Source organism: Peptococcus niger (assembly GCF_900101835.1).
In the GTDB taxonomy this organism is placed as follows: domain Bacteria; phylum Bacillota; class Peptococcia; order Peptococcales; family Peptococcaceae; genus Peptococcus; species Peptococcus niger.
This window is the reverse complement of sequence record NZ_FNAF01000004.1, coordinates 35685-223601: the sequence shown is the minus strand read 5'-3', so window position 1 is coordinate 223601 and position 187917 is coordinate 35685. Positions and strand designations below refer to the sequence as shown.

At 46.8% G+C, this 187917-nt stretch carries 181 protein-coding genes, 5 tRNA genes, 3 pseudogenes and 1 other annotated feature; of the genes and pseudogenes, 30 read left to right on the top strand and 159 right to left on the bottom strand.

Annotated elements, in window-relative coordinates:
- Positions 1-173: 173 nt before the first annotated feature.
- The 7 genes and pseudogenes from BLQ16_RS05145 to BLQ16_RS05115 form a co-directional block, all read right to left on the bottom strand.
- Entirely contained in the window at positions 174-545 is a 372-nt protein-coding gene (locus BLQ16_RS05145; protein ID WP_200781881.1) for an ASCH domain-containing protein, read from the bottom strand.
- Positions 520-1617: a hypothetical protein gene (locus BLQ16_RS05140; protein ID WP_091791675.1), complete on the bottom strand. Its 1098-nt coding sequence runs from the start codon at positions 1615-1617 to the stop codon at positions 520-522. Before BLQ16_RS05140 ends, BLQ16_RS05145 begins: the two co-directional genes overlap by 26 nt.
- Before the next feature lie 13 nt (positions 1618-1630).
- A pseudogene (locus BLQ16_RS05135) lies at positions 1631-1933 on the bottom strand (AAA family ATPase); the annotation flags it as partial.
- Positions 1934-2309: 376 nt separating this feature from the next.
- Entirely contained in the window at positions 2310-3410 is a 1101-nt protein-coding gene (gene tnpB / locus BLQ16_RS05130; RefSeq protein ID WP_091791673.1) for an IS200/IS605 family element RNA-guided endonuclease TnpB, read from the bottom strand.
- A pseudogene (locus BLQ16_RS05125) lies at positions 3410-3577 on the bottom strand (IS200/IS605 family transposase); the annotation flags it as partial. The pseudogene BLQ16_RS05125 and the gene tnpB, both read right to left, overlap by 1 nt.
- Before the next feature lie 324 nt (positions 3578-3901).
- Positions 3902-4624: a hypothetical protein gene (locus BLQ16_RS05120; protein ID WP_091791672.1), complete on the bottom strand. Its 723-nt coding sequence runs from the start codon at positions 4622-4624 to the stop codon at positions 3902-3904.
- A 13-nt stretch (positions 4625-4637) separates the two neighbouring features.
- Positions 4638-5294, bottom strand: coding sequence for a hypothetical protein (locus tag BLQ16_RS05115; RefSeq protein ID WP_091791671.1), 657 nt, complete (start codon positions 5292-5294; stop codon positions 4638-4640).
- 153 nt (positions 5295-5447) lie between these two features.
- Between BLQ16_RS05115 and BLQ16_RS05110 the strand changes: the two genes are divergently transcribed.
- Positions 5448-6182, top strand: coding sequence for a hypothetical protein (locus BLQ16_RS05110; RefSeq protein WP_091791670.1), 735 nt, complete (start codon positions 5448-5450; stop codon positions 6180-6182).
- Between the two features lie 392 nt (positions 6183-6574).
- On the opposite strand, the gene BLQ16_RS05105 is transcribed toward BLQ16_RS05110, so the two are convergent.
- The 19 genes from BLQ16_RS05105 to BLQ16_RS05015 form a co-directional block, all read right to left on the bottom strand.
- A complete protein-coding gene (locus BLQ16_RS05105) occupies positions 6575-6889 on the bottom strand; it encodes a hypothetical protein (protein ID WP_091791669.1) in 315 nt (104 codons plus the stop codon).
- 11 nt (positions 6890-6900) lie between these two features.
- Positions 6901-7941 (bottom strand): hypothetical protein, encoded by a 1041-nt coding sequence (locus BLQ16_RS05100; protein ID WP_091791668.1) that lies wholly within the window; start codon positions 7939-7941, stop codon positions 6901-6903.
- Complete coding sequence (locus tag BLQ16_RS05095; RefSeq protein ID WP_091791667.1) at positions 7938-8462, bottom strand: helix-turn-helix domain-containing protein; 525 nt, start codon at positions 8460-8462, stop codon at positions 7938-7940. Before BLQ16_RS05095 ends, BLQ16_RS05100 begins: the two co-directional genes overlap by 4 nt.
- The gene (locus BLQ16_RS05090) at positions 8455-8703 is read right to left on the bottom strand and encodes a hypothetical protein (protein WP_091791666.1); all 249 of its coding nucleotides are present in this window, start codon (positions 8701-8703) and stop codon (positions 8455-8457) included. Before BLQ16_RS05090 ends, BLQ16_RS05095 begins: the two co-directional genes overlap by 8 nt.
- Positions 8700-9200, bottom strand: a complete 501-nt coding sequence (locus BLQ16_RS05085; RefSeq protein ID WP_159427990.1) for a metal-dependent hydrolase — start codon at positions 9198-9200, stop codon at positions 8700-8702. The genes BLQ16_RS05090 and BLQ16_RS05085 overlap by 4 nt, the downstream gene beginning before the upstream one ends.
- Positions 9201-9256: 56 nt before the next feature.
- On the bottom strand, positions 9257-10867 hold the full coding sequence (locus tag BLQ16_RS05080) for an Ig-like domain-containing protein (protein ID WP_091791664.1): 1611 nt from the start codon (positions 10865-10867) through the stop codon (positions 9257-9259).
- 293 nt (positions 10868-11160) lie between these two features.
- Positions 11161-11463: a hypothetical protein gene (locus BLQ16_RS05070; protein WP_091791662.1), complete on the bottom strand. Its 303-nt coding sequence runs from the start codon at positions 11461-11463 to the stop codon at positions 11161-11163.
- A gap of 14 nt (positions 11464-11477) precedes the next feature.
- Positions 11478-12611 carry a hypothetical protein gene (locus BLQ16_RS05065; RefSeq protein WP_091791661.1) on the bottom strand — a complete coding sequence of 378 codons (1134 nt, stop codon included), beginning with the start codon at positions 12609-12611 and terminating at the stop codon, positions 11478-11480.
- Between the two features lie 258 nt (positions 12612-12869).
- On the bottom strand, positions 12870-13571 hold the full coding sequence (locus BLQ16_RS05060; RefSeq protein ID WP_144019664.1) for a hypothetical protein: 702 nt from the start codon (positions 13569-13571) through the stop codon (positions 12870-12872).
- A gap of 4 nt (positions 13572-13575) precedes the next feature.
- Positions 13576-14121 carry a DUF5697 family protein gene (locus BLQ16_RS05055; protein ID WP_091791659.1) on the bottom strand — a complete coding sequence of 182 codons (546 nt, stop codon included), beginning with the start codon at positions 14119-14121 and terminating at the stop codon, positions 13576-13578.
- The gene (locus tag BLQ16_RS05050; RefSeq protein ID WP_091791658.1) at positions 14111-16684 is read right to left on the bottom strand and encodes a VirB4 family type IV secretion system protein; all 2574 of its coding nucleotides are present in this window, start codon (positions 16682-16684) and stop codon (positions 14111-14113) included. Before BLQ16_RS05050 ends, BLQ16_RS05055 begins: the two co-directional genes overlap by 11 nt.
- 2 nt (positions 16685-16686) lie before the next feature.
- Positions 16687-17283: a hypothetical protein gene (locus BLQ16_RS05045; protein ID WP_091791657.1), complete on the bottom strand. Its 597-nt coding sequence runs from the start codon at positions 17281-17283 to the stop codon at positions 16687-16689.
- Between the two features lie 16 nt (positions 17284-17299).
- Positions 17300-18349 carry a hypothetical protein gene (locus BLQ16_RS05040; protein ID WP_091791656.1) on the bottom strand — a complete coding sequence of 350 codons (1050 nt, stop codon included), beginning with the start codon at positions 18347-18349 and terminating at the stop codon, positions 17300-17302.
- 138 nt (positions 18350-18487) lie between these two features.
- Entirely contained in the window at positions 18488-20812 is a 2325-nt protein-coding gene (locus tag BLQ16_RS05035; protein ID WP_159427989.1) for a VirD4-like conjugal transfer protein, CD1115 family, read from the bottom strand.
- Between the two features lie 4 nt (positions 20813-20816).
- A complete protein-coding gene (locus BLQ16_RS09635) occupies positions 20817-22226 on the bottom strand; it encodes a phage tail tip lysozyme (RefSeq protein ID WP_159427988.1) in 1410 nt (469 codons plus the stop codon).
- 9 nt (positions 22227-22235) lie between these two features.
- Positions 22236-23966 carry a CHAP domain-containing protein gene (locus tag BLQ16_RS05030; RefSeq protein ID WP_091791654.1) on the bottom strand — a complete coding sequence of 577 codons (1731 nt, stop codon included), beginning with the start codon at positions 23964-23966 and terminating at the stop codon, positions 22236-22238.
- 63 nt (positions 23967-24029) lie between these two features.
- The gene (locus BLQ16_RS05025) at positions 24030-26198 is read right to left on the bottom strand and encodes a TrbL/VirB6 family protein (RefSeq protein WP_091791653.1); all 2169 of its coding nucleotides are present in this window, start codon (positions 26196-26198) and stop codon (positions 24030-24032) included.
- 6 nt (positions 26199-26204) lie between these two features.
- Positions 26205-26768: a hypothetical protein gene (locus tag BLQ16_RS09540; RefSeq protein ID WP_144019663.1), complete on the bottom strand. Its 564-nt coding sequence runs from the start codon at positions 26766-26768 to the stop codon at positions 26205-26207.
- On the bottom strand, positions 26741-27169 hold the full coding sequence (locus tag BLQ16_RS05015) for a hypothetical protein (RefSeq protein WP_091791651.1): 429 nt from the start codon (positions 27167-27169) through the stop codon (positions 26741-26743). Before BLQ16_RS05015 ends, BLQ16_RS09540 begins: the two co-directional genes overlap by 28 nt.
- Positions 27170-28238: 1069 nt before the next feature.
- On the opposite strand from BLQ16_RS05015, the gene BLQ16_RS05005 reads away from it, so the two are divergent.
- From BLQ16_RS05005 to BLQ16_RS04995, 3 genes are read left to right on the top strand one after another with little or no spacing between them, the layout of a single operon-like run.
- Positions 28239-28841: a hypothetical protein gene (locus tag BLQ16_RS05005; RefSeq protein WP_091791649.1), complete on the top strand. Its 603-nt coding sequence runs from the start codon at positions 28239-28241 to the stop codon at positions 28839-28841.
- Positions 28834-29199, top strand: a complete 366-nt coding sequence (locus BLQ16_RS05000) for a hypothetical protein (RefSeq protein WP_091791648.1) — start codon at positions 28834-28836, stop codon at positions 29197-29199. Before BLQ16_RS05005 ends, BLQ16_RS05000 begins: the two co-directional genes overlap by 8 nt.
- Positions 29199-29621 carry a protein-export chaperone SecB gene (locus BLQ16_RS04995; RefSeq protein WP_091791647.1) on the top strand — a complete coding sequence of 141 codons (423 nt, stop codon included), beginning with the start codon at positions 29199-29201 and terminating at the stop codon, positions 29619-29621. The genes BLQ16_RS05000 and BLQ16_RS04995 overlap by 1 nt, the downstream gene beginning before the upstream one ends.
- A gap of 36 nt (positions 29622-29657) precedes the next feature.
- On the opposite strand, the gene BLQ16_RS04990 is transcribed toward BLQ16_RS04995, so the two are convergent.
- The 4 genes from BLQ16_RS04990 to BLQ16_RS04975 all read right to left on the bottom strand — a co-directional run bounded on the left by BLQ16_RS04990 (position 29658) and on the right by BLQ16_RS04975 (position 33371).
- Positions 29658-30281: a hypothetical protein gene (locus BLQ16_RS04990; RefSeq protein WP_144019662.1), complete on the bottom strand. Its 624-nt coding sequence runs from the start codon at positions 30279-30281 to the stop codon at positions 29658-29660.
- Between the two features lie 670 nt (positions 30282-30951).
- A complete protein-coding gene (locus BLQ16_RS04985; RefSeq protein ID WP_091791645.1) occupies positions 30952-31299 on the bottom strand; it encodes a type II toxin-antitoxin system RnlB family antitoxin in 348 nt (115 codons plus the stop codon).
- Between the two features lie 46 nt (positions 31300-31345).
- Positions 31346-32845: a ribonuclease H1 domain-containing protein gene (locus BLQ16_RS04980; RefSeq protein ID WP_091791644.1), complete on the bottom strand. Its 1500-nt coding sequence runs from the start codon at positions 32843-32845 to the stop codon at positions 31346-31348.
- A 112-nt stretch (positions 32846-32957) separates the two neighbouring features.
- Positions 32958-33371, bottom strand: coding sequence for a hypothetical protein (locus BLQ16_RS04975; protein ID WP_242868953.1), 414 nt, complete (start codon positions 33369-33371; stop codon positions 32958-32960).
- 351 nt (positions 33372-33722) lie between these two features.
- Between BLQ16_RS04975 and BLQ16_RS04970 the strand changes: the two genes are divergently transcribed.
- Positions 33723-36698, top strand: a complete 2976-nt coding sequence (locus tag BLQ16_RS04970) for a DEAD/DEAH box helicase (RefSeq protein ID WP_091791643.1) — start codon at positions 33723-33725, stop codon at positions 36696-36698.
- A gap of 187 nt (positions 36699-36885) precedes the next feature.
- On the opposite strand, the gene BLQ16_RS04965 is transcribed toward BLQ16_RS04970, so the two are convergent.
- Both BLQ16_RS04965 and BLQ16_RS04960 read right to left on the bottom strand, forming a co-directional pair.
- A complete protein-coding gene (locus BLQ16_RS04965) occupies positions 36886-38160 on the bottom strand; it encodes a stalk domain-containing protein (protein ID WP_091791642.1) in 1275 nt (424 codons plus the stop codon).
- A gap of 119 nt (positions 38161-38279) precedes the next feature.
- Entirely contained in the window at positions 38280-43133 is a 4854-nt protein-coding gene (locus tag BLQ16_RS04960) for an isopeptide-forming domain-containing fimbrial protein (RefSeq protein ID WP_091791641.1), read from the bottom strand.
- Between the two features lie 682 nt (positions 43134-43815).
- On the opposite strand from BLQ16_RS04960, the gene BLQ16_RS04955 reads away from it, so the two are divergent.
- Complete coding sequence (locus BLQ16_RS04955; RefSeq protein ID WP_091791640.1) at positions 43816-44850, top strand: DNA cytosine methyltransferase; 1035 nt, start codon at positions 43816-43818, stop codon at positions 44848-44850.
- Positions 44843-46807 (top strand): BbrUII/HgiDII family restriction enzyme, encoded by a 1965-nt coding sequence (locus BLQ16_RS04950; protein WP_091791639.1) that lies wholly within the window; start codon positions 44843-44845, stop codon positions 46805-46807. The genes BLQ16_RS04955 and BLQ16_RS04950 overlap by 8 nt, the downstream gene beginning before the upstream one ends.
- 307 nt (positions 46808-47114) lie before the next feature.
- On the opposite strand, the gene BLQ16_RS04945 is transcribed toward BLQ16_RS04950, so the two are convergent.
- From BLQ16_RS04945 to BLQ16_RS04830, 25 genes are all read right to left on the bottom strand, one after another.
- Positions 47115-47378: a Txe/YoeB family addiction module toxin gene (locus tag BLQ16_RS04945; RefSeq protein WP_091791638.1), complete on the bottom strand. Its 264-nt coding sequence runs from the start codon at positions 47376-47378 to the stop codon at positions 47115-47117.
- A complete protein-coding gene (locus tag BLQ16_RS04940) occupies positions 47359-47628 on the bottom strand; it encodes a type II toxin-antitoxin system RelB/DinJ family antitoxin (protein WP_091791637.1) in 270 nt (89 codons plus the stop codon). Before BLQ16_RS04940 ends, BLQ16_RS04945 begins: the two co-directional genes overlap by 20 nt.
- Positions 47629-47998: 370 nt before the next feature.
- On the bottom strand, positions 47999-48802 hold the full coding sequence (locus BLQ16_RS04935) for a DUF3825 domain-containing protein (protein WP_091791636.1): 804 nt from the start codon (positions 48800-48802) through the stop codon (positions 47999-48001).
- 159 nt (positions 48803-48961) lie between these two features.
- Positions 48962-49636, bottom strand: a complete 675-nt coding sequence (locus tag BLQ16_RS04930; protein WP_159427987.1) for a thermonuclease family protein — start codon at positions 49634-49636, stop codon at positions 48962-48964.
- A gap of 171 nt (positions 49637-49807) precedes the next feature.
- A complete protein-coding gene (locus BLQ16_RS04925) occupies positions 49808-50578 on the bottom strand; it encodes an RNA-guided endonuclease InsQ/TnpB family protein (protein ID WP_242868952.1) in 771 nt (256 codons plus the stop codon).
- Between the two features lie 5 nt (positions 50579-50583).
- On the bottom strand, positions 50584-50934 hold the full coding sequence (locus BLQ16_RS09785) for a helix-turn-helix domain-containing protein (RefSeq protein WP_242868951.1): 351 nt from the start codon (positions 50932-50934) through the stop codon (positions 50584-50586).
- The gene (tnpA, locus tag BLQ16_RS09920) at positions 50931-51320 is read right to left on the bottom strand and encodes an IS200/IS605 family transposase (protein ID WP_091791634.1); all 390 of its coding nucleotides are present in this window, start codon (positions 51318-51320) and stop codon (positions 50931-50933) included. The genes BLQ16_RS09785 and tnpA overlap by 4 nt, the downstream gene beginning before the upstream one ends.
- Entirely contained in the window at positions 51313-53607 is a 2295-nt protein-coding gene (locus BLQ16_RS04915; protein WP_091791633.1) for an S-layer homology domain-containing protein, read from the bottom strand. Before BLQ16_RS04915 ends, tnpA begins: the two co-directional genes overlap by 8 nt.
- Before the next feature lie 60 nt (positions 53608-53667).
- Positions 53668-53928, bottom strand: a complete 261-nt coding sequence (locus tag BLQ16_RS04910) for a hypothetical protein (RefSeq protein ID WP_091791632.1) — start codon at positions 53926-53928, stop codon at positions 53668-53670.
- Between the two features lie 69 nt (positions 53929-53997).
- Positions 53998-55992 (bottom strand): S-layer homology domain-containing protein, encoded by a 1995-nt coding sequence (locus tag BLQ16_RS04905; protein WP_091791631.1) that lies wholly within the window; start codon positions 55990-55992, stop codon positions 53998-54000.
- A 70-nt stretch (positions 55993-56062) separates the two neighbouring features.
- A complete protein-coding gene (locus BLQ16_RS04900) occupies positions 56063-56791 on the bottom strand; it encodes a class B sortase (RefSeq protein WP_091791630.1) in 729 nt (242 codons plus the stop codon).
- Complete coding sequence (locus BLQ16_RS04895) at positions 56775-57899, bottom strand: prealbumin-like fold domain-containing protein (RefSeq protein WP_091791629.1); 1125 nt, start codon at positions 57897-57899, stop codon at positions 56775-56777. Before BLQ16_RS04895 ends, BLQ16_RS04900 begins: the two co-directional genes overlap by 17 nt.
- A gap of 189 nt (positions 57900-58088) precedes the next feature.
- Positions 58089-58349, bottom strand: coding sequence for a hypothetical protein (locus tag BLQ16_RS04890; protein ID WP_091791628.1), 261 nt, complete (start codon positions 58347-58349; stop codon positions 58089-58091).
- Entirely contained in the window at positions 58333-59262 is a 930-nt protein-coding gene (locus BLQ16_RS04885; RefSeq protein WP_091791627.1) for a hypothetical protein, read from the bottom strand. Before BLQ16_RS04885 ends, BLQ16_RS04890 begins: the two co-directional genes overlap by 17 nt.
- A gap of 15 nt (positions 59263-59277) precedes the next feature.
- A complete protein-coding gene (locus tag BLQ16_RS04880; protein WP_091791626.1) occupies positions 59278-59706 on the bottom strand; it encodes a single-stranded DNA-binding protein in 429 nt (142 codons plus the stop codon).
- A 12-nt stretch (positions 59707-59718) separates the two neighbouring features.
- Positions 59719-59946, bottom strand: a complete 228-nt coding sequence (locus BLQ16_RS09915) for a DNA-directed RNA polymerase subunit alpha C-terminal domain-containing protein (protein WP_091791625.1) — start codon at positions 59944-59946, stop codon at positions 59719-59721.
- Positions 59919-60377, bottom strand: coding sequence for a class I SAM-dependent methyltransferase (locus BLQ16_RS04870; RefSeq protein WP_423230818.1), 459 nt, complete (start codon positions 60375-60377; stop codon positions 59919-59921). The genes BLQ16_RS09915 and BLQ16_RS04870 overlap by 28 nt, the downstream gene beginning before the upstream one ends.
- Positions 60378-60382: 5 nt before the next feature.
- Positions 60383-61261 (bottom strand): DUF6291 domain-containing protein, encoded by an 879-nt coding sequence (locus tag BLQ16_RS04865; RefSeq protein WP_091791624.1) that lies wholly within the window; start codon positions 61259-61261, stop codon positions 60383-60385.
- On the bottom strand, positions 61261-61761 hold the full coding sequence (locus tag BLQ16_RS04860) for a DUF6291 domain-containing protein (protein WP_091791623.1): 501 nt from the start codon (positions 61759-61761) through the stop codon (positions 61261-61263). Before BLQ16_RS04860 ends, BLQ16_RS04865 begins: the two co-directional genes overlap by 1 nt.
- Positions 61751-62155, bottom strand: coding sequence for a hypothetical protein (locus BLQ16_RS04855; protein WP_091791622.1), 405 nt, complete (start codon positions 62153-62155; stop codon positions 61751-61753). Before BLQ16_RS04855 ends, BLQ16_RS04860 begins: the two co-directional genes overlap by 11 nt.
- Before the next feature lie 18 nt (positions 62156-62173).
- The gene (locus BLQ16_RS04850; protein ID WP_091791621.1) at positions 62174-62527 is read right to left on the bottom strand and encodes a hypothetical protein; all 354 of its coding nucleotides are present in this window, start codon (positions 62525-62527) and stop codon (positions 62174-62176) included.
- A 3-nt stretch (positions 62528-62530) separates the two neighbouring features.
- On the bottom strand, positions 62531-62878 hold the full coding sequence (locus BLQ16_RS04845) for a hypothetical protein (protein WP_091791620.1): 348 nt from the start codon (positions 62876-62878) through the stop codon (positions 62531-62533).
- Entirely contained in the window at positions 62875-63279 is a 405-nt protein-coding gene (locus BLQ16_RS04840) for a hypothetical protein (protein ID WP_091791619.1), read from the bottom strand. The genes BLQ16_RS04845 and BLQ16_RS04840 overlap by 4 nt, the downstream gene beginning before the upstream one ends.
- A gap of 10 nt (positions 63280-63289) precedes the next feature.
- Entirely contained in the window at positions 63290-63607 is a 318-nt protein-coding gene (locus BLQ16_RS04835) for a helix-turn-helix transcriptional regulator (protein ID WP_144019661.1), read from the bottom strand.
- A gap of 42 nt (positions 63608-63649) precedes the next feature.
- Positions 63650-63847, bottom strand: a complete 198-nt coding sequence (locus BLQ16_RS04830) for a helix-turn-helix transcriptional regulator (protein WP_091791617.1) — start codon at positions 63845-63847, stop codon at positions 63650-63652.
- Between the two features lie 218 nt (positions 63848-64065).
- Here BLQ16_RS04830 and BLQ16_RS04825 point away from each other — a divergent pair, with 218 nt between their 5' ends.
- Both BLQ16_RS04825 and BLQ16_RS04820 read left to right on the top strand, forming a co-directional pair.
- Positions 64066-64440, top strand: coding sequence for a helix-turn-helix domain-containing protein (locus BLQ16_RS04825; RefSeq protein ID WP_091791616.1), 375 nt, complete (start codon positions 64066-64068; stop codon positions 64438-64440).
- A gap of 41 nt (positions 64441-64481) precedes the next feature.
- Positions 64482-64940 (top strand): ImmA/IrrE family metallo-endopeptidase, encoded by a 459-nt coding sequence (locus tag BLQ16_RS04820; protein ID WP_091791615.1) that lies wholly within the window; start codon positions 64482-64484, stop codon positions 64938-64940.
- Between the two features lie 738 nt (positions 64941-65678).
- On the opposite strand, the gene BLQ16_RS04815 is transcribed toward BLQ16_RS04820, so the two are convergent.
- Both BLQ16_RS04815 and BLQ16_RS04810 read right to left on the bottom strand, forming a co-directional pair.
- Entirely contained in the window at positions 65679-66011 is a 333-nt protein-coding gene (locus BLQ16_RS04815; protein WP_341443778.1) for a type II toxin-antitoxin system RelE/ParE family toxin, read from the bottom strand.
- 8 nt (positions 66012-66019) lie between these two features.
- Positions 66020-66325 (bottom strand): type II toxin-antitoxin system RelB/DinJ family antitoxin, encoded by a 306-nt coding sequence (locus BLQ16_RS04810; protein ID WP_091791613.1) that lies wholly within the window; start codon positions 66323-66325, stop codon positions 66020-66022.
- A gap of 97 nt (positions 66326-66422) precedes the next feature.
- Here BLQ16_RS04810 and BLQ16_RS04805 point away from each other — a divergent pair, with 97 nt between their 5' ends.
- Both BLQ16_RS04805 and BLQ16_RS04800 read left to right on the top strand, forming a co-directional pair.
- Positions 66423-67280 (top strand): copper amine oxidase N-terminal domain-containing protein, encoded by an 858-nt coding sequence (locus BLQ16_RS04805; protein ID WP_091791612.1) that lies wholly within the window; start codon positions 66423-66425, stop codon positions 67278-67280.
- Positions 67281-67297: 17 nt separating this feature from the next.
- Positions 67298-68371 carry a tyrosine-type recombinase/integrase gene (locus tag BLQ16_RS04800; RefSeq protein ID WP_091791611.1) on the top strand — a complete coding sequence of 358 codons (1074 nt, stop codon included), beginning with the start codon at positions 67298-67300 and terminating at the stop codon, positions 68369-68371.
- A gap of 440 nt (positions 68372-68811) precedes the next feature.
- On the opposite strand, the gene BLQ16_RS04795 is transcribed toward BLQ16_RS04800, so the two are convergent.
- From BLQ16_RS04795 to pdxS, 23 genes are all read right to left on the bottom strand, one after another.
- Positions 68812-69885: a D-alanyl-D-alanine carboxypeptidase family protein gene (locus tag BLQ16_RS04795; protein WP_091791610.1), complete on the bottom strand. Its 1074-nt coding sequence runs from the start codon at positions 69883-69885 to the stop codon at positions 68812-68814.
- Positions 69886-69999: 114 nt separating this feature from the next.
- The gene (gene thrS / locus BLQ16_RS04790; RefSeq protein ID WP_200781885.1) at positions 70000-71904 is read right to left on the bottom strand and encodes a threonine--tRNA ligase; all 1905 of its coding nucleotides are present in this window, start codon (positions 71902-71904) and stop codon (positions 70000-70002) included.
- Positions 71905-71943: 39 nt separating this feature from the next.
- Positions 71944-72151, bottom strand: a binding site (T-box leader).
- A gap of 84 nt (positions 72152-72235) precedes the next feature.
- Positions 72236-72317 (bottom strand) — tRNA-Leu (locus tag BLQ16_RS04785).
- A 166-nt stretch (positions 72318-72483) separates the two neighbouring features.
- Positions 72484-72942: a hypothetical protein gene (locus BLQ16_RS04780; RefSeq protein WP_091791608.1), complete on the bottom strand. Its 459-nt coding sequence runs from the start codon at positions 72940-72942 to the stop codon at positions 72484-72486.
- Positions 72943-72949: 7 nt separating this feature from the next.
- A complete protein-coding gene (locus BLQ16_RS04775; protein WP_091791607.1) occupies positions 72950-73810 on the bottom strand; it encodes a DegV family protein in 861 nt (286 codons plus the stop codon).
- 14 nt (positions 73811-73824) lie between these two features.
- Positions 73825-75477, bottom strand: a complete 1653-nt coding sequence (locus BLQ16_RS04770; protein ID WP_091791606.1) for a DAK2 domain-containing protein — start codon at positions 75475-75477, stop codon at positions 73825-73827.
- Between the two features lie 133 nt (positions 75478-75610).
- Complete coding sequence (locus BLQ16_RS04765) at positions 75611-76771, bottom strand: GNAT family N-acetyltransferase (protein WP_091791605.1); 1161 nt, start codon at positions 76769-76771, stop codon at positions 75611-75613.
- A complete protein-coding gene (locus BLQ16_RS04760) occupies positions 76764-77678 on the bottom strand; it encodes a DUF2156 domain-containing protein (protein ID WP_091791604.1) in 915 nt (304 codons plus the stop codon). The genes BLQ16_RS04765 and BLQ16_RS04760 overlap by 8 nt, the downstream gene beginning before the upstream one ends.
- Positions 77679-77868: 190 nt before the next feature.
- A tRNA-Val gene (locus BLQ16_RS04755) sits at positions 77869-77942 on the bottom strand.
- Between the two features lie 199 nt (positions 77943-78141).
- Entirely contained in the window at positions 78142-79470 is a 1329-nt protein-coding gene (locus BLQ16_RS04750) for a MurT ligase domain-containing protein (RefSeq protein WP_091791603.1), read from the bottom strand.
- A complete protein-coding gene (locus tag BLQ16_RS04745; RefSeq protein WP_091791602.1) occupies positions 79454-80203 on the bottom strand; it encodes a lysophospholipid acyltransferase family protein in 750 nt (249 codons plus the stop codon). The genes BLQ16_RS04750 and BLQ16_RS04745 overlap by 17 nt, the downstream gene beginning before the upstream one ends.
- A 4-nt stretch (positions 80204-80207) precedes the next feature.
- Entirely contained in the window at positions 80208-81875 is a 1668-nt protein-coding gene (locus BLQ16_RS04740) for a glutamine--tRNA ligase/YqeY domain fusion protein (RefSeq protein WP_091791601.1), read from the bottom strand.
- A gap of 24 nt (positions 81876-81899) precedes the next feature.
- Positions 81900-84080 (bottom strand): polyphosphate kinase 1, encoded by a 2181-nt coding sequence (gene ppk1, locus BLQ16_RS04735; protein ID WP_159427985.1) that lies wholly within the window; start codon positions 84078-84080, stop codon positions 81900-81902.
- Positions 84043-84993: a Ppx/GppA phosphatase family protein gene (locus tag BLQ16_RS04730; protein WP_091791599.1), complete on the bottom strand. Its 951-nt coding sequence runs from the start codon at positions 84991-84993 to the stop codon at positions 84043-84045. Before BLQ16_RS04730 ends, ppk1 begins: the two co-directional genes overlap by 38 nt.
- Positions 84994-85007: 14 nt before the next feature.
- Positions 85008-85559, bottom strand: a complete 552-nt coding sequence (locus tag BLQ16_RS04725) for a hypothetical protein (protein ID WP_091791598.1) — start codon at positions 85557-85559, stop codon at positions 85008-85010.
- Positions 85559-86425 carry a bifunctional methylenetetrahydrofolate dehydrogenase/methenyltetrahydrofolate cyclohydrolase FolD gene (gene folD / locus BLQ16_RS04720; protein ID WP_091791597.1) on the bottom strand — a complete coding sequence of 289 codons (867 nt, stop codon included), beginning with the start codon at positions 86423-86425 and terminating at the stop codon, positions 85559-85561. The genes BLQ16_RS04725 and folD overlap by 1 nt, the downstream gene beginning before the upstream one ends.
- 295 nt (positions 86426-86720) lie before the next feature.
- Positions 86721-86804, bottom strand: a tRNA-Leu gene (locus tag BLQ16_RS04715).
- Between the two features lie 610 nt (positions 86805-87414).
- Complete coding sequence (gene fic, locus BLQ16_RS04705; protein WP_091791595.1) at positions 87415-87972, bottom strand: protein adenylyltransferase Fic; 558 nt, start codon at positions 87970-87972, stop codon at positions 87415-87417.
- Positions 87973-88244: 272 nt separating this feature from the next.
- A complete protein-coding gene (locus BLQ16_RS04700; protein WP_091791594.1) occupies positions 88245-90503 on the bottom strand; it encodes an FtsX-like permease family protein in 2259 nt (752 codons plus the stop codon).
- Positions 90497-91192: an ABC transporter ATP-binding protein gene (locus BLQ16_RS04695; RefSeq protein WP_091791593.1), complete on the bottom strand. Its 696-nt coding sequence runs from the start codon at positions 91190-91192 to the stop codon at positions 90497-90499. The genes BLQ16_RS04700 and BLQ16_RS04695 overlap by 7 nt, the downstream gene beginning before the upstream one ends.
- A 278-nt stretch (positions 91193-91470) precedes the next feature.
- Complete coding sequence (locus tag BLQ16_RS04690) at positions 91471-92298, bottom strand: alpha/beta fold hydrolase (RefSeq protein WP_091791592.1); 828 nt, start codon at positions 92296-92298, stop codon at positions 91471-91473.
- Between the two features lie 29 nt (positions 92299-92327).
- Entirely contained in the window at positions 92328-93689 is a 1362-nt protein-coding gene (locus tag BLQ16_RS04685) for an aldehyde dehydrogenase (RefSeq protein WP_091791591.1), read from the bottom strand.
- Positions 93690-93814: 125 nt separating this feature from the next.
- Positions 93815-94699, bottom strand: a complete 885-nt coding sequence (gene pdxS / locus BLQ16_RS04680) for a pyridoxal 5'-phosphate synthase lyase subunit PdxS (protein WP_091791590.1) — start codon at positions 94697-94699, stop codon at positions 93815-93817.
- Between the two features lie 60 nt (positions 94700-94759).
- On the opposite strand from pdxS, the gene pdxR reads away from it, so the two are divergent.
- Positions 94760-96130: a MocR-like pyridoxine biosynthesis transcription factor PdxR gene (gene pdxR / locus BLQ16_RS04675; protein WP_091791589.1), complete on the top strand. Its 1371-nt coding sequence runs from the start codon at positions 94760-94762 to the stop codon at positions 96128-96130.
- 313 nt (positions 96131-96443) lie between these two features.
- Here the strand turns inward: pdxR and BLQ16_RS04670 are convergent, their stop codons facing one another.
- From BLQ16_RS04670 to BLQ16_RS04595, 16 genes are all read right to left on the bottom strand, one after another.
- A complete protein-coding gene (locus BLQ16_RS04670; RefSeq protein ID WP_091791588.1) occupies positions 96444-97466 on the bottom strand; it encodes an electron transfer flavoprotein subunit alpha/FixB family protein in 1023 nt (340 codons plus the stop codon).
- Between the two features lie 16 nt (positions 97467-97482).
- On the bottom strand, positions 97483-98262 hold the full coding sequence (locus BLQ16_RS04665) for an electron transfer flavoprotein subunit beta/FixA family protein (protein ID WP_091791587.1): 780 nt from the start codon (positions 98260-98262) through the stop codon (positions 97483-97485).
- Positions 98263-98276: 14 nt separating this feature from the next.
- Positions 98277-99422, bottom strand: coding sequence for an acyl-CoA dehydrogenase (locus BLQ16_RS04660; RefSeq protein WP_091791586.1), 1146 nt, complete (start codon positions 99420-99422; stop codon positions 98277-98279).
- A gap of 401 nt (positions 99423-99823) precedes the next feature.
- Positions 99824-100270 (bottom strand): CD1247 N-terminal domain-containing protein, encoded by a 447-nt coding sequence (locus BLQ16_RS04655; protein ID WP_091791585.1) that lies wholly within the window; start codon positions 100268-100270, stop codon positions 99824-99826.
- Positions 100271-100295: 25 nt separating this feature from the next.
- Complete coding sequence (efp, locus tag BLQ16_RS04650) at positions 100296-100853, bottom strand: elongation factor P (protein ID WP_091791584.1); 558 nt, start codon at positions 100851-100853, stop codon at positions 100296-100298.
- A 77-nt stretch (positions 100854-100930) separates the two neighbouring features.
- Positions 100931-102010: a M24 family metallopeptidase gene (locus tag BLQ16_RS04645; RefSeq protein WP_091791583.1), complete on the bottom strand. Its 1080-nt coding sequence runs from the start codon at positions 102008-102010 to the stop codon at positions 100931-100933.
- Positions 101977-102882 carry a hypothetical protein gene (locus BLQ16_RS04640; protein WP_091791582.1) on the bottom strand — a complete coding sequence of 302 codons (906 nt, stop codon included), beginning with the start codon at positions 102880-102882 and terminating at the stop codon, positions 101977-101979. The genes BLQ16_RS04645 and BLQ16_RS04640 overlap by 34 nt, the downstream gene beginning before the upstream one ends.
- On the bottom strand, positions 102848-103249 hold the full coding sequence (locus BLQ16_RS04635) for a hypothetical protein (RefSeq protein WP_091791581.1): 402 nt from the start codon (positions 103247-103249) through the stop codon (positions 102848-102850). Before BLQ16_RS04635 ends, BLQ16_RS04640 begins: the two co-directional genes overlap by 35 nt.
- A gap of 12 nt (positions 103250-103261) precedes the next feature.
- Positions 103262-104317, bottom strand: coding sequence for a hypothetical protein (locus BLQ16_RS04630; protein WP_091791580.1), 1056 nt, complete (start codon positions 104315-104317; stop codon positions 103262-103264).
- Complete coding sequence (locus BLQ16_RS04625) at positions 104310-104915, bottom strand: PilW family protein (RefSeq protein ID WP_091791579.1); 606 nt, start codon at positions 104913-104915, stop codon at positions 104310-104312. Before BLQ16_RS04625 ends, BLQ16_RS04630 begins: the two co-directional genes overlap by 8 nt.
- Positions 104912-105229, bottom strand: a complete 318-nt coding sequence (locus BLQ16_RS04620) for a type II secretion system protein (protein ID WP_091791578.1) — start codon at positions 105227-105229, stop codon at positions 104912-104914. Before BLQ16_RS04620 ends, BLQ16_RS04625 begins: the two co-directional genes overlap by 4 nt.
- 4 nt (positions 105230-105233) lie before the next feature.
- The gene (locus BLQ16_RS04615; protein ID WP_144019660.1) at positions 105234-105683 is read right to left on the bottom strand and encodes a type II secretion system protein; all 450 of its coding nucleotides are present in this window, start codon (positions 105681-105683) and stop codon (positions 105234-105236) included.
- Positions 105637-105996 (bottom strand): type II secretion system protein, encoded by a 360-nt coding sequence (locus tag BLQ16_RS04610; RefSeq protein ID WP_091791576.1) that lies wholly within the window; start codon positions 105994-105996, stop codon positions 105637-105639. Before BLQ16_RS04610 ends, BLQ16_RS04615 begins: the two co-directional genes overlap by 47 nt.
- An 8-nt stretch (positions 105997-106004) precedes the next feature.
- A complete protein-coding gene (locus tag BLQ16_RS04605; protein WP_091791575.1) occupies positions 106005-107216 on the bottom strand; it encodes a type II secretion system F family protein in 1212 nt (403 codons plus the stop codon).
- Complete coding sequence (locus BLQ16_RS04600; protein ID WP_091791574.1) at positions 107197-108720, bottom strand: GspE/PulE family protein; 1524 nt, start codon at positions 108718-108720, stop codon at positions 107197-107199. Before BLQ16_RS04600 ends, BLQ16_RS04605 begins: the two co-directional genes overlap by 20 nt.
- Positions 108721-108862: 142 nt before the next feature.
- Positions 108863-110173, bottom strand: coding sequence for a CBS domain-containing protein (locus BLQ16_RS04595; protein ID WP_091791573.1), 1311 nt, complete (start codon positions 110171-110173; stop codon positions 108863-108865).
- 182 nt (positions 110174-110355) lie between these two features.
- Between BLQ16_RS04595 and trpS the strand changes: the two genes are divergently transcribed.
- From trpS to BLQ16_RS04565, 6 genes are all read left to right on the top strand, one after another.
- A complete protein-coding gene (gene trpS, locus BLQ16_RS04590) occupies positions 110356-111375 on the top strand; it encodes a tryptophan--tRNA ligase (protein WP_091791572.1) in 1020 nt (339 codons plus the stop codon).
- Positions 111365-111988, top strand: a complete 624-nt coding sequence (gene tmk / locus BLQ16_RS04585; RefSeq protein WP_091791571.1) for a dTMP kinase — start codon at positions 111365-111367, stop codon at positions 111986-111988. The genes trpS and tmk overlap by 11 nt, the downstream gene beginning before the upstream one ends.
- A gap of 43 nt (positions 111989-112031) precedes the next feature.
- Positions 112032-112712, top strand: a complete 681-nt coding sequence (locus tag BLQ16_RS04580) for a response regulator transcription factor (protein WP_091791570.1) — start codon at positions 112032-112034, stop codon at positions 112710-112712.
- Positions 112702-113547 (top strand): sensor histidine kinase, encoded by an 846-nt coding sequence (locus BLQ16_RS04575; protein WP_091791569.1) that lies wholly within the window; start codon positions 112702-112704, stop codon positions 113545-113547. Before BLQ16_RS04580 ends, BLQ16_RS04575 begins: the two co-directional genes overlap by 11 nt.
- Before the next feature lie 79 nt (positions 113548-113626).
- Entirely contained in the window at positions 113627-114304 is a 678-nt protein-coding gene (locus BLQ16_RS04570; protein ID WP_091791568.1) for an ABC transporter ATP-binding protein, read from the top strand.
- Positions 114297-116855, top strand: a complete 2559-nt coding sequence (locus tag BLQ16_RS04565; protein ID WP_159427984.1) for an ABC transporter permease — start codon at positions 114297-114299, stop codon at positions 116853-116855. Before BLQ16_RS04570 ends, BLQ16_RS04565 begins: the two co-directional genes overlap by 8 nt.
- 70 nt (positions 116856-116925) lie before the next feature.
- Here BLQ16_RS04565 and BLQ16_RS04560 read toward each other — a convergent pair whose 3' ends face one another.
- Positions 116926-117432 carry an ECF transporter S component gene (locus BLQ16_RS04560; RefSeq protein WP_200781880.1) on the bottom strand — a complete coding sequence of 169 codons (507 nt, stop codon included), beginning with the start codon at positions 117430-117432 and terminating at the stop codon, positions 116926-116928.
- A gap of 185 nt (positions 117433-117617) precedes the next feature.
- On the opposite strand from BLQ16_RS04560, the gene BLQ16_RS04555 reads away from it, so the two are divergent.
- Positions 117618-118994: an NCS2 family permease gene (locus tag BLQ16_RS04555; protein ID WP_091791565.1), complete on the top strand. Its 1377-nt coding sequence runs from the start codon at positions 117618-117620 to the stop codon at positions 118992-118994.
- 78 nt (positions 118995-119072) lie between these two features.
- On the opposite strand, the gene BLQ16_RS04550 is transcribed toward BLQ16_RS04555, so the two are convergent.
- The 3 genes from BLQ16_RS04550 to BLQ16_RS04540 form a co-directional block, all read right to left on the bottom strand.
- Complete coding sequence (locus BLQ16_RS04550) at positions 119073-120401, bottom strand: MATE family efflux transporter (protein ID WP_479724469.1); 1329 nt, start codon at positions 120399-120401, stop codon at positions 119073-119075.
- A gap of 138 nt (positions 120402-120539) precedes the next feature.
- Entirely contained in the window at positions 120540-122261 is a 1722-nt protein-coding gene (locus BLQ16_RS04545; RefSeq protein ID WP_200781879.1) for an ABC transporter ATP-binding protein, read from the bottom strand.
- Entirely contained in the window at positions 122245-123999 is a 1755-nt protein-coding gene (locus BLQ16_RS04540; RefSeq protein ID WP_091791562.1) for an ABC transporter ATP-binding protein, read from the bottom strand. Before BLQ16_RS04540 ends, BLQ16_RS04545 begins: the two co-directional genes overlap by 17 nt.
- Before the next feature lie 198 nt (positions 124000-124197).
- Between BLQ16_RS04540 and BLQ16_RS04535 the strand changes: the two genes are divergently transcribed.
- On the top strand, positions 124198-125148 hold the full coding sequence (locus BLQ16_RS04535) for a helix-turn-helix domain-containing protein (RefSeq protein ID WP_091791561.1): 951 nt from the start codon (positions 124198-124200) through the stop codon (positions 125146-125148).
- Between the two features lie 99 nt (positions 125149-125247).
- On the opposite strand, the gene BLQ16_RS04530 is transcribed toward BLQ16_RS04535, so the two are convergent.
- Entirely contained in the window at positions 125248-126114 is an 867-nt protein-coding gene (locus BLQ16_RS04530; RefSeq protein ID WP_091791560.1) for a DegV family protein, read from the bottom strand.
- 28 nt (positions 126115-126142) lie between these two features.
- A complete protein-coding gene (locus tag BLQ16_RS04525; RefSeq protein WP_159427983.1) occupies positions 126143-126769 on the bottom strand; it encodes a DUF1836 domain-containing protein in 627 nt (208 codons plus the stop codon).
- Between the two features lie 186 nt (positions 126770-126955).
- Between BLQ16_RS04525 and BLQ16_RS04520 the strand changes: the two genes are divergently transcribed.
- Complete coding sequence (locus BLQ16_RS04520) at positions 126956-128188, top strand: NAD(P)/FAD-dependent oxidoreductase (RefSeq protein WP_159427982.1); 1233 nt, start codon at positions 126956-126958, stop codon at positions 128186-128188.
- A gap of 52 nt (positions 128189-128240) precedes the next feature.
- Here the strand turns inward: BLQ16_RS04520 and BLQ16_RS04515 are convergent, their stop codons facing one another.
- The 21 genes from BLQ16_RS04515 to BLQ16_RS04415 all read right to left on the bottom strand — a co-directional run bounded on the left by BLQ16_RS04515 (position 128241) and on the right by BLQ16_RS04415 (position 150051).
- Positions 128241-129527, bottom strand: coding sequence for an amidohydrolase family protein (locus BLQ16_RS04515; RefSeq protein ID WP_159427981.1), 1287 nt, complete (start codon positions 129525-129527; stop codon positions 128241-128243).
- Positions 129520-130455 (bottom strand): signal recognition particle-docking protein FtsY, encoded by a 936-nt coding sequence (gene ftsY, locus BLQ16_RS04510; protein WP_242868956.1) that lies wholly within the window; start codon positions 130453-130455, stop codon positions 129520-129522. The genes BLQ16_RS04515 and ftsY overlap by 8 nt, the downstream gene beginning before the upstream one ends.
- A 112-nt stretch (positions 130456-130567) precedes the next feature.
- Positions 130568-134116 carry a chromosome segregation protein SMC gene (gene smc / locus BLQ16_RS04505; RefSeq protein ID WP_091791555.1) on the bottom strand — a complete coding sequence of 1183 codons (3549 nt, stop codon included), beginning with the start codon at positions 134114-134116 and terminating at the stop codon, positions 130568-130570.
- A gap of 29 nt (positions 134117-134145) precedes the next feature.
- The gene (gene rnc, locus BLQ16_RS04500; RefSeq protein WP_091791554.1) at positions 134146-134853 is read right to left on the bottom strand and encodes a ribonuclease III; all 708 of its coding nucleotides are present in this window, start codon (positions 134851-134853) and stop codon (positions 134146-134148) included.
- Positions 134854-134954: 101 nt separating this feature from the next.
- Entirely contained in the window at positions 134955-135764 is an 810-nt protein-coding gene (locus BLQ16_RS04495; RefSeq protein ID WP_091791553.1) for a TraX family protein, read from the bottom strand.
- A 63-nt stretch (positions 135765-135827) separates the two neighbouring features.
- Complete coding sequence (locus tag BLQ16_RS04490; RefSeq protein ID WP_091791552.1) at positions 135828-136436, bottom strand: hypothetical protein; 609 nt, start codon at positions 136434-136436, stop codon at positions 135828-135830.
- A gap of 30 nt (positions 136437-136466) precedes the next feature.
- A complete protein-coding gene (locus BLQ16_RS04485) occupies positions 136467-137705 on the bottom strand; it encodes a DUF1700 domain-containing protein (RefSeq protein ID WP_091791551.1) in 1239 nt (412 codons plus the stop codon).
- A complete protein-coding gene (locus BLQ16_RS04480) occupies positions 137671-138021 on the bottom strand; it encodes a PadR family transcriptional regulator (RefSeq protein ID WP_091791550.1) in 351 nt (116 codons plus the stop codon). Before BLQ16_RS04480 ends, BLQ16_RS04485 begins: the two co-directional genes overlap by 35 nt.
- A 17-nt stretch (positions 138022-138038) precedes the next feature.
- Positions 138039-138497 carry a hypothetical protein gene (locus BLQ16_RS04475; RefSeq protein ID WP_091791549.1) on the bottom strand — a complete coding sequence of 153 codons (459 nt, stop codon included), beginning with the start codon at positions 138495-138497 and terminating at the stop codon, positions 138039-138041.
- Positions 138498-138625: 128 nt separating this feature from the next.
- On the bottom strand, positions 138626-138949 hold the full coding sequence (locus BLQ16_RS04470) for a hypothetical protein (protein ID WP_091791548.1): 324 nt from the start codon (positions 138947-138949) through the stop codon (positions 138626-138628).
- 132 nt (positions 138950-139081) lie between these two features.
- Positions 139082-140695 carry a CTP synthase gene (locus BLQ16_RS04465; protein ID WP_091791547.1) on the bottom strand — a complete coding sequence of 538 codons (1614 nt, stop codon included), beginning with the start codon at positions 140693-140695 and terminating at the stop codon, positions 139082-139084.
- Between the two features lie 168 nt (positions 140696-140863).
- Entirely contained in the window at positions 140864-141091 is a 228-nt protein-coding gene (gene secG / locus BLQ16_RS04460; protein WP_091791546.1) for a preprotein translocase subunit SecG, read from the bottom strand.
- A 204-nt stretch (positions 141092-141295) separates the two neighbouring features.
- Positions 141296-141487, bottom strand: coding sequence for a hypothetical protein (locus BLQ16_RS04455; RefSeq protein ID WP_144019659.1), 192 nt, complete (start codon positions 141485-141487; stop codon positions 141296-141298).
- 194 nt (positions 141488-141681) lie between these two features.
- Positions 141682-142965: a phosphopyruvate hydratase gene (gene eno, locus BLQ16_RS04450; RefSeq protein WP_091791544.1), complete on the bottom strand. Its 1284-nt coding sequence runs from the start codon at positions 142963-142965 to the stop codon at positions 141682-141684.
- Positions 142958-144487 (bottom strand): 2,3-bisphosphoglycerate-independent phosphoglycerate mutase, encoded by a 1530-nt coding sequence (gene gpmI, locus BLQ16_RS04445; RefSeq protein WP_091791681.1) that lies wholly within the window; start codon positions 144485-144487, stop codon positions 142958-142960. The genes eno and gpmI overlap by 8 nt, the downstream gene beginning before the upstream one ends.
- Complete coding sequence (gene tpiA, locus BLQ16_RS04440) at positions 144480-145238, bottom strand: triose-phosphate isomerase (protein WP_091791543.1); 759 nt, start codon at positions 145236-145238, stop codon at positions 144480-144482. Before tpiA ends, gpmI begins: the two co-directional genes overlap by 8 nt.
- Positions 145235-146434 carry a phosphoglycerate kinase gene (locus BLQ16_RS04435; protein ID WP_091791542.1) on the bottom strand — a complete coding sequence of 400 codons (1200 nt, stop codon included), beginning with the start codon at positions 146432-146434 and terminating at the stop codon, positions 145235-145237. Before BLQ16_RS04435 ends, tpiA begins: the two co-directional genes overlap by 4 nt.
- Positions 146435-146506: 72 nt before the next feature.
- Positions 146507-147457, bottom strand: a complete 951-nt coding sequence (whiA, locus tag BLQ16_RS04430; protein ID WP_159427980.1) for a DNA-binding protein WhiA — start codon at positions 147455-147457, stop codon at positions 146507-146509.
- Positions 147454-148806: a gluconeogenesis factor YvcK family protein gene (locus BLQ16_RS04425; RefSeq protein ID WP_091791540.1), complete on the bottom strand. Its 1353-nt coding sequence runs from the start codon at positions 148804-148806 to the stop codon at positions 147454-147456. The genes whiA and BLQ16_RS04425 overlap by 4 nt, the downstream gene beginning before the upstream one ends.
- Before the next feature lie 18 nt (positions 148807-148824).
- The gene (gene rapZ, locus BLQ16_RS04420) at positions 148825-149679 is read right to left on the bottom strand and encodes an RNase adapter RapZ (RefSeq protein WP_091791539.1); all 855 of its coding nucleotides are present in this window, start codon (positions 149677-149679) and stop codon (positions 148825-148827) included.
- 24 nt (positions 149680-149703) lie between these two features.
- Positions 149704-150051, bottom strand: coding sequence for a hypothetical protein (locus tag BLQ16_RS04415; RefSeq protein ID WP_091791538.1), 348 nt, complete (start codon positions 150049-150051; stop codon positions 149704-149706).
- A gap of 131 nt (positions 150052-150182) precedes the next feature.
- Between BLQ16_RS04415 and BLQ16_RS04410 the strand changes: the two genes are divergently transcribed.
- The 3 genes from BLQ16_RS04410 (at position 150183) to carB (ending at position 155300) form a co-directional block, all read left to right on the top strand.
- Positions 150183-150950, top strand: coding sequence for a radical SAM protein (locus BLQ16_RS04410; RefSeq protein WP_242868949.1), 768 nt, complete (start codon positions 150183-150185; stop codon positions 150948-150950).
- 76 nt (positions 150951-151026) lie between these two features.
- Complete coding sequence (locus tag BLQ16_RS04405) at positions 151027-152091, top strand: carbamoyl phosphate synthase small subunit (RefSeq protein WP_091791537.1); 1065 nt, start codon at positions 151027-151029, stop codon at positions 152089-152091.
- A 2-nt stretch (positions 152092-152093) separates the two neighbouring features.
- Complete coding sequence (gene carB, locus BLQ16_RS04400; RefSeq protein ID WP_091791536.1) at positions 152094-155300, top strand: carbamoyl-phosphate synthase large subunit; 3207 nt, start codon at positions 152094-152096, stop codon at positions 155298-155300.
- A gap of 107 nt (positions 155301-155407) precedes the next feature.
- On the opposite strand, the gene BLQ16_RS04395 is transcribed toward carB, so the two are convergent.
- From BLQ16_RS04395 to BLQ16_RS04360, 8 genes are all read right to left on the bottom strand, one after another.
- Complete coding sequence (locus BLQ16_RS04395; protein ID WP_091791535.1) at positions 155408-156484, bottom strand: YkvI family membrane protein; 1077 nt, start codon at positions 156482-156484, stop codon at positions 155408-155410.
- A gap of 85 nt (positions 156485-156569) precedes the next feature.
- Positions 156570-157880, bottom strand: coding sequence for an aminotransferase class III-fold pyridoxal phosphate-dependent enzyme (locus BLQ16_RS04390; RefSeq protein ID WP_091791534.1), 1311 nt, complete (start codon positions 157878-157880; stop codon positions 156570-156572).
- A 389-nt stretch (positions 157881-158269) separates the two neighbouring features.
- Positions 158270-159028, bottom strand: a complete 759-nt coding sequence (locus tag BLQ16_RS04385; RefSeq protein WP_091791533.1) for an SDR family NAD(P)-dependent oxidoreductase — start codon at positions 159026-159028, stop codon at positions 158270-158272.
- Positions 159025-159609 carry an HAD-IB family phosphatase gene (locus BLQ16_RS04380; RefSeq protein ID WP_091791532.1) on the bottom strand — a complete coding sequence of 195 codons (585 nt, stop codon included), beginning with the start codon at positions 159607-159609 and terminating at the stop codon, positions 159025-159027. The genes BLQ16_RS04385 and BLQ16_RS04380 overlap by 4 nt, the downstream gene beginning before the upstream one ends.
- Positions 159606-160316 carry a pseudouridine synthase gene (locus BLQ16_RS04375; protein ID WP_091791531.1) on the bottom strand — a complete coding sequence of 237 codons (711 nt, stop codon included), beginning with the start codon at positions 160314-160316 and terminating at the stop codon, positions 159606-159608. Before BLQ16_RS04375 ends, BLQ16_RS04380 begins: the two co-directional genes overlap by 4 nt.
- A 1-nt stretch (position 160317) precedes the next feature.
- On the bottom strand, positions 160318-160704 hold the full coding sequence (locus tag BLQ16_RS04370; RefSeq protein WP_242868948.1) for a metallopeptidase family protein: 387 nt from the start codon (positions 160702-160704) through the stop codon (positions 160318-160320).
- Position 160705: 1 nt separating this feature from the next.
- Entirely contained in the window at positions 160706-161983 is a 1278-nt protein-coding gene (locus tag BLQ16_RS04365; RefSeq protein WP_091791530.1) for a hemolysin family protein, read from the bottom strand.
- Positions 161984-161992: 9 nt separating this feature from the next.
- A complete protein-coding gene (locus BLQ16_RS04360) occupies positions 161993-162445 on the bottom strand; it encodes an RrF2 family transcriptional regulator (RefSeq protein WP_091791529.1) in 453 nt (150 codons plus the stop codon).
- Between the two features lie 85 nt (positions 162446-162530).
- On the opposite strand from BLQ16_RS04360, the gene BLQ16_RS04355 reads away from it, so the two are divergent.
- The gene (locus tag BLQ16_RS04355; RefSeq protein WP_091791528.1) at positions 162531-162869 is read left to right on the top strand and encodes a hypothetical protein; all 339 of its coding nucleotides are present in this window, start codon (positions 162531-162533) and stop codon (positions 162867-162869) included.
- Between the two features lie 57 nt (positions 162870-162926).
- Here BLQ16_RS04355 and BLQ16_RS04350 read toward each other — a convergent pair whose 3' ends face one another.
- The 14 genes from BLQ16_RS04350 to BLQ16_RS04285 all read right to left on the bottom strand — a co-directional run bounded on the left by BLQ16_RS04350 (position 162927) and on the right by BLQ16_RS04285 (position 172734).
- Positions 162927-164144, bottom strand: coding sequence for a PAS domain-containing protein (locus tag BLQ16_RS04350; protein WP_091791527.1), 1218 nt, complete (start codon positions 164142-164144; stop codon positions 162927-162929).
- 13 nt (positions 164145-164157) lie between these two features.
- The gene (locus BLQ16_RS04345; RefSeq protein WP_091791526.1) at positions 164158-164673 is read right to left on the bottom strand and encodes an NYN domain-containing protein; all 516 of its coding nucleotides are present in this window, start codon (positions 164671-164673) and stop codon (positions 164158-164160) included.
- Entirely contained in the window at positions 164670-165404 is a 735-nt protein-coding gene (gene rlmB / locus BLQ16_RS04340) for a 23S rRNA (guanosine(2251)-2'-O)-methyltransferase RlmB (protein WP_091791525.1), read from the bottom strand. Before rlmB ends, BLQ16_RS04345 begins: the two co-directional genes overlap by 4 nt.
- A gap of 14 nt (positions 165405-165418) precedes the next feature.
- The gene (locus BLQ16_RS04335) at positions 165419-165907 is read right to left on the bottom strand and encodes a dihydrofolate reductase (RefSeq protein WP_091791524.1); all 489 of its coding nucleotides are present in this window, start codon (positions 165905-165907) and stop codon (positions 165419-165421) included.
- Between the two features lie 8 nt (positions 165908-165915).
- A complete protein-coding gene (gene thyA, locus BLQ16_RS04330; protein WP_091791523.1) occupies positions 165916-166746 on the bottom strand; it encodes a thymidylate synthase in 831 nt (276 codons plus the stop codon).
- The gene (locus tag BLQ16_RS04325; RefSeq protein WP_091791522.1) at positions 166730-167122 is read right to left on the bottom strand and encodes a Mini-ribonuclease 3; all 393 of its coding nucleotides are present in this window, start codon (positions 167120-167122) and stop codon (positions 166730-166732) included. The genes thyA and BLQ16_RS04325 overlap by 17 nt, the downstream gene beginning before the upstream one ends.
- Positions 167119-167595, bottom strand: coding sequence for a 2-C-methyl-D-erythritol 2,4-cyclodiphosphate synthase (ispF, locus tag BLQ16_RS04320; RefSeq protein WP_091791521.1), 477 nt, complete (start codon positions 167593-167595; stop codon positions 167119-167121). The genes BLQ16_RS04325 and ispF overlap by 4 nt, the downstream gene beginning before the upstream one ends.
- Positions 167580-168281 (bottom strand): 2-C-methyl-D-erythritol 4-phosphate cytidylyltransferase, encoded by a 702-nt coding sequence (gene ispD / locus BLQ16_RS04315; RefSeq protein ID WP_091791520.1) that lies wholly within the window; start codon positions 168279-168281, stop codon positions 167580-167582. The genes ispF and ispD overlap by 16 nt, the downstream gene beginning before the upstream one ends.
- Position 168282: 1 nt before the next feature.
- A complete protein-coding gene (locus BLQ16_RS04310; RefSeq protein WP_091791519.1) occupies positions 168283-169419 on the bottom strand; it encodes a PIN/TRAM domain-containing protein in 1137 nt (378 codons plus the stop codon).
- A 28-nt stretch (positions 169420-169447) separates the two neighbouring features.
- Positions 169448-170542 (bottom strand): DNA integrity scanning diadenylate cyclase DisA, encoded by a 1095-nt coding sequence (disA, locus tag BLQ16_RS04305; RefSeq protein ID WP_091791518.1) that lies wholly within the window; start codon positions 170540-170542, stop codon positions 169448-169450.
- Positions 170542-171927, bottom strand: a complete 1386-nt coding sequence (gene radA, locus BLQ16_RS04300; RefSeq protein ID WP_091791517.1) for a DNA repair protein RadA — start codon at positions 171925-171927, stop codon at positions 170542-170544. The genes disA and radA overlap by 1 nt, the downstream gene beginning before the upstream one ends.
- Positions 171928-172080: 153 nt before the next feature.
- Positions 172081-172317 carry a helix-turn-helix domain-containing protein gene (locus tag BLQ16_RS04295; RefSeq protein WP_091791516.1) on the bottom strand — a complete coding sequence of 79 codons (237 nt, stop codon included), beginning with the start codon at positions 172315-172317 and terminating at the stop codon, positions 172081-172083.
- 267 nt (positions 172318-172584) lie between these two features.
- Positions 172585-172657, bottom strand: a tRNA-Thr gene (locus BLQ16_RS04290).
- Positions 172658-172661: 4 nt separating this feature from the next.
- Positions 172662-172734: transfer RNA gene (locus BLQ16_RS04285), tRNA-Thr, on the bottom strand.
- A gap of 273 nt (positions 172735-173007) precedes the next feature.
- Between BLQ16_RS04285 and BLQ16_RS04280 the strand changes: the two genes are divergently transcribed.
- Both BLQ16_RS04280 and upp read left to right on the top strand, forming a co-directional pair.
- On the top strand, positions 173008-174243 hold the full coding sequence (locus BLQ16_RS04280; RefSeq protein ID WP_091791515.1) for a serine hydroxymethyltransferase: 1236 nt from the start codon (positions 173008-173010) through the stop codon (positions 174241-174243).
- Positions 174244-174253: 10 nt separating this feature from the next.
- On the top strand, positions 174254-174889 hold the full coding sequence (gene upp, locus BLQ16_RS04275; RefSeq protein WP_091791514.1) for a uracil phosphoribosyltransferase: 636 nt from the start codon (positions 174254-174256) through the stop codon (positions 174887-174889).
- 76 nt (positions 174890-174965) lie between these two features.
- Here upp and BLQ16_RS04270 read toward each other — a convergent pair whose 3' ends face one another.
- The 8 genes from BLQ16_RS04270 to BLQ16_RS04235 form a co-directional block, all read right to left on the bottom strand.
- Entirely contained in the window at positions 174966-175349 is a 384-nt protein-coding gene (locus BLQ16_RS04270) for a thioredoxin family protein (protein WP_159427979.1), read from the bottom strand.
- Positions 175350-175424: 75 nt separating this feature from the next.
- Positions 175425-176381 carry a tRNA dihydrouridine synthase DusB gene (dusB, locus tag BLQ16_RS04265; protein WP_091791512.1) on the bottom strand — a complete coding sequence of 319 codons (957 nt, stop codon included), beginning with the start codon at positions 176379-176381 and terminating at the stop codon, positions 175425-175427.
- Positions 176371-177177 carry a TerC family protein gene (locus tag BLQ16_RS04260; protein ID WP_091791511.1) on the bottom strand — a complete coding sequence of 269 codons (807 nt, stop codon included), beginning with the start codon at positions 177175-177177 and terminating at the stop codon, positions 176371-176373. The genes dusB and BLQ16_RS04260 overlap by 11 nt, the downstream gene beginning before the upstream one ends.
- A 215-nt stretch (positions 177178-177392) precedes the next feature.
- The gene (locus BLQ16_RS04255; protein ID WP_091791510.1) at positions 177393-177788 is read right to left on the bottom strand and encodes a type II secretion system protein; all 396 of its coding nucleotides are present in this window, start codon (positions 177786-177788) and stop codon (positions 177393-177395) included.
- 11 nt (positions 177789-177799) lie between these two features.
- Positions 177800-178717 carry a ribonuclease Z gene (locus BLQ16_RS04250; protein WP_091791509.1) on the bottom strand — a complete coding sequence of 306 codons (918 nt, stop codon included), beginning with the start codon at positions 178715-178717 and terminating at the stop codon, positions 177800-177802.
- The gene (locus BLQ16_RS04245) at positions 178710-179498 is read right to left on the bottom strand and encodes a type III pantothenate kinase (protein ID WP_091791508.1); all 789 of its coding nucleotides are present in this window, start codon (positions 179496-179498) and stop codon (positions 178710-178712) included. Before BLQ16_RS04245 ends, BLQ16_RS04250 begins: the two co-directional genes overlap by 8 nt.
- A gap of 46 nt (positions 179499-179544) precedes the next feature.
- The gene (locus tag BLQ16_RS04240; RefSeq protein WP_091791507.1) at positions 179545-180069 is read right to left on the bottom strand and encodes an ECF transporter S component; all 525 of its coding nucleotides are present in this window, start codon (positions 180067-180069) and stop codon (positions 179545-179547) included.
- Positions 180070-180234: 165 nt separating this feature from the next.
- Positions 180235-180804: a GNAT family N-acetyltransferase gene (locus BLQ16_RS04235; protein WP_091791506.1), complete on the bottom strand. Its 570-nt coding sequence runs from the start codon at positions 180802-180804 to the stop codon at positions 180235-180237.
- A 194-nt stretch (positions 180805-180998) separates the two neighbouring features.
- Between BLQ16_RS04235 and BLQ16_RS04230 the strand changes: the two genes are divergently transcribed.
- Together BLQ16_RS04230 and thiE are read left to right on the top strand one after the other, a co-directional pair.
- Positions 180999-181973, top strand: coding sequence for a LysR family transcriptional regulator (locus tag BLQ16_RS04230; RefSeq protein ID WP_091791505.1), 975 nt, complete (start codon positions 180999-181001; stop codon positions 181971-181973).
- A 23-nt stretch (positions 181974-181996) separates the two neighbouring features.
- Complete coding sequence (thiE, locus tag BLQ16_RS04225; protein ID WP_091791504.1) at positions 181997-183298, top strand: thiamine phosphate synthase; 1302 nt, start codon at positions 181997-181999, stop codon at positions 183296-183298.
- Between the two features lie 86 nt (positions 183299-183384).
- On the opposite strand, the gene speB is transcribed toward thiE, so the two are convergent.
- From speB to speD, 4 genes are read right to left on the bottom strand one after another with little or no spacing between them, the layout of a single operon-like run.
- Positions 183385-184239 (bottom strand): agmatinase, encoded by an 855-nt coding sequence (speB, locus tag BLQ16_RS04220; protein ID WP_091791503.1) that lies wholly within the window; start codon positions 184237-184239, stop codon positions 183385-183387.
- Positions 184232-185089 carry a polyamine aminopropyltransferase gene (gene speE / locus BLQ16_RS04215; RefSeq protein WP_091791502.1) on the bottom strand — a complete coding sequence of 286 codons (858 nt, stop codon included), beginning with the start codon at positions 185087-185089 and terminating at the stop codon, positions 184232-184234. Before speE ends, speB begins: the two co-directional genes overlap by 8 nt.
- A gap of 1 nt (position 185090) precedes the next feature.
- A complete protein-coding gene (locus BLQ16_RS04210; protein ID WP_242868947.1) occupies positions 185091-186536 on the bottom strand; it encodes an aminotransferase class I/II-fold pyridoxal phosphate-dependent enzyme in 1446 nt (481 codons plus the stop codon).
- A gap of 20 nt (positions 186537-186556) precedes the next feature.
- Positions 186557-187321, bottom strand: a complete 765-nt coding sequence (gene speD, locus BLQ16_RS04205) for an adenosylmethionine decarboxylase (RefSeq protein ID WP_091791501.1) — start codon at positions 187319-187321, stop codon at positions 186557-186559.
- A 231-nt stretch (positions 187322-187552) separates the two neighbouring features.
- On the opposite strand from speD, the pseudogene BLQ16_RS04200 reads away from it, so the two are divergent.
- Positions 187553-187917: pseudogene (locus tag BLQ16_RS04200) on the top strand (hypothetical protein); the annotation flags it as partial.

Here is a 187917-nt window from a genome sequence, read left to right as displayed (position 1 = left end):
ACGCATTTCTTCGGTTATACTTGCCATGAGAGATACTCCTTTTGATACTTTGTTTTTTGGTTGAAACTTATTGTATCAGAGTATCTCTCTTTTTTATTTGTTTCTGTAACATATGTCTTATCACATTACAAAGAAAAAGTCACGCTGCAAATTCGTACAGCGTGACAGAAGTTTTAATCAAGATATACATATGATTGTGGAGCATGACTGATTCCGTAATCCGATAGTTCCTTTGGTTCTTCGTAGACCACCACGTTTTTCAGCTTATAAGCCACTGCGGTATGTCGCCCACGGTAATAATCATAGAAAGCCTTCCGAGTGATGCCAGCTGCATGTTTGGCAATCTCCCATATTTTTGTCGGGCTTCCCTCTATGATCTCTTTGATTTCGGCCTCACCAACGACCTGCTTTTGAGGCGAAGAGGAGTAAAATACAATTTTTGTTACGCCGTCACGACATCGCTTTTTTCGGAACTCATACTCCTTTTTACCTTGAAGAATTACATTAGCATATTTGGGTTTAATCGATAATAACATTGTCGACATCTACATTACCCTCCCTGAGAATTGTTTCGAACTGAGTTTTCGTATAACGGAAATTCATAGGGTGGGTTCCCGGCCAGCAGTCATTATCTTTCAACCACTTCCAGTTTACATTATTCCCGGCTCCAAAGTAACCGTAATATAGCAATTCAATGAGCGTTAGATTCGCCCACGTATCATATTGCGTTTTCAGTTCATATTCGTCATATACAGATTTGTTTCCTACCATATGGAGGAACTCGTCATAGCTGTATTGTGCGACGCCGTTTGACTTTATCTCTTCGATTCGGGTGGCTATACAATATGACGTAATAACCGATTTATAGCCGGGCTTTCCTTGATCTCCGGTGTATTTCCGATAGATAAGGACTGGTTCTCCAACTTTGAAAGCAAGGCTATACGGCTTTCCGAGGTAAACCTTCTTAAGACCATTAGCAACGCTAATATCAACTCGTTCCTGCAGGGTATTTGCAAGGTCAGAGGAAGGAAACATTGTATCGTGATAGGCCATGTCTATGGCGAGGCAGCCTGCCCGGTCAATTTGTTTGCTGATAAAAGGGAAGGCTTTACAGGGATCAGAAAAGTCAAGATTCCGGCGATCTTTGATATAAACGCGCTCTCCATTCAGATTGTTTCCTGCATATGAAAAACCGTATTTTTCAAGAAGGAATATAAGGCTTGTGTGTTTATCAAATACAGTTACATAGATTTCATTGGAGCCAGAGTCTCTCCAATTCCACAGAGTAAGACCAAGGGCACCTTCGCCGATGCGTTGATGCTGATAACGCTCGTCGATTTTTATTGTTGTTATCTTAAGACGTGAATCTCTCGGTAAGGTTGTACCATCCTGCAAGGGAATAGCTTCGATTTCTCCGTGCTTAATATTTATAAAGGCACCGATTCCCTGCTCATCCTCGAAGACCAGAGCCTTTTTACCTTCGGCAGCTTTTTCTGCGAACCATTTCGGAAAAGCCTTGCTTGTAGCAGTGCCCGGATAATCAGCTTTCAGCGAATCGAAGAACGGATCGCTAAGATTAATTTCAGAAAAAGGTCTACGCTCAAATTTGCCTGCCATATAGATTTCCTCCTTATCGTGACTTAATAAAGTCGAGAGCTCGTGGAAGATCTTCAGAGCCCGTTGAAATGAAAAGCATGGCTCCAATTTGCGCGGCGACTTCTTCCGCGTATTTTTGCTCCTCGGTTTGGAAAGCATCGATACTTTTCAGGGTGACATCTATACCATCGCGTTCTTTCCTGCGATGGGAGATTACTTCTGGTTTTTCTGTTAAGAGAATGATCGCCTCCGGTTTAAGGGAAGTAAATGTATCGACTGAAATTCTAGTCACCGTCCCGCTTGTGTCAAGCAAGCAGAAATGGCCATCAAGAATAAAGTTACGATTACTCGCAAGATATCAACCAGTATATATACTGGTCTTTATTAACAGCAGCTCAGCCCTACTGCCCATTCTGGGTACTTCCACCAAAACTATTCTGAGTTCAGTTGTGGTTTCTATTTAGTTAGTCATGCCCTTATTGTATAATGTTTGTTCTCTATAGTCAACACAAAGTATGCAAGAAGCGCCTTCCCGAAAGAAGGCACGATTTTTTGACACTCCCCACAGCTAAAGCAGGGGGATTCTTGCTTCAACCACTACTGCATTTGCTGATACCATTTGGTATCTCAATGTCTTACACAGTGTCCACAAGCTAGATTATACTGTTCCCGTATGCCCTACGGTGCAGGTCATATGTTCTATTGTTTTATGTTTACGATGCTGACTGCATTTGCAGTCCTTTATTCAGTATGTTGATACTTGCGTTGGTGTCCCTATCATGCTTTGTATGGCACTCCGGACACTCCCATTTACGGATTGCAAGATTCTTTACAAGTGGATTTTTAAATCCACAACAGGAACATGTTTGGCTGCTTGGATACATGGTAGGCACTTTTACAATGTCATTCCCGTACCAAATAGATTTATAGGACAACATATCAAAAAACTTAGACCACGACGCAGAACCTATATGCTGTGCTAATTTATGATTACGCATCATATTTTTTACTTTTAAATCCTCTATGCAGATAGTTTGGTTTTCACGAATCAACATAGTGGATTGTTTTTGTAAAAAATCGTTTCTTTGATTAGTAATCTTTTCATGTACTAAGGCAACCTTAACACGCTGTTTATTACGATTGGCTGAACCTTTTTCTTTGCGTGACAATTTCCGTTGTTCACGTATGAGCTTACGCATTGATTTTTCAAGGTATTTAGGGTTGTGTACTACATTTCCGTTACTGTCGGAATAGAACTCTTTAATACCCACATCAATGCCAATCTTACCACCTTTATTACTCATTGGCTGTGGTTCAAATTTCACATTCAGAACAGCAAAATATTTATTCGTCGGTGTACGCTCAATGGTTACGTTATTGATTTTCCCCACTCCCATAGTTTGACGGATTTTCACAAAGCCTAACTTGGGAAGTTTTATATATTTCCCTACAATACGGATATTATTGCCCTGATTGATTGTTCTGTAGGACTGGCGGTGATTACGTTTACTTTTAAATGTCGGATGGGATGCACGTTTCTGAAAGAAGTTTACAAAACCTCTGTCAAGATCACGCAAGGACTGTTGTAAAGCAATAGAATCTACCGCTTTAAGAAATGCAAAATCATCACTTTTCTTTAAGTCTGTCAGCATTGCAGAAGTCTGTGAATAGCCAATTTTATTGCCATTCTGATACGCTTCGTTACGCATAGCAAGACCTTTATTGTAGATAAGCCTACAGCATCCAAAAGTTTGATTGATTAAATTTTGCTGTTCCTTATTCGGATAGATTCTAAATTTAACACCTTTTTGCATTATCCTAATTTATCCTTTTGTCTTTGCGATGTTTTCTGATTTTCGATATATTGCTTGATTACATCAAGCGGAGCACCACCAACAGTTGATACAAAGTAGCTGTTTGTCCACAGTGACGGTATTCTTGTTTTCAATGACGGATATTCACTTCTCAAAACTTTCGAAGTCCCCATAGCTAAAGCAAGGAGTTTCACGACACGCTAGATAAGTTTCTCCTTATAAATACTCTACCAACTGGTAGGTGATGCGTACTTTGCTGTACTGTTACCATACAACTGTTCCGACTTCAACTCGACAATGATATAAAGGCTTTTTGCATACATATCACAAGGCTGTTCTTATTCTGACCTAACTTAAACATGTATGATAGAGCAACAGTCTGTTGCGTCAACTGTAGGTATCATGACCTAAATATCGTAGTATTCATTTCTGAACACTAAGTCTGGTAAACCATTTAACAGAAAACCCATTACCTTTAGGTGGTGGGTGGTTCATTTCCAACCGCAAGCCAGCGCTTGACCACCTATCTTTTCCCTATCTATCTTCTCTTTTTCCAAATAAAGTCTTAGAAATCGCAAGCTCTCGCTATCTTGAATAACTTTGCCATGAGCAGATACATCTGTGTAGCGGGCATAGTTTTGGCTGTAAAAGTAATCCATTGTTGTATTAAAATACATTGTCATGAAAATGAGAAAGTTTATCCTGGGTTCAAAATCCGGCTCAGCCTCTATTCTCCGCAAGCTGTTTTTCAAGGCTTGGGAGACCTCTTTACCGCATAAATCAGGTATCGGGATGGCCCTGTCTTGTGCCAGTTCTTGAACTCGCCTGTTCAAAGACGCAGCTCTACTTACATAGCTTAATTGCCCTTCTACCTCCAGATTAGGACATTCTTCTACTATTTCCTCCAAGAGTTTAGGGAGCGGTGTAATGCCCTTTTCTCCAAAAAAGAGAGAATGAATACTGACATTAAACTCACTATAGGCTAGTTTCCTCATACTATCCATCGGCACACTAAATCTGCTTTTTAGAAACCGTGAAAAGCCCCCTCTGTTGACGCCTATATTATCTGCAACAGTCCCGGCAGTCTTTCCGCTTGCTTCTAGAAAGCCTTTAACTCTCGCGGATGCCTCATTACGCAGAGATATAGCAATCGGTAGTGAGGCTTCGTATTTCTTTCCGACAGGAAGCTTGTTCCAATCAGCTATTATATCCAAATTCCTCTCCCCCTCACAAAAGTTTAATGCCTTCGAGTACAGTCTGTTTAAGATAGGGTTGTAAAAGAGCAAAAATAGCGAGCAGATCTTCTACTTCCGAATCTTCGCTGTAGATATATGTCGGCATTCCGGCATTTAACACCCAGTTCATAGGAATACCTAACTCTTTAGCAGCAGCCGGCAGTTCTCTCGTCGGAATCGTAGTAGACCCTGTCCTGTCTTCCCATGCCTTCTTTAGATATTCATTCTGGAACTTACGCCGACCTTTAGGGAGTGCTTGTTTTGCATACCCTTTTATCCGTTTAGAGGGGGTTGTTTCGTTAAATGACTGCCAGGGTTCAGGCAGAAGACGCTCCATAGATGCTCTTAAAGCAGGAAACCTGCTATGGTCTGCCTGCCCAGCTAATTCCAAGAAAGCTTTCTCAGGCTCTTCCAAGGGGTAGAAAGATATGTCACAAATACGAAAAACTTCTCTTATCGTTAAATCATAGGTCACCGCAAAATCGAAAAGCATGTCGTAGGTCATTCCTCTGACATCATTAGTATTTATATTTTTGCTCTTATGGCGTTCTTTAAAAGCTTCCAAACGGCCTGGATCACGCTCTCCATATGCTAAGAGAATTTCCCGAATATCTTCTTCTACCCTTTCACGTTCAAAAGGAATTGCCATATGTTATCCTCCTTGCTGGATAATGTTTAACTTACTTAACAGTAGACTACCACTTTAGGGATTTTTAGTCAACCAGCAATAGACTTAAAGTTATTTCCGTGGTACTATGTATTTTAGGAAAAAGTATCTTTTGCATTCAGGAGGTATCCAAAAATGACGGATAAAGAAATCCTTTTACTCCCTCGACGAGTATTTACCTTTGGTACTTTGATTAGAGAGGGCCGATATGATGAAGCTGAAAGGAAACTGTATTTAATAGACGAAGATGGGAACTTAACAGGAACAGTGTTAACAATAGAAATGCCTGAAGAAGAGGATTTTGCTAGTGGCAGCACAGAAAAGGAGATTTCTCCATATGTACAAACAACTAACGATCCGGAGGAGCCACAAAAAGGCCAATATCAAGATAAAGTAAATCAGCTTGGACCCAGATTAGCAAAAGAGAAAAAGCGCCTTAAAAAAGAGGCCCTAGCGGCTCGTAAGCTATATAATAGCACAGACCTACCGGCAGGGCTCGAAAAGAAGGTCATCATGCAGTACTTAATGGCAGCCGGAGTGCTTCTCTTTTGTCTGTTTTTAGCTATTACAGAGGGGCGGCCAAGCTATTTGCTAGGTATTGTTGTATCTCTAGGTTTGGTATACCTAGGCCTATCAACAAAACTCGACTTTGCTTCAGGTAAGATTGTAGAGCAGGCCGTTTCGGCTGTAGACGTTAGACCTATCAAAACGAGAAACCGGACCAAGGTAGTATTCGCCACCAGCGATGATATCCCCTCCTACTTTACTTTTATTGTGCCGGGTAAGAAAGAGTTTAATTTAAACGGAGTCTATGTCATCTACTTCAGAGAAGAAGAACCCGGTGTACTTTTAGGCTATCAAGCTCTCTAAACAAAGGAAAACCCGAGCGGCAATTAAGCTGGTCGGGTTTTTATCTAGCGTGTACACACAACTCATAAAAAAAGCAAGCCCGGAGAAAGGAGGCTTGCTTTTTTCCGGCCATTAGCCGAAGGAGAAATGAATGGAGAAGTATGCAAAATTTTACCTGCTTCTCTAAAAAAGAAAGATAGAAGTGAGGCCATGCTCTAACCTCATTATCATATTACCACTTTTACCATCCTAAGTCAACTTCTTTTGGACGAGATTTCATGGAGATGTTTTTAACTCAGGGTGCCGCCTTCCGCAAGCATGGCATATCTGACTAGATGGAAACCATTTATCTGTTTCTGTAACATATGTCTTATCACATTACATAAGTGCTTAGGCGTAGGGCTATATTCAATTCAAGGCAAAGCCTCTTCTCTTTCCCCAACAAGCAGGCACTCTTCTCCATCTGTTAGGGCTATATGGTACTTATCAGCCATGGGTGGTATTTTCTTGGCTATCTTGGCTCTTAATTTAGCCAGCAGGCGCCTTATTTGTATTTCTTCAGTACTAGCGGTATCAAAGGAGATTTTCAACTTGTTATAGCCTAAAATACCAAGGCTGAAGGCTTTATCCGAAGCTAAAAGTCTGTCTATATCCTCTATTTGTCTTAGCCCTTCCATTATCTCCCGAAGGGCTTCCTTTTGTTCTTGGGTATCTAATATCCTTGCCATTGTATCACTCCTTAGCTAAAGAATCCAGGCGGGGCCAGTATGACCTGAGGGTTTTTAGGGTAGATGGGATCATATCCAACCAGCTTCAAGTTTAACTTATCCTCTCCTGGAGCTGCCGGCTTAGAAAGGCCAATAAGCTGAGTCTTTGGTGCAAAATAAACAGTTACAAAGCCATATCTATTTTTTTCTAAAGGCAAATTGACAGCTACCATATTGGCACAATTGGTAATGTCTTTCTTTTGGGCTACCTTTTTCTCTTTATCCAAGTAACGGGGGAAATAGGTCATATTATGCATATGACAAGTAGCACCTTTTCGGGCTCTTTCTTTCCAGTCATCCGGAAGGTCTAATTCAAGCTTGTCGGACACAAAGTTAATGGCTTGATCTATGGCCTTATCCCTTTCTTCTCGGCTTATTTCTTGTTTCTCAAAAGCTTCTGCATTTTTAAGACTATCTATCCGGTACTCACCTGTTTTTTTGTTATAGGTAATCGTAAGGTCTGCAATAAAGAGAAGCTCACCGCTATCTCTGTCAACGCCCCGGATAGAAATTTCTGTGCCGTCACGCTTGCCATCAAATAGCTCGTCATCTTGCCAACGAACACCAAAGTCCTTCTCATTCATATAACGACTCGGGCTCAGGTCAATCTGGTAAAACTGACTGCGTAAAATAACGTTATTTTCTTTAGATAGGTTTACGGTACCTTCCGTCTGGTCTTGTCCACGGCTCATATCTAAAGGGACTCGACTGGATTCAACATAGTAACCAATATTTCCTTTGTAGTCACTATTTAGGTTCAAGTAGATCCAGTCATCTTTTATCTTTTTCCCCAACCCGGCAGTTAGGGTGCCTTTATCAAATTTGTATTGCACGATCTCGTCATTAGCATATTTTGTATCCGGCGTTAATTTTTCTTCTTGCCTAGAGGATGTTTCTTTTTCGGGTCCTTCTACTTCAGGTCCCCTTAAAATAAGCTTGCCTAAAAAAATTCCTAGGGCTATGCAGCCTATAATGGCAACAACGAGGAGCAGGTTTTTTTGTGCTTTATTCACGATTCGTCCCTCCCACGTAGCTGAACAGCATAGATTTCCTGCAAACTAAGTCCAGTATAATCCCTTATCTTCTGAGCTACCTTGTAGCTCATGTGGCTCCTATATCCACCTCTTAGAATGCTACTGAGCTTATTTGGCTGGACGTTTATTGCCCTAGCCAATTCTTTTATGGTACATCTGTTTTGATTGAGCCAATCTGTAACCCTTGGATAGTACTTACTTGTAACAACCGGTTTCTTTTTACTTTTAAGGGTTGCAAAGACGTCTATTACTTCTCCTGGGTAAAGATCAAGTTGTTGAGATATTTCAAGGCTGGTACGGCCCAGAAAGTAGTAAGCGATTACTTGTTTAGAAAGACTATCCGGGATAGGCGACAAGGTACAGCTACCTCTCACTCCCGGGAGATCATCTAGGATTTGGTAGATGGTTTGTCCGCAATAGCCCATCTTATCTGCAATATCGTAAATGCTGCTTTGGTTAAGACGTTCAAGGCATATGGCGATTTTTTCTTCATCAGTCAAAGAGAACACCTCTGGTTAAGAAAGATTGTAAAAGGTCTTTGCCTGAAAGGATTTCGCGAACATAGGGGGAGTGGTCTGAGGAGAAAAATATTTCTGCTTCTTCAACCTCCATTTCTCCGTTTTCTATGGCAAGAGAGGCTGTCATTAAGGCGAGTTCTTGAAAGAGCTCTGCTCGTTCCATATGGCTTTCAGCCAACTTAGTTAATAGTGATACCTTTTCTTTTGTGTAGGGGAGGTTCATAGCTGTATCATTCCTTTCACATGATAGAAACATAATAGAAACGCTGTAATGTTAAAGGCCATCCGAATAACAAGTTCTTCTACACTAGCATTTTTCAAGTTGGCGATATGAAATTTCACCGGCAAGGGATACAAAAGCGGTATGCCTTTGTGGTTAAGCATATCCAACAAAAGATGGCTTACCATACCTGCTGCAAAGAATATAGCTAGGTTGTGGTAGTCGGGCAAGAGAATTTCTAGGAAGGCAAAGAGAATAACGACTAATAATGGAGAGTGGGTTATTCCTCTATGACCAAAGCTTTTATTGATGGCTAGGGCTAATGGCTTTACCATATGCCCCAGCTTACTGTCTGGGGTATCAATATCCGGAAAGAGGGAGCCAATGCCTGCTGCACTTAAACAGGCGAGGCTTTCTGTAAGAGGCATCTGGAAGCGGTCTAGGGTTAGAAGTCCAAGTCCTATAGCTAAACCGGCTATAAAGTGAGTTCCTCCTTGCAAAGCTAACAGCTCCTTTCATCATATGGTCGCATTAATCATTTATAGGCAATTTGCGACTATTTTACGGTGACACTAATGGTATAGGTCTCCCCTTGCAAGGTTTGAGCCTTTATGACGGTTGTGCCTTGTTTTAAGCCTATAACTGTCCCTTCTTTGACAGTAGCGATACTTGTATCATCTACCAGCCATATACAGGTCTTATTAGGTTGCAATTTTTGTTTACCGTTAAGGGAGAGGTTAACAGCACCCGGGGTAACGTTAAAACTTTCGGTATTGCTAATTTTTATGCCACTTTTCCTAGCCGGATTTTCTTTGGCTGTAGGTGCAGGGTTGTTTTGCCGGTTAAGGGCTGCTTGTTGCTGTTGAGATTGAGCATTTGCTTGCGCTTGGCTTAATTGATTTTGCTTTTCCTTGAGCGCTTGTTCTCTGCGATTCAATTCTTGCTCTCGTTCTTCTAGACCTTTCATCCGGTCGTTATAACTACGCTCCCGTTCTTTTTCTCTTTCATTATCCGCTTCTTGTGCTTCTTGACGTGCTTTTTCTGCTTCTTCTTTTTCTTTTTGCTCAGTTTCTTCTTTCTCTTTAGCCTCTTGATCTTCCTGTTCCCGTTCTTCTTCTAATTCTTTTTCTTTAGCGGCGTCCTCCTCTTCTTGTCGTTCTTCAAGTTCGGAAAGTTCGCTGTCGTTAAAGTCACCGGAGGCGGCACTATCCGGCAGGCTGCTTTGCTCTGTTTCTACAGGTGGTAAACTGGAATCGTCCGGCTTATCTTTTGCTTGACAGCTTACCAGCCTGAGTAACATAAGGGCAATTAAGATACCGGCCGCTAGGAGTACCGGCAGGGGTGGCAAATTCTTTTTTCGCTTCTTTGGACGAGCTTCTTTTTCTTTGTTACCGCTGAGTTTTTCTTTCAGCCCACTTTTTTTCTTTTCACCGACTGAGGATAACCTTTCTATTTCATTTCTCAGTTGACTGTAGATAAGTTCTGGGTCTAGGCTTTCTCCCAATATAAGCTTTTCAAGCATCTCCCGACCATCTTCACTGAGAATTTGAGGGGGCTGGTCAATGTTTACTGTTTCCAGTGGGTCTCTGTTGTTGAGACGATTCCATAGTTGACTGCAAAGAAGGGCAGATTCACTGGCTAATGCTTGGTCCAAGGGAGGAGTGTAGTAAAGGACTTTATCTTCCGGGTCATAAACCAAGGACTGAAGCAAGATGTTCCCTGTTTCTTGAGAGATGCAAAGGTCTTCGTAATGAATGACACCCAGTCTGCTCTCCAATCCATTTAGCCATGCGTTAATCTGGATGAGGGCTGCGGTTACTTGCAAATGAAAGATGGCCCGCTCTTTTTCTGTACTTTGACTAAGGTCTACTGCGGTAAGGGGCGGTTCTTCTTTGATGATAAACTGGTAGTCTATTTCTTCTTCCTGAGGCTCACTTTGGCCCATATCCAGGCAGGTGTTAGCGACATTTTTAAGGTTTGCAAAAAGCTGGACTTTGTCCGGCTCATTTTCTTCAAATAGGAGGTGGATGGGGGTATCCGGTTGGCCATGAAGGCTGAGAAGTAAAAGTGTTTCTTGACCAAGTGTTATCCTGTGCAGGCTATTTCTTTCTGTTTCTTGCAAGAGTTCGCTTCGTTCTGCAAGTTCCTGTTTGTTGTATAGCTCCATTATTGGCCTCCTTTCTCTTCTTCGATGGCTGCAATAATCTTTTCCCAGTCAGGGTTATTTTTTAGGTCCAAGGTTCTGTCTCGGTCGTATTGTTGTCTTTTTTTTATCTTGCTCGTTGTAGATTTTTCTAATCCTTTTATATTTTTCAGGGTTCTGTTGCCGTAACCGCTTGGCTCCTGCGTTATCTCTCCTGCGAATATAGGCACGGTTACGCCGGTAGTATTCTCTTCGCTTGGTTAGTATGTCTTGGTGATTTTTATTCATTGGCTATTCCTCACTTTTTGCTTGCACGGTTAATGGCTAGGTAGGCTATCATCATGAGGGCCAATAGTCCTCCGCCTAGGATAAAGAAGTGCTTTTTGCTTTTCTGCTTGAGCTTGGCTGTCTGTGATGATGCTGGTATCACTTCGCTCGGCTTGGAGGTTCGCTAGAGCTTGGTAGTTGATGCTCTCGCCACTGCTGACTGTTTCTACAATGGCGCTAGGGATTTCTGCTGCTTGCGTAACATTAGGGGCTATACTCAGCAATATGACCGAGGCCAAAAGGCTGGATAGTATTTTATGCTTGATTTTATTTTCTTTGCTTGTCTTTTGCATAGTGATGACTCCTTTCACATGTAAATATGGTCGCACGGGGTATCCGGAAAAATTCTCCGGTAGTATTCTTCCTGCCAAGGCAGGCAAAGGATGCGAAAGTTCCTCGGATAATCTCGAAGCTTTTCTAGATCTTTGTAGCTTAGATATGGACTGAGGTAAACGTCTTGTCCTTTTAGGCTAAGCGGAAAAAGCTGCTTGTTATTTTTATCATAGGGGCCCTCTTTTGTAGCTGCGCTAATAAGGCTCTCTTTTAGGCTCTCGCCATAATCTAGCCAGGTCCGGGCGCTTGCTATACCATCTTTATTTTCAGGGAAGACGTAAAGGCTATGAATGTATGAACCTAGTTGCTCGTCTGCTCTCCGCTTTTTTCTTTTATCCAGAAGGGTGTCTGCAAATATTTTTGCGTTTGGTACTAGGCAGGCTGCACTAGCTTCACGAGGAACTACATTTCTTTCGATAAGATGCAGGTATTTTACATAGGCTGGTAATTCTGCTTTGAAGTGCCACTTGCTCCACCCAAATCCTTCTTCGCCTAGACGGTAAAGTAAGAGCGACTGACTTTCGCTTATTAACACGCCGGCTTCACGTCCTATTCTATATGGGGTGTCGCAGCTATTTGCTTGTCTAAGTTCCTTAAGCATTTCGTCTGAGCTTACAAACCGGTAGGGGCTCAAGGGGTTCACAAGCATATTTCTATCTTGCAGTTCCTTTAGCCCTTGATTTACAAGCGTACCAAGAGAGTGGGCTACATCTTCTCCGTTGTAGATGTATAAGGGCCTATAGGATGCACCTAACATGGCTGAGAAAACTGAGACTGTACTTTTTTTAAGGTAGCTGATGATTCTCTCATGACTACTGCCAAAGCCTGAGATATTTAAGCTCGGGGGCAGTGGCGTTGCTGCTATGAGCTCAGGGTAGTAACTGCCCGGGATGGAAACTTCTGTCTTGAGGTACTTTAATCCATCAAGACTCAAAGAGTAGCAACTTTCTTTATAGGGCCTTGAATTGATTTTGTAGTTTAAGGTGCGCTCTTTTATAAGCCTCTCTTGGACCAAACTTTTAAGGGATGCATAGGTTGTCGCCATGGAGCCGGGAAGCTGGAGAAAGGTTTGCCTTGAGATGTAGCTGTGGTAGAAAAGTAAGAGCAAAATCTGCTCTTTCTTGGATAAGGTAATGGCTCTCACCTCCTAAAATGACTTGACTGGGAGTGCTTTATATTCCCTCTTTAATAAGTTTTCTCAATCCGGCCAAAGCCCTAACCTAAAGCACATTTCAAGCTCTTTAGGCTTACCAAACGCCCCATAAAATACCCGCTTTTGGAAATCGCATGTTTTTTATCGCTTTACGCTGCTTTTTTCTTATAATTATCGTTCTTTCATGATAAAATCCGATTTTTTCAGGTCATTTTACGTCCTTTTAGACATATTTTCTTTTTCTAAAGTTTTTATCCAGCTTTCAATTTCACTCAAACCTGGAGCCTTCTTATAGTCACCGGTGACAATAAAATAAGTCCCTTCTTCAAGGGTATCGTCAAAAATTGAAGCCAAATAAAAGCTACAAGCTCTAGGACTATCACCAGCTTTTAGATAGTAGGCGATAGCATCTACAATAGCTTTACTGTCAATATTATCGTTATCTATCCCACAGCTATCACTTGCTCTTATTGAAATAATTGAGATATTTGCCTGGGAAAAATTAGACAATTTCTTTTTATTTGATTGCAACAGAAGCTTTACTTCATCAGCATATAAGCTACTAAAGACCTTCCTTTTTCCTTGAGAATAAATTGAAGGTAGAGATGGCGTTTTGATACAAAAGCGATCTTTTTCAAAAAAACCTTTTATAGAAAAGGCGACCTCTCCTGTGTATTCTTCTGCTTCTTTCGATGTAAGGAAAAGAGCTTCTTCATCGCAAATAAGATTCGTCACATCTTTATTAAGCTCATACAAAGCTGGTCTAACTCGCTCGATTTTTATCGCTTCCTTAGCAGAAAAAAAAGAAACATCCTCCATATATTTTTTTATTTCAGTGCCTAGCTTTTCAATTTTAGCTAAGCATTTTTCCGCTTGTCTTTGTTTTTTTTGAATTATTTTTTCATCATCAATCAACAATCTATCCCCTTTCCCAAGTGTAAAATATAGGCTTTCTCTCTTTATCTAGCAGACAAAAATTATTAAAATAGAAGTTTTTTAACTCCTCACCAACGTCACGATTCGGCACCAAAACTGTTCGAACAATTTTATATTCTCCGTTACTTATTTTTTCGTTTTCATACCTTACTTGTGCTTGCCAAGCTTCTTGGACGGTTTCGCAGGAGCTTAATTCTATAGCCCTGTCGTCTTTAAGAAGAATTAAAAAGCACCTCGGAAAGGAAAGCCTTGAGAGATCTATAATCTGCTTGCTGCCAATAGAAGAGACAACCCATAAGGCTTTGATGCGCCTTTTTGCAAAGCTATCAGCTATTTTCACTTCACGCCCACTTATGATTAGGTCACCGTCTTGCTTAAATACACAACTGCGAACAAGTTGGCTTAGGGCTTGCTGAATTGTATTTTTATCGGCTTCATCACTAAATAGGCTCACTAATTGCCCTACTTTTACAAAACCTACAGCCTCTATAAAGTAAATTAAATTATCTCTCAAGTGCTTATAAATCATGTTCTACGCTCCTCTTTTTTTGTCTCTCAAGAGCAAGTTGACGTAATTCTTTAGCGTCTGTAGTGATAAGATCGTGCTCGATTTTGGATGCTTTAATATCAATGAATACATGATTAGTATTGGCTGCAAGCAAGCAGGTACCACGCTTAATGCTCTTAATTTCCTCTGCTTCCTCTACAGTTAAGTCCATTGCTTTTGCTACAACTAGAGCCTCCCTCGGCTCTGTTTTCATGAGCATTTTTGTCTTAGCGTTATTGATAATCCCTGCTCCATACATGCCATCTTTTAAAGCAAAAAAGTCATTTAAGTCCTGCGTTGCACAGACAGCAGAGCCACCATAGCCACGAATGACTTTGAAAATTTCAAGAACAAATTCAGCAGCCAGTTCCGATGACCCCGGACCAACTAATCGCCAAGTCTCATCAATAAAGATGACCTTTTTCTTCGTTCTGTCTTCTCTTGCTTTGTCCCATGCATAATCAAGAGCGATAAACATCCCAATCGGGAGTGTTTCCTTTGTAAGAGAAGAAACATCTAAAACGACATACTTATTATCTAAATTTACGTTCGTAGGTTGATTGAAACTATTGGCTGAGCCTGAAACATATCTTGTCAGTACACCATACAAGCGACTGTCTTTACGGCCCATTTCTTCTAAAGTTTTATATAAGTCACCCAAGATAGGCATCTCTTTGTATGCGCCTGTCTTAGGGTCCACCAAGGAATCATTAGCAGGCGTAATCTCAAATTTTTCGTAGGTTTTTAAAAGAGATTCGTCAAGAAGTTGCTGCTCATCAAAGGTAATATCTTTCAAAAGCAGCGTAAAAAAAGTATGAAGTTGTTGAATTTTTTTTACCAAGATAGACTCTTCCGGAACAAAATCCGCCTCAAAATCATCAAGACTTTCAGTTTTTTTACGGATTTCCATGATATTGATATTATTTCCACTTCCCGGGGCAATCCGAATGAAAGAGCCTCCGATAGCAGCACAGGCACGCTCAAATTCAATCCCCTTTAAGGGAGCAATAATAAAAACTTGCGTTTGTTTTTGTCTCAGTCTTAGTGCCATACATTGCAGCGTATAGGTCTTACCTGAGCCAGACGAGCCGAGAATGGCAATGTTGGCGTTATTGTATTTCGATGTGTCAAAGGGATCTACAAAAACTAAAGAGCCATTATTGGAATTGGCTCCCAATAGAATGCCATTCTCATCAGCCAATTCGTAACTAACAAAAGGATAGGCCGAAGCGAGGTCTCTTGTGAGACCATTTCTTCTAGCTTTAGCCCAAATTCCCGAGTTGCATTGGCAAATGGGTAGAGATGATTTCCATGCTTCTAACTGCTGAAAATGACAGGGCTTAACACGAATATCATTGCGAATACAATGGCGCTTAATGGCTTCATACTTGTAGTTAAGTTCTTGTAAGCTGCTTGCTGTAATGGTAATAAGACTTGCCATATAACAAAAATCTTCACCTGAAGATAGACCACTTTTAAGATAATAACCGGACTCAATAGCACCGTGTAGGTCCTCAAAATCTTGAGATGTATCTTCTGTTTCTCTCATTCTAACCTTGTTCCAACGCAGCCGATATTGAAGCTTTCTTTGGGTTGTTGCCACGTTTTCCTTATGGATCCAGAAATCAACATCAACCCCTTCCCCCATATTAATTAAGAGCAGCATCCAGCCACCTAAAGCCCGAACCGGGTAAGAGTTCCCTGGAATGTAGCAGTACATATAGAACAAATCATCAACAACAAGATAGCGAGGACTGGACCGGTCATCAATGATAGCCGGGGCAATAAAATCATTAATCGGAATATGCAAATCTTTTCTAGAAAAATCCATTTGTCCTGCTGCATACCTGCCAATAACCTCATATTCTCTGTCTCTTGCTGACCGTATGCTTGACTCGCTTCGGCTCATAATAGAGTAGAGAACTTCAAGCACATATTCATCCGAGCTATTCACAGAAATGAATTCATTACCACAATCCTCTAAGTCTCCAGCAATATTTCTAGCCTCTTTTTCAAGCTCTTGTTTAACTTGGTCAAAGGTTGGGCGATGCTGAAAGCCTGTCTTTTGTTCATACTCAAAAATTAGAAAAAAACGTCGAGACACCCCTTGAGTTGAACCGACTGAAGAAATCAGATTAATCTGTTCCTGCTGTAACCTTTTACAGTGATTATTCTTTTCAAGAGCCATTTCATTCTTTATTGTCTCTATAAAATGGCTGACATCTGCTCGCTTTGATACCACTTTAAATTGAATATAGTTCGGCATGTTCCTCAAAGCTTTAGCAAAACTTGAAATAATACTTGCTTGCTCCCCGTAAGAACGCAAGCCAAAGTTAATAGGTGACAGTTCCATTATTTTTACAAAACGACCATCTTTTGTGATGATGATTCCATCTTTTACATCCCGAATAGGCGAAAAGGATTGAGTACTGACAATCTGCTCAAGTTGTTTTGGCTTAGCTTTATTTCTATTTGACTTTCGACTATCCCTAATAGAACTTTTTAATTTTTCTCTATCCTTAAAAAAAGAAACATCCAGTGGCATACTTATCGGCTCCTTCCTTCTGTTGGGTCTTCAACTTTCCCAATATGGATAAGGCTTGTCGGTTCGTTGATGTCATAAGTGCCAACGCCTTTCATACGTTTGCTATCGGCGTAAATCCCAAATAATTCTTCATCATCAGCAAATTCAAAGGTTTCACCTTCAATAAGAGGCTTAGCAGACATTCGTCTCCGTCTATTTTCTACAGCATTATCCCAAGCATCAACTAACTTATCCTGTAATATCTTATCTTCCATCATGGCCTCCAAAGGGGCCTTGGCCAGAGCTTGAGTATGAGTGTTGTAAAGCATAACTCCACGATTTTGTAACCAAGAATAGATGTTACTGACAGATACAGAAAAAGGGTCTCCATTGAACCCATGATAGCCCACAAGAAAAAAAGGCATACACAAAGTAACAATGGCAAAAATCCGGATGTTAACGTTTTCTATTGGAATAAACCAAGCAAAAGCCGCAACAAAGAGGGCAATTAATGCCCCCTCAATGAAGTTGCGAGTCTTAAAAATCCCTTTAATAATTCGGGACTCATCTATAAAGTTTTCAGGAATGTTATATACATTAGGCTGTTCATCTTTGATCAACCGGAACACCCCTTTCTTATCTTAATGAACTGTGAGCCCTCTGGTGCAATGAGCGAATACGAACATAAACCATGCCGTCATCGGTAAAACCAATGACTGTTACCCGGACAATATCTCCCAGATGAAAGCCCTCATTTTGAACTGCGCTTGAAGGAATAATGCCTGTAAAAGCGGCCATGTCATATTGGTCAAGGTAGAGGAAAACGGTCACCTTGCCGGCATCTTTTCTGACAATATTAGAGATAGTGGCTAGACACTGCTGCCCCTCTTTTAAGAGCGTTCCCTGGTAAGGCTTTTTGAGATAGTTATGGGCCCCTCTAGGGTCAACCTCTAGCTCTATATGCCCATCATTTTTGTACTGAATTTGCGTAATAATTACAGGTAGGTCCTGTCCAACAGTAAACATATTTTCCAAGTCACGTCTATTTTCCATATAGCGAGCAGTTACTCTATTGGCAGGGATAAGAACATCCACTCCGGCTACATTAACTGCTAGCCCCTGATAGCCTGTGGTGACAACCGTTGCATTGATAAGGTCATTTTCTTGAATGCGAGGCCTATCTTTACTGAAGTTTCCTCTTTCCATTTCAATCAATGCGTCTTTTCTGGAACCCAAGATAAAATAATCGCTGGGTAAATCTAAAGATCCAACCTCATCTGCATAGGCTTCTTTAACAAGAAAAGGAACTTCCAGCCCATACATTCTTTCGCAAAAGGCCTTCTGTCTATTCAGAAGTTCTTTCTTACCTCTTTCTGTTCTTGTATCAATAAAATCCAAATTAAGCATTTCATTTCCATCTCTAAAGATTTCATTAAACGGAATCGTTGCCTTAATTGTGCCGTCAACTAAGAGTTCTAAAGCAGCGCAGCGTTCTTCTCCCACCTCAAAACTTGTCACACTTGAAACAGTACCGTAGAGGAACTCCTTGTACCTCTGAGCAGATAAAATAGCGTTCCACTTGGTAATAAATTCTTGCTGCATGACATTTCTAAGCTGACCGTCGCGTCTAACATTTCTGATGACTGACTCCTCGTTTTGTAAGATTTTTTCTTTTTGTTCTGACATGTATATCCCTCTTTCTAAATAAAAATACATTGCAACATCCGGCATGAATATATTACCACGTTTATCTTTTATGTTCAATTTTAATAGTATTAAAATTAATTAAAAATAGCTCTTCTCGTAAGAAGAGCTATTGATATTTTAAAAAGGATTATTAATTTGAAAAGAACTACTTGTCCTGCTCCTTTTATCTAACATAATATCACCTCCATTATAATCGCTTTCTGTACTAAATTTAACTTTTACTTCGGGAGGCTCTTGGCTATTTCTTTCTTCTTTATTTTTTTCAACGATTTGTTCGGCTTCTCGATCAATCCTTACCTTATTATCCTTTTCACTTTTATTAGTATTTTTTAGTAAATCTTCCTTTCTTAATTTATCCTTATCCAAAAGCCTTGTCTTATTATTTAAATCTTTCTCAGAAGTCCTAATATCCTCTACCCAACTATCAAAGTTAGTTAACGACCTATCCCCCTCGAAGCTTATTTTAGGCTCTAAAAGAGCCGCATTTTCATCCATTTCCCCTGCTTCTTCCGATGAGATGAAATGCTCCACAAAGCTTTCTTTTATTTTCTTCATGGCTGAAATACCACTAGCTGCAATGCCGAGAGAATCATAGCTCCTATCTACTTCAAAGGCACGAGGATGAGTTGTGTAATATTCTTCCAGCCGAATAATTTCTTCTTCCCTTTTTCTACCTCGAGCATCTTTATCCCAAAATGGTATTAGATCTGATTGATATATTTTCCTGAGTTTTTTAGCCTCCGGGTGTAAAACATGAGGGTATTTATAGGCAAGGATTGGGTCATGCCCTTGAAAAACAATAAGCAACCTATCTTCATCTACCTTAAAAAGCTCATCCAAGGACAACAATGCTCTTCGCCCCTCACCTATTGAAGAGCGACTATGAGTATCCATACCGGTCATACCTATCATACTTCTACCAAAGTCGCGAATATACTGGTCAGTCTTTGCTTCTACAGTCATATTACCTAAGCGTTTTGTAAATAGATCTGAAGTGAACTGATCATTTATCCCCAAGGAAATCATTGTAGAACAGTTCGCTAAAATCGTTACCCAAGTATTCGGATACAGGTTTTGAAGTTGGGTGATATCTTGAAATATCATGGTCGCATTTATACGCCGCTTGCGGATAGTAGACATTTTCCTATCCCAATCCGGGAGCATACCGATAGAAGGAAACTCATCCAGTAGAAAGTTAACTGGAACCGGAAGCTCACCGGCTGCGTGATATTCGTTAGCCTCTTGCTCATCGGCTAGGCTAACTAGCCGGGTAGTCAACATAGAAAAGAAAAGGGATGTTATAAACCTGTAGGTGTCATGAGAGTCCGGGAAAATACAATAGTAGGCACAGAGTTCTTTTCCGGGCAGCTCAAGATCAATGTCATTTTGAGAAAGAACCGAACCTACCGGGCCGGATTGAAGAATTTGTAACTGGGTTGCAAGGTTCGTAATAAGGTTGCCCCGCAAATTCGGAGACCCTTGCTTAAAGGACAGATAAGGCCCCAGCGCCGGTCTTGCTTCCAGCGGCATATAATCTGGGTCAAAAAGCTTATCTAGATATGCCTCACCGCCTTCATTTTGTATGAGACCATATACCGTGCCGATATTCTTATCTTTAAAGTCTGGTCCTAAAAATACCCGTAACACAAGGGCTTTCAACAAGGAAAGCGGCCCAGTTGAATAGATGCTAGTCATATCATCGCTTACGTTAGAGATAACGGTCTGAGCAAAAAACTGAGCATCTAACTCAACGGATTCCGGTTTAATAGACCGCATACAATCCCAGCCATCTGATAGGTCTAACTTTGTCAGATCAAGACGCCTGACAATATATCCACTATCTTCTAAATATCCTGCTGTATCTCTATATAGACCACCATCCGGGTCAGTTAAGACTAACGACTCACGGCGTTTTGCAGCCTGAAAGATAAAGTTTTTCGTAAAGGTATAGGTCTTCCCTGTCCCACTGGCACCAACGACCGCTATATGAGAGTTGAGACGATTGACACTATCCATCCGGCGGTTGATTAACTCCTTTCCGCTTTTGTCCATCTGCCCGTATATTGTTCCATAAGCATCTTCCGGCTTTTGTACGAGTGCAGCCTTCTTAAATTCTTCTGGCGTTTCAAAATGGCTTTCACCATACGAAGCTCTTTCTTTAGGAAACCTAAAATTACGCCCTAGGAGGTCACTTGAATATTTTTTACGGAAATCATACAGACCGTATACAAATAAGCCGGCGAAGAGAATTTCAAAAGTCACAAAAATCAACACTGGGAATCCTCCAACACGACACATAGTAACGAGCCTAAGGGGATTATAGGTATGTTTTTGCCAAAAAAGTAGGCTGGCCACAACCAGAGAAAAATAAAGCGCCATAGCTTGCCCAAGCATAATTATCCCTATGATGCTTTTTGCTTGTTTATCCTTTTCAACGCTCATTGTCTCACCTTCCAAATACCGGCCAAAGCTTTGTTTTAGCCATGTGTCCCCTCGAACGAGGTTGACCAAAGCTGTCTGCCGGGCGTTCCCATTCTTTACACCAATACCTTCCTGCCTCATAGGCACCGGCATCAGTGTTGGGAATACGAAGCATATAGTCGTTTATTTTACCGTAAGTGCCTTCAGTTTCATGTTTTAGGTACCAGAGCTGACCTTCTAAAGTTTTCTCTGAATAGCCATTATTCTTGCACCAGTTGACAAGACTTGTACGTCTAGGCCCTGTCCACTGGCAAAGGCCATAACCACCACCGCCTGAGTACTCATTAATGTCCGGTGTAAAACCGCTCTCGTGCTGTATATTTGCCATGACACCACAAGCGGCAGCTGCTGAATAACCCATTTCATCAGTTAAGAAGCGGAATACTGTTTCTTTATTTTGCTCCTTATCCCCATCGGTATAATTAGACTTGGGGTATTCCATGGCAACCAATTTACCGTCTGCAAATTCCTTATCCTCTTTCTTGATGGTGAGCTTTTTTACTTCGCCCTCATAATCACCGACAACGATTTCTAAATCGCTTCCACCGCTACCGGCAACGATGCCAATATGGTCACCAAAGAAAAACAGATCTCCCTTCTTAGCTTTATAGCTGGCCCCACCGTAATTTTCAAGCTCAGAAAGGCTATAGGCCTTGAAACCTAGAGTGCCGGTCAAGTTCTGGTAAGCAGCCGCTTTACTCGCCGTTTTCTTCCAAAATCCACCGGAATCTAACTTTGCTTTATTCATGATGTAACTTACAAAGATGGTAGACCAAGGTTTCTTTTCCTTTACTTCTTTTCCGAAGAACCAAGTGGTGTACTTATTTATACCGCTTCCGGGCGGTTCCTCTTTTGTTCCCACTTCCCCAGCAGCTAAACTAGCCACTTCTTCAGCACCGGCCTTCTTATTCCCAGCTCGGCCACTACCTTGCAGTCCTAGGTGTTCACTGGTGATTTCTATCATATCCCCCAAGAACTCTTCCTGCCAACCGGCTTGACGCTTAAAATCCACTAACTCTTTTCCGCCTATCTCTGTTTTCCAATAGCGGATTTTACTTAAATCGTCTTCCCAGCCGTAGGCGGTTTCGTTAGCTTCCTTGAGAACATCCGGGTCCTCATTAAAAGCCTGTTCCATCTTGCCGGTTACATTAAGTCTTTTAGAGATTGAGGCTTCTTCTGGTTTCATAGCTGGCTTTTTCTTTTTATCTGCATTCTCAATTGATTTAGAATCCTTTTTATCAGGCACCTGCCCTTTATTCTCTTTGGCTGAAGAAGCGTTGACACCTGTAGGCCCAATTTCTGTGGCATAAGCTGTCTCAGCCAAAGGGCTAAGGCAGCAAAAGACAATCAGGCAAGAGCAAATTATTTTTTTCAAAGCAATCACCTACCTATTGTTTACATAATCAATTACATCAATGTAGTAGCACTTAGCGGCTTCTTGAGGTGTATATTTTTCGTAGTGGATAACTCCATTGGCTTGAGACCCCCACCATTCCGTAGTGTAAACGTTGCCGTCATCATCTACTTTTTCAACAAAAGCAACGTGACCATAACGACCCGGATTAACGTAGGAGCCACCGGCTGTATATACGGCTACTTCCCCTGGCATACACATAGCTGCACCCGGAAAGGGATGAGACCGGTTTACCTTCATGCCATATGATGCCGCATGAGCGGCCCACTCGCCACCGTTACCCATTACCAAGTTGATGGATTTCCCTGTCACTTGATAGACTCGGTTAAAGACGTGGGCTGTACACTGTAAAGCGCCCCCTCTGTTAAGCGGATCATAGCCCTTAACAACGCTAGGGATACACTCCCCGGAAAGGAAACCATATTCACCCATATCCATGCCAAAGCCGGATGAACCAACCATGTTAACGCTAAGTTTAGAAATCATCTCTGTCTGATCTTCTTTTAAGTGGCCAATCCAGAGACCCATGAGGTCTGCAATCTCCGGCAATTCTCTTGGCGTTACGTCTATGTTGACGTTAACTTCAGCAACAGTTTTACTGTTGCCTTCATCATCTGTGACTGCATAAGTAGTAATATCCCACTCTTCCGGTTTAGGCACCTTTACTTTTACAATAAGATCTGTGGCTGCACCTGAAAGAGCGGCGTAATTAATCATGGTGTATTTGCGTTCTTTTTTAGGCAAGCCCTTATTCTTTTCTCGGAAATAGTTTCTGTACGTGTATTTTTCCTGCTTCTTCTGTTCTAAAAGATATTCAGGCAGGTAGGTCCCACTCCAAGTTTTCACTTTACAAGGCACGCCATAAACATCAAAAGAGGTTGTGCGCTTTTGCTCGCTCTCTTCTCCATAATAGCCAAGCCACTTGGCTAGAGATGAAAGGCGAACCTGTTCTAAAGAGCCCGCCTCACCAACCATATAAAGGCCACAAACAGCAGCAGAACCAATATCTGATAAGTTGTACTTGTTGACGTTTAGGTTGACATTGATTTCATCATAATTCCCTTTTTCAGATACCTTGCTTTTGATCGTCTCCTTAATGGCGCCTTCATGATTGTCTATAGCTTCTTTAATATCATCTCCTCGTTTATCCACCTTTTTTCGGCAGACCTCCATCTTTTTCTTCAAAGTATCTTTTTGAGCTTTTTCATTGTAGGCAACTTGCAACTCTAGACCGTCCTTACTCTGTGGGTCTACTTTATCATCGTTACCCTGAAGAGCCTTGGAAAAAATGTCCTTTGCTATAGTAGCCCCCATTTTAACACCCTCTGTTATTTTTGCTATTTTTACGTTCCCGGTACTACTGTAAACCTGTGCCTGATATTCTTCGGCATAGACTTCAAAGTAAGACTGAGCAGCTTCATAACCCGAGCTAGGAAGAGCATACAAAAAGAGAACGATAAGGGCTAGAAAGCAAGCTAAAGCAAAGGCTATTGCCTTTCTAGCCGTCTTGCTGGTAAGAAAAATACCCAAAGGGCCACCAAGAGCACCTGCCCCTTTACTAAGAGCGGCCTGCCCTGCCTTTTGAGCGCCGAAAAGTTTTTTTGCACCCTTAGCGGTATTCTTTCCCATATTGACAGCGCCTTTTACCTGTCTGGCATCTTCTCTTGTGGAATCCGCCAAATTTTGATCTTGCTGAGACATATCACACCTCCTTTGAAAAAAGCCGAAGCGCTTAGGCTCCGGCTTATTAGCGGTTTAGTAGCATTACTTTTTACCGGGTCTTTTCCCGTTGGGAGTAATCGGTTTATTTTTATTGTTTGGTTTTTGGATAGACTGTCTGAAGGTCTTTGGGGTTGGCATATTGGTCTGATTGGTTATTTGTTTAATTTGTGGGGCTCTAGATGTTTGTACTGTTCTCGTACCACCGGAGTTACTTGCACCTATTTGAGTCTGCCCTACATCCACCTGGCGTGCATAGTAAATTTGGCCCGAACCTTTTGATTGAATTTGTTTTAATGCGCCCGGAACACTATACTCATCCTTCTTAACTTGCTTACCCTCACTATTTATTCTTTGAGTAGCAGCGCTATTTAAGACCTCATAAGTAGATGTATTACCATTAGCGTCTGTATAATCAAAGGTAACCTGTCTTGCCCCTTCCACGCCGTCTCCCGGGTTGTTAGAGGCCGAGACGTTACTAGTACTGCCTCCTGACCCTGCGTCCGGAATAATTTCCTTAGTATCAAAAGAATTTTCCAGTAGTCCACTCATAACCTCATCGTTACCGGAAAGCTCATAATTCGGTTGCATTAAAGCTTTTTCAGCAGCAACCGGTGAACCATTAGCAGCCGTTTCTTTTAAAGCAGCCTGCAAGTCTTCCGGATTGTCCCCGGCATTAATACGGGCTGCCATAAAGCCACCGACAGATTCATTGCTACCCTTAATTTGATTAATCTTTTCGCCCTCAGCCTTACTCTTATGATTATTATCCCAAGAAAGTCCGGCATCTTGAGCCGCTTTGTTCAGTTGAGTAGCGCCGTCTTGGTTTTTTTGAATACCAGCGTCTTTAGGCACCTGTTTAGCAGGCTGTCCGTTTTCAGCCGTCTTGCCTTCTTCAACTTGCAATCCCTCAGTTTGAGCCTGTTCAAGGCTGACTGCATTCTGAGCGCCTTGATTATTGCCGGATTGACCTTCTTGACCAGCCCCAGCAGAGTCTTCCGCTTTTTCTCTATAGGCATCTGTCATATCAAATTTTCCGGCGAAAGGCGCATCTCCTATACCCTTGGATGCAGACTTACTAAAGCCTTTGACCACACTGTTCTCGGCCACCTTAGCTCCTGCTATCCCAACTTTAGCTGCTGGTACAATTTTCGTGCCATCTAAGGCATCCTTGCCAATCTGTTTGGGATTAAAGGTTTTCAAGAAACCCTGACCTTGTGCATTGCGTTGTAATATCCCTTGTGTAGCTACAGAAGCAGCCCCAAAGGCACCGCCGAAGCGAGATAGTTTACCGCCCGTATTAGCGCCAAGGGTTTCTTTAGCACCGCCACCGGAGCGACTACCTCCTAAGCCACGAATCATGCGGCCGCCAGCAATAACATCATCTAAAATGTTTTCACCGGTTGTCGCCACACCAATACCTAGGGTTTGCATATAAGTATCTACACGCTGAGCAATCTTACACATGGCCAGCATAAAGATAATATGGAAAATTACCCCCTCAGTAGATGAGGTAATGGCTGCAAATCCTGAAAGAATAACTTTGAGCATCCAAGCCGAAATAGACAAAAGAGCACACTGTCCAAAGAACATTCCCAGAAATTTCCTAAATATATTAGAAGTGGCTTGAGAAGCCATTGTTGGGTAAAAAAGTGGGGCTGCAAAAGCTAGGACAGCCACCATGAGATAGCGCTCCACAACTTCTAACATAAGCTTTAGCAGGTTCCAGCCCACTAAAAATACTAAGAAAAGGTAGGCGAGAATGGACCCCGAGGCTCCTAATGCCACCGTTGGGCCAAAGAGTTTCAGAACATCAAACTCTTCATAGCTAAATGCGGCTGTAACACCATTAATAGACTTCATATCGCTAAAGGCTTCATAGGGAATCTGCGCAATATTAACGGCCATCTCTATAAAATAGCCACCAAAGAAGATGAGCCATCCGGCAATAGCCGTTCGGATGAGAATACGAACAGGAGTATCTTTAACTTCTGTGAGCTGTCCACCGAAAAACTTAAATAGTTGCCAAACAGCAATAGTTAGGGTTAAGCCGATAGCTATAGCTTGAAACATTCGGTAACCGGTAACAAGCCCCGGAAAAAATCCAGCAATGGTAGCAAGATTAACTTGCATAATACCCAGGAAGGCCTTGATGATTGCACCAAGCAATTCACTGATGGCTTCAGCAATCCATGAAAGTATTGTATTCAGCACAAATTATCACCTCGTCCCCCCGCTCGATCCTTTATCACCAGTACTACCATTAGAGTGTTTCTTTGCAGCATCGCCTTTTTTTGAAGACTTGCCTCCTTCGCCTTTATCTGCTTTTTCTGTAGAAAAATCCGGCATATGCTCCTTAGTCCACTTCTCGTGGTTACCAATTTGAGGTGTCCAGCCTTGATTCTTGCCACTATTCACACCGAAATTTAGCGCAGCTGGTAAAAGCAAGAAGGCGGCAACGGCAAAAAGAGTAATGATAGCCTGTTTCTTCCCTTTAGCGACAGACCGCTCATCACCGGCGAACATCATGAAGGCGGCAGCTGCAAATGAAACACTTGCAACTGGGATTAGAATGACAAAAGCGATATGATAAACGTCCTCTATGATTTTTTTGTAACTTGTTAGGTTATAGACAACATCACTCTCAGCTTTACCGGAAAAACTATCAGCAAAGGCGATATCCGGCAGAATAAAAAAAGCAACAGCAAGTAATGCAAGACTAAGGCAAAAAAGAGCTCTGGCTCTTCTTACGCAAATTACATCATTAGTAACGGCATTAAGCATCCAAATACGCCCCCGTCTTCTCCTTTGCCAAACCAGCCACCAATCTGCTTAACGATAACTGGGGCCAAAAGAACCAGTGCAATCACGACAATAATCGTAAAAATATTTCGCTTAGCAGATTCCATGCCTCGCTCGCCACCGAAAATAGCCCGGAAGACATTCCAAGCGAAGAGGACTGCTGCAATTGGAACAACAACAGCGGTCATAATCTTCCAGATAGCTCCAGACCCTTTTTTTACCCCGGTCTGGATAGCTGTACCGGGATCCCCGGCAGCAAGAGCACAATCCGGTAAAAGCAGCCCAATCCCCAACACCAAAGCACCAATTAAGGCACACTGGAGGAAAATCATCGCTTTTTGGTTCGCTAATAAACTACCGCACACTTTCTTAACATTCGACATTTTACTCACACTCCTTTATTAAATATTTATGGCCCGCTAAAAAGCACGAGCCTTTACAAAGGCAGCTGGATGCGTCAGCATCTCCTTTAAGCAGAAAACATTTTGCAACGTTTTTTATTTAAAGTAAACTCTTGAGCTGAATTTTTCTGCTTTAATCCAAAGATACCTAATTATTTGTATCCAGCTACCAATACTATATTACCATGTTCATCTTTTAACATCAACATTGGCGCAGCATTTTTAGAAAAAATGAGCTTATCTGCCCCCCCACACTTAATTTCAGGGAAACCCAACTTTCCACGATATTCTACTATTCCGAAGAAAATAGAAAAAGAGCTGCTTCTCTAGGAGGCAGCTCTAATTTTTTATGAAAGTCTACTTAATTTTTGTAGCTAGAGGGTTTATTCTCAAGAGTTCATCTTCGTTGACTTGAATACTGTTCGAAGTTATATTTACAATCTTATTCTGCAAAATTTGAAAGAAATCAATACAGATGTCTTTCCGGTTGGTAGTCCTCATTTTCTCACTATATTCAATGGCTTTTGTTGAAAAGACACGATCACAATCAATCCTAGTAGTCCGCACAAAGGGATTTCTATTTACATCCGCTTCTTCATCATGGAAATTTTTCATTGGATTTTGTTTGCCCAACATATATGGCTTTAAAGTTTGACACTTCAAGAACCCATGCGTATTTGCCTTTTTAATCTGACAAATGTACATGTGAGACTGCCTAGAAAGCCGTGAGTCAATACCGGGGAAAGGGACCCGCATCCGAATCACATCTCTAGCCTCAATCAATAATCAGTCCTCCATCATCTGCAATATCTACATATACATGATTGTATAATTCTTGAGACTCTGCAATCTGCATAAGGACATCCATCATCTTCCTTACCACTAGCAGCCCTTCTTATCTCTATGCTATAATCATATCAACAGAGTCCAGGGTGCATTCAGGTACAAGACTTCTTTTGACTTTATTTCACACACAAAACATGGTATTCTAAAATAGACTATAGTAAAAGCAACCCATTGTTTCAAAACAAAAAGGCCTATAGGTGATCACATGGAACGTGAAGATGAGTTAATTCTAACCTTCTGGGGTTATCATGGAACGCTTGCTGAAAATGCAAAAAAGATAAAACAAGAGAAAAAGTTTATATGCAAAGATAACCCTTATCATTGGCTAGGAAACGGGGTATATTTCTTTATAGATGATCCCGATAAAGCAATTTGGTGGGCCAAACAAGCTAACGCAAAAAAGTACAAAAAACAACAGGTAGCTTATATAAGATGCTATATTCAACTTTTAAAGAAAGAGCTTTTGAATTTAGATATTGAGAGAGATCGTATACGTATTGATAAGTTCTTTAAAGACTTACATAATACAAAAGTAATCCGTCAAGATGATTCTGAGGATCATGAGAAATATCGAACTAGAGTTTTAAATTTTTTTATAGAACGAAGAGATTATAAAGCAATTAAGTATACTTTCTCCAACACAAAAATCACCTATGAAAATATCAATTATGATATTTCTCCTGAAAGTGATTTATATTTGAGAAACAATGGTTGTCAGCTTGCTATATTTAACCAAAGTGTTATTGACTTCTCAGAATTGCGAATATATAAAATCACAGAGAACTTAGGAGAGGTATATTATGAATGAATTAGATAAGAAAGCCTTTATAGAATATATGGCTAACTATGGGTATACAGTGGAATTCGACTCAAATACACCCGGCTTTTTTGATAGTAGCGGCGAGCTAATTGCAAGGATTGATGAAGTCCTATCTCTTTCCGCCCTCAAACCACCTGAACTAGAAGAAGACTTTTACGCCCAAGATTTCGTTGAAGGCGTTACGGCATATATAGATTCAGATGTTCAGTTCTCTTTAGAGAAAAATCATACTAATTTTTCATATCTTAGTCCTGACTCCACAAAAAGCTTAATCTGTCAAAAGCCTTCTCAAATATATGATACCAATGTGCGACCAGCAAATATTGATACAGGGAGTGCTGCATAATGGCTGGAATAGAATTCCATAATTACCACCTTAACGAAATATCCTATATTAGAAATAATAACTTCGATCCATCAGAGGGAACGATAACCCTTGATATTAAGCCTAGTGTGGATCTGAAATATAACGATAAAAGCAAAGAGGATAAGGCTCTCGTAAACTTTGACCTAATTTTAGGCAGCCTAGAAGACCCAAAAGCCGCCTTTCAAGTTGTTCTTAAAATGACTGCACACTTTAGCTATAACAAAGACGAATCAGATGGCAGATCTTTTGAGCAGTATTTGCTTGAAAATGCCACTGCAATCCTATATTCGTATATGCGTCCGATGGTTTCAGATATAATCATGAGAGCTAATGAGTTCCCAAACTATATACTTCCTGTGCTGAACGTAACGGCTCTACTTGAAGAAGGAAATAAAGAATAGCTTTACAAATGGCCACCTTTCCATAGGTGGCCATTCCTATGCATCCTTGGCTCTACATAATTTACATAACCCGATAAGAAACGCTAAAATTATAAAAACACGACTAATTTTATGGTTTACCTCACGCACTACACAGCCAAAGATTAGCACTGCAAGTAGGAGAAAAACAAAACGGATTTTAGTATATTTATTTTTATTACTATCTTTGCTTAAGAACCTAAGTAAAACCCACAACATAAAAACTACGATAGAAAGAATAATTATTTTATATTCATTTTTATGGACATCTCCCATAAGAATGAATATAAAAGGCAGGAAAGCCGCCTCAATATATTGTATAGCTACACTACTAATCTTCTGAAGTGATTGTGCACTACTTTCTTTTTTTCTTGCTCTATCTTGCTTAGCCTTTTTTGACTCTGAAAAACTAGTCTTTATTGGACTCTTAAAAGATCCGCCTTGATTCCTTAATTTAATATTATTCAAAAGCTCTTCACAAGCAACAACGTAGATATTACCAAATCCAATGCAAACCAAAACGCAATATAACTGCTGCTCAAAATTACTTATACAGCCAACCTTTACTAAAAAAGCTGTTCCCATAGTTATAACTGTCATATTATCCGCAACATACCTTATGATTTTTTCTATTATTTTCATAGTACTTACTTTATGCATTTTTTAAACTAGCAGCTCCATATCTCTGTAGCGTACTATACATCACGATTTCTTCAGCCTAGCTTTTATTAATTTCTAATTCTATTTCCTTGAAACAAAGCTCTTGAACGAATCTGCTCCTATTTCTCTTCTCTTAGCTAACATTTCTGTCCAAATTCGCTCACCTTGATCCAAGCTTATTAGCCTTTGTTCAAAGGCCTCTATTAAAATACCCCCAGCCGTTATGGGATCACTCTACATTTATTATAGGCTCAGAATCTTTTTTAGACCTTTTTAATTTAAAAGGAAAATAGTCTGGGGTTTCGAATTTGCTGTATATAGCATTTTCTTTCGAGAAATCAATCACGATATTTTCCAAGGCTGTATTATTTGAACTTGCCAAAAGGATATTGGACTTGAGAAGCTCTGGAGGAAGGATTGATATAGATCACTGGTCTTGTGTAGTATTATTGGTGATAGGTGTATTTAATGCCTTCTTCTCTAGACTTAAACTGCCTATTTTTTCAGCAATTTCTCGACTAGTCTGTACAATTAAATCTGCGAATACATCTTTTAATAATGTGGTTTTTCCCTACAATGTCAAGTAATTGATATTAAAAAAGCACCTAAATTTCTTTAAGTGCTTTGATGCGTCATATGGTATACAGTATATTTAACTCTGTGCTATTTTTTTTATTTGTGATTCCGGCAATACAGAATTTCTTAAAAAAGCGGGTTGATATTTTAGAATCTCATTTGCTTTTTCTAGTATATCATTGTCCACATTAACATAGTTATAATGATTTAAATTAATTGTTCCATCTTCATTTAAAGTAGTTTCAATAAAACGATACTCATTCATTCCTGAACATAATATAGTATCTATCAAAAGTTTTCTTGTTTCGTTCGGAGACATTCTAATGGATTTTAAACATCTTGATATTTGAGTTTGGTAATCTAACAATGTTATTATAGCATCAAATCCATCCTTTTTTAAACTATTTATCAAATATGGTTTCATTACAATATCTCCTCCTTCCTCTTAAATCATTTATACAAAAAAGTAACTAAAATATTATATAATATTTATTTATAAATTGCAAGCCTTCCAAAATTAATTCATGAGCTGTTTTTATATCCGTTATAACATGAGTATCCATTGAATTTTCTGACCAATGTGAATATGGATGTCTCATTTTGTTATAGCTACTATATAACTGATTAAGATAATCTATTTGATTAGAACTTAAGCCTACAGCAGATGAATTATATTCAAAATTTCCTGTTGTTTCATTTTCATCAAAGAAAGCAAAATTATTCCTTTTAAATTTGCCATCTTTTCCTGTTCTAGTTGTATTCTTACCCAATTTATCATGTAAAATTCTATGCAAATAAAATTCCATCGCTCTAAAAAGGGGTGTAACCAGACAAGTATAATCCGGCATATAGCCTGTTATTAGTGTATTAAATACTGAGGATAATAAAGTATTTCTAAGTTTTGTATCTTTATCATCAATTGGAAAATTAGGCAATAACGTAGAAAAAGCATTTTCAACCTCCAGCTTCTCTACTGTTAAATCATGATACGTATTTAGGACTTCTATAACAGCACTATCTGTTGGTAAGTTTTCAATCGCCAATGAAATAATTTTCCGAAACAGCAAACTCTGTTTCCCTTGAACGTAAGATTTATTACCTTTGTAGCAGTTAATAATCACTCGTTGACCGTCAAACACAAGTAACAATTTATCTAAGTAATCTTTTGGACTAGATTCTTCTACCTTAATTTTATCTTTAATATCTTCTTCATTGATTTCATTATTGAGTGATTCTACCATATTAAGCCAATCTTGCTTTTGAAAACCTATAAAATAGATAGATCCATCATTATATGTTTTATACCCTTGCGACAAGAGAGCTTTTTTTGCTAATTCATCCGCTTTTTCATTATACACAATTCCGCTATGAGCTTTTACATGCTCAAATTCTATATTTATCAACTTTGACTTCTCATCAAAGAATTTACTATATTCCTGTGAAATTTTGACTTTAGATTTCCATTCTTTCGTTGCCCACTTTTCAATGCCTTCATAATCATAAAAAATTTTTATTCTTTGTTTATTGCTTTCAATAGCCCATAAAATAGCTTGTTTAACACCTTCAATTTCACCTGCAATATTTCTTGAATCCATATAAGTTTTATCTATAAAAGCCTTATATAGACTGTCTTCTGATTCATTGGTTAAAAGAAGGACACCAAAACTGTATTTTTCTTTTCCATCTGCATCTAAAGAATGGCTGCCATCTACAAAAGCAATTACTTCTCTATCTCGTAAGTTCTTTATTTCCTGTTCTATTTTTTCATTTATTACAGATATTTCATCGGATACACTTTCACTTTCTTTTATTTCCTCACGAGACATATATCTTATAGCTTCCCCCTCTGTAGAAAAAGACTTGTACTCTGCACCTGGAAAGCCTTTCACCTGTTCTTCAGCCTGACTCCATGTTTGATAAATTCCGGGAATTTTTCCTACTCTAACAGCATAAAATTTTTTCTTTGCCATATAACATCACCGTCCATCTATATAGTTTTTAAATATAAATTAACATCATCTATTGTTCTTATTATAGCATATTTTTTATATAACTTCCATTTATACACCTTCTCCTTTTATCTTAATTTCTATACTTCCATGCCTTGATACTACAATTTTTTCCACCATAGTATCTACAATCTCTTTGGTGATTTTCCTCATTATCAGATAGATTAGAAATTTCGTTTGAAGGTTTAAGAATGCTCTCTTTTTCTAATTCCTCCTCTAGCTCTTGTTTCTTCAGTAAGAGATTTTGTTTTTCTTGTAGATATACCTCCTTCGATAATTCTTTCTTTTTGTACTTCTCATATTGTTTTTGCAAAGTAATGTTTATGTTATCACGTTCACAGGAAAGATTCTTCTTTTCCTGAATAGAAATTTTTGTGCTTTCTATATCTGCCTTTACAGGTATATTTTTTATCTTATCTGAAAGTATGTAATGTGATAAGACATATGTTACAGAAACAGATAAAAAAAGAGAGATACTCTGATACAATAAGTTTCAACCAAAAAACAAAGTATCAAAAGGAGTATCTCTCATGGCAAGTATAACCGAAGAAATGCGTTTTCGCCAGCGTCTATGTGAATACGCAATCAAATATGGCGTCACAAAGGCAGCAGGGTAGTAGAAACCAGTAGGGTTGCGGCTAGTACCGCAGCTGTGGCTTTCTTTGTTAGGCTTCCTTTCATGGTGTTGCTCCTTTCGGTCTGTGCGTTATATTGTTACTTTCATTTCATCACGCCCATATTCTTTTGCACGGCTCAGATGTGGGAAAAATGACATCAACACTTATATATGGTAAATTAAATACATGGAGTATTCTTATATTTTTCTGGGGAGGTACTTATGTGTGACAAATGGGATATAAAAAATAATATTTTAGACAGCTTTATATTTTATGAATTTTTAGCTGAAGGAAATTTATCTAAGGACGCAAAAATACTGACCTATGATAAAATGGAACACCACAAACTAAAAAAGCTAATGCATCGAAATGAAAATTACCCAATTAATAAAAACGCAAAATTAGCGTTATATTTTAATGTCCTGAGTTTCGAAAAAGTATTAAAAATCCTTAAAAGAGTTTACAGAATTAATATTGTAGATGAGGATATTGACTGGGAAAAAACTTTTGAGTATGCATTGGTTTTTGACTATAACCTCGAATTTATTCCAGACGAAACATTTGTTTCAATACCTTATTATATCTACAAAAATCAAAAAATCAATTATGATTTAACAGATTTAAAAATGTTAACAACAGAAATATCCGCACAAATTAAAATGGCTTACGAAGAATGTGAAAATGACCTTGGTAAGCTGCTACACTATCTTTTAAAATCTTCAAATGCTTTTATTAAGGCGGATAGTATATGTTTTGAAGTTTTTAACAGTAAAGCCGAAATGAACGCTAAATTACATTCTTTTTATCTGGAAGATCTAGAGACCGCTAAGCATTGTTCTCAAAATCATCTCCTTAAGCGATATTTTAGAGAAGCCTTACCAGACGAGAAAATTAATTTAGATAGCAAAACCCCTGAAGGTCAAAATAATATAAAAGAAATTTTAGCACCTTGTAATTATCCTCTTGGCCGTTTTCCAAGCGACCCATCGCATGCACCCAGTTTAATGCAACAGGTTGCGATCAATTTACGAAGTCAGGGAAAAGATTATCTTCTAACTGTTAATGGACCACCAGGGACAGGAAAAACCACATTATTAAAAGATGTATTCGCAGATTTAATTGTACAGACTAGTCGAGAAATTGCTGAAAAAATAGGCAGTTTAAGTCTAGAGAAGAAGGCATTAAATACACCTATCACCAATAATACTACACAAGACCAGTGGTCTATATCAATCCTTCCTCCAGAGCTTCTCAAGTCCAATATCCTTTTGGCAAGTTCAAATAATACAGCCTTGGAAAATATCGTGATTGATTTCTCGAAAGAAAATGCTATATACAGCAAATTCGAAACCCCAGACTATTTTCCTTTTAAATTAAAAAGGTCTAAAAAAGATTCTGAGCCTATAATGATGTGGGGATCTTTTGCATATAGAGGGGGAAATAAAGATAATCGTACTGAGTTAGATCATCGCATAGAAGATATCTGTAAAGAACTGGATGAAATTGCCACTGACAATAACGAGTACACAGAAGTTTGTGAAGAAATAAATCTTCAAAATACTTGCGAAGAGTTTAACCAGCTATACGATCAAGTTCAAAAAATGATTGATGACGCTCAAGATGCTTATACTGTGATGGTTCAAATGGATATAATGAAACAAAAAATAAATCACGAATACCCTGATCTTTTAGTTGTTCTCAAAGAAGATGTTGGTCAGATAAGTGTTAAAATTGATGAAGTAAGAGCGGATTTAGAAAAATCTAAAGAAGAACATGAAAAGCTCAAGCTAAATAAGCCTAAATATTTCGCTATTAAAAAACTTTTCAAGATAAATGAAGCAACAACTTATTCGAAGCAAATAAATTCTACTAAAAAGAAACAGTTTCAATTAGAGAAATGGGTAGAAGAGTATAGCTGTTCTCTCAATGAGAAAACAAGCCAAATTTCTGAATATGAAGAAAATCTTAGGCAATGTAAGCTAAACATGCAGCTATATAAAGAAAAATTAGCAGAATTGAAACAATCAAATACTCCACTCCTAGATTTTTCTCTACCTTATGATGAATTGGAAAAATCCGTGCCATGGTTTAATGATGACTTCAGAATCAAACAAAGTCAGCTTTTTACTAAAGCGCTTGAAGTTAGAAAAGCTTTTCTATATGAGTACAAGGAAGACTTAAAAACTGCCCGAAACGCACTTGACTGGGATAACAAAATAAGAATTCGGCACTGGGATGACGGTAAAGAGTTTCTTGTACATTCATGGAATTGGATTAATTTTGCTATCCCCGTTATCAGCACGACCTTTGCAAGCATGCATAATATGTTTGATTTCGCTGGAGCCAATACAGTACCTAATTTATTTATTGATGAAGCTGGCCAAGCTGCCCCTCAAGCTTGCATTGGTGGTTTGCTGAGAGCAGAACGCGTTATGGCATTGGGTGATCCTTTTCAAATAGAGCCGGTGAAAACGCTGGACTCACAAGTGCTAGGAATTTTGCAAAATCATTTTCGTGTATCTGACACATATCTAGCGCCAACAGCTTCTTGTCAAACTGTTTTGGATTCAGCCGGAAAATACGGTTTCCAAAAAGATGAAGAGACTTGGATAGGCGTTCCGCTGTGGGTACACAGAAGGTGTACTGACCCCATGTTTTCGATATCAAATGCCATTTCTTATGATGGTCGGATGGTTCTAGGAGTCGAGGAAAATTTTGGCATTGGAAAGTGGTGTGACGTAAAAGGAATAGCTAAAGATAAGTTCGTTCAAGCGCAAGCCTGTTACGTTATAGATCTATTGACTGAGCTAATAGAAGAAGGATTTACTAATAAACAAATATATATAATCACACCATTCAGGAATGTTGCCCAGAAGCTGAGAGAGCAATTAGGAAAAGCAGAAAATAGACATCTTATTGATTCTAAAAAGGAGCAAATTGGAACGGTTCATACTTTTCAAGGCAAAGAAAACAAGGTTGTTATTTTGGTTTTAGGTGCAGACGAAAACAGTAGTGGAGCTGCTGCCTGGGTTGTAAAAAAACCTAACATAATGAATGTCGCTGCCACACGAGCAAAAGAAAGGTTATATATTATTGGTGACAAGCAATTGTATGAAGGGGTTGGCGGGAAAGTTGTAAAAAACACTTTGCGTGTGATTAATAAATATAACCAAGATGAATCAGACGGGAGTTATTGATCCTCTACTTGATTGGACTGAGTGGAAAGACCGATTTGCTGTTAAAGAGGACCTGGCCTCAGTTGAATCTAAACTAAAAATAGAGGTAGTGCTAAGTGATTATTACCAACTTTGGCACTACCCCTATTTTTTATTAGTAATTTCCGAATTCTTAAGGAAGTACAACTGCAATTTGAGAAGCTTTAATTTAGCTTGCAAATAATTGGACATAACCCATGGTATCTCTAAAACCGCTTGAAATAGACGCTGTGCCAAGGTATTTACTGTTTGGATTTAAGATGTTTTTTTTATGTTCAGAAGACTTTAACCAGCCATCCATTGCAGAATCAGCATTTGCAATATTTAAGGGTAAAGCATACAAGTTCTCATTCATATTAGCATAGTTGCTAAATTGGGATAAACCGATATCATTGATAATTGTTTTTGGTTTGCTGCCGTCAGGTCTCGTATGAGGCTTCCAGCCATTAGCTAATGCATTCATATGGCTTTCGTAATCTATCACACCATATTCTTTTTGACTTTGATTAAATTCCCTCGCCCTAATCTCTGCCCCCTCACACAAGGCCGGAGATAACTTCACAGGCTGTAACCCATGCTCTGCCCGGGCAGCGTTCACTAATTCCAACATCCGCAGCTGGTCTGCTGTAAAGGGCTTCCGTGGTGCTTCTAGGGCCTTGTAGTACAGGCTCTTCTTGAACTCCGGCACATATCGCCAGAAGGCATTCAGTAGATCAATTTCCTCACTACTGAGGCCCTTTCTAGTCCTGAACTCCTCATACCTAGCCAGGTCTTCTTCTGTTTGCGGGCCTGACTTAGCCCTATCCTTTAACCAGGCTAATTCTTCGCTAGCTAGGGCACTCTTTTGTACCGGATGGGTATTGGGTTGACTCGGCGCATTCACTTCACTGGAGGGCTGCTGTGGTGTTACAGCTGGCTGAGAAGGGTTATTGGGCGTTACAGTAGGCGCACTCGGTTGGTTCGGTGCTGTAGCATTACCTGTTATCTTTACAATGCTATTGGCATTATCCCAATCTACCTTACCATAGGTTTCGCCAATCGCACGCAGTGGCATAACTGTCCGGTTACTGGAGGTAATATAGGGGGCAACATCCAGCTTTATAAAATCCGTACCTGCTTTCTTGTAGCGTAGGAAATAGGGCTTATCTGCATAAAAGGTATAGGTTTCGTCCTTGGCCGGGTTTTTTACAGTAATGGACCGCTTTTCGTTGTTCCATTCAACGGCCATATTTAAACCTTCCATGACGGTCCGTAAGGGAACCATCGTCCGACTGTCTTTAATAAAGGCCTTTTGATCAGTTTGAGGGATGGTACGTCCGTCTACTTGAATAGTAATGTTCCGGGCATAGCTTTCTGTTGCTTGTGCAGGCATGGGGGCAGTAGAGGCCACTAGGGCTGCGGCCAAAAGAGCGGCTGTTGCTTTTTTACTGAAGCTTCCTTTCATGAGTACACGTCCTTTCTATTCTTTATCTTGTTAGACTTATTATACCACGTTCATGATTTTATGTAAATAATTGATTGCAACAAAAAAGAGCCGGGCAAGTGCTCGGCTCTTGGTGTTTCTTAGATGGATACGGTCTTATTCAGGTCTGTTGCAATCCATACTTCTCTGTCTTGGTTATCCAGGACGTAGTTGTGCCATACGGCGGATTCTGTTACGGCTGGGTCTCTAGTATCGGAGAAAGTCCGGGTTGGTAGACCGTTGGTGTTGGGTTGGGTATCTCGACCGGTGATTTGTTCCAGTTCTTTAATGAAGTCTAGGCGGTTGAGACGGGTGCCTGTTCTGTCTGTGCTGTAGTCATAGCCGGGTAGGCCGGTGAGGCCGCAGGCTTTGAGCATACGACCAATTTGGTTACGGGTGGCTACAAAGCGGAACTGGGCGTTCTCTGTACCGAACTGAACGTAGTCTCGGTTTTCTTCCAGGGGTGGGGTTGGCAGGAGTTCGTATTGTTTGAGGGCGCCAATGCCGATCATGAAACGGACGGCGTTGTTGGCCCAGGCGTTATTGAGGGTGAGGGTGTTGCTGGCGTAGTCTCTCCCCTGCATGAGCTCTTGCCTTTTTTCGGCGGTAATGGACCGGGCGATAAAGGCGGCTGCTTCTTCTGTAGAGAGGAAGTTTTTATCTGTGGTTGCGTAGGGTCCCCAGGTACCATCTGTGTATCCGGCAGACAGGACGTGGTGGATCTTAGAGACGGGTTGTGGGTTATTGAAGCTAACGGTTACGTCTCCGGTTACAGGATCGTGGGATTTACTTTCTGCTGTGGCCTGGTTAACGTAGGGCTTGTCTGCTCCGTCGTTGGCGTGGAGAACTTTGAACTGGATGATAGCAGCTTTTCCAGGCTGGATGTCGCCTACTGGGATGGTGAGGGTATCTAACATGGAGCTGCCATTGGGTTTGTAGCTGAAGTCTGTCCCCCAGGCTTTAGGGACGCCATTAATGGTGAGGCTATCACGGTAGAAGGTCAGTCGAGAGGTATCCAGGACGTCTGTTACCTTAATGTCTTTCCAGACCTTATCTGTGGTATTGGTTAGCTTAATGGTGTAGGTGTTTCTAGCGCCATCTCTGGTGGAGAGGTTGATATCTCTCTTTTCGGCGGTCTTTTCGAGGGTAGGTTGGTCGTTGTTGGGTTGGAATTTACCCGGCACGTTACCCCCTCCCTCTTCCGGTACCAATACTGGGGGGACTTTCACTTTATCGTCTGTCGCACCTGCTGTACCGTTACTGCCGGTGGCATTGGCGGTGTTGGTCAAGGTTACAGCATATTGACTGCGGAGTTTGTCTAACTCGCTTTCAGAGGTACCTTTCTTGTAGGTGACTTCCTTGGCTGTTCCCTTTTTCACTTGGACAGTATAGGTCACTTTTACGCTTTCACCGGGAGCAATATCTCCAATGGGCTGGGTCACTGTGCTACCACCGACCATGGCTAGGCCTTCACCGTCTGTTTTCCCTTGTAGGGTGGGCTGGCCAATGAGCTGGACTTCGGAAGGCAGGGTATCTACCAGGGTAACATTTTTCCAGGTGGCATTCTTGGCCCGGTTACCTACTTCTACGGTGTAGGTGAGGTATTCAAGGTCTCCGACTTTATCCTGGTCGTGGGTCTTGAGTACATAGGGGCCGGCCTTGCCTTCAGGTACGACTACCGGGGTAGAGGGTAGGTTCCGGTCAGGTTCACCGAGGGTTTTCAGGACTGCCACGTTAATAATGGTCTTCCCTTCTGCTGCTTCTTTGACTTTAACGTCAAATTTGTAGACAGATTTTTCACCGGGCTTGAGGGCCTCGGGCTTTAGGGTTAGGGTATTGGTCTTGCTGTCGAAGGAGCCGTCGTTGGAACCCTTACCGTTCTTTTCGAGGTGACCAACATATTCCAGTTCTTCCGGGATGGGGTCTGTAATGGTTACGTTTTCCCAGTCGGCGGTAGCACTAGGGCTGTTGGCTACTTCGATTTCGTAAGAGAGGGTGTCTCCTACCTTGGCTTGGCTCTTATTAACAGACTTGGCCCCTACTCTGCCGTCAGCCTTGCCCTTTTCTACTACAGTAGGCCGGTTGACCTCTGCTTCCTTGGGGTTGGCATTATCAGCAGTACCGGTTGCCTTGTTGTAGATGGTCTTACCTTGAGCAGCTTCTTTAACTACGGTACGCAAAACGACTTCCGCTTTTTCGCCTGGCAAGAGGCTGCCCACTAGGACTTCAATAACGCCTGTTTTCATGTTATACACGTACTTGGCACTTACGCCAGGTTCGCTTTTACCTTGGGCGTCTGTCTTAGCAATGGTGGCGATACCGCCCCATTCAAGGCCTTGGGGGATAGGGTCCGTGACTTTCACATTGTTAGCTGCTACTTCTGCGTTAGCGTCATTGGCAACGGTAATGGTGTAGTCTAAATTGTCTCCTACCTTGGCTTCGGTTTTGTCGGCTGTTTTCTGGATAGAGAGGTTAGCCTTGCCTTCGTCAATTTTAGAGACCTTAGAGCCGCTTGAAACTCGCTCGGCATTGGTCCCTTCTGCGGAAGCAATATTTTCTACTCCCTTGCCATACCCAGTCTTATTAACAGTGACCTTAAAGACCACCTTTTTGGTCTGGTCAATCTTCACGTCACCGAGGTTGACAGTAAGAAGCCGGGCCTCCTCATCATAGGAGAAGTCACTATGGCCCTTGCCATCTACAGCGACAGAGCCTGCAAAATCTAAGGCCGGGTCAATGGGGTCTGTTACAACAACGCCCTTGGCGTCATTTTTAGACTTGCCATCTGTTTTAACCTTAACGGTATAGGTCAGGGTATCTCCTACCTTAGCTTCTTTCTTATTGACTTCTTTAGAGATATCGAGATAGGCCTTCCCATCTTTTACCTTGGTAATAGCGGTATCGTTTTTGCTCTTTTTGGGGTCAGTGTTGGTCCCTTTCCCAAGAGCTACGTTTTTCAATTCAACATTGAAAGCATCTTTTGTGACATCAGCATCAAAGGTAACCGTCTTAGATTTTTCAATATCAATGTCCCCTACCGGAACCTTGAGTTCCCGGGTCTGGTCATTGTATTCAACCTCATTAAAGAATTTGCCGTCAATCTGAACCGTGCCCGGCTTAAAGGCTAAGCCGAAAGGGAGGGTATCTGTTACGACCACAGCTTTTGCCTTGGTTTTAGATGTTTTGTCAGCCTCTACCTTGATGGTGTACTTTACCGTATCGCCAACCTCAGCATCCTTTTTATCTACTTTCTTTTCAATATTCAGGTATGCTTTTCCCTCTTGAACGACAAAGCCCTTGTCGCCGGTTTCAATTCCAGGCGGGATTGAATCATTACGATTGGGAAGTGGCTTATTCGGATCACCTTTCGGGTCTTTGTCCGGATTATCATTGTCTAAAGTCGGATCCAACTGGTTGGCACTTTTCATATCGACAATGTTATCACCAGTTAAAACAGCGATATTTTTAATTTCTTTATTAAAGGCGTCTTTATCAATGCGAGCCTTAAATTGAACGGTTTTGCTTTCCCCGGCTTTCACATCACCGAGAGCAATTTCCAGCTGTTTTTGACCTGTTTTTTCAGCCTCAGCCAGTACAAATTTATCCTTCTTACTGACCATGTAGTTCTTCATTCCATAGTCATGGCTTTTACCGTTGACAGTAACCGAGCCATCTACAAAAGTCATGTATTTCGGAATCGGATCGTACAGCTTTGCGTTTTGAATAGGACTGTTGGCCTTCTTATCATTTTTTACCGTCAACGTATAGGTAACTTCATCACCCGGGAAGAAGGCTTTCGCATCATTGGCGTCCTTTCCTTCTGCATCAGATGTTTTGGTTACGCTGGGAATAGGAACCCCTTTTTCGTAAACATAGGTAAGAACCTTAACATAGCCAACATAGTCAAATCCAACAATATCTTTCGGGGATTTAACTTCCTTGCCATCACTTACCTTTTTCTTGCGAATGATATTACCTTCAGTATCTACGTACTTCTCAATAATGACATTCACCTTGCCCTTGTTGTAATCCATTCCGTGCCACTCTTTGCGAGATTTACGGTGGTCAATGGTGGCCTCAAGGGCATCAGCGTAAAACCAATCATCTTCCTTGATGTCCGTGTAGGGATTTTTCACACCCAGCTCACGAAGCTTCTCGGTAGTCATTTGCCGGTCTAATACCCGGTTAATGATGGACATGGTTTCGGTCCGGGTAATATAGTTATTCGGCTTGAAAGAACCATCCGGATAACCGCTAACCCATTTATTGGCTGCGGCAAGAGCTACAGCGCTAGAATACCATTTCCCGGTAGATACATCGGTAAAAGCACCACGCTCTTCTTTTTTTCCACCGAATTTTTCCGGATTAAAGCGCGTGGCCAAACCTGCAAGCTCCGCACGAGTGATTGGCTCGTTCGGTCTAAATTTTCCTTCGGACCCAGCAATGATACCGCTCTTGTACATTTGCTTGACAGATTCATAGTACCAAGCATCTGCATTTAGGTCTGTAAAGGTTTTCTTTGACCAGCTATTGCTTTCTTTGGGATAGTCTCCATCGTATAGCCGATAGAAGACAGCTGCTGCCTCAGCACGTGAGATAAAGCGCAAAGGGCGAACTGTTTTATCCGGATACCCTACGATATACGGAATATCTTTAGTGAGGTACACATTGGTGATTTCTTTTTCGTAGGTTTTAAATACATACCCCGGGATTTTCTCTTCTCTAACGTCCCGGTCGTTGTCATCGTTGTACTGCTTGGACTCAGCCAGTTCTTTACCGCCTGAGCCGTTTACAAAGTTTTCGGTTACTCGCACCATTTTTGTCTTGTTTGTATCGTCAGCTAAAGCCTTCTTTGTTTCTGCTGCATTTGCAGTAGGCGATAGAATACTTGTCAGACAAAATGAAGCAAGTAAGCCTGCGGCTAAAAACCGCTTTAGTTTACTTTTTTTTGGCATCTTTATTGCCTCCCTTAATTAAAAAAAATTTGCGCAAATCATTTTTGGGGAAACTCCGATATTTATGCGTTATATCCTGAATTAAGAGAAACTAGGGACCAGTCAGAACCATACGACCACCTCCAAAAGTTCTTGACTTTACCATTAAATTGATTTTAAATACCAACATTGTGATGTGTTAATTATTTATAGTAAACCTTGTCTGAAAAACTATCCACCTTTCAATAAAATACCCAAGAAGTCCCCCACTTCAAAAACCTATGGTTTTAAGTGGTGGGTAGTTGACTGACCTATCAAGGATTACTCATATATCATATTACCATGTTCATCTATCAGCATCAACAATTATCTGTTTTTTTTGTCCACCGATTAATTCTCAAGGTATATGTTTTTCTCTTATGTGTGCAAGTTTTGCTGTTCATATTCCTAACTTCTGTTATAGTGTAATGGGCGAGAAAACCCACGGTTTTAACCGTGAAGCTGATAGCCCATTCTTTTTCAAATCAATGTAGATACTATTTCACCTAGTATCTACATTGATGATATAATATATTTCATGAAGAACAAGTACAAATATACCAAAACAACAGTGTCATTGAGCCAACTACTTACCACTTAAAACTATAAGTTTTTGAAGTGGGAGGCTTCTTGGGTGTTTTGTTAAAGAAAGGGGGATTCAACATTGAAGGTCAAAGCAATAGATCTTTTTTGTGGCATTGGCGGCTTAACCTGTGGGCTTAACCAATCCGGCATTAATGTCGTTGCAGGAATTGACTTGGATCCCTCCTGCAAATACGCTTATGAGACATATAATCACGCTGACTTCCTATTGGCAGATATTACCCAGCTTACAGGAGATCATCTAAACAGATACTTTCTCAATGCTGACTTCACTGTTCTAGCTGGATGTGCTCCTTGTCAGCCGTTTTCCAAACTCCAACAAGAGCATAAGCGGATGACACATAAAAGCTGGCCTATGCTCAACGAGTATTTACGGTTAATAGAAGAGATGCACCCCGATATCGTTTCTATGGAAAATGTACCAGACCTAGAGCGAAAGGATATCTTTGAGCACTTTGTTGGCCAGCTAAAAGAGCTTGGTTACTCGGTTAATTACAAAATAATTGATGCAGCTACGGTAGGCGTACCCCAAAGGCGCCGCAGATTGATATTTTTAGCTTCTTTGTTAGGGGATATCCAATTTGCTAAGTATCCCGAAAAGCACGTCACTGTTGCAGACACAATCTCGAAATTACCGCCCTTGATGGCTGGAAAAACGGATCCCATTGATCCATTGCACACCTGCTCATCTCTTGGCAACGCAAACCTCGAAAGGATCAGACATTCTACCCCGGGCGGTACTTGGAGGGATTGGCCAGCGAAACTACTTCCTAATTGCTACAAACGGACGTCTGGCCAAACATACACTTCTGTCTATGGTCGCATGAGCTGGGACGAGCCAGCCCCCACCCTAACAACTCAGTTTAACAATTATGGGACTGGAAGATATGGGCATCCTGAACAAGATCGAGCAATCTCAATACGAGAAGGTGCTTTATTGCAGTCATTTCCAGTAGACTACCCCTTCCTTGAACCAGAGGGAAAAACGTCTATTAAGGTTCTTGCAAGGCAAATCGGGAACGCCCTTCCTCCCCTCCTAGGAAAATATATTGGACATTCTATACAAGAACACCTGAAGGAGCAAACCAATGTCTAGCACATATCCGTACGAAATGAGCATTGATTTAAATGTGCTCAACCATCTTGGAATCAGCCTATACAGCAATGTACCAGCTGTATTATCGGAAATAGTGGCAAACGCATGGGACGCTGATGCAAGTAAAGTAAAGATTAACCTAGAAGGCGATGGGAGCAATAAAACAATAACCCTTGTTGATAATGGCTGCGGAATGGACAGAGATGATATCAATCAAAAATTTTTAACTGTCGGATATGCTAAAAGAGAGCATAACGAAAGAATTACACCAAAATTCAAACGTAAAGTAATGGGGCGTAAAGGCATCGGAAAGCTTTCTATGTTTTCAATAGCAGACTGCATTGATATTATCTCCAAAAAAGGCAATAATATTGAAGCCTTGCGGCTAAGCACCAAGGATATTGAGAATGCCATTAAAGGCGATGGTGAACAAAAATACCATCCCCTTCCGCTTGAATGCGGTAGCTACGAAACTCCAGAAGTAGAAGGCACCACCATCCGCTTGTCCCAACTAAAGAAAAATATAAATATGCAGACAGCAGAATACTTGAAAACCCGCATTGCTCGTCGATTTTCCATTATTGGCAGTGAAAAAAATTTTCAAGTGTTTGTTAATGATGTCGAAATCACAATTAAAGATCGTCAATACTTTTCAAAACTAGACTGCCTTTGGGATTTTGGCGACAACTCAGATAAGGCTCTCAACGCCAAACACTTCCTCCTAGATAACAAAATTAATGATGAATATACTATCCAAGGTTGGATTGGCTCTGCGAAGTCGTCCGGTGATTTATCCGAAAAGCACTTTCATGGGGAGGCAGAAAATCTCAATAAGATATCTCTAATAGTACGGGGAAAGGTGGCCCTTGAAAATATTTTAGGCGACTACCCTGAAGGTGGTCTCTATACAAAATATCTTATTGGAGAAATTGAAGCAGACTTTCTTGATTTAGATGAAGAGAGTGATATTGCCACAACAGATAGACAGGACTTTAACCACTCTGACCCTAGATTCACACTTTTAGTAAGTTTTTTGCAAAAAACATTAAAACAAATTTCAAATGAGTGGAATAGTCATCGAAAAGAAACGGCTATAGAAGATATTGAGGAATATTCTCCAAGGGTCAGGGATTGGCTTGAAGCGATGTCCCCGGATACAAGGAAATATGCTGAAGACCTCTTAGGCCATATAAACACTCTGACCGTAGAAACAGATAAGAAAAAAGAAATCTTAAAATACGGTGTTCTAGCTTTCGAAAAGCTAAAATACCAAGATCGCCTTAGCGAAATTTCTACAATAAACGACAAAAATCTAGACGCTTTAAAGCTTATTTTTAGTTCCCTACACGAGCTGGAAACTTTTTTCTATGCGCAAGTTGTTCAAGAACGGCTCGCTATCATTGAAAAATTCCAAAAAGCTATTGACCAAAATGACCTTGAAAAAGTACTGCAAAAACACCTTGCAAAAAACTTATGGCTTTTAGACCCAACGTGGAACTATAGCCAAGACACTGTATTCATGGAAAAAAGCATACCAACTGCTTTAAAGAAAACTTTTGACCACTTGAGCGATAAAGAAAAAAAAGGCCGGTTTGATGTTTTTTATCAAACGGTTGCCGGCAAATTCGTCATGGTCGAACTAAAGCGTTCCAGTGTAAAGCCCGATATTGGCACTTTGATAAGTCAAGTTTCAAAATACGATAGAACCCTTTCAAAGTGCCTACAAGAATTGAAGCAACCTCAAAATTATGAAATCGTCTTGGTCCTAGGAGCTCAAAATTGGCCTGAAATAGATTTTGAAAAATGTTGTCGAGCCTTAGAAAGCTATTCTGCTCGTATTGTTTTTTACGATAAACTGCTTTTTGATGCAAAACAATGCTATGAAGAATATCATAAACTACATGGAACATATTCAGAATCTCTAAAGCCGCTCATTGACGAGCTTTCACAACAATAGCATATAACAAGACCGCCAATCCTATGTATTACATAGATCGGCGGTCTTTCTGTTCATACAGTTCTCAAGGAAGAATAAAAAAAAGATAACCCCAGACACGTAGGAATTCTCGGCACCGAAGTGCTTACCCCATTATGGGACCCAGTGTTTCTCCTTCACAAGTTATCTTTTGTACTTCTACTTTATGGTTTACCACACAAAAATTCAATTGCAGGAATGTAAAGATTACTAATAACACAAAAAAACGCCCCCGGCGTGCTCCAACACACCGAGGGCAAACCGGCTTAATAAACGCTAAAACCTCATCCTACTTATCTCTATAATGTGATCCACATTGAACAATCTTAATGACATCACCATCAACGCGGTAAACAAGTCGATTAACCGCATCAATCCGCCTGCTCCAATAAGGTGCAAGATCGCCGCTTAACCGCTCAGGCTTACCAATGCCATCATATCCGTTCCGATCTATGTCCTTGATCAATAGTAATATTCGCCTTAAAGTCTTCTTGTCCTCTTTTGTCCAATAGATAAAATCTTCCCAAGCAGCATCAGTCCAAGACTTTATCATAAAAATCAACCTCATGAACCTCACTATTACCCAACTCCATTTGAGCAATAGAGCGTTTCAGCCGGTCTATATTTTCATCCGAATAAAAGGGATCAATAGACACCTCAAAAGGCAGGCGGTTTTCCCGCGTCATTTTCTTAGCCAAAAGCGTTACAGCCGTTGTCATCGTTAGGCCCAGTTCATTACAAACTCCATCAAAATTTTTCTTTAACTCATCATCCATCCGGACACTTATAGTTGTTTGAGCCATAATATCACCCCTTTTGGCTTTATTTTAATACAATGTAACTACATTGTCAACAACACATAGACCGGCCGTCTTTCTATTGATACCTACTTTATACTACTGCTACAGTTTTTCCCGTATTCTCTATTTTCAGAGCTCTCCCAGAATCCAAGCCTTTTTGTAACCCCAACTATTGACGGCAAGGCATAAAAAAGCCTGCTATTTTACACAATGTGCATAACAGCAGGCTTTTTTAATACTATCAAACACAACAAATACTATCAAACATAACAAATATTATCAAACACAGCAAATATTATCAAAATTTCTTAAAGCATATCTCTTCTCTTAGTATATTGAAAATGTTAAACAAAGTCAATACTTTTGAAACAATCTATGGCTGTAACCAATAACTATCCGGGCGCGCAATAAGTCTGGCATTATTATATGCCATTTCAGTAGTTAAACAAGTATGACCAAAATATACGGTTTTATCTTCACTTAGAGACAAAACCAACGCTAAATCAGGTTTATCTGGATTACTTAAATATAATGGTGCTAACAGCTGAATCTTCCCTCGATATAATTGAGGAACGATAGTCTTATAATTAGCTTCTATACGCTTTTTCATTGAATCAATCGCCCCTGTAATGAGATTTTGGCAAAACTCCTTTCCGTTATTCCTTAGATTCTCCGGTATTCTCATAAAATTTTCTTCATCATGAAGTATATGTTCCCATTGAGGAATGATATCAAGGTTTACATCAAAAATTAATGCACTAGGATTTTCAAAATAATTTGCCCTTTTAAGCGTAAACGCCTCATTGATTGATATATCAGAGAATTTTATTGTGTAACTATTATAAAACGCTTTGAAGCGCCAAGGCTGAAAACCCTCGATAGGATTTCGTTCACAACAAAAATAAATCGGTTGCCACACTTTATCGTATAACCCAGTATTAAAGCAAGCCCCTTCATTATCCATATAAACAAATTGTTGCTTATCGGACTCATCAGCCTTTTCTCTTTCTTCCCAAAGCTTTTCAAAGGTAAAATAAAGGTAGCTTCTCAAAATACCAAAATCACTTTTGCCAGCATAGCTCCATTTTTCCGGAGGTAATTCCTCGGTAGTCAAAGCTTCTAATTTTTTGTTAAAAAAATGATAATCACCAAGGTATGCCCATTCTTTTAGCTTCATAAACCATCACCTTTCCTACTAAACAGAATCTACTAAAGGACGTATACTAATTATTTTATATATTATACACGCCAATTTTTTGATACTCAACTCACTTCCACAAAAAGACCGCCAATCCTATGTAATACATAGACCGGCGGTCTTTCTATTCATACTACTTTATACTACTGCTACAGTTTTTCCCGTTTCTCTATTTTCAGCCTTTTTCCAAAGGCCTATCCCCTCTTCTCTAGGTTTCTCCCCTAGGGCTGCAAAAATATCTTCATATTTCACATCCGGAGGAAAGGTTGCCGGAGCAGCATAGCCTTTACTTACGAGGATGCCATTTAACATACCGGCCTCTACATCTGCTCGACTAAGAGTATCTACAATCGGCTTTTCCAGCCACACATAGCGCAATAGCCTGCCGTACCGGTCTGTATCTGATACATCTCTTTGCAGGTAAACCTCTTGCCCCTTTTGAAGCAAGGACTTGACGTAATCGGAGGCTTCTCTACCATAGAACTCAGCCTTGCCATACACTTCAGGGGTATCTACACCAATCAGACGAACCTTGTATTCTTCCCCTTTTATTTCTACAAGAAGGGTATCGCCATCTACAACACGAACAATTTTAGCTGTAGTTATCTGATCTACATACTCTCCGGTAGCCTTTGGCTGCTTACCTAAGATATGGAACTCTTTTGCCTTATCACCAAGGCATCGGTCTGTTTGAACTGTCTTATCGGGCTGTCCATGCAATAAAGTCAGAAGGTCCGTACTCGCCCCAACATAGCCAGTTAGAGCTAAAATAGCACATAGGGTTGCAACAAGGAATGTTTTTAATTTTTTCATATGGAAGACACGCCTCCTCTCTATACAACATCCGTGAACTACTCGGCAACAAGTTACCGAGCTTCTTGCTTCAATCATCACTGCTTTATTGATACAGACTGTATTAGTAAGTCTTACACGATGTCCACAAGCGTTAGGTTTGGCTAGTTCCTAGCCTACCAAGTATATGACTCATGCCATTTTCAGTAAGCACAGGCCCTCAATTTTAATATTTAGAGCTGCGTTTTGATCGCGGCTCATGATAAGCCCACAAGAACACATTATTGTACGAATGGAGATGTTTTTTAACTCAGGGTGCCGCCTTCCGCAAGCATGGCATATCTGACTAGATGGAAACCATTTATCAACCTTGACAAAGTGTTTGCCCCTATCAGACAACTTATAGGCCAGCATATTAAGAAACATCCCGTAACCATTATCCAAGGTCGCCCTACCGTTACCAAAGCCTTTATTAGACATAGCCTGCATATTTAGGCTTTCGACACAAACGATATCATACTGATTGGCTATCTCAGTAGATAATTTGTGGAGATTATCCAGGCGTTGATTGGCAATATGCCTATGGATTTTATTGATCTTGATAAGTTGCTTCATGTAATTGTTGGATTTTTCTTCACCTTTTTTAGCTCCTTGCATTCTGGATATTTTTCGTTGTGCTTTAGCAAGTTTTTCGTGATTTTCCCGATAGTATTTGTGATTAGATCCAACGTTTCCTTTGTCATCAACATACAGTCCACTGGAGACATAATCCAGTCCAACAGCGTTATCTGACACAGGAATGGGGATAATATGGCTCTCATACTCATAGAGAACTGAGGCATAAAATTTCCCGTCTCTATCTTGAGAAATGGTAGCAGACTTCAAACTCCAGTTAGGCTTAGCTTTTCTATGAATGACGGCCTTTACTCTACCAATTTTTGGCAATTTAATGGCTTTTTCCAATACAGCTACAACCCCTTTTGATTATTGGTTGTATATGACTTTCTACTGCGTTTTGCCGATTTGAATTTCGGAAAGCCATTCAGTCTTTTGCGACTTTTATCAAAATGGGACTTCATTGCCCGCTGTAAGTTTAGTTGTGCATTTGCAAGGGCAAGACTATCTACTTCCCTGAGATAGGGGTACTCTGCTTTATACATGGCAGGGGTTTGATTTCCGAATGATTGAGTGAGCTTGTAACTTTCAATTTTATCTGCAAGCATAAGGTTATAGACCTTCCGGCAACAGCCAAAAGTCTTTGAGAACAAAATGGCTTGCTCTTTAGTGGGGTATAGTCTGTATTTTATTGCTTTGTTCATAACTGACTACTCTCTTGTCTTTCAATATATTTGAGGATATTTTCTTCAGATGTTGACCCTATAGTTTCGCAAAAATAAGAACCATTCCAAAGCTGTCCTTTCCAGAGGGATTTGCGTATCTCGGGAAATTCTCTCAGTAAAATATTACCGCTTATCCCCTTGAGATACTTTACTATCTGTGTTACAGATATTTTGGGTGGAGCAGAAACAAAACAGTGTACATGATCTGTTTCTCCAACCTTACAGCCTGCAACAGTGAACCCCTTATTTACGGCTATGACATGCAATAAGTCATATAACCTAGAACAGATTTCAGGAGTAAGCACCTTCCTGCGATATTTAACACACGTATCAGGGAAAACAACCTTATCCCAATTTTTAAGCAAAAGACTTATGGTTTAACCGGGTCCAAACCTTGGCTTTACCGGCCTTGTCATAGTCATGGCCGTTGCTGGCTTCCATGATATCCCCATACCACCAAGCGTCTTTATCCACATCTTTATAAGAGACAACTTGACCTGGGTTCTTGGCGATCCAGTCTAGGTCAGCCTTTCGCCCCAGCATCCGGTTGGTGATTGAGGTCACCTCAGCCCGGTTAATCTTATTGTTGGGCCTAAAGGTCCCGTCAGGATAGCCGGAGAGCCAACCTTGACTCGACGCCTTGGCAATGCTGTTATAGGCCCAGTTGCCCTTGGCCACATCAGAGAAGCTAAGGGGTTCTGTCTTGGTCAGGTCAGCAAAACGGGCAGCAATCGAGGCGAACTCAGCCCGTGAGATAGGATCGTTCGGCTTGAAGGTTCCATCCGGGTAACCGGAGACAATCCCCCGATAGCTGGCGTAGGCCACAGAGTCAGCGTACCAGTCGTTGGCCTTGACGTCCTTGAAAGACTTAGCTTGACTACTTGACGCAGACTTATTGTCTAAGAGTCTTACAAACATGGTGGCCACTTCAGCCCGGGTCATTTCTTTATTAGGTCTAAAGGTCTTATCTTCATAGCCCACCATGTAACGGTAGTGGTCACGAGTGTTTAAATCTTTAACGGACAAGCTAGACTTATTGTCTTTGTTTTTGTTATCTTGCTTGTTATCTTTATTGTCTTTGTTATCTTTGTTCTTATCGCCATCTGTCGTTTTATTCTTGTCGGTATTGCTCGGAACAAAGCCGGACCCGCCACCGGATGACCCGCCGGAGCTTTTATGATTTTTATCATTCGGTTTGTCAGGCTTAGTTGTTTCCTTTTTCTGGACGGTCTTAGTCACTTTAGTAGGCGTCTTATTGTCCTCGGTCTGAGTTACAGTAAGCTTGTCACCCTCAGCAAGTTTTTTACCATCAGGCAGATTAACTTCCCAGAAACCGGCAGAGTCAACTTTGGTTTGACCGATAGTATTGTTTGAGTCGTCCTTAATCAAGATAGAAGCGCCTGAAACACCTTTACCGGAAATCGACTTGTCCGTGTCATAGACCGAGTTTACTTGAGGCTCGCTGGAAGTATTTGAAGCCTTCTCGACCGTAACGGTCGTGTCTGTCGGTGCTTTACCTGTTTCCGTTTGCGTTACAGTAAGCTTGCCACCTTCGGTAGGTGTCTTGTCTTCAGGCAGGTTTGCAGACCAATTACCCTCTTTATCGACAGTGGTGTTAACAATAACATTACCGTCCTGGTCTTTGATCATGATACTAGCCCCGGTTTCCCCTTGGCCTGAGACTTTCTTATCGTTTTCATGAACCGGGTTTACCTTGGCCGGACTAGAAGCGTCCAGTGCCTTTTTAACAACTAAAGGCTCAGTTTCTGTTTTCAAAGACCCTTTACGAACTTTAATAGTCTTACCATTGTCTCTATTTATATAAAGGGGGTCTCCGTTTTCAAGATTAGTGGTCAGATCATACTTATCAAAGTCGGCATAGGGAACGACCTTTTTACTTTTATTCTTATAAGTCAGGGTCACAGCTAATTTGCTAAGGTCCAACTTGTCCCCTTCACGATAAGTCAAATTAGGTTGACCGGCGACTTTAATACTCGTGGCAATTTCACTATCTTTTTGGTCTTTTTGGAAACCTTCGTCCTGGACCCAAGTGACATCACCGGTTGGCGCTTCACTCATTCTTTGAAAATACAGACTAAAATCGGTAGGGTGATCCCAATATTTATCCAGTTCATATTTTTTGAACATATCTTTATCATAGGACCGGGCATAGCCAATATGCTTATAGGCCTGTACCCAAGATGTATCTACATTATACATGCTAGAACCATCGCCAAAGGGTTGAACGCTCGTAATGGTACACTTTGCAAGTGGCCATCCGCCTCTAGCTAACCGTCTTTCATGATTGTCCTGATGCCCATCATTCAGATAGTAAAAAGTGTCACCAACCTTCCTCTCGCTTAATTTCTTTGCATTTGAACCGACTACATAGTTGTCACCCCACTTTTTAGTAAATTTTATGCTGTCATATCCTAAATCCCAATAACTAGCCCAAGAAAATCCAATACCGTGCCAGGTGGTTGAGTTAATCCACTCGATTTGGTCTTCTTCACCCGGTGCGATATCCGTTGAATAGACCTTCCAGTAATAGATTTCGTCATTTTGGTCCGGCTCTTTGGCATTTGCCGGTGAAACAGAACTTCCAACCAACAAGGCAAAAGCCAGTAATATGGCTATTTTTCTTTTTAACATAGATTTATCATCCCTTTCATTGCGACTGATTTTTAGTTAACGTCTTGACAACACTTTTCTTTAAATCTCCGGCCTTTTGCTTTTCTGTCTTACTGCAATCATAATAGATTGGTCTTCATCAGTCCTATAAATTACATTATTTGCATCAGGGCCGGACGAAGCATCAAAACAAAGCAAGTCACCATCTTGTGGCTTAAATCCATCAGCCCAATAAACTTGTTGAAACTCATCGACCTTATTTAAAGTTGCCTTTTGGGTAAAGATTTCCTCACCGCCTCTGAAAACCTTAACAGTAATTTCTGTGTTTGGTTTTTCAGACATGACTGTAAAATAAGGCTCAACAAAATGGTCGTCCCTTACCCAAAAGGAAATTGCTTCATAGGTGTACTTTTACATGGACTTATCACCAGTACTCGGACCGATTTTAGAGGGCGTATCTGCTCCATATATGAGTCGATTTCCATAAGTTGTCCCATCTTCTTCCGCTTCAAAGTCAACAAAGATAGTCGTATTCCTAGGTATAACAAAGGGTTGGCCATCTTTAGTAAAATGAAAGCGCTCATATTCGTTAAGCTTACTAGACGAAAAAGACTCTTGGTGTAAAATCTCACTACTGCCGTCCCTTACAAAAGTAAAGGTATACTTCGTATTAGGCATCCAGCTTTTAAAATCAAGGAAGTCTTGATTATAGGCAATATTTTCACTATAAACAAAGGTTCGAACGACATGCTTATGGTCGATTTTCGACTTTCGTTCAACCCCATCCTTGTCTTTGTAGGAAACCGTCATATCAAAACGATAAATATCTTGATAGGGTAAACCATACAAAATCGTTTCGTACTGATTAGTTCCGTTAGAGCTTATAGAGTAATCTCTATCCCCACTGTCTCCATTGTTATTATAATGAATATGAAGATTAATATCCCCGACAGGCACACTGGGCAGGTCTAAGTTAAACTTAATCTTGGTGGGATAAATAGAATTAACAGCCGTCCCCCAGGGCTTGGCCTTGTACTGGGCGGTAGCCGTCATAGACTTAGCCATGGGAACGACATCACCAGGTTGGTGAACTTGGTCACTACCGTCTAACTTCCAGCCTGCAAAGTCGTAATACTTATTATTAAAGTTGGGCAGGTCCGGTAGGCTGGCATCCCCTCCGGGATTTGCTGTAAGGGCCTCAGGCATAGACGTATCAGACAGGTCACCCGGGTTAAAGCTTAAAGTGACCTTATCCTGGCTAGTTCCCGGGTTGGGTTTATCAGGGGTAGGTCTATCCGGTTTACTGGGTCTATCCTTGTCCTTACTGGACCCCCATTTTAAATTAGCCTCATAGATAAAGGTCACCTGCTTGGCATAGCCAGCATAGTTAAAGCCGAAGATCTTCTTATAGGCCTTGGCTTTTTCGCCTGTGTAGACCTTCCGGTCAGCAATTTCTTTCCCGTCTGTGTTCACATAGACCTCAGTTACCTGGTCCAGCTTGTCATAGGCCGACCCGTGCCAGGCTTTTTGCTTGTTCCTGTGGTCAACTGTGGCTTCCAGGACGTCCGGATAAAACCAGTCATTCGTTTTCACATCCGTATAAGGATTGGAAACTTTCAGTTCCCTTAAGGTCTGCCCGGCTACCCGCCGGTCCATGGTCCGGTTAATGACCGACATGACTTCTGCTCTAGTGATCAGGTCATTGGGTCTGAAGGTCCCGTCCGGATAACCGGAGAGCCACTTGTTGGCCGCCCCTAAGGCTACAGCATCCGAGTACCACTGGCCATCTTTCACATCAGAAAAGGCAGCCTTGTTGGACTTATTTCCTGCAAAGCGGTCAGGATTAAAGCGGGCGGCCAGGCCGGCCAGTTCTGCCCTGGAAATGGGGTCATTGGGCCGGAACTTGTTATAGCTTCCGGTAACCAGGCCCGACTCATACATTTTCTTAACCGGTTGGTAGTACCAGGCCTTGGCATCCAGGTCTTGGAAAGTATTACTGGAAAAAGACTTGGCCTTTTCAGGGTATTGACCATCATAGAGCCTATAGAAAATAGCCGTTGCTTCGGCCCTGGAAATATAGCGTAAGGGCTTGACTGTCTTATCGGGATAGCCCACGATATAGGGCAGGTCCTTGGATAAGTAGACGTTTTCTTGATTGATGTTGTAAGTTTTGAAGTGATAACCGTTGATATTGGGCGCAGACACCTGGTCTGACTTCCCCTTATACTTGTCCGGTCCCATTAAATGGTTCTTATTGGCCCCGTTCAGGTAATGCTCAATAATTTGATTGTTTCTTTCTGTCCCCTGGGCCTCCCCAGCCATAGCAGGCAATGCTGGGTAAATGCTGGTAAAGCAAAAAGCAACCATAAGAACAAAAGGCAAAATATGTTTTATTCGTTTAGACATTTTATTTACCTCCTGGCTTTATCATTTTGATGTGTTTGTATTTTATATTAAACATCGAGGTTTAAGTATTCTACATTTCAATCAAGCACACCAGCGCACGCTCATCATTACTCCGATTAGCGCAGGTTGATAGGATTATCGCCTGTTTATTTTCATATAGCTCTGTTTCTGTTTGAATAACAGACCTGTTTTTTAATCCTTCGAGGTAGCTTAGGTAGTCCTCATCCGCGACATTTTTATATACGGCATTGACTTCAGCCGAGTTTTTAGCATTTAGCAAAAAGGCTGAGAAAACCTTGTAACGCCGTTTAATTCCACCCTCAGCCTTATAAAATTCAAAAAAAGGATGTTCTTTAACGTAGTTTGGTTCATCCAAATACTTGTGCAATAGAGAAAACTTAACCGGGTTCGTATAACTCTGATTGTGACCATATAGGATAATATTATTACCGGAATAAATCTTTGAGCGGTAATCAGCAAAGATAGTACCGTATTCTGTAGCCTGACCGTCAAAGCGCTTGTCTAGGTAAGTCTTATTATTCCCAGTCTGGACGACAGGATAGTTAATGACCGTCCCTGGCAGCCTTATCCATCCCACAGTATCAGGGTTACGAGTCTTTAGGGCTGCAAAATCAATATCCAACAGAGAATCTTTCGTTTGTTGAGTGACCGCTTTGCCCAATCCTTTATCAAAATTCATCTCCTCTCTATTTTGCATATGGGCATAACCGGCAAAGGATATAGCTACCACAGCTAATAGCAAACAAGCTATTGAGAGCCATTTAGAAGCGGAAACCACGACAGATATTCCTCTTAGCGTATTTGTTGTAGATAGCGTAGAAAGCACCGCTTAAAGCAATGAGGACAGCACTAATAGCGCCAAATACCTTTGCCTTGTCGGTAAGTCCTGTTTGCGGAACGCTGTCGCCATTACCGAAAAAACCGGAACCATTGCCACTTGCTGCTCCGCCGGAAGAACCACTATTTATTTGTCCGGCTACAGTCTGAAAACCGTCTTGCTTAGCATCAGTAGCCGTCGTTGTTTCGCCTGCAACATTGAAGTCTGCATCAATGCTCACAGTATACTTTTTATCGTCTTTAACATATCCCTCAGCAGGTTTTGTTTCTTGGTAGGTGTAAGTTCCTGCAACACCCGGTGAAAAATACACCCGGCCTTTATCGTCAGTCAGCTCCTTAAAGACTTCCTTATTATCCTTATCCCAGATAGTGATTTCAGCACCTTTAATGACGTAACCTTCTTTATCTGTCCGAGTGAGCACGATAGTGCCTTCTTTTATGCCTTGCTTTTCCTGAGCAGGTTTATTTTCGTCCTTTTTATCGGTTTCTTGTACGTCCTTTGGCTGGGAAGTCATTTCATTACCTTCTTTATTGGCAGATGTCTCATGCCTATCACCGGCGGACTCTTTGCTATATTGTTCATCTGTAATTTTTTCATATTGCTCCGGAACCGGGTCTTTCATACCAGACAGGAGTTCTCTATAAGCCACCAGCGTGGCGTATTGTTCCTTGCCGGATAAAACCCTAACCGTATCCCGGCAGGCTGTTAAATCCTTACGAGAGCCGGTAGAGATCTCTTCCTCAATAACCGTGGCAGCCTTTTTTAAGCTCTCTTTTTCAACAGGGCTAAATTCACTCTTTGTGGCTGTCGTGTAATATGCCAATGTTTTATCCAGCTTACCTCTTAATTCATTAGCACTCATTTCTACAACTGCTGCTTTATCTTGATTTACGCTTTTATCTGATTGGCTAGCATCTTGCTCAACTGACACTTCAGAGCTTTCATGGCTAATTGTTGCCTCGCCTGCCTGTGCCGAAATGCTAAAGATTGGCGCAAGCCCCAGCATTACTACTAAAACCACCGCCGAAAAATTTTTCTTACTAGGCATATTAAAGCCTCCTTTCTGCAATATATGCTATATTTATCACTTACTAATTAAACGGTCTAGAAGAAACGCTCGCCTTTTGCGCCGTTCACTGGCACACCTACCAATAGCCAAACCCAAGAAAGTTAAAGCAATTATTTTCTTTTTACTTACTGCCACATATATCACCTCCAGAATTTTAATGGCTAAGGATTACACTTCTTTTTGATCTAAAAAAGCAATTGCAGCCGTAGATGCTTTAGCTAATTGCACCAGATTATATCGCAACTCTAAGAGCTTGGTTTCCTTGAGATTATCCCAAGGAATATCCGCTGTATCGTCAAAAGCGTCACAGATATTATTTAGATAGGCACCTAGGTTTAAGAAAAAATCTTCAGGGTTGTTCACAGCAATATTCTGAACTTCTTTGTAACTGGCACCAATGATGCCTTCGTAATCAAACCATGTATTCACGCTTTTCCCCCTTATCAAGAACTTTTATGCCGTCTAGTGACGCAATAGTTATATTTTCGAGACTCTCCCCATAAGAAAGAAGCTTTTCAGCCCTTTCGAGCAGGCTATAATTTATTTCATAATCCTCGCTTTCCCCAGACCTTTCTTTTAAAAAGCGCTCCCTCTCACCGGGATTGCATTCTATATTGATTACTGCCTCAAAATCCACCGGCACCCTGATTAGGACCTTGCCCGGAAATTCTGAGCAATCATATTCAAAGCTGTCGCTATAGGAAAGAGCTTTTATATCAACCTGATCCGAAGCCATTAAAGAATAGCGCAACATCCGTTCAACATATTCTTCAGCAAAATCGCTAGCCCCTGACATGTTTGGATAATCTTCGAATTCTCGGAGAATCTGCTTATACACATCCAGTCTTATCTGAGCTTCTGCGCTTAAACTCACCTGAAAAACAGGTTTTTCAAATCTATCCTCAAAGTCATCAAAAAGCTTAGAAAAATCGTTTTTTTCGATGATATTAACGCCAATAAAGGAGGCTTCTTGATAGCCCAACACCTTTATTCGTTTACTAAGCTCTATGGATTGTTGCATATTATCAATTACCTTATTAAGAAAATCTTCCGTGCCCTCCAATCCTACTCCGAGGAAATCTTTACATGCCTCATTCGGTACAAACTCTACAACGATTACCTTAAATTGTACGGTTACGCTTTCCGATTGACCCGATTCAACTCTTTCTATGGCTTTCTTACAGCCATCCGGATAGTAAAAGGTTTCTAGGAAAACATCTCTTGAGGATTGAATAGCATCTTTGACCTGCCTATAAATGGTTCGATTGTGCCGGTCTTCAGATTGAGCCACTACTTTTATTTCAGTAACGCCCATAATCTCTGCGGTAATTTTTATGGTCATATCTTACCTCCTGCCTTAAAACGGCAGCTCCGCCTGCTCCGTATCTTCTTCAAAAGGCAGGTCTTTCGGATCATATCCAACCTCTACCCCCGGCACTTCTGGAACCGATTCAGGTGTCTTTTGACCCTTAGCCCGGTAGTCTAGGAACTTAATTCGATTAGCTAATACTTCCGGACTAATCCGGCGAACGCCTTCCTTATCCTCATAGGATTCAACATGCAGCTCACCTTCTACAGCGACCATGCTACCCTTGTGCATATATTTAGCTAATGTTTCAGCAACACCACGCCAAGCAACCACCCGGATGAAGTCCGTATTCTTTCTACCCTCAGCCTGATAGGCGCGGTCTGTAGCTACCGTCACTCGACAAACAGCGTTACCACTTTGAGTGAAGTTTAATTCCGGGTCAGCGGTTAAGCGACCAATGATTAGTATTTTATTCACCTTGTAACCCTCCTAAAATTTATGCTTAATCCCCGCATTATCTAAAGCGTTTGCTATTTCCCTATAGCGTTTTTTCCCAACAGCTTTTATTCTCAGTAATTCCTCCGCTGACAGGCTGACTAGTTGAATTATCGTATGGATACCGCTTCTACGAAGAGCATTATATGCACCTGTTGACAGATTTAAGCTGCTTAAAAGTAGCTCCACAAGCCTCACACTCCCTTTACAAAAACCATCCATCTTGTTTTTGCTCTTTTATCTCCAAAAAGCGGCTTCCTTCCTATGGCTGCAAGAAACTCCTTGGTTTTGATCTGCTCCTCGCACCACTTAACGATTAATGTGCCAGTGGGCTTTAGCACACGAAGACACTCTTCAAAACCAGCCTTTAAATCAGACCTCCATGTCTCCCTATTCAAAACACCATACTTTTGTGCTAGCCAGCTGCTCTGCCCAGCTTCTATGAGGTGTGGCGGATCAAAAACGATTAAATCAAAAGTATTATCCGAAAAATCCATGCGGCGGAAATCCCCGAAATGACTGGGACTAACAGTGAGCTGACGACCATCCGAAAGAGTCGTTTCTAGGCACCGGTTATCCTGAAATATAACATCCTTCCTATCCTTCTCCCACCAAAACATCCGGCTGCCGCAGCATGCATCTAGGATTTGCACGGGTATCACTCCTCCAAAGCGTCATAGTCTTCCGGCGTATGACCAATAAAATCCCTATTTGTAGGCACTCTACCGTCACCAGAAGCCACTGCTGCCCACCTGGGTTCTTCTACGGGAACATACGCATCGTCAAGGTAATCAAAAATACCTGAGTTAAAGAAGGTAGAGCCGTTCTGGTAAGCTCTCTGAAAGCTGGACTTGGAAACTTCATCCTTGTAGCGATTAATAGCCCGTCTAATTTCTTCAAAACTGTATTGCGCAAGAAGCTTACGCTTTTTATCGGACACACGGTGCTTACCACGCTTGACCGGATATAGTGCCCAAACTTGCTCGAAAAATTCGTTTGGATCAACAGAAATACGAGTAACCTTTGGAGCAATGGACTTATCTTTTACGACATACAAATTAGGAAAGGAATAAGTGTTTGCATTTCTTACACCGTGTTGACTCTCACTTTCCTTATGTATAGACGGTTGATAATCTTGCAATTGATGATCTTGCCTTAAATTATTTGAATGTGCTGTGCCTACTGTCGAATGCGGCCCTGATTCCGGAGGCTCGTAATGCACCATCCCGGCTTCATACCCCGGCATCCATTCAGCTGCACTCATTGGGCCAAAATATACAGCATCTTTCCTAGGTCTGCCGCCTTTTTTACCGTTTTCCTGACTTGAAACCACTTTTTTATTGTATTTCGCAAAGTCTTTGTCCAATTGTGTCTGGATAAAATAGAATGCCATTATTACCAAATCGGTAGAACTCATAACTTCTTCCCCTCGGACATATTGGAGAATCATGGTAAAAAGATCGCCTCGTTCAGGCCGTGATAACATTTCAATTTTCTGTGCATAATCACTATATAAAATAAAGCTCCGTCTATACATTACAGGCACCCCCCGGAAAAATTATAATAAAAAGAGCTGAGCATAATTTCGCTATCCGTTTTCCATGAGACCGGATCAATAATATCATGCTCCATAAGCATATATACCATGCTTTGACATTCGTCTGTATCAAGCTCCAGCTCACCTGCCAGATAGTCCCAATCAAGGTTGTCTTCGCATTTGTAACGTGCATATGGCTGAGAATTAATAAATTCAGAGAGTTTGCTCCAAAGCTGGAGGCCCTCTTCTCCATATTCTCTGACTAAAACTTTCTTCGCCTTATCTGTAAAGGCTGAATCATCCAAAGACTCCACATCGCGGTCAATCTGGTTGCGAATCATTGTAAACAAAAGCTCCGTCTTTTCAGCCATCTCAGGAACTTCTTCACCCTGTACGTGGGCAAAGATGGCCGTAAATAACAGCCCTCTCTCTTCGTTATCATCAAGCATTTCAATAGCATCTGCATAATCGTTAAATAAACGGAAAAAGTTAATTTGCATGGTTTTTTCCTCCTAAGCGCTTTACCGGTCTCTTTTTTTCAGTTTTAGTTTCTTGATATATCTGCTTTAATTTATCTTCATTCACGGCGTACCAATTGGTCTGATCCCGCCCATCTAAATTGAATTTATCAACCAGAATAAGGTCTTTTTCCCTAAGCCTGGTAAACGTTCTTTTAAGCGTATCAAAAGTCAGGAAGCTAAATTCATCCTCCTGCCATTCACGCATTGGCTTATCCACCCAATATCTACCCTTTTGGAAGTTTCTACCAGCTATTTTATTTTCCTCAATCCTCACAGAAAGCACTTGCAGAACTAGAGCCTCTTTCAAACCAACGGCCCTAAAAAGCACTGGATCAAGAACAATACTTGGACCATTAAGCATTTCTTTAATCATTCTTTCAAAACCCTTTCCCTACCTAAAATCTTTACCGGTGATATCCTGAATAATTTGTCTGAGATAATCATTTTCAGCCCTACTAACAGACCGAACGCCATCATTGCCATAAGAAAAAACAACCATTTTCCCTTTTATCAGCCCCAAGGCAAAGGTACTTCCGATTAAATTAACATCTGCTCTCTTATCCGGCTCTTCCGGCATTAGGGCTACAAACCGATCTTTTAAGTCACTATGCGCCAGTCCTATAAGTCGGCATTTACCATCAGGGGAGCCTGTTAGATATTCTGCTGCCTCAGACATATTTTGATACCGCCATGAGCCATAGTTGCCATGCTCGTCTATACGAAAACCGAATGTATAATTGTCCATATTTCAACCTCTCTTACTCAAACGCCTCAACAAGTTAATCTTTGCTTTTTCAAATCCCAGAACTCCTATGGCTGCCAGCATGGCCCACATAGTCATTCTCCCTAGCCCAGCTAAAAGCGAAAGGCTAGAACTATCTACTCTCAAGGCAGAATACAGAAACATGAAGGCTGAAACCCAAAATAAAACCCGAGCGACTAGCATTAAAGGGCTAGACACCATATTCACTTTTTTAGGCTTATCAGAAGCCGTATTTTTTGATATACTGTCTTCGGGTATTCTAGGGAGTACCTTTTTTCTTGCTCCACATTGGCGGCCACCTGTGTGGAGCATTTTTTTATTTATCGCACTCATTTTAGGCTCCTTTCTTGCCGTCTTTTAGATCGATTTATCTTAACTAACTGCGCCCTATAAAGAGCGGCTATCCGTTCTAAAAACTTGATATCATTTTCCCTTATCGGCAAGGCCTTATCGTCATAAGACCGCCACATAAGCAGCTTCCCATAAACAGGAACTCCGGCCAATCGGCTGCCAACAGCATTATATTCTCGGCCTTTTTCTTTAGCTTCCGGGTCTACCCAGCAAATATATAAGCCTGCTAGGGTCTCGTTTCTCACACGATAAGTCTCTATACTTCCAACCTCACACTCGGTTAGAAATACTGAAATATTAGCTGTAGAGCCGAAATTGTAAGACTTTGTATTTCCATTTTCGTCTACCAGATAAGCGGTAAAGTCTTGCTTTTCCTCAGGCATTGTAATCCTCCTAAATCATTTTTTTATCCAACCATGACCGTAAATCACTTGAGCGAACCATGACACGGCCGTTATTACCATCACCTTTTACAATCGGCAAGCCATCTCGCACCCAGCGGTCAAAAGTGGACTTAGAAAAACCTGTGTATTTTTCTATATCAGTCCGCTGAATATATTCCGGCCAAGCATGATCCCTGTCTTCTTTAGACTTATCCTCGAAGTAATCGTCTATTAGTGGCTTCAGGCGCTCAAAAAGGGGACCAATCAACAAATCCACGAGAACGCCCACGGCTTTATCAGAATTATTTTCGCTTGTGGCAGACATCATGAGGCCTCCTTTTTTTCTGACGCTTGTTCAATTACAGAAACTTTAAACTAAAAAAATATCACTTACCTGCTTGTTAAGTGCCCGAGCTACCGCTGCTAAAGATTTAGACTTCACGCCAAATCTATCTGCATCGGATTGCTCCATTCTCCAAAGTGTTGTCCTGCTGATACCCGCCTTTTTGGCCAGTTCCTCTTGGGACATTCCTACTGCTTCCCTTGCCTCTTTAACTGCGTATCTCATGTCATACACACCTTTCTGTTTATCGTTTTAGTATTTAAAAGCAGGTCACCCGCTTTAATTTAAAGAGTTATATATATTCTATTTCTAAACAGATTGTACACCAGAAGTTCTTTTTGGTCAACAGGTGAATTCGTCTTTACTTTTTGTTCAACAAGCTGTACAATAGACCCAGAAAATGTTTCATCTTCTTAACATCACAAGAATAGGATGTGACCTAAATGACTGATTCACTAGGGGATTTAATTCGCAAATACCGCATAGAACACCTCATCACCATACAAGAATTTGCAGATAAATCAGGCCTTAGCAAGGGGCATATATCTATGCTAGAGCGTAATATCAGCAGTCGCGCAGGCAAGCCTCTCTCCCCCACACTTGATACCTACAACGCAGTTGCTAAAGGGTTAGGTATGTCCCTTACCAACTTACTGGAGACGATGGGCGAAGAGGACGCTGTTGCTAAAGCTGTAGACGAGCCAGCATCTCCGATTCAAACCATTGCAGCCCACTTGCAAGGCACCAAATTGAGCGATAAGGACATGGAGGATATCACAGACTTTCTTGACTATATTAAGTTTCGGAAGAAGAAATGATTTAGCCTGAGCAGGGAATAATACCAACAAAGGAGGCCGTTATGAATGCACAAGAGAAGCTTCTTGAGGATATTTATTCTGAAAATATCGAAATTTGTGATTTTAATTTCACCGACAACCTAAAAGGCTTATACGTGGATGGTATTATTGCTGTAGATACGTCCATTGATTATGACGAAAGAACTTGCATACTGGCTGAAGAATTAGGTCACCACTATACAACCTATGGAAATATCTTAGATCCAAATGACCCCGAAAACAGACGGCAGGAGAAAACAGCTCGTTTTTGGACTCACCAAAAGCTGCTTCCTTTGGAAAAATTAGCTAAAGCAGCTGTTGACTGCCAGGGAATGGAAAGCTGGGAGCTGGCTGAGTATCTAGGTGTCTCAGACATATTTTTAAGAGAGGCACTTGAAGAATATAAGCAGCGCTTTGGATTATTTAAGGAGTTTCCGGGAGGCTATATTTATTTTGATCCTCTCAGCGTGGTCTTCGTATAAGTATTTCTACCTGGCAAAAGGATAATGAGTAAAACAAGTTCAAATGACAAATTTGAACTTATATATGTTTTATATAAACATTATCATTATCATATTCATTATCATTATCACTAACCTAAAAAACCCAGTGGGTTTTTGCACGGTATTCGCACAGTTTTAACACCCTTTCTGCACGTTTTGTAACAAAAATCACGAACTTTTGTTCCTTTTATTCCTTAAGGGTGATAATTATTTGCACCTTCCTTGCACGGTTTTGCACTACTCCTTCCGTTTTTGCACTATTTTTAGACGATATATGCACCCTTGCACGATACTTTTCGGATATTTTCGCACCGGTATTGCACAATTTTTGTGCATTTCAGGGGGTACTTTGCACAAGTATTGCACAGCTTTTGGGCCTTTTCCGCACCCTTTCCACACCCTTTTCGCACGCTTCCTGCACCTTCTTGCACTGCACCTACACTCTTCATGCACTATGCTTACACCTATTCTACACGCTAATTGCACTGTCTTTAGCCATTTTATAGCCCTAATAAGGGCTAAGAAGCTCATTCTTTGCACCATCTCCGCACCCTACTTGCACAGTTTTTGTGCATTTTTAAGTACCTTTGCGTATTATTTTGGACTGTGAGCATACGCTTTTTGCACAACTACCCACTGTTTAAATATAACCAAAAAGAATTCCATTGAGCTAAAATGGCTCAAAAAAAAGAGCTCCTAAAAAAGAAGCTCTAAAAATTATTTATCTCTATCCTCTGAATTTTTATACTCACCCAAAACGCCTTTGAAATTCCTTTTCCCGTATAGAACTCGTGAAATGAAAACTTCCTGTTTTTCTTCCTCTACGATATAAAAAACGAAAAAATTATCACAAAGCATGACGTAAAGTCCTCGACTTTTCCAAGGTTCAAAATCCACTAAGCGATGTCTCAATGGAAACTCATCAAGACTTAATATCGCTTTTTCTAAACTGTTAATTTGTCCTTGTGCATTTCCCGGTGATAGGAGATTGAACGTAATATAGGCATAAATACCTCGCAAGTCTTCTTTAGCCTCATGCGAAATGGACACCTTATACCTCATAGGTTGAATTCCTTGTGTAACGACTCAAAAACCTCGTCTACAGGTTTTACATCTCCCGATAGAATGGACTGATACCCCATTTCCAATTCCATGTTCAATTCGTCTTTGTTTATGGAATTTATATTAACCGGTTTCCTATAGTCTAGTTTTACATCAAACGGAAGCCCTTGTTGTAAAACTACTTGTTTATAAAACATGGTGATTGCACTGGATGGAGGAAGTCCTAAGGAGTTTAATATATGCTCCGCCTGCTCCTTCAATTCCGGTTCAATACGAGCATATAAGTTTGCTGTTTTTGCCATAAAATCACCTCTTTTTCTAAGTTAATCATAAGATAATGTATTGGCATTTGCAAGTCAACAATTCTTGTCTAAAATTTATAAAAAAAAGGAGAAAAATATGAAAAAGAAATTTGTTGCATCAGTCGCTGCCGTAGCATTACTCTTTTCAGCCATTCCTGCTCACGCTGCAAGCGTTGTAGTAAAGGACAGACCCCTATACCTCTCCCAACCTGCTTTCATTGAAAATGGGCGCACTTTCGTGCCAATGAGAGCAATTTTTGAGGCGCTAGGTGCTACTGTTGATTGGGATGGAAATACTCGGACAGTTACAGGCAATCTGAACGGTAAAATCGTCACCCTAACTAATCCGAAAATTGTAAACGGCAGAACGATGGTACCTCTAAGATATATCTCTGAATCCCTTGGGAGCCGGGTAGATTGGGTGCAGAATATGCAAACGGCATACGTAGATAGCCAAGTGCCACAAGTTTACTCTTGTGTTGTCTATAGCCCCCAATCAATCCAAGACCCAAGCAACTGGACTTTAACTCTGCTACCCCAATCCAACAACTCTTACCTTCTAGTTGGAAAACTTGAACCATTTGATCAACCTTTTCCCAGAACCACCTATAGCGCCATCCAACTCACAAGAGACAGTTATGTTTGGCGTGGTGCTTATGATAGCCGTTGCTGGGTCACTGTAAACCCTAATGGAACCCTCGGTGGTGCAGGCAATAGCAATACCTTTAATTTAGTTAAAGCCCAATACCCTGAATTAGCAAACAAAAATATTCGTTTTACTAATGTTCCCTATATGGGCCCCGGAAGAGACCGAGTAGTTGTTTTCAACGACAAGTCCATCCGTATCATGGAAGACATGAATATGGCACCTAATGCCGGATCAGGTGCGGAACTTCCTTTACAGTTTGACAATCGACCTAATCCTTTAACCGGGATATTCATCCCACGAGTTTAATTTAGGAGGCGTGCAAAATGGCTACCCCAATAGCCTATACAACAAAAAGCGGAGAAAAAAGATATAAAATCAATGTCTATGCTGGTTTGGATGACAAGGGTAAACAAGTCACCATCAAAAAGCAGGGCTTTAAAACAGCTCGTGAGGCAAGGCTATGGGCTGCCCGAGAAATAGCTGAAATAGAAGAAAATGGGCTGCTAGATAGCAACCCTGATAAAAGAACGATCCAGCAAGTATTTGATATGTGGTTTAAACAATACCAAACGACTGTAGAACCGGTTAGCTGGCACAGAGTAGACCGGTTGTTTCAAAATCATATCTTGCCCTTCCTGGGAAGCAAGATAACGGGTGAATTAAAGAAAGAAGACGTTCAGGAACTCATTTTCTATCTGCGAGATAAGCAACCTGTAACCTACAAGAAAAATTATCACTATTTTAATAAGATGCTAAAAGAAAGTGGCTACCCGGTAAGAGAGGATTATTTTTTCCCGGCCCCCAAAAAATATACTAATAAAAAGCTAATGTACCCAAAAGAAGAAATAAATAAAATATTGGAATGCCTGAAGAAAAATCCGGATAAGAGAGTGTACGCCTTTATTCGCTTAATTGTATATACCGGGCTTAGAAAAGCTGAGGCAGCAGCGCTAGAAAAATCGAAAGTAAACGCAAAAGAGAGCTATATCGTTATCAATCAATCTTTCACAAGAGACGAGCATAATAATAAAATAATGGGAAATGGGAAAAGTGAGTCCGCCCACAGGACGATTCCGATTGATAAAGAAACCTTGGATACTATACTGGCTTTAGATTATCCTGGTCCTTATGTGTTCGGCGAATTTGATTTCAATAACTCGCCTAGGAGATGGATGCTTAAGGCTTGCGATGAACTAGGGATTAAACCGAGTACTATTCATGGTTTGCGACACACTCACTGTAGCCTGCTTTTCGAAGCCTCTGCAACCCCCAAGGAAGTACAATCTCGCCTTGGCCACGCTAACCCTGATATCACTCTAAGTGTCTACACTCACGTAACGGAGAAAGGCGCAAAAAGTGCATCTGACAAATTCACAAGGTATATGTCTGAAGAATAACTTCGTATAAAATTACATTTTTCATCTTACTCTGATTATGTCTAGGCGTATATAGGCATATTAACAACTTTCATCTACCGACTTCTCTACCGACTTTTTAAAGAATGGCTCAACCATGGGATTTAAATTCGTTTTTTCGAATCCTGTCACCTCGAGACGCATAGGAAAAGCCGCTCAGTTGAGCGGCTTTTCCTATTTTTTGAGCGCTAAAGGAAGGCCTGCCCTCTGACAACAATAGCCCAGTGATTCACTACCCGCCGCCATTCGATTTATCCGGCGTTTGCGTCAACTGGTCCCGAAGCCTTTCTATCTGCTTAAAAGGTCCAGGGTGTAAGCGGTCCTTTGTTATCCGAATTTACGTAGCTATGGATATGAATAGAGAACCATCATTAAAGGAGCCATCCCCTTCGGTCTAGGTGACGAAGGAGATGGCTCCTTTATTATTTTATTTTGGTAAAAATAGCGTCATACAGGATGGCACTATCTTTTAAGACAGGGTAATAGTTACCGGCATTTCCTTTACCGTCCAGAACAACGACAATGGCATGATCATTGTTGTCCCGGTCGCGCGCAACTGTTGCCAGACAGAGGCCCGCTTCATGAGTGTAGCCGGTTTTGCCACCGAGGATTTCAAAGGGCGGGTCGGTCATAACCCGATCAAAATGATCCAAATAGCGCGCCAGGGAGTGATTCAGGGTTAAACCATCTGGCGCTGTTGAGGTGGCACCTGTGGTGTAGTGCATGGTCTGAACAACCTGGGCAAAGGTATCGTTTTTGAGTCCAGCCCGCAAGAGCTTGGCCATATCGGCAGCCGTACTGATGTGCTTTGGGTTATGCGCCCCGGTAACATTTTTAAAGTAAGTCCCGCGCATGCCCAAGGATTGCGCTTCTGTGTTCATGAGGTCAACAAAAGCGCTCTCTGAGCCGGCTGTAGCAATGGCTAAAGCACGCGCTGCATCAGCTCCAGATGGCAAGATGGTGGCGTACAGCAAGTCTTCAATGGTTGCCTTATCCCCCACCTGATAGCCGGCGGTGGCCAAATCTTTTTCAGCCAATCCCTCAAACATATCGGCGGTGAATTCAACTTCCCGGTCCAAATCTTTTTCTTCCTGCAAAGCCACATATACAGTCATCAATTTGGTTAGGCTGGCCGGATACTTTTGCTCATCCGCCGCTTTTGCAAAAAGCACCTTGCCGCTTTTCGCATCAATGGCAATGGCAGAATGGCCGGCGATATCTTTCGGCTGTATCGCCTGGTCTGTATCGGCAACCGCTAAAGACGTATCTTCTACCGGGCCTTTATCCCGAATGGCCGAAGCCGCACACCGCCCCATGCCAAACAGAATAAATGCCAGGAGAAGAACCAGCAAAACCTTAGCACGCAACCGAAGCCGGTAGCGTCTTTTTCGCCGTTTGCGCGTTCCGGCAGGAGCCCGGCGTCTTTCAGATGACGCCGGGCGACGCCGGTAATCCTCTGGACGATGGCCTGACGGACGTCGATTATCATAAGGCATCCGCCGTCACCGCCTTTCCCGCTGAAAGGGCAGGTATGCACTTTTTGACAGATTGCCTGCTAAACCTTGGCATTTGTTCTTTCTATGCATTCTGTCCTCCCCATCGGCCACTCTCTAGCGGCGCGTTTTTATTTCATTCACAATTTCATCAATCAATCCGTCTAGAGCGACAACGCCTTTATCGCCATCATGGTAGCTCCGCAGTGATACGTTTCCATCGGCAGCTTCTTTAGCACCGACAACGAGCATGTAGGGTATTTTTTGTACCGTTGCTTCACGGATCTTATAGCCGACTTTTTCGTTACGATGGTCCACTTCACAGCGAATGCCTTTCGCACGCATCTTAGCTTGAATGTCATCCGCATAGGCTTTTTGGTCGTCGGTAATCGGGAGAACACGTACCTGAACCGGCGCCAGCCAGGTCGGAAATGCGCCTGCATAGTGTTCCACCAAAATGCCAATAAAGCGCTCCAAGCTGCCCATAATGGCTCTGTGCACCATGACCGGACGATGTTTTTCACCGTCTTCACCAATATAGGTCATATCAAATTTCTCAGGCAGTTGGAAGTCCAGCTGGATGGTGCCGCACTGCCAGGTCCGCCCAATGGAATCTTTCAGGTGATAGTCGATCTTCGGCCCATAGAAAGCGCCATCTCCGGGGTTTACTTTATAGTCCAAACCGACTTTTTCAAGAGCATTGCGCAAACCATCTGTGGCCTGCTCCCATAATTCTTCAGACCCCATCGAATTTTCAGGACGGGTTGAGAGCTCGACCGAATACTCAAAACCAAAGGGTTTGTAGATATTATTGACCAGTCGCATAACGCCAATGAGTTCTTCTTCTATCTGATCTTCGCGCATAAAAACATGCCCATCATCTTGTGTAAAGGCCCGCACCCGCATTAACCCGTGCAAGGCGCCGGACAATTCGTGCCGGTGAACCAGGCCCAGCTCACCCCAACGAATGGGCAGGTCTCTATAGCTGTGCATGGTCTCATTATACAAAAGAATACTGCCCGGACAGTTCATCGGTTTAATTGCATAGGGTTGTTCATCAATTTCCGTAAAGTACATGTTGTCTTTGTAGTGATCCCAGTGACCACTGCGTTCCCAAAGGGCACGGCTCATAATAAGCGGTGTACGAATTTCACCGTAGCCATCCGCTTCATGCAGTTCGCGCCAAAATTTTTCCAATTCATTGCGCAAGATAACACCCTTCGCATGAAAAATAGGAAAGCCCGGGGCCTCATCCACAAATGAGAACAAGTCCAGTTCTTTACCCAACCGGCGATGGTCGCGACGCTTGGCCTCTTCAAGACGGAACAAGTGATCGTCTAACGCTTCCTGTTTCGGGAAACTGGTACCATAAATCCGTTGGAGCATTTTGTTGCGTTCGTCACCACGCCAATAGGCACCGGCAAGGCTCATAATTTTAAGCGCTTTAATCAACCCTGTCCGTGGAATATGCGGGCCGGCGCAAAGATCGACAAAGTCGCCCATTTCATAAATACTGATTTCTTCACCTTCCGGCAGATCTTCAATGAGTTCCACCTTGTAGGGTTCATCTTTTGCTTGGAAGAGCTTAATGGCCTCGTCGCGCGGCAAGGTTTTTTTGACCAACTTGGCGTTTTTCTTAATCACCCGGCGCATTTCATCTTCAATTTTTGAGATATCTTCCGGGGTAAATTGATGATCGCTGTCAACATCGTAGTAAAAGCCATTTTCAATGGCCGGCCCGATGGCAAGCTTGGTCCCCGGGTAAAGATTTTGCAAGGCTTGGGCCAATACGTGAGAAGACGTATGATGGAAGGCTTCCGCACCTTCCGGGTCATCAAAGGTCAACACTTCAACGGCATCGCCGTCCTTCAAGGGCATGTCCAGATCTTGAACCTGACCGTTGACTTTCACCGCCAAGGCTTTTTTTGCCAGACCGTTTGAGATTTTTTTCGCCAATTCCAAACCTGTTACAGCATCATCAAAATCCAAATGATGTCCATCCGGTAATTGTATACGCATGATACTCCTCCTATTTGATCAATAAAAAACACGCCCATCCCTTAAAGGGACGAGCGCGTGTATCTCCCGTGGTTCCACCCAACTTGGCTGATGTTCAGCCCACTTTAAACCCTGTAACGGAGGGGACCGGCCCCGGTCATCCCGGGACAGCTCAGAGGTGGTCGCCATCAGCAAACCGCCATATGCAGTTCCAGCACCCCTGCACTCTCTGAAATGACGTCATTGCCAGCGTCCTCATCAACGCTTTAAAAATATAGATACAGTTTATCATTTACCCTGAAGAGCGTCAAGTAAAACCAAGTAATAAAAAAGCACCCCTCTTTTGGAGTGCTGATGCGGTTGGCGAGACTTGAACTCGCACGGGTCTCCCCACACGCCCCTCAAACGTGCGCGTATGCCTATTCCGCCACAACCGCATGTGTCGCTGACTATGATACTTTACCACGGGTAGGCTGATTTGTCAAATTTTTTTACAAGATCCCACCCGGTTGGAATGGCCACAAATAATAAGAAATCCTATCACGCTCAATGCCTTTACAAGTGCGGATACAAAAAACCCGCTGAATCCAGCGGGTCTTATGCTCATTTTTCTGAAGTATTCAAGCTGTCGTTAACAGCCCCCAACCGATTTTCCACTTGTAAGAGGGCCTCTTCCAGTTCTTCCAAACTGGCCTTGCCAAAATCAAAGTCATGCGCAGCGTCATCATCAAGGCCGTCAATTAATTCAAAACGACTGTCATAGGGCAAATTTTGGCGTTCTTGTTTAGAGCGGCGAATCTGGTAGCCTAAGAAAGCCAAACCGCTGGCAATGGCCAAAAAGATAGCTAGAATGCCAAATTGGCGACAATGGTTTTTGCACCGTGTTGAAAACGGAAGTTTTTTTACTTTTGGCAGCATGTCGCTGGATAATTTATCGAGCGACGCAGAAAAATCAAGTTCCTTCATTTGCTGACGTGCCAACTTGTTTAAACGAGCAGCCTGTTTTTTACCACGTTTTTGCAGTTTTTTCATTTGTTTCATCTGAGCTTCTAAGCGATCCATAATACCCCTACCTTTCCGTTTGAAAGAATCCCGCACCGTAAGCGCCCAGCCCAATATGAGTGGTCACTACAGCGCCCAGTTCAAGATAATCCGGATCTGCAGCCGGCAAGCGCTTTTGTAATGCATGAATAAACTGCTCTGCCGATTGCAGGTCATTGTTATATCCGGCCACAATATAAACCGGTTTGCTCGGGTCAATATCTGCCATCACAGCATCGGTTAATTCTTTAATCACCCGATCTTTATTACTGCCACGCATTTTTTTGTGGACTGAAATAACGCCATCGGACAAAATTAGGATGGGTTTAATATTTAAAATGGACCCGACCAAGTACCCGGCTTTACCGATACGCCCGCCTTTTTCCAGATTATCCAAGGAATCCAGTAAAAAATAAATTTTTAATTTTTGTATGGCTTCTTCCAGAAAGGCATCACAGGCCTCAGGCGTGGCACCGGCTTCAACCCGCTCAGCCAACAGCTGGGTTAAAAAGCCAAGCCCTATTGTTGCGGTGCGGCTATCCCATACCCGAACATCTGCCGCCTTGAAGGATTGAGCAATGAGTCGTGCCGCATTGACCGTGCCGCTTAACTCAGCTGATATGTGTAGCGAATAAATAACCTCACAGCCATCATCAACAAGCCTTTGGTAGGCTTCTGTAAAAAGCTCCGGCTTAGGCAGAGATGTTCTCGGCAATTCTGCCAAATGGCTCAGCTGATCGTAAAATTCTGCATTGCTGATGGTCACACGATCCAGGTACTGGTCGCCGTTCAATTCAACCGTCAATGGAATGACTTGAATCCCATATCGTGACGTCACAGCGGTCGGCAAATCTGCGGTACTATCAGTAACGATACCTATTTTCGTCATAGGCCGCCTCCTCTCTATTCAGCTGAAATAATAAAGGGATAAATTGCCTGACCGCCTTCATATGCTTCAAAATCAATGTCTGCATAGCGCTCTGTTGCCGTATCAAGATAGGCCTCCATTTGCTCTGAAGGCACATCAGTACCCCTATAAAATGTAATTAACTCGACATCTTTCTCCGCCATCTGCTCCACCAAAGCATCCAAGGCTCCATTGATTTCTTTTTTGGCGGCAATGATTTTTCCATCAAGAATGGCCAAGTATTCATCTTTCATAATGCGAATATCTTCAATGACCGTATCACGAACAGCAGTGGTAATTTCGCCACTAAGGACATCCGATAAGGCATCAGACATATCCGCCACATTGGTCTCAATATCAGCCTCCGGGATAAACTGCATGAGTGCAGCCAAGCCTTGCGGAACGGTTCGTGACGGAATCACGCGCACATCGCAATCGTCCATTTTTGCCGCTTGTTCTGCGGTCATAATGATGTTTTTATTGTTGGGCAGGAGAATGATATGGTCTGCCGGATGCGCTTCCATCGCATCTAAAAAGTCTTGGGTGCTCGGGTTCATGGTCTGTCCGCCATGAATGACGTAGGTGGCGCCAAGGCTTTTAAAGACTTCCACCAATCCGTCACCGGCGGCAACGGTAATGATGGCATATTCACTTTTTTCGACCTGTTTTGCCTGTCCCTGTGCCTGCAGGGCTCGGTTCTGTTCCCGCATATTGTTGATTTTGATATCATTTAATTCACCAAAACCGGATGCAAAGCCCAGGACGGCCCCCAGATCATTGGTGTGAATGTGGACCTTGACCAACTCCCGCGTGCCGACAACAAGCATACAGTCGCCGTAGTCGGTCAAGAATTTTTTCAAGGCGGGAATCGGGTCTTCCTCACGACTGCCATCGGGCATAAGCAAAAATTCTGTGCAATAGGGGTAGATGATTTCATTCAGATCGGCAAAAAAATGCTCGAAGGTGTCTTCAAAATCATCTACGCCGGCCGGTGCGCTTTCAGGCACTTCAGGCGTTTGCGCCGGTTTACCTTGCACCGCGGCTAAAAAGCCTTCGATAATAAAGAGCAGCCCCTGCCCACCGGCATCAACGACACCAGCCTGTTTCAAGACGGGCAATAATTCCGGGGTCCGTTGCAGGCTTCTATGGCCGGCCTGTAAAAAAACCGTTAACGCCTCTTCTGCATCCATATCCGGGTGAAAAGCACGGTTCAAGGCCTCACTGCCTTCCCGCACAACGGTTAGCACCGTTCCTTCCATAGGATTGGTGACCGCATTATAGGCGGCATCGGCGCCTAGGGCAAAGGCATGCACCAAATCACGCGGCTCAGCCGTTTCTTTATCCTTCAGCCCCTTCGCCATACCGGAAAGAATTTGCGATAAAATAACACCGGAATTCCCACGAGCCCCCATAAGGGCCCCATGGGCCATCTGTGCAGAAATGCTACCGATATCTTTTGCGTCAGCCCGCTCCCGAACAAATTTTGCCGCAGACCGAATGGTCATGGACATATTGGTGCCTGTATCGCCATCGGGAACCGGAAATACGTTTAAACGGTCTACTTCTTCCCGTTTTTGCTCGAGCCAATTGGCCGCCGACGTTATCATTTCTATGAGTTGATCGCCGCTGATGGGCTTATTGCTTGACATATTTGCCTCCTGAATCGTCTGCTCATTGAGAAGGCCTCATTTCGCAGCGTTCTTTGTAAACAATCATACTAAACTATAGCATAAAAAACAGCCGATTGTCTATGCTGTAACGCTCGAGTCCGTCCTCCCGGCATTAAAAGTATTCGTTAATGTACAGGAGAGGGCGTCGCGGAAAGAGATCCCTCAAGGCTTCCCATTGGGCCCTAGCCCTTGGCGCAGTGGCATCCCCGGGCAAGCGGACGCTGCCGCTGCCGAATACCATTTCCGATAACACGGCCGGTGTGACGCTAAAGGCAGGCCTTGCATCAGTTGCTTCATAAAGGCCCCTCTGGTCCCACTGCCAAACACTCTTGCGCGATAAAAAATCGTCCTGAAAGGCAAAGCACAAGGGGCTTTCAGGCCCACAATCGGCAAAAAACGGCAAACATGCTGGCGATAAAAACCGCCACATCATAAAGGGCTCGTAAGCAACCGCTAATTTCCCGGCAGCCGGCTGTGCCACCGCCGGTTCATCCAAAGGAGCCGACCAGCTGACACGAGCCAATTGAGAGCGATGTCCGGTGACATACCGATACAGCGCCTGGCGCGCCTCTTCTGAACGATAGGCCATTTCCCGAATGAAGAACGCATCGTCTTGCAAATTATACAGCAGGTAGCCCAAGTTATCGCGGCCGTCATCCACTAAGACGCCGTAGCCGCCCTCCAATTGAAGATCGTCTAAAAGGGCCTTCCAACGGCGTGAATCCCGTTTGACAAAAAATGCGTAGCGGTCATCTTGCCACGCACGGTAAATCTCGTCTAAGCGACTGATGGGCGCCTTATCCAAAGCAAAGCGCATCAAATGAAGGTTTGTTTTCGCGCTGTGCGCATACAAATCGGCCATAGGGGACTCAAGGTGCCCATGATGATTGATGTAGCGAAAACCCATTGGCCGGTAAAAGGCCCCTTCAAAGGGCATCAGCAGCAAGCCCTGGTGGGGTGAATCCGCTAATGCCGCTTGCATCAAGGCCGCCACCGCCCCCTGACCGCGCACTTCCGGAAAAGCGTCAACGCCGACCACATAGGCCGTATTCAACAATTGACCCTTCTTTTCCAATTGCAGCTCAATACTTTGCAAAGAAGCAACCACTTCCCCGGAAGGTGCCGTTGCCACCATCGTTTCGGAAAACCGGTGGTAGGTGTCGAAATACCACTTTACAAAGGCCTCACCGTCTGAATGAAAGGCATAGCGCCATAAGGCTTTTAAAATATCGCCATCACGCGCTTCCGCCGGGCGTATTTGCCAATTAATCATTTTTCCACACAGCCTTATATTTCATTAATAGATACGCCGGATAGTAAGATTCTTTTGCTCGGCGTAATCCCTCCAAGCCCATATCCTCTTCACGATTGACATAGGTAATGGTCGGCCAAAAATGGTTCAGATAAACCTTGTTGATGGCTGCATATAAACCGCGATACTCAGCAAAGGCTTTTTCAATGTGGATGACCACCGTATCCTCATTGACCTTTTCCCCCATGGTCAAGGCCACAATCCTGCCGTCAATGCGTATGAAACCGCCAACATAGGCCAATTCATCAAGGGCCATCAAGGCATCATAAACCGCCTCGCGCTCACACAAAAGGCTGTCCAATAAATTGCCGCTTTTATTTTGCTCGCCATACCAATATTCCAGAAAATCCAAGACTTCCGGAACATTTTCCTTCGTCAATTCATGAAATTCATAATCCGGATATTCGCGTAAAAAAGCATTCAAGTGATTGCGTTTTTTGCTGTACTTGCGGCCCTTGAGTTCTCGTAAGTCATCACCATTATAAATATAATCAGCAATATCCCGTTCTTCTGTAAAAGCAAAACGGTCAGGCCAAATGCGCTCCATCCGCTCCTTTTCTCGCTCTGTAATGCCGCGAATCACAAACTCTTTCCCGGCATCGTGAAACTCATCTGCCAAGATTTCCACAGCACTTTTGAAATCGTCATCATCATAGGTATGCCCATATGGCGGCAGCACCCAGCTGCTTTCCCAAGCATTGGGCTGAACCACCAGGTGCCCTTCCACCACTGCCCAGCGCACCGCATAACAACGACGCCACATGTATAAGTTTGTAAACGTCGTATCTGAGATTTGATTTTGGGTTTGTATAAAAAAATTATCTAGAATATCTTTATCAGAGAGTTCGATTTGCTTGAAACCTAACATGCTTCTCCTCTTTTCTTTTTTGTTCAGGCCTTTTATCTTTATCACCGACAATCGCCCTTGGCAAACAATTTTTTCCAAATCGCCAAGGAAAAATCATAGCACTGCCTCAGCGTCGGCTAAATACCAAAATATAACGGAAACAGCCATAAAAAAAGCGGACCTTCGATTAAACGAAAGTCCGTTTACAGAATGGGCGGTAATGGACTCGAACCATCGACCCCCTGCATGTCAAGCAGATACTCTAACCAACTGAGCTAACCGCCCGTAACAATCAGCATGTATTATTATATAAACTGAAACCTCACCTGTCAAGACTTTGTCAATAATTTTTATCGCAAATCCCTTCGGAGCTCACTTCCCCCTTGAGCAGCCTTGGCAAAAAATAGACCGGCAGCGATTACGGTCAAGTCATCGCTACCGGTTCAAATGCGCCGTCAAAAGGCTGACAGCGCCCCTATTCAACTCAGTTCAAATAGCCTTCATGGGCCAAGTCCCGACGCAAATCAGCCAATGCGGTAAAGGTCGGCAAAATGTGTACGGTTTCCGTCGGCAACTGGGCAATGGCCCGGCACATATCCGGCATGGTCTCGCAAAGGCTCAAGTCGCTCGGAGCGACCCCTGCACGCACCAGCCGATTTTTTAAGACGTCCGTACGTCTGCCACCGATTAAAATGGGACGATGGCTGGTTAAGGTGACCAGTTTTTCAAAGTCTGCTTCGTTGACCCAATTGGTATCCACACCGTCAGCGGGCAAATCGTTCAAGAGGAGGGCCAGGGAAAAGGGTTCTTTTTCCAAGGCCAGCAAATTGACAATTTGGTTAAAGCCTACCGGGTTCTTAATCAAGTGTAAGGTGGCGTTTTTGCCATCAATGTCCACATTTTCCTGCCTTCCGGCCAAGGGCACCACTTTACGCATGCCTCGGGCGATGGTTTCCGCATCAAGGCCGAAGTGCCGGGCGGCGGAAAAAGCGGCTAAAGCATTGTAAAGGTTGTAAAATCCACCGGTATTAATCTCAACAGCCGTTCCGTTGATGAGGCCGGCCCCATGATGGGTGCTGACATCGTCCACTTGTTCCAAGACAAAGTCCAAAGGCGGGCGTTTAAAGGCACACTCGGTGCAGGCATATCGACCCAAGTTGCCATAAGTGCGTTGTTCATAGCTCAATGGAGCGCCGCACTGCGGGCAGAAATCGTCTTCTTTTTCCGATGCTGACTGAGGCAGGCTCTCTTGCAGGCAGGTCCCAAAATACCGAACCGGATTATTGATGCGCAAGTCAGCAAAGGCCGGCAAATCGCCGTTGGCGATAACTGTTGCCGTGGGCGCTAAACGGGCGCCATGGCGCAAATGCGCCAAAACGCCTTCGGTGGAACCATAGCGGTCTGCCTGGTCCCGGAAAATATTCGTAAAGACAAGCATTTCCGGATGAACCGCTTCCGCCACATGAGGCAAGGTCGCCTCATCCACTTCCAATACGGCAATCGGCCGCTCATGGCGTTTGAGTGTCAGAAAAGCAGAGGTGATGCCCTGCAGCATATTGGCGCCACTGGCATTGGTTAGAACCTTCGGATAAACTTCCTCCAGTGCTTTAACCAGGAGGGCTGTGGTCATGGTCTTGCCGTTGGTCCCGGTGACCAAAATACAGCGACAACCATCGGACAGTTTTGCCAGCAAATCCGCATCAATGGTTTGCGCTACTTTTCCAGGTAAGCTGCTGCCGTCCCGGCCGGCCAAGGTGAGCGCTTTCTTGGTCATTCGGCCGCAAAATATAGCCGTGTTACTTTTCAATTCCATCTTGTTCCCCCTCAAGCAACTGAGTTTGAATGGCGTCACGGCAGGCCTCTGATATGGCTTTCGTGTCTTTGGTCGCCATCAACTCAGGTGAAATAGGCGGCAGAAAGGTCAAGCGCACTGTCCCGGGTGTAAAAGTTTTTACATCCTTAGGCATAACCCGCCAGCTGCCGTCCATCGCAAATGGTACCACAGTACTGCCGGATTTGGTAGCTATTTTTAAGCTTCCTGCTTTAAATTCGCCCAATTGTCCGCCGTAACTGCGCGTTCCTTCAGGGAAAACGACCAATACATGGGCCGCCTGTTTCAGCATCTTCACTGCCGCTAAAATGGCCTCCAAGCTTTTCCGTGTTTCGCCCCGCGGAATAAAGATGGAACCGATGCCTTCTGTCCAACGGCCAAGCAAGGGGACCGCTTTCAGTTCCTGTTTGGCCAAAAAACCTAAAGGACGCGGGACCGTTGCCAACAGGATGGGGATATCAAAAAAGCTTTGATGGTTGCCAATTAAAACCACTGACCCGTCTTGTGGAATATTTTCCACACCGCGGACATCAATTTGGCAACCGGCCAAGCGGCAGATGGATTGGGCAAAGCCACTTGCTACCCCATAAATCCGCTTCATAGCGGATAAAAATGCTGTTTCGCGCTGCCGCTCCACGGAGCGCAACAAGGGCCAGCGAGTGCACAAGACAAGAAAGGCCCAGGTGTAAACCACCATCGCACGTAAATATCGCATCGGCTCAGCCCTTAAACTTATCGCGCAAGCCGACGGTCAAATTAAACACCGGGGCTTCAGCGGTATGATAGCGACTGTCAGCGCAATAATAGCCCTTGCGCATAAACTGATAGGCCTGGCCCACCTGCGCCTTCGCCAGGCGCGGTTCCACTTTACAGCCTTTTAAGACCTCTAAAGAGTGCTGGTTAAACCGTTCTAAAATATCTGCATCCTGAGGCTTGTCTTCATCCATTAAATCATCCAGTACATGAACCGTAGCGTCAACCGCATGGGTGGCTTCAACCCAGTGCAAGGTGCCTTTCACCTTCCGATCGGCGTCCGGCATACCGCTTTTGGTCATCGGATCATAGGTGCAGAGAACTTCCAAAATTTCCCCGGTTTCCGGATCTTTGATAAAATCTTCACATTTAATGATATAGCCGTACATCAAGCGCACTTCTGCGCCGGGTTTCAACCGATGGTATTTCCGGTTGGCTTCTTCGCGGAAGTCTTCTTGTTCAATGTACAAGTGCTTGCCGAAAGGCATTTCGTACGTGCCCATGGTCTCATCATTCGGGTTCACAACCCCCTGCACCCATTCAATCTGATCTTCCGGATAATTCGTCAGGGTCAGTTTAAGCGGGTTCAATACCGCCATGGCCCGCGGTGCCACGCGATTTAAATCTTCTCGTAAGCAAAAGGTCAGGTAATTTTGCTCCACCACACTATTGGTTTTAGCAACACCAATCCGCTGGCAAAATTCTTTTAAGGCTGCAGGCGTATAGCCTCGACGCCGCAAACCGCTAACCGTAGGCAAGCGGGGATCATCCCATCCATCTACCAAACCGGCATCCACTAAAGCCTTGAGGCGCCGCTTAGAGGTCATGGTATTTTCAATTTCCAGCCGGGCAAATTCTATTTGCTGGGGTCGGCTCTTTAAGTGCTCGTCTTCGGCCAATTGCTCAATAAACCAATTATACAAGGGGCGGTGGTCCTGAAATTCCAAGGTGCAAATCGAATGGGTAATGCCTTCTATAGCATCTTCCAAGGGATGAGCATAATCATACATGGGATAAATGCACCATTTGTCCCCGGTCCGGTGGTGACTGGCGTGTAAAATCCGGTAAATGACCGGGTCCCGCATGTTCATATTTGGAGACGCCATGTCAATTTTAGCCCGCAAGACCTTTTCGCCGTCTGCAAACTCGCCCTGACGCATCCGGCGAAACAGGTCCATGTTTTCAGCAACAGACCGGTTGCGGTAGGGGCTGTCCGTACCTGGTTCGGTTAGGGTGCCGCGTGTTTCACGAATGGCTTCAGCGCTTTGATCGTCTACATAAGCCAAGCCTTTTTCAATTAAGCATTCTGCCATCTCGTAAAAGGCCTCAAAATAATCTGACGCAAAGCGGACATCGCCGTCCCATTCGCCACCCAGCCAGTGCACATCCTGCATAATGCTTTCGACAAATTCATCTTCTTCTTTGATGGGGTTGGTATCATCAAAGCGCAAAAAGCAGGTCCCATCATAGGTCTTAGCCAAGCCAAAATTGAGAAAGATTGACTTGGCGTGACCGATGTGCAAATAACCGTTGGGTTCCGGCGGAAAACGGGTTGCAATTGCTGTCATGCCCGCCTGAAGGTCTGCGTCAATAATCTGTTCAATAAAATTTTTCTGTATGGTATGGTCTTCCATCTTGCACCTCTGTCTCTGTATTTATCAATGTCCACCACGAAACCATGACAGCAGCCGCTCTATAAACGTTGGGCGTTGTCCTTTATCCACCCTCGGTGGTTCAGCGACCGTCACCGCTTGTGCTGTGCGTTGTTTAAAATAAGCGTATTGCTCGTATTGGGAATCAATGGCCCGTTCCTCCAGGCCTGGATAAAGGCGCTTGTAACTGCCATCTGGCAAGGCTATTCTAGCCAATACGTTATCCGCTGCCAAAATACCTAATACATCCATAATGATCTGGCGAACCTTTGGTTCTAAAATCTGCACCGCAACTTCCACCCGGTATAAAAGATTGCGCGTCATCCAGTCCGCAGACCCGATGAATATTTTTTCACGATCGCCATGGCCAAACAAGTAAATCCGCGGGTGCTCCAAAAAACGCCCCACCATGCTCTTGACGGTAATGTTTTCCGTATACCCTTCAACACCGGGCCGCAGGCAGCAGATACCGCGCACGTAAAGGGTAATGTCAACGCCCGCCTGTGACGCCCGAATCAAGGCCTCAATCATATCTTTATGCGACAGGCCATTCAGCTTCAAAATAATTCTGGCCGGTTTGCCGGCTTTTGCAGCAGCAATTTCCTCATCAATAAAGTCCAAAAACCGGCTCTTCATTTGCAGCGGCGCCACCAGAAGATATTGGCTGCTGTCCACAAAGGCACCCAGCTGCAGCGTTTGAAAGACTCGGCTGACCTCTTCGCCAATCTGCTGGTTCTGCGTAATCAGGCAAAAATCGGTGTATTGGCGGGCTGTCTTTTCATTATAATTGCCCGTTCCAATCTGTGTAATGTACTGAACATTACGTCCGTTACGCCGCGTAATCAGACAAATTTTTGAATGGACCTTGTAATTTTCCATACCGTAAAGCACAGAGCAGCCGGCTTCTTCCAGTCGCTTAGACCAGACGATGTTGTGTTCTTCGTCAAACCTGGCCTTCAGTTCCACCAAAACCATAACGGATTTACCATTTTCTGCGGCCTTAATCAAGGCTTGTGCCACCTTGCTCCCACTGGCGATACGGTACAAGGTAATCTTGATTGACGTGACATCCGGGTCCACCGCCGCCTCATCCAATAAATCCAAAAAGCTTTTCATAGAATGATAGGGATAGGCCAGGAAAATATCGCCGCGCTCATCAAGTTTTTTAATAATCGAATCCCCCGGCTGAATCCCCGGTGGCATAATCGGCGGCATCGGGTCATAATTCAGTTCCGGGTAGTGGTCAGCCAATTCTCCACATAAACCGTAAACGTGGCTGAGCGATGCCGGAACGTATTCGGCAATCATAACGGCCCGCGGCTCTATTTCCAATTTTTGCATCAGGTATCCCTGCAGCTCTGTGGAAATATGCTGGGACAACTGCAGGCGAACGGCTTGGGATCTTTTGCGTTTGTTCAGCAATTGCTCCATTTGTTGACGCCAATCAATATCCTGATCGTATAAGGCTTCATCTACTTTCAGGTCACCATTGCGCGTGATGCGAAAAACAAACCGTTCTTGAATATCGCCACGCTTGAACAACTTATCTGCAAAATGCATGATCAGCGGCGCCATGAGGACGTAATTATAGCCGGTTTTTGTTTCATTAGGATAAATATGATAACGTCGATAATTCTGGTAGGACACCGGGATAACCCCAAAGTCAAAGGGCCGCTTTTTATTGGTCTTGAGGGCAATGCCCACAAACTGCTCCTTATTGCTGAAATACGGGAAGGGGTGGTGACTGTCTATGATTTGCGGCGATAAAAAGGGGGCAACATTGTTCTCAAAAAATCGCGTCAGATAATCTTCATCATAAGGGGTCAGTTTATTCATATTCACTTCGCGAATATCGTAGTCCGCCAGTTGATCGATAATTGAGCGGTAACACCGTTCTAAGCGCGGTAAAAGATGACGCACCTTATTGTAAACAGAGGTAAGCTGTTCTTCAATGCTCATGCCGCTTTTGCCGTCAATTTCTTCAACGCCAAGCATCAGCGCATCGGTTAAACCACCTACGCGAACCATAAAAAATTCGTCCAAGTTTGACCCATAAATAGACACAAAGCGCAAGCGTTCAAATAAAGGGAGCCGATCGTCTTCCGCCGCTTCCAAAACGCGTTCGTTAAAGCCCAGCCAGCTCAGTTCTCTATTTACAAATAACGATGTCGGAATCTCGGAACTCATTGATGCCCCTCCCTTTATTGATGGCATTCTCAATCAAATATCCTTCACGCACTCCATAGCCAATAATCACCAAGTTTTCTGCCCCTACATGCCGCATTAACTCTTCAATAATCAAAATCCCCGGCAAAAATGTCACCAGCCGCTCCGGAAGAATGCGATTCAGGATTTTAATGCCGCTTAAGCCTAAGTCGCTCAAGGTGCGATCCACTTCCAGCACATCGGCCAAGGTCAACCGGTAATCAACCGCCCGATCGTTGCCCACCAAGTGTCGATGTACCTTAGCCAAGGCCCGGGCAGTACCGCCCATACCGTATAGGGTATCTTGCTTAAATTGTTTAAAATCGCCCGCTTCTTTAAGCGATTTATTCACCCGGCGAGAGATTTTATTGCGCTCCTTGGAGTTGGGAAAAAGGCCTTTGACGTAGCGGTTGTACATCGCCAAGGTCCCGATGGGCTCGCTCATGCTTTTGGTCAGGCGATTGTCCTTATAATAGAAGAGCTGAGCGCTGCCACCACCTAAGTCAAAACCAACCGCTTCCGATTCTCCAATGGCCGAGCGCAAACCGATAAAGTCGTAATAGCTTTCATCGCACCCATCCAAAAGTTGAATGCGGATGCCCGCTTCTTTTTGAACCCGTTCCAGCACTTCTTTTTGGTTGTCGATATAACGCAAAGAAGCCGTCGCAAAGCAAAGAATATCTTCCGTATGGGTTTCCTCGCATAACACACGCATTTTTTTCATAATACGGACCAAGCGGCTTATCCCGGCTTCCGTCAATAGGTTATCCTCTATGTAACTGATGAGTTCCGCGAATTCTTTTTCGCTGATCACGATTTCAAAATCATCATTAATCACTTCATAAATTACGGTACGCATGGTATTAGAACCAATGTCAATGACTGCATATTTCATAGTTTCTGCCCCACCTATTGTTCCTTTGGCATGTCATCGTGCCAGTAAAGCGTTTGCTCATTTTCTTGAACATCTTGAAAAGCCTTGATCAACTCTTTGTCATACTTAAATGAATAGCTGAAAAAGAGCGTAATATCGTCCTGGCCGCTGTCCTTGGGGCGGATAATAATCCGGTCCGGGTAGAACATATAGCCCACATCTGCATCGCGCCAACAAAGGCTGACATCGCCGATGTCCAAGGTAATTGTCCCCCATTCGCCGATACGGACACCGGAAAGCAGGCCTCTACCGGTTTTAATGTTGCCATAAATAAACCCGATGGTGTAGTCCATCTTACCGGCGAATAAGGACAAGTGTTCAATCAAGAGCCGGCCGGGGGCGCTGACTTCCTCAATCAACCGCCGCTCGGTTTCAATGCGTTTACGGATAAAATTCAGGCGGCGTCCAATTGGTGATGACTCCCGTTCAGCATCCGTTGTTCCGCTCAGGCTTTTATGCCTATTGAGACAATTGATTAAGTCCTCACACAACAACAATATTTCTGCGTCTGATTGACGATATCCCATTACCGTCCCTCCTTTGCGGTAAAAGCAGCGGCCTCTGCCAATATGGTATTTTTCAGCAACATGGTAATCGTCATCGGCCCGACGCCGCCGGGCACAGGCGTTAAGGCGACATCCTTATTTGCCGCAAGAAAAGCCGCTTCATCCACATCACCACAGACTTTTCCGTCCTTGTTGCGATTTATCCCCACGTCAATAATGACCGCGCCATCCTTGACCTGGTCGGGCTGAATAAAGCCTGCTTTTCCGATGGCCACAACAAGAATATCCGCCTGCGCCAATTCATTGGCCAAATCCCGGGTTTTTGAATGACACACCGTCACCGTTGCATTGGCCTGCATCAAAAGCAGGGCCATCGGCTTGCCCACAATGTTTGACCGCCCAATGACCACCGCCTTCTTACCTTCCGGCGAAAGACCGGCCGCTTCCAGCAGCGCCATACAACCTTGGGGAGTACAAGGCACAAAGGCCTTCTGTCCGATTAAAAGACGCCCCAGGTTCACTGGAGAGAAGCCATCCACGTCCTTTTCAGGTGAAATGGCGCAAATAACCTTATTTTCATCAATATGCTTTGGCAAGGGCAATTGCACCAGGATGCCATGAATTGCCGGATCTGCATTTAATTGTGCCACCTCAGTGAGCAAGTCCGCCTCACTGATATTTTCCGGCAGCACAATTTTGCGGGATACTATGCCCACCTCTTGACAGGCTTTTTCTTTATTCGCTACATAAATTTCAGATGCCGGGTCATGCCCCACCAGCACCACCGCAAGACCAATCTGCCGGCCGGCCTCTTTTAAGGCAGCCACTTCCGCTTTCATGTCATGGCGCAGTCTTTTTGCCAAATCTGTTCCGCTAATTTTTTGCATCCCATTTCCTCCCGGTTAGACTTTCACTGATAGGAATATTATAGCATAAGCCCCGTCGCTTTTCAGCACTGCCGGCCGCCCATCTAAAATCTAACCCCTTCCTGACATCCTCTATACATGACGCCCACATAATCGCAGCAGCAAAACATCGTCACGCCATATGGTCGAAAAAACCTTTGCATACAAAAACGCCCTTGCCGGTAACCAGCAAGGGCGTTCTATACTGAAGGGGAGACCTAGCCCCTACGGATCTTTTCTACGCAAATAAAAAAACGCACTAAAAAGTGCATTTTTATGCCGGAGGTGGGACTCGAACCCACACGAGGTTGCCCACGGCAGATTTTGAGTCTGCTGCGTCTGCCAATTCCGCCACTCCGGCTCTCTTGATTGTCTAGGGCAGTTTTCCTTGCCGTTGACGCATTTTATAATACTATGTGTCCACTAGATTGTCAAGAGAAATAGTAAAATTTATGTGTGGAACTAAGTGTGGAAGATTTTTCCGTCTTAAAAATCGCTACAAACTGCTTCCCTAAAGGCTTCTCCCAGGTCGCCTATTTTCTTATCATTGGGGTCGCAATAGGTATCCAAAGTTATTGAAGGTCTTTTATGCCTCATACGTTTAGAAACTTGCACAACAGAAAACCTGGCGTCAAGCAGGATAGTGTTTAGCTCTTTACATAATTAAATCAGATAGCAATTCCGAATAGACCACTATGTCTTTAGACGCTTCCTTACTGATAATCATTTCACCTTTCTTGTTGAACCTTATTTTATCAATACCCCAACCGATAATTTCATCTTTCCGAGATCCCCCATATGCTCCGAGCAAAACAACGGCAGACAAGGGCTCAGAATCTTCGTCCAGAGGAAATTTTTTAAGAGAAATTCAATGTATCTATTCATTTGTTCAAGTATAAACGTTTTTCCAGACCTCTTATATTTTTCTCTTTTTGGAGAATCCACTACGTTACTACCTCCAAATTTCGCGCCTAAAGGTCATGTATATCTATACCATTCTGTCCCTCGTAATCATAGGAGACTTGTATACCTTTCATATACACTTCTCTATCGTTGATTTTATCCGTCAATGCTTCCTGGAGTAATGCTTCTAGTTCCAATGTTTTATAAGTAGACCGCCTCATGGCCTGCAAATAATCAACCTTACCTATTTTCTCCCAGCCTACACAAACCTCTAAGCTATCTTTCAGCATTAAGTTAAGCCATATTCTCATAGAGCGACCGTTCCCTTCACAGAATGGATGGGCAACGTTCATAGATGCGTATTTCTCTATTATTTCTTCAAATGTCTTATGCGGCAAATTATCTATTATTTTTAAATTTGTAGGCAGGAATATCAGTTGGGCAAAGCTAAAATTATCTTTTGCAATATTAACCTTTCTCATTTCTCCAGCAAAAGGGAATACATCTTGAAATAGATATTTATGAATGTCCGCCAACCCTTTATAGGTGCCAATTTCTATCTCGTTTATTTTCCCAGTGTCCCAGAATTCTATCGCTCGTTTTTTACTCAATTCTTCTTCCGACATGGTTTCACCTCATTTTCAGCGCAATATTCCACTTTACTACTCGTCCCAATAGTGTACCATGCCCATCAGCCATATGCCACGCCACTATCCTGAAAGGACGACAAGGCACAGGAAACCCTGAATACTTTGTCGTCTGACAACCAGCTCAAAAAAATGCTCCTATATTATCAAACTGTTATTGGTCGATTTTTTCGGAAGAAGTCATATGAGCCCACGCCTCTAGGACGCTTTGACAGGCCGCTAAAACAGTTGCTAAGGCCTGCCCCTTAGCTTTAGCCGCTGACGGTCTTGAGGGATTGCACCATATCCATTTTAGCGATCTTACGCATTTGCAAGCGTTGAACCACAAGATAAACAGCCAGGCCGAGGGCAAAGGTCAACAGGAAAACGTAGGGTGGCAGTTGGGCATCCAAGTACACGTCCACCTTTACCATGGAGGCCTTGATGGCTTTATTCAAAACAAGATTTAAAAGCGGTACACTGAGCCAGTAGTAAACGATGACAGCATTTCTTATGGAATTCATGTATATGCGGCTGATTTCACGATTGGTGAAGCCCAATATTTTAAAATACGAGATATTTTTCGTCGATTTATCCAAAATAAGCTTGCTGATAAGATAAAGCAGCAAAAAGTAGAAGCTCAGCGAGACCGCCAATGTGGCCTTAAAAACACCGGCAAAAGAAGCCATAAAGTGGCTCAGATAGCGGCTGATATCTTGACGGTCAATAACGGTGACGATAAGATCTGCGGGCAAATCCGGTTTTCGGTCGCTAAAATAAGCGTTATAAAAAGATGGCTGATGACCGGAAATATGGTTCAATGTCGTCATCGGTAAGACCGCCTGAACAGAGGTTACATCCTCCATGACTTTTTTGATAACCAGGCGATGGGTTTTGCTGGCATAGGGGACAGATACGGTAATAACATCATTCTTTTTCACCCCATACCTCCCGGCAAATCCGTGGGAAACCGCCACTTGTCCTTCTTTTAGCGCATCGATGGCGTAACGCGTATGGTAGCGGCTGCCGCGGTCCATGCCATAAAAAGAGATGCGCTTTTTTTCACCGTCCAGCCGGACGTCCAAATTGGTGACCACGCCTTTTTTAGCCCGAATGACTTCTGATGGCACGCCTTTTACAAGGGTGATCGTATCATATGGCATTTCATATTTGACCTGATCGGCATAATTTAAAAACATCGGTTCAAGGGAGAGACCAAAGATTAGCACACTGTTGGCAATAAAAAGGCCAAAAAACAAGGCTAAAATATTGCCTTTATTATCCAGCAAAACGCGAATTTTAGCGGTATTGAGAAAGGAAAACCTTTGTAAGGTAAAACGGTTCCTACGCTTTCGATCATGACGGCATTCGCTGCGCAAAAAGGCCAGGGGGCGATGACCCAAAGCCCTGAACAGGATAAGGGCGTTAATGCCAACGACAAGGCCAAACGGAATGGCACCGGCTAACAGTAAGGCGCGCAAGTCCATTACCGGCACAAAGGGCGGCAGGCTGTAAGATGTGGCATACAAACCGGCGTAGAGGCGATAGCCACCGGCGTAGGCAATGACATTACCTGCCAAAATAGCCACCAGCGTCAAAATACTCGGTGTTGCCATATAGTGTATGAATAATTCACGCCGCTTATAACCGGAAGCCAGCAAGGTTCCAATAACAGGGGCCTCTTCTTCAATGAGGCTTTTTGACTGCATCCCGGACATGAAGGCCAAGGCAATAAAACACAGGACCAACAAGGTCATCATCATGGGCACATCGCCACCCATATCATCCATAAGATAAGTGATACAACGGTTTTCATAGCGGGTAACACCGTCTAAAACTTGGTTATCCTGTTGAATGAGCTTTAAACAATCCTCCAGCTGTTCTTGAGCAGCCGTCTGTTTGACTGGCGGTTTAGCCTGATACGCGTAACAATAATTCGTTTTCGCCTGGGTCAATCCATTAAATGCCTGGTCGGTCACCATGGCAATGCCAAAATAACCGGTATCCATTACAAGATCATGCCGATTTTTTAACAGGGAGCTGTAATCCGGCGTGGTGATCAGCCCTGTGATGGTATATGCTTGACCCTCCAAGGTCAAGCAATCGCCCAAGTGAAATCCATCTACTTTTGCCAAGTTGGCAGACACCGCTATCTCGTAGTCTTTTTCAGGCAAGCGCCCGGAAGTCATAATGGGCAAATCCACATCTGTGCGATTTTTATAAAGGCGGAGTGTTTTATCTTTCCCAAATGAAATATCTTTGTAAAAGTTTTCATAAACGGTCAAGCCCTTATTTGTCAGGCGCTGAATGGCATCATGCTGCAAGGGATTAAGGGTCGTCCATTGGCCGTCTTCAACTCGCCCCTCATCCATTTGCTGATAATACAGGTCTTCTACCGTGTGTTGAGCAATGAAAAAAGATGACATAAAGGCAGTCATCAACAGGAGGGCTGTCAATAACGGCAGCACTTTACCAGGATGGGCTAAGGCCATTCTTAAAATGCGTTTGTGAATGGGGTTGCGCATTACCATCTCACATCCTTTGCGGTCAGCTTATTCTGGTTTCGCTCGACCTGCTTGAGGCTGCCGTCATGCAGTTTCAAAGTCATATCGCACATGCGAGCAATTTGCGTGTTATGGGTGGCGATGATGACCGTCGTTTGGTGGTTGGCATTCAAGTCCTCAATCAAGGCCAAAACCCCCTTGGCACTCTCATAATCCAGGGCACCGGTCGGTTCATCACATAAGAGAAGAGTCGGTTTTTTTGCCATGGCGCGGCCGATGGAGGTACGCTGGGCCTGGCCGCCGGATATTTCATTCGGGTATTTTCCCGCCTGCTCAGCAAGACCTAGGGCGCCTAAAAGCGCCTCTACAAGCAACGGGTCTTTTGATAGATAAGCGCCGGCTCGAATATTTTCCCGCACCGTTAAATGGTCAATTAAATTATAAAATTGAAAGACAAAACCGACATACTGCCGCCGATACTGGCTCAAGGCCTTTTCGCTAAGCCCTTCAAGCCTTTGACCACAAGCCTCAACATGTCCCTGGTCAATGCATTCAATACCGCCTAAAATATTCAGCAAGGTCGATTTGCCTGAACCGGACGGTCCTAAAAGACATACCATCTGCCCGCTTGGGATTTCCAAGTCAATCCCCTTTAAAACTTCCTGCCGCTGTTGATTTTTACCGTACCATTTGTGCAAATCTCGAATGCGAACCACATGTATTCCTCCTTTATAAAATAACTTGCGGCACAACCATTAGCCATAGCTAACCGTCCAACAAAAAAAGAAAGCTCACAAGAACTTTCTTTAATTATAGCTTTAGCTAATTATTTGGTCAATATTTAGTTATCATCGAGCACTTCTTTTTGTGTCGATATCCTGCTTATAGACCTGCCCCTCCTTAAACACTGGGCAGATGGACCACCAGGCAGCGTGGCGGTCATGCTCTGCTTCCCTGCCAGGCAATTTTACCCTGCCAGCTTTCTTAGAAAGGCTTAAGCAAGACATGAGTGGCGAATAAACAACTCAATTAACCGATTCACCTCGTTGGGCTTATCCGTATTCGCATTATGGCCGGCACCGTCTACCATTACCAGGGAAAGGCCGGTCCGGTCATGCCAGGCTTGATTTAACCGTTTCGATGACCCGGCCACATCTTCACTTCCACAAATCAAAAGGGCTGGGCAGTCCATCTGAAAGGGGCGGCTGTTTTCCAAGGCTTCTGCAAGCATGCGGTAGCCATGTCCGGCCAGTGCCGCATATTCCGCTTGCCTGCCATCGTAGCTCATCATCATATCCCGCATTAAATCCTGCCCATAAGGGGTTGTGGCGCACGCGGCCGGCCCTGCCTCCAAGAGCCAGGGCCAGGCACAATAACGATAAAACGGCGCTATACCCTTCAGCAGTAAGCGTTCAGCGGCAGAAGTATACCCTTTCGCCAAGGGCCCTGAGTCAATGGCAACCAATCCACAGGCCCTTGTCGGAAAAAGGGCGATAAAGGCTTGGGCAACATAGCCACCCAAGGATTGACCGATCAATAGCGGACGGCTGATTTTCTCGTACTTTAAAATTCGCTCCAACCAGGAGGCCAGTTCATTTAAATCAAAGGTTAGGGAAAATGGACGTGACTGTCCATGTCCGGGGGCGTCCCAAACCAGGATTGGAAAGCTTTCTTTAAAATATGCTATTTGTCGATTAAATAAACGGTGGTCTGCCGTTAACCCCGGCAAAAATACCAGTGTAGGTGCCTGGCCCCTTTCTACAATATCGTTCACCCAATAATGGATTGGCCCTTTTCTTGTATTAAAAACTTTTTCTTGCAAGCCAACGGCCTCCTTTTTTCATCGTAAGGTCAGCGCATAAAGCCCTTTAACAAACGATAATCCCTTGTATACGGGCCAATTTTCAGCGGCAGGCTTCCTTTACTTGATTTTTTATAAAGGCTCTTCATGTGGCTGAAGGTTGCAAAGCTGTGCTTTCCGTGATAAGCACCCATTCCGCTGTTGCCAACGCCACCAAAAGGCAGGCCTTTGCAGGTAAGGTGCGACATGGTATCGTTCAGGCAAGCGCCACCGAAAGACAAGAGCTCAAATAAGCGGTCCGCCAAGGCCCGGTTTTCAGTAAACAGGTAAAAGGCCAAGGGCTTTTCCCGTGAAGCAATAAATTGAACGGCTGATGATAGCTCCGCATAGGTCAGCACCGGCAACAAAGGGCCGAAAATTTCTTCCTGCATCAGGTCAGACGTCGGTGATACCTCCCGTAAAATGGTCGGTTCCATGGTCAACCGCACCGCATCCCTTGCCCCACCACTGACCACTTGCCCGTCAGCGCTCAAGGCAGATAACCGGTCAAAATGGCGGCGGTTAATCACCTGTGGATATCCGGCAGTCGCAAGGCCATCCGGCAATTGTTTGCCAAAGGCATCTGCCAGCTTGTGGCAAAAATCATCTGCAACCGGTTCCGCGACCAGAACATAATCCGGTGCCACACAGGTCTGTCCGGCGTTCAGGATTTTTCCGAACGCAATACTTTTGGCAGCTGCCTCAAGATCCGCATCTGCCGTCACAAGGCAGGGGCTTTTACCGCCCAATTCCAGGGTCACCGGGGTTAAATGCTGTGCGGCCGCCGCCATCACACTGCGCCCGATGGCGGGACTCCCGGTAAAGAATATATGGTCAAACTTCTCTTGCAAGAGGGCCTGGGCCAAGTCTGCCCCACCGGTCACCACTCTGATGAAATTCTCCGTAAAGGTTTCCTGGAGCATGCGCAAAATCACTTCGGTGGTGTGTGGAGACCCTTCTGACGGTTTCAGAACAGCACAATTGCCGGCCGCAATGGCGCCAATCAAAGGCATAATGGCCAAATTAAAGGGATAATTCCAGGGCGACAGGATAAGCACCACACCGTAAGGCTCTGGAATCCTATAGGCCTTACCGGGAAAGGCATTCAATCCGACTGCACATCGCTCTGGCTGCATCCATAGGCGCAAATGACGCAAGACATAATTGATTTCCTGGACCGCTAAACCGACTTCCGTCATATAGCCTTCATAATAAGATTTATTCAAATCCGCCTGCAAGGCCGCCAAAATATCCTTTTCATATTTTTGAATTGCCCGCTTGAGTGCCTTTAAGGCATCAATGCGAAATTGATAGGACCGGGTCACGCCTGTATGAAAGTATCGGCGCTGACCTAGGACTTCTTCCTTTAGCATAATGTGCCTCCTAAAATGCTGCTGCAAAACAGTCTTCCTCTTACCAATCATCATACTCTACCCTTACACGGACTCGAGTATAAAAAAACAAGCGGCCCCGTAAGAGACTGCTTGTCTTAAAAAACTTATACGCCACGCTCTGCCATTTGCGTTTTGATTTCATCACAATTGATGCCCACCATGGCCTCGCCAAGATTCCGAGAGTAGTCTGCAATTTTGGCCGGGTCATTGTAATTCTTAACGGTGTTTACAATCGCTTTCGCGCGTTTTTCAGGGTTGTTGGATTTAAAGATGCCTGATCCAACGAAGACCCCTTCGGCGCCCAGCTGAACCATTAAGGCCGCATCGGCCGGCGTTGCAACGCCACCTGCTGAAAAGTTCACCACCGGCAACTTTTTATGCTCATGCACGTACTTGAGCAAGTCAACCGGCACCTGAAGATCTCTGGCCGCCGTAAATAATTCGTCCTCATCCAGCGCGCCAACCCGGGCAATTTCTCTGGTGATTGCCCGCATGTGCGTCACCGCTTGAACGATATCGCCCGTACCGGCCTCACCTTTGGTCCGAATCATTTTGGCCCCTTCAGCAATGCGCCGTAGGGCTTCAGACAAGTTTCTAGCCCCGCAAACAAAGGGCGTATTAAACTTGTGCTTATTGATGTGGTTTTCTTCATCAGCCATCGTTAAAACTTCCGACTCATCAATATAATCAACGCCGATGGCCTCTAAAACTTGCGCTTCAACAAAATGCCCAATGCGGCATTTCGCCATCACCGGAATCTTGACCGCATTTTTAATTTCCAAAATCATTTCCGGGTCACTCATCCGCGACACGCCACCTTCGGCGCGAATATCCGCCGGCACTCTTTCCAAGGCCATGACCGCAACAGCACCTGCTGCTTCGGCAATTTTAGCCTGTTCAACGCAGGTAACATCCATAATAACGCCGCCAATAAAATTTTGTGTCAAATCTTTCAACAAAAACACCCCTTTTGTAAATTCTGAAATCATTATATAATGACATTGACCTGCAAAGAAGCGTCAAAAAAACATTAAACAAGGGGGTCAGTTGTGATTACAATCAATCGAAAAAGCTGCATTTATGAACAAATCTATGAACAGTTGCGCAATAGCATCATTACGAATCAATTGAAAAGCAATGCCAAGCTGCCCTCTAAACGCAGCTTGGCAGCTACCTTAAATGTATCCGTCAATACCGTTGAACACGCCTACCACAAGCTCCTGGACGAAGAATTCGTTTATACAAAAAACCGGTCCGGTTTTTACGTCAACACCATAGACCACGCCTTCTTCCGAAAAAATCGTCCGGTCACCTTCACTGAAGATCCAGAAGAAAGGCAACGACCTTACATCTATGATTTTTCGCCTCTTGGCGTTGATCGAGAAAGTTTTCCCTATTCCGTTTGGAAAAAAATAAGCAATGAAATCCTCTTGGACCACGAAGACCGCTTGTTAACTACGGGACATTATCAAGGGGAATACGAGTTGCGGCAAGAAATCGCTCATTTTTTAGCGGACAGTCGGTCCATCCAAGTGCATCCGTCATCAATTATCATTACGTCAGGCTTGGAATATTCTTACCTGATTTTATTTCAATTGCTGGGCGACTTAAATTTTGGGATAGAAAATCCCAGCTTTGAACGATTGGAGCGCTTGTTTCTCTCGCATAAAATCCAGTACACCTACATTCATTTGGATGAACAAGGCGCCGTCCCGGATGAAACCATCAGCCCCATTGACGTCTTAACCCTTACCCCCTCCCATCAATTTCCGACCGGCCGCATCATGCCCTTACAAAGACGAATGGACTTTCTCAATATTGCCAACGCCAGTAAAAAGTGGATTATTGAAGACGACTATGATGGAGAATTTAAGTATAGCGGGGCCCCCATAGCGCCTTTGAAAGCCATGGACATCTACGACCGGGTCATCTACCTGGGCAATTTTTCAAATACCATTTTTCCCAGCTTACGCCTGTCTTACATGATCCTTCCAGATAAGCTGCGCATTCGTTATCAAAAAAACTACGCCCTTAAATGTTCGGTCCCTTTGCTCACACAGCTCAGCACGGCAAAATTTATTGAAAGCGGCGCTTTTATCCGACATTTAAACCGGATGAAACGCGTATACCGGTACAAACGAAATTTACTCCTATCCTTTTTTAAAGACATCCCCTCTGTCTCTTTAGAAGAGAGCGATGCCGGCCTCTTTATGATTTTAAAAGTAACAACGCCCTTATCGGAAGAGGAGCTCTGTAGACGGGCCGAACGCAGTGACATCCTCATTCGGCCGCTTGCCTATTTTGAAACGACCGGCACTGAATTCAGCAAGCACTTCCTGCTCTCCTTTTCAAGCATTGAAACGTCACGTCTTTTAGAGGCCCTAAAGGCGCTGGCCGCCGCATGGGCCTCGACCGACTAACCTTGGTAATTTTTCTAAGGACAGGTCCCTGGGACACATCCCTTCTCTATCATTCAATAGCGGTGCACTTAACTTAACAAGTCAAGGGCCATTTCGGATTGGTTTCAGCCGATAAGTTTTAGCCCTTGTGCTCTCTTAGGGCAGAATAAACATAATGATTCATCGTTCCTCCCGGTATGTTTGCCTCCGTCGACATCATTTTACCGGGAAATGATGAATCATTTTTTCTTGCGCTTAGTTTGTAAATGCAAGGCATAAAAAAATCCGCCCTAAGGGCGGATTTTAGCGAGGGGTAGAAGAGGAATGGAGTCTATTAGCCTTCCGCTTTGGCAGCCTGTTCGGCAGCAATGGCTTCAGTCAGCGCCGGAACAATGGTATGCCAATCGCCGACAATGCCGACATCGGCAATGTCAAAAATCGGTGCGGTGGCGTCTTTATTAATAGCAATGATATAATCGGATTCTTCCATGCCGGCCAAGTGCTGAATGGCCCCGGAAATCCCGATGGCAAAATACAGGTCAGGACGAACGGTTTTACCGGTTTGACCTACTTGCTGGTCCTTTTCCAGCCATCCCGAGTCAACTGCTGCCCGGGAACCGGCCACAACACCGCCCATTTTATCTGCTAAAGCTTCTAAAATGGCAAAGTCTTCTGCATTACCGATTCCGCGGCCGCCAGAAACCAAGATTTTAGCGTCTTGGATGTCCATGCGTTCGCTGACCTTGCGAATGACTTCTGTCACTTCGACAAACTTATTGTTTTTCGTTAAATCAGGCTTCCAGTTGATGACTTGCGCTTTTGCCGTTTTATCGACCGGGCGTTTCACCATAACGCCGGGGCGAACGGTGGACATTTGCGGACGGAAGTCCGGGCATAAAATGGTTGCCATCAGGTTACCGCCAAATGCCGGACGGGTCATCATCAAGTTCTTCGTATCCGGATCAATTTCCAGCTTGGTGCAGTCTGCCGTCAAGCCGGTATGGACACGACCGGATACACGCGGTGCCAGGTCACGACCAATGGCCGTTGCGCCATATAAAACGATGGCCGGCTGAAATTCTTCAATGGCCTGATAAATGGTTGATGTATACGGTTCGGTTGTATAGTTTTCCAAGCAAGGATCATCGACAACAATGACTTTTTGTGCACCGCGAGCGGCTAAATCATCTGCCAAAGACGCGATATTATGCCCCATAACAATGGCCGTTACTTCGGTGCCCAAGTCTTCTGCCAGTTCGCGGCCTTTACCGATTAATTCATAGGCCACGTTTGATACTTTGCCATCCAGTTGTTCTGCAAAAATTAACACGCCTTGGTAAGCGTTTTGATCTGCCATATTGGTCACACCCTTTCTACAGCATGAAGCGTTCTTTGAGCTTGTCGACAATATATTCTACCGATTCTTCCGGGCTGGCTTCAATCTTGGTCCCTGCAGCTTTAACCGCTTTCGGGAAAGATTTGACCACTTTGGTCGGGGAGCCTTTTAAGCCGAGATCATCAGCATTGGCGTCAAGGTCTTCAAAGTGCATTTCCTGAATTGGTGCTTCAAATGCTTTAAAAATACCGCCGGGCGTCATATAACGCGGTTCATTTAATTCAGCCAGAGCCGTCACCAGGCAGGGCATTTGTGCTTTGACCATATGGTAGCGGTCTTCAAATTGCCGCTTAACAATTACATAATCGCCATCCACGTGCAATTCTTCAGCATAGCTGACATTCGCAATGCCCAAGTGTTCGGCAATTTGCGGACCGACTTGCGCCGTGTCCCCGTCAATGGCCTGACGACCGGTAATCAGAAGGTCAAAGTCCATTTTTTTAAGTGCCAAAGACAGGGTATAGCTGGTGGCCCAGGTGTCTGCCCCGCCAAATGCCCGGTCGGTTAAAAGAACACCTGCATCGGCCCCCATGGCCATGGCTTCACGCAAAACAGCCGTTGCCTGAGGTGGCCCCATGGTGAGAACCGTAACTTCAGCGCCGGTTTCTTCTTTTAAACGAAGCGCTGCTTCCAAACCGGATTTGTCATCCGGGTTCATAATTGAGGGTACCCCTTCACGAATAAGAGTCCCTTTAACCGGGTCCAGCTTAACTTCCGTGGTATCCGGTACTTGTTTGACACAAACCACAATCTTCATTGAAAAGTCCCCCCTTACGATAATAAGTTCCCTGAAATGACCATCCGCATCACTTCAGAAGTACCTTCATAAATTTCGGTAATTTTTGCATCACGCATCATGCGTTCAACATCATATTCGGCAATATAGCCGTAACCACCGTGCAATTGAACGGCGCGTTCGGTTACAAAGCGGGCACATTCTGAAGCGGATAATTTTGCCATAGCGGCTTCATAAGAAAAACGTTTGATTTTCGGATCATCTTTTGCCATAGCGGCTTTGTACACCAAGTGGCGTGCTTCTTCAATGCGCGTGGCCATTTTTGCCAATTCAAATTGAATGTACTGGAACTTACCGATGGCACGTCCAAATTGTTTACGTTCTTTAACATATTCAAGGGTCACATCTAAAGCCCCTTCAGCCAAGCCCAAGGCCTGGGCTGCGATCCCGATGCGCCCGCCGTCTAAGGTGGTCATGGCAATACCGAATCCACGGCCTTCGCGTCCCAACATATTTTCTCTCGGAATGCGGCAGTCTTCAAAAATCAATTCATAGGTCGAGGAGCCACAAATCCCCATTTTACGTTCTTTGGTCCCGAAGCTGAAGCCCGGCGTTCCTTTTTCAACGATGAAAGCGGTAATCCCCTTGGTGCCAACGCTTTTATCCGTCATTGCAAAGACGATATAAGTATCGGCTTCTTTACCGTTGGTGATAAAGATTTTAGACCCGTTCAGAACATATTCATCGCCATCTAAAACGGCTTTGGTTTGCTGGCCGGCCGCATCTGTACCGGCACCCGGTTCCGTCAAGGCAAAAGCACCCAGTTTGCTGCCGTTGGCCAAGGGAACCAAATATTTTTGTTTTTGTTCTTCTGTCCCGTTTTTAAGCAGGCAATCGGCACACAGAGAGGTATGCGCAGACACGATAACCCCCGTTGTACCGCAAACTTTTGATAATTCTTCTACGGCCAGGACATAGGTCATGGTGTCGCAGCCTTGACCACCGTATTCCTCAGGAATGGGAATCCCCATAAACCCGTATTTTTGCATTTTTTTAACCGTTTCCCGCGGAAATTCGTGACTTTCGTCAACTTCCTGGGCATAGGGCTTGACCTCTTTTTCAGCAAAATCTCTAAACAGTTGCTGAGCCATCGCCCGTTTTTCGTCCAATTGAAAATCCATGCAAATACCTCCTTTGATTTTGACATCTGTTTCAATGAAATTTTGTGCAATAATTCACTAACAGAAATGCAAAAAGAATAAAATCAGACAACTTGTTTTTTTCTGACCCTTAAAACAGCAAAAAAAATATCTTAAAAAAAACTAATTTCAGTTTTTTTAAGAGATGTCAAGATACTTTTCGCTCTTTATGTGTCCATTATATCACACTTGTTGATGTTTGTCATAAAATATCACCGTATTTTAAATACCGCTTCCCATGATTTCATTTCAACACCCATTTTGTTGCAATTTTTTCTTACAACCCATATCTTAAAGAATATTTCACTTGTGCATTATTGTGCAATCACAGGCAAATAAAAAAGCTCGGCAAATGCCGAGCGAATAAGTCTAGCAATAAAACTTTACAGATCTTCTTCTGCTTCTGTTACTTCGATGTCATCATCGTCACCGATGCTGGCCACCACATCACCACAGTTCGGGCAAATGATATCGATGGAGTCGCCTTCTTCCGCATCGTCAAAATAGGCGATGGTTTCCCCGCAACCGGGGCATTCAGTTTCCATATAATTGCCCAGAGTATTGAAATCATAGTCTTCAAAATCATCGTCATCAAATTCATCGTCATCTAAATCGAAAACGACGTCTTCAACATCAGACAGGTCTTCATCCAGTGCATCAAGGTATTCTTCAAGTTCATCCTTTTCATCTTGAAGGTAATCCACGACCAGCGCCATTTCTTCCAGTAAGCTCATAAGTTCATTATAAAATTTACCGGTTTTGTCCTTTTCCTGAAGCCCTAATCCTTCTGCGAGACCTTTCAAATAAGCGACGCGTTCTGAAATAGCCATTTCAATCTCCTTTCAACCAACGCCTTTAGGCGCGTTCCAGATAATCACCGGTGCGTGTATCAATGCGCAATACATCACCGGTATTGACGAAGAAGGGCACTTGAACGGTAACGCCAGTTTCGAGCGTTGCCGGTTTTGTCCCGCCGGAGGCGGTGTCCCCTTTAATGCCCGGTTCGGTTTCAGTTACTTCCAATTCAACGGTCGTGGGCAATTCCACACCGAGAATTTCACCTTCATAAGAAGTCACTTGGCAATCCATATTTTCTTTCAAATATTTTTCGCCGCCGTCCAATGCCTTTTCCTGCAGGCTGATTTGATCAAATGTCTCATTATCCATGAAGACATAGCTGTCACCATCAAAGTAAAGATACTGCATCTGACGACGCTCTAAGGTTGCTTTCGGCACTTTTTCACCACCGCGGAAGGTCATTTCTGTGGTGGAGCCGGTTTTTAAGTTTTTGACTTTTGTGCGCACAAATGCAGCCCCTTTACCGGGCTTGACGTGCTGAAATTCAATTACTTGGCACGGATCGCCATTCAGTTCAATGGTGACACCGGGTCTAAAATCATTGGATGAGATCATTCGTTATTTTCCTCCTAACAGTCTTGGTCAATCAGATATATTATACCGTGCAGCGTCTTATATTGCCACCTTTTTATTTATAGGATCAGCAGCTCTTTCGGAGAGTGGGTTAAATTAAGACAACCGTCATCGGTTAAGGCAATCACATCTTCAATGCGTACGCCGCCTTGACCCGGTAAGTACAAGCCCGGTTCAACGGTAATCACGGTACCGGCAGGCAAAGCCGATTGCTGGGCAGGTGAAAACACCGGTTTTTCATGAATTTCCAAACCGACAGAATGCCCCAGTCCATGACCAAAATAGGCTCCCATACCGGCATCCGAGAAAAGGTCCACAGCTATTTGATGGACCTCTGCTCCGATAACGCCCGCCCGCGCTGCATCCAGACAAACCTTCTGCGCTTTCAACACCAAGGCATAGAGGTCTTGCAGCCCAGCCGAGGGCTGGCCGATGGCAACAGTCCGGGTCATATCTGAACAATAGCCGTTAAATTTACAACCGAAATCCATGACCACGAGGTCACCTTCAGCCATTTTTTTACCGCTCGCCAAACCGTGGGGCAAGGCGCCGCGTGCACCGCTGGCAACAATGGTATCAAAACTCGTGCTCTGGGCACCGCGCCGGCGCATCTCCGTTTCCAGGATAAGCGCCACTTCAACTTCTGTCATCCCTGCCCGCATGCGCTCACAAGCCACCTGGAAGGCGGCATCGCCAATGGCTTCCGCTTGAGCAAGCAAGGCGATTTCATCTGCGTCTTTCACGCCACGCTGAGCATCAACGATATCCGACAGGTCAACCAGCCGATCTGCACCGAATTGGGCGGCCAAGGCCACATAGGTCGGATAATCAGCCAACCGGCCATCGAAACCGATTGGGCCGTCATCCACATCCTGCAGAAGCTTAGCCAATTCGGCAATGGCGGTCAATCCGCCAACTTTTTTATGTAGAATATCCGGGGCTTCTTCTTGAGCCTGCTGGGTGTACCGGCTGTCTGTGAGCAAGACAGTCCGGCTTGGCGTTATCAGCAAATATCCGAAACTGCCGCTAAAGCCGCTAAAATAGCGGCGGTTTTCATAACTCGTTATAATCATCGCTGCTGCCCGGCCTGCTTGCGCCATTTTGGCTAAGAAGCGCGCCCGGCGTCCTTGATGGTCCATTTTTTCTCCTTTATTGCTAAACCCAAATCATAATAATGAAGCGCCGCAGGCGCATCCCATTGACGGATATCGGCCTCAATCAAGGCTGCTTCATCCGCATCCGGGGCTTTTACGGCGGCAAGATCTTCGGGCGATTTCAGCCAAAGGGCCTTAGCGGTCAAATGGCCAGCGCCCGCCAGGGAAAAGCGGCCCTGGACGAAAACCTCTTCCGCCTCTATCGGCGCTTTAACCAGCAAATCACCATCAACGATGAGCTTTCCCCTAACATGCAAGGGCGATTCAACTTGCAAGGGCCCAATGACATGTAACTCTATCGGTTCGCACTTGGTCCCTAAATCCTTGCCGGGGCTCTTGGCAATGTCCGCCGGCGGCACCAGGACCAAGGGCGCATCGGCATTGATGGTCAGCCAAACGTCAAAAGCGCCATCTCGCCGATTAAAATCATAAACCATAACCGGTGTTTCGTCCAGCGCCTCTGCTGTTTTTATAACAAAATAGCTGCGCGTTTGGGTGCGTGGCGCAGATGGGAGATGTCTTGCAACAGCCTGCAAGCTGACGCGGTACTGATCATCCCGCTTTAAGTATGCGGCAACATGATTATCTGCTGATAGGGCCTCATCAAATAAAGTCACCGTCTTTCCCACAGCCGGCAAGGTGTCCGGCAAGGCTGCTTGTGCAGCACGAGCAGCCCCGGTCAAAAGCTCTTCCGTTGCGAAGCGGGCCTCTTCAGCGCCTTCCATATCGGCCTGCCAATGCATGAGGCCAAGCAAGGTCATGAGCATCAGCATCACCAAGGCCATGACAAAAAGGACAATCAGTAAGGCGCCGGCACGTTTTTCACCAGAGAAATTCCACCGACAAGGTCGAATCATCGCCTGCCTCCTCCAAGGTCATATGAGTAATGGTGCCGACTTGCGCCTTCTTTTCAAAATAGCGGTAAAAGGCCAATAAGTTGGCCGTTTTTCCTTTGAATTGAACAAGATGATGCCCGGTTTGCGCGTTAAATGTAAGGTCCGGCGCGCTGATGGTAAATTGACCTTGCGCTTTCTGCCAGTTGCCAATCAATTCAGAGGCCTGCCACCGCGCTTGGCTAACGGGCGCCACTTGTGTCAATTGCTTTTGCCGATTGAGTTCATCTTGTAAATCGTGAACCTGGGCCAGACCGGAATAAACCTGGACCGTAAAAAATAAAATAAGTGCTGCCAATAAAGCAATAACATACGGTTTACGTAACCCCATAGCACCCTCCCTTTAATGAAATTGCAGGCTTATCTGAAAGAGCCATTGTTGATCTTTCGGCGTCATATCAAGCAAGCGCACTTGCGTGACGGTGCCTTCATCCTCAATGGCCGCGCAAAATTTTTTCAGTTGCTCCTGGTCCGAACACCGTCCACTAAGGGTTAATTGACTGCCTTGACCCACCCATTTTTCCAAATGAATGGTTGACCCTGCCTTTTCATGAATGGTGGTTAAGACCGCCCCATACGGCACAATGGCTTTATCCGCAGTAGACGAGTAGTCGGCCACTCTCGATTGGGCCGTTTCCAACTGAGCAGTCAAGCGATTCGCCTGAAAATGAAGAAGGCCGGAGGCGGTGATCCCCAAGACAACTACAAGGGCAATCGCCTGCCACAAGCGCTTTTGACCAGCTTGCCCCATTCGCTCACTTTGGCCGGGCAAGTCCGGCAAGGTCGCTGTCTCAGCCGCTTTCGTTAAGCGCAAGTGATCGGTGCAGGCCAGGCCGAAGGCCTGAAGCGTTTCTTTTGCCTGCTGAATCTCAGCAAGGTCCCCCATTTTTAAGGCAATGGCGCAAGAGCCGTCCATACAAGCCCACCAGCCCGACCCATCCGACTGTTCATAGTAACCGCTGCCGTCTTCAAAGCCAAGGCTCTGCCACACCATTTCAGGCAAGTAGGTACAACGACCGACCATCACCTGCTCTCGCCGGGTAAGGGGCGTGCTCATCAAACAAAGGCTGTATAAAATAAGATGAGCTTGTTCGCCGACTTGACGGTAATAGAAAAATGGCCTTTGGCCACTTCCCAGGCTTTGCGCGCGTGACCGTAAAATGCGGTGGCGGTCATGCTCCTCCGTCTTGGCCGGAAGGGTGAGCAAAAACCACCGGCAATGTTTAGCCGGTACCATCACGATAGGCCGGAACCGGTTGCGGTTCAAAAAATAATCTGTCCCCTTGCCCGGCAAAACAAGCCCGGTTTGCTGCGACTCTTGTTCACCTGTTTCACTGTATGTGACCGTCTGCCATTGACCACTTTCCTGGAAAAATACCAGCCTTTTACTGTCATTCATTGGCTTCCCGCCCTTCCAAAGATATTTCCCGGGTCAACATCAATCGTTGGCCGACAGAAGTTTGACCGGTTAAGGTGACCGATAATGCCGCCACCTCTAATGCTTGTCGGGTTTCCTGACCGTTTGCATCTAAATAGCGAATGGCAAGTCCCTCCTTGACCATCCCCGCATTGAGCGGCTGGCGGTCGTTGCCGCCTAAAACGTTCAAGTGCAACCGCCGGTAGAGGACGTAGGGCCCGGCTGACCGGTCTTCTGCGGTTTGTTTGCTATTCCAATTTAACCCGTATTCAATAAACTGCCACTGACTTTCACCAAAGTTAAACCCTTTAGGCACGGCAATCCGGCGCTTTAAATACAGCCTATCTGACCTCAAGGGATCATCATGTCTCATTGTACAAACGCCTTCTGATTCACGAATATCCTCTTCCATCCGGTTCATGCCATAGACCAGTTGATCCCTAAGGCGCACCTCGTCTGCCAAGCGATGGCTCGTCTGCATAAATTGGAAGCAGAATTGGGTGGCCATGAGAACAACAAGGGCGCCGACGAAAAGCGCCACCAAGGCTTCAACTAAACTAAAGGCCTTCTGTCCCTTCATGATGATGCCTTTCTCAGCGTCATATATTGAACTTGTTCATGCTCCCTCTTGATGGTTACGGTGACCACATCCACCCCTTGAACGGCAGAAAAAGGATGACAATCGGTCTGCCAGCGGCCGCCGTCCGGCAGGGTGCCTGTACCGGCGGTGCCGGCCAACAAACCGTCTACGGACGCACGCAGCTCGGCGCGTTCATCAATTTTTTTACCCCATTGCGCCATATTGCCGACCGCCGGTAAAAGGCTCAGCAAAAGGATTGCCATAATAAAGAGGGCCACCAGAACTTCCAAAAGCGTATTTCCAGGTTTACGCATCCCATCACCCCTCAGGCTTTATTTGCCGATAGTAAATACGGCCGACCGAATCCACAATGATATAGCGTTGTGTATTCCCGGCGGTTAAGGTAAATGTTGCCGGAAAGGTCCGGCTGCTCAACCGATCTATCTGCTGGAAGGTTAGCACAGTCGATTGACTGATCCGGCTTTTGAGGGGCACCCTCTTTTGATAAGGGCGGGGACCGTCGTAGTTAATGGTGTAGCCTTGCCCATTCGCCCGTATCACTGCTGTACCGCCTTCACGCATCACCTGCAGCTGAGCTGATCTCAGATTACTCAAAAGCACCATGGCTTCTTGCTCGGTCGTTTTTTCTTGAATGCTGTGATACATGACCGGCATCACCGCTACAGCCACCAGGGCAAAGATCAGACACACCAAGAGCGCTTCAAGCAGGGTAAACCCTCGCAATTGATATTTCTTTCTGTACCTCATGATCCGACTCCCTGACAAGTTCTACCACGGCATCTCGTCCCTGCACATGACATTGATAAGAAAGCCCTTTCAGAGGTGGCTTTAACGCTTGTTTCAAGTAGCCTTTTTCTACCAATGTGCGCTGCCCATCCGGTCGAACACCGTCCAGGGCTGCAGTTTCCATGGCACCTGCTATAATCCGCATGTCCGCTTCAAAGCGCCCATCACGTTCTTGATCGACCAGAGGCATGACGCGGACCGCCAATATCGCAATAAAGCAGCCCATAATGGCCAGGACCACCAGCATTTCAGGCAAACTGATGCCTCGTTTCATACGCCCTCCTACTGTAAAAATTGATCGTAAGTTCCCAGTAAAGGTAAGAAGAACATCAAGGCAACAGCTAAAACCATGGCCCCCAAGAACACCACCGCCACCGGTTCAATGATGCGCAAAAGAAACCGCTGTTCCATCTCGGCCCGTTCGCGATAATAACCGGCGGTATCCAGTAAGGCCTGCGGCAAGTTGCCGGCCTGCTCACCGGCAAATAAAAGCGTTGCCGCCAATTCCGGCACAAAATCCAAATTTTCCATGGCACGACTTAGCGGCATCCCCCTATGCAAGGCCAGGGTTAGAGCGTCCAAATCCTCTCCCACTGAAGCCATAAACTGTCGCTTTTGTAAAAAAACAAGGGCCCGTTCCAAGCCAATACCGGCACTCAATAGCCGTCCCAGGCTCCCGGCAAAAGCCACATACAAGTGCCGATAAAGCAGACGCCTGACCGGTGGTAACCGCCGCGCCAGCTGCCATAGCCGGTGTCTGGCCGGTGGATAAAGGCTGACCCAAATTCCCAAAGCAATGAATAGCGCCGGCCCCAAGGGAACCAAAATAAAAGATAGGCCCGGAATAGCAAAAAGCTTACTGAGTGCTGCCAAGGGCTGCATCATAACCGGCAAGCGAACGCCCAGCTGGGCATATGTCTGCATGAGGGTCGGTAAAATAACAAAAAGCAATAAATTAAAAAACAGCAGTAAGAGACACAACACCAGGAAGGGATAAAAAACCTGCTGGGCAACCGACTGTTTCAGATGCCGGCGTTCTGCCAATTCATCGGCAGCCGTTTGCGCCGCACTGCTTAAGTCGCCCATCATATCCCCGATTTCAAACCAATCGCCAATTTCAGCCGGCAGCCCCAGTGCCGAATCACGCCAAGCCGCTTGCAGCGGTTTGCCTTTCGACAGCCCCTTTTGCAGGTCTTCGCAAATCATACGAATATACCGTTTCGGTGCATCCTCTTGTAAATAGGTCAAGGTCCGCGAAATAGATATGCCACTTTGTAGCATAAAGGCCAATTGACGCAGGAAAAAAATCAGGGCTTCTTCATCGGCAAAGCATTTTTTCCGAACCCGATCCAACAGGGTCAACTCCCGGTGCGAGAGCAAATAATAGCCTTCCCCTTGGAGTGCGGCGGCCAATTCTGCAATCGAAGCAGCTGATTTTTCACCATCGATTCGTTGACCGTTCAGAGTCATGGCTTCATATTTGAAGGTTTTCATGAAGCACCTCCGGCCCGAAAACCCTGGCCAATCCTTGAGGGCTCAGCTGCCCTTGAGCAACTTTTTTCAGCCCATCTTCTTCCATGCTGCAAAAGCCCTTCGTCAAAGAAGCCCTTCTCAATCGGGCACCATCAGCGCCTGACCGCATGAGCGCCCGGTCCTCATCATCCGGCGTCCAGCACTCCTCTACAATCAGTTGACCATATTCACCGCTATCGTGGCACAGCGGACAGGGCTCCTTGCCCGCATCCGCATGAGGGCAGCGGGCTGCCACCAACCGCTGGCATTGAGCCGCCAGCAAAATAGATGCGATGAGCTCACGTGAAACCCCTAAATCAAGCAAGCGATGAAAAACCGCATGAGCCTCGTAAGCGTGAATGGTGGTCAATACCAAGTGCCCGGTCATCGCCGCTTGTACGGCAATCTGTGCCGTTTCAGCATCGCGCAATTCACCAACCAAAATCACATCCGGATCCAACCGCAAAATGCCCCGTAAAGCCCGCGGAAAATCCAAGTCCCGGTTTGGATTTACCTGGACCTGATTGACACCGGGCAGGGTAATTTCTATAGGATCCTCAATGGTATAACAAGCCTTCTCCTCATCTTTCAACTCATTTAACAAGGCGTACAGGGTCGTTGTCTTACCACTATTCGTCGGACCGCTTAAAACGATCAGGCCATGCGGCGCACGGGCCAACCGGCGCAAGTGCGCATCGTGCTCCGGCGTGTAGCCCAAGGATACCAGTGACCGATTCTGCCAAATTTCCGGCAAAAAGCGGAGCACCAGTTTTTCACCATCACGTGTGGCCAAAGACGCCACCCGCACATCCAACCTTTTCCCCCGATAAAGCAGCTTAAACTGACCATCCAACGGTAGAACATGCTCGCCAATATCCATATGCGCAGCCAGTTTAATCCGGTTAATGACCCCTTCGCCATAGCTGCCTTCCAGCCTGCACAAAGGCTTTAATAAGCCGTCTTGCCGGATGCGAATGGTCAACAGCCGCCCCGGTTCAAGATGAAGGTCTGACGCCCGTTCTGCTAAAGCGGCCGATAAAAGATGGCCAACCAGCGTTTCCACATCTCGTCCCGGCGGCAAATGGTCCAAATCCAACCAAATGTCCGCTTTTTCCGTCAGCCGGCCCTGCTGTGGCGGCGCCAGCTGCGCCCACAAGGCCGCCTGAATCAAAGCACGATCGCCCAAGGCCAAGGGCCATTCCGAAGCCGGAGCTGAGTTTAGGGAGGCACAAACCAGCCTTTTTCCCCCATCAAAGGCACACCAGACATAGCCTTGATCAAGCTGGGACTGAAAATCCTCTTGAGCCGGTAATACCGTTTCTTCGCGTAGGTCTACATACGGAATGCCGTAATAGGCCCGGAACACCTCCGGCCAATTATCCGGCAAGTGCTCCTCTGCCCAATCGGCCAAGGTGCCCGCCGCTTGCCGATAAGCTGAAAGCTGATCCGGATAAGCCTCCCCTATCCACTGATAAAAATCATCCATAAGCCCGGTCCCCTTGTATTATTTTAATTGTCTGTCTTTTTATGATAACAAGACCTGCAACCTTTGGCAACAAAAGCTCAGAAGACACATCAATAAAAAAACTGCTGTTGCCAAACAACCGGCCCAGCAGTTCCTGCATATTCTATTTATCTCTGGAGGTCAATGAAATCATCGACTGGGCTAAAACAACATTATTTTCTGATACAACGCGCACACTGCCCAAGTACTCGCCCTGTCTTTTCGGGTAGACCTCCACCATATTTTTAATGACCATGCCTTCGACAATCGGCTCGTATAACTGCACACTTTGCACTTCCGGCTGGCAAACCGCATTATACATCACACGACAACCGATGGTAGCGGTCTGAGCACAAACGGAAGACAAACTACCGATGCTCATTTCACCATATTCATCCAACATAAAATCCGTCACCGGGCCTGAAACTTCCACAAAGGGGCTGCGGCTGGACAGCTGGAAACCGCTCAGCAAAACGATATCTGTTGTATCCCCAAACTGTGGTTGTTTTTGGGTGCTCTGTAAGGCGATAATAATGTCCTGACGCGTGACCACACCGGCTAAGGTATCATCAAAAGACACCACCGGTACAATTTCTGTCCCTTCCAGTACAAAAAGCCGCGCCAAGTAACTCATCAAGTCATCCGGCTTGGCCAATAGTGGATTGGTCTCCATCGCATCACCAATCCGTGAATACGGTTCGCGATTGGCCAAAAGACGCGCCGTAACAATACCGGCTAATTTTCCATCGTGGTCTACTACCGGAAAGTGAGAATGGTGGGTCTGCTTGCTCAACTGAAAATAATCTTCAATATGATCGTCCACCGTTAAGCAAGAGGGATTTTCCGTCATAATATCAGACACCATTACGTATTCTCTGCGTTTAACCCGTTCAAAAATCGTCTGGTTGATGAGTGAAATCAATTCAAAAATATCATAAGGGCAAGAGATGACAATCTGGTCAACATCTGATACGGCTAAGATGGGTTCCCCGGTATGACTGACATTAGCCAGTAAAAGCGGAAACTTAAGCGCCAAAGCTGCCTGGACAATGGCCTCCTGCTTGGCATCTGTAATAATCATGGTCTGGGGGTGCAAGTGTTCATTGTCCAAATCATCCGCTGAAAGAGCCACCAGATATGTTTTGGGCACCTCTTCCCGATGCGCATCGCCGGAAAGAATGCTCCCTTCTAATAATAAGCTCAACTCATAATAGGTCAGTGTATCAATGGTACGCTCTTTATTTTTTTCAATCCGCAGCGTGCCGACTTTTGGAATGGACGTTACATACCCTTGATTCTCCGCTTCTTTAATGGCACGGTAAACCGTCCCCTCACTGACACCCAATTCACGTGCCAGCTGCCGAACGGAAACTTTTTCTCCCACGGGCAAGGACTCGATGTGGGCAATGACCTGCTGATGTTTCGTCTGTTGCATAAGGCCTCCCTATTATTTATAAATTTATTTTATCGCTCTTTAGTATTGTGGCAAAACTTAGAATTCTCATGTGTACTATAGCACAATCTTTTACAGCTGTCTATTATACTGAGGCGCTTATTTGACAAAGACAGGGGGCGACTTTATACTGTTTATGATTAAATTATGTGAGGAGATCAACTATGACCAGCCCAAAAAAACGGCTCCTGACCGGTGACCGACCAACCGGTCGGTTGCACATTGGCCATTATGTCGGGAGTCTGCAAAACCGCGTCCGCCTGCAGGATGAATACGACAGCTTTATTGAAATTGCCGATATCCAAGCCTTGACCACCCATTTTAAAAGACCTGAACTGATTTCGGAAAGTATTATGCAAGTGGCCATGGACAACCTGTCCGTTGGCTTGGACCCGAATAAAGTCACCATTTTTCTACAATCACAGATTCCGTCCATTGCAGAGATGACTATTTTTTACTCCATGTTGGTGACCATGAACGTCTTGCGTCAAAATCCAACGGTCAAATCTGAAGCAGCCAATTACGGCTATGACGACATGACCTATGGGTTCTTTGGTTATCCGGTCAGCCAGGCGGCAGACATTACCTTCTGCGGCGCCCATTTGGTGCCGGTTGGCGAAGACCAGGCCCCCCATATTGAACTGTGCCGTAAGTTGGTCCGGCGGTTTAATGACCTGTATGCCGCCGACGCTCCCTTCCTGATTGAGCCGAAAATGCTTGTCGGTGATTTTCCACGCCTGCCCGGCTTGGATGGGAATGCCAAAATGGGTAAAAGTCTGGGCAATGCCATCTATCTTTCGGACCCGGAAGACGAGCTCCGCAGCAAGGTGATGACCGCCGTGACCGACCCGTCCCGCATTCACAAGAATGACCCGGGCCACCCGGATATTTGTGTGGTCGCCACTTACCACAGCGTTTTTACAAAAGACCAGTATGATGATATTTGTGACCGCTGCAAGGCCGGCTCCATCGGTTGCGTCGCCTGCAAAAAAGAACTTTTTACCAGCATTAACCGCTTGCTAACCCCCTTTAGGGAAAAACGGGCTTATTATGAAAGCCATCTAGATGAAGTCCGCGATATCATCCAAGCCGGCAATGACCGCGCCAACGCTGTTGGCAATGAAACGAGCCGCTTGATGAAAGAAGCCATGCACTTGGTTCCCCATTTAGCCAATGAAAACTGATTACAAGCCGGCTTTTATCGTCTTTGAAGGCATTGACGGCAGCGGAAAATCCACACAAGTTGAGCGTCTGTCAGAGCGGTTCACCGCCGCCGGCATCCGCCACACCTGCCACCGGGAGCCGACCGATGGCCCGGTGGGCCAGTTGTTGCGCCGTGCCCTGGCAAAAGATATTCCGCTGGACGAACTCACCCTGGCCCTGCTTTTTGCAGCCGACCGCAGTGAACATGCCTTAATCATTCAAAAAGAACTGGCCGCCGGAAAAACCGTCCTTTGCGACCGTCACCTGTTAAGCTCCCTGGCCTATAATGCGCCGGCGCTCGACGGCCAATGGGTCCACGCCATCAACACACCCATTCGAGAACGTATCCGCCCAGACATCACCTTTCTTTTTGACCTGCCTGCAGAAGAGGCCTTGACCCGTATCAGCGCCCGGGGCGATGCTCCGGAGCACTACGAAAAAGGAGAGGTCTTACAGCAGGTGCGCGCACGTTATCTACACTGGTCTGAAGCACTGAAAGACCCCTTGCTCAAAATCGATGCAAGCTTACCGATTGATGAGCAAACAGACTTACTCTGTGTGCATTTAAAGGAAGTTTTCCACTATCCCCTGTGATGCCATCCCGCTCCGGCGGGATTTTTTTGTGAAGGATGATCCTATGACCCATTTACTGATTGTTGAAGACGATCACCTGCTGGCAGATGGCTTGGCCAATGCCCTAGCCCAAGACGCCGACGATATTGGTGTGGCAAGTACCTATGTTCAAGCAGTCAATCATTTACAGCGCCAACGGGTAGACCTCGTTTTATTGGACATTCAATTGCCGGATGGCTCCGGCTTTGACCTCTTACCCTTGGCTCAGCGTCAAGCAGAGCGGATTATTTGCTTAACGGCCAATGATGCCGAGTGGGATATTGTAAGGGCCTTAGAAGCCGGTGCCGATGACTACTTAACCAAGCCCTTCAGTCTGGCCGTTTTGCGGGCACGCGTCCGTACCCAATTGCGGCAAATCATGCCCTGTCGTCAATACAAGGATGCCCACCTATACTTAGATTTTAACCGCCTGGTCTTTGAAGCAGGTGGCGTAGACTTACCCCTTAGCGGGCAAGAAATACGTTTCTTGCGCCGACTGCTTGAAGAAAATGGCCAAGTGGTCAGCCGTACAGAATTCATGAACCTGCTTTGGCCAAGCGACCACCATGTCAGCAATGATAATGCCTTATCCATGCTGGCAACCCGACTGCGGCGCAAGATTGAGCCGAATAGCCAGGCGCCACACTATATTCAAACTGTCCATGGGCAAGGCTATCTGTGGGGTGGAGTGAAAAATGATGTTTAACCACAGAACTACTGAAAAGCGTCTCACGGCTCTCCTCGATGCCCTAAGAGAAGGAAAGCCCTATACCGTAGAATACGATGAAAGCCTTGCCTCTGCTCTGGAATGTCGCCTGCTTGACATTTGGCGGGCCCAGGAACTGCAAAACGCCCGCTTAACTGAAGAAAAAAATCGGTCTGCTGCACTGATTGCCGATATTGCCCACCAGTGCAAAACCCCCTTGGCCAATTTACAACTCTATAGCGAACTCTTATCTGAATCCAATTTATCACCTGATGCCCACGCCCATGTGGAAGCCTTATTGTCACAAACAGAAAAGTTGACCTTTCTTTTGGAAGCCCTGTTAAAAGGCGCACGGTTGGAGGCAGGCATTCTTCAAACAAGGCCTGAACGGGCACCGCTTGCCCCTCTTTTAAAAGGAGTCATCAAACTTATGCAGCCCGCTGCCCATGCAAAAAGTATGACCATCCAAGTCAATGCCAGCGAAGGCTATGCCGTCTATGACCTGAAGTGGACAAGCGAGGCCCTGCAAAATGTTTTAGACAACGCAATAAAATATTCACCGGCAGGCAGCTGTATCCAAATTTCCGTCGTCCCGCTGACCTTTTACACCCGCATCGATGTAATCGACCAGGGACCGGGCGTTTCAGAGAAAGACAGTGCCAAAATTTTTAAACGCTTTTATCGCTCGCCTGCTGTCCATCAACTTCCAGGCGTTGGCTTGGGCTTATATCTCACAAGAGAGATTTTGAAATCCCAAAAAGGGTATATTAGCGTGAAATCAACACAAGGTGCTTGTTTTTCACTGTATTTACCGGCAACCGAAGAATCTGTCTAAAATGACAGATTCTTTTTTCATATAGTGGCATTTGAATCGTTCCGGTTTGATATCATCATCTTAGAAAGGGGGACTACCCATGAATCGATTAAAAACGGTCAAGCTCTGTAAAACTTATGAACACGGCAAACATCCGGTACACGCCTTGGTAAACGCCAGCATTCAGATCAAAGCCGGAGAGTTTGTTGCCATCGTTGGTACATCCGGCAGCGGCAAAAGCACCTTACTGCACCTACTGGGAGGTCTAGACCGTCCCACCTCTGGCCAGGTGCTGGTAGACGATCAAGACCTTTATCAATTATCAGCAGATGAGCGGTGTATTTTCCGACGACGTAGAATTGGCTTTGTCTTTCAAAATTACAACCTTCTATCCATGCTCACCGTATACGAAAATATTCGGCTGCCACTGGATTTAGATGGCGCCACTGCTGATCCCTCTTATCTTGAAAGGCTTGATCAGCTTTTAGGCTTAACCAATTTACACGACCGACTTCCCGGTGAATTATCCGGCGGTCAAGCCCAACGGGTTGCCATCGCCCGTGCCTTGTCCGCCAAGCCGGCCATCCTTTTGGCTGACGAACCCACTGGCAACTTGGACAGCCGCACCGGTCAAGATGTCTTAGCCCTGTTGGCCTTAACCCAACACGAACTGGGTCAAACTATTTTGATGATTACCCATAATGAAGCGGCGGCCCAGTTGGCAGACCGCATTCTGCATTTGGAGGATGGTCGCCTCCAGGAGCCCGCCAATGCGTAAGGTGAATAATAAAAAAGTCCTTCGTCGGCTGGCCCGCGCCCAGATCCGCTCAGAAGGGGGTAAAAATGCCATTACCATTTTTGCCATCATGCTGACCGCCCTCATGCTCTCTGCTATTTTCACCTTACTCAGCGGAGCCAATCAAGCCATGGAGATGGACCAATTCCGCCAAGTCGGAAGCATTGCCCATGGGGAACTGAAAAATCTCAACGATTCGGAACTGGAGCAACTTCGCAAATCGACCGCTTTTAAGAAAACCGGTCTCCGAGTCATTGCCGGCTTAGCCACTAATCCGGCCTTACAAAAAATGCAAGTGGAAGTCTCCTATATGGATAAAACCGCTGCCGACTGGTCCTTCACGACACCGGATCAAGGCCAGCTACCCAGAGAACAAACGAATGAAGCGGTTATTGATGAGGATGTTCTCAAAGCCTTGGGGATTAAACCGGTCATCGGGTCGCAAATTCCCTTGGAGCTGCAAATTGGCGAAGCGGTTATTTCACAAACCGTCACCTTAAGCGGCACCTATGCCCATGAGCCGGGTGTATTTGTTCGACAGGTCCTCATCTCCCATGACCTGGTCAACCGCTTGGTCCAACAGGGGAAGCTGCCACCGGACGATTTTACTTCCACGGGGAAAAATCAACTGAGCGTTCAGTTTTCCTCTTCTCGGCAAATTGAAAAGCAGTTACAAGATGCCATCCATAATGCAGGCTATCAATATAAAGGCCCGGATAAGGCGCATTACATTGATTACGGGGTCAACTGGGGGTATACACAAAGTCGTTTAAGCCGGTTCAAGGATCCGCTTGTAGGCGGTAGCTTGCTGTTTATTTTTACGGTCATCCTGCTTTGCAGCGGCCTGGTGATTTATCATATCTTCCGTTTTTCCGTAAGCGATGACATCCATTTTTATGGACTCTTAAAAATAATCGGCACCACCCCGCGTCAATTGCGGCATGTGGTTCACTTAAAGGCCGTCTTTTTATCCCTAGCCGGAATCCCACCGGGTCTTGCTTTAGGATGGGCCTTGGGCACGATACTCTTGCCGAAAATTCTTACCTTAATCAATTTGAAGAACAGTATCATCTTGACCGCAAACCCGATTATCTTTATCGCATCAGCACTTTTTACCTTAGTGACGGTCTACACGGCCAGCATGGGTCCGGCACGGTTGGCGGCTAAAGCTGCTCCTATTGAAGCAGTTAAGTTTGCAGACTTTCAATTGTCCACCAGACGCCGCAATCGCCACCGTCCCCTGTCGCCTATTCGGCTGGGGCTGGCCCACTTACACAGCAATCGAAAACGGCTTGTACTAACGGCCATCAGCTTGGCCCTCACCCTATGGCTATTTGCCAATGCAGTGAACCTGTCTAATAGCTTTAGCGAAGAAAAATACCTGGCAAAAATACCTGCAGATTTCATCGTGGCGAACGGTGATGTATTTGTTCCTGCGCACAGCATATCGGCTGCATCCTTGGACCCCGAAGATATTAAAAGGCTCCAGCCGCTCTTGCCACAGGGAACCTGGGGTGCCGTCTACCGTCCCAGCCACTACGCTGCGGAAATGATTCCTGAACCAGACCTCCGCCGTCTTTACAAGTCAAACTTCGGCTACAGCGATGAAGATTTGGCCGCTTACCTAAAGGGCCAAAGGCCGAATGCTGATGGCATGATTGCCAATGAAGTTCAGCTTTATGGCGCAACAGACTTTATACTCCAAAAGGCTCGCCTACTGGATGGAAACCTATCCTCCTTAAGCAACCCCTCCCAACCTAGCGTTGCCGCCATCATTCGCACAGATGATTATGGTCAGCCCATCGGAAAAAGTCACCGTCTGCGAGTCGGCGATCAGGTTCAATTAAAAATTGGAGTGGATAAAACGGCGGAGCCGCAGACCTACACAGTCTGTGCCACACTAACCCTACCCTATGCTCTTACGGCCCGCTACCAGTTTTCTGAAGCCTACCTGTTGGGTGCAGAGGCATTGTTAGACAAGGACCCGGCAGCGCAAGTCCACTTACTCGCCTACGACTGTCCTAAAAAAGATCAACCACTGATGGAAGAAACCCTCAAGCGATTAACAAGTGCTTCTTCTTTGGACTACGAAAGCAAGGCCAATGCCCGGGCTGACTTCCGACGCCTCCAAAGAACATTGACCTTATTTGCCGGACTTGTCGTGACCGTTATCGCCACCATTGCTGTTGCCAACTTCATCAACACCATCCTCACCGGATTACTGGTGCGCCGGCGTGAGTTTGCCCTGTTGCGCGCCGTTGGCATGAGCCAGCATCAGCTTTACAGGATGCTTTTTGCGGAAAACATTCTGACCATCATCTTGGCCGCCATCCTAGCCTTATCGGCTTTTGCCTTGACCAATCCTCTTATTACGAAGGGCATCAATGAAACCATCTGGTTTGCCGATTGGCAAACATCCTTTATGCCCTTTCTCTTTGTTTTGCCCATTTTTCTGCTGATTGCCATCGCTCTGCCCTTAATCGGATTAAATCGCCATCAAGGCAGCCTGACAGATGAGCTCAAAAAATTTTGACTGAAAAAAGCCCATAAAAATAATCGTCACAGTCAATTCAGCGACTGTGACGATTATTTTTATGCGTGATTTACTTACTCGGCAGGACATTCATGCTGCGCAGCCCTCTTTCCAAGGCCAGCGACAAGATGTAGGCCAAGGCCGCCCCGGCAGCCCCTTGACCAAGGTTGGCCAAGTAGGACAAGGCTGCTGGATACAGGCCCACCAAAATAATTTCAAAAATAAAATACCCTGTTGCCATGACCACGGCACCAACGGCTACGGCGATAATTCGCCCAGCGGTGGTTGGGATGCGCTCAAAAATAATCCCGCAGATAAACCCTTCCAATCCCTTGACCACCAGCGTTACAGGCGCGTACACATAGCCGGTCAAAAGGTCTGCCAAAAATGACCCCAGCCCACCGGCCAACAAACCGCCTGTTCGTCCCAGCGTTAATGCCGCGGCTAAAAGGACCGCATCGCCCAAGTTTAGGTAACCCTTTGTCAGTGGAAAGGGAATACGGACGACCAGCGTCCCAACACAGGTCAAGGCAATAAATAAGGCATATAAGCTTAATTTCTTCGTATCCAGTTTCATTATAAGTCCTCCTTTGTGGTTGGCGATAGTTTAGCACACCTTTGATGCGCACCGACAGGACCAATTGGTCCTTTTTTTTACCATCCAATTTACCGTCACTTTACCTACATCAGCCATGGACAAAATCGTCGCCGTGTGATACCCTTTTCGGGTAACCTTTTGGAATTATTGACAAGGAGGGACTTATGTCATCTCAAGAAAAACCGGCATCACCTTTGGTTCGGCTGTTTCCGCTGCTGGGGCATAAAAATATTCCCTGGCGCCGTGAAATACTCGCCGGCCTGACCACCTTTTTGACCATGAGCTACATTATTGCCGTTAACCCGCAAATTTTAGGGGAAACGGGCATGGATGCAGGCGCCTTGGTCACCGCTACCTGCCTGGCAGCCGCCATCGGGTGTTTTCTCATGGGCTTTATTGCAGACCTGCCCTTTGCCCTTGCCAGCGGTATGGGGTTGAACGCATTCTTTGCCTACAGCGTTGTCATCAAGCAAAATATCCCTTGGGAAATAGCCTTAACCGCTGTCTTCATTGAAGGTATTATTTTTATTTTCCTAACCCTCTTTAAGGTACGGGAGGCAGTTGTCAATTCAATCCCGCAAAATATGAAGCTGGCGGTTACCGGCGGTATTGGATTGTTCATTGCCATGATTGGCTTCAGTTCCAGCGGATTGATCGTCCCCAACGAGGCCACCATGGTATCCATGGGCGCCTTCCATATACCAACCATCATCACCTGCCTGGGCGTCTTTTTAATCGCCGTCCTGGACAAACTGAACATTCGCGGTTCTATTCTCATCGGCATCGCCATGTGCTCGATCATCGCCTGGATTTATGCCCTATCCAATCCACAGGCAGCTGCTGACCTGGGCATCTACTTACCCAACGGCGTTTTAAAATTTGAATCCATTTCTCCGATTGCCGGCAAAATTGCCTGGGAACACTTACTGGATTTGGAAACATTTAAAACCCTGTTCATCATTATCGTAACCTTCCTGTTTGTTGACTTTTTCGATACCGTGGGCACCCTAGTCGGGGTCAGCACCAAAGCCGGCATGCTCGATGAACAAGGTCGCGTCCCTCGCGTCGGCCGCGCCCTCATGAGCGATGCTCTGGCCACCACCGCCGGCGCCGCCTTAGGTGTCTCCACCGTCACCACCTTTGTCGAAAGCTCCACCGGCGTCTTGGCCGGCGGCCGCACCGGCATTACCGCCATCACCACCGGCTGCCTCTTCTTAGCCGCCATGTTCTTTTCACCAATCTTTATCGCCATACCGGCCTGTGCAACAGCCCCGGCCCTTATCTACGTCGGCTACCTCATGCTCACTTCTGTCAAAGGCATCGACCTCTTCAACATCACAGAAGGCATGCCCGCCTTTATCACCATCGCCGCCATGCCGCTTACCTATTCCATCGGCGACGGCCTGACCTTAGGCGTTCTGAGCTATGTTTTCATCAACTTAATCTACAACATCTTTGCCGGCAAAGACAAACGCGAACCGGTCAGCTGGGTCATGATCATCCTGGCCGCCCTCTTCGTATTAAAATTCATCCTTATGTAAGTACAAAACATAAGACAAAAAAATCCGTCTGCCCTTCACAAAAACCTGTGAGGGACAGACGGATTTTTTCTATGCATTTTATATTCTGCCCATATGATTCAACTCGTTACGCATAGCCATCAAAGCATAGCAAATAACGATAAAATCAACCAAGGGTTCTGTAAACCAAACCGCAGAAATACCGAAGCACATCGGTAGAACAATCATAGCCGGCACAAAAATAATCAATTGTCTCAGCATAACAATCTGCCCGGCTTTTTTCGCGTTGCCGATGGATTGGAAAAAAGTAATAACCATCACCATCACACCGTAAAGAATGAAGATCGAATAAAACATTCTAAAGGACCAAATGCCATCTGCAATAATGGCCGGCGCTACACCAAATAGGCCCAATATTTCCCCAGACCATACCAGGGCCGGCAACCAGAATATTCCAGCCAAGATTAAACCACCAATGCAGAAAACCTTCATGCTCTCGCGCACGCGTTTATATTCACCGGCACCAAAATTAGTACCAACCACCGGCTGCAAGCCTTGGCTCATCCCCCACAGGGGAATAAAAGAAAAAGCGTATACCCTTAGGGAGGCCGCCATTAAAATACCATTGGCTTCACCACCGTATTGAAAGGCCATTTTATATAGCAATGTTTGCTGGATCATAAATAAAATTTGCATCATCATGGCGGATGCCCCTACAGCAAACATTGCTTTTTTAATTTGCGCATCTGATTGAATGCGCCGAATTTTAACAACTTTACTTTTTCTAGTGAAGTAACGCAAGGTCACCAGGGCTTGAATAAATTGAGCGATAATCGTGGCTAAGGCCGCCCCTTCTATAGCATAGGGTCCCATCGCAATCATAAAAATGGGATCTAATATAATATTCAGCAAAGCCCCCAGCCCCATGATAAGCATGGCTTTTTTCATAAGCCCTTCGCCACGCATCACCATATTGGCCGACTGGGTAAAGTTAACAAAAAGCGACCCCAAGAACAAAATACGCAAATATCGTATGCCAAGGGTTTTTATCTCACCACCGGCACCAACTAAGGTCAAAAAATGCGGTGCCAAAAGAATGCCGCCAATGGTAATGATAGCTGAAAAAATGATAACCCAAAAAATTAAGTTACCCATGATCTTATCTACAGTCTTTGTATCACCTTTACCGATGGCTCGAGATAAAACAGAGGCTGAGCCGATACCGATAAGGGTTGCCACACCATTATTGACAAAGGTCAACGGCAGCGCAATACCGCAGGCAGCCATAGCCGCCTGTCCTATAATTTTACCTGCGAAAATACCATCCATTAACGGATACAGCCCGATGACCATCATCCCAATGACGGCCGGCACTGACAATTGCACTAAGAGGGCCAACGGCGTTTTTGTCAACAGTTGTTCTTTCATTGTTTGCCCCATCCCCAAACCATTCCTTTCTTACTGAAGATATCTTTCCATATCAATGATATAATCCGCTGTTTTATTTAAGAAGGCGGTATCATGGGAACTAATTTGCTCCCTGAATCTTATTGTCCTTATTCCCTCCTAATAAACAAAGGCTTCTGCCAATTTATTTTTTTCCAGCAGATTCCGGTAAGTCGGAGACTGGTCGGCCAGTTCGGCATGGCTGCCGACAGCTTCCACACGCCCTGCATCCAGCACGACAATTTTATTGACATTTTCAATGGATTTCATCCGATGAGAAATAATGATCACCGTTTTATTTTGGATCAAGTGGTTCAGGCTTTCCTGAATTGCTTTTTCATTGGTGACATCAAGGCTGGCGGCAATTTCGTCCAAAATAAGAATGGGTGCATTTTTTAATATTGCCCGGGCGATGGACAAGCGCTGTCGCTCACCACCGGAAAGCTCGGCACCGTTTTCACCAATTAGGGTATCAAAGCCCTCCGGCATCCGGTTGATAAACTCCAGACAGTGGGCTGCTTCAGCAGCCTGGCGTACTTCTTCATCTGTGGCATCTTTTCGGCCAATGCGGATATTTTCCATAACGCTGGTGTTAAAAAGGGTCACATCCTGAAAAACGATGGAAATATGGGAAAAAAGCGTTGAGGCGGCAATCTGCTTAATGTCTTGGCCACCTATGGTAATCCGACCACCGTCATAATCGTAAAGGCGGGAAATTAACCGTAAAATACTCGTCTTACCACAACCGCTGGCACCAACCAAAGCCGTTACCTCGCCTTGCCGCGCCGTAAAACCGACCCCGCGTACCACCGGTGTATCTGCATCATAGGCAAAGGTGACGTCTTGCAATTCTATGTCAAAATGCGAGAGGGCCACTTCCGCCCCCTCTTGCACCGGCGTGTTGCGGATTTCTTTAATCCGTGCCACCCGAGGCCCGATGTAAAGAATTTCCAGGTACCCTTCTTTAGAGGCATCCAGGGCTTCTTTCACTTTAATGGCCGCCAGCAGATACCCTAAAAGGTAGAGCAGGCTGATCTCACCTGCCATTAGTAAATGAGCCCCCACGATAATAACCACCGCCAAGCTGACATATGAAAAAAGATTGGATAAGCCCATTGCAAGCAAGCTGCCGAATTCAGTTTTAATATGAATCTTTTCACTTTCTTCCATCTTTTTGAAGAGGTCTGCCTTGGTTTGACCCACCAGGTTAAAGCTTTTAATTTCCTGCTGCAGTTCAATGGTCTCCTGAAAGGCCTCTGAATTGCGCCGTAAAATATCGTAATACCGCTTGTTCCCGGCGCTGACCACCTTACGTGAAATCGGCAGCAAGGCAAAGCTGAAGACAAGCGGCAGAATAACCGCCAAGCCCAACTTCCAGTTGCCAATGAGCATCATCAAAGAAATAAGCGGAAAGAAAATCGCCATGCCCATGGCCTTCGGTACCGAATGGCTCAAACTGTGTTCAATGGCGGCCACATCTTCCATAATGCTCTGGGATAAGTCGGAAAGATCGTGCTTGGAAAAATAAGAAAGCGGCAAGTCTGCCAATTTTTCTGCCAGCTCAATGCGCAAATGGGCACTCTCGCGATAGGTCGTGTTGTACATGCGGTCGTATTCCACCCGCATCAAAAGGAACATCGCAAGTAAGGTTGCTGCAGACAGGCCAACGTATAGGTATGGATTTCTCACGTGACCTAAAAGCAAGCCATCCATAAAGAGTAAAAGTAAGAATGCCGGCAGCATATTGATGCAATAGACCCAAAAACAGGACCACATGGCTTGGACGACTTCAGCTGCCCCTGTATCTGTTAAAGCAAATTGTTTTTTAAAGAACGCTTTCACAACCAACCCTCCATTCATTGGCACTTTGATACAAGCTCATCAAGCCTTTGTAGCGCGTATCTTGTCCCATCAATTCAGCATCCGATCCTCGTTCCACAATTTCACCATGGTCTAGGACCAAAATCTCATCCACCGCCCGTATGCTGGATAAACGGTGAGCAATCATGATAACCGTTTTATCCTGCATCAGATTTTTAAACGCTTTCTGTAATTCATGCTCATTATCCGGGTCAATGGCGGCGCTTGCCTCATCCATAATGATAATCTGTGCATCTTTCAAAATGGCTCGGGCAATGGCAATGCGTTGCTTTTCGCCACCTGAAAGATAGACCCCGGCGCTACCGATGAGCGTCTCTTCCCGGCCGGGAAATTTGTCCAATATGACATCACAACCGGCCAGGTGCAAGGCGGTCATGACCGCTTCACGTGAAGCGCCCGGACGTGCCAAGGCCACGTTATCGTAAATGCTCTGCTTAAACAGCTTGGCATTTTGAAACACAAAGGCGATATTTTGAATCAAGGCCTCCTGGCGATAAGCGTCTAAAGGTTTGCCACCAATTTTAATTGTCCCGGCATCCACTGCGTAAAAGCCGGATATCAACTTGGCAATGGTTGATTTACCGCTCCCTGAGCTGCCCACCAAGGCATAAGAACGACCTTCCTGAAGGGTAAAGCTTAAATCGCTCAGCACCTGCTTATCCTTATAAGCAAAGTCCACATGTGAGAACTCAATATTATAATTGTCAAAAGTTCTCTCATCGCCAAAGGCCAACTGGTCCTCCTGCATGTCCTGGTAGAGGTTTTCCAAGGCATCCACTGCATAATTGGCTTGAAAATCATACATAGACACCCACATAATCTTCATAAATGATACAAATAGGATGCCGCTAAAGAAGAGAATGAGCAAGAGTTCCACAGCCAAGACCCTTGGATCGCCAAATGCTACTGACGAAAAAGCCAAGGGAATGATCAAAAGTGCCATCAATCCAAAAAACAACCACTGGTATAAAACATAGGGCCGCTTACAGCTTTGACTGTAGTCATAAGCATATTTGGAATAATCGGTAATGGCCTTATAGAGCGCCTTGAAAGAAGCAACCCTGGCGCCAAAAATTTTTACCACCGGCATGCCACGCACATACTCCACAGATTCAGCACTCAGAGTGGCCAGCGCTTCTTGATAAATTTTCATAAATTCTTTTTCGCCCATCATCCCTTTAAGCAAAAGCCCTGCCAAAAGGATGAGAATCAAGAGCACCAAGCCAACCCGCCAGCTGATATAAAAGCTTAAAGCCAAGACCAATATAGGCGATAAAAAGGCCTGCGTATGATCCGGAATCAAATGCGCCACCACCTGATGGGTTTGCGCTGCATTGTCATCAATCGTTTTGCGCGTAACTCCGCTGGGATGCAAATCAAAAAAACGGAAGCTGGCATTGGCCAAGCCCTCAATGCCACGCTTGCGCAAGTTCGTTTCCAGCCGGAAGGCCAAGACATGGGAACAGGCCCCCGATATGATATAAAAAATTGCCCCCAGCGTTAAAAAAAGTGCCGTTTGCAGGGCATAGGAACTTGCCAGCGACAGATCCTCCGCCACCAACACCCCATCTAAGAAACGATAAATCAAATAATAACCGTAAACCGTTGCCAAAACCGACAGGGCAGAGCAAAGTATCGCTAAAATTCCCCACCCCTTTCGCTCTGGAACATAGCTGAATAATTTTTTGTACGTTTTCATCTTATCCTCCTTAACTGTCCGTTTAGACGGCATTCTTCAGCAATTTGCTATAATCTTTTTAACACACGACCACAAAAAGCCAATTGCTACCATCTTTTATAGTGCTTATTGTATACGGCTAATTATTTTGTTACAATAGGATTAGCCAAATCAAGTCCAATCGTAATATCGTCTAATCGTGGCAGTTAGGAGGGACAGATGCACTCTTTTCAAAAAATCATTGACCATTACGTTGATGAAACGGCCCAGCTTTGCACGGATTTTTGCCCTGCCGGTCAAGCATTTACAGGGGAGCGGGAATACTATCGGGGAAAATATTGGTATTACGAAACCCCGGATTTTATCGTAGATATCCACGATATGCTGATTAAAAAAGATTATGTTGAAGCCATGAATGAAGATTTAAGTCAATATATCCTATTGAGTTCATCTTACATTATCACGGGCAGCGGTGAATGGCTCTCCCCCTATCAAGCTCTTGAGCCCGATTCCCTCTTCATCTTTGATGCCGCCCTGCCTACGGACCGCTGTCTGATGCACGGCAACTCTGTCTACAAAGCAGTGGGGATCCGTTTTAAAGAAAGCTTTATCGCAAATGCCGGTCTGTCAGAGCGTTTCGCCAGCAAAGACAAGCTAATGCGCATGTTTTATGAAACGCGCACAGAGATTATCCGACCGATTCGAAAATTGGCTATGGATATCTTAAATTGCAAAATGGAGGGTACCTCAGCAGCCCTATTTTTTAACGCCAAAGCCCACGAATGGCTGGCCATTACCCTGGATGCTTATGAACAGCAAAAAACCAAGCGTCCTCTGGTTGCCAGCGATCAAGCCGCTATTGATACTGTTGCCCGTTACATCCAAGACCATTACGCCTTCCATATTTCTCAAACCTTTCTAGAAAAGCTGGCCGCTATGAGTGGTACCAAGTTAAAAGAATGCTTTAAACAGCACTACAATATGAGCATCACTGAATTTACCCAGCGCAAGCGCATGAACATTGCTGAAAACTTGCTCCTCACCACAGATATGGAAATTCGCGATATTGCCAAAGCCGTCGGCTACAGCTCGCCCAGCCGATTCAGCACCTTATACAAACGTTATAAAAATATGCGCCCCGGCGATGTTAAAGCCTTAGCCGGTAAGTAAGGCAAAAAAATAAGGCCCTGCACCAGTAATGAAAAATTCATTCTGGTGCAGGGCCTTGCCTTATGAACTTCGTTTACAGGAAGAGCGGCATACGCTCGCCTAAATGGTGCCGATATGGTAAACACCGGCACCGATCAGCCCAGGTCCGGTATGAACGGCAAGGGCGGGATCAAGAATGGCCTTAAAAATAGGTTTTTCCGGGTGAAGGATATTTGCCAAATCATTCTTAAGATTTTCTTCCTCAACAGGTTCTTTGCTACTACAAACAGCAACCATATAATGATCACTCTCTTGCGCAAAAGTAGATACTTGCTCAATGATTTGCGCCAAGGATTGACGACGACCGCGGGTCTTTTTAACGGTGTAATAAATGCCTTCATCATTACAAGAGATGACCGGTTTAATCCGCAAAGCAGTACCAAGTAAAGAAGCCACAAAACCGATACGGCCTCCTTTTTGCAGGTACTCCAGCGTAGCAAGTGCAAAAAAAACTTTTGATTTTTTTATCTGCTTATCCAGATACGGACAAATTTGTTCAAAGCTGGCCCCTTCATCAATTTTATGGATCACATCCAAGGCAAAAAAGCCGGCGCCAATACCGATGTTTTTGGTATTAAAAGTAAAAATCTCCAAATCCGGAATATCTTTCATCATTAAATTAATCATATTATGGGTGCCGGACAGGTGGGCGGAAATATTGATGACAATGACTTGGCTAAAACCGCCGTCACGAACAGCGTTAAAGACATTGGTAATATCATCCCCATTGGGCAGAGAGGTGGTCGGAATGGCTTCCGGCAACCGTTCAATCAATTCATCCGTACTGATGTCCACACCGGCCACCAAATCCTGATCACCATAAATAACATGAAAGGGTAATTCAAAAACATCCGCCCGGTCCTTGTAGGCTTGCGGAAGGTCACAGCCGGCATCTACGATTACGGCGATTTTTTTGTTAGCAGTCATACTATACCCACTTTCTCTTCTATCATCTCTATTGCTTATCCGGCCCTGGTGTCCCCTCGGCCCTGGCACTCGGTTTATTGTTCAAGCCAGCAGACCGACGCAAGGGCTGCCCCATATCGCGCAGAATGCTCAAAACCTCTTTGGCAAAAATATGGCTGGCAACGGACAAGGTGGCCATGTGCATGCCCAACATACTGGGCGGTAATTTATCAATCATATGCGCGCTGTCGAGATCGCCTCTGGCAACGCGACCGATGTGGTGCAGGCTGCGCTCATACTGTTTGCAAAAAAGATTATAGGCCGCTCGGTAATCCCCGCGAAAGGCCACCACTTGCAGCTGCAGTCCATCGGCAATATCTTGAATGGACAGCACCGGCTTGAGCGATACCAAAACCATCAGGTAGGCCAAATGCACCCGGCTATAGCGTTTTTTAACCGGCTTTGGCATAATCCGCTGTTTGACGTAATTGTTGATCATGGCCGGGGTCAATAACTTATCATCATCTGTAATTTGTAAAAAAGCACAATGGTCATTCACAAAAGGGACCAATTGATCCATGTACAAATGAAAATCCGGCAGTTCATCCCACCGTGGCAAATGAATGGCTTCAATCTCCTGCCCCCAGGCACTTAACCTTTCTTCAAAATGAGACATACGCACCTCCATTTCAAAACCATTACCAGTATATCACGTTCATCATATTAGTCAACATGGTTTTCAAAACTAGATTCTCTTTTGTTGTCACAATAATGTTTTTATTTTATCAAATAATGGTATGAAGATAGCGGTTGATATTTTCACCGATTTGTAACATAAATTTAAATGAGAGAAGGCTATCGAATGACAACTCGTCCTCATATCGTTATTTTAGGCGCCGGCTACGGTGGACTATGCGCCGCCTATCGTTTACAAAAAAAATTACAGCCCGGCCAAGCGATGATCACCTTGGTGGACCGCAACGGCTACCACGTTAATAAAATTTCCTTGCATGAAGTGGCTTTAGGTAATGCGCTCAGTCAGGACATCTCTTATGACCTGGTGCCTGTGGTGCGCCAGCCCCATGCCCGCGTTTTAAAAGCGGAAGTCCTGTCCATTGACCGAAAAAACCAGCTGGTCCACACTTCTGAAGAAGACTTAGCTTATGATTATCTGGTGATTGCCTTGGGATTTGTACCGGAAACCTTTGGTATTCAGGGCATGGCGGAAAACGCCTTTCAAATTGAAAACCTGGCGCAGAGTGAGGCCATTGCCCGACATATTGAGGATTGTTTCCGGCGCTATGCCTTTGCCGATGCAGCGGACCGCGACCCCTTGGACTTGGCCATTTTAGTCGGCGGTTCCGGATTTACGGGGACCGAATTGCTGGGTGAAATCGGCGATCGGGTGCCACTCTTGTGCAAGAAATACGGCATAGATCAATCCCTGGTTTCCATTCGCTGCGTCAGTGCCGACCATCAATTTTTGCCGATGTTTTCGCCGAAAGAGGCTCAAGAGGTCATGGACTACCTGGTATCCTGCGGCATTTCCTTTTACATGGATGCCATGATTCATGAGGCAACGCCCAAGAGCTTCCGCTTTAAGGACGAAAATGGCGACCATGAATTCAAGGCCAATACCCTGATTTGGACCGGCGGCGTCAGCGGCAGTCCGCTTATGAAGGAGACCTTCGGTGATGCGGTGAAACGTGGCCGGTTGATCGTTAATTCAGACTTGACCGCCCCGGGCTATGACAACATCTACGTACTCGGCGATTGTGCCGCCTTTATCAGCAAGGGCAAAGACCGCCCCGAACCAACTACCGCACAAATTGCTACCCAGATGGGCTACCACGCTGCCGATAACATTGTCCGTACCATTTTACGTCGACCACGCCACGCCTTTGTCTACCACTACCGCGGAACGGTCTGTTCCTTAGGCGCCCGACACGGGTTGGCAGACTTAAAAGGCCGTACCGTCAAAGGCTTTTTGGCCATGCGGCTCAAGCTCTTTATTGAATCCGTAACCGATTACAAGGTCTCCGGCCTGTATAATGCCATTAAGCATACCCGTCTCTTCAAGCTCTTCAATTTCTAATCCCTATAACGAAAAAGCGCTGTTGTCCTCATGATGGGACAACAGCGCTTCTTTATTTGAGAATTTTTTCAGCTCGCCGGCGCACTTCCTGCAAAATATGTTCTGTATCCAACTGAGGCCAGGTCCGATTGGCGTAAATCAACTTCCCGCTCGCATAAACGCGCCGCACATCATCGGAATGGGCCGCGTATATGAGGGTAGCGGCAGGATCGTGATTGGGCACCCACCAGGGGGCGGTGGCATCAAAGCAGACCAGGTCTGCCGCCTTACCAACGGCAATGCTCCCGATGTCATCGGCCCAGTGCAGGGCGCGGGCTCCCTCAATGGTCGCCATTTTCAAAGCGTCCTGGGCAGAAACGAGGGTCGGGTCAAGCCGGGTCACTTTTTGCAGCAGGGCCGCCAGTTGGGCATCCCGCAAGACAGATTGGCGATTGTTTGACGAGGCGCCATCGGTGCCCAGGCCGACAGGGATACCCCGGCGGCGTAAGTCCGCCACCGGACAGACACCGCTGGCCAGTTTCATATTGCTGGCCGGGTTGTGGGCCACCCCCACGTGGTGGTCTGCCAAAATATCCATGTCGGCTTCGGTCAACCAGACGCCGTGGGCAATCAGACAAGGCCGGTCAAAGAGGCCACAAGATTCAGCCAGGGCGACCGGGGTCATCTGGTAGGCTTCCTGCAAGCTGTCAAACTCTTCCTCTGTTTCACTGACGTGAATGTGAATTCCCGTTTGCCGTTCTCGGGCATGGTCGGCAACCTCCCGCAAATAATCAGGCGAGCAGGTATTGGTGGCATGCGGTCCGTACCACACTTTAATGCGGCCCTTATCGTAATCATGCCACCGGTCAAAAAGGTCGTCATTTTCTTTCAAGGAATGGCGGTCATCATCTGTAAAACCAATCATCCCCCGTGACAGGTTGGCCCGCAGACCGCTTTCCGCAACGGCTTGGGCAACGGCATCCATGTGGTCATACATATCCGCAAGGGTGGTGACACCGGCGGCCATCATTTCCATAAGGCTTAGGAGGGTCCCCCAGTAGACATCTTCATCGGTCAGTCGTGCTTCCACCGGCCAAATATAATCATTCAACCAGGTTTTTAAATTCTGGTCGCCGCCGTAACCGCGCAATAGGCTCATGGCCGCATGGCTGTGGGTGTTGACAAAGCCCGGCGTTATCAAATAATCCTCAGCATTGACCACTTCCGCTCCGGCAGGCGGCGCAAGCTGGGCGCCAAGAGCGGAAATTTTTCCATCTTCAACAAGGATACTGCCCCCTTCAAGGGTCAGATTGTCTCCGGCCAGGTAAGTGGCATCTTTAAAAAAGAGCGGTTTAGTCATCCGTTGCCGCCTCCTGGTCTGGTGTCTCCTCTTCGGATTGACCATCGTCGGAGCCAGCTTCATCAGCCTGGATACCGGCAAATAAGGCACTGGCAAAGTCACTGGCGTTAAAAGGAAGCAGCTGGTCCATCTGTTCCCCTACGCCGACAAATTTCACCGGCAGATCATATTCCGAATTGATGCCGATGACCACACCACCCTTAGCCGTCCCGTCCAACTTGGTTAGAATGACCCCGGTCAAACCGGTGGCTTCACTGAAGGCCTTAGCCTGAGACAGGGCGTTTTGTCCGGTGGTGGCGTCCAATACCAAGAGCACTTCACGTAGGGCATCGGGCGCCTCCCGATCGATGATCCGACGGATCTTGTTCAGCTCGTTCATCAGGTTTACCTTATTGTGCAACCGGCCTGCGGTGTCGATGATGAGCCAGTCAACCGACCGGCTTTTGGCGGCGGCAATGGCATCAAAGACCACCGCCGCCGGATCTGCCCCTTCCTGGTGGGCAATGACACCACAACCAACCCGGTCTCCCCAAATTTTCAGCTGCTCAGATGCGGCAGCCCGGAAAGTATCTGCCGCTGCCAGGAGCACCCGCTTGCCTTCCCCTTGCAGCAGATAGGCCAATTTACCAATGGAGGTGGTCTTGCCAACCCCGTTGACCCCCACCACCAAGATAATGTTCAAGGCCCCCGGCACTTCCGCCAACACAGCGTCGGGTACAGCCAGCCGTGCCTGTAATTCTTCAGCCAGGGCCTTTTGTAAATCTTCTGCTGTTTTCAGCTTGTCCTTCCGCTCCCGTTCCCGCAGGTTTTCCACCAATTCAAGCGCCGTATTGACGCCAACATCACCGGAAATCAAGGCTTCTTCCAGGTCTTCGTATAAATCGTCATCGATTTCCTTGCCGGAAATCATGCCGAACAATTTATCCATAAATCCGTGCCGGGTTTTTTCCAGCCCCTGATTCAGTTCACGGTTCAAGGTTTCCACATCAGTCGGCTCGGCCTTTTCTGCCGATTTGAAAAAACGATCAAATAAGCCCATATTAGTCCTCCTCTTCCAAATAATCTTCAAGCCGTACGGATACCAACCGGCTGACCCCATCCTTGTCCATGGTGACGCCGTATAAACGGTCAGCCGCATCCATGGTCCCTTGGCGATGGCTGATCACGACAAATTGGGTTCCGTCGGCATAGCTTTCAATAAAACGGGCAAACCGCTCCACATTAGCGGCATCAAGGGCCGCTTCAATTTCATCCAAGATGACAAAGGGACTGGGGCGCACTTCCAGCAGGGCAAAAAGCAAGGCAATGGCGGTCATGGCCCGTTCACCCCCGGATAAGAGGGTCAGGGTCCGTTCCCGTTTGCCGGGCGGCTGCGCCATAATGTCCACCCCTGTTTCCAAGATATTCTCAGGCATGGACAAGGCCAAGTGGGCTTGGCCACCACGAAAAATTTGCTGAAAAATACGGTTAAAGCGGTCATTCAATTCATGAAAGGTTTCCGCAAACCGTGTTGCCATAACCGTTTCCATCTCAGCGATGACTTTTTCCAGACGTTTTTTAGCCCCCTCCAAGTCGTCCAGCTGGGCCCGTAAAAAGCTGCTGCGCTCTGACAGGGCGGCGTATTCTTCCGGCGCATTAAAATTCAGGGGTCCCATGGCGGCTTTCTCCCGCCGCCAGCGCGCCAAGTCTTTCGCCCCATAGGCTTCCAGCAAGCTTTTATCCGCCCGGTCCGCCGCTTCGGCCATGGTCAACTCAAAACCTTCTGTCACCGTTTGCACGGCCTGGTCGCTTTTATCCCGAATGCGAATGACCTGGGCCAAGAGCTTATCGTAGCCATCCTTGGCCCGATCTCGTTCCCCCGTTAATTCCCTTAAGCGGAGGCTCAGGTCACTTTCCCGCCTTTGCCAATGTTGTAGGTCTTCCCGCAGGGTCAGCAGCTCTTTCTGGGCAGTCGCCAAGTCTGCTTCAGCGGAAGTGGCATCGGTATTGTTGTCGGCAAGGGTCTGGCGCAAGGACGCCACTTCCCTTTGGCGGCTGGTCTGCAAGGCGGACAGGCTTTCCAATTCCTTGTCTAAGGCCAGCTGCCGGTCCTGGGCTTCACGAACGGATTCGGCCTGGTGGCGCAGGCTTTCCTGGGCCTGGGCCAGAGCCACTTGACAGTTTTGCCGTTTTTCGACCAAGCTGTCGTCTTCACCGCCGCTTTCAGCCAGGCGCTCCTTGAGCCGCTTCTCTTCCGCTTCATTGGCAGCAAATTGCGCCAGGGCCGCAGATAAGTCTGCCTGGGCAGCGGTAACGGCGGCTTCGCGTTCCTTTTGGTCTGCTGTCATCCGGTCGGCTTCCAAGTCAAGGGCCCTTGTTTCGCGCTCAACTGCAGCCAGGTCTTTTTCTACCGCTTCCTGCTCCTGTAGGGCCAGGGCATGCCGCTGGCGCGCCTCGGAAAGATGGTCCCGGCAGCTGCTGAGGCGGTCATTGGCTTGGGCCAACAGGGCACGCCAATCGGTCACAGCCGTCTCCGCATCGGTTTCCGCCTGGGCAAGGGTGGTCAACCGCTCTTTTAAGGTCAAGCGTTCAGCTGTTCGGCTGAGCACAGACTGCCCCTTACCGCGACCACCGGACAAGCTCCCACCGGGGCTTACCAGTTCCCCTTCCAGGGTCACTAGGCGCTGGCGAAAGCCACCCAGTTTGGCCAAGCGCACCGCATCCGGCAAGGTTTTCACAATGGCAATCCGCCCCAAAAGCTGGCGCATGATGCCTTCATCTTCCGCTGCAAAACGCACCAGGTCCACCGCATAGCCGATAAAGGCCGGGTCCTCAAGGGCCTTCCCGGGCGCTCCTCCGCGAACGGTATTCCGGGGCAAGAAAGTGGCGCGGCCGCTTTTGCTTTGCTTCAACCAGTTGATAGCACGCTGGGCCGCCGCATCATTCTCGGCAATAATGTGCTGAGCTGCACCGCCCAAGGCGCTTTCCAGGGCAGGTCCATACTGCGGATCAAAGCTGATGCGCTGGGCCACCGTTCCAACCAAGCCAGTCAATTCTTTCCGATGCTTTAACACGGCTTGGACACCGCCGTAATAACCGGCACCAGCTGCCTCTAAGTCGCCCAGAGCTTTTAATCGACTCTCCGTCTGAATCCGCTCTTTATTTAAGGTCGCCAGTTTTTCAGCTGTTTTATCCGCTTGACTGCGGTTCACATCAATCTCTTTTTGCACCGCGACCAGCGCGGTTTCCGCAGCCTGCACTTGCTCGGCACTGTCCGTAACCGCCTGCCGGGCGGCGTCTGAACGTGCCTGAACCTCCGCCTCTTTTTCCGCCAATTGAGCAGCTGCCTGCTGGTGTCGGGCTGAGCGTTGGTCATCCCCCTTGGCCTGTTCTTCCAAGCGGGCCAAGCGGTTGCGGGCATCGGATTGCTCGCGCAAAACAGCAAACTGAGCCTGTGCCAAGGCCTCTAAAGCCTGGCTGTCCCGGTCGCGCAACCGACGGTGACCGGATAGGGCATCATCCAACTGGGCCAATTCCGCCTTGAGGGCATCGCGGGCTTCACTTAAGCCCCTTTCTTTTTCCGCCAATTGGCGCAAGTGGTCTTCTCCCTGGCCCCATTTGGCCTTTTCTTGCGCCAAGCGTTGGCCGTCCTCTGTCAAGAGGCCTTCCAACTGCCGCAACCGTTCCGAGGCTACAGCCGCTTCCCGGGCAGCCTCATCATGACGCTGCACCAGCTCAAGATGGCGTTCATTTAAGGCCTGCAAGGCATCTGCCGTCTGCATCCGCAAATGACGCGCTTCTGTATCCTCGACGGTCACCTCCTGGACAGCCTTGACGGTGGCAACATAAGCCTCTTCCGCCTCTGCCAATTGATTGCCGACCCGCTCATGCTGCGCTTGCGCTTCATCGTAAGCCGACACCAGTTGAGCCAAATGCACAGCCTTTTCTTGCTGATCCAAGGCCTGATAGCGTTCAACCGCTTCGGCCTGTTCCGCCAGGGCCGGCAGGCGGCTGTCCAATTCATAAAAAATATCCTCTAAGCGGTCAATATCGCCCTCAGTGCTGGCTAAACGCCGCTCCGCCTCACGTTTCCGGTACTTGTATTTGCTGATACCGGCGGCTTCTTCAATTAAGCCGCGGCGCTCATCCGCTTGCAGGGACAAAATATCATCGATCTTGCCCTGACCGATCACAGAAAAGCCGTCCTTGCCCAAACCGGTGTCCATGAACAATTCCTGAACATCACGTAAACGGACGCCCTGCCGGTTGATTTCATACCGGCTTTCACCAGACCGATACAGGGTCCGCGCCACGGCCACCTCTGCATAATCCAGGGGCAGGCCGCCGTCGCTGTTGTCTAAAATCAGGGTCACTTTTGCCATGCCAACCGGTTTGCGGCCGTGACTGCCGGAAAAAATCACGTCTTCCATTTTACCGCCGCGCAAGGTTTTAGCGCTTTGCTCACCTAAAACCCAGCGGACCGCATCCACAACATTGGACTTGCCACTTCCGTTCGGTCCGACAATAGCAGACACCCCGGGTGAAAACTCAAATATCGTGCGATCGGCAAAAGATTTAAATCCCTGTAATTCTAATCGTTTTAGGTACAAGCTGCCTCCTTAATAGATGCCCCTAGGGGTTAGTGCTTCTTTTCCAAGCCGAAGTGCACCAAGGCTTCAAAAGCCGCCGCACGCTCGGCATTTTTTTTGGAACGACCTTTCCCTACACCGAGGCGTTCCCCATTCACCCAGACTTCTGTCGTGAAATATTTGGCGTGGTCTGGCCCGCGGCTGTCCTGCAACCGGTAAACCACTTGTCCATGGTCACAGGCTTGTACGTATTCTTGCAAGCGCGTCTTATAGTCTCCGTAATAACCGTCAGCGACCATTTGCAATTCAGGTCCCAAAAGCCGGTCTAAAATGCCTTCCAAGGGCGCCAGCCCCATGGACAGGTAGACTGCCGCACAAACCGCTTCCATGGCATCAGCTAGATTAGACGCGCGCTTTGCACCACCGTGAGCGCTTTCCCCTTTACCGAAAAGCATCAAGTCCCCGATGCCGAGCCGTTCCGCCGCATGGGCTAAGGCCTCCTCACAGACCACCGTGGCCCGCCGCTGGGTCAACTTGCCTTCATCATCTTCCGGATACTGACAGAAAAAATAATTTGCGATCACCAGCCCGACCACTGCATCGCCTAAAAATTCCAGCCGTTGGTTGGTCATCCCGCCATGCTCTTGCACATAAGACGGGTGGATCAAGGCGGTGTGCAGCAGGTCCAGAGCGATATCCCCGTCTGGCACGAGTTTTTGCGCGAGTTCCTGTAATACAACCCGGCGTTCTTCCGTCATCTTTGCGCCTCCTTTGTCATTCTTTATCGTCTCATTTTACCGTAAACTGCCGATAAGATAAAGCAAAAGAGGCAGGTCTGCAGACCTGCCTCTTTGATCTTTTAATACAGCCACACCCGGACCCCGTACAAGAGGGCCAAATGCACCGGGTAGAAAAAATAGAAAATCCATTTAATATTCAACCCACGCCGGCCGTTGTAAAAGTACGTCAGCACAAATGCCAAGGGCGCGGTAAATTCAAAGGCACAGGCCAGGCCGCCAACCCCGCTCTGCACCAGCCGCGGATTTTTCACCTTAGCGAAAAGGGCTACGTATAAAAGGCCAATGAGCGCCACACCGAAAAAGCTGTAATCGGTATGACAAAAGGCCGCCAGCCCCATAAAGGGCAGGATACCGACCAAGGCCAAGCCTTGGGGGCAGGAGCCAAACCGCTTTCTTACAGCGGTGCACAGGCTTTCACCGGCCCACAGCCCCAAGAGGCCAAAGAGGAGGGTCCACAGCACATTCTGCGCAGCCCATAAGTCCTCACCGCCGTAAATGGCGTAATCAAAGGGCGCTTCCGAAAGCACCGCCACCGCCGCCAAGCGAGCGGCGTAGTGGCCCTTAGACCGGGTGTGTAAAAAGCCTTCTACCAAGAGAAAGCAAAATATTGGAAAGGCCAGGCGGCCAATCAGGCGCAGCACCGCATCCATCATCAGATACTGCTGAAGTTGGGCCGACATGGTTGGAAATTGGCTTTTAATCACAGCAAAATTCAGCGCCACCCCTTCCGCCTGGAGCTGGGGGTATAAAAAGCCGCGCTCCACCACAGCCGCCCCGATGTGGTCGATAAACATGGTGACCATGGCGATGATTTTTAAGGTGGACCCACTCAAACCGCGCGCCCGGCCTATAGAAACTGCTTCTGGCATCCATTCACCTCTGACTTCACATTACTCCATTATGAGCCGTCCCTTTCAAGAGAATCGACCCCTTCATACCCCAGGCACGAGGCCAGGCATGCAAGCGTTCATATAGTAGCTGTCTTCTTCAAAATCCCCGTCATCTTCATCATGTTCATAAGTCCCCTGGGCCTCGTCCGTCTCTTTCATAAGGCGGTCGTAATTTTTTTGGTTGACCATAACGTGAACACCGGCCTGTAAGCTGCCGATCATCCGCTTTTCTTTATAGAGCTGTGCCGCTTTGGTCAAGATTTTTTTCACCATCTGGGGCGACTCCATACCGATGCCGGTTGCATAAACGTCATCGCTAACGTTCAGCCGGTAGCCATCATCCAAGCGAAAGGCGTTCTTAAGCTGCTCGGTGGAGTCATAGGTCCCCCAGACTTTGACCTCATCATCGGCCAGTTTATTGTCGACGGTTAAATAGAAGCCGGACATATCCCAGAGCCGCTGGTCCATGGTCAAGGGGCCTTTATCTGCCGCTACGTGCAGCGTCTGCTTCACGGTCGAAAAGCCCATTTCTTTGGCATAAACGTCTTCAGAAACATAATTGGTCTCTGCCAATTGTACCATAGTGAGAACAAGGCCGACAACACATAAGACGAGCCCCGCCACCGTCATCACAATGAGTGATTTCTTCATAGTCTTTCCTCCTTCAGCCGGTGCACCCGATTACTGCGCACCGCCATCTTCCTTGTCCGGTCCGTCCGCAAGGCCTTTGCCTGAACGCTTCTGCGGTTTTTTCGCGTGGATGACCATCCAAATCAGCCCGATTAAGGCCAGCAAGAGCAAGCCGAGGCCAAAGACCAGGACCGTCGGGATGACAGTCGGAATACCAAAGATGAATCCGGCAGGGCCTGCCAAGACGAGGCAGATAATGCTCAGCATGGTGATAGCCGCCGGCAATAAAACCTTGTCCGATCCTTCCGCAGGGCGTTTGCGCGGACGCTTCTGCGGTTTTTCCGCGTAGATGACCATCCAAATCAGCCCAATCAAAGCCAGCGAGAGCAGGCCGAGGCCAAAGACCAGGACCGTCGGGCCGACAATCGGAATACCGACCATGAGCCCGGCCAGACCTGCCAGGGCGAGGCCGAAAATGCTCAGCATGGTGATAACCGCCGGCAATAAAATAAAGACCAGCACCACCGCTTTAACGACAAAATAAAGGGCTTTCATGAGGGCCTCATCGTTGCCGACCCTGTCCTCAGAACGCCGACGGTGACGCCGGTGCGGCACTGCCCCGGCGCTTGGACCGGTCCCTGCCGCCCTAGCGTCCTGGGGTGCATAAATTTCCGGTTCCACCGGCGATTGACCCGATTGGTCTGCCGGCGCTGCCATTGGAGCAGCTGGTCTGGGTCCATCGTCATAACGGGCTTGCGCCAGCACGTAGCGGCTGGCTAAGAAATACAGGGCATACACCCAAACCGCCACTTTAGCCAGGCCCACCACCAGCGATAAAATCAGCCCAAATACCATGGCCACCGCATTGATGTGAATGTCATCCACAAAATATTCCATCGGGGAAATCAACATATCAATACCGCCACAAATAATCAGGACAAAAATGAGTAAAATGACCCCTTTAACGATCAATTGCCCGGCTTCTTTCCGGTTTAAGTTCAACAGGGCGTCCAGGGTATCGTCAACAAAATAGCCGAAGCGTTTCACAAAAGATAGCACCGTATCCGACTCTTCCGCCGCAAAGGCCGGATCAACATGATAAGCCTGCAGAAGGTCTTCCACTAGTTCATCAAAGTCCCCAAAGCCGGCGATGGCGGCTTCTTCACTGACCCCTTCCTGGACCTTCATATTAATGTGGGCCGCATATTCATCAATAATATCCTGCCGCTCATTTTTATTCAGCACCTGTAAGCGGTCATTGAGCGCTGTTAGAAATGCTTGTTTTGTCATCTGCTTCAACCTCCTGTAAAAAATCTTTAATGCGCGCCGAAAAATCCAGCCACTCTTTTTTCAAGCCCGTCAAATGGAGCGCTCCGGTCGCCGTCAAATGATAATACTTGCGCGGTGGTCCTTCTGTGGACTCTTTTAAGTATGTTTCAAAATAATGCTCATTGGTCAATCGTTTGAGCAGCGGGTAAATCGTGCCTTCGTTGACATCAATGACATCTTCCACCAAATTGATGATCTCATAGCCGTAGCGATCCTGCTCTGCAATCACCGCCAGCACCACCAGTTCTAAGACGCCTTTTTTAAATTGTGCATTCACCGCATATCACCTCATTCCTACCCCTTTTCTATTGCCAGCTTATGGTGCGGATTGGCCAGAAACTTATAGGTTTTGTCATCCACCGTCCAGGTTAAATGAGATACCAAAGGGATACCGGATACCGTCATCAACGGGTAGTTGGCATACACCTTCAGCTCAATCGTTTCCAAACCTAAAATTCGACCCCGGTGTTGAATGCGATACCGGTACAAAAGTTTTGCATCGGATGGCAACCGTTTAAAAAAGCCGTCATCTGTATTTTGGGCCATTTCTTCCATATCGCTCATAAAATTCCGGGCCTCATTATTGTCAAGCTTGGCAACGGTCTGCGCTTCCGCATCCAGCACCTGTACACAATCCTTGGCTTGGGCCGGCGCATTGGCAGTTACCAGCAACCAGCCGCCAATAACTGCCAGCAGGCAAAGCAAAGCCAGTGGAACCACCAGGTAGCAAATTTTTCCATTAAATCGTTTCATACCGCACCTCCTTCACCGTTTACCTGATATGTTTTTATTTACAGTACTATATTAATCTATGTACCTAGTATTGTCAAGTACTATTTTAAAAAAATAGCGCTGCCCGAAAGAGCAGCAGCTGAAAGGCCTTAATCAACCAAAGCCGTCTTTTTTAGGGCCTTGGTAAATTCTTTTTTCTTAATCTCATGCGAGGCAAAAATAATGCGCAATTGCCGATCTTGGCGAACAAAGGCCACCCTGAAGCTACGATAGGCCTCAAAAGGAAGCTTAAATTCAAAAATCATAGCCCCCTTATGCTTGGCACCGGGCACGGTTTTTATTTTCTCCGGGTGGAGACGCACCACATCCCGATAGCGCACCAAGGCGCGCTGCAAAAACACTTCCTGGCTTACCCGCTGTTGTTTTAAAAATTGGGCCAGTTGACGGTTATCATCTAAAAGAACGGTCTCCATAAGTCCCTCCTTCACCAGTCATTACCCTAATTATACCCGGTCGCCTTAACCGATGGCAACGCAACAAGGCTTCTATAAAGAGATGCAATAGAAAAAAGCGCCACCTGACGGTGACGCTGTAGACTGGTCTTTTTAGCTGCGCTTGTCTTTTTGTTGCTTTGCCGCTGCCACAAACCCACGGAAAATGGGGTGGGCGTGGGTCGGTCGACTGAGAAATTCCGGATGGAACTGGCTGGCCACAAAAAACGGATGGTCCGGCAATTCAACCACTTCCACCAAGCGTCCATCCGGAGAGGTCCCGGAGAACCGCATGCCGGCTTCCTGAAGCCGCTCTTTGAAATCGTTATTGAATTCATAGCGATGGCGGTGACGTTCCTGAATTTCTTCTTCACCGTAAAGGGCCCGCGCAAGGCTGCCTTCCTGCAACCGGCAGGGATAGAGCCCCAAGCGCTGCGTTCCGCCCATATCTTCAACCCGCGTTTGATCTTCCATTAAGTCAATGATATTGTGCGGGGTATTTTTATCAAATTCGGCGCTTTGCGCATCCGTCCAGCCCAAAACATTTCTGGCAAATTCCACGCAGGCCAACTGCATGCCCAGGCAAATCCCCATAAAGGGCAAGCGGCTTTCACGTGCCAAACGAATGGCGTCAATCTTCCCTTCAATCCCCCGGTCACCGAAACCGCCCGGAACAAGAATACCATCCATTTCCTTTAATTCCGCCAAAAGGGCCGGGTCTGTTTCCAGCATTTCAGAATTAACCCATTTTACATGTACTTCAACATTATTTTCATACCCGGCATGGGTCAGGGCTTCGACCACAGACAGGTAGGCGTCCGGCAATTCCACATATTTACCCACTAAGGCAATGTTCACCTGTTGTTGAATCGCCTTGATCCGGTTCAAGAGCGCCTTCCAATCGCCCATATCCGCTTCCGGTGCTGTGGTGTTCAACTTTTTGAGGACGATGTCATCCATATGCTGGGCCTGCAAACGCAGGGGCATTTCATAGAGCGTTTCCACGTCCCGGTTTTCAATGACCGCTTCTTCATCGACATCACAGAAAAGAGACAGCTTCGCCCGCATACTGGCCGGCATCGGCTTTTCTGTGCGCACCACCAAAATGTCCGGTTGAATGCCCATTCCACGTAATTCTTTCACGCTGTGCTGGGTGGGCTTGGTTTTCATTTCACTGGCCGCCCGCAAATAAGGAATGAGGGTTGTATGCACATAGCAGACATTTTCCGCACCCACGTCTTTTTTCATCTGACGCAAGGCTTCAATAAAGGGCGTGGATTCAATATCCCCAACCGTTCCGCCAACTTCAGTAATTACAATATCTGCACCTGTGGTTTCACCGGCACGGATGATTTTTTCTTTCAGCATATCGGTAATATGGGGAATGACCTGTACCGTCGCGCCCAGGTAATCGCCGCGGCGTTCTTTTTTGAGGACTTCCGAATATATTTTGCCGGTGGTCACATTGGAATACTTGTTTAAGCGCACATCAATAAACCGCTCATAATGGCCCAAGTCCAGGTCCGTTTCAGACCCGTCATCGGTAACGTAAACTTCTCCGTGCTGATAAGGGCTCATCGTGCCCGGATCAACGTTAATATAGGGGTCAAACTTTTGAATGGTAATTTTAAATCCCCGTTGCTTTAACAGTCGCCCGAGAGAAGCCGCCACAATCCCTTTACCGATGGACGATACCACGCCCCCGGTGACAAAAATATATTTTGCCATAATGTCCTCCTTTATCGTTCACGTTTAACACCGCAACAATGCCTGAAATCAATATAAAAAACCGCCCCATTCCTCTGAACGGGGCGGTATGCCGTGCCCTTTAAAATAATACCTAAACCGACCAGCCGGGTCAAGCCTTGCCGTCGGTAAAAATGCTGATTTCTTGACTTAGTGTTGTATAAACATCGTCATGCAGAAGGTCAGCACCATGAAGACCAGCGAAAAAACAGCCGATGCCTTGGCCAGTTGGTCATCCAGGCCACGTTTGCCCAAGAATGTTTCTGCACCGCCGGAAATAGAACCGGACAGGCCTGCACTGCGACCGGACTGCAAGAGAACCGTCGCAATGACCCCCAAGGCGCAAATCAACTGCACCACTTGTAATGCCATGTACATATACGATAAGCCTCCTCACGCTTAATATCAAATTCATAAAATACCACGCATAATTATAGCACATTAAAGGCCGGCCTACAAGCCTGAGATGCGACGCTCGACCAACCTGCCATTAACCCGCCGGAGACACCAGCGGCCTGGGCCAAGCAAAACCCTTTCTTAATCCCTGCCACTGCCGACGATGCATTACCGGTAACTGCCTTGTTAATAATTTTTGCTGTCTATTTTGGTTCTTGGTTTTTCCATGGCACCGTACAGGTCTTGTGGTTGCCCGGACCGGTCATATAAGGATGACCAGGGGTTATTTTTGATTAAGTCGCTCTCAGAACGTTTTTGATAGTTGGCATTTTGCGTAAACATCATCCGCAGCTTTTTAATAAAGCTAATGAGCCTCATGACCAACACACCCTTCTTTGTCTTTATGACAATCCGTAAGTCTAAACCATGATTTGTTATACCTTATTTTATCAAATGTCCCTCGGCTTGTCGACAAATTTCCTGACCGGCCTGCCAAATAAAGAGCCATAAAAAAACCGCCGGTCGTCACCATCTGACGACCGGCGGTTAAGCCTATCTTGGCCCTTGCTCAATTATTTCAAATTAAAGAAACCGTCACGACCCAAATACACGGCACTCTCGCCCAGCTCTTCTTCAATGCGCAAGAGCTGGTTGTATTTGGCAACCCGATCGGTACGGGCCGGGGCCCCGGTCTTAATCTGCCCTGCATTTACAGCCACAGCAATATCGGCAATGGTGGCGTCTTCCGTTTCACCTGACCGGTGGGAAATAACGCTGGTGTAGCCGGCGCGGGCGGCCATTTCAATGGCGGCCAGGGTTTCGCTCAAGGTCCCAATCTGGTTCACCTTGATGAGGATGCTGTTGCCAACCCCTTTTTCAATGCCACGCACCAACCGCTTGGTATTGGTAACAAACAGGTCATCACCAACAATTTGCAGGCGGTTGCCAAGGCGGTCGGTTAAGCGTTGCCAGCCCTCCCAGTCTTCTTCGTCAAGCCCATCTTCCAGGGAAATAATGGGGTATCTGTCGATTAACCCTTCATAGAAGTCGATCATTTCATCGGCCGTCTTGCTGGTGCCTTCACCGGCCAACACATACTTGCCGTCTTGATACAGTTCTGAAGCGGCCACGTCCAAGGCCAGGAAAACATCCTTACCCGGAAGGTAGCCGGCTTTTTCGATGGCTTCCACAATAACTTGCAAGGCTTCTTCATTGGAGGATAAATTCGGGGCAAAGCCGCCCTCATCACCGACAGCCGTTGCCAGCCCGCGGGCTTTAAGTACGTTTTTCAAGGCATGGTAAATTTCAGAGCCCATGCGGAGCGCTTCTTTGAAGCTCGGTGCGCCTAGGGGCATGACCATAAATTCTTGAATGTCTACGTTGTTATCAGCATGTTGGCCGCCATTTAGAATATTCATCATCGGTGCCGGTAAAATGTGTGCATTAGCACCGCCAATATACCGGTAGAGGGATAAGCCGTTGGCAGCTGCAGCGGCTTTGGCACAGGCCAGGCTGATGCCTAAGAGCGCATTGGCCCCGTAAGCGCCCTTGTTGTCGCTGCCGTCTAAGGCGATGAGGGTGGCGTCCAGTTCATTTTGACGGCAAACATCCAGCCCGATGAGTTTCGGTGCCAGGTCAGCATTTACATGGGCGACAGCGGCGGTTACGCCTTTGCCCAGGTAGCGATTTTTATCGCCGTCCCGCAATTCCACTGCTTCAAAGGCGCCGGTTGAAGCACCGGATGGCACAGCTGCCCGCCCCATAAAGCCGGTGTCGGTCCAAACGTCCACTTCGACCGTCGGATTGGCACGAGAATCGAGGATTTCACGGGCAATAATGCGTTCAATTTTATGCATGTTGGTCTCCTTCCAATAAAGAACAACCGGTCATCTCCGCCGGTTGCGGACAGTTCATCAGGTCTAATAGGGTGGGGGCAATATCGCATAAGGCGCCACTGTGCAGCCGGCGCCCTTGGCCAGGGACCAAGAGTAGGGGAACCGGATTGGTGGTATGACTCGTTACCGGCTTTCCTTCTGGATCCTGCATGGTTTCACAATTGCCATGGTCGGCACAGATGAGCATGACCCCATCGGCCTTTTCCAGGGCTTCAACAATTCGGCCAATGGCCGTATCTACCGCTTCCATGGCTTGAACGGCAGCGTCCAAAATACCTGTATGGCCGACCATATCCGGGTTGGCGAAATTTACCAATATAAAGTCATAATCGCCGCTGTCAAGGGCCTCGACCACCCCCTGGGCCACTTCGGCGGCGCTCATTTCAGGCGCCAAATCATAGGTGGCCACTTTAGGCGAGGGAACCAGGCGGCGCTGTTCGTTCGGATTCGGCTCTTCTACGCCACCATTAAAGAAAAAGGTGACATGGGCGTACTTTTCCGTTTCTGCTGTGCGCAACTGACGTTTGCCCAAATGGGCCAGCCAGGCCCCCAGGGTATTTTTAATGTCTACCGGCGGGTAAATAACCGCTTCTGCCGGCAGGAGGTCTGCTGCATATTCGGTCATGGTGCGCAGGGCAATGGTCGGAAACCGGGGACGGGCAAATCCGTCGAAGGCCGGTTTAATGAAGGCCTGACAAATTTCGCGCGCCCGATCGGCCCGGAAATTAAAGAAAATCATGCCGTCGCCATCCTGGACAGGCGCGCTGTCACCAATAACCGTCGGAAGGATAAACTCATCGGTCACGCCGTCGGCATAGCTGTCGCGGATACAAGTTTCCGCGTCTGCAGCCTGGGCACCGGTCCCTTCTACAACGGCTTGCCAGGCCCGTTCTACGCGGTCCCAGCGGTTGTCCCGATCCATAGCGTAATACCGCCCACTGACCGTGGCAATTTGTCCAAGGCCGCGCCTTTTAAGTGCTTTTTCCAATTCGCGAATATAGCCCAAACCTGAGTCAGGCGGTACATCCCGGCCATCTGTCACCGCATGGACCTTGACCTTGGTCAGGCCCTTCTGTTTTGCCCAATCCAAGAGGGCGTAAAGGTGGTCGTTGTGGGAATGAACGCCACCGTCCGATACCAGGCCCATTAAATGCAGGGTACCGCCGGACCGCTGGAGGGCTTCCGCCAAAGATGTTAGCGCAGGACGTGTAAAGAAAGACCCGTTTTCAATATCTCTACTAATCCGCACCAGGTCTTGGTAGACCACCCGCCCGGCGCCTAAATTCAAGTGGCCCACTTCTGAATTGCCCATTTGCCCTGCAGGCAGTCCAACCGCCTCTCCCGATGCTTGTAAGGTCGTATGCGGCGAGCTGGCAAAGAGGTCATCCAAATGTGGGGTTCGCGCCAAGGCCGCCGCATTGCCCGGGCCCTTCGGCGCCAATCCCCACCCGTCAAGAATGCATAGGAGCACCGGTTTAGCCACGGGCGGCACACCCCTTCTCAAATAAGGCGGCAAAACTTTCCGGTTTTAGGGAGGCACCGCCGATCAAGCCGCCATCAATATCCGGCTGACCGAATAGCGCAGCGCAATTGTCCGGTTTAACGCTTCCTCCATAAAGGATGCGGGCCTGAGCCGCCAGCTTGTCGCCCAACAGTTTTGCTAGATGAGCCCGCAGAGCGGCACACATATCTTGGGCATCTTCAGCAGTGGCGGTCAAGCCTGTCCCAATCGCCCAAATGGGTTCATAGGCAATAATGACTTCTTTCGACAAGGTTTTACCGCTCATATCACCGAAAACCGCATCCAGTTGGGCGGTGGTATAGGCTTTAGCGCGACCGGCTTCACGGACTTCAGCGCTTTCACCAACGCAAAGCACCGGAATCAGGCCGAAATCCACCGCCGCCCAATATTTTTCTGCCACAAAGGCATCCCTTTCATGAAACAGCTCGCGCCGTTCCGAATGGCCGGTTAAGACATAGCGGACGCCGAAGGGAGCCAACATGCCAAGGGAAATTTCACCGGTAAAGGCGCCGGACGCAGCCGGGTGAAAATTTTGCGCCCCCAGTCCAAGGCCTGCCAAGGGCGCTTTGGACAAGGTTTCCAAGGCAGTAAACGGCGCAAAAACCGCCGCATCGTAATCAGCCGGCAGGGGCGGCAGGGCATCAAAGAAGGCCGCTGCTTCCTCTGCAGTTTTGTTCATTTTCCAATTGGCCATAATGCATAATCGTCTCACGCCGGGTCATCCTCCCGTTCTTCCAAAACCGCTAAACCCGGCAGCATGCGTCCTTCTAAAAAGACCAAAGAAGCGCCGCCACCTGTTGAAATGTGATTAATTTGATCGCCAAGCCCCGCTTTTTCCACCGCAGCCACTGAATCACCGCCACCGATGATGGTATAGGCGCTGCTGTCCGCCACGCCCTGAGCAAGGGCATTCGTTCCTGCTGCAAAAGCGTCTTTCTCAAAGACCCCCATGGGCCCGTTCCAGAAAATGGTTTTGGCATCGGCCAAGGCGGCCACATAAGCGGCCCGCGTTACCGGCCCGATGTCCAGGGCCATATCGCCAGGCGCTAACGCATCAACGGCCTTCACCTCTCCTTGAGCATCTTCCAGGCTCTTGCCGACGACAACATCTTGCGGCAGCAAAAAGGTCTTGCCGCTTTCAGCCTGTTTTGCCAAGAGCGCCTTGGCCGTTTCAATCTTATCAGCTTCCACCAAAGAGGCCTGCATATCATAGCCTTGGGCTGCCAAAAAGGTATTGGCCATACCGCCACCGATGATAAGTTTATCGGCAATTTTCATCAGCTCTTCAATGACTAAAATTTTATCGGAAATTTTCGCACCGCCGATGATGGCAACATAAGGGCGCACTGGCCGTTTGCCGGCACGTGCCAGAGCGGAAATTTCTTTTTTCATTAAGAAGCCGGCTACTGCAGGTAAAAAATGACCGATGCCTTCGGTGGAAGCATGGGCACGGTGGGCCGTTCCGAAAGCGTCATTGACAAAAATATCGCCTAATGCAGCCAACTGTTTGATAAATTCATGGTTGTTTTTTTCTTCTTCCGGATGAAAGCGCACGTTTTCTAAAAGCAAGGCTTCTCCAGGCTGCAAAGCCGCTACCGCCGCTTCTGCCACCGGTCCGATGCAATCATCCACCTTTGCTACAGGCTGGCCCAGCAGCTCAGATAGGCGGGCAGCCACCGGATCTAAGCGCAAACTGTCAACCACTTGTCCCTTTGGCCGGCCCAAATGGCTCATAATAATCAAGCGGGCATCCTTGTCCAGCAAATAACGAATCGTGGGCAAGGCGGCCCGGATGCGCTCATCATTGGTGATGGCACCACTCTCTTTGTCTAAGGGTACATTAAAATCAACCCGTAATAAGACGCGCTTACCGCGCACATCGCAATCTTCAACTGTTTTTTTACCCATGTTGGCCTCCTTGTGCGTCATATTTATCTTTATTATACGCATGGATGCGACTTTTATCAATAATAATGCTCATCAGTCTAGGCCATTCAGGCCCATTTTTTTTGCAAATTCCGTCAGCCGTCGCATCCGATGGTTGATTCCGCTTTTACCGATGGGCGGATCACATAATTCGCCCAGTTCTTTTAAGCTGGCCTCCGGGGCCTGGAGCCTCAGGTTCGCCACCTGCTGGAGGGCGCGGGGCAATTTATCGAAATCGCCGTGCGCCTTGATGGCCTCTATCATCTCAACCTGGCGCAAAGCGGCATCAATGGCCTTGTTCATATTGGCCGTTTCACAATTGACCAAGCGGTTGACTTTGTTCCGCACACCTTTGGCCACACGCACATTCTCCAAATCCATAACCGCCTCATGGGCGCCAACCAAGGCCAGAAAGTCGCTGATCTGTTCACTTTCTTTTAAGTACAGGACGCAGTTTTCCTTGCGGTAACTCATCCGAAATTCAATGCCGTAACCAATGATCAAGGCGGAGATCTGCTCGGCAAATTCTTCACTTTGGGTGACCAGCTCCAAGTGATAGCTGCGCTGCGGATCTGTTAGCGAACCGCTGCCTAAAAAAATACCCCGCAAATAGGCCCGACGCACGTGGTCCCGATCGGTAAACTCCGGCGCAATATCGGACCGGAAGAGCAGCCCCTCGTCATTCATCATGCCAAGTGTGGTGAGTGCCGTTTTCAGGCGCGGTTGGCCGGGCACCCGCACCACATAGCGAATGTTTTTCTTCAGCTTGGTGTTGCGCTGAATTTCAATCCGCGCCTGTAGGTGGAACAAATTTCTCAGCCAACTGTAGGCCTGACGCGCAACTGCCGCATTTTCCGATACCAGCACCAGGGCAATGCGCTTACCGGAACCGATTAAAATAGAGCCGTCCATGCGGGCAATGCCGGCCAACTGGGCTACTTGTTCACCATCATCCTGGGCCGGTAAGCGGACCAGTTCATTTTTCACTTTAGCCGAGTAGCTCACATGTCCAGCTCCTTCCGATGCTTGTAGGTCTGCCAATCCCAGTAGGATTTGATCAAGCCACGCTGCAGTCTGAAATTATGATCATCATACAGGGTTTCCATCAGCGCTTTTGCCAAACGCCCGGATTCATGCCGGAAGGGGTTCTCCTGGGAAACCAGCGGTGCCGCCACCAGTTCAGCCCCCATGCTCTTAATGCGGTCTGCATCAATGCTCACCCGTTCACCGCCACCGGTAATAAAATCCGCCAGGGGAACGGACTCCGGTACGGAGCCGTCATCCGCCAAAATATAATCCACCAACCCGTCTGCACTGTGGCGCAAAATCGCCGCCAAGTGGTCCCCCACCGTGTAGTGGGTGGTCTCACCCGGCTGGGTCATCACGTTACAGACATAGAAAACTTTGCCGCGCGCCTTTGCCAGGGCCTCCGTCACCCCGCCGACACAAAGGTTCGGTATCACAGAGGTATAAAGGCTTCCCGGCCCCAACACGATGGCATCTGCTTCAGCAATGGCCTCCAGCACCTCCGGCAATACTTCCGCATTTGCCGGGCGAATGCTCAACTTGTCAATGGCCGCTTCTGAATCGGTGATGTGCCGTTCGCCAACAATGCGTCTGCCGTCATTCATTTTTGCCACCAGGGTCAGCGGCGCCATGGTAATGGGCAAGACCCGCCCTGAAATATGCAACACTTGATCAATATTGGCCACCGCATCCTGAAAGTTCCCCTGTACCGCCGTCAAGCCCAAGAGCAGCAGGTTGCCCAAGCTGTGACCCTTCAACCCCTCGCCCTTGGCAAAGCGATAGCTGAATAATTTCTCCATCACGTCTTGTTCATCGGCCAGGGCCACAATGCAGTTGCGAATATCGCCCACCGGAATCACGTCAAACGTTTCTCGCAAAATGCCTGATGAACCGCCGTCATCTCCAACCGTAACCGCTGCCGTCAAATTAGACGTGTACTGTTTCAGCCCACGCAAGAGGACGGACAAGCCCGTCCCGCCGCCGATAACGACAATCTTAGGCCCGTTGGCTTGAATGGTTTCTTCATAATAAGCATCAAAGTTCGACCCCTTCAAGCCTTTAAAGCGACCGGACAACTGCATGCTGCTGTAGACCATCAACACAATGCCGACCAGCACACAAATGAGACCTTGCCAAAAGGTAAGGTCCGGAAGATTCAGTTGTAAAAAGTGGACCGCATCATAGGTGAATTGCTTGGCGGTTCGGTTATTCACCATAGACCACAAGCCCAACACCACCAGCCCCAGCGCAATTCCGCCGAGAATTGCCCAACGTTTGAGACCCAGTCCCGGCGAAAGCCACCTTGATAATCGCACGCGCGGTTTCAAGCCGTCACCTCATCTCAACTAATGATCCCGATGGTTAACCGTCACATCATATCCATTTTCCGTTAAACGCCGCGCCAATGCAATGGTCATGGCGATCGACCGGTGCTGTCCGCCGGTACAGCCAATGCCGATGGACAACTGATTTTTGCCTTCTTGCATATACTCCGGCAAGAGTTCTAAAATCAAATCGGAAAAATGGCGCAAAAACCGCTGTGTCTCAGGACGGTCATGAATGTACTTTTGCACCGCCGGATCGCGCCCGGTCAGCTCCCGCAGTTCCGGAACATAGTAGGGGTTCGCCATAAAACGAACATCCATAATGATGTCCGCATCAATGGGGATCCCGTGCTTGAAGCCAAAAGACGTGAGCGTCACACCAATGCGAAAGTCTCGCGGTTTCAGTCCATCCAAAAGCGTTTGCCGCAATTCGGCGTTGGTCAACTGGCTCGTATCAATAACGGTTTGAGCCAGGTCTCGCAAATGGGACAAGGCCTCACGCTCCAGGCGAATGCCTGAGAGCAAGGAACCGTCTTTACTTTGCGGATGGCTCCGCCGCGATTCTTTAAACCGACGGACCAAAACTTCATCGGAAGCTTCCAGAAAAATAATATCGTAGTTAATCCCGATGGCATGCAAATAAGCGAGCGCTTCATCAATACTGTCCAGGAATGATTCATCACGTAAATCAACCACCAGACAGACTTTATTGATGTTGCCCTCGCTTGTCACAATTAAATCTGCAAATCGGGAAATGAGTGGCGACGGCAGATTGTCCACACAGAAATAGCCCATATCTTCCAGGACTTTACTGGCCTGCGTTTTACCGGCACCGGAAAGTCCGGTGACGATGACAAATTTTTTCTCTGCCTGCATGACCTCACCCCTTTAAAAACTTACTTACGCATCAATGGGCCGGGAGGCACGGAATACCAGGTAACGACCGCCTAAAATGGCATCACGGTTCACCAGGAGGGTATCCTGCTTGTCATTGATAAAGAAAAGCCCGTCTCCCACTTGGTCTGCTTTTTCCCAGCCATTGTAAGCGATCCAGTCTAAAAACATATCTTCACTTTTGCTTTGATTTTTGCAAATGAAAGCATAAGCACCGGCACCCTCATAGCGGGTGAACAATTCACCTTGCGGCTTTTCCAATTTTACAATGGCATCTACCAAGTCACGCTTTGCAAGGCCCAGGTAGCTGGCTGCCCCGGCCGCTAAGGCCAACCCTAAAACTCTCTTTTTCATAAAAAATACCTCCTAAAAAATGTTCAACTGCAAAAGAGTTCATTTTCTGCATTTTTCAGACATAATCATACCATGTTTTACATGATTCGTCATGCTTATTTACTAAATTCCCATAATTTTATATAACAGATTTGCAAAGTTTTTTTGATACTGCTATCATAGCAGCGATATCAAAAGGAGGAATTGTCATTAAAACCTTAAACCGATACGGCATTGTTGCAGAAAAAGATCCGCGCGAAATCGTCTTATTGCGTGGCAAGGGCTGCGCCTGGAGCGCTTGCCGTTACTGCGACTACCATTTGGACCGTTCTGCCGATGCCGACGCCAATTATGCGATAAACGCCGCCGCTTTGGCCCAGGTCGACGGCCGCTATGGTCATCTGGAAGCGGTCAATTCCGGCTCTTTCTGCGATTTGGATGACCGCAGCATGAATGCCGTTTTAGACACCTGCCGGGCCAAAAACATCAGCAAACTGACGATAGAATGCCATTGGCGCGATCGGGAAAGCCTCCCACCCCTCCGGGACCGCTGCCGCCGGCAAGGGCTTGAACTTAAAGTCAGCAGCGGCATCGAAACTTTTGACGGTTTGGTCCGCGAAGCCTATCTGAACAAGGGCATTCCGGCAGACATTACCCCGGCGCAGCTGGCCGAGCATTTTGATCAGACTTGTCTGCTTTTCGGGCTTCCCGGACAGCATTTGGCACAAATGGTCCAGGACCTGGCCATTGGATTAACCTATTTTGACCGGGTCACGCTCAATATTTTTACGCCCAATACCCGGGCCATCAAACCGGATCCGGCGGTGATTGACACTTTTAAGACCCATATTCTTCCCCTCATCAAAGACAACCCCCGCGTGGATATTTTAATGCAAAATACCGATTTTGGCATCGGTTAGACTTGATTTAGCCTGCCGATGTGATATAATACCTTGATTTTAATCATCACTTGATCAACTGTAAAGGAGTGCGACCATGCGCGAAAAAGCCATTTTATTGCTCTCTGACGGCAGTCGCTTTGAAGGGCGGTCTGTCGGCGCTGAAGGAACCGTCATCGCCGATATGGTTTTTACCACCGGTGTTGTCGGTTATCTTGAAGGCCTTACCGATCCTGCCCACGAAGGACAAATTCTGGTGCAGACCTTTCCTCTGATTGGTAATTACGGTATTGCTGAAGCAGACTTATCCTCACCGAAGGCGACTGTTCGCGGTTATGTCGTCGGCGAATTGAGCGATACCCCTTCCAACTTTCGTTCTGAGGGTGATTTGCCATCTTTCCTTAAAAAAGAAGGCCTTGTTGCCATTAGCGGTATTGATACCCGGTCTTTAACAAAATTGTTGCGCAGCCGCGGAAAAGTCCAAGCTGTATTAACCACCGATCCAGCACAAGCATCTGTAGATGCCATTACCGGTCGGGCAACGTCACAACTGCCGCAAGCGCAGAAAGACTCCATATTCCCGACCTGTCGTGGCACTGCCGACCGACAGGTTATTTTATGGGATTTGGGCGCAACCCAGGGGCTCTTTGAAGCCTTACAGCAATTTGACCGACCCGTTTGTGCCGCACCGCGAGATAGCGATGCCGATGCCCTCCTGGCCCAGCACCCGGCAGGCGTCGTCATTTCTGACGGTCCGGGGGACCTTGCAGACCACCAGGACCTGGTTCCGGTCATTCGCGCCCTCATCGATGCACAGATTCCTCTCTTGGGCATCGGCTTGGGTCATTTGCTGCTGGCACAGGCCCAAGGGCTGGCGGTTACCCCGCTGATTCCCTCTCACCATGGCGCCCAATCGGTACGCGATAAAGAAACGAACGCGCTCTTTTTAACCAACCAAAGCAACCATGAAACAGTTGCCCTGGAAAGTCTGGACACGTCCATTGCCAGCTTGCGCTATCAGTGTGTCAACGACCAGACCTGTGCCGGCTTGGATTATAAAAACGCACCTGCCATCGGCGTACAGTTCCGGCCGGAAGGCAGAGCCGGCGTGCTGGACGGTTTGCAAGTGCTCGAACGTTTTTATCAATTAGGGGAGGCCTAAACATGCCACTGAATCCGGAATTAAAAAAAGTACTCGTCATCGGTTCCGGTCCAATCGTCATCGGACAAGCAGCGGAATTTGACTATGCCGGGACCCAGGCTTGCCGAGCCTTAAAAGAAGATGGCCTGGACATTGTCCTGATCAACTCTAACCCGGCAACGATCATGACCGATGAAGCCATGGCCGACCACATTTACATTGAACCGCTGACCTTGGAAACGGTCAAACGGGTCATTGAAAAAGAACGACCGGATGCGGTCTTATCCACCCTAGGCGGTCAAACCGGGCTGACCCTATCCATGCAACTGGCCAAAGAAGGCTTCTTGGATAAAATGGGCGTTCGCCTCTTGGGCGCCAACCCGGAAACCATTGATAAGGCTGAAGACCGGCAAATTTTCAAAGACACCATGACCGCCATCGGCCAGCCAACCATCGCCTCTAAAGTGGTCACGGATGTGGACGCCGCCCTGGCCTATGCAGATGAAATCAGCTACCCGGTGATTGTCCGGCCGGCCTTCACCTTAGGCGGAAGCGGTGGCGGCATCGCCGATGACGCCCAGGCCTTAAAAGAAATTGCCCAGCACGGCATTGACCTCTCCCCCATTGGGCAAATTTTAGTTGAAAAGTGCATCTCCGGCTGGAAAGAAATTGAATTTGAAGTTATCCGCGACAAAGATGGCAACGCCATCATCGTCTGCTCCATGGAAAACTTTGACCCGGTCGGCGTTCACACCGGCGATTCCATCGTTATCGCTCCGGCCGTTACCATGGCCGATCGGGAATTTCAAATGCTGCGCACTGCCGCCTTGGATATCGTCAACGCCTTAGCCGTTGAAGGCGGTTGCAACGTTCAGTTTGCCCTACACCCGGAAAGCTACGAGTACGCCGTTATCGAAGTGAATCCCCGCGTCTCCCGCTCTTCCGCTTTGGCCAGTAAGGCCACCGGCTACCCGATTGCCAAAATCGCCACGAAGATCGCCATCGGCTATCGCTTGGACGAAATTCAAAACGCCGTCACCGGCTGCACCACTGCTGCCAGTGAGCCGACGGTAGACTATGTGGCCGTTAAATTCCCCAAATGGCCCTTTGATAAATTCATCTATGCCAAGCGGGACTTAGGCACCCAAATGAAAGCCACCGGTGAAGTCATGGCCATTGGCAAAAGCTTTGAACAAGCCTTGATGAAGGCGGTCCGGGGGGCTGAAATTCGTCACGATACGCTGGCAGATGCCGGTCTGCGCGCCATGAGCGATGACGACCTGCACGCGCTTACCGCCAAAGCCACGGACCTGCGGCTCTTTGCCTGCTATGAAAGCCTGCGCCGCGGGGTCAGTGTTGACGACCTGCACGCCCTAACCATGATTGACGAATGGTTCCTGAACGGTTTGCTCCGCCTGGCCAAGTACGAAGAGGCCATCACCGGTCAAGCCTTAACCGATGCCAGCTATGTCACCGGCAAAAAACTGGGTTATACAGACAAGACCCTAGCTGCCTTATCCGGCCACGACTTGCCGATGACCCTGAAACCGGTCTACCACATGGTCGATACCTGCGCCGGCGAATACAAGGCTGAAACCCCTTATTTTTACTCTGCCTTCTACACCGAGGCCGAAGGCGCCTTGGATGAAGCGGCAGAACACACCCGCAACGGCCAAAAGAAACGCGTCGTGGTCTTCGGGTCCGGTCCGATCCGCATCGGTCAGGGCATTGAGTTTGACTACTCCAGCGTGCATTCCGTCTGGGCTTTGAAAAACCTGGGCTATGAAGTCATCATCATCAACAACAACCCGGAAACCGTTTCCACCGACTTTGACACGGCCGACCGCCTCTATTTTGAACCGGTCACCTGGGAAGACGTCAAGCCCATCTTGGATTTGGAACAGCCTGTCGGTGTCGTCGTCGCATACGGCGGACAAACGGCCATTAAGTTGACCGGGGAATTGGCCAAAGCCGGTATCCCCATCATCGGCACTTCTGCCGACGGCATTGATATGGCGGAAGACCGGGAACGGTTTGACAACCTATTAAGCGAATTGAACATCAAGCGCCCTGCCGGACACACCGTCTTTACTGAAGAAGAGGCCCTAAAGGCCGCCCGCAACATCGGCTACCCGGTGCTCATGCGCCCCTCTTACGTCCTAGGCGGTCAAAATATGATCATCGCTTGGAATGATGCTGACATCCGCGAATACATGACGGTCATCATCAACGCCGGCGAAGCGGAAAACCCAATCTTAATTGACAAGTACCTCTCCGGTATTGAAGTCGAAGTCGATGCCATCACCGATGGCCAAGACGTCCTCATTCCAGGCATCTTGGAACACGTTGAACGCACCGGGATCCACTCCGGCGACTCCATCGCCGTTTACCCGGCGCCCAACATTCGCCCAAAAGTTGCCATGCAGATTCTGGAACACACCAAGGCCCTCTGCCGCGGCTTAGGCGTCATCGGTTTGGCCAATATCCAATACATCGTCTACGGCAATGACGTCTACGTCATCGAGGTCAATCCACGGGCCTCCCGCACCGTGCCCTACATTTCAAAGGTCACCGGCGTGCCGATGATTGATCTGGCAACCCGCGTCTCCTTAGGCGAAAAATTAACCGACCTCGGTTACGGCACCGGCATCTACCCGGCCAGTACGCACATCGCTGTAAAAATCCCCGTCTTCAGCTTTGAAAAGCTCATTGACGTGGATACCCACCTGGGGCCGGAAATGAAATCCACCGGGGAAGTGCTCGGCATCGGCAAAACCTTATTGGAAGCCCTCTACAAGGGGCTAATCGGCGCCGGTTACCGGCTGACCAAAGAAGGCGGCGTCTTCATCAGCGTCCGCGATTCGGACAAAAATGAAATCGCCCCCATTGCGAAAAAATTCTTCAACCAAGGCTTTGACATCTACGCCACCACCGGCACGGCCAAAGTCCTGCGTGCCGTCGGCATCCAAGTCACCGAAGTGGACAAGATGCACGAGGGTACCTCTGAAAATGCCTGGGCCCTCCTGGAAAGCCACAAGGTGGACTACATCATCTCCACCTCCACCCGTGGCCGCGACCCGGAGCGCGACTCAGTCATCATGCGCCGCAAGGCCGTCAGCCTGGGCATCCCCACCCTGACCTCTCTTGATACGGCCAACGCCCTCATCGACAGCATCGCCGGCGATTTCACCGAAGAAAACACCGGCTTAGTCGATATTAAATCCCTGTAAAAGCATAACAAGCAAAAACGGCTCCGCTGTCAGAAATTTTCTGCTGGCAGAGCCGTTTTTGCTTGAAAAGAGGGTTAATTGAACACATGTTCATGGATAAATCGTTGTTATTTTGAAACTTTAAGTCGAACTACTTTTATAACCATCAGTAAAAAGACAACAATACCGATATAACCGGTAAAAGGATAAATGGTGCCTATTAAGCGATCGAAGGGTAATAACCCGCAAATAAAACCAATGACCGTAATAGCAACCGTCGTCATTTTAAACTTAGGGTGGTTATCCGGAACAAATCGGTTAACGGTTTGCCATAACAACGGAGCAGCTGTCGTATAAATTCCCAGCATCAAAATAATCGAAAATACTTTAGCCATCATGGGAGAAATATGCGAAGCCAAATATAAGGATGGAATTTTAAGAGCTACGACATTTTCTACTTGAGAAAGCATCGCAAGATGCATTAACAATGCTGCTAAGAACAATAAAAAGCCACCTAAAAATCCACCATATAAGCACTCTTTTTTATTATTTGCCATTTTCCCCATTCCGGAAAGCAGTCCCACCACAACCAACATATTATAGGATGGGTAAAGCAATCCAGAAATAATGCCATTTGGTGCTGGTTTGACCAAATCAAGCGTCGGAAGAGCATCCAGAGAAGCCTGTAGCGTACCATAATTTTGCAATAAGCTTATTAAACCGACCGTAACCGCAAAAATGATGATAATCGGACCAATTTTGCCGACAATTTCCATCATACCTTTTAAACCAAATATAACAGAGAAAAAAGCTGCCAAACTCATTAAAATTCTACCTATATAAGGATTTAAATGATAATGTTCTTCTAATGTTGCCCCCGCACCTGAAATCATAATCACATATACACCAAAGAGAAACAGGGGAACAAAATATTCTAGAAATTTTCCGAAATATTTTCCGCAATAAAACGAAAATATTTGTACTGTTTCATCAGTTTCTACAACGCGTCCGCGTGATAAACACTCCATGCCTGTAAAAGAAAAAACTATTAACGTCACAACACAGCCAAATATTCCTGTTAATCCGTAAAAAGTAAAAAACTGCATAATTTCCTGGCCAGTTGCAAATCCGGAACCAATAATTGTTGCTACATAGGCACCAGCAAAGATAATAACATTACGCCAGCTTACCTTTAATTCACTCATAGTCATCTCACTCCTTTATCCGGTAATTTCACAAAAAATTTACTATTTCCGTGAAATTACCGGTTTTTCAATGCAAAAAAGGGAACTACCACCCAGCTATTTCTTCTAAAACTTCATCGCCAATTTCCCCATTAGCATAAGCATTCATTGCTGCATCAATAATTTGCATCGCTTCATCAATTTCTGATTCTTGAATTACCAAAGGCGGTTGAACACGTAATGTAGACTGATTTAGGAAAATCATCAGTAACCCGTTTTTGATAGCATAGTAGCAAATTTTTGCTGTTGCTTCGTTGTTCTTACCACCAGTCTCCGGATCAATAATGTCAACCCCGATTGACAAACCAAGCCCCCTTATCTCGCCAATAAAATCATATTTTTCTTTTAGGGACTCAAATTTGTTCTTTAAGTACTCTCCGCGAACAATTGATAATTCATTAGCATCAATTCTTTTTAAAATTTCTAAATTCTTTTGACCCGCCGTACACACCGTTGTATTGCCCGCCAATGTAAATAAATGTGCTGGTGGCTCTAATGCATTCATAATATCTGTTTTCCCTATCACAGCTCCTAGCGGTAAACCACCACCAACTGATTTCCCCATAACAATAAGATCCGGCTCAACATCAAAATTCTCAATAGCAAACCATTTACCCGTTCGGCATAGGGCTTGTTGTATCTCATCCACAACCAAAAGAATTCCATATTGGTCACACATTTCTCTCAACGCCTGCACCCATTCTTTTGGTGGAATTACAATACCTGCATCTCCTGCTATCGGTTCAATAAAAATAGCAGCAACTTCTTCCGGCGGAAGATAGTGTACAAACGCATATTCCATTTCTTTAATACAAGTTTTCCAATCCTTATCCTTACTGGGATAACTAAAATAATGAACATCTGGTATTAAAGGACCAAATCCTTTGCGCATATTATTGCTCAAAGCCGATATGGAAATAGCACCAAATGTACTACCATGATAAGCTTCTTGCATAGAAATAAGTCCAGATCTTTTTGTATACGCGCGAGCTATTTTAATTGCCGCATCTATAGAAGCGGATCCGGTAGCTGAATATAAGACTTTCTTTTCGCCCTTAATTGGGGCTATCTCACAAAGTGATTCGGCTAATTGTACAGGAGGTGCGCTATTAAAATAAGCTAAAGTATACTGTGTCAAATTTTTCATTTGTTCGTATACAGCATCTGCAATCTCCACATTTCCATGCCCAAGATTGGCCGAACATGCACTCGCCAAAAAGTCAATGTATTTGTTTCCATCAAAATCATAGAGAAGTGCTCCATCCCCTTTTTCAAAAGCAATTGGGTAATATGGTATCTTCTGAGTTCTAGCAATATACTTTTGTTCATCTTTGAAAACGGACTGATTTGTTGACATGTCTTAACCTCTCTTTCTAAAGCAATGATTTGTTTGAAATTTTAGAATAGCTTATATCTTTTTTTTTTTTTGTCAATACTGAATTTTATTTTTATCCTTAAATTTTATATAAAAATCAAATTTATTGCTTATTCTCGTTGCATTCTTTTGCATTTTTAGTGAAGTATCATAATTTTTTATTCTTTAAGATATTGATAGTGGTAAATTTTTCAGCACCACTATAAATAAGCTTTTTAATAAATTTCTTTAATATTTTGTGACTTTCTTAAAGAATATTTGAAATGAATTTGAATCAATAGGAACTTAGACTAAAAAAATATGTCACACAAAAAGCCCGCTCCATCGACAGGGAAAGCTGTTGATGGAGCGGGCTTTATCATTTTATACAGTTAAAAGAACTGGCGTTCAAATCGGGTTACCAGATGATGGGGCAGGAGCCGAGCGGCGACGGCCATGAGATAGGCGGTGGGATGGGTTAAGGAATGGCGCTTCCCGGCACGGACGCGGCGTAAGGCCATATCGGCAACCCTTTGTGGGTCTTCAAAGGCCATATTTTTAAAGCCGTCGCCGCGCATATTGCCGGCACGGTTAAAAAATCCTGTGGCCATGGGTTGGGGGCAAAGGGCCAGCACATGAATGCCGCGAGGGGCTTCTTCTTCGGCCAGGGCTTCGGAAAAGCGCAAGACGAAGGCCTTACTGGCCGCATAAACAGAAAAATACGTTTGCGGCAGATAGGCGGCAACTGAAGCCACGTTCACAATCATGGCACCCTTGTCCATCCGTGGCAGGGCCCGCCGGCACAAGTCTGCCAAGGCGGTGCAGTTTAGCTCAACCATACCGCTGATATCATCAACCGGCACCTCCCGCACCGGCCCGATAATTCCGTAACCGGCACAGTTAACGAGCATTCTTAACTGGTCACCACTATCATCAAATGCTGCAAAAAGCTCTTCGCGGCTGGTCTTCTCGCTGAGGTCGCCAGCAAAGCAATGGCAGGGTTTCTTGGTTTTGGCCGCAAGATCCGCCAGGCGATCGGCATTCCGACCAACCAGCCAAAGGCAGTCTATGTCTGGTTCGTGGACCAGCCGATGCACAAAGGCCTCGCCCAAACCGCCACTGGCGCCGGTAATAAGGGCTGCCTTCATCATACTTCACCGCCCATCGGATGGTCCGGCCAGGGGCTAAGCCTTTCACCGGTCACAAACCAGGCGCGCTGGGCCCGCATGGCCAAGGGGGCATCAGACAGGGAGTCGGAATAAAAATCCGTCATCTCAGACAGTTGATGGCCGGCTTCCAGAAACCGGCGCACTTTTTCAGCGCCCCAGCAGTTTTCGCCCTCGTAAGCGCCGGTTTCTGGATCAACCTTGGACGCTAAAAGATGGCTAATGCCTAATTCAGCACAAATCGGCGCCAATAAAAAGGTCGGAGAGGCGGAGATGATTACATCATCCCTTGCCTGCTGGGCCGTATAAAAAGCTTTAATGCCATCCCGGTGCAGTTGCCAAAAGGCGTGAACTTCCGCATCAATATTCGGAACCCCTTGAAAGAGGCGATAAAGCCGTTCTTTAAAGCGGGTCTTAGACCAGTCTCCCCATTGGAACCGCGCAAAAGCCAAGGCACCAGCCGGTAAGTATCGGCTCAAGCTCGGATGGCGTCGCAATAAAAACAGGAAAAAATGAACGGTGCTGTCACCATCATAGATGGTTTTATCAAAGTCGTATACCCTCATGTGACCTCCTCAGTTAATCCGCAAATGGTGTATAAGGCCTCTGCCTCTTCTGTGGTTAAATCGCGCCAGACACCTACCGGCAAATCACCCAGGCCAACCGGCCCGATGCGCAAACGCTCTAAGGTTAAAAGTTCACAGCCTAGGGCATGGCACATCCGCTTCACCTGGTGAGTTCGACCCTCCGTCAACGTCAAGACCGCTATCTGCCCACCCGGTAAGTCAAGCTGTGCCGGCCGCGTCTTGCCATCAGATAGTTCCAAGCCTGCAGCCACCTGTGCGCCGGCATCGGCGGGCATTTCTCCGGCGTATGTAAAACGATAGGTCTTTTCAACCTGGTGCTTCGGCGATGCCAGCCGGTGTGCCAATTGACCATCCGTAGTGAACAGCAAGACCCCGGTGGTGTCCTTATCCAGGCGACCGACCGGCCGCAGGTCTGCCGGCACATCCTCTAAAAGGGTCATCACCGTTTCATGCCGCCGATCGCTCATGGCGGTGACCAAGCCGGTAGGCTTATGTAAGAGGATATGGCGATGCCGCTGATAAAAGATGGGCGAATTATCAAGAAGAACCTGCTCGTCTGCCGTCACTTGATGGGCCCTGTCCCGCACCGGTATCCCGTTTACCAGGATGCGGCCACTGCGAATCATGCGGCCAACATCCTTTCGGGACCCCAGCCCGGCATCGTGCAAAAATTTATCCAGACGCATCTTAATCTCCAATCCGTTTGGCGTACTCGTGATGATAAGCGGCCATTTCCAGCTCATCTTCAATTTCCAAATCGCGCTCGCCGGCCCGGTGTTCCATGTGGTGGCGGAACTCATGCAATAAGGTGTCCCGCACTTCACGCGCCACTTGGGCGCGGTCGGCATGGGCAAATACCCTTGCAAAGGAGCCGTAATAAATCGAAATCTGTGATCCGATCATGCTCACCGAGTATTGTCCCAGAATATAAAGATCACCATGTCCTTCCGGATGCAGATAAACCTGGGGCTCTAAATGGATGCCCAGGTTCAACTCATCGTAAAAAGCCGCTGGAATTTCTTCACAAGCGGCCTCTAACATTTCCTGAACCTCATCAATATCCGGGAATGCCATCCTATCCCTCCTCATGCTTACCGGTCGGCACCGCCGTGGCGTGCGGCCGTTTTAAAACAAAACGCAGTTCTTCCACATAGCGCGGATTGGCCCGTTCAACACGCACCGTAAAGGCGTCTAAGGCCAGCTCATCGCCTTTTCGCGGAATCCGTCCTAAAATATCCGTCAGCCAACCGCCAACCGTATTCGCTTCAATCTCGTCTGTTTTTAATCCGAAGCGCGGCAGGATATCTTCCACTTCCGCCTGACCATTGATCATATAGACCCCGGGCGCCACTTTACGGAATAAGGCCTGCACTTCATCGTACTCATCCCAAATATCGCCCACCAGCTCTTCAATCAAATCTTCCATGGTGACAATGCCCACCGTGCCGCCGTATTCATCAGTGACCACCACCATGTGGGACTTGTCTTTCTGTAAAGCCGTCATTAGGCGGGCCAGGTCGCGATTTTCCATAATAAATCCCACCGGCTTGGCCAAGTCCCTAAGGGGAAGGTTCTCATCCTGCAAGAGCATGCCGTAAAAATCTTTCACATGGACAATGCCAATGATATTGTCAATGGTTTCATGATACACCGGCAGGCGGGAAAAGCCACTGGATTGAAAGAGCGCCGCGACTTCCTCCACATCCGCCGTTTCATCGACAGCAGTTACATGAACCCGGGGGGTATAGATATCACCGACAATCCGGTCATCAAACTGCATGGCACTACGGATTAACTCACGCTCATCGGCCTCAATGTTACCAAATTCTTCCGCTTCGTCAACAATGGTCATCAGTTCATCTTCCGTAATGCCCCCGTCTTCCTGGTTGCCGAAAAGCATCCCAAGGGCATTTTGCAGTAAGGCAAAAACAGCGGTAACCGGCCTTAAAATGAGCATGATGCCATACAAGGGGCCGCTAAAAGCCAGCGCAACGCTCTCTGCCCGTTCTTTGGCAATGGTCTTTGGTGAGATTTCGCCAAAGATCAAGGTTCCAATGGTGATCACCAGGGTGGAAACGGTAATGCCGCGCGCCCCCATCAATTCCACGAAAAGCACGGTTCCCAAAGAAGCACAGGTGATGTTAACGATGTTGTTGCCCACCAGAATGGAGCTGAGAAGTCGTTCATATTGGTCTGCCATATCCAATACCCGCTTGGCTTTCCGGTTTCCATCGGCAGCCATTTTTTTAACGCGAATGGTGTTCAGAGATGTAAAGGCCGTTTCAGAGGCGGAAAAAAATGCCGACAGCCCCAATAAAACAATAATGGCTAAAATATAAGCGTTCAAGTTCATGTGACTCCTTTAGGCCCGATTTTCTTGAATCCGGACCAATTCATATTCGGCAACGGTATGGTCTACCAAATCTGCCACGGTGATTTGATCAAGATAGGCAGCGATTATTTTTTCCAGCCCTTCCCAGAGGCTACGGGTCGGACATTCATTGGCCATGGGACAGGCATCAACATTGGCTTCCAGGCAGCTCACCGGAGCCAAAGAGCCTTCCATGGTGCGGATCACGTCGCCCACGTAAATCTCCGAAGAGGCCTTACTGAGGACGTACCCGCCGGAATGACCCCGGTAACTGCGCACATAGCCGGCGTGCAAAAGAGGAACCATAATCTGCTCCAAGTATTTGACCGTAATCTGTTGGCGTTCGGAAATGGCCCGTAGCGTTTCACGCTCTTCGCTGGTATTTCGTTCAGCCAAATCGATCAGCACGCGTAACCCGTACCGACCTTTTGTTGAGATTTTCATGACTTCCTCCTATTGCCCTTTGCCATAACCGCTTGCATCCGGCCTCCTCTCCCTGTATGATACAGGGAGAAAGGAGCGGCGACCAATGACACAAGCATTTCTGTTAACCAATACACGATTAGATGACCTACATTATAATTCTTTAACCACCATGGGGGTTGATCGCCTCTTAAAACTTCCCGTCACCTTGCGTATGCCCTGGCGAAAAATTGATGCAGGTCCGTTAAATGAAGAAGATGCCGCAGCTTTAAGGACATGGCTGACGGAAATCGGCCAGGCCGATGATTTTCTCGTTATTGAAGGACCGGACGACGCCATTGAACCGATTTTGCAGGAGGCGCGCGCCTTATCCCTCATTGCCATGCGACCGGTTTGGACGCCGGCGCCGGCCTTCATTCCCCTCATCGGTGACGATCCTGAATAAGCTTACAAATGCAGAAAGGGCCGGAGATGATTCCCCGGCTTTTTCTATGGCTGCCACTTACGATTCGGGAAGCAGCCGCTGTTCCCCTTCAATAGCGGCAAAGGGGGCAATGTCCATGGCCACTTCAACAATTCCTCTAAAGACATCGGCTTTGTCGCGTACGGCAATATAGCGAATGAGAATCATTTTATCGTCCCGGCGGAACCAAAAATCCGCATAAGGACGTTGCCCAGTTCGTAAATCGTCAATCAAGGCCTGAACCTTAGTCAAGCTTTCGCGCGGATGACAGTTTTTTACATCCCGGCCGATCACACCGGTAGACCGCGGGAAAAGGCGATTGGCGCGAGCATTGTAATAGCGGACCAAATTATTTTCATCAATAAACGTCAGGTCAAAGGGCAGGTGGGAAAGCATTAAATTCAAATGCATTAAGCTCATGCGTCCGGTGGCCAAATTGATAATGGTATCGCCGGACAAATCACTGCCGTCATGGTGGAGCATTAAGAAATCCAGTCCGCGCATCATCTGCCGTTCGGCTTGATTGTGGGCCGGCGGTTCAATAAAGGCATAACCGATTTCTTCATCGCCCACTTCCATCATGATGAATTCATTTAGCGTCAGCAGCTTAAAGGCTGACGGATACAAGAGCTTCTCTTCTGCCCGCATTAAAAAGGCAGTGGCGTCATAAACTGCATAAAAAGCCGATTGAACGGCCAGCTGATTGCCATCTTTCGCGGCTTTTTCGAATTCAGTCAAGGCATTTTTGACATCATCGTCGTAACTCCAGAAAATGCGCAAAGGACCGCTAATGCCCTTATCGCTCAAATGCGGATACAGCTGGTTCTGTTTCCGGTGCAAATGCATCTTGTAGGTCTGCGCTTTTTTTGCATAGGTCTGCCAAGCCTCAGCGTCATAGTCATAACGCAGCATATGGACACCATCGTCAAAGAAGTCATACATGGCCTCGTTTTCTGAGCGATACAGGCGCAAGGGATGGTCTGCAGAAAATTTTCGTGGCGGTTCCGGCGCTATGTGCGCTTCAAATGCTTTAAACAATGCCGGAAAAGCATCAATCACAGGCTCCTCATCTTCCGCCTCTTCACCAATTTGCTGTAAGGTATAAAAATATTCCTCCGCTTCAACGGTAATGCGCTGCTCATGTAAGGCTCGGATGACTTCTGCAGCCGTCATATCCTTATCAATAATAGCCAGGCTGTATTTGCGTGCATTTTGCACGTTTTTTTTATTTACATCAAGAATATCGGTGTAATGCATGCCAAGTCTCCTCTCAAGACGAGCCGCGCTCGTCTTTTATCCACTTTTCCAAACGAGCGCGTACAGCCGGATCAATCCGTCCGTCAACTGTTGAGCGCGGGACCTCCTTATGAACCAATCGATGGGCGCTGACACGGGCATCGGCAATCATCCGCCGTAATTCTGTCCCGGTCATCCGCAGCCCACCCAGCGACAAGACGGTTTCCTGGATTAGGCGATCACCGGACGCCACATAAAAATGGCTCCGCTTGGGCAGTTGCGCAGCCAGTCGTTCAATGGCCATATCTGCTGTAACCCCTTCCGGGGTATAGATGATTTCCAAATAGGGATAGGTCCGCCGCGTACCGGGATTGCCTTTAACACGGTAGCCATCGTATACGACGACAATGCGCCATTCACTGAGCGCTGCATATTCGCTTAAACGAGCGTTTAACCTATCCCGCGCATCTTCCAAAGAACCGTCACCTTCTGCAGACAGGGCCGGCCATTGGCCGATCATATTGTAACCATCTACAATGAGCCATGTCACTTCATTCGCCTCCGTTGGTGGCTTATTTCAGCCAACAAAATGCCGCAAGCCACCGATGCATTCAAAGAACCGACTTGCCCACCGATGGGAATGCTGGCGATAAAATCACAGGTGTCACGCACCAGGCGGCCCATCCCCTTGCCTTCATTGCCGATCACTAGGGCCAAGGGGCCTGTAAGGTCTGTCTCATACATAGAAGCCCCATCCGCTGCACTGCCGCAAACCCAAAAGCCTTCCTTTTTCAAGGCATTAAGCGTACTGACAATATTGGCCACACGCGCCACAGGCACGTGCTGGCCTGCGCCGCAGGCGGCCTTCATGGTCCCTTCGGTCAAACCGGCCGACCGCCTTTTCGGGATAATTAACCCATGCGCGCCAAAGGCATCAGCTGACCGCATCATCGCCCCTAAATTATGCGGGTCTTCAATATCGTCCAAGACCAGCAGCAAGGGGGCTTCTTCTTTTTCCTGTGCACGAGCGAGAATATCCTGCCAGGGAACATAGGCCACTTCTGCAACGGCAGCCGCCACGCCTTGATGATTGCAGCCGGGAAAGCGTCTGTCCAAAACACGCCGTTCGACAGTGCGCACCGGAATGCCTGCTTTTTTGGCCAGCTGATTGATGTCATCAATGACACCATGCCGTGCGCCTTTTACCAAGGTGATATGCTGAATTTCTGTACCGTTTTTCAGGGCTTCACGTACAGCATTTCGTCCGTATAAATCTGCTATGACAAGTGCCTCCTCTATTGTTGCGGCGCCTCTTTACGCCGATATCGTTCAATGCGGTAAGTATAGCCGTTGTCTTCACCGGTCTCTACGACTTCTGCCAAAAGCCAGTCTGCCGCTGTGCTCACATCCGGAAAATGCGTATCTGCCGACGCTTGATCATCAATGCGCGTCACATAACCGGCTGAACAGCGATCGAGGAGCTTAGCGTACAATTCGCCGCCACCAATCAAGAAAAGCGGCCTACCGCCGGCTTCTTTCACTGCCTCCTCCACCGAATGAACCACCACGGCCCCGGGGGCCACATAAGACCTGTTCCGGGTCAGCACCAGATTCAACCGTCCTGGCAGAGCAGCCGGCAGGCTTTCAAAGGTTTTGCGGCCCATCAATAGGGCAGCGCCCATGGTCGTCCGCTTAAAAAATGCCAAATCCGCCGGGATATGAAAGAGCATCTGACCATTTTTACCGATGCCCCACTGCTTGTCTACTGCTACAATAAATTGCATATCATCACCTACTCTGCTACCGGAATCTTTCGGTCAAACTCATGCGGCTCATAGGCTTCCAAGACCACATCATCTGTTGTAAACGCGTAAAAATCCGTAACCTCCGGATTCAACCACAAGTGTGGCGCCGGACGGGGTGGTCTATCCATCAGTTCTCGGACCATGTCCACATGGCGGTCATAAATGTGTGCATCGGCGATGACGTGAACCAGCTCGCCGACTTCCAGATCGCTGACCTGGGCCAATAGGTGGACCAAAACCGCATACTGGACCACATTCCAGTTGTTCGCAGTCAACATGTCCTGGCTTCGTTGATTTAAAATGGCGTTCAGCTTACGTCCGCTGACGTTAAAGGTCATGGAATAGGCGCAGGGGTACAAGGCCATGTCATGCAAGTCGGCATGGTTGTAGATATTGGTGATTAAGCGCCGACTGTGTGGCGTATGGCGCAAGTCGTAGAGCAATTTATCCACCTGATCAAAATCGCCTTCTGCATAATGGTGCACCACGCCGAGCTGGTAACCGTAGGCCTTCCCAATAGTGCCGTCCGGCCGTTGCCAGGCATCCCATATGCGACTCTTTAAATCTGCCACCCGGTTGGATTTTTTTTGCCAAATCCACAGCAATTCGTCCACTGCGTTTTTATAATAGGTCCGTCGCAAGGTCAAGGCCGGGAATTCCTCAGCCAAGTTGTACCGATTGACGATGCCGAAACTTTTAACCGTATGCGCCGGGCTTCCGTCTGCCCATTTGGGACGGACGTCATAATCCGTATCCCATACGCCTTCTGTTAAAATCTGCCTGCAATTTTTGATAAAAATATTATCCGCTACACTCAATGCCGCACTCCTTATCTACCAGGGACAATAATTCCTGCAAACGATCCGACTGATCGCTTAAATATAAATAGCCGACCAAGGCTTCCAAACCGGTCGCCCGGCGATAGTCACCAGCATTACCTCCGCGGGGAACAGACCCGTTGGCATTGCGCCCCCGGCGCAGCACCTGCGCTTCAAGTTCTGTCAAACGGTCTTCCAGGCCGGACAAGGTCTTTGATTGGGCACCGTGGTTGACCAAGTCCACGCATAATTTACTTAAGGTGGAGGCTCTATGACTCTTTGTCAACAGCTGGGTGCGCATGTGCAATTCATATACGGCGTCCCCTACCCAGGCCAGGGTTAAGGCCGATAAGCCGAAGGCTTCTCTTTCTGTCATCGCGTCTCCTCCAACAGCACCACTGCCTGAGCGGCAATACCTTCCTTCCGGCCAACAAAGCCCAAGGCCTCTGTGGTCGTCGCCTTAACATGGACCGCTGATGGATCTGCGGCCAGGGCTGCAGCCAAGCGGGCGGACATAGCCGGAATGTGGGGCGCTAGTTTGGGCTCTTGGGCCATGACCACGCAATCTGCATTGACCAAGTCGTAACCGGCCGCCTGCACCAGGGCATAGGCTTTTTGCAAAAGCAGCAAGCTGTCCGCCCCCTGGTACTGCGGATCCGTATCCGGGAAGTGCCGGCCGATGTCCCCCAGCCCTGCGGCGCCTAAGAGGGCATCAGTCAGCGCATGGGCCAATACATCTGCATCGGAATGTCCGGCCAGGCCCCGTGCATGGTCGATGGGGACTCCGCCTAAAATAAGCAAGCGCCCGTCGGCAAAGGCATGAACGTCTGTCCCTAATCCGATTCGCATAATCCGCACTCCTTTAGATACAAGTCTGCCAGTGGTAAATCCGTTGGAACGGTGACTTTAATATTATAAGGGTCGCCGGCAACCGTCAGAACCCTTTCTCCGTAAGCTTCCAAAAGCGCCGCATCATCAGTCACCGCCCGCCCTTCTGTGACAGCCCGCGCATGGCATTGCTGCAAAAGGGAGACTTCAAAAGCTTGTGGCGTCTGCACCCGGCGCAAATCGGCCCTTGGCACCGTTTCCAGAATATAGCCCTGCCCGTCGACACGTTTAACCGTATCCGTTACCGGCAAGGCAGGTACCACGGCCGGTGCTTGCAGTAACCCTCCAATCAATCGTTGGACCAGCTCCTCCCGCAAAATCGGCCGCGCGCCGTCATGGATGAGGACCTGGTCCCAGGTCGACGGCATGGCGGCCAAGGCCAGGCGCACCGAATCTTGCCGTTCAGGGCCACCTTCCGTGATAATAACCGATGCCTCGTCCAGCCCGGCCGTAACAACCGCCTGACGGGCCAGCTCTTCTTCACCTGAACGACAGACCAGCATCATCGGCGCCCCAGGCAGGGCACGCGCCGCATGGCGAAGCGTCAGGCTCAGCACCGGTTGACCGGCCAAGGGCAGGAAAAGTTTATTGCCCGAGGCGCCCATCCGTTTGCCAGTACCTGCCGCCAAAATGACCATGCCAATCATGCTAATCCTCCAATCGCACAAAGATCATCCGGCCTGCATTGGTCTGAATGACCGACGTCACCACCACGGGCAGCGTTTCTCCCAGGCGGTCTTTACCACCTTCCACCACAATCATGGTCCCGTCGTCCAAATAGCCGACCCCTTGGTTCTGACCTTTACCGCGACCAACAATTTCAACCTGCATCGTCTCGCCCGGCAGCACAACGGTCTTAATGGCGCCGGCCAGTTCATTGACGTTTAAGACTTCCACGTTTTGAAAAGACGCCACCTTATTTAAATTAAAATCATTGGTGACCACGCAGCCGTTTAATTCTTTGGCCAGCTTCACCAATTTGGCATCGACTTCCGGGATCTCCGGAAAGTCTCGGTTTAGCGTCACCACAGGCACATCCAATTCCCGCAGGTCGTTTAAGACGTCCAATCCACGGCGTCCGCGATTGCGCTTTAACGTATCGCCGGAATCGGCAATATGGCGCAATTCGTCCAGTACATAAGGCGTCATAATCAAGGGGCCTTCCAAAAAGCCGGCACGCGCAATATCCACAATACGCCCATCAATGATGACAGACGTATCCAGTACCTTCGGCCGTGTGCCCGGTAAAAATTCCGCCGATGGCTCGGCAACCGCCATTTTCGACGGTTCCCGGCGCGGTCTGCGCTCCTGTCGTTTGTTCATATGAGAGAGCACCGTTTCAGGCAAGGCCACGAGCGCATCACGCCAACGATACCCTAAAGAGGCCCCCAGGTAGCCCAAAACCAGTGTAATGAGCAAGGGCATATAATCGCCAATCAAGGGCAGGGTCTTCACCGCCGGAATCATCAACAGCGCCACCACCAAGCCCGCAATCAGGCCTAATGTACCGGCCACCAAGCCACGCAAAGGCACATTTGACAAGCGGTTTTCTAAAAAACGGGTTCCATGAATGAACGCATCCATGACAGGGGCGGCAATACCGAAGCCGATCAAAATAAATAATAATGAAAAAACAAATCCAATGGCGATCGACATAAAAGCAAAATCCGGTAAGAAGCCGATGTTGAGCGGCTCAATCAGTTCACGATAGCCCACTGATCCAATTAAATAACCGCTGACCGCCCCAAACAGCATCAGCACCGCCCGTACAATTTTTAAAGGCATGACGTTCACCTCCTTTCATTATCCAACTTTAGAACCAGTGACTATCCATAATCGTCTGCGTCCGCAACCGATCCAAGCCGGTTGAAATCTGTTGAGCCCGGGCGGGACCAACGCCTTCCACTTCATCTAGGGCATCAATGCTGGCCTTGGTCAGCTGGTTTAAATCATGAAAAGTTTCCACCACATTATCGATAACAGAAGAGGGCAAACGCGGAATTTTATGCAACATGCGATAACCGCGCGACAGCAAAATATTGCGGCGCTCTTTATCGTTGTAGCCGGCATAGCCTAAAATCCCCGCCAAGCGATCGCCGTCCAAAAGGTCCTCGCTGCTCAGCCGTTCCAATTTCTCCAAGGCTGCATCAACCTGAGCCATTTCGGATTCTTCCGTATTAAAGACCAGGTAGTCGCGCAAGGCCATCCGCTCATCGGTGTCCACATTGCTCATCAGCTCTTCCGCCTGCATGCGAACCAAGCGCCCTTCATTGCCCAACTCGGCAATGTACAGGGTTAATTCTTTATCCACCCGCTTCAGCATTTCAGCGCGTTGAACAACCTGCACCACGTCCGATAAGCTCACCATATCGTCAAATTCTTCCAGGGACAAGCGAACAAAAGCCTCATCCAAGGCGTTCTTATATTTTTCAAGAGCTTCAATTGCCTGCGTTGCCGTGTTCAAAAGGGTTGTCGTATCGCGTAAAACATAGCGGTAAGATCCCCGGTACAGAGTAATGAGGCGGCGTCTCTGCGAAATAGAAATCACCAGTTCCCCGGTTTGCCGTGCGGTTTGCTCAGCTGTACGATGCCGAATCCCCGTCTCCATCGACGGCGTTCCCGGATCCGGATTTAAATGACAGTTGGCGCGAAATATTTTATTACAGTCCTCGGACAAAAGAATCGCACCGTCCATCTTGGCCAGTTCATACAAGTGGGCCGGAGAGTAAGGCGCATCAATAAAAAAACCGCCTTCCGCCAAAGCAGACACCTTATCGTAATCACCGACGATGATGAGCCCACCTGTATTGGCCCGGAGCACATTGTCCAAGCCTTCCCGCAGGCGTGTCCCCGGTGCGGTAATGCGCAACATTTCCAAAATTTCCGCCGTATTGCTTTGTTTGGTCATCACAACACCCCCCATATTTTTTCAACGGCTTGTGCCAGTTTTTGACAAGAAATCAATTCCATATCCACATCATCGGCCCGGCTACCGGTCGCTACAACAGCCCGCCGAAAGCCCATTTGGGCCGCTTCCTGTAAGCGCCTGGACAGCTGGGTGACCCGGCGCAATTCGCCGGTCAACCCCACTTCCGCCAAAAAGACCACATCTTCCGGTAGTGGGCGATTGTGGAAGGCAGACACCACCGCCAGTGCAATGCCCAGGTCTGCTGCCGGCTCGCCAATCCGCAAACCGCCAATGACGTTTAGATAAATATCTTCTTTGCTCAAGGCAAGGCCTAACCGTTTTTCTAAAACCGCCATCAGCATTAAGGCCCGTGCATGGTCCACCCCGGTCGTTTTGCGCTGTGGATAACCGAAAACCGATGTGGCCACCAGCGCCTGTACTTCTAATAAAATCGGTCGGTTGCCTTCCATGGTGGCGGTCACCGCAGATCCGGCAGCATTTTGTGGCCGTTCCGACAAAAAAGCAGCTGACGGATTGGGCACCTCCTGTAAGCCGGTCCGGGTCATATCAAAAAGTCCGATTTCATGACTGGCGCCAAACCTATTTTTAAAGGCTCGCAAAATCCGATATTGAGAATGGCGATCCCCTTCAAAATATAGGACTGCATCCACCATGTGCTCCATAACGCGCGGGCCGGCCACACTGCCTTCCTTGGTCACGTGACCGATGAGCACCGTCGGAATGCCACGCCCCTTTGCCCAGCCCATACTGCGGGCAGCCACCTGTCGCAGTTGGCTCACCGATCCGGGTGCAGAAGTGAGTTCCGGATCGTAAACGGTCTGCACCGAATCCAAAACGATTAACCCAGGCTTGAGCTGATCAATATGACGCTCAATCACATCCATTTGGTTGGCTGTTAAAAGATAAATTTTATCGCCGTCCGCCCCCAGACGATTGGCGCGAGATTTAATCTGCCCCTGTGATTCTTCACCGGAAACGTACAAGACCGGGGCCGACAGCTTGACAGTGGCCATCATCTGCATGGTTAAGGTGGATTTTCCGATGCCTGGGTCTCCGGCCAATAAAATCAAAGCCCCCGGCACCAGTCCACCGCCTAAGACGCGGTCTAATTCACTGGACCCGGTCGGAATGCGCTTCAGCTGACGGCTGTCAATGGCCGATAGCAACTCTGCCTGACCACCAGCAAGATTTTTGCCTTGTTTCGGCGGCGTCAAAACGGCCGCCTTAGCAGAGGCTGGAGCCACCGGTTCCTGCACCTGTTCCACCATGGTGTTCCATTCACCGCAATCCGGGCATTTGCCCAACCACTGAGGGGACTCATAGCCACAGTTTTGACACATATAGGTCCATTTTGATTTTGCCATCTTGTCCCTCCTGTCAGATGAACTTTTCCCACTTATATATTGTAAGCGATTAAGGCCCTAAACACAATGGACAAGGGCTTTTCGTCAATGAATGCCCATAATATTAGCAAAAAAAAACCGCGGACAGCAGCGTCCGCGATGCAAATGATGTTATTAGTCTTCGTCAACATCCAGAGGTACAATGGCCAATGTTTTCCCCAAGGGTGCTAATACTTTTAAAATGGTGGTCAGCTGCGGGTCCGTCAAGCCACGTTCCATCCGTGCAATGACCGGCTGTTTGACACCGCAAGCCGCTTCAATGTTCTTTTGAGTCATATTTCGTTCACGTCTGGTCTTTAAGATTTCATGCACCAGCGCCTGTTTGGTTTCATAAATAGATTCATTGGTCATTTTGATTCCCCCTAAAAATTTTTATCCGACAACCTCCATTTGTTTTATGCGGTCGCGGTATTTAAATAATGATTACGGTATATCCTCATTTGAATATTATGCCTCAGGAATAACATGCCGTCAAGTGTTATTTATAAATAATTAAATCGCCTCTCTTGCAAAAATAAGTCAACGCCATTTGATAAATTGACTGGTTGACCACTGTTTGTATAAGTCCAACAAGTTTAATAAATTTCATAAAAATTGGCCTCATCATCTGAGGCCGCAAGCTGATGGCCGGACTTGAACCGGCGACCTGCTGATTACGAATCAGCTGCTCTACCAACTGAGCCACATCAGCACCAAGCCGACAATGGGACTCGAACCCGCAACCTGCTGATTACAAATCAGCTGCTCTACCAATTGAGCTATGTCGGCGCACGACTCAGTATAGCAAAGGTTTTTACAATTTGCAAGCAAAAATTACTACTACATCAATTAAAGAGAGATTGTAATTTATAAACCTAGTCATCATCAACTGACTGCTATAATAAGCTGGTTGACGTCACTTGCGGCTAATTCTACAAGTATCATCAGCTGTAGATATAATCAAACAGCCGCCTTTCGATAGAGTGTTGAATGCCATCCCGGCTTTCGCTATAATGTAACTAGTTTACACGATTTGCCATCATGATGAAAGAGGGAATATGAATGGATTATATTGATCAATACGTTCGTCCAACAGATCCGGCTTTGGCAGATGCCATTGATGCAGAAGAAAATCGCCAACGCAATAAAATTGAACTCATCGCTTCCGAAAATTTCACCAGCCGTGCCGTTATGGCCTCCCAAGGCTCCGTTCTTACCAATAAATACGCTGAAGGCTACCCTGGCAAACGCTACTACGGCGGCTGCGAACACATAGATGTGGTCGAGGACCTGGCCCGTGAGCGCTTGAAAGAACTCTTCGGCGCTGAACATGCCAATGTTCAGCCCCACAGCGGTGCCAATGCCAACTTAGCTGTTTATTTTGCCCTCCTTAAACCGGGCGACCAGGTGCTGGGCATGAATTTAGCCCACGGCGGTCACCTGACCCACGGCAGTCCGGTGAACATCAGCGGAACGTATTTTAATTTCGCCGATTACGGTGTGGATAAAGAAACTGAGACCATTGACTATGACGCCTTGGAAAAGGTTGCCAAAGAGGTCAAGCCAAAACTGATTGTGGCCGGTGCTTCTGCCTATCCCCGTGAAATTGATTTTGAACGCATCGGTCGCGTGGCCAAGGAAGTGGGCGCCCTATTTATGGTGGATATGGCCCATATTGCCGGCCTGGTGGCCTGCGGTCTGCACCAAAGCCCGGTGCCCTATGCAGACGTGGTCACTTCTACCACCCATAAAACACTTCGCGGACCTCGCGGTGGCCTGATCCTCTGTAAAGCGGACTTGGCCAAAGCCATTGATAAAGCCGTATTCCCCGGCCTCCAAGGTGGCCCCCTGATGCATGTCATTGCCGGTAAGGCAGCCGCCTTTGGCGAAGCCTTGAAGCCGGACTACAAAACCTATATGCAGCAGGTGGTGACAAACGCTAAAACCTTGGCAGAGGCTCTGGTGGACCGCGGTTTCCGTCTGGTTTCCGGTGGCACCGATAACCACCTAATCCTCATGGATACAAAAGCCATCGGGATGACCGGCAAAGAAGCGGAGGAAATTCTGGACAACCTGGGCGTAACGACCAATAAAAACGGTATTCCTTTTGATACAGAAAAGCCCACCGTTACCAGCGGCTTGCGCATCGGTACACCGGCGGTGACCACCCGCGGCATGGGCGAAGCCGAAATGGTGGAAATTGCCGATATTATGAAACTCGCCCTTATTGACAAAGATGCCGAAGCAGCCGCGCGCCTGGTTAAAGACCTGACCGACCGCTTCCCTCTTTACGTTTAAGGAGGTCAGCATGGGATTTACACATATTTTTGACCATCCCTTAATCCATCATAAAATCTCTTTCTTGCGCGATAAAAATACCCCTTCACCGCAATTTCGCCAAATGGTCAATGAAATCGCCATGCTCATGGCCTATGAAATTAGCCGGGATTTTCCGCTGGTCAAGGCCACTGTAGAAACCCCCTTGACCACCACCGAATGTCAACGCCTGGCTGACCAATCGGTTATTTTGGTGCCCATTTTGCGCGCCGGCTTGGGCATGCTGGAAGGGTTTCAGTTTGTCGTGCCGACGGCTTGTGTGGGCCACATCGGCATGGCCCGCAACGAAGAAACCCTGGTGCCGGAGCCCTATTACCACAAGCTGCCGGCCCACGTCACCGAGGCTCACGTGATCGTTTTAGACCCGATGCTGGCCACCGGCGGTTCAGCCTGTAACGCCATTAGCTTCTTAAAAAGTCAAGGCGCCAAGGACATCACCTTTGCCGCCATTTTGGGAACGGACATCGGCTTACAGCGCGTTCACGACGAACACCCGGAAGTCAATGTCTACCTGGCTGAAAAAGACCCGATTCTAAACGAGCACGGCTATATCGTCCCTGGCTTGGGCGATGCCGGCGACCGCATTTTCGGCACGGTAAATCCATAAAATAAAAAAAGACACCTTTTCAAGCAAGGCTGATGACTTCAGCTCAGCCTGAAAAGGTGTCTTTTTTATCTAAGTTTTATTTAAATAATCCCTTTAAGCGGTCAACAAAAGATTCTTTCGGATTGATCAAAGCATCAATTTCTTTACGCAAGATGGCTTCATTTAATGCACCGGGTAAAGCGTCAACGTATTCGCCTTCACGAATGAAAACCGTTTGGGGCACGCCAACCAACTTCCATGATTTAAATATTTTTCGAGCATCCGGTTGTAAAACATCCATGTGATAAAATTGAACCGGTTTGTTTTCTGCCGTGTATTCGGCCGCAAGTTTATCAACAATTGGTTCCAGTTTGCGGCAAACATTGCAGGACTCTTTGGTGAAAACGATGATACAGGTTTCTTTATTGTTTTGAATGCGCTCATCAAATAAGGCTTGGTCCATTTCCGAAATGTTCATCATTAAAATCCCTCCCACTCTTGTCATTCTCTACTTATATTCTACCTGTTTCAGAACATAAAGACAAGCTGTGATCCATCAGGCCCCAGTTTGTTCAGCCAGCCAGTGGTTCAAAAGGTGCTCCAAATCTTCCAGGGTGCTCATTTGCGCCGCCCCACCGCGGAAACGAACGGCACCGGGCAAGCCTTTAACATAATGGCCCAGCACCTTACGCAATTCACGCATGGCAAGGGCCTCCCCTTTATCTTCAATGGCCAGACGGGCATGGTCGACCATCAGCTGAGCCCGTTCGGCAGCACTTGGATCCGGCGGAATCGGCTGACCGGCATGAGCAGCATTCAGTTGGGCAAAAAACCAAGGCCTGCCCAAGGCACCGCGGCCGACGAGAGCCCCGGCAGCGCCGGTGGCCTGCAAAATACGGACGCCATCTTCAGCTGCAAGAACATCGCCGTTGGCATAAACCGGAATAGAAACCGCTTCGACCACGCTGCGTATGGCAGCCCAATCAGCCGTCCCGCTGTAATAGGCTTGTCGCGTTCGCCCGTGGACGGTCAAGGCCCTGATGCCGGTTTCTGCTAAGGCAGCCGCAAAATCCGGCAAGTTGGGCAAGGGCTTATCCCAGCCGATACGAATTTTTACGCTGACGGGCACCTCCACCGCCTGCACCACTGCTGCGGCTACAGCACAGGCTCGCTCCGGTGTTTTTAAAAGGCCGCTGCCTTCACCGTTGTTGGCAACTTTGGGCACCGGGCAGCCCATATTGATATCAATGGCCCGCGCCCCCTGGTCAACAGCAATAGCCGCCCCCTCTGCCATAATCGCCGGCTCTGCGCCAAAAATTTGAACAGAGATGGGGTCTTCTTCGCCGGCTGTATTCAGCAATCCGGCGGTTTTTTTGTTGTGGTAGACCAGGGCTTTAGCGCTGACCATTTCCGTTATTTGCCATCCGCAACCGTACCGGCGTGCCAACAGGCGCATGGCCCGGTCTGAAAATCCAGCCATAGGGGCCAAGCCGAACGGCGACTTATTCAGCATGATTTTCCTCCGGTGCGGAAGACACCCAGCCCCAAGCCGCAATGGCCGCCATGGTGCCAAAGAAGATAATCTGCCAGGGAATGGAATGCGGGAAATCTTCAGCAATGATGCCCACCGCCGGATGGGCCAAGGTGACGACAATCAATTTGATCCCTACCCAGCCGACCAGGATAAAGGCCGCCTTTTCCAATTTTGGACGGTGGTCCAGCAATTTGACAAAAACGGTGGCCGCAAACCGCATTAAAATCAGGCCGGCCAAACCGCCTAAGAAGACCACCAAAAAGCGCCCGGTGTCAAATCCGCCGATGTGGGAATGACCTAAGGGCGGCAAACTCATGGCAATCGCCACAGCCGCCAAAATAGAATCCACCGCAAAAGCAATGTCCGCCAATTCAACCTTAGCAACGGTCAGCCAAAAAACTTTTCGTGAATATTCCTTTTTTACCGGCTCTTTCAACACCGTTTCCGGCGTAACCGCTTCTTCTTTTTTAGCGTAGGCGTGCAGGTTTTTAGCCGCCACATAAAGCAGGTAGGCGGCGCCCACCGCTTGTGCCTGCCAAATATTGGCCAGATAAGAAATAATAAACAGGGCGCCAAAGCGCATAACAAAGGCACCGATCAGCCCGTAAAACAGGGCCTCATTGCGGTGATTTTCCGGCAAGGGCCGCACCATCACCGCCAATACCAAGGCGTTGTCTGCCGATAAAAGGCCTTCCATAAAAACCAAAATAAAGAAAACAGCAAGATACCGCATCAATAAGGCCGCATCAAAATGCGATAAAAAATCAATGATCATCCCAATCTCCTCTCTGTCTGTTAGCAGGATACAAAAAAACCTTTGCCCCTTTATACCTGTGCGCGGTATAAAGATGGCAAAGGTCTTGCAATATCCATTGGATCCGATTGCTCCGGCGCAAGTGCGCGTATTGACGAAACAACCGCCGGCCATGGCCGGTGCTACTCCCCTTTAATCCATTTCTTGGTTAATTTTATCATATCCCTGTATGGCGGTCAATCCGATTTACCGACCACCTTCATGGTCGCCAGGTCTACGCTGATGTTTTTCGTTGTCACCGTCCCTTGGACATCTCCGCCGGGCAATAGGGTAACCTCGCCGAAATTAACATCCGCCCCCTGCGGCATTTTTAAATAGGGCTGCAATTGGGCTTGGGTAAGGGTACCACCGTTTAAAGCAGTGCTTGCATTTTTGTCATCCATACTGTAAAGCTCTACAGCTGTGACCACCGCTTGTGCATTTTGCAGGGCGGCCGCTTCTCGCGCCTGGGCTGTGTAATTCATAAGGCGGGGCACTAAAAGCACCGCCAAGATAGCAATAATGGACAGAACCACCAACAGCTCAATCAAGGTAAATGCCGGCTTGCTCCGATTTTTCATAAGAAATCGCATGGGGGCCTCCTTTATACCTCTTCTTTAAAGCGCAATGTCGTCATTTTTCGATCAAAGCCCACTTGTGTTTGCGGAAAAATATTGCGTGTTGCCGGTAAAAATTCCTTCGGATCAAGCATGGCCGGGCTGTAATGGGTCAACCACAGGTCATCTACACCAGCAGCTTTGGCTAAGTGGGCCGCTTCGTGAAAGACCATATGACCTTTACTTTTGGCATCGGCTTGCTTGGCAGGGTCGCCATACAGGCCTTCCGCAATCAAAAGATCGCTGCCTCGAGCCAAGTCTGTCAATTGGTCCGATGGCCGGCAATCCGTTGCGTAAGTGACCCGTAAGCCACGCCGTTCCGGCCCAAGCACATCCGATGGCTGAAAGCTTTGTCCGTCAACCACCACTTCCTCACCATTTTGTAGCCGAGACCAATAGGTCACCGGGATGCCCAGTGCTTTTGCCCGCTGCGCATCAAAGCGACCGATCCGGGGCAAGTAGGCGCTGTAGGCCAGGCAGGGGACCCGGTGCTTGACCGGGCAAGTCTGCCACTGTAGCCCGGCCGCTTCAAAGCCCTCGCCCTGGTCAGCGGGTAGTTCGTGCAGCACCAGTTTAAAGGGCAAATATTCACAGATAACCGTTAAACCGCGAACCACTTTTTCCAGACCGGGAAGGCCCCATAAATGCAAGGGTGCCGTCCGCCCACTGTTGGCAATGGTCATCAGGAGGCCCGGCAAACCGCTGCAATGGTCCCCATGAAAATGCGTAAACAAAATATGGTCAATGGTAACCGGGCTGAAATTGGTCCGGTGCAAGGTCACTTGTGTTGCTTCACCGCAATCAATCAAGACCGATCGCCCTTCTACCCGGACCAGTAAGGCGGTTAAAAACCGTTTCGGCAACGGCAACATGCCGCCGGTTCCCAAAAGGCAAACGTCAATCATGCGCATCACTCCGGTTGCGGTCCGCTAAAATACGCAACCCATGAATGGTTAATTTCATGTCCACTTTATCCACATACGATGTGTGTTTACAAATCATATCGCTGCGACCACCGGTGGCCACCACCGCTGTTTTTTCCGGGTCATAGCCCATCTCATCACACAGGCGGACAATCATGGCATCCACCAAACCGGCATAACCATAAACCAAGCCGCTCTGCATAGCGTTAACCGTATTGCGCCCAATAGCTGACGGTGGCGCTTTCAAGTCCACCTTCGGCAGTTTCGCCGCATGGGAAAACAAGGCATCCATGGAAATGCCGATGCCGGTGGTAATGGCACCGCCCATGTATTCACCCTGTTCATTAACCACACAAAAAGTTGTCGCCGTACCAAAGTCAACAATAATACAGGGCGTTCCATAACGGTCAATGGCGGCCACTGCATTGACAATGCGGTCTGCCCCCACCTCTTTGGGATTTTCATACCGGATGGGCAAGCCTGTTTTAATGCCCGCTTCCACCACCAAGGGCTCTACATGAAAATATTGCCTGCCCATGGCAGCCAGGGTGCTGGTCACATCCGGCACCACCGAAGAAATAATCATGCTGTCCACATCGGCAAAATTATACTGATGAAAATTAAACAAGTCAAAGCAAAACAAGCCATATTCATCGACCGTCCGGCGCGGGTCGGTTGCAAATCGCCAGGAACCGCATAACTCGTCGCCGTCGTATAAACCGATGACCGTGTTCGTATTGCCTGTATCAAAAGCCAGTAACATGCTGCCTCCTCCAAGCCTACAGCTGCCGTCAAAAGCACAAGTCCATTTATGATTCCTTGATTTGGATAAACCGCGCCAGCGCCTTGGTCAAAATCACCACCAGCACTGTTGCTATAAGCAATTCTGCAAAAAATTGCGGGATAAAGAGAACCAGCGTTTTTGCCGGTAAATAACCAATCAGCACCGCCAGGCCTAAGAAGCCCAGAGTATTGGTCACCGTACCGACAATGCCGGCCATCGCCGCCGCAAGGCTGCGATGCTTATACAGGGCCCGAAAGGTCCAGGCACTGGTCAATCCAATAAGAATCCGCGGCAAAATGCGCACAATCGGATCTGCAGGAATCACGCCCGTCGGGGTCAAAAAGCTGTATACGCCAAAGATTAAGCCGGTCAGCCCACCAACTAGGGGGCCTTCTAAGATGCCCGCCAAAATCACCGGTATGTGCATGATTGTCGCTCGCCCGGATGGGGTTGGCGCCGGAATCATCCCCAGCCCCGTCATCCCCATGACAATGCAGACCGCCCCTAAAAGACCGGCCACCACCAGTTTCTGTGTCGATAAGTTTTTCATGTTTTGCACACTCCTCTGTGTCGGGATCACACAGACAGCTGTGCAATCCATCCCGGTCCTATGGATCCAGGTGTCATTTAATGAACGCAATAAAAAACGGCAACGTATGGGGCAAGGCTCCCATCGTTGCCATTATTGTACAATTTGTCCACGCCCGGCGCAAGACTAAGCGCGCGCCTTCCAGCGTTTTACCACAGAAAGTTGCTCATATTCATCTTTTAAGAGGCCCACAACCCACTGGTCCACATAGCGGGCGCCGGTAAAAATATGGTCGCGCAGCTGTCCTTCTGCTTGAAAACCGAACGACAGCGCCGACCGCAGCCCCAGCTGGTTATTATCGTTAACGCGCATATACACCCGCCGGAAACCGAAATCATAAAATACCGTATCACAGAGGACCACCATCAAGTCAAAGCCATAGCCCAAGAGGCGCTTGCTTTCATCGGCAATGCCCGGCGCAATAGCAGCATGACCGTTTTGGCGGTCAATGTCCATAATCGCCGCCACCCCGATGGGCTCTTGATTGTACTTGGCACGCACCAAAAAATTCAACCGTTCCGCATGCGGATCGGTGATGTCACGACCGGCCTTGATTTCAGCCATAACCATGTCCAATGAATTGCCCCGATAGCCATCGTATAATAAACGGAATTCTTTATCCAGATACCATTTTTGCAGGACATCCGCGTCTTGAATCTGCGGTTTTTCAAGCAGTACTTTTCTTCCTGATAACATATCCATCACCTCGATTGAATTGCACTGGTCTATGTCTATCATAACGGTTTGGCGCGTAAGGGTCAAACAAAATATGGCAAACACACCGCTCGCCCACTCTTTTTTTATCGGCTCTTGTGCTATAATTTAAGCCATACGGTCTAAACCGATACTTTAATCAAGCGTATGACACCCGTACGCGGAAAGGAAGTCCTATGCGCATAGAGCAATTGCACTATTTACTGGAATTATACCGGACCCGCTCATTTTCCAAAGCGGCCGAAAACGTTTTCATCACCCAGCCCTCTCTTTCTACAGCCATCTCCGGCCTGGAGGACGAGCTTGGGGTCAAACTCTTTGAACGCTTGCGCAGTGGCGTTTACCCGACGCCCATGGGTGAAGCAGTGGTGAAAATCGCCTCTGAATTGGTCAATTGTGAAGCGCGGATCTATGAAGCTGTGCGGGCTGCCCAACCGCCGGATAAAATTCGCCTGATGACGATTCCGGCCATCTCCTTTGGGGTCCTGCTGGAGCTGATGACTTCCTTCCAAAAAGATTATCCGGAAGTGAACCTGGAGCTTAAAGAATTTCCACCTCAAATCATCACCGATGCAGTAGTGGACGAATTGACCAATGTCCCCGGCACCTTTGCTCTAGTGCCCATCCAACCGAAAACGTGCGAAGAAGTTTTGGCCCAATTGGCACGGGACAACATTACTTCTACCCATATTTTCAGCGACAACTTTGTGGCCCACATGTCCGGTAAACATCCGCTGGCCAGCAAAGACGTCATCAGCATCGATGATTTTTTAGCCTATCCCAGCATTGAATTGAACCTGCTCACCAAGACCCCGGACAATACCGCCTATAACCGTCTGTACATGATGGGCAATACGGTCGGCCGCCGGCGCCTTAAAGAGCGCACCCATATTGAAGTGGATTCGCTGGCCCACGTCAAGCACCTGATGCTCAGCACCGGCACCCACGTCGTTGCCCTGCCCCGACTGATTGCTTCAGGCGATCGCGATTATGAATCTGGCGATATTATCTGGCGTCCCTTTGTGAACGGCGACGACTTATCCGTCGATTACTACTTAATTTACAGCAGCCTCTACCCCTTGAAACCCATTGAAAAAGGTTTTTTAAATGCCATCGTGGCCTACTTCGACCAGCTGAGTATCGCCAAATAAACCGGCATTGAGAAAGGAGACCTATGAATCCCAACCATCTGCGTTTATACGCCATCACCGATTGCGACCACCTGACCGGCGATGCCCTCATCGCCCAAACCGAAGCCCTCTTAGCCGGCGGCGTGACCATGTTGCAGCTGCGCGATAAAAATCGCAGCCGTGAAGCCGTCCGGCCGGATGCCCTTGCCCTGCGCGACCTGTGCCACCGCTACAAGGTCCCCTTTATCGTTAACGATGACGTCGAATTGGCGCGAGAAATTGACGCCGATGGCGTCCATCTTGGCCAAGATGACGCTGCCTTACGCTTAGCCCGGTTGAAGCTCGGCCCGGACAAAATTATCGGCATTTCCGCCCATAATCTTGAAGAGGCCCGAGCCGCCCAAAACGGAGGCGCCAGCTACTTAGGCTGCGGCGCTGTCTTCACAAGTCCCAGCAAAGACGCCGCCAGCCTGGACCATAACCTGCTTAAAAATATTTGCGACACCGTAGACATTCCCGTTGTTGCCATCGGCGGCATTAACGGCGATAACATGGCCCAGCTGGAAGGCCTGGGCTGCGCCGGCGCCGCCGTTATTTCAGCCCTGTACCACACAAGTGACCCGCTTGAAACCGCAAAAGCCTTGCGTGCCCAAGTAGAAGCCGTTTTTGGCGCCGTGGAAACAGACCGGCCCACCGCCCTGGTGATTCCGCTTGACCGTGTCCTGTGCGATACCCACACCGTGTGGGCCGCCTTAGCCGAAACCTATCTGAACGGCGTTGGCAAAGAGGCCGGCCCCGATTTGGCCAGCATTTTACGCCCCCGTACCTTGGCCGGTGCCGCCGCCTATATTAAACACAACTATTCTGTACCGGATGGCATTACCCAAATGCTCTACGAATTTGAGTACGACCTGGACGAGTATTACCGCCGCGAAGCAAGCCTCCAGCCCGGCGCCAAAGCCTTGCTAGAAACCTGCCGCGACCACCAGGTCCCCGTCCTCGCCATCTCCGATGCCCCCTTGGACCTGATGACCCAACTGGCTGACCGCACCGGCTGCGCCGAGTCCATCACCGCCATGGCCTCCACCGCAGAAAGCCACCAAGACCGAGACGACGCAACTTTTTATACCCAAGCCGCCGCCCAACTGGAAGCCGATCCGCAAACCGTCTGGGTCATCGAAGACCACATCAACGGCCTCCGCTCTGCCCACCGCGCCGATTGCGTCACCATCGCCATCCAGGCAGACGGCCAAAGTGACCAAGAATGGGCCCTCCTACAAGCAGAAGCCGACATAACCGTAAATCATTTAGATGATCTTCTGAACCTACTCAATAATGCGCTATAAAAAAGGCATCGGGAATTCCCACCCTTAGGAATTCCCGATGCCTTTTTTATAAGCAACTTCTTTGATTTTTTATGCTGGTCCCCTTCTTAATCCACCAAAAGCAGCATTTCGCGAATGGTTTTGCCGTAAACGGCCGTGGAGACGCCGGAAGGGTCATAGTGGGGGGATAGCTCGTTGACGTCCATACCGATGATATTTAAACCACGCAAGGCGAGTAAGGCACCGAGCAGGTCACGCCAGGTGATGCCGCCGGCTTCAGGGGTACCGGTGCCGGGAAATATGGACGGGTCTAAGACGTCCATATCCAGGCTGAGGTAGACAGGTTTATTGCCCAGGGTCTTTGCCAGATCCGCTACGGCGGTTACGGTAAAGGGGTGAAAGTCTGTATGGGCGCGGGCGTAGGTGAACTCTTCCCGGGTGCCGCTGCGAATGCCGAACTGGTGCAGGCGGTCCGGTGAAATCAGCTCACTGACGCGGCGCATAACGGTGGCATGTGAAAGGGACACGCCCAAATAATCGTCACGCAAGTCAGCGTGGGCGTCAAAATGGAGCACCTCTACTTCTGAATGGTAGGCTACAACGGCGCGCATGGCGCCCAAGGTCACCAAGTGCTCGCCGCCAATCATAAAAGGCCGTTTTCCCGCTGCCAAAATACTTTCCGTCCGCTCTGTGATCATCTCCAGTGCGGCTTCAGTATCGCCAAAGGGGAGCGCTAAATCGCCACTGTCCATGACGGCGATATCTTCCAGGTCCTTGTCCTGATAGGGGCTATAGGTTTCCAAGCCATCGCTGTCCAGCCGCACTGCTGCAGGGCCGAACCGGGTGCCGGGACGGAAGCTGGTGGTGCCGTCAAAGGGGGCACCGAAAAGGATGGTCTCAGCCGTTTCCCAGCTGGCATCACAAGCAATAAAGGTTGATGGTTCCAGCTGCAATTTATTCATCTTCCACCGCTTCCAAAAGGCGCTGCACATAATTGGGCAAATAGAAGCTGCCTTGGTGCAGGTTGGTGTTGTAATACCGGGTGGTCAGGCCGCGAGCATTCCAGCGCGCCGCATCCAAATCCCGGACCGGGTGATATTTTTTAGAAGCGAACCCAAATAGCCAGTGCCCGCTGGGGTAGGTGGGAATGTGGACCTGGTAGACACGGGCGTGGTCAAAACTTTCCACAATGCGTTTATGGGCCCGTTGCATGGCGCGGGCGTCTTCCGGATAAAAGGGGCTTTCATGCTGGTTGACCATTATCCCGTCTTCTTTAAGGGCCTTAAAACAATTGCCATAAAACTCTTTGGTAAAGAGCCCCTCACCCGGACCGAAGGGGTCGGTGGAATCGACGATAATCAGGTCGTAGACGCCTTCCGGCGCGCGCACAAATTTCAGCCCATCTTCAAAATAAAAATGAATGCGCGGATCCTCAAAGCCTACCGCGGTCTGGGGCAGGTATTCTTTGCAGACTTCCACCACCCGTTGGTCTATCTCCACCATATCAATGCGGTCAATTTCCGGATAACGGCCCAATTCACGCAGGACCCCTCCATCTCCGGCGCCGATGACGAGCACACGACGCACCTGGGGATGAACGGCCATGGGCACATGGGTAATCATTTCATGGTAGATGAATTCGTCCCGTTCGGTCAACATCATATAGCCATCCAGGGTTAAGAAGCGACCGAAGGCAAAGCTTTCAAAGACGTCGATGCGTTGAAAATCGCTTATTTCACTGTGCAATTGCCGGTCCACTTTAATGGACAGCTGCACCGTATCGGTATGCGGTTCGGTAAACCACAGCTGCATATTAGCCCTCCTTAATAACGTTTAAGTGCTCCACCGCCATGTCTTCCGGGCCGGTCAGGGAGCAGCCCTTGTCTTTACTGTAAACGATGTAACGAATAATCTCTTCGGTAATGGTTTCGCCGGGGGCCAAGATTGGAATGCCCGGTGGATAGCTCATGACAAATTCGGCGCAGATCCGTCCCTCTGTCTCTGCCAAAGGAAGAGATTCTTTAGCAGCGTAAAAGGCCCGATGGGGGGTCATCGTCACCACAGGACTGATGTATTCCTGGTCAAACATGTCCTGGCCGGGCCTCCGAAAGCGCCGGCGAATTTCTGCCAGCGCAGCCACCAAGCGCTCAACGTCTTTCGGCCGGTCACCGAAAGAAAGGTAGGCCAAAAGATTGCCCAAATCGCCAAATTCCGTCTGAATATCATAATCGTCCCGCAAAATATCGTATACTTCAATGCCCGCCAGCCCCAGCTCAAGGGTATTGACCGACAGCTTGGTCCGGTCAAAGTCATAAACCGCATCGCCGTCAATGATTTCCGGTCCGTAAGCGTAATAATCCCCTATGGCGTTAATTTCCGACCGGGCGTAGTCAGCTTCCTGGAGGACCCGGCGAAAAATGTCTTTCCCCCGCACCGCCAAATTCCGGCGGCTGATGTCCAGACTGGAAAGCAGCAGGTAGGAGCCGCTCGTTGTTTGGGTAATGTTGATAATTTGCCGAACGTAATCTGCGTTCACATTGGGACCAGTCAGTAAAATAGAACTTTGGGTCAGAGACCCGCCGCTCTTATGCATAGATACCGCCGCCATATCCGCCCCCACGTGCATGGCCGCTACTGGCATATCCTCACCAAAATAAAAATGCGTGCCGTGCGCTTCATCAGCCAAGACCAACATGTCTGCCGCATGAGCCATTTCCACAAGGGCGGGTAGGTTTGAGCAAATCCCGTAATAGGTGGGGTTGTTCACCAAAACAGCCTTGGCTTCCGGATGGGCTGCTATGGCACGGCGGACATCTTCCACCTGCATCCCCAAGGAAATGCCCAGGCGAGGATGGGTTTGCGGGTTAATGTACACCGGTTTTGCATCAACCAGCATTAACGCATTGATCACGCTTTTATGGACATTCCGCGGTAAAATAATCGCATCTCCCGGCGACAAGGCGGACAAAACCATGGCTTGCACGGAGCTGGTCGTTCCGCCCACCATCAGAAAGGCATGGGCAGCCTGAAAGGCATCGGCAGCCAGATCTTCAGCCGCCTTGATGACCGATACGGGGTGACACAGAAAATCCAAGGGTTTCATAGAGTTAACGTCTACGGAGACACATTGATCACCTAAAAAAGCAGTGAGTTCCGGATTACCGCGGCCGCGTTTATGCCCCGGCACATCAAAGGGAACAACCCGATTCACCTTTAATTCTTCCAATGCCGCCAAAATGGGCATCTGTTCCTGGTCCATAAGACAAACTCCTTTATCCCTTAATAAATATTGGTCCCGTGGAAAATATCCAACATCTCTTTGCGCAAATTATCGCTGATTTCCAGCCGCGTGGTGGGCGGGATTTCGTAGACATCTGTATTGAAGAGGTAGTCCTGCAAGCGCATATCTTTAATCAACATATTGGTGTGGAAGCTGTTGATCTTATACACGTTCACATCATAGGCATCGTATTCACGCAAAATTTCCGGGGCGATAAAATCCTGAATGCTGGTCATGGCAATATCGTTAAAGACCTTGCGGCCATTGACATCCCGCGTAAAGCCCCTCACCCGATAATCCATGGTGATAATATCCGAATCAAAGCTACCGATGAGGTAGTCCAGGGTGGATAGCGGGGTGATTTCACCACAAGTGGCCACATCAATGTCCACCCGAAACGTCGCAATGGCGTTTTCCGGATGGTATTCCGGGTAAGTATGTACTGTAACATGACTCTTATCCAGGTGGGCCACCACCGTTTCTCCGTCCAGGTTCGGCACCATCGCTTCTTCAGCAATCATGATGGTCACGCTGGCACCTTGGGGATCATAGTCTTGGCTGCTGACGTTTAAAACATGGGCGCCAATCATATCGGTCACATGCAATAAAATATCCGTCAACCGCTCAGAATTATACTGTTCATCTATATAGGCAACATAGTCGCGTTGTTCCCGCTCCGTGCGGGCATAGCAAACGTCATAAATATTAAAGCTCAGCGACTTCGTTAAATTGTTGAAACCGTACAGCCGCAGTTTGTTGTCCATCTCCCAACCCCTCTCGACAAAGAAAAAGCCCAGTCTGATGCGCGTACATCAACCGGGCACTGACACGAAGATAAGTCCCTGAAACGGCCCTATCTTGATGATTAAAGCTGTTAAAAGTATAGCATTTTAAGAGACCAACGTCAATAAATGCCCTTCATTTTCCAACCTATGGTACAATATTCATAAGCCAACGTCGCCATTTAACCCACCAGTCAGAAAGGATGACCTTTAATGAAAGATTTAAAAGACCTTCAACAACGCACCGAGGCTGCCTACCAGGAATTGATGCGCACCGCACACCGCTTGGAACAAGCCTGCGAAGAACAAGGGACCACCGTTAAAGAAACCACCAAGCATTTGGCCGACCTCTACCGTCAGTGGCAAGCTGAAGAAAAAGGCAAGGCCGAAACACGGTTGGGTACCGTAAAAGCTACTCTTGTCGATAAAGTCGGAGACCTGAAAGAGGCCGTTCAGGACAAGGTTGCTGACGTTAAAGCCAAGGCTGAGGCGGTTAAAGAAGATGCTGAAGAAAAATTGGCCGATGCCAAGGCAACGGCTGAAAGCAAAGCCGAAGACGCCAAAGAGGCCGTTCAGGA

Excerpts from the sequence above, each read along its gene's own strand:
- BLQ16_RS05145 (WP_200781881.1), bottom strand. The coding sequence starts at position 545 with ATGTCGACAATGTTATTATCGATTAAACCCAAATATGCTAATGTAATT.
- BLQ16_RS05140 (WP_091791675.1), bottom strand. The coding sequence starts at position 1,617 with ATGGCAGGCAAATTTGAGCGTAGACCTTTTTCTGAAATTAATCTTAGC.
- tnpB (WP_091791673.1), bottom strand. The coding sequence starts at position 3,410 with ATGCAAAAAGGTGTTAAATTTAGAATCTATCCGAATAAGGAACAGCAA.
- BLQ16_RS05115 (WP_091791671.1), bottom strand. The coding sequence starts at position 5,294 with ATGGCAATTCCTTTTGAACGTGAAAGGGTAGAAGAAGATATTCGGGAA.
- BLQ16_RS05110 (WP_091791670.1), top strand. The coding sequence starts at position 5,448 with ATGACGGATAAAGAAATCCTTTTACTCCCTCGACGAGTATTTACCTTT.
- BLQ16_RS05105 (WP_091791669.1), bottom strand. The coding sequence starts at position 6,889 with ATGGCAAGGATATTAGATACCCAAGAACAAAAGGAAGCCCTTCGGGAG.
- BLQ16_RS05090 (WP_091791666.1), bottom strand. The coding sequence starts at position 8,703 with ATGAACCTCCCCTACACAAAAGAAAAGGTATCACTATTAACTAAGTTG.
- BLQ16_RS05080 (WP_091791664.1), bottom strand. The coding sequence starts at position 10,867 with ATGGAGCTATACAACAAACAGGAACTTGCAGAACGAAGCGAACTCTTG.
- BLQ16_RS05070 (WP_091791662.1), bottom strand. The coding sequence starts at position 11,463 with ATGCAAAAGACAAGCAAAGAAAATAAAATCAAGCATAAAATACTATCC.
- BLQ16_RS05055 (WP_091791659.1), bottom strand. The coding sequence starts at position 14,121 with ATGATTTATAAGCACTTGAGAGATAATTTAATTTACTTTATAGAGGCT.
- BLQ16_RS05050 (WP_091791658.1), bottom strand. The coding sequence starts at position 16,684 with ATGCCACTGGATGTTTCTTTTTTTAAGGATAGAGAAAAATTAAAAAGT.
- BLQ16_RS05040 (WP_091791656.1), bottom strand. The coding sequence starts at position 18,349 with ATGTCAGAACAAAAAGAAAAAATCTTACAAAACGAGGAGTCAGTCATC.
- BLQ16_RS05035 (WP_159427989.1), bottom strand. The coding sequence starts at position 20,812 with ATGAGCGTTGAAAAGGATAAACAAGCAAAAAGCATCATAGGGATAATT.
- BLQ16_RS05030 (WP_091791654.1), bottom strand. The coding sequence starts at position 23,966 with ATGTCTCAGCAAGATCAAAATTTGGCGGATTCCACAAGAGAAGATGCC.
- BLQ16_RS09540 (WP_144019663.1), bottom strand. The coding sequence starts at position 26,768 with ATGCTTAATGCCGTTACTAATGATGTAATTTGCGTAAGAAGAGCCAGA.
- BLQ16_RS05015 (WP_091791651.1), bottom strand. The coding sequence starts at position 27,169 with ATGTCGAATGTTAAGAAAGTGTGCGGTAGTTTATTAGCGAACCAAAAA.
- BLQ16_RS05005 (WP_091791649.1), top strand. The coding sequence starts at position 28,239 with ATGGAACGTGAAGATGAGTTAATTCTAACCTTCTGGGGTTATCATGGA.
- BLQ16_RS05000 (WP_091791648.1), top strand. The coding sequence starts at position 28,834 with ATGAATGAATTAGATAAGAAAGCCTTTATAGAATATATGGCTAACTAT.
- BLQ16_RS04995 (WP_091791647.1), top strand. The coding sequence starts at position 29,199 with ATGGCTGGAATAGAATTCCATAATTACCACCTTAACGAAATATCCTAT.
- BLQ16_RS04990 (WP_144019662.1), bottom strand. The coding sequence starts at position 30,281 with ATGAAAATAATAGAAAAAATCATAAGGTATGTTGCGGATAATATGACA.
- BLQ16_RS04985 (WP_091791645.1), bottom strand. The coding sequence starts at position 31,299 with ATGAAACCATATTTGATAAATAGTTTAAAAAAGGATGGATTTGATGCT.
- BLQ16_RS04980 (WP_091791644.1), bottom strand. The coding sequence starts at position 32,845 with ATGGCAAAGAAAAAATTTTATGCTGTTAGAGTAGGAAAAATTCCCGGA.
- BLQ16_RS04970 (WP_091791643.1), top strand. The coding sequence starts at position 33,723 with ATGTGTGACAAATGGGATATAAAAAATAATATTTTAGACAGCTTTATA.
- BLQ16_RS04965 (WP_091791642.1), bottom strand. The coding sequence starts at position 38,160 with ATGAAAGGAAGCTTCAGTAAAAAAGCAACAGCCGCTCTTTTGGCCGCA.
- BLQ16_RS04960 (WP_091791641.1), bottom strand. The coding sequence starts at position 43,133 with ATGCCAAAAAAAAGTAAACTAAAGCGGTTTTTAGCCGCAGGCTTACTT.
- BLQ16_RS04950 (WP_091791639.1), top strand. The coding sequence starts at position 44,843 with ATGTCTAGCACATATCCGTACGAAATGAGCATTGATTTAAATGTGCTC.
- BLQ16_RS04945 (WP_091791638.1), bottom strand. The coding sequence starts at position 47,378 with ATGATAAAGTCTTGGACTGATGCTGCTTGGGAAGATTTTATCTATTGG.
- BLQ16_RS04940 (WP_091791637.1), bottom strand. The coding sequence starts at position 47,628 with ATGGCTCAAACAACTATAAGTGTCCGGATGGATGATGAGTTAAAGAAA.
- BLQ16_RS04935 (WP_091791636.1), bottom strand. The coding sequence starts at position 48,802 with ATGAAGCTAAAAGAATGGGCATACCTTGGTGATTATCATTTTTTTAAC.
- BLQ16_RS04930 (WP_159427987.1), bottom strand. The coding sequence starts at position 49,636 with ATGAAAAAATTAAAAACATTCCTTGTTGCAACCCTATGTGCTATTTTA.
- BLQ16_RS09785 (WP_242868951.1), bottom strand. The coding sequence starts at position 50,934 with ATGAACAAAGCAATAAAATACAGACTATACCCCACTAAAGAGCAAGCC.
- BLQ16_RS04915 (WP_091791633.1), bottom strand. The coding sequence starts at position 53,607 with ATGTTAAAAAGAAAAATAGCCATATTACTGGCTTTTGCCTTGTTGGTT.
- BLQ16_RS04910 (WP_091791632.1), bottom strand. The coding sequence starts at position 53,928 with ATGTCTGAAAAACCAAACACAGAAATTACTGTTAAGGTTTTCAGAGGC.
- BLQ16_RS04905 (WP_091791631.1), bottom strand. The coding sequence starts at position 55,992 with ATGTCTAAACGAATAAAACATATTTTGCCTTTTGTTCTTATGGTTGCT.
- BLQ16_RS04895 (WP_091791629.1), bottom strand. The coding sequence starts at position 57,899 with ATGCCTAGTAAGAAAAATTTTTCGGCGGTGGTTTTAGTAGTAATGCTG.
- BLQ16_RS04885 (WP_091791627.1), bottom strand. The coding sequence starts at position 59,262 with ATGACCATAAAAATTACCGCAGAGATTATGGGCGTTACTGAAATAAAA.
- BLQ16_RS09915 (WP_091791625.1), bottom strand. The coding sequence starts at position 59,946 with ATGGATGGTTTTTGTAAAGGGAGTGTGAGGCTTGTGGAGCTACTTTTA.
- BLQ16_RS04865 (WP_091791624.1), bottom strand. The coding sequence starts at position 61,261 with ATGTATAGACGGAGCTTTATTTTATATAGTGATTATGCACAGAAAATT.
- BLQ16_RS04860 (WP_091791623.1), bottom strand. The coding sequence starts at position 61,761 with ATGCAAATTAACTTTTTCCGTTTATTTAACGATTATGCAGATGCTATT.
- BLQ16_RS04855 (WP_091791622.1), bottom strand. The coding sequence starts at position 62,155 with ATGATTAAAGAAATGCTTAATGGTCCAAGTATTGTTCTTGATCCAGTG.
- BLQ16_RS04850 (WP_091791621.1), bottom strand. The coding sequence starts at position 62,527 with ATGGACAATTATACATTCGGTTTTCGTATAGACGAGCATGGCAACTAT.
- BLQ16_RS04845 (WP_091791620.1), bottom strand. The coding sequence starts at position 62,878 with ATGAGTGCGATAAATAAAAAAATGCTCCACACAGGTGGCCGCCAATGT.
- BLQ16_RS04840 (WP_091791619.1), bottom strand. The coding sequence starts at position 63,279 with ATGCCTGAGGAAAAGCAAGACTTTACCGCTTATCTGGTAGACGAAAAT.
- BLQ16_RS04835 (WP_144019661.1), bottom strand. The coding sequence starts at position 63,607 with ATGATGTCTGCCACAAGCGAAAATAATTCTGATAAAGCCGTGGGCGTT.
- BLQ16_RS04830 (WP_091791617.1), bottom strand. The coding sequence starts at position 63,847 with ATGAGATACGCAGTTAAAGAGGCAAGGGAAGCAGTAGGAATGTCCCAA.
- BLQ16_RS04825 (WP_091791616.1), top strand. The coding sequence starts at position 64,066 with ATGACTGATTCACTAGGGGATTTAATTCGCAAATACCGCATAGAACAC.
- BLQ16_RS04820 (WP_091791615.1), top strand. The coding sequence starts at position 64,482 with ATGAATGCACAAGAGAAGCTTCTTGAGGATATTTATTCTGAAAATATC.
- BLQ16_RS04810 (WP_091791613.1), bottom strand. The coding sequence starts at position 66,325 with ATGGCAAAAACAGCAAACTTATATGCTCGTATTGAACCGGAATTGAAG.
- BLQ16_RS04805 (WP_091791612.1), top strand. The coding sequence starts at position 66,423 with ATGAAAAAGAAATTTGTTGCATCAGTCGCTGCCGTAGCATTACTCTTT.
- BLQ16_RS04800 (WP_091791611.1), top strand. The coding sequence starts at position 67,298 with ATGGCTACCCCAATAGCCTATACAACAAAAAGCGGAGAAAAAAGATAT.
- BLQ16_RS04795 (WP_091791610.1), bottom strand. The coding sequence starts at position 69,885 with ATGCCTTATGATAATCGACGTCCGTCAGGCCATCGTCCAGAGGATTAC.
- BLQ16_RS04780 (WP_091791608.1), bottom strand. The coding sequence starts at position 72,942 with ATGGATCGCTTAGAAGCTCAGATGAAACAAATGAAAAAACTGCAAAAA.
- BLQ16_RS04775 (WP_091791607.1), bottom strand. The coding sequence starts at position 73,810 with ATGACGAAAATAGGTATCGTTACTGATAGTACCGCAGATTTGCCGACC.
- BLQ16_RS04770 (WP_091791606.1), bottom strand. The coding sequence starts at position 75,477 with ATGTCAAGCAATAAGCCCATCAGCGGCGATCAACTCATAGAAATGATA.
- BLQ16_RS04765 (WP_091791605.1), bottom strand. The coding sequence starts at position 76,771 with ATGATTAATTGGCAAATACGCCCGGCGGAAGCGCGTGATGGCGATATT.
- BLQ16_RS04760 (WP_091791604.1), bottom strand. The coding sequence starts at position 77,678 with ATGTTAGGTTTCAAGCAAATCGAACTCTCTGATAAAGATATTCTAGAT.
- BLQ16_RS04750 (WP_091791603.1), bottom strand. The coding sequence starts at position 79,470 with ATGGAATTGAAAAGTAACACGGCTATATTTTGCGGCCGAATGACCAAG.
- BLQ16_RS04745 (WP_091791602.1), bottom strand. The coding sequence starts at position 80,203 with ATGCGATATTTACGTGCGATGGTGGTTTACACCTGGGCCTTTCTTGTC.
- BLQ16_RS04740 (WP_091791601.1), bottom strand. The coding sequence starts at position 81,875 with ATGGAAGACCATACCATACAGAAAAATTTTATTGAACAGATTATTGAC.
- ppk1 (WP_159427985.1), bottom strand. The coding sequence starts at position 84,080 with ATGAGTTCCGAGATTCCGACATCGTTATTTGTAAATAGAGAACTGAGC.
- BLQ16_RS04730 (WP_091791599.1), bottom strand. The coding sequence starts at position 84,993 with ATGAAATATGCAGTCATTGACATTGGTTCTAATACCATGCGTACCGTA.
- BLQ16_RS04725 (WP_091791598.1), bottom strand. The coding sequence starts at position 85,559 with ATGGGATATCGTCAATCAGACGCAGAAATATTGTTGTTGTGTGAGGAC.
- folD (WP_091791597.1), bottom strand. The coding sequence starts at position 86,425 with ATGCAAAAAATTAGCGGAACAGATTTGGCAAAAAGACTGCGCCATGAC.
- fic (WP_091791595.1), bottom strand. The coding sequence starts at position 87,972 with ATGTCGGAAGAAGAATTGAGTAAAAAACGAGCGATAGAATTCTGGGAC.
- BLQ16_RS04700 (WP_091791594.1), bottom strand. The coding sequence starts at position 90,503 with ATGGTAATGCGCAACCCCATTCACAAACGCATTTTAAGAATGGCCTTA.
- BLQ16_RS04685 (WP_091791591.1), bottom strand. The coding sequence starts at position 93,689 with ATGCTAAAGGAAGAAGTCCTAGGTCAGCGCCGATACTTTCATACAGGC.
- pdxS (WP_091791590.1), bottom strand. The coding sequence starts at position 94,699 with ATGATTTCAGAATTTACAAAAGGGGTGTTTTTGTTGAAAGATTTGACA.
- BLQ16_RS04670 (WP_091791588.1), bottom strand. The coding sequence starts at position 97,466 with ATGGCAGATCAAAACGCTTACCAAGGCGTGTTAATTTTTGCAGAACAA.
- BLQ16_RS04665 (WP_091791587.1), bottom strand. The coding sequence starts at position 98,262 with ATGAAGATTGTGGTTTGTGTCAAACAAGTACCGGATACCACGGAAGTT.
- BLQ16_RS04660 (WP_091791586.1), bottom strand. The coding sequence starts at position 99,422 with ATGGATTTTCAATTGGACGAAAAACGGGCGATGGCTCAGCAACTGTTT.
- BLQ16_RS04655 (WP_091791585.1), bottom strand. The coding sequence starts at position 100,270 with ATGGCTATTTCAGAACGCGTCGCTTATTTGAAAGGTCTCGCAGAAGGA.
- efp (WP_091791584.1), bottom strand. The coding sequence starts at position 100,853 with ATGATCTCATCCAATGATTTTAGACCCGGTGTCACCATTGAACTGAAT.
- BLQ16_RS04645 (WP_091791583.1), bottom strand. The coding sequence starts at position 102,010 with ATGGACCATCAAGGACGCCGGGCGCGCTTCTTAGCCAAAATGGCGCAA.
- BLQ16_RS04640 (WP_091791582.1), bottom strand. The coding sequence starts at position 102,882 with ATGATTCGACCTTGTCGGTGGAATTTCTCTGGTGAAAAACGTGCCGGC.
- BLQ16_RS04635 (WP_091791581.1), bottom strand. The coding sequence starts at position 103,249 with ATGGGGTTACGTAAACCGTATGTTATTGCTTTATTGGCAGCACTTATT.
- BLQ16_RS04630 (WP_091791580.1), bottom strand. The coding sequence starts at position 104,317 with ATGAATGACAGTAAAAGGCTGGTATTTTTCCAGGAAAGTGGTCAATGG.
- BLQ16_RS04625 (WP_091791579.1), bottom strand. The coding sequence starts at position 104,915 with ATGAAGGGACAGAAGGCCTTTAGTTTAGTTGAAGCCTTGGTGGCGCTT.
- BLQ16_RS04620 (WP_091791578.1), bottom strand. The coding sequence starts at position 105,229 with ATGCGTAAACCTGGAAATACGCTTTTGGAAGTTCTGGTGGCCCTCTTT.
- BLQ16_RS04615 (WP_144019660.1), bottom strand. The coding sequence starts at position 105,683 with ATGAGGTACAGAAAGAAATATCAATTGCGAGGGTTTACCCTGCTTGAA.
- BLQ16_RS04610 (WP_091791576.1), bottom strand. The coding sequence starts at position 105,996 with ATGAAACGAGGCATCAGTTTGCCTGAAATGCTGGTGGTCCTGGCCATT.
- BLQ16_RS04605 (WP_091791575.1), bottom strand. The coding sequence starts at position 107,216 with ATGAAAACCTTCAAATATGAAGCCATGACTCTGAACGGTCAACGAATC.
- BLQ16_RS04600 (WP_091791574.1), bottom strand. The coding sequence starts at position 108,720 with ATGGATGATTTTTATCAGTGGATAGGGGAGGCTTATCCGGATCAGCTT.
- BLQ16_RS04595 (WP_091791573.1), bottom strand. The coding sequence starts at position 110,173 with ATGCAACAGACGAAACATCAGCAGGTCATTGCCCACATCGAGTCCTTG.
- trpS (WP_091791572.1), top strand. The coding sequence starts at position 110,356 with ATGACCAGCCCAAAAAAACGGCTCCTGACCGGTGACCGACCAACCGGT.
- tmk (WP_091791571.1), top strand. The coding sequence starts at position 111,365 with ATGAAAACTGATTACAAGCCGGCTTTTATCGTCTTTGAAGGCATTGAC.
- BLQ16_RS04580 (WP_091791570.1), top strand. The coding sequence starts at position 112,032 with ATGACCCATTTACTGATTGTTGAAGACGATCACCTGCTGGCAGATGGC.
- BLQ16_RS04575 (WP_091791569.1), top strand. The coding sequence starts at position 112,702 with ATGATGTTTAACCACAGAACTACTGAAAAGCGTCTCACGGCTCTCCTC.
- BLQ16_RS04570 (WP_091791568.1), top strand. The coding sequence starts at position 113,627 with ATGAATCGATTAAAAACGGTCAAGCTCTGTAAAACTTATGAACACGGC.
- BLQ16_RS04565 (WP_159427984.1), top strand. The coding sequence starts at position 114,297 with ATGCGTAAGGTGAATAATAAAAAAGTCCTTCGTCGGCTGGCCCGCGCC.
- BLQ16_RS04560 (WP_200781880.1), bottom strand. The coding sequence starts at position 117,432 with ATGAAACTGGATACGAAGAAATTAAGCTTATATGCCTTATTTATTGCC.
- BLQ16_RS04555 (WP_091791565.1), top strand. The coding sequence starts at position 117,618 with ATGTCATCTCAAGAAAAACCGGCATCACCTTTGGTTCGGCTGTTTCCG.
- BLQ16_RS04550 (WP_479724469.1), bottom strand. The coding sequence starts at position 120,401 with ATGAAAGAACAACTGTTGACAAAAACGCCGTTGGCCCTCTTAGTGCAA.
- BLQ16_RS04540 (WP_091791562.1), bottom strand. The coding sequence starts at position 123,999 with ATGAAAACGTACAAAAAATTATTCAGCTATGTTCCAGAGCGAAAGGGG.
- BLQ16_RS04535 (WP_091791561.1), top strand. The coding sequence starts at position 124,198 with ATGCACTCTTTTCAAAAAATCATTGACCATTACGTTGATGAAACGGCC.
- BLQ16_RS04530 (WP_091791560.1), bottom strand. The coding sequence starts at position 126,114 with ATGACTGCTAACAAAAAAATCGCCGTAATCGTAGATGCCGGCTGTGAC.
- BLQ16_RS04525 (WP_159427983.1), bottom strand. The coding sequence starts at position 126,769 with ATGTCTCATTTTGAAGAAAGGTTAAGTGCCTGGGGGCAGGAGATTGAA.
- BLQ16_RS04520 (WP_159427982.1), top strand. The coding sequence starts at position 126,956 with ATGACAACTCGTCCTCATATCGTTATTTTAGGCGCCGGCTACGGTGGA.
- BLQ16_RS04515 (WP_159427981.1), bottom strand. The coding sequence starts at position 129,527 with ATGACTAAACCGCTCTTTTTTAAAGATGCCACTTACCTGGCCGGAGAC.
- ftsY (WP_242868956.1), bottom strand. The coding sequence starts at position 130,455 with ATGGATAAATTGTTCGGCATGATTTCCGGCAAGGAAATCGATGACGAT.
- rnc (WP_091791554.1), bottom strand. The coding sequence starts at position 134,853 with ATGACGGAAGAACGCCGGGTTGTATTACAGGAACTCGCGCAAAAACTC.
- BLQ16_RS04495 (WP_091791553.1), bottom strand. The coding sequence starts at position 135,764 with ATGCCAGAAGCAGTTTCTATAGGCCGGGCGCGCGGTTTGAGTGGGTCC.
- BLQ16_RS04490 (WP_091791552.1), bottom strand. The coding sequence starts at position 136,436 with ATGAAGAAATCACTCATTGTGATGACGGTGGCGGGGCTCGTCTTATGT.
- BLQ16_RS04485 (WP_091791551.1), bottom strand. The coding sequence starts at position 137,705 with ATGACAAAACAAGCATTTCTAACAGCGCTCAATGACCGCTTACAGGTG.
- BLQ16_RS04475 (WP_091791549.1), bottom strand. The coding sequence starts at position 138,497 with ATGAAACGATTTAATGGAAAAATTTGCTACCTGGTGGTTCCACTGGCT.
- BLQ16_RS04470 (WP_091791548.1), bottom strand. The coding sequence starts at position 138,949 with ATGGAGACCGTTCTTTTAGATGATAACCGTCAACTGGCCCAATTTTTA.
- BLQ16_RS04465 (WP_091791547.1), bottom strand. The coding sequence starts at position 140,695 with ATGGCAAAATATATTTTTGTCACCGGGGGCGTGGTATCGTCCATCGGT.
- secG (WP_091791546.1), bottom strand. The coding sequence starts at position 141,091 with ATGTACATGGCATTACAAGTGGTGCAGTTGATTTGCGCCTTGGGGGTC.
- BLQ16_RS04455 (WP_144019659.1), bottom strand. The coding sequence starts at position 141,487 with ATGAGGCTCATTAGCTTTATTAAAAAGCTGCGGATGATGTTTACGCAA.
- eno (WP_091791544.1), bottom strand. The coding sequence starts at position 142,965 with ATGCATAAAATTGAACGCATTATTGCCCGTGAAATCCTCGATTCTCGT.
- BLQ16_RS04435 (WP_091791542.1), bottom strand. The coding sequence starts at position 146,434 with ATGGGTAAAAAAACAGTTGAAGATTGCGATGTGCGCGGTAAGCGCGTC.
- rapZ (WP_091791539.1), bottom strand. The coding sequence starts at position 149,679 with ATGCAGGCAGAGAAAAAATTTGTCATCGTCACCGGACTTTCCGGTGCC.
- BLQ16_RS04415 (WP_091791538.1), bottom strand. The coding sequence starts at position 150,051 with ATGAAAAAGAGAGTTTTAGGGTTGGCCTTAGCGGCCGGGGCAGCCAGC.
- BLQ16_RS04405 (WP_091791537.1), top strand. The coding sequence starts at position 151,027 with ATGCGCGAAAAAGCCATTTTATTGCTCTCTGACGGCAGTCGCTTTGAA.
- carB (WP_091791536.1), top strand. The coding sequence starts at position 152,094 with ATGCCACTGAATCCGGAATTAAAAAAAGTACTCGTCATCGGTTCCGGT.
- BLQ16_RS04395 (WP_091791535.1), bottom strand. The coding sequence starts at position 156,484 with ATGAGTGAATTAAAGGTAAGCTGGCGTAATGTTATTATCTTTGCTGGT.
- BLQ16_RS04390 (WP_091791534.1), bottom strand. The coding sequence starts at position 157,880 with ATGTCAACAAATCAGTCCGTTTTCAAAGATGAACAAAAGTATATTGCT.
- BLQ16_RS04385 (WP_091791533.1), bottom strand. The coding sequence starts at position 159,028 with ATGATGAAGGCAGCCCTTATTACCGGCGCCAGTGGCGGTTTGGGCGAG.
- BLQ16_RS04380 (WP_091791532.1), bottom strand. The coding sequence starts at position 159,609 with ATGAGGGTATACGACTTTGATAAAACCATCTATGATGGTGACAGCACC.
- BLQ16_RS04375 (WP_091791531.1), bottom strand. The coding sequence starts at position 160,316 with ATGCGTCTGGATAAATTTTTGCACGATGCCGGGCTGGGGTCCCGAAAG.
- BLQ16_RS04370 (WP_242868948.1), bottom strand. The coding sequence starts at position 160,704 with ATGGCATTCCCGGATATTGATGAGGTTCAGGAAATGTTAGAGGCCGCT.
- BLQ16_RS04365 (WP_091791530.1), bottom strand. The coding sequence starts at position 161,983 with ATGAACTTGAACGCTTATATTTTAGCCATTATTGTTTTATTGGGGCTG.
- BLQ16_RS04360 (WP_091791529.1), bottom strand. The coding sequence starts at position 162,445 with ATGAAAATCTCAACAAAAGGTCGGTACGGGTTACGCGTGCTGATCGAT.
- BLQ16_RS04355 (WP_091791528.1), top strand. The coding sequence starts at position 162,531 with ATGACACAAGCATTTCTGTTAACCAATACACGATTAGATGACCTACAT.
- BLQ16_RS04350 (WP_091791527.1), bottom strand. The coding sequence starts at position 164,144 with ATGCATTACACCGATATTCTTGATGTAAATAAAAAAAACGTGCAAAAT.
- BLQ16_RS04335 (WP_091791524.1), bottom strand. The coding sequence starts at position 165,907 with ATGCAATTTATTGTAGCAGTAGACAAGCAGTGGGGCATCGGTAAAAAT.
- BLQ16_RS04325 (WP_091791522.1), bottom strand. The coding sequence starts at position 167,122 with ATGACAGAAAGAGAAGCCTTCGGCTTATCGGCCTTAACCCTGGCCTGG.
- ispF (WP_091791521.1), bottom strand. The coding sequence starts at position 167,595 with ATGCGAATCGGATTAGGGACAGACGTTCATGCCTTTGCCGACGGGCGC.
- ispD (WP_091791520.1), bottom strand. The coding sequence starts at position 168,281 with ATGATTGGCATGGTCATTTTGGCGGCAGGTACTGGCAAACGGATGGGC.
- BLQ16_RS04310 (WP_091791519.1), bottom strand. The coding sequence starts at position 169,419 with ATGCCTTTAAAAATTGTACGGGCGGTGCTGATGCTGTTTGGGGCGGTC.
- disA (WP_091791518.1), bottom strand. The coding sequence starts at position 170,542 with ATGACCAAACAAAGCAATACGGCGGAAATTTTGGAAATGTTGCGCATT.
- radA (WP_091791517.1), bottom strand. The coding sequence starts at position 171,927 with ATGGCAAAATCAAAATGGACCTATATGTGTCAAAACTGTGGCTATGAG.
- BLQ16_RS04295 (WP_091791516.1), bottom strand. The coding sequence starts at position 172,317 with ATGACCAATGAATCTATTTATGAAACCAAACAGGCGCTGGTGCATGAA.
- BLQ16_RS04280 (WP_091791515.1), top strand. The coding sequence starts at position 173,008 with ATGGATTATATTGATCAATACGTTCGTCCAACAGATCCGGCTTTGGCA.
- upp (WP_091791514.1), top strand. The coding sequence starts at position 174,254 with ATGGGATTTACACATATTTTTGACCATCCCTTAATCCATCATAAAATC.
- BLQ16_RS04270 (WP_159427979.1), bottom strand. The coding sequence starts at position 175,349 with ATGATGAACATTTCGGAAATGGACCAAGCCTTATTTGATGAGCGCATT.
- dusB (WP_091791512.1), bottom strand. The coding sequence starts at position 176,381 with ATGCTGAATAAGTCGCCGTTCGGCTTGGCCCCTATGGCTGGATTTTCA.
- BLQ16_RS04260 (WP_091791511.1), bottom strand. The coding sequence starts at position 177,177 with ATGATCATTGATTTTTTATCGCATTTTGATGCGGCCTTATTGATGCGG.
- BLQ16_RS04255 (WP_091791510.1), bottom strand. The coding sequence starts at position 177,788 with ATGCGATTTCTTATGAAAAATCGGAGCAAGCCGGCATTTACCTTGATT.
- BLQ16_RS04250 (WP_091791509.1), bottom strand. The coding sequence starts at position 178,717 with ATGATTGACGTTTGCCTTTTGGGAACCGGCGGCATGTTGCCGTTGCCG.
- BLQ16_RS04245 (WP_091791508.1), bottom strand. The coding sequence starts at position 179,498 with ATGTTACTGGCTTTTGATACAGGCAATACGAACACGGTCATCGGTTTA.
- BLQ16_RS04240 (WP_091791507.1), bottom strand. The coding sequence starts at position 180,069 with ATGAAAAACTTATCGACACAGAAACTGGTGGTGGCCGGTCTTTTAGGG.
- BLQ16_RS04235 (WP_091791506.1), bottom strand. The coding sequence starts at position 180,804 with ATGTTATCAGGAAGAAAAGTACTGCTTGAAAAACCGCAGATTCAAGAC.
- BLQ16_RS04230 (WP_091791505.1), top strand. The coding sequence starts at position 180,999 with ATGCGCATAGAGCAATTGCACTATTTACTGGAATTATACCGGACCCGC.
- thiE (WP_091791504.1), top strand. The coding sequence starts at position 181,997 with ATGAATCCCAACCATCTGCGTTTATACGCCATCACCGATTGCGACCAC.
- speB (WP_091791503.1), bottom strand. The coding sequence starts at position 184,239 with ATGAATAAATTGCAGCTGGAACCATCAACCTTTATTGCTTGTGATGCC.
- speE (WP_091791502.1), bottom strand. The coding sequence starts at position 185,089 with ATGCAGCTGTGGTTTACCGAACCGCATACCGATACGGTGCAGCTGTCC.
- BLQ16_RS04210 (WP_242868947.1), bottom strand. The coding sequence starts at position 186,536 with ATGGACCAGGAACAGATGCCCATTTTGGCGGCATTGGAAGAATTAAAG.
- speD (WP_091791501.1), bottom strand. The coding sequence starts at position 187,321 with ATGGACAACAAACTGCGGCTGTACGGTTTCAACAATTTAACGAAGTCG.